This is a genomic window from Serratia sp. CY74737 (assembly GCF_052166775.1).
Classification (GTDB): Bacteria; Pseudomonadota; Gammaproteobacteria; order Enterobacterales; family Enterobacteriaceae; genus Serratia; species Serratia ureilytica.
Genome location: NZ_JBJNOF010000002.1, coordinates 55,421 through 283,758 on the forward strand (window position 1 = coordinate 55,421; position 228,338 = coordinate 283,758).

Genomic DNA, 228,338 nt, shown 5'->3' on the forward strand with positions numbered 1-228,338 from the left:
GAAACCCGATTTTCTGCATCGTTTGGTGACGGATGCGCGTAAAACGGTCGCGGATGCGGAACAGGATGTGCAGGATTCCGGCAATAAAGGAGATGAGGAATGAGAGCGAGGCAACGACGCTATTCGGCTAAGCAGCAGGCTACGGCAGTCGCTGAAGTTGAAACGCAGGAAACGGAAAATGAGCTTGACGGTTTGCTCAAGCGTTCATTCCGGCCCAGAACGAACGAGGCTTCGGAAGCGGTTCGTCGGGCTATCGGCACGCTGTCCGAATATGCCAATAAAGGCAAGGTCAAGGTCAGCCAGGATGTCGTATTGACCATTGAATCGTTGATTGCCCAGATCGACGAACAGCTTTCGCAACAGATGAACAATATCTTGCACCACAAGGAGTTCCAGAAGCTGGAGTCCGCCTGGCAAGGTCTGAGTTATCTGGTCGATAACACCAACGTCAGCGAAACGCTCAAGATCCGGGTGTTGAACATCAGTCAGGATGAGCTGACGCGCAATTTGCGCCGCTATCGGGGCTCCGCCTGGGATCAAAGCCCGGTGTTCAAACAGATTTACGAACAGGAATATGGTCAGTTCGGCGGCGAGCCGTTCGGTTGCATCATCGGCGATTTTGAATTCGATCACAGCCCGATGAGCGTCACGTTGCTGACCGAGTTGGCGAAAATTTCCGCGGCGTCGCACTGCCCGTTCATTTCCGCCGCGTCGCCGTCGCTGCTGCAGATGAGCAAGTGGAACGAACTGGGCAACCCGCGGGATATCGGCAAGATTTTCACCACGCCGGAATATGCGTCCTGGCGCCGCCTGCGCGAAAGCAACGACTCGCGTTACCTGGTGTTGACGATGCCGCGTTTCCTGTCGCGTTTGCCTTACGGGGCGAAAACCAACCCGATCGAAGAGTTCGCTTTCGAGGAGTCCGTCAGGCCGGATGTGGATGATGATTTTTCCTGGGCCAACTCGGCGTATGCGATGGGCGTCAACATCAACCGCGCGTTCCATGAGTACGGCTGGTGTTCAAAGATTCGCGGCATCGAATCCGGCGGCTCGGTGGAAGAACTGCCCGCCTACGCGTTTCCTTCCGATGAGGGCGGATATGAACTGACGTGCCCGACGGAAGTGGCCATTTCCGATCGGCGCGAGCAAGAGCTTTCCGATGCCGGGTTCTTGCCCCTGGTCTATCGCAAGCATTCCGATTTCGCCGCTTTTATCGGTTCTTGCACCATGCACGCGCCGGCGAAATACGAGGATCCCGACGCGACGGCCAACGCCAAGCTGTCTTCGCGCTTGCCTTATATTTTCGCCACGTGCCGATTCGCGCACTATTTGAAATGCATCGTGCGCGACAAAATCGGTTCTTTTCGGTCCAGGGACGATATGCAGCTGTGGCTGAATGACTGGCTGATGAACTATGTCGATGGCGATCCTTCCGTATCGACCGAGGCGACCAAGGCGCGTCGTCCATTAGCCGCCGCCGAGGTGCGCGTTGAAGATGTGGAAGACGATCCGGGTTATTACCGCGCGCATTTCTATTTGCGCCCGCATTACCAGTTGGAAGGCATGACCGTGTCCTTGCGACTTGTATCAAAACTTCCGTCAGCCAAAAAAGATGGGAGCAGATAAGTTACGGCTGGTCATTGGTTTGGATATTGCCGACGTTAATTATTAAATGGCGTTGGTGGGAATTGATATTTCATTGAAATTTAGTGGCGCTGTTTTTTACGCTATTGCTATTTATTAATGGCTAATGGGTTCTCATTGTCGCTATTTCAATGATCGCGTAGGCAATATAACGACTTATCTGAATAGACTTTTCAATTAACGAAGTAGACCTATCAGTCAAGGAGACAAAAAATGAGCACGAAAGCTTTAGTAGACTATTTTTTGAAAATTGAGGGTGTTGATGGTGAATCACCCGACCAAACCTACCCTGGCTGGATTCAGCTGCAAGCCTGGCAATGGGCGGAAGAAAACGCCGGCCGTTGGGGGTTCGGGAGCGGCGGCGGTTCAGGCAAAGTCGAGATGAAAGACTTTGAGTTTCGCATGGTGAGCAATAAGGCTTCGCCGAAACTGTTCCTGATGTGCGCCACCGGCGAGCATATTCCTCAGGCAAAACTTGTTTGCCGTAAATCAGGCCAGGGTCAGCAAGACTTCATTGCCGTGACCTTCAGCAACTGCCTGGTTTCTTCATTCAAGACCGTGGGTAATATGCCGCTGAATTCCACCATCGGTACTGAAATCGATACCGTGCTGCCAACCGACGTTATCAAGCTGAATTTCGCACGTATCGAAGTTGAGTACAAAGAGCAAAACAATGATGGCTCCATGGGTGCGGTAATTAAGACGGGGTATGACCTCAAGCTTAATGCCCGTATCTGATCATTGATGTCACAACACTAATTGCAGGCTGTCTGCCCGCAGCGATTGCGGGCAGACATAAGCCTTATCGCGAGGTGTTAAATGAAAGCGTCATTGCCCATGCTATTCGATAAGCTCAGCGTGAGACATCAAAGCGCCAGCGCCGATAATTGGCGGCGTGTTTTGGTGCGTGATATCGAATTTTTACTGAATGACGCATCGCGCAGCGCTGATTTGAAACTTCATGATTATGCGCACAGCGAAAGTTCGGTATTGAATTATGGCCTGCCGTCGCTGAGCCAACGCATACCGATTAATACCGATCCGTTAACGCTGGCGAGACATATACAAAGAATCATTACTTCGTTTGAGCCGCGTCTGGATCCGAAAACGATTCGTGTGGTGCCTGTAGTGAATGAACGCCAATCGTATGTGCTGGCGATTTTATTCGATATTTATGGCACCTGCTCATTACCGGGTGACGAAATGCTGGTTAATTTGCGCATCGCTCTTGATTATTCCTGTGGCGCCGTACACGTATTTGATTAATAGGGGTGACTATGTTCAGTGAGCGCTTTCTCCAATTATATAATGATGAGCTGCGTTATTTTCGCGAGGCCGGTCGTCAGTTCGCCTCTTCTCATCCCCAGGTCGCCCAGCATTTAGGCATGCATATCGACGGCGTGCTGGATCCTTTCGTTGAGCGTCTGTTGGAGGGCTCCGCGTTCCTTTGCACCCGCATCCAGGAAAAGCTGAACAATGAACAGCCGGAATTTGCCCTGCAAATGCTCTCACGCCTGGCGCCGCTGTGGTATACGCCGGTTCCCGCGATCGCCACCGTCGCGATTAAGCCCGATCTCTCTTTTCCCCAGTGGCACAGCCAGGTTGACCTGCCGCGCGGGAGCCGCATGACCCTCAACGATATCTCGCTGAACAACAAACCCGCCACGTTTACCACGGCGCGGCATATTAAAGTGCAGCCCGTTGAGATTTCACTGGCGGAATGCGAGATTTTGCCGCCGCACCATTTGCCTGACGGCGCCGCCAGACACATGCAGGATTGTTCGGCCTACGTCAGGATATGCCTGACGACGCACGGCGTGCTGCCCGTCTCGGAGCTGGATCTCGAGCCGTTGCACCTGACGCTGGCGGAAGATACGGTGCGGGCCAATCAGCTGCTGGCCGCGTTGCTTAATCGCACCTTGCGCATTGTGCTATGGGCGAAAAGCGACGACCGGCCAATCGTCAAAGTCTTGCAGCCGGACAGCTTGCGCCTGGGCGGCGTCAGCGATGAAGAAGCCTTGTTGCCCACCGTGGTGGGGGAATTGCCCGGCAACCGGCTGATGCGCGAATACTTCGCCGCGCCAAGCCGCTTCTTCAGCCTGGAGCTGCATGGCGTGCAGGATTTTCTGCGCCAATGTGAACGCGTTCACGAGTTCGAGATCTTGTTCGCGCTGGAGCAACGCCCACTCACTCTGATCGGTCGCGTCAACGCCAGGGATTTTCATCTTTTCGCGACCCCGGTCATCAACCTGTATCGCCGCCATTGCTCGCCGGTGCTGCTGACGGATGAGCGCACGGAGCACCAGCTGGTGGTCGATCGTTTGAACACCTCGCTGTATGAGATACACAGCGTAAAACAAGTGAAAGGCATGCTGCCCGACGGCAACCCGGTGATTTTCTCTTCGCTGCAGGCCGACGTGCAGTACGACTGCGAGCGGGAGCCGGCCGGTTATACGCTGCACCGTCGCCGGGAGCCGTCGCCCTCCAAGTACAACAATCCGCACCTGCCCAACGAAGATACCTTCATCGCGATATCGCCGGGCAAAAGCGGCATCGACATCGACGACATCACGTCGCTCAGCGTCGAGGCGCTGGTATGCGAACGGCATCTGGTGCCGGCGCACCTTCAGCAGCCGCATTTCCAGCTGGAAACGGCGATGCCGATCCACCAGGTGGAGATCGTCCGCTACCCGAGCAACCCGGTCGCGGTGCCAAACATCAGCCAGGCGTGGCAGGCGATCCAGATGCTGGCCTCCAATCCTTTGCGCCATGCGCGCCCCGACGTTCAGGATTGTTCGGCGCTGTTGCGCGACTGGCTGTCATTGTTCTGCCATCAGGATGACTCCAGCCAGCGCAAGCGCATCGCCAGCATCAAAAACGCCTGGGTGGAGCACCACTTCGAACGCAATCAGGGGCCGGGGCCGCTGGCCTGGATCCGCGGAGCCGAGATCGCCGTCAACTTAAGCGCCAACCATCATGCCGACCACGGCGCCTATCTGTTCGGCAAAATATTGCACCACGCGTTGAGCCAATACGGCGACCTGAACCAAACGTTAAGCATGAAGCTGTTGCTAGATGGGGAAATCCACGCCGACTGGGGGGCGCTCTACTATGGCTGATATGTCGTTGATGCGTGAAACGGCGCTCTCGTTGGAGCCGGCGCCGACGCCGGGGGCGCAAAGCGAAAGCGCGGGCCAGGCCGAAATCCGCGGGCTGTCCAATCGACAGGATTTTTTCGAGCTGCTGCGGCGTATCGAACGCGCGCAGCCGGATGCGCCGCGGCTCGGCGTCTCCAACGATCGCAGCCGCGAAAGGCTTTGCATTACCCAGCCGGCGGATATGGCGTTCGCTTCGCGTGAAATCGCCTCTATCGTGCAGCGCCCTAAGCAAGTGCTGATTCAGGCGCGGCATTTCGGCATGTTCGCCCCCTACGGCCCGCTGCCGATCCATGTGACAGAGCACGCGCGCACCGAAGTCATCGCCAGACGCAACCAGGCGTTCCAGCAGTTCGTCGGCATCGTCAGCCAGCGCTTCGCCGTATTGCACTACCGGGCCTGGGCGCAGCTGAAGGCGATGATCGGCCATGAGCATGACGATGACAAAAACCCGTTCTTGCGCCATTTGCGCCAGACGGTGGGCGTCGATACGGCGCTGACGGTGAACCCGCATATCCAGCGCCTGCGCGAGGCGTACCCCGGCACTTATCTGCCCGGTCGCCGCTCGCTGCGGCAGCTCAACAAGATGTTGGCGGCCTATTTCGCCGTTCCCATCACGATTACGCCGCGCTACGCCAAGTGGATCGATGACGGCAAGCAAAGCGGCAGCCAAAAGCTGGGCAAGTTGGGCAGCACGCGCATCGGCAGCCGCTTTTTCGATGCCCAGTACGGCGCGCATATTCAGATCGGCCCGCTGGGGGCCCCGCAGTATCAGCAGTATCAGCGCGGCAGCCGGCGGCTGCAGGCGCTGGTGAGCATCTGTCATGACTTTACGAGCCATCAGCTGATGCTGGATGTCAGCCTGCTGATTGCCACGGAGCCGGGCATGGCGGCGCAGCTGGGCGGCAAGTCGCTGGGTAAAGACAGCTGGCTGAAACCTAAGACAGGGACGTTTAGGCAGCTGGTTTATCAATCAACAACTTAATATAAGGAAATTTAAGGTGTATCAACGAGAACGTCTTTTTTCGCGATTGGGCCACTTTGCCTATCAGTCGTTCGTCGAAGCGACCAAGCTGTGCCGAACCTTCAGGCACGAATACGTGGAGCTGGAACACTGGCTGAAAGTCTTGGTGGACAAGGAGCGCGGCGACTTGCCGATGATCCTGGCGCACTACGCCATCAACAGTCAGCGCATCAGCGATGCGTTGGATCGCATTCTTCATACCTTGCCTAACCGGACGAATGCGGTGGTGGACCTGTCGACGCAACTGGAAACGGTGGTGGAAAGAGGGCTGCTGATGAGCCAGCTCGCCGAAACGCCGTCCGGCGGGGTGCGCACCATTCATATCCTGGTCGGTATTCTGCAGGATCCCACGTTGCAGCGCAGCCTGTACCGGCTGAGCGACGAGTTCAAAAAACTGCCGATCCCGCAGCTGTTCGACGATTATCCGGCGATTCTGGCGGAGTCCGTCGAGCATGAGGAAGAGGAAGAAGAGGTCTACAGCGCCCACGGCGATGCGCCGGAGGCGTCCGAGACGGTCGATATTCTCGATAAATGGTGCGCCGATCTGACCCGCCAGGCGCGCGACGGTGAAATCGACCCGGTGATTGGCCGCGAAGCGGAGCTGCGCCAGGTGATCGACATCTTGCTGCGTCGCCGGCAGAACAACCCGATTTTGGTGGGTGAAGCCGGGGTCGGCAAAACGGCGGTGGCGGAAGCGCTGGCCTGCAAGATAGCCCAGGGGCAGGTGCCGCCGCTGCTGCAGGGCGCTCGCCTGCTGTCTTTGGATCTGGGGCGCATGCAGGCCGGGGCGAGCATGAGGGGCGAATTCGAATCGCGCCTGAAAGCGCTGATCGACGCCATCGCGCATTCGGCGGTGCCGGTGATCCTGTTTTGCGACGAGGCGCATACGCTGGTGGGCGCCGGCGGGCAGGCCGGCACCGGCGACGCCGTCAACCTGTTGAAACCGATGTTGGCCAGGGGGGCGCTGCGCATGGTGGCGGCAACGACCTGGTCGGAATACAAACAGTTCATCGAGCCGGATGCCGCGCTGACGCGCCGTTTCCAGTACGTGTTGGTTTCTGAACCCGACGAAGAGAATGCGGTGAACATGATGCGCGCCATCGCCCCGCATTTTGCGCAGCACCACAGCGTCAAGATCCGCGAGTCGGCGCTGCAGGCGGCGGTGCATTTGTCGCTGCGCCATCTGCCGTCGCGGCAACTGCCGGACAAAGCCATCAGCTTGCTGGACACCGCCTGCGCGCGGGTGGCGCTGAGCCAGCATGCGCTGCCTGAAAAAATCGAGTCGCTCGAGGCCGGGTTGGCGGTGAAGCGCACCGAAATGAACGGCCTGCAGGAGGAAAGCAAATTCGACGATCTGGCGCTTACCCGCATCACTGAATTGCAGCAGACCCTCAGCGACATGGAAGGCGAACTGGATGCGCTGCGTCAGCGGCAGGCGCAGGAGCAACAGGCGGTCACCACCTTGCTCGACGCGGAGCGGCAGTCGCCGGAGCGTTTGCCGCAGCTGGCCAGCGAGCTGGGAGCCTTGCAAGACGGCGGCCTGCCGTTGGTGTATCCGTGGGTGGATGACCGCGTCGTGGCGGAGGTGTTGTCGGATTGGACCGGCATCCCCACCGGCCGCATGCTGCAAAGCGATCTGGACAATGCGCTCAATCTCAACCAACTGCTGAGCCGCCAGATATTCGGCCAGCAGACGGCGATCGATGAAATCGCGCAGGCGGTGCGCATCTCCCGCGCCGGCATTCAGGCGCACGATCGGCCATTGGGCGTTTTCATGCTGTCCGGCCCGAGCGGCGTCGGCAAAACGGAGACCGCGTTTGCGCTGGCGGAGGCGATGTACGGCGGCGCGCATAACCTGATCGTCTTCAATATGAGCGAGTTTCAGGAGTCGCATACCGTTTCCACCCTGAAGGGGGCGCCGCCGGGCTATGTCGGCTACGGCAAGGGCGGCAAGTTGACGGAGGCGGTGCGCCGCAAACCTTATTCCATCGTCTTGCTCGACGAATTCGACAAGGCGCATCCCGATATCCACGAGGCGTTTTATCAAGTCTTCGACAAGGGCGTGATGGAAGACGGTGAGGGCCGCATGATCAGCTTCCGCCAGTGTTTCATTTTAATGACGAGCAATATCGGCGCCGGCGAAATAGAAGCGACGCTGGCGGAAACGCCGGACCTGAAAACCGAAGCGCTGCGGCCGATGCTGCACGACGTGCTGGCGCGCTTCTTCCCGGCGGCGCTGTTGGCGCGCATGAACGTCATTCCCTACGTGCCGCTCTCCACCGAAGCGATAACCCATATCGCCACCAAACAGATTTCGCGTTTACAACAGCGCTTGCACAAAGAAGTAGGCGTGTCGCTGGTGCTGGAAGGCGACATTCCAGGCTGGATAGCCAAACGCATCAGCGCCCATCCTTCGCGCGGCAGAGCGGTCGAGTCGCTGCTGCAGCAGGCGATTTTGCCGCCTATCAGCAATGAAGTGTTGCAGCGCAAACGGACGGGACAGGAACTGCAGAATATCCAACTCATGGTCGAGAACGATAGTTTAAGTGTTTATTTCGACTGATTTTTAATTTGCCGCCGGCCCGCAAACGCGGGGCGGGGTTCGATATCGGATCAGAGAGGTTGTTATGCCTTTAATCGAAATTGATAACCCGGTGTTAGCCGAATTAAATGCGTTTCCACTCAGCTTCACCACCAAAGAAGGGTTGTCGAGCAACTCGCAATATACGCTCGAATTCGAATGTGAACAGGCGGACGTTGATTATGAATCTCTGCTGGGTCAAGGGATCAGCATTCAAATAGAAAGGCCGGATTTCGGCGCGCGGCCGTTTTACGCTTACGTGATCGGTGCCTCCGATTCGGGGCAGCATCAGGATAAGTTCGTTTATAAGCTGGAGCTGAGCACCTGGCTGTGGTTTTTGATGCAGAACCGCAACAGCCGCATTTTTCAGGATTTGAACGTGCTCGACATCATCGAGCAAATCTTCTCGCGCTACGGTTTTGCCGACTACCGTCTGGATATTCAAGGCACTTATCCGACGCGTGAATATTGCGTGCAGTTTTCTGAAACGGATTTCGCGTTTATCAGCCGCCTGCTTGAAGACGAAGGCATCTGGTATTACTTCGATCACGCCGAGGATAAACACACGCTGGTGATCACCGACCGGCAGAATTTCGACGATCTGGATTTCGGTTACGCCGTGTTGCCGTTCATGCCGGACAGCGAAGAAAACCGCGCCATCCGCGAAGGGATCCAGCGCATCCAGCGCTCCCGCAAAGTGCGCCCGAATGAAATCGTGCTGCGCGACTTTGACTTCCAGAACCCGCGCAAGAACCTGCAAACCAAGGTGGAAGAGAGCCGCCTCGGCCTGCAGAACACCCCGCTGGAATGGTACGACTACGCGGCGGGTTATGTGGATACCGAACGCGGTGAAAACCTGGCGCGGCTGCGCCTTGAGGAAATGCAAAGCGACGGCCATCTGTTGTTTGGCGAGAGTAACGCCGTCGGGCTGATGGCCGGCAAGGATTTCTCCTTGATTTTGCACCCGGACGCCAACCGCAACCGCCGCTTTAAACTGACCCGCTGCGACTATGTGTTCGTGCAAGACGGCCCGGACAGCAGCAGCGACGGCCGCAACGTCACCTGCCGTTTCAATGCGTTGAACGACGACGTGCCGTTCCGCCCGCTGCGCGAAACGCCAAAGCCGCAGATGCCGGGCATCCAGAGCGCCACCGTGGTCGGCGCGCCCAACTCCGAAGTGCATACCGACAAATTTGCGCGCATCCGCGTGCATTTCCACTGGGATCGCTACAAAACCACCGAGGAGGACAGCTCTTGCTGGATCCGCGTGGTGCAGGCCTGGGCCGGGAAAGGCTGGGGCGTGATCGCCATGCCGCGCGTCGGCCAGGAAGTGTTGGTGACCTATGTCGACGGCGATCTCGATCGCCCGATGGTGACGGGTATCGTTTATAACGGCGATAACCCGCCGCCTTATCAGTTGCCTGAATACATCAACTACTCGGGCATGGTGTCGCGTTCGCTGCGCTTCGGCAAGCCGCAGCATGCCAGCCAGCTGACCTTCGATGACAACCGCAACAACGAACGCGTCATGTTGCACGCCGAGCGCGATCTGCAAACCACGGTGGAACGCAACCAGGCCACCGAGGTGGGGATGGACAAGTTCGATATCATCCGCCGCACCTTCACCGACTGGTTCACCAACCACGTTTCTTACAAGGATTACATCTTCAGCATCACCGGGTTCAGCGCATCGATCACTGGCGTCAGCGCGTCGTTGACCGGCGTCAGTCTCTCCGCCACCGGCGTGAGCACCTCGTTCACCGGCGTCAGCACCTCATTCACCGGTGTGAGCACGTCATTTACCGGCGTCAGCACCTCGTTCACCGGGCTGAGCACCTCGTTTACCGGGCAGAGCACCAGCTGCACCGGCGTGTCGAACTCGATGACCGGTGAAAGCAACTCCTTCACCAGCATCAGCAACAGCATGACCGGTGAAAGCAACAGCTACACCACGGTCAGTACCAGCCAGACCGGCAGCAGCACCAGCTTTACCGGCGTCAGCGTCAGCACCACAGGTTCGTCGACCAGCACCACCGGCTGCAGCATCAGCACCACCGGATCGTCGACCAGCACCACCGGCTGCAGCATCAGCACCACCGGCAGCAGCGTGAGCACCACCGGCAGCAGCGTCGGCACCACCGGCAGCAGCGTCAGCAGCACCGGCAGCAGCGTGAGCAATACCGGCAGCAGCGTCAGCAATACCGGCAGCAGCACCAGCACGACAGGGGTGTCCATCAGTTATACCGGCGCGTCACTGTCCGAGACTGGCGTCGACTTGAAAAAAGTCGGGATGCAAAGCAAAAACTAACGAGGCGCGGCAATGAGAATCATACGGCCACAGCAATTGGTGGCGATTAAAGGAAGTTACCAGATCGGGACAGACAGCCGGCTCGGCATCAGCGTCGTGGCCGGGTGCTACCTGTCCCGGCCTGAACACTTCGTGAACGAAGCCGAAATCTGGGAGGCGTGGAAGCGCGTGCCGCTCAGCCTGCCGATATTGGATGTTGCCGAGCCGAAGCCGTTCGCCGAATACCTGATCGCCGGCCATGCCGGCATCGGTCAGCCGGTAAAAACGCTGAATGTCAGCGCCGACATCGGCGGGCTGAAACGCCGTTGGCGGGTCGAGGGCGAGGGGCGGCGCGGCGCGATGGAGGTGGAACCCTTCCTCAGCGTGCCGCTGGATCACACCTCCGCCTGGGGCGGCAAAGACAACAAGGAGAACCCGTTTGGCCGTGGCTGCAATGACGGGCTGCGGCCGCTGCTGATGACGCTGTCCCCCGAGGGGACCGCGCAGGAGCGCTCTCCGCTGGCGGCGCCGGCGCCGGTGCCGCACGAGTTTGCGCTGCGCAAGGCGCACATCGATAAGGTGGCGGGCCAGATCGCCGGCAAAGCCTATCTCGAGACGGCCTTCCCCGGGCTGCCGGCTACTATCGATCGGCGTTATTTCCAGATGGCGCCGCCGGCGCAGTGGTTGCCGGAAGCGGCGTGGCCGGATCGGGTGCCCTTCGAGCTGCAGGGCGTCGGCGCGCAAAGCGAGGCGATTCGCGGCGAGCTGCCGGCGGTGCACGGGCGGGCATTCATCCGCCGTCACGATAGCGACAGCCTCGAGGAAATCGAGCTGCAGCGCAAAACGCTGTGGTTCCTGCCCGACAGCGACATCGCTTTGCTTATCTTCACCGGCAATGCGCCGTTGACGCATCTGCTGGACGAGTCCATCGAGTCCGTCATGCTGGCGTTGGATCGCTGCGATGCGCCGCGCTCGTTCGACTATTTCCAACAGGTATTCCGCAAGCGCAGCGACGATGACGCCTCGCCCTTTGAGTTTCTGTTCGATCCGGATCTGATGCCGGCGGAGATGGGGTTGAACGTCATCCAGGCGGTGTCGGATCACCCCAGCGACTTGCGTTATGAGCCGTCGCCCACCTCTCTGGGCGATTCCGCCGTGTTCTATCAACGCATCCGCGAGGCGATCGCCTTGCACCAGCAACAAGCGGCGGCGGAGCCGGCTTCCGTGACGCTGCCCGATTTGCCGGATCTTCCCGCCGAAGACGGCAATGACGCGTTTTTCCCCGATAGCGCGACCGTGGAAGGAAAGACCTTCAGCGGTTTGCGCTGCGAGGCGCTGTCGGGCCGGCATTTTCTGCAGTGCCGCTTTGAGCGCTGCGATTTCTCGCAGGCTTCCCTCGACAGCTGCACCTTCGAAAACTGCGTTTTTGATGCGGTCAATTTGACGCAGGCGGCGCTGCGCCAGATCCGCATGATCTCGTGCACGCTGCAAAAGCCGTTGCTGGCGGAAAGCGTGTGGCAAGAGGCGGTCTTCGAACGGGTGACGCTGGCGGAGCCTCAGGGGCAAGGTCTGCGCGCCGACCACGTGAAGCTGGATAACTGCGTTTTCGAGCGGGGTGATTTTACCGCGAGCCGCTTTGAACACGCGGCGATCGGCAACGGCATGTTTAATGGCGCGACGCTGATCCGCGCGCAGTTTCTGCAAGGCGAGCTGGACGCGTGCGTGTTTAACCGCTGCCTCGCCGAAGAGGCGGTTGCGCTGGAGATGACGCTCACCAAAAACTCGTTCCTTGGCGGCAACTGGCGCGGCGTGCGGTTCGAACGCTGCCGCGTCGAGAGCCTGACGGCGGGCATGCAGGCGAACTTTTCCCACGCCGTGTTCAGCGATAGCTGTTTCACCAAAGTGGGGTTGAAAGCGGCGCGTATGGAGAGGTGCCAACTGCTGTACAGCGTTTTCACTGAATGCAACTTTGACGAGGCCGATCTGACGGCCTGCGCGATCGCCGGCTGCGACCTGGCCGGCGCGCGGTTCAAAGACAGCCTGTTGACGCACTCACGTTGGCAAAACAGCAGCGCTCAGCAAGGTCTGTTTTATAACGCCGATCTGCGCGATGCGGAATTTGACCAGTGCAACCTGGCGGCGGCAAATCTGGCGATGACCTGGCAGGACGCCGGCACGCGATACAGCGGTTGCCTGCTGGAGCGCGCGTGTTGGGTGCCGCGCAGAATTATTCAGGGGGACTATGCGCATGAAAACTGAACGCCGCGTGATTCAACAGGCGCTGCCTGATCGAGAGGCGATCGAACTGGAAGTCGCCCAGGCGGTGGCGCAGACGCCGCCCATGCCGCGGCTCTTCAAGAAACGCCGGTTCCACGATCGCGAGCTGAAAGGGTTGACGCTGAGCGACTGCTTTTTCATCGACTGTCATTTCGAACGCGTCACGTTTGAAGGTTGTGATTTGCGGGCGGTGCGCTTTGAGGGCTGCACCCTGCAGCAGGTCAACGTGGTCGGAGGCAACTTGACAAGCCTGTCGTTCAACGAATGCCGGTTTGAGAACCTGACGCTGCAACAGGGGCTGCTGTGCAATTTGGCGTGCAACGACACCACGCTGCAGGGGTGTTACGTCGGCGATTGTCTGCTGGATGACTGCGGTTTGATCCGGTGCGAGGTCAACGGCGCGGAAATTGAACGCAGCAGCCTTGGGCATCTGGCCGTGCAGTCCAGCACCCTGACCAACCTGATGTTTCATCAGGACGTGATACAGGACGCCAACTGGTACGCCTGCCAGCTCACGCAGTGCCTGTGGCAGGCGTCGACCCTCGAGCGCCACATCATGGGGAGCTGCCGGCTGGAGACGTGCAGCTGGCAGACGATCGCGGGGCAGGCGCGCATCTGGTTCACCTGCCGCCTGTCGGGCTGCACTTTGGCTCAGCTACAGCTGCAGGGCGCCAGTTTTCACCGCAGCGAGCTGGAGGGGTGTTCGTTCGCCGACAGCGATCTGACCTCGGCGATCTTCGCCGAAGCGCAGGCGCTGCGCTGCGATTTCGAACGCGCGACGCTGACCCTGGCGCAGGGGCAGAAGGCCCGGTTCAGCGAATGCGCGATGGGCGGCGCCAACTGGGGGCGCGCCATGCTGATGCAAGCGGAATTCAGGGCGTGCGATCTGGCGTTAGCCAATCTTGAGCAGGCCGAACTGCGGGAAGCGAACCTGATCGAACAGCCGTTGACCGCCGCTCAGCAACAGAGCGCTCGCCTGCATGGCGCGCAGCGTCATCGCGCCGAAAACGTGCCGCTTACCGCCGATCCGTTCTTGAGTGCGATCGACGCCTGGTATGCGCATCAACAACCGGGGCCGCGGCAACCGTCGTATCAACGGCCAACAGGAGTAAGCAGATATGTATAAATCCAGAAGAGAGCATCAGAAGGTCTATGCCAACGCCAGGGTGACGCCTTTGCAGTTGGTGCGCAGCGCTCCGCTTCCCGAACAAGGGGGGCGCAAGGTGGTGACGTTGGCGGCCGACGCCAACGGCGGTCTGTATGTCGACGGCATGCGCGCCCATTGTCTGGCGGTCGCCACCAGCTGCCTGGTTCAGCCGCTGGCGGGCGATCGCGTTTGCGTCATCGCCGACGGCGACAAGTTGGTCATCACCGAGATCTTGTCGCGGCAACAGGCGAACGCCGTTATGACGCTGGACAGCCGCTGCGCCAACTTGCGCATCGTGGCGCCGGAGATCGAACTGCAGGGCGGCAAGCGGCTGACGTTGCGCAGCCCGCACTTCACGCTGCTGACGCGCAGCAGCCGTTGGGTCGCCGAAACGCTGCACCAAATCTCTCAACGCCTGTTTGTGCGCAGCAAGCACGCGAGCCGGCGGGTGGAGGAAACCGACGAGGTGCTGGCGAAGCACATCATTCAGGATGCGCGGCAATCCCTCGTCATCAACAGTGAAATTGGTTCCCTGAAGTCTTCGGCGGTGCTGAAGATCGATGGCGGCCAGATACATATGGGGTAAGTCATCATGACCGCAGCCAACAACAACACGGCCGGGATCAGCTTTGCCGGCTGTGACCCGATGATCCCGGCGCCGGGCCCGAATACCGCGCCCAACAATACCGGCATACCGAATGTGCCTAACTATTTCCTTTGCGGCGGCAATGAACAGAACCTCGGCAGCATTCGCGCGGCCACCGTCGATTCGGGCGGGGTGATCGGCGCCGCCTCGGGGACGCATTCGGCGCAGATGCAGCCGGTGCAGGGATCGGGAAAGTATTTCACCGGCGGCATGCCGGTCACGCGGTTAGGTGATTCCAGCACGACGAACAACAACAACATGGTCTGCACTCAGGTCGCGCCGAGCCAGACCAAATGTTTCGTTAATGCATAGGAGTTCAGCATGGTGAAAACGCTCCGGGGGATGGCGACAGGGGGACTGTTGGCGGTGGGGATGCTCGGCGGATGCAGCTGGTTTTCTCACGATGAGGCTGCGGATGCGGGGCGTCGATTGCGGTTTATCGACGTCGAGGTGACCGCCAACGACAACGTGAACCCGAATGCCGCCGGGGAGGCGCAGCCGGTCAAGGTGTGCGTGATAGAAACCAATCGCTCGGGGTGGATGCCTGAGGGGATTGGCGACGGCGCCCCTTGCCGCGAGACGGCGCCGTCGGAAGGGGCGCTGAGCCGGCACCAGAGCATTTTGCAACCGAGGGAGACGTTGCGTTATCGCTTCGAGGTGCCGGCGGGGCAAGAGCGATGGGTCGTCGTCGGGGCGGAGTTTCAGCAAATCAGCGGCGTGTTGCCGCTCGCCGAGCAAAAGTCCCCTGCGCAGGCTGATTCGCAAATGAAGGTGATGGTGGGGATGACGTCACTCAGCATAGTGACTAACGACAAAATGGATGAATGACATGTTACCTAAACAACGCGTCGCCTGGGTAGAAGGCATGTTGATGGAACCGCAGCATTTCCAGCAGCAGGAACGTTTTTTCGAGCACTTGATTGAAGCGCGCTTGCGCAGCGTCGAAACCTTCACCTGGGGGTTCCTGACGCTGGAGATCGACAACGGGCTATTGGAACAGGGCAAGTTTGCGCTGAAGAAAGCCAAGGGCGTTTTCCCCGACGGCACGGCGTTCAGCATGCCTGAGGATATTCCGCTGCCGCCGCCGCTGGTGCTGGGAGAAGGCTGCCAGGGGAAAGTGGTGTGCCTGTCCGTGCTGATGGATATCGCCGGCAATGCCCAGATCGATCTTATCCAGGATGCGCGAAAAAGCAGCCGTTTTCGCACCATGGACGCCGAGGTGCCGGATCGCAACCACGGCGTCAGCCTGGAAGGGACCCCGCGCGTGTGCACGATGCAACTGGGCAGCCTGGTGACGCGGCTAAGCCTGGAGGACGCGGTCAGCAGCGCGGAAAGCGTGCTGCCGGTCGGTTTCGTGCGCGAGCTGACCAGCGATCGTCGGGTGCTGCTGGATGAGCGCGCCTTGCCGCCGATGCTGGATTTCCGCGCCATCGGCTGGCTGCCCGCTTTCACCACCGAATTGCTTGGGCTGATCAGCCAGCGTCTGGAGTCGGTTTTCCGCCCGGACGTGCATATGACGATCGGCGGGCTTTCCGAGCTGCTGGAACTGCTGTTGCTGCAAACCTTGAGCGAGTTCAATTTGCGCATCAGCCAACTGCTGGCCAGCCCGCAGGTGCATCCTGAAACCCTGTTCGACACGTTGCTGAGCCTGTTGGGGCGGCTCAGCATCATTCCCGGCGGCGAACGCCTCTGGGATCGGGCCGATTTGGTGTATCTGCACGATGAACCGCACAACTGCTACTTCCAACTGTTCGCCTCGATTCGCCGCGCGCTGTCGCTGGTGATCGAAGCGCCGGCGGTGGCGTTGCCGTTTATCGATCGCGGCGACAGCATTTATCTGTGCCCGAACGACTCGCAGCTGCGGCTGGAAAAACTGGTGTTTGCCGTCAGCTGCGGTTTGTCCATCGAGCATCTGCGCTCGTACTTCCCCGCGCAGGTCAAACTGGGGCCGGTCGAGAAAATCATTCAGCTGATCGATCTGCAATTACCGGGCGCTCGCTTGCTGCCGATGGCTTCGCCGCCGCGGCACATACCGTATTACCCGAACAGCATCTATTTCGAGGTTGATCATGCCGACCCGATTTATAAGGAAATGATGGCCGGCTCGGCGATGGCGCTCAGCATCGTGGGTGATTTCCCCGACCTGCGTTTTGACGTCTGGGGATTAAGGCAAGGGAGGGTGGGATGAACGAATTCGAGAGAAAAATACGCGAGGCGATGGCGGTAACGCGCAACAACGCGACGCCGCGCCTTCCCGCGTCCGGCTCGGTGGGCAAAACGACGGCGGAGATCGCCGCGCTGTCCTTCGGCGCGCGGGCGCTGGCCGCCAAGCTGCGGCCGGGAAGCGCCGGGGTGGCGACGCCCCCCGAACCCAAGCCTTATGAAGCGGAAAGCGTTGCGCCGGAAAACGGCGAGCCCGCGCCGGGCGAGCGCCCGGCCGAGGCGGCGCCGACCTCGAGCGGGCTGTTTGGCCGCGCCGCGCTGAGCAAGCCCGGCGTGATGATGGGCCATTGGGACAACCCGCTGATCGCCGCCGCTATCCCGGTCCTGCTGCAGGTGGAGCGGGTGCGCGATCAGAAACAGCTGAATCCGGGCGCGGTGCGCGCGCAGATCGTGCGCGAGATCCAACAATTCCAGCAGACGCTGCTGGCGGATCACGTTGCGCCGAGCGATGTGGACAAGCTGGCCTATCTGCTGTGCTCCTACGTGGATGAGTGCTGCATGAGCACGCTCGAATCCGGCGAACTGAATCTCAGCCTGCTGGTGGAGTTTTATCGCGACGCCTGGGGCGGGGAAAAGTGCTTCGAGCACCTGCAGGCCTATCTGGCCGCCTCGCCGCGCAACAAGGAGATCCTGGCGTTTTACGATCTGATCCTGTCGCTGGGCTTCGAAGGGCAATACCACGTAATGGAGCGCGGCGCGGTGCTGTTGGCCGACGTGCGCAACCGTCTTGACGGCTATCTGTATAGCCAGAACCCGACGCAGACGCTGGCCGATGCCGAGCCGAGCAACGTGGTGCGCAAGGCGACCCGCATCACGCCGCTGAAGCTGCTGTGCTACGGCCTGGCCATCGCGCTGCTGGCGTATGCCTCGGCCGCCTGGTATCTGCACGATCAGTCCCGCGCGCTGCGCAACGCCATTTTGGCCTGGACACCGCCGCAGCCGCGCAAAATCAACATCATGGAGACGCTGCCGCAGCCGCTGCCGCAAATCCTCAGCGAAGGGTGGCTGGAGGTGCGCGCCGATCCGCGCGGCTGGCTGTTGATCTTCACCTCCGACGGCGCGTTCGCCACCGGGCAGTCGAAGCTGTCGGAAGAGTTTAAAAAGAAACGCAACATTGAGCGTTTGGGGGAAGCGCTGGCGCCGTGGCCGGGCGATCTGGAGGTCATCGGGCATACCGACAACAAACCGTATCGCAACACCTCCAACAACTCCAACCTGAAACTGTCCGAGGCTCGCGCGCAGACGGTCGCCGACAAGCTGCGCGAATCCTTGGCCAACAGTAAATACAACCGCACCGTGACATCGGTCGGCAAGGGCGATCAGGAACCGCTGGACGACAACGCGACGGAAGAAGGGCGCCGCCGCAACCGCCGCGTGGACATCCTTTGGAAAATCGGCGAGAGGGAGATGGCTTCACCGTCTGCAACGTTAAATCAGGCAGGGGTAGCCGCCGAGGTCCCCGAGGATAACTAAGACATCCGCCGGCGTAGAGATAATAAGGAAATTATATGATACGTAGATCATTCATATTGGTGATTGCCTTGCTGCTGTGTGCGGTGGTGTGGTGGATTGGGCCGTTGATCGCCATCGGCACCTATCGGCCGCTGCTGTCGGTCTGGGTCAGGGGCATCATCATCGCGCTGATCCTGTGCTGGGCGCTGTGGCCGTTCGTGGCGACGTTCTTATCCTGGGTGTTCCGCCACGCGCGAGCGCCGGCCCCGGCCAAACGCAAGACCGCCCAGCGAGATCGCGTGACCTCGCGCTTTTACGACGCCTTGCGCACCTTGCAGTACGTCGGCACGGCGAAGCAGCGCACCCCTTGGCAGCGCTTCAAATACCGCCTGACGCGCCGTTACGTCAGCGAAAAACCGTGGTTTCTGGTCATCGGGCCGCCGGGCAGCGGCAAAACCTCGCTGATCGGCGAAAGCGGCGAACGCTTCTTGCTGGCCGAGCACTATGGCCTGCAGCAGACGGTGGACGTCGGGCCGACCCAGGATTGCAACTGGTGGCTGGCGGAGAATTCGGTGTATGTCGACACCTCCGGCGAATGGCTGCAGTTGAACGGCTTGGGGGAAGAGGGCGCCAGGGCGCGCGACACCCTGTTCAAACTGATCCGCCGCCATCGCCGCCATCCGGGCATCGACGGCATCATGCTGTGTCTGGATGCGCGTTGGTTGCTGCACGCCTCGCTGACGGAGAGAAAGTCGGTCGCCGACGCACTGCGCGTTCGCCTGCTGGAGATGGCCTCGTGGTTCCGCAGTGAGCTGCCGGTCTATCTCACCATCAGCCACCTCGATCAACTGGTCGGCGGCGAGACCTTCCTGTCCATGCTGGGCGACGATCTGTTGCAAAAAGGCATGGGCTTCAGCCTGAACCGCGCCGAACAGGGAGAAACCCCCTTCGAGCAGTATGAAACCCTCTACCGGGAGATGGTGGCGCGCGTCAGCCATCACGTGCTCGAACTGTTGCACGATGCGCCGGACGGCCAAAACCGCCAACAGCTGCTGTTCTTCACCGAATCGCTGGGGTCGCTGGGCAACCCGCTGTATTCCCTGTTAGAGCAGATCTTCCCGCAAACGCCGGTGGGCTACGCCTGCCATCTGCAGCAGGTGTGGCTGGGCAGCACCATCGCCTTGCCGCCGCAGGGGGCGATCTACAACGCGGAAGCGGCGGATATCTATGAAGCTCGCCCGACCGGGCGCATTTATCACCCGGAGCTGGATTACGCCCGGCAAGAACGCGGGGTGATGCAGCAGTCTTCGCACGCCAGGCCGCTCGGCAGCCGCATGAGCTCCCTGGGCCGCTATGTGCTGGTGCTCATTCTGTTGGCGGTCTCGTTTAACCTGCTGGCGATGCGTTACCTGTGGGAGAGCGATTACATCTCCTACATTGCGGCGCGCTTCGATGAGACAAAGCGCATCGTGCGCGAAATTCCGGTGACTAACCGCGTCAGCGACGATGTCATTTCCGCCTATGAGCAGCTGGGGTACATGAACGCGCAATTGGGCGGCGAAGTGTCGCCGGTGCCGAATCCCTATTTCGAGCACAAGCTGATCAACAGCGCGGCGCAAAAAACCTACCAACGCCATTTGCTGCAGATCTTCTGGCCGGCGGTGGAAAACTATATCGCGGACGAACTCAAGAATGACGTCTCGGCGTCCAACAAGGACGTCTACGGCACCCTGAAAGTGTACCTGATGATGGGCGAACCTTCGCACCGCTCCGCCGAAGCCTTGGTCGACTGGTTCATGGCGCGCTGGGAAACCTTTATGCCGCAGGGTTACACCGACATGAACAAAGGCATCTTCGCTTACCATCTGCGGGAGATGTTCTCTTTGCCGGACGCGCCGGTCATGAAGATGAACGGCGATCTGCTGCGCCTGGCGCGGGTGAAAGCGATGAACATTCCGATGCAGGTGCGGGTGGTGCGCCGCATCGAAGAGAAACCGTTGCCGGCGGCGATCAACGATATTTCGTTAGCCGACGCCGCCGGGCCGAACGTCTCCTTGATGCTGCGCCGCAAGAGCCAGGCGACGGTCACCGATACCGCCGTGCCGGGGTTCTATACCCGCGCCAGCTATCGCGACGTTTTCCTGGCGCAGCTCGATGACGCCGCCAAGGACATGATCGAAGAAGAGTCCTGGGTGCTGCGCGACAGCGCGGAAGGGAAAAACGCGGTGAACTCGCTGGCATCGGCGCAGAAGCTGGCCGACGAGGCGAGGAAGCTATACCTCATCGAGTATGCCGACAAATGGGATGCTTTCATGCGCGACGTGCGCGCCCGGCCGGTCAACGGGCTTGAGGATGCGGCGATCCTGGCGCGTCAACTGTCCGACCCTTCTTCCCCGCTGGCCAATCTGGTGCGCTTCGCCGCGCGCGAAACCAGCATGACCGGCACCAACCAGGGCGATGCGGCAAGCTGGTTCGATCGCCAGCGCAACCGCATCGAGCAGCAGCGGCGCGACATCCTCGGCGAGATTTCCGGCGAGCGAGCGCGTTTTCGTCTCACGCCGGAACGCGCGGTGGAAGATCGCTTCGAGCTGCTGCGCCGTCTGGGCTATCAGCTGTTGCAGACTACCAACGCCAGCAACGATCCGCTGAGCCGCAGTTTCGAAGCGCTGTACAGCCAGTTGACCACCTTGTCCACCTCGCTGCGCGGCGGCCAGGTGGTGCCCGCCGGAGGCACGCTGAAGCGTCTGCAGTTGGATGCGGCGCGCCAGCCGGAACCGGTGCGCAGCGTGATGATGGATCTGTTGCAGGTCGGGGACAGCCAGACTATTCAGCAGAGCCAAAAGAACCTGAGCAAAGGCGCTTCGTCGCTGGCCTCCGGCTTGTGCAAGAGCAGCATCAGCGGGCGTTATCCGTTCTCGCGCAACGCCAGAGCGGAGGTCGGCATCGAGGACTTCTCGCGCATGTTTGGCCAAAGCGGCGCGATGCAGCAGTTCTTCGATGAGAACCTGGCCCCTTATGTGGACGTCAACGCGCAGAAATGGAATGCCAAACCGGGTTCAGAGGGGATCGTCAATGCCAGCACGCTGGGCGCGTTTGAAAATGCCCGCCTGATCCGCGATACCTTCTTCACCGCCGGCGACAAGCTGTCCTTCTCCATGTTCATCAGGCCGTTGTCCCTGACGCCGACCATTACGGAAGCGACCCTGGATATCGATGGGCAGGTGATTAACTACAGCCATGGCTTCAGCCAGCCTACCCGTATCGATTGGCCGGGCCCGAAAGGCGGCAGCTATGTTCGACTCACCTTCCGCACCGGCACCGGCCAGATCCAGGTCGCCAGTTTCGACGGGCCTTGGGCCTTGTTCCGAATGTTCGACGCCAGCAATCCCGTGCCGCTCGCCAGCGACAGGCGAGAGCTGACGATGTCGATGTCGTCGGTGGTGGGCGTGCTCAAACTGGAATTGCGCTCGACGATGAAAGATTTCCCACTTTGGTCACGGGCGTTGCGAGGATTCTCGTGCCCGAAAGCGATGTAAACACAACCGTAAAGAGGTGATAAACATGTTAGATCCAGCCAAAATTTTAGAAACCATGAAGGCCGGCGGCAATTTGGGCACCAATTCCCAATCGTCGCTGAGTCAACCGTTTATGCAAGGCGTCAGCAATATTCAAATGTCTGGGCCGGATGCGGCCAAGTCGGTCATGAGTAATGTGACAAAATCTTGCGATGATATGTTCGGCAATATGAAGGGCATTTTTAATGGTCTGCAATCGAATGTGAACGCACACCAAAAAATGCAAACGAGCGAGCAGCCGAAAGATTTTAATGTTTCCATGGACGATCTTCGTCCGGCGATTGCGAAAGGGTTCCCGCACGAAATGGCGGACTTCTTTTCCAAAGTGCCGAAACTGTAATCAAAAACTCGATGGATAAAATACCGGGAGGCGGAAATGCCTCCTGGTATTCACAAGGAGTGTTGCGATGATCTATGACTGGATGCTCAAAAACGCCAATAAACGCATGGGTTTTTTTATCATGGTGATACCCAGCCTGTTTTTTTGGATATTGGTTTTTCTGACCTTATCTATTTTTTGATTCTTTGATGTAAAAAAAAGCACCTGCGAAGGTGCTTAAAATGAAGCGAATTAAAAAATAGGAAGGGATGATTATGAGTTGTTATTACAGTTTAGAGATGATCTGCAATCCGCTGGAAATCAGCGCATCGACGGCCAGACCAATACCTTTACCGATGGTGCCGACAACGGTTTTGGCATCCGGGTTAACACCGGCAATCGCGGAAATGGTATCAATACCTGTACCTACCGCACTGCCAATCAGTGTGCCTACGTCACCAAAAAAACCAGCACCGTTAACTTGTTCAATTTCTACTGCGGATAGTTCTTTCATGATTGAAACTCCTTTTTCAGTTAGCCCTTTACTTCAGGCAATTTCATTATTGCAAATCAGGTCATTTTTTCAATAAAACTCGCGCTGTTTTTTTATACTATTGTGTTTTTTGTTAGATTGATTTTGCATCGTTAGATTATATATTGCCGAAGCCTGGGTTTTTATATCTCACTTGCCTTGAACGGCGGCGGTTTTATGAGGTTATTATTTTAAATCGGAATGATATATACCAGAAGGGAGACCTTATGAAGGTATTGACGACGCCGGAAAGACCTTTCCGGTATGATGAGCTTGCGGATAAAATCATCCGGGAGGCCAGGAGCCGCTTGGGCTGCGCCGTTCTGCGGTTTTTAGACTGCATGATCCTGGGTTATGGCCCGCCGGTGATAGTCTTTGATATCTATAATAATCACGGTAAGTTGCAAACGTTCAAAGTCATTCTTCCTCTTGGGAGCGACAAGCAGCTAAAAAAAGATCACCTCGGGTTGGTTTCCTGCCTGGAGGCTAAAAAATTGATGAGGATCAAAAAAATATAATTCATCCCGCTCGTCAACGATGCCGCGTTATCTTTCTACGCTGCGCATCACTCCTGAAAAGTCGTTACTCCTACCAGGCATTTCTTGCGCGGGCGGCCGATGGGTTCGCCTTCTTCTTTTTTGTTGCCGTCTACATGAAAGGGCGGGAATCACTTACTGCCATAAAGTGTAGCTTTTTTTTATGCAATTTTTTTACAATAAAATGAATATGGTTATACTCTGTTTAATAGGGTCTGCGATGACCCCGCCGCCTCGTGCGAAAAAAGCATTATCCTGCCTTTATCATAAGTAAATTCCTAATGCATAAACGGATTCTCTTAACAATCAATGTCGCGCAATGTTATGTTCTATATTATGTGTTTTTTCGATATTTATCTGGATATATTGCGCTCTTGGAGTAAAATTAACGTATCAGAGAAAAATCTTAGCACCGTGATGCTGATGGCAATGATGCCTTATAAATATATCTTACGATAGCAATTTCCCTTGCGAAGCGCGGCAGCTTACCGCGTCTTGCTTTTGTATGCTCTCCAGGGCAGATGATTTATATAACCCTATATATAAAATGCACTTTTGCGAGGCAAGGTCTTTTTTGCTTCGCCTATAACGCTTTTTTATTAAAAAGCACGTTAAAACAAAAAATAATCACAGCAATGATATTGCAGTAAGGAGAGTGAGCAAGCGTAGTCAAAAGGGAGGTTTGTTAATGGAGCGCGTCAATATCGCTATTGTGGATAAAAATCAATTCTTCAAGCTGGGGTTGAGTCTTGCCTTGCAAGAAGGTTTTCTCACGAATGGCATTAAGGCCAAGATCACGGGAGAAGAACGTGCCAACATCATATTCAGGGCGCCGGACAAGCGGGTGTCCATAAATTTTTGTCATACCCAGCTTTTGCAGGGCAACTTTTCTTCTATTCCGCTCTATTTTTCAATATTGGAGCATAAAAAGACATTCCCTAAAATTCATTGCAATTTGGAAGCCGGAAGTATTACGCGCAAAGACAGCGTGGCGGCGATCGTGGACAAGGTCATGTTCTGCTATCGCAAGAAAAATAGTTTGGTTTCAAGCTATTGCCCGCGTTGTCGTACCCAGTTGACCTTTAGCGAGGGGAAAGTGTGCCGTTTAATCCATCTGGGCTATTCACAAAACCAAACGGCGATGTTGCTCGGCATCAGCCCGAAAACGGTGAGCATTCATAAACGTTCGGCCATGAGAAAACTGAACATCGATAATAATATTGAATTCTTGCGCTGGTTAAAAATGCACAGCGACTCTTGTTAATCAGGGAAAGGAAGCGAACGGTCCGGCGCCGTATTATCAGCGGCGCTGAGCGGTCATCTTTTATTGATTTCCGCCCGGCATGGAATCGGTTTTATAGGGAGATAAAACATGGCTGTCTTTGTGAGAGAAGCGGTTTCTCATAATCATTTCAAATTATTGCAAGAGCTTTATGGCAGAGATTTGGGCGGGGAGCGTTTCCTGCACTGGAAGCATTTGCTCGATCCGCATTGTGGGGCGCCGATGGAAAAAACGGGCATATTTTACAAGGATCAAGAACGTTATCTTGGGATGTTTGTGTCCAGTTTTTATCCTTTTAAAATCAATGAATTATCCTTTAATGTCAATATGCTTGGCGATCTTGGGATCCACCGTCAGGTCAAATCCTCCACCGTCTTGAAAGATTTTTTCCTGCAGGCCAGGCGTTCGGATGTGGCGGCGGATATCTGCTTTTCCGATGACAGGAAGATCAGGGTTTATGAAAAGATTTTTAGAAAGTATTTAACGACCAATACGCAAATCTATCCCTTCGTCGAATTAACCTTAAAGCCTGATAAGTTTATGGCCTTTCGTTTTACCGAGGGCGACCAAGCGCGGCAGGCCAGCTTTATCAATAATCTGGGGCGAGAAAAAGATCATCGCGCATTTGAATATATTGAAAAACATCCTCTGTATCATAAAATTCATTATATTAATAAAGGCAATCTCTACGCTGTGATTGGCTGTTCCAGTGAGTGTGCCGAACTTTTGGATATTTCCAATCCCTCCAGGGAGTGTTTTTCCTGGGCCATCGGCGTTTGTCGGCACCTGCATAGCCGTTGCAAAGTGATGATCCCTATTGGTTTTTACAAGTCGATTTGCGCTCAGGCGGCGGAGGTCATTGCAGAAAAGCGCATCAACATGCTGATCGGTTATTACTCAGAAAAGATAAGCGAGCTGATGCCGAAAGAGGTTTGGGTATGCCGCATGGATCGCCGTTAAGCAGGGCACGTGTATTCTAAATGGAGTGTTTGTCATGGAAGAGATTCCTGTATCACCCTATTCAAAAGTTTTTATCGATGAATATGACCGCCATCCAGAGGGCTGTAATTACAACGTATTGGTGCTGCAGCGTATTGAGGGCGCGCTGGATCCCATCAGATTACAAGCTGCGCTGAATGCGCTGGTGCAAGATCATGTCCTGCTGAACAGCCATATTCATGAACGGAATGGCGAACTGTATTGGCGTCGCAATGACGCAATCCATCCTTTGCAGCATTACACGGACCGCACGCTGCTGACCCAAGTGATTCGCCAGCCCTTCGACATTTACCGCGGGCCGCTTTATCGTTGGGCGCTTTTCGCCGAGGGGCCGGGGCGCTATACCCTGGCGCTGGTGGGCCATCATCTGGTGATCGACGGCGCGTCTTCCGACGAGTTTTTCTCATTGGTGAGCCAGTACTATGGTCAACAGCGGCTATCGACCCGCCTCGAGGCGACCGAGATTGCCGCCATCAACCGGCAGCTGCAGCGCGAGGTGGAACAACTGGCCGCCGATGGAGCGCTGGCGCACTGGCGGGCCGAAGCGGCAAATTTGGGCGCGATAGACGTGCCCTTTGAGAAAAGCGGCGCCGTGCGAAACGATGAGGCGGCCGAGCTGCGTTTCCAGGTGCCCAAAGCGCAATGGAAAGCGCTGAAACAGGGCGCGGGAATACGGCGAATGAATGACTTTCTGGCGTTGCTGGTGCTGTGGGGCATCTTGATGGCGCGCAGCGGCAATCAGGAAACGGTCTATATCAGCTATCCGGTGTCGATAAAAAAGGGGCAAAGATTTGCGCTTGGCGGGCATGTCAACACCAGCGTGATGCCCCTCTCGCTGCGTGACGGCGAAGGCTTCGCCGCCGTTTATCAACGCGCGATGGCGTTTATTACCGCCGCGGCGCCGCACTCGCGCCAACGGTTTAACCAACTGCCCACGCAACAGGTGGTGCAGGCGCTGGGGATCCGCGCGATGCCGATTTCCTTTGCCCAAACCAACCTGCGCGATGCGGCATTGGCGCTGGCCGATTGCGCCACTTCGCCGTTGTTTGAAGCCAACCACGATATGGCCAGCGCGTCGCTTTCCCTGGAATATGAGGATCGGGCCGACAGCGATGCCTTGCAGTTCCGGCTGCGTTTTCGTCAGGACATGTTTGACGAAGATGACATGCGCGACTGCGCGAAACATTTCATGCGCTTGATGCAAGCGGCGATGCGCGCGCCTGACGCGCCTTTACGCCACCTCGCCTTTTATCCCGCCGCCGATATGCCGCCAGATGACGACGCGGCCCCCGCGTTGCCGAGAGAAACCCTCAGCGCCCGGTTTGAGGCGATCGCGCTGCGTTATCCGGATAAGATTGCGCTGGAGTTTGAGGGGCTGCATGTCAGCTACCGTGAGCTGAACGGCATGGCGAATAGCCTGGCGCGCGAAATTACGCTCCGCTACCAAGCGCTGACCGGGGTCGCCCCTCAGGCGGACACGCTGATTGCGCTGTACAGCGAGAAAAGCCTGGAAATGGTGGTGGCGCTGCTGGCGGTGCTGAAAACCGGTGCGGCCTATGTGCCGCTCTCCTGCAATTATCCTCAGGCGCGCATTCGGCATATTCTCGAAGAAACGCGCGCGCCGGTGCTCATCGCCGGGGAAAGCCTGCAGTCGGCCGCCGAGGCGCTGGCGGCGATGATGCCGCACGCCGTGTCCGTCCTCACGCTGGGCGATCTGAACCGCCTGCCGCACGAGCGGCAGAATTTGCCGGCCGTCACCGGCGCCGACCGGCTCGGCGCGGTGATCTATACCTCGGGATCGACGGGGATCCCGAAAGGCGTGATGCTCGAGCAACACGCGATGTGCGGGTTGGCGACCGCATCCGGCATCGCTGTCACGCCCGATGATGTGCTGCTCTTCCTCTCGAGTCCGGCGTTCGATGCGGCGACGTTCGAGGTGTGGGGCGCATTGCTCAACGGCGCCAAATTGGTCGTCGTGCGCGACACGGAGGATATCGCCGGCGATGTGCCGCAGCTGGAGGCCTTGCTGCGTCGGCAGCAGGTATCGATTCTGTGGGCGACGCGCAGCCTGTTCGATCATCTTTACCTCAGTCACCCCGACCTGTTCGCCGGGCTGCGCTGTCTGCTGGTGGGCGGGGAGGCGCTGACCGCCACGCTGATGCAGCGCCTGGTGCGGCAAGCCAACCGCCCGCAGCAGGTCATCAATGGCTATGGCCCGACGGAATGCACCACGTTCACCACGATGTACGCCATCGCGGCGGATGAAACCCGCAGCAGCATCCCGATTGGGCGAGCCATACCGGGGCGCGAACTTCATGTGCTGGATCGCTGGCTGCAGCCGTTGCCGCCAGGGCTGGCCGGCGAGCTGTATATCGGCGGAGACGCGCTGGCGCGCGGCTATCTCAACCAGCCGCAGCAGACGCAAGAGCGTTTCATTACGTTGAACGGGCGACGCTTGTATAAAAGCGGCGATCGGGTGCGAGAGTTGCGCGACGGCAATCTGGAGTATCTCGGCAGAAACGATTGCCAGGTAAAAATCCGCGGTTTCAGAATTGAACTCAGCGAAATAGAAAATACGATCAATGCGCTGGAGGGCGTCGAGAAATGCGTCGTGGTGGATGTCGTCCATCGCGATAGCAAGCGCCTTGCCGCTTATGTGCTGATGGCGCGGGGCGAGCCGCTGGATCCTGCCGATTTGCGCGCCCGGCTGGAGCGGATCCTGCCGGATTACATGGTGCCGTCCAGCTATGTCGCGCTCGACGAGATACCGCTGACGGTGAACGGCAAGCTGGATCGCACGGCGCTGCCCGCTCCGCAATTCGCGCAAAGCGAGCGATATGCCGCGCCGCAGAATGCGCTGGAGGCGTTGATTTGCGCCCTGTGGGCGGAGATCCTCGGCGTTGAACGGGTTGGGGTGGATGACGACTTCTTTCGTCTGGGCGGCGATTCGATCCAAAGCATCGTGTTCACCAGCGAATTAAGCAAGTCGGGCTATCACAGCAACTCGCGTGCGGTGTTCGAAACCCGGAATGCGCGGGCGCTGGCCAAGCGCATCTTGCAGCAACGGGACGCGATTGCGCCGCTCAATGAACAGGGCGAGCTGCAGGGCGAATTCGAATTGCTGCCGATTCAGCGCTGGTACAACGAGCAGCCGCCGCAACATCGTGCCTTCTTCAACCAGACTTTTTTGGTGCGGGTGCCGCCGATGTCCGCCGAGCGCGTGGCCGATCTGGTGAACGGGCTGGCGTCGCGCCATGACATGCTGCGCGCGCGGTTTAGCGCCGACGATGCCGGCGCGCTGGTCGCGCAGCGCTATCTGTCGGTGGCCGACGGCGGCCCTTCATGGGGATACTATGACCTGGCGCTTTGTCGCCAAAGCCGCGCCGAACTTCTGCATCAATGGCAATCGGGGTTTGATCCGGTAGAAGGGCCGCTGTGCCGCTTCGTCTACATTTTCGACAGCAGCGCGCCCGGCTACGCGTTGATGTTCTGCGCATTCCATCATCTGATCATCGACGTGGTGTCCTGGCGCATCATTGTCAGAGACATGCGACGATTGCATCAGGGGGAATCGCTGTCGGCGAAAGGCACCAGCTACCGGCAGTGGGGCGAGACGTTAAGGCACTACGCGGCGAGCCGGCATGACCAATGCGCTTACTGGTTGGCGATGATCGCCGGGCAACCCGATTACGCCACGCTCAGCGAGGGGGCGCAGAGTCCGGCGTTTTGCCGCTTAGAGTGCGACGCGGCGTTGACGACGCTGTTGATGGACACCTGTCATCAGGCCTACCGCACCTCGACCCGCGAGGTGTTGCTGGCGGCGCTGGCGCCGGTGCTGCAGGCCTGGCATGGCCGTGCGGACAGTTACCTGACGCTCGAACACCATGGCCGCGATATCAATGACGATAAGATCCAGCTCGACGACACCGTCGGCTGGTTCACCGCCTTACTGCCTTTGCGCATCACCGCGCATCAGAGCCCAAAACACACGCTGCGCGCCATCAAGGACACATTAAGAAAGATGCCGGATCACGGCATCGGCTATTCGGCGCTGAAATACGGTTCAGCGTCGGACGACGAAGCGATAGCCTGTCTGCGGCGCCACCGCTTGCCGGCCATTTCATTCAACTATCTCGGCGTCTTTAACGAACAGACTGACGACGCCCTGTGGGCCTTGATCGACCAAACGGCGGATCTGGAAAACGGCGCGCTGCCGGCGAGCGACAATGTGCTGGATCTGGTGCTCTACGTGCACGGCGACCGGCTGAGCATCGTGATGTCGGGCTTATTGCCGCAGGCGACGCTGGCCCGGATCGGTTCGCACTATAGGGAGAGCGTGTCGGCGCTGGTCGAACACTGTTGCCACGAGGTGAGCCAGGGCGTTCGCCTCGCCAGCCCGGGGGACTTCCCCCATGCCGACGTCAGCCTCGCCGAGTTGGACCGCTGGCAGCAACGTCATCGCATCGCCGCCGTTTTCGAGGCTACGGTCACGCAGCGGGAACTGATGTATTTCAACCGGCTTAACCGCGAGTATCAGATCGATCAGGCCGTTTATGAGGTGGCCGGCCCGCTGCAGCCGGAGGTGTTGAACCAGGCCTGGTCGCTGGCGCTGCAGCGATTTGAAATGCTGCGCGCCGGGTTTGGCGATCAAACCCGCCGTGGGCGGCCCAACGTCTTCATCTGCGAGACGCTGCAGGCGCCGATCGCGATCGAGGATTGGACCGATGCGCCGCCGTCCTCGCTGGAAGAAAGGATGGAAGCGCTGTTGGCCCGGGAACGAGAAACCTCGTTTGAGCTGGATGCGCCGCCGTTGATCCGCTGGCGCCTGATCAAGTTGAACGCCGATGAGCACTATCTGGTGCAGACCTTTAACCATATCTTGTTCGACGGTTGGTCCCTCGGCGTTCTGTTCGAACACTGGTTCAACGACTACCTCACCTTGCTGGAAGGGGGCGCGCCGGCGCTGGAAATTAACCGATTTGAGCCGTTCGCCGCTTATGTGCGCGCGCACGGCGACGATCCCGAAGCGCAGGCGTTCTGGGCGGACTATTTGCGCGGAGCGCCGGTCAACCAACGTTTGCCGTTGAGCGCTGCGCCGGATGCCGCGCCGCAGGGGCGACGTATGCGGCAATATGGCGCGGAATTCACCGCGGAACAGGTGGCAAGCCTCACCGCGTTTTGCCGGCGCCAGGGGATCACGGTCAATCAACTGACGCAGCTGGCCTGGATGCTGGCGCTGGCCGAAGCGCTGGCCTGTGACGATATCGCGATCGGCACGACCATGAGCGAGCGCCCGGCGGACATTGAGCAGGTGCAGACGCTGTTTGGCCTGTGTGTCGCCAGCCCGGTGCTGCGCCTGCAGGCGATTCGCCGCCGGCCCATTTATGCGTTGCTGGCCGATATCGCGGATTCCCAGACGCTGAGGCAGAAGTACGCCTTTTCCGAACTGAACCGCTACGACGAACAATGGGTGCCCACTTCGCCGTTCGGCAGCCTGTTTGTGTTTGAAAACATGCCGCAACCGCAGAAGGATCCGTGCTTGCCGTTTACGTTCCGGGTGACGGATATCGTCAGCGGCAGCAACCACCAAACGGTGCTGTGCTTGTTCCCCGAAGCGGAACGGCTCGCCATTTCACTGTTTTATGATTCTCACGAGATAGCTCAGGAGACCATCGTTGCGGTAGGACGCCGTTTTCAGGCCATTGCGCTCGCGATCGCCCACCTTCCGCCCGACAGCGAAATCCGCGCCGAAGACGGGATTATCCAGGCGGAGGAGGCGTGATATGTGGCTTGCTATCGACGGCAAAATAAAATACCGGGCGATCGTGAGCGATCTTGACGGAACCTTGCTGGATCCTGCCGGGAATCTGTCTGATCTGACGGTGGAAACGCTCAATATCCTGCATGCCCGCGGGCTGGAAATCGTCATCGCGACAGGCCGTTGCGATGCGGATGCGCGCGGGATTGTGGATGGCTTGGGGTTCTCGCCGGCGATCGTCTCCTGCAATGGCGCGATGGTCAATATCGAGGGGCGGCCGGTGGCGGATAAACGCTATTTCCTGCCTCGCGACAGCCAAATGATGTTGATGGATTACCTCTTCGCCTGTCCGCTCCACGTGACGTTGTTCACCCAGGAAGGATGGATGATGGCCGAAGAGAATCCGCATTTTGCCGACTATATCAAAACCTCGGGCGTCGCTTGCCGCTATGTCGAACCGGAGGCGATGAAACGGCAACCGATCCTGAAAGTGCTGCTGCAGGGTGAAGCGGCGCTGATCGAGCGGTTTTACGACGAGGTCAGTCAGGCTTTCGGAAAAACGCTGTCCATCTGTAAGTCCTCTGCGGAAACGATAGACATCATGGATAAGCATATTTCCAAGGCCAGAAGCGTGGCCGACTATCTGAGCGCCAAACAGATAGCGATGCGCGATTGCCTCTCTTTCGGCGATGCGATGAACGATTTGGACATGCTGCGCTGGGCCGGAACGGGGGTGGTGATGGGCAATGCCATGGGCGAATTGAAGCGCGCGCTGCCGTTTAACCCGATTGCGCTGCCCAACAGCCGCAATGGCGTCGCCGATTATCTCTGCCGTGAGTTCGGCCTGTTCTGACATTGTCACCGCCGCGCGGGTGAACGCATTGGCAACAGGGTCTTTCGTGGGCAGATAACAAGGAGGTGAACAAACAGTGAGAGTTTCATTTTTTCATTACTAAACATGTCGATAAATACAAAGGAGACAGTATGAAAGAACTGACTGAAGCAGAAGTCATGGCGGTTTCCGGCGCAGGCATCGCTTCCGATGCCGGCAAAATCCTGGGCAATGGCATTGGCGCCATCGTAGATGCCGGTACCGGTCTATTCGGGATCCACGCGGATGCGGCGGGCGCCGGCGCCAAACTCGGTGAGGGCATTGGCGCCGTCATCGATGCCGGGATTAGCGCCTTCTCGCAGCTGTTTGGCCGTAAATCGTCATAAGCCCGGCCCTTAATGAAAAGTGCCCGCAAGGGCACTTTTACCTCGCTCATGTCGGGAGCCGGAAGAACGGCAAAGGGAGAGTTCATGGCGAATAAAATCATCTTGATCATGGTCATCAATCTGTTCGTGGCGGTGGCGTTGGCGGTGTTTAACTTTATCTATATCCAAAAGAAGGTGGATATACGCGCCCCCAATGACGCCACGCCCTTTCAGGTGACCGAGAAAGCGCAGGGCAGGATCGTCTCCATGCAGCAGACTTCGGTATTTCTGAACAACAATCCTGTGGTGGCGTTTACCTTGGAAATCAACGCCAGGCGCAAACAGTTTACGATCGCTGACCATCGGGAGGTGGTGCTGTATATCGCCATGAGCCGTTATGAGGAAAACGGCGTTTACAGCCTATTGCTGGGCGAGAACGACAGAGACGTGGCGTTCGAAAAGGACAGCTTTGGCTATCCGATACGCTTTCATCAGGTGCTCTAGGCGCGCGGAAGGTTTCCTGGCGCCAGGCGGCGTAAAAGGGATTTGCCACGGACAAAGGGGGAGGAAAAAATGCTGAAACGCATCGGATACATCGCGCTGATTTGCCTGGCCTTAATCGGCGGGCGGCAGGCCATGGCGGCAGAGGAAGACCGCTGCTTTGCGGACGAACATCCCGCCTTGCACACCGTTATTCCTTGTTATAACAATCAGTTGGCCATATTGCCTCTGTCATATTCGTTAAAGGGCGTGGATAACGGCCATGACGTGTCGATACGCCATTATCGGTTGATGTCGCAATCCTGGTCGCCGCAAGACGCCATCCGGCCGACGCAATGGTGGCACGATGTGGATATTTATATCCCCAACGGGGCGCTTGCCCGTAAAGCGTTGGTGCTGATGAGCGATGACTGCGCTTGCGCCGCCGCAGGGGCGAGCGGGCCAGGCAAGCAAAATGCGGCGTTTTCCGTCGCTACGCCGGCGGCCTTGGCGGCGGAAAGTCACACCATCGTGATTGTCGTCAACCGGCTGCCTTATCCGTACCTGGAATATCAAAATGAGGGGCGGCGTCGTGCGGGGGAGGACAGCCAGGCCCGAGGCTGGCGATTGTTCCTGGACGATGCGGATGAATACTTGATGATGCCGCTGGCGATCCCCATGACGGCGGCCTTGTCGCAAACCATGACGCTGGCGCAGCGCGAATTGAGCCGATGGGGGATAGATAAATTCATCGTGGCGGGCGCGGCGAGCGGCGCAACCGCGGCGTGGCTGGCGTCATTGTCGGATGAGCGCATCGATGCCGTCGTCGCCATGTTCCCGGATGGGGTCGCGGCGCGGCAGGTCTTGAAGCATACCTATCGTACGTATGGCGGCCGTTGGCCGTTGGCGTTTCATCCTTATTACCAACTCGGCATCGATCGGCGCATAGAGACGCCGGCGTTCGACAAACTGATGCAAATAGCGGATCCCACCGCTTATCCGCCGCCGACGGCGGGAGAGCGGCCAGCGGCGGCGAAATATGTCATCATCGCCAGCGGCGACGAACGTTATCCGCCGGACAGCACGCGATTCTATCTCAGCGCCTCACCGGGAGAGGCTTCGCTGCGCGCGATTGCCGACGGGGATCGCGCGGCAAGCCGGCCGGCCGCCGAACGCGCCATACTGGCGATGATCAAGCGCCGCCAGCGCGATATCGCGTTGCCGACGATCGAGGTGCAAGGCAGCGCCGCGGATGCTGCGGTGCGCACGCTGCGTTTTTCCGAACCGCCGGCCACCGTGCGGCGTTGGAGCGCGCACAACCGCACGGCCCGAGATTTTCGTTATTCGTGCGGCGTACGCTTTACCCCGGAGCCGTTGGCTACAGCGGAGGCCGACCGCGGCGAGTTTCGTCTGGCCGCCCCGGCGCAAGGCTGGGAGGCCACCTTTATCGAGGCGGTGTTCAACGATGGGTTTATCGCGACCACGCCGGTCTTTATCACGCCTGACGATAACTATCCGTCCGCCGTTCCCGCGGGCGATGGTCTGGCGTGTGAAACCCTACCCGGCAGAGGGCTGGGGGAAGATTATCGCCATGACGATTAATTAGCGGCGCCGAATAACAATAAGGCGGCAATGCGTTATTCTGCGCGACAGAGCGCATTGCCGCCTTGTTTTCGAAATAGTGAACGGCGTCAGACAGAATATTTCTGCGTAACGCCATTTTCTCGTTGTCACATGACCGCGCCGGTTTCACGAACGGCGAATGCCTTATTCTCCTTCCTGTTCGATAAACCGTTATCGCCATGCTTTTCCTATTCTTCTGCTCCTCTCGCTGCCGCCGCGTCGTGATGCCTTTCGTAATATAACTGTCATTTATTTCAGGGCGATTTTTATCGCCCGGCTTTCATTTTACGGCGATGTCGCCCGATTTTCCGGCTGAGGGGGAAATGAGGAGGATCTGGCGAAAGCGCCTTCGAATAGCGCGAGAATAAATTCCCTGGCGGCCAGATGATTGAATCAAGAAACGCCGATTTGGCGGTTTTTTCAAAATAAAATTAAGAATGATGCTAATTCTATTTGGGGTAATTATCTTTTCTCATCTTTACATTGATTTTATGTATTGCTAAAGGGGGAAAGCTAAGCATAATTAACTGTGAAAGGAGCGGAGCTCCTATTCTCCCTGTCCGGGTTCTCCGTGGCGGGGATATTTTGAAGTCTGTCTAATCAAAAGGAGAAGTACCCATGATGGAAAAAAAAGTGATTATGTTGGCATTTGTCGCGGCAGCGTGTTCAAGCGCTTTACCTGCTCTGGCAGCAGATGGTCAGGTTAATTTTACCGGGAATATTGTCGATGCTGCGTGCAAGGTCACGAATGACTTGAGTAATCCATTAAATGTTGTTTTGGGTGATGTGGCCCGAACGGCATTTGCGGGTGGCAAGGGATCAACGTCCAGCGCGACAAAATTCACGCTGGAAGTCACCGATTGTCCGGATACGGTAAAAAGCGCCACCGTTAAGTTCGACGGCGCGGCCGATAACGGCGACAGCAACGTATTACAGCTGACCCAGGAAACGGATGTCGCTACCGGCGTCGGTATCCAACTGTCTGATATTTCTAACAGTGTTCTGCCGCTTTACACGGCGTCGACGGCTTATCCGTTGGCTTCCGGCAGCGGCGTGAAAAATAACCTCGATTTTACCGCCCGCTATATTTCCACGCAGGCAGATGTTACCGCCGGTAAAGCTAATAGCGTCGCCACCTTTACGCTGAATTATAACTGATAATATTTTCTTGCCCGCTGGTTCACAGCGGGCTGTATTGCCTCGGAGATAATATTATGCGTTTTAATCGCTACGGCGCCTTAGCGGCTTTCATTATTTTATTGTTTGCGTCTACGGTTCACGCCGGCGTGGTGATTGGCGGGACGCGGGTGATATTCAACGGCGAAAAAAAAGAAGCGTCAATCAGCGTGGAGAATCCGGATAAAGAACCGTATTTGATTCAGTCCTGGCTGGAGAATCAACAAAGCGGGGTGGATAAAATCGCGTTTATCGTTACGCCGCCTTTATTTCGGCTGGACGGCAACCAGGAAAATATGCTGCGCATCGTGAAAGTGGGCGATGACTTACCGAAAGATAAAGAAAGCTTGTATTGGATGAATATTAAATCCATTCCTTCAACAACCCAGGCGGGTAAATCGAATACGCTGCAAATAGCGGTCAAGACCCGCATTAAATTGATTTATCGGCCGGCGCCGTTGCTCCGCCAGGTGCCCGAAGAAGTGACGCAGCAGCTGAAATGGCAGCGTGTCGGTTCAGAATTAAAACTCACCAACCCAACGCCTTATTATATGAACTTTCATTATGTCCGCATCGGGGGGCGGGAAATGAAAGAGGTGGCGTATATCGCGCCGATGAGCAGCGAAATGTTTGCATTGCCCGTGGCGGGCGCAACGTCGGTAAGCTGGAAATTAATTAATGATTATGGCGGCACAGGGAAAGAACATCAGTCAGGTATTTAATCTGTAAGGGAAGGCAGACAGAGGGATAAAACATTTCAATAATGGAGCTAATGAATGATAACTCAAAAGCGTATATTAGCGAAGCGGGATGCTTGGCTGAAACGCATAGCCTTATTCACGGCAACAACGGCGGTATGCGGCAACATGGTTAATCCCGCCTTCTCTCGTGACTATTTTAATCCGGCGTTGCTGGAAACCGGGCGCTCAGGTCAGCAGCACGTCGATCTGTCGATCTTTGAAAATGGCCAGCAGGTTCCCGGCACGTATCGGGTCGATATTTGGGTGAACGACATGCTGCTGGAAACGCGCGAGGTGTCGTTCGCTCTGCGGGCCGGCAGCGACGAGAAGGCCGATCTGCAGCCTTGTCTGACGCGGGAAGATCTGAAACGGCTTGGGGTGAAAGTTGAGCTGTTTCCCGGTTTGGCCGGTGCCGATCGCTGCGCGAATTTGGCCGCGATCCCGCAGGCCTCGGCGCAATTTCAATTTAACCGCCAACGCCTGATGCTGAGTATCCCCCAGGCGGCGTTGGAAAATAAGGTGCGCGGATACGTTCCGCCGGAACAATGGGATGAAGGCCTGCCGGCGATGCTGCTGAACTATGGCTTCACCGGCAGCAACAGTAAGGGGCGCGATCGATTCACCCAGAGCGCAAGCAGTTATTACCTCAACCTGCGGCCGGGCTTCAACCTGGGCGCCTGGCGAGTGCGGAACTACACCACCTGGAGCTACAACAGCGCTGGCGGCGGGCGAGCGTCGGAGGATCGTTGGGACTCCGTCTATACCTACGCCCAGCGCAATATCATCCGCCTGAAAAGCTTGCTGACGCTCGGCGAAAGCAGCAGCCCGTCCGATGTGTTTGACAGCGTGTCGTTTCGCGGCGCGCAGCTGGCTTCCGATGACGACATGTTGCCGGAAAGCCTGCGTGGTTATGCGCCGGTGGTGCGCGGCATCGCGCGCAGCAATGCGCAAGTGGTTATTCGTCAAAACGGCTATGTCATCTACCAGAGTTACGTTGCGCCGGGCGCGTTTGAAATTTCGGACATGTACCCGACCGGCGGCAGCGGCGATTTGGAGGTGACTATCAAGGAGGCGGACGGCAGCGAACAGCACCTGACCGTTCCCTTCGCCAGCCTGCCGGTGCTGCAACGCGAAGGGCGGCTGAAATATGCGCTGACCTCGGGGCAATACCGCACTTACGATCACAGCGTGGATAAAAAGATCTTCTCGCAGGCCAGCCTGATTTATGGCTTGCCCGCCGGTTTCACCTTGTATGGCGGCGGCCAATTCGCCGGGCCGTATCAATCGCTGGCATTGGGTCTGGGCAAGAACCTGGGCGAGTTCGGCGCTCTGTCGGCCGACGTCACCCAGGCGTGGGCAAAGCAGGAGCATCAACCGAAAAGCGATGGTCAGTCATGGCGCGTGCGGTACAGCAAAAATATCGTCGAGACGGGGACGAACTTCGCCATCGCCGGCTACCGCTATTCGACCAGCGGCTACTATGGGCTGCAGGAAGTGCTGGACACCTATCGCAGCGGCAACCGTTACGCCCCGATAGACCGCCGCAAGAATCGCGGCGAAATCACGCTGAACCAGAATTTATGGGAAGGGGCGGGGTCGCTTTCACTCAGCGCGGTCTCCGAAGACTATTGGGGCTCCGAGCGCAATATGCAGTCGCTGAGCGCGGGTTACAACAATAGCTGGAATGGCATCAGCTACGGTTTTAACTACAGCTACAGCCGGAATTCACAGGCTACTTACGGCGATTCGAACCGCGGGCGCATTTACGATCGCGATCAGATCTTCGCTTTCAACATCAGCGTGCCATTAGAGAAATGGCTGAGCAACACCTACGCCACCTACAACCTCAACACCAGCAAAAAAGGCAATACCAGCCATACGGCGGGCCTCAACGGCACGGCGCTGGCCGGCGGCAACCTCAGCTGGAGCGTACAGGAAGGGTATGGCAGCCAGGGCCAGGGCAACAGCGGCAACGCTAACGCCGACTGGCGCGCGACGTACGGCGAACTCACGGCGGGCTATGCCTACGATCGCAGTCAACAGCGCGTCAACTACGGGGTGAAGGGCGGGGTGATCGCCCATGAAGACGGTGTGACCTTCGGTCAACCGTTCGGCGAAACCGTCGCCCTGGTACAGGCGGCCGGCGCGAGCGATGTGGCGGTCGGCAATCAGGTCGGGGTGAAAACCGACTGGCGCGGCTACGCGATCGTTCCTTACGCCACGCCTTATCGCAACAATTCGATTCGCCTCGATGTCGACAGCTTGCCGGATGATGTCGATCTCGAGTTGACGAACCAGTCGGTCACGCCGACTCGCGGCGCGGTGAGCCGGGCGAATTTCAAAGCCAACGTCGGCAGACGAATTTTGATGAAGGTGACGGACTCGCAGGGGGCACCTCTGCCGCTGGGCGCCAGCCTGCGTCTTGCCGAGGGGGCGACTCAGCCGTTCCTGGTCGGCGGCGACGGCGTGGTCTATCTGAGCGGCATGGCGGAAAAGGGCCTGCTCATCGCGCAGTGGGGCAGGAATGGCGAGAACCAATGCCGCATCCGTTACCAGTTGCCGGCGGAGCCGCCGTCAGCGGGTCTCCAAACCCTAAACGGCGTTTGCCAATAGATCTCGCTCTATTTCCATCATGACTTTTAAGTGAGAGTGAAAATGAACGTTTTTCTCAGGATATTCGGTTACGGCGCCCTGGTGTGGCTGGCGATGCTCACGACGGCGGTTTATGCCGGCACCTGTACCACCAACGCGAAAACCGCCCGTATGGGGTTGCTGACGTTGGCCGTGGATCCGCGCATTGAAGTCGGCGAGCAGTTGGCTGTTCGAACCGAGAACAGCATTAACGGCACGACGTTTTCTTTTCTTTGTTCCGGTTCGGTCGCCTATCGCTCCATGTCGCCGCTGACGCCGAGCGCGCTGCCCGGCGTATTTGAAACGGGCATCGAGGGCGTGGGGGTGACGATTTCAGACTTATGGCAGAGCAATAAGAACGTGCCCGTCAACACGGCGATTTCGCCCAACTTGCTGACGCCGTGGATCAATCGAAACGATGTTCGGCTGACGTTTATTAAAACCGGCCCGATCAAAACCGGCGGCGATATGGGCGGGAAAATTATCGCCAGATATTATCTGGATTCGACCTCCATTTTGGATATCAGTATTTCCGGCATGAAGGTCATTCAGAAAAGTTGCCTGGTTGATTTGAACTATAAAAATCAAACGGTAAATCTGGGCAGCCCTAAACGCAGCGAGTTTAACGGCGTCGGCAGCACGGCGGCGTCTTCCGAACGCAATTTTTCCGTGGTTCTGCAATGTCAGGAGGACAATATTCCGGTTCAGGTCACGTTCGAGGCGGCCGGAAATTCTCCAGGCGTGGGAATGATTGATATCGCCGACGGCGCCGATGCGGCGAAGGGCGTCGCCGTGGAAGTGTTGGATGAGAACCGTAATCCATTAACGTTTTCCAGACCGATCAATTACCACACCGCGGCTGAAAAAGAGATCAGGATCCCCTTGATGGCGCGCTATAAGCAAACGGGAGCCATTAGCCCCGGACAGGCCGACGCGGTGATGACATTCACCATTACGCAGAATTAAAGAGACCCCCATTAAAAATATAATGTCGTCTGTTCGCGCGACATTATTGGTGGCATCAGGCGCTGCAGGCCGATGCCAATGCAATGACAACACGCATGTATGGCAGTGTTTGTCCGTTTAAATATGGAGATTAACCAATGAAAGAACTGTCTGTTATCGAAATGAATGAAGTGTCAGGCGCTTATTCCTGGGATATGAGCAATGGACTGTCGGGGCTGATTGGCAGCGCCGTCTCCAATGCCGCGGAAGCCGTTTCATCCATCGCTCTGGGCGCCTCCGTGGGCAGCATGGCGGGCGCCGTCATCGGCGGTAAGCACGGCGGCGACGGCGGCGGCCTGCTGGGCGTCGGCTCGATTGGCCAGGGCGTCGGCATGGTCGCCGGCGGCATCCTGGGCGGCGTAGCCAGCGGCGTGGCCGCAGCCGTTATTGGCTGGGACACCACGCTGGAATACTCCAAAAAAGGCCTCGATGGGCTGATTAACGGCACTATCAGCTAAATCCATACGCGGTCCAAAGCCGCAGCGTTCTCGCTGCGGCTGTCTCCCGGTCAGGCAAGCGCAGGTTCTTCCTATGAGTGATAATAAGAGCAGGAATATTTTCCGCCAGGAGGCGGTCAATTATCAACGTCAAAGATGGACCGGCAGGGCGCTGTTAATTTCCGGCGCGTCGAGCCATGTGATTGCCGCCACCTGTTTCACTTTTATTCTGATCCTGGCGGGCGCACTCTATTTTTGCGAGTACACGCGCCGGGTCGATGTTGAAGGCGAGGTGATCAGCATCCCGCATTCCACCAATGTGTTTTCCTCCCAATACGGTTACGTGAGTCAGGCATTCCATAAAGCCGGTGACGTCGTGGAAAAGGACGAGCCGCTGTATGTGATTGATGTCTCGAGAAGCACCACGTCCGGCAATGTCAGCCATATCGCGGCCAGCGAAATAAGCAAACAGATTAGCAATCTGGATTCGATAATCAGCAAGCTGAATAAAAATAAAACCGCCATGCTGGATAATTTGCGCAAACAGATCAATAGCTATGAAAACGCCTATAAAGAAACCGAGAAACTGAACCTCAGTGCCAAAGAGGGGATGGATAAAATGCGCGATAGCCTGAAAAATTACGAGCACTATTTGACGAAAGGCCTGATCACCAAAGATCAGTTAAATTATCAGCGCTCGCTCTTTCAACAACAGCAAAGCTCGTATCAGGCGCTCTACAGCCAAAAGATCCAGCAAAATATTCAACTGTCGCAGTTGCGCAGCGATTTGCTGATTCGCGCCGCCGATTACGACAATCAGATATCGCAAAGCGAATCGCAACGCAGTGATTTACAACGCCAGCTGGCGGAGTCCAATGCCGGCGGCCAGGTCATTATCAAAGCGCCGCTCAAGGGGAAAATCGAGTCGCTGAGCGTGACCGCCGGGCAGGTGGTCGAGAGCGGCAGCAGTCTGGCGCAAATCAAACCGATTGATAACATCAAATATTATCTGGTTTTATGGCTACCGAATAACAGTTTGCCCTACGTGAAAATCGGCGATGGCATCAACATTCGCTATGAAGCCTTCCCGTCGGATAAATTCGGTCAGTTTCCGGGAAAAATAGAATCCATCTCGTCGGTCCCCGCCTCCCCGCAGGAAATGTCGGAATACAGCAGCGGAAATAAAAGGGAAAGGAACGCCTACTACAAAGTGCTGGCGTCTATCAGCGACACGCAATTCAGCGATAAAGGCAAATATCTCGAAATCAGCAGCGGGCTGCAGGCCAGGGTCATCGTCTTCCTGGATAAGAAACCGCTTTATCAGTGGGCGATCGCGCCTTTGTATGACATAAAAAACAGCGTCGTGGGGCGAGTCGATGAAGGACAATAATCTTTTTGAACGGATCAACGAGAAGTTAACATTCTCACTGCGCAAGCGGGTGCCGAGCATCTTGCAGTCGGAGTCATCGGAATGCGGCCTGGCGTGCCTCGCCATGATCGCTTCCTATTACGGGTTTAATGTGGATATGCTGAGCCTGCGGCAGCGATTCGGCATTTCCACCCAGGGCGCGACCCTGGGGACGATCTCTCAAATCGCGTCGCAAATCCAGCTGAAGACGCGCGCCTTGTCCTTGGACATCGACGAAATCAATCAGCTGAAAACGCCCTGCATACTGCACTGGAATATGAATCACTTCGTGGTGTTGGTTAAGGTGCAGCGCGCCGGTTTTGTCATTCACGATCCGGCCTTCGGGCGCAGAGTGATCGGGCTGCAGGAGATGTCGAATCATTTTACCGGCATCGCGTTGGAGCTGTGGCCCGACAGGGCCTTTCAAAAAGAGACCCTCAAGACCCGTTTGCGCCTGCTGGATTTGATGAAAAACATCGAGGGCCTGCCGGGGACGCTGCTCAAGATCTTTGCGTTATCGATAGTCATCGAATCGGTCAACCTGCTGCTGCCGGTGGGAACGCAACTGGTGACCGACCATGTCATTCAGGCGCATGACTACAGCCTGCTGACGGTCATCTGTTTGGGGCTGATCTTCTTCACCTTGTTCCGCGCGGTGGTCAGCATCGCCAGGGCCTGGATCTCCATCGTGCTCGGGACGCTGACCGATATTCAGTGGAAGACGACGCTGTTTGAACACCTGATGAAACTGCCGCTGGATTTTTTCGAGAAACGGCACCTGGGGGACATTCAATCGCGCTTTTCCTCGCTGGATGCGATCAGAACCACCTTTACCAATAATATCGTCAGCGGGATCATCGACGGCATCATGACGGTCGGGCTGTTCGCGATGATGATGGTCTACGGCGGCTGGCTGGTCTGGGTCGTGGCGGGCTTCACTCTGATCTACATCCTCATCAGGATGATGACTTACAGAACCTACCGTCAATTCTCGGAGGAGCAGATCGTCAAGGCGGCCAAGGCCAACTCGCATTTCATGGAGACGCTGTACGGCATCTCGACCGTCAAGGCGCTGGGCATCAAGGAAACGCGCTCCAGCTATTGGCTCAATCTGAACGTCGACGCCGCCAATACCAATATCAAAATCACCCGATTCAATATGATGTTCGGCGGGATCAATACCTTTATCACAACGCTCGATCAGGTGGCGATCCTGTGGCTTGGCGCCATGATGGTCATCGACAATTCCATGACGCTCGGCATGTTCATGGCGTTCAATGCCTATCGCGGCCAGTTTTCTCAGCGGGCCTCGAGCCTGATCGACCTGGCGATCGGCTTGCGCATGCTGTCGCTGCACAATGAGAGGATATCCGACATCGTCTTTACCGATGCGGAGACGGAGTCCGCGCCGCGACAGGTTTTCCCCTCGGGCACGGGGATTGCCATTGAGGTAAAAAATCTTACGTATCAATATGACGCGCTGTCGCGGCCGATCTTCAAAGACCTGAACATGCGCATTGCGGCCGGCGAAAGCGTGGCCGTCGTGGGCGCCTCCGGCGCGGGCAAGACCACCTTGCTGAAGGTGATGTGCGGTTTGCTCAGCCCCACTTCCGGCCAGGTTTTGGCCGACGCGATGGATATCCATAAAGTCGGGGTGAATAACTACCGTAACGCGATCGCCTGCGTGCTGCAGGACGACCGGCTGTTCTCCGGGTCCATTGCGGAAAACATCAGCGGGTTTGAGGTCAATGCCAATAAAGAGCTGATCATGGCCTGCGCGATACACAGCAATATCCACGATGAAATCATGCAGATGCCGATGGGCTACGAAACCCTGATCGGCGAGTTGGGCAACGGCATCTCCGGCGGGCAAAAGCAACGTCTGTTTATCGCGCGCGCCCTCTATCGCCGCCCGAGCGTGCTGTTTATGGATGAAGCGACCAGCCATCTGGACGTTGAGAATGAGTCGGCGATCAACCGGGCGATATCTTCGCTGAATATTACGCGCGTGATCGTCGCCCACAGAAAGTCGACCATCGACTCGGCCGACAGGGTAGTGGTGCTGGGGGCCGAGAGCGGCGCGCCGGCAGGCGGCGGTGAATAAAGGGCGCTTGCCGGCGCCGGGGTGAAGCCGGCAATGCAGGCTGTCCCCACGGCGAAAATCGCGGTAAAATGCAGCAGTTGACCCTATCGCATTCCATCAGGCCGTCGAACCCGCTATGAAAACGCGCAAACCGCGCCGCCCGCCCGGGCGGTGGATCTATTACATCCTGCATGAAGACATGCTGTGGCCTTGCCCGGTCAAATGGGAGTGGGAGAGCGGCTATAACGCTTGGCTGCCGTTTTACTATTCCCCCACGCTGGAATTCGTCGCCGGCAACCCCGCCCGCGCTACCAAGGTCAGCAGCGGCCGACGTTAAGCGGGCCGCACGTGCTGCTCGCCTTGCCGCCCGACGTCCGCTCACCTAAGATCATCTCATCACCCACAGGTTTTCCCGGAGCCCCCATGTTGACTCTGTTTCGCACGTCTCTTTGCGGCGCGGTGGCATTGCTGCTGCTCGCCGGTTGTCAGCAGACGGCGCATAAACCGGCGCCGCCGCTGCAGGCGCAGCTGGATCACATCGCTTCGATGCTGGCCGGCGGACACTTCCTGCGCGTGGACTGCGGGCGCAGCGAGATACCGGACGACGTGAAGCTGCAGCGCACCGCAATGCGCGCGGCGCAGCGCCGCGGCTGGGACACGCAGGCGGCAGGGTATCGGCAGTTGCCGGCGCTTACCCAGGCGCGTTACCTGACCCTGCAACAGGACAATCAGCTGCTGACGGAAAAATGCGCTGCGCTCAGCCGCAGCACCGCCCGCTTTATCGCGGCGGCGCAGGCCGATCAGGAAGATTACATGGAGTAGCGCGCCGGCATGCCTTTCGGGCGCGCTTTATGGGCGCCCCAAAATTCTTTGCAGGATAACGATTTATCGATCATCATTTGAAATGATGTTTCACTTTTACCCATCGAGCCCATCTTGAACCTGTATGCCGCACTGCGTCAGCGCGTGGAAAATACGCGCTGGTACGCCAAACGGAAAAGCTACCGCGTGTTGTTCTGGCGCGAGATCACGCCACTGGCGGTGCCCATCTTTCTGGAGAACGCCTGTGTCCTGCTGATGGGGGTGCTGAGCACCTTTCTGGTGAGCTGGCTCGGTAAAGAGGCGATGGCCGGGGTGTTCGCCGCGTTTTATACCTCGCAGGATGATGTGAAAACGGTGGTGAAAACCCTGATCTGGCTCAACGCCGCCTTTATGCCGATCTGGGCCGCTTCCTGGGTCTTGCCCGCCGGGTTGAAAGGCGCGCGCGACGCCCGCTTCGCCATGTGGGTGACGATGCTCGGCATGTGGGGGTGCCGCGTGGTGGCCGGCTACGCGTTGGGCATCGAACTGGGCATGGGCGTGGTGGGCGTCTGGTTGGGGATGTTCCTCGATTGGGCGGTGCGCGGCGCCTTATTCTACTGGCGCATGGTCAGCGGGCGCTGGCTGTGGAAATATCCGCGGGCCAGGCGCTCGGACGCCGGGTGACGATCCGCCGCCGACAGCCGCGGCAAGGTCAATACAGCAGCGTCATCGCGCTGAAGAACAACAGCGTCAAGGCGATGATGATGAGGTTTTGCGTGGCTTTGCGCACCAGTTTGCTGGCGCTCAGGCGGCTGTCGATGACGTAGAGCAGCGGCACCATCAGCAGCACATAGGCGAACATCAGCATGGCGGTAAAGGGCTGCAGGTTCATTCATGTTCCTCCTGGGCGTCATCATGGCCGATCAGGTGTATCAGTACGGCTTGCGTCTGGCGGTGCTGGCCGATAAAGGGCGACGTGGCTGGCGACGCCGGCGCGAACGTCAGGCCGGCGCGTCGCGTTTTCACCGCCGCTTGCAAAATCTTCTTTCGATGCTTCCGAGTATGGTCGACCATGCGCCTCCGAATAGGGCCGCCCGAAGGCGGCCGATCGTTATATTGCCCATTAAGCGGGAGAGGATCGCAGCCGCTGCCGGGGCCGCAGAGGTATAATATTGCGAATGATAACCATTATCAATAATGAGAGTGAAAAAATTAAGGGTATTGCGAGGGGGCAGCCGGCGGGGCGGGAAAAGAAAAAGCACGCCTTGCGGCGTGCTTTGCGGGGTACTAACGGCGGTGGTTACTTCTGATCGGGCAGGGCGTAAGCGACCACGTAGTCGCCCAGCTTGGTGCCGAAGGAACCGTGGCCGCCGGCGTAGATCAGCACGTACTGCTTGCCGTTGACCTCATAGGTCATCGGCGTCGCCTGGCCGCCGGCCGGCAAGCGCGCTTCCCACAGTTTTTCACCGTTGGTCACGCTGAAGGCGCGCAGGTAGTTGTCCGCGGTGGCGCCGATGAAGAACACGTTACCGGCGGTGGTCACCGGGCCGCCCAGCATCGGCATGCCCATTTTGAACGGCAGCGGCAACGGTGAGCTGTCGCGCACGGTGCCGATGCGTTTTTTCCACACGATGTCGTTGGTTTTCAGATCCACGGCGGAAATGTAACCCCAGGCCGGCTGTTTGCACGGCAGGCCGAACGGCGACAGGAACGGGTTCAGGGTGACGCCGAACGGCACGCCATACTGCGGCTGTACGCCGGACTCGGTGCCGCTGCCGCCTTTGTCGCCTTCCGGCGGCTCAATCGGGTTGCCTGGGCCGCGCGGGATCAGTTTGGAGACGAACGGCAGCGCGATCGGGTTGGCGATGGCGATTTCGCGATCGGTATCGACGGCCAGGCCGCCCCATTCGAACATGCCCAGGTTACCCGGGAACACCAGCGTGCCCTGCTCGGAAGGCGGGGTGAAGGTGCCTTCATAACGCAGGCTGTGGAACATCACGCGGCAGACCAGCTGATCATAGATGGTCGCGCCCCACATGTCGGCGCCGGTCAGTTTCTTCTCAGGACGGAAGGTCAACTCGGAGAACGGCTGGGTCGGTGACAGGCGATCGCCCTTGGCCGGGCCTTGCGGTACCGGTTTCTCCGGCGCCGGCACCACCAGTTCGCCATTGGTGCGGTTCAGCACAAAGATGTTGCCGGTTTTGGTCGGCACATAGATGACCGGCACTTTTTTACCGCTCTTGTCGGTAATGTCCGCCAGGGTCGGCTGCGCCGGCACGTCCATATCCCACAGGTCATGGTGGACCGTCTGATAGAACCAGGCCAGTTTGCCGGTGGAGGCGTTCAGCGCCAACAGGCCGCTGGCGTAGCGTTCCATTTCCGGGGTGCGATCGCCGCCCCAGATGTCCGGAGTGGAAACGCCCATCGGCAGGTAAACGATATCCAGCTTGGCGTCATAGGCGGCAGGCGCCCAGGAGTTCGGCGAGTTCGGCACGAAGTGGTGCTCGTCCGCCGGGATGGCGTTCGGATCTTTCGCGCCCGGATCGAAGGCCCACAGCAGCTTGCCGCTGTTGACGTCGAAGCCGCGGATCACGCCGGAAGGCTCGCGGTTGGAGTAGTTGTCGGTCACGGCGCCGGCGACGACGATCACTTTGTCGGTGATCACCGGCGGTGAGGTCGGCTCGTAGTGGCCCGGCGTCGCATACGGCATATTGCTCTGCAGGTTCAGCTCACCGTTGTTGGCGAAGTCCGGGCAGGGTTTGCCGGTTTCGGCGTCCAGTGCGAACAGACGGCCGTCGTTGACCGGCAGAATGATGCGGCGTGCGCACATCGCCGGAGCGGCGTCGCCGGCGGCGCCTGCGGCTGCGGCGGTTTCGTGGTAAGACACGCCGCGACAGGTGATGTGCTGGAAGGTTGGGTTGTATTTCAGCTGCGGATCAAACTTCCATTTTTCTTTACCGGTGGCGGCATCCAGCGCGAACAGCTTCTGGTGCGGCGTACACATGTAAAGGGTATCGCGGATCTTGATCGGCGTGACTTCGTTGGTGATCTCACCCGGGTCGTTGGCGGTCTTCAGATCGCCGGTCTGGAAACGCCAAACCTCTTGCAGCTGGCCAACGTTTTTGTCGTTGATCTGGCTCAGCGGCGAGTAACGAGTGCCTTCCTGGGTGCGGCCATAGGCCGGCCAGTCGGCGCCGGTGGCGTCTTTCGGTTGTACCTGGGCGGCGTCGAGGGTGCCGTTAATCTCTTGCGGATCGTTGAACACGGCATAGGCCAGCGCGATGACGGTGATCGCCAGCGCCGCGCTCAGCGCGCCGTAGGCGAATTTGCCGTTGGCCACCAGCTTGCGGTAGATAAACGGCAACACCAGCCACAGGCCGAAGAAGAAGGTGACGTCCAGGCGCGGCGTCAGCGCCCAGAAGTCCGGGCCCACTTCCCACAGGGCCCAAATCGTGGTGCCCAGCAGGAATACCGCGTACAGCAGCAGCGCGGTGGCGCGGCGGCGGAACAGCAGCCAGGAAGTCGCCAGCAGCACCAGCCCGGCGATGATGTAATACAGCGAACCGCCCAACTTGGCCAGCCAGATGCCGCCGCCGAGCAGATAAAGCCCGCTTAGCGCGGCAAACAGCGCCGTTATGACGATAAGCGGCGATAGTGACGCTTTATTTTGCATAGCAATACCCTTACCAAAAATGAAAGTCCCCGATTTAGAGATTAAGCCAAATCGGAAAAAACACGCGGTTTCTCCCTATTATTTCAGCGAGAAGCCGCTAGGGTGACGTAAAACCCATCCCGTTTTTTAACCTTAAGGTGCTTTGCCTTATTCAAAGCGATAAGACAAGGTGGCGCCGCCACCCCAGTTGCGCCCCGGCGCCGGCTCGAAGTAGCGGCCGTTGCCTTCGTTGACGATCACCGAACCGACGTATCGGCGATCGAAAACATTGTCCACCCGGCTGAACACGTCCAGCGCCCAGCGGTTCCAGGTAAAGCGATAACCGGCGTTTACGCCGGCCACGGTGTAAGCGGGAGCCTGCGCGCTGTTGGCGTCATTGGCCTGAATGTCGCTCATGTAGCGCAGCTCCGCGCCGGCGTGCCAGCCTTCCGGCGGGGCATAGGCCAGCGAGGCGTAGCCCATGTTGCGGGCGATGCCCGGCAGGCGATTGCCGGCGGGAATGGTTTGGGCCGGGGTACAAACGGCTTTGCCGCACATCTCGCTGCGGTAGGTGGCGTCCAGCAGCGTCCAGGCCATATGCAGGCGCCAGTCCAGCGCGAACTCTTGATCCAGCGCCAGTTCCAGGCCGCGCCGCCGTGTTTTGCCGGCGTTGGCGTAGCTGGTGCGCCCACCGCTGCTTTCCGCCACCACCAGCTCGTTGTCGGTATCGGTCTGGAACAGGGCGGCGCTCACCAGGCCGTTGCCGAGGCGCAGTTTGCTGCCCAGTTCGACGGTGTCGCTGGTGGACGGCTGCAGGCCGATGTTCAGGCCGGCCTGGCCGTCGGGGCGATAGGAGAGTTCGTTGATGGTCGGGGTTTCAAAGCCGCGGCCGGCTGAGAGATAAACGTTCCACGCCGGATTGATTTTATAGTTGAGCGAGCCCATCGGCAGCCACTGGTGGTAGCGTTTGCTGCCGCTGTCGTCGCCGTTGCGCGGCGTGATGTAGTAGTCGGTCGAGTCGAAGCTGACCGTGCTGTAGCGCAGGCCGGCGTCCAGCGTCCAGTGCGGCGTCAGTTGCCAGGAGGTTTGCAGGTAAGGATCCAGGTTCCAGATGCGGTTTTTCTCGTTGCGCCGCTGGTCGCCCTTCTCGCCGTAGTCCACTGTGCCGTCTCGCAGAATAAAGTTTTCAAACCCCTGCCGGCGTTCGGTCATGGTTTCATAATCCAGACCGCCGATCAGTGTTACCGGTAACGAGGCGAGAGTATCCTCATGCTTCCAGCGAGTGTCAATGCCCTGATATTTTCTTTCCAGCACGATCACCCCGCCGGCGTGGGTAGGGTTGAGCTGCGGCCCGCGTGGAATGGATTGGTACTGCGTGGTGTGGCGCTCGCCGTGGTAGGCGGTCAGCGTCAGTTCGTCGCGCTCGCTCATCTGGCGCTGATAGCGCAGGCCGGCCTGGGTCTGATCGAGCGACTTGCGGGTGTTGTATTGATCCGCGCGCGGCGCTTGGCGCGGGTTTTCCTTCCATTCCGCTTCGGTCAGGCCGCCCGGATCGCCGGCGTCAATGGAGACGCTGTTGAACATCAGCGTCAGGGTACTGACGTCGTCCAACCGCACGCCGAGCTTGCCGTTGCCGAGGTTTTTCCGCGCGGCGCTGTGATCGCGATAGCCCTGAGTGGTGAAGCGGGTGCCGGAGATAGTGTAGTTGATGTCGCCGGCCTGGGTGCCGTCGCCGGTGGCGCCGGTCGCTTTCACCCCGTAGCGCCAGGTGTTGTCGCTGCCGAAATAGCCGCCGGCCTCCAGCGTTGGCGGCTGGGCGCCGGTCTGGGTGTCAACGTTGATCACTCCGCCTGAAGCGTTGCCGTACAGCGCGGAATAGGGGCCGCGCAGCACCTCGATGCGCTCGACGGAGTTGATGTCGATATTGGAGGTTTGCCCCTGGCCGTCGGGCATGGTGGCGGGAATGCCGTCGACGTACATGCGCACCCCGCGCACGCCGAACATCGATCGGCTGCCGAATCCGCGTATCGACAGCTGCAGATCCTGCGCATAGTTTTGCCGGTTTTGAAGCTGCAGGCCCGGCACGCTGCCAAGGTTTTCCGACAGGTTAATCTGCGGTGCGGCGTTGCGCAGGTCCTGGCCGTCGATCACGCTGACGGACACTGGCGATCCCAGCTCGGTCAATCCGATGGGTTGCGCCATTACCACCAGCGTATCGCTGTCTTTCTGATCCGCCGCCAGGGCCGAACCGATGCAGACCGGCTGCAGCAATAACAGGGTTGCCGGGGTCAAGACGGGACGTTTTTTATTCATCAGATAATTCTGCCAATAATGCTGAAAAAATTGCCCGCAAGTGGGCGAAAATAGCCATTTGTGACTCCCTGTACTGGCATTCAATGGGAGGGAAACTGCATCCTGCAACGAGTATAGGATATTCCGACACCGTACGCTTTGGAATAGCGCAACTGAAAGATGCGTGTTTTCATTTAAGAAGATTCTCTTTTTTATCGATTTTCCTGCGATGCCTTTAAATTAGATTTATTTATATTAAATATATTCCCATCCTTGATTTTAATTTATTTACAATAGTTATTTTATTTATGAATGTAAAGCAAGGAGTCATTTTTAAATGATAAATTATTTTTTATGTCATTGTTTTTAATGATTTTAGTTTATTTATTTTTTTGTGGCTTTATTTTTTATAAAAATAAAATAATATTCGCTATTATGTTTTTTAAGTTTTCGCCTAACAGCTCAATCGCATAACCATCACGGTATTTATGCCATGCATAAATATCTATTCATATATTATCGGAATATATTAAAAGGGAATTGATTCATGGGCGCGATCATCGCTTCACCCTATACCCACACGTTTTGGAATGAATACGTCCTCAATCCACACTCCTGCGAGTACAACCTGGTGCTGGATCAGACCATTGAGGGGGCGCTGGACGTCGATCGACTGCGCGCGGCGATCGACGGGGTGTGCCGGGACTATATTCTGTTTCACCATGTCCTCGACGACAGCTCGCCGCAATTACGCTGGGTAAAGACGGAGAAGAAAATTGCGTTGGAAACGCTTGATGCCGATTGCGATGTCGGCAAATTAATCAATACGCCGTTCGATCTCCGGGAGGGGCCGCTGTGCCGCTTCTACCTGATTGAGTTGGCACCGCAGCGCTATAATTTGATCATTGTCGTTCATCACATCCTGATCGACGGCCTGTCCGGCCAGGAGTTCTACAACGCCGTTTCCGCCTATTACAATCGCGGGGCGGCCGTGGCGCCGCCGCAGGCGGATGAAACGGACATTTGTCGATTGTACCGGCGCTATGAGGCGGATATCGCGGCGTTGAAGCAGGACTTCGCTTCCGCGTCATTCTGGGGCGACCGGTTGGCCGAATGCGCCCCGCGCGTAGCGTTGCCTTATCTCCCCGGTGAAGCCCCCGAAGCCCCCGGCGCCGGCGAAGTGCGCTTTACGTTGCCGTTCGCCGAGTGGCAGGCGCTGAAGTCTGGCGTCAGATATGCCAACCCATTCCTGATATTCAAAACGCTGTGGGCGTTGCTGATCGCCCGGCAATCCGCGCAGGACACGGTGCATATCGGTTATCCCGTCGCGCCGGACGGCGGCGAGCCGCTGTTCTTCGGCGCCCAGGTCAACACCGCGGTGTTTCCCTTAACGCTCGCCCCGCAAGCCACGTTCAACCAGCTGTACCGCGCGACGCTGGCCTACAGCAAAGCGCTCAAGGCGACGGGCAAGCTGCGGCACAGCCAATTGCCGGTTTATGACATGCTGAACCTCAGCCCGGTGCGCGAGCTGAACGTCAATTTCACTCAGGCTTACCTGAAAGATGCGCCGCTGGCGCTTGACGGTTGCCGCATCGGCGTTAATCACCGTTACAACGTCGATCTGGCCGGTTCGGAACTGCTGCTGGAGTATCAGCCGACCGAGCAGGCCTTTGAGTTTCGCCTGCGTTATCGGCCCGATCTGTTCGACGCCACGCAAATGGCGGAGATGGCGGATCAGTATCTCGGGCTATTGCAGCGTGCGCTAGCCGAACCGGACGCGCCGATAGCCGCGTGGCCGCAGCTCACGGCGCAGCAGGTTTTACGCTGCCGCGACGCCTGGGAGAGCGAGCCGGACACGGCCGATCCAGAAGCGACACTGCTCGACGGCGTGGCCCGCCAGGCGCGCCGTCATCCGGAACGCATCGCCGTAACCGATGCCAACGGTTCGCTCAGCTACCGCCAACTGGCACAGCGCAGCGATCGCCTGGCGATACGGCTGCGGGAAGAATATCGCCGGTTGCGCGGCGCAGCCATGCCGTCAGAGACGCTGATCCCGCTGTATCTGCAGCGCAGCGCGGAAGCGGTGGTGGCGATGCTGGCCATCATGAAGGCGGGCGGCGCCTATGTGCCGCTGGATCCCGCGGCGCCGGCGCAGCGCCTGGAATATATTCTGCAAGAGGTGAACAGCCCCATCGTCCTGACGGAAAGCGCATTGCAAGGGGCGGCGCAGCGACTGGCGCCGGACGGCGCTTGCCTGGCGGCAGATGAACCGCTTGCCGATGCGGATGCCGCGAGTCTGCCGAATGTCGAAGCCCGGCAATTGGCCTACGTGATTTACACCTCCGGCACCAGCGGTCGGCCGAAAGGCACGCTGTGCGAACACCGGGGCGCGGCCAACATGGTGTGGGGTCATACGCAGCGTTTGCTGCGCAATGAATCGGGCGCGCTCAACTGCCTGCAGTTCGCGTCGCTGGCCTTTGACGCGCACGTGTTTGAAGTGTTCATGGCTCTGAGCAACGGCCACCGGCTGTTCATCGCGGGCGAGGCGCAGCGGCGCGATCCGGCGCTGTTGTGCGGCCAAATGGCGGCCTGGGGCATCGAAGCCTGTTTCCTGCCGCCGGCGCTGCTTGGCACTTTGCCTGACCTGCCGGCTTCGGTGCGCTATCTCGCGACCGGCGGCGAGGCGACCGCGCAGGAGGCGCTCGACCATTACCTGGCCTGCGGCATGCAGGTTGCCAATCTGTACGGCCCGACCGAGGCTTCGGTCAGCGCCAGTCTGAATATTTATCGCCGCAACGGCGCGCGCAATATCGGCCACGCCATCGCCAATATGCGTTGTTATGTGGTTGACGAGCATGACAATCTGCTGCCGCTGGGGGCGGAGGGCGAGCTGTGTCTGGCCGGCGTCGGCCTGGCGCGCGGATACCTGAACCTGCCGGCGCTGACGGAAGCCGCATTCGTCGCCAATCCTTTTGAACTGCGTGAGCCTTACCGGCGCCTGTATCGCACCGGCGACCGGGTACGGCGCTTGGCCGACGGTAGCCTGGACTATCTCGGACGACACGACCAGCAGATCAAGATCAACGGCTATCGCATCGAGTTGGGCGAGATCGAAATGCAGCTGCGCGCGCTGCCCGAGGTGGCCGAGGCGGTGGTGACCCTGCGCCCCGGCACGACGGACCAACTGGCGGCCTGGTATGTGCCGAAGCCCGGCGCGACGCCGCAGGCCGGCGACCTCTTGCAACGCCTGGCGGCGCAGCTGCCGCATTATATGTTGCCGTCGGCGCTGTCGGCGCTGTCGGCGCTGTCGGCGCTGCCGCTGACGGTGAGCCGCAAGGTCGATCACCGGGCATTGCCGGAACCGCTGCCGGTCGAGCGGCAAACGGCGTTTCGCCAACCGGGCACGCCGCTGGAGACTCAGCTTTCTACACTGTTCAATCGGCTGCTGGGCGGCCATGTCGGCATGGACGACAACTTCTTCCGCCTCGGCGGCAACTCCATTATGGCCATCAGGCTGTGTCACGAAGTGAATAAATTGCCGGGGGCGAAGATCTCGGTGCTGACGTTGAATCAGCATCCGACGGTGGCCGCGCTGAGCGAGCATATCGCCGCTCAACGGCAGGCGCCGTCGGATGAGCCGCCCATCCTCGCCGGCGGGCTGCGGGAGGGGCCGTTGTCGCTTCAGCAATCGCGATTGTGGTTTGTTCAGCAACTGTCGGCGGACGCCACGCACTATCTGTCGCCGGTGCTGCTGCGGCTGGCGCCGGACATCGATGACCAACGTTTTGCGGACTGTCTGCAGGCGATCGTCGAGCGCCACCAGATCCTGCGCAGCCTGATTCGCCAGAATGAGCGGGGCGAAGCCAGCCAGTGGGTCAGCGACGCCGTGCTGCCGGTGCCTTTGCTGACGGTGAGCAGCGCTGAGTTTGACATGGCGCTGGCGCAGGCCTGCAGCCGGCCGATGGATTTGACGTGCGAGCTGCCGCTGCGCGCCACGCGCTATCGTTACCGCGATGCGGCAGGCGGGGAAACGGCCGTTTGTCTGTTGGTGTTCCATCACATCGTCTTTGACGGTTGGTCGCTTGAGGTGCTGCTGCAGGAACTGGACGCGCGCTATCGGGGAACGTGGCGTAAGGCGACAGAGCCGGCGCTGCAATACCTCGACTATGCCTGCTGGCAACACGCGCCGGAAAATGTGCAGCGCCGGGCCGATGAATTGGCCTTTTGGCAGCGAGAGCTGGCGGGCTGGCAGCCGCTCTCGCTGCCGGTGGATTTTTTGCGGCCGGCGGTCTTCGACGTACGCGGCGACAATAGCGAAGTGCCGCTGCCGGCGGCGCTGGTGAAGGCGCTGGAGGCCTTGGCACGCCGAGAGGGCGTGACGCTGCATGCCGTGATGCTGGCGGGGTTCATGCTGTTGCTTGCCCGCTACAGCGGCCAGAACGATGTCATGGTGGGTACGCCGCTGGCGAACCGCAATCGCCCTGAGCTGGGGAATCTGATCGGATTCTTTGTCAATACGCTGCCTTTACGCCGGCAGATCGACCCCCGTCAGGGCGTTGCCGAGTTTGTGCGAGAGGTTGCGGCCACGACGCTGCGGGCGCAGCAGCATCAGACGCTGTCGCTGGAGGCGCTGGTGGACGCTCTGGCGCTGCCGCGCGACTTTTCGCGGCATCCGCTGTTCCAGGTCATGTTCGCGCTGGAGGGCGAGAGCGGCGCACCGGCGCGTCCGGACTGGCTGTCGGTGGTCGATTTGAGCGCGGATGAGCGCACCGCCAAGTTCGATTTGACGCTCACGCTGACGCCGCAGGGGGAGCAGATGCGCGCGCGCTTCAACTTCGCGTCGGCGCTGTTCAGCAAAGCGTCGATGGATCGGTTGGCCGGCTACTATCTCGCCCTATTGCAACAGATGGCGCGCCACGATGACTGGCCGCTGGAAAATATTCGTCTGCAGCCGCAGAGCCCGGCGCTGCCTGCGGCGCCGGCCTTTAGCTATGCGTTTGAACGCTGCCTGCAACAGGATTTCGTGCGGCATGCGCAGCGCAATCCGCAGGCCGTCGCGGTGATCGACGCGCAGGGGGAAATGACGTACGGCGAACTGCACGAGGCGGCGTTAACGCTGGCCACTCAACTGCGTGTGCAGGGCAAGATGACCGGCGACGCCATCGCCGTCGTCGCCGACAAGGGGCGCCGGCAGCCGATCGCCCTGTTGGCGGCGCTGATGTGCGGCAAGGCGTTTTTGCCGATGGAGGCGACATGGCCGCCGCAGCGGCGGCTGAAGGTGATGGCGCAGGCCGGCATCAATACGTTGCTCAGCGATGCGCCCTGGGCCTGCGACGAGATCAACCTGGTCGAACTGAATGCCAGCGGGCTGGCGGCGCAGTTGCCGCTGCCGGAGAGGCGCCTGCCGGCGGTGGAGGCCGGTCCTGACAGCCTGGCCTATATCATTTTCACTTCGGGCTCGACCGGCACGCCCAAGGGCGTGGCGATCGAACATCGCAGCGCGGTGAACATGCTGGAAGGCGTTCGGCGGTATTTCGGGTTCAACGAGCGGGATCGTAGTCTGGCGCTCAGCGCGTTGAGCTTCGATCTGGCGATCTTCGATATTTTCAGCCCGTTGAGTGCGGGCGGTGCGGTTGTGATGCCGGCCGAGCGAGATCGGGTCAATCCGCAAGCCTGGTATCAGCTGATGATGACACATCGAGTGACGCAATGGTTGAGCGCACCGGCCCTGATGGAGCTGTTGCTGGACTATGTAAACGGCGCGGGGCTGGCGGCCTGGCCTGCGCCGGCGCTGCGGGCGGTGATGGTGGGGGGCGACTGGATCGCCACCTCGCTGCCGGAACGCTGCCTGGCCTGGGCGCCGCACGTCCGCTTCTGCAGCGCCGGCGGCGCTACGGAGGCGGCGATCTTCACCATGCTGTATGAGGTGCCGCGAGGCGAGAAAATTCGCTCGGTCAGCATCCCTTACGGTAAACCGTTGCCGCACCAGCGTTGCTACATTCTGGATGCCGGACGACGGCCCGCGGCGCCGGGCGTGCGCGGGGAGATCTATCTGGCCGGTGAAGGGTTGGCGCGCGGGTATTACGGCGATCCGCAACGCACCGCCGAGAGTTTCTTCTGGCATGAGGAGCTGCAGGAGCGGGTGTATCGCACCGGCGACGCGGGCCGGTGGCTCGAGGACGGCAATGTGGAGTTCCTGGGGCGTCTCGATCAGCAGGTCAAGCTGAACGGCTACCGCATCGAGCTGGGTGAAATAGAGCATGCCGCGCTTGCCTATCCGGGAGTGACCGCCTGTTGTTGCGTGCTCGTCACCGACCCTCAGCCCTGTCTGGCCGCTTACTTCGTTGCCGATGAGGCGATCGCCCCGCAGGATTTGGCGCAGCATTTGAGCAGCCAACTGCCTCCTTACATGGTGCCGCAGGCGCTGATGCAGCTGGCACAGCTGCCGCTGACCGAAAACGGCAAGATAGCCCGACAGGCGTTGCCGCCGCCGAAAAGGACGGCGCGCGAGTTCGTCGCGGCGCAGAACGAGCGAGAGAACGCTTGCCTGGCGGTGTGGCGCGATCTGTTGCAGCGGCAGGATATCGGCGTGGAGGACAATTTCTTCTCGCTGGGCGGCAATTCCCTTCTGGCGATCCAGGCCTGTTACCAGCTCGGTCAACGGTTGGGGATCGAGGTGACGTTGAGCGAGCTGGGCCGGTTCCCGACGATCCGTTCATTGTGCCGTGCGTTGCTGCGGCAGGGGGAGGGCGCCGCGCCGATGTCGATCCCGCCGCTGCGGCAACGCGAGTATCCGCTCTCCGCTTCACAGCTGCAGCTGTGGTTTATCGAGAACCTGAACGGCGGCGGCAATCTTTATCATGTGCCGATGCTGTTCCGTCTCGGCGACGATGTCTGTCTGACGGCTTACGAGCGCAGTCTGCAGGCGGTCGTCGCCCGGCATCAGGTGTTGCACAGCCTGATTGCCCAGAAGCCGTCCCAAATTGCCGTCGCCCGGGCCTGTGAACAAACGCTTTCGCTGGAGCGCGTGGCGCTGGAGGCGGCGCGCTGGCCGGACAGACTGCGGCAGGATATCGATCGGCCGTTTGCCCTGGAGGCGGAGTTGCCGATCAGAGCGAGCGTTTACCAGGTGGTGCAGCCTGATGGCGGGCGGGTGACTTACAGCCTGATCCTGGTGCACCACCTGGCGTTTGACGGCTGGTCGCAGCCGGTGCTGCTGCAGGAGTTGGATGCGCTGTATCAGGCGCAGCGGCAAGGGCGGGAGGCTGAGCTGGCGGCGTTGCCGTTGCAATATGGCGACTATGCCGTCTGGCAGCGGCGCTGGCTGGACTCCGCGCTGGCGGATGAGGCGAAAGCGTATTGGCGACAAGCGCTGGATGGGTGGCAGGCGCTGGAGATGCCGCTCGATTTCGTGCGGCCGGCGCGCTTCGATCATCGCGGCGCCAATCACGTCATCGCGCTGCCGGAGGCCCTGACGATGCAGGCGGCGCAGTTCGCCCGGCGGCAAGGCGTCACGCCGTTTGCGCTGTATCTTGCGGCCTTTAATCTGCTGCTCGGTTACTTCAGCGGCCAGCAAGACATTCTGGTCGGCACGCCGGTCGCTAACCGGCCGGTGGCGGAGACCCGCTCGGCGATCGGATTCTTCGTCAATACGCTGCCGTTGCGCTCGCAAATAGACGATGCGGCGTCGCTGAACGATTATGTGCATCGGGTCTTTGATGGCGTGCTGCAGGCGCAGCGGCATCAGAATTTACCGTTGGATCAGTTGATTGAGTTGCTGCAGGTGCCGCGCGATCTGTCGCGCCATCCGCTGTTTCAGACGCTGTTCGCGCTGGAAGAGGCGGGTGAAGCGCCGGCCTGGCTGGCGCCGCAGGATCTGTTGACACACTATCAGGCGGCCAAATTCGATTTGACGCTGAGCATACAGTCGGCGCCGCAAGGCGGCAGGGCGATCTTTAACTATGCCACCGCCCTGTTTGCACCGGCCACGCTGGCGCTGTTGGGTGAGTATTATCTGACGATCCTCACGCAGATCGTCAATCACGGGGAGCAGCGCGTCAGTCAGTTGGCGCTGGTATCGGCGAGTGAAACGGCGCGGCAGCGCGCCTTGCGTCAATCCTGTCCGCCGGCCTACGATTTCGAACGCGCCATCCATCATGATTTTATCCGTCAGGCCGAGCGCGATCCGCAGCGGGTGGCGATCGTCGATGAATGGGGTGAGCTGAACTACGGTGAGCTGTATCGGCGTGCGTTGGCGCTGTCGTTGCAGCTGCGCGAGCATGCGGATATGCGCGCCGACACCATCGCGGTGATGGTGGACAAAGGACGGGCGCAAATCATTGCGGTGCTGGCGATCCTGATGGCCGGCAAGGCCTATTTGCCGCTGGACGGCGCCTGGCCGGAACGCCGCCGCCTGGATATCGTCGCGCAGTCGCAGACCCGGATTATCCTCAGCAGCCGGGCGTGGGCGGCCCACGGTAACGCCAGACTGTTGACGATCGATCCGCAAGGTGCGGTCAACGCGTTACCGCCGGCGGCGCCGGGTGAGCCGGTCTTGCCGGCGCCTTCCGCGCTGGCCTATGTGATCTTCACCTCCGGTTCTACCGGCACGCCGAAAGGGGTGGCGATAGAACATCGCGGCGCGGTGAACAGCATCATCGATACCTTGCACCAGCTGGAACTCGGCGCGGACGATCGCGGGTTGGCGCTCAGCGCGCTGAGCTTCGACATTTCGGTGTTCGATATTTTCGGCCTGCTGTCGGTGGGCGGCGCCATCGTGATGCCGTCCGAAACCGAACGCTATCAGCCGGAGGCGTGGCATCGGTTGTTGATGACTCAGGGGGTGACCTTTTGGAATTCCGCGCCTTCGGTGATGACGCTGCTGGTGGAGCAGCTGGAGTCTGCCGCGTCGCAGGCGCAGTGGCCGCATCTGCGCAACGTGGTGCTGGTGGGTGAGGTGATCTCGCGTTCACTGCCGGCGCGCATTCGCCAATGGCGGCCAGGGTGCCGGGTAGTCAGCGCCGGGGGCGCGACCGAAAGCTCCATTTGGTCGATTTTGTACGACATTCCGGAAACGCCGATCCTGGCGCCCAGCGTGCCTTATGGCCGGGCGATGGCCCATCAGCGTTTCTATGTGCTGGATCGCCATCTGCGCGTGTTGCCGCCCTGCTTACCGGGGGAGCAGTACATCGGTGGGGCCGGCGTGGCGCGCGGCTATTACCGCAATCCGTCGCTGACCGAGGAAAAATTCATCTACCATCCGGAACTGGGGGAGCGGCTTTATCGCACCGGCGATGCCGGGCGCTATTTGCCGGACGGCAATCTGGAGTTCCTCGGCCGTATGGATTTTCAGGTGAAAATCAATGGCTACCGCGTCGAGCTGGGGGAGGTCGAGCAATGTGCGCTGGCGTTCGGCGCGATCAAATCCTGCTGCGCCGTGGTGCTGTCAGAGGCGCATCGGCAGCGTCTGGCGCTGTATTACGTCAGTGAGGCGCCGCTGGAGGAGTCGGCGCTGCTGGCCTTTATGAGCGGGCAATTGCCGCTATACATGCTGCCTGAGGCCCTGGTGCGGCTGGAAGCGTTGCCGTACAACTCCAGCGGTAAGCTGGATCGCAAGGCGTTGCCGGCGCCGACGGCGAATGAGCCGCAGGCCTATGTCGCTCCCGCGAACGCGCTGGAGCAGCAGTTGTGCGCATTGTGGCAGGAGGCGCTGCAGTGCGAGCAGGTCGGCATGACGGACGATTTCTTCCTGCTGGGCGGCACCTCGATCAAGGCGATCTCCCTGTGCGTCGGCATGGGGGCGCTGATGGCCGCGCCGGTGCCGGTGGTGCAGTTGTTGCAAAGCCGCACCCTAAAAAATCTGCTGGCCGCCAACGAGCGCCGTTTGGTCATGCCGCTTAACCGCCGGACAGACGGCGTGCCCACTGTGTGGATGATCCACCCGGCGCTGGTGGGCGCGGAGGCGTTTCATGCTTTCGCTCAGCCGTTGCAAGGGCGACTCAATTGCTATGGCGTCGATAACCACAATCTTTACCATCAACCGACCATCGACTCGCTCGGTGAGCTGGCCGAACGGTATTTAAACGACATGATTGCCGCCGGCCTGCTGCAAGACGCCGGGCCGGTGCGCATTCTCGGGTGGTCGCTGGGGGGCATCATCGCGCTGGAGATCGCCGCTCGCTTGGAGGCGCGCGGCTGCCGTAACGTGCGGCTGTATCTGCTGGACAGCTTCTACCGGCAGACCACGGCGGAGCTGCCGCTGGAGCAACTGCTGCCTGCGCTGGGCATCGAGGGCGAGGCGGCGACACGCGCCATGGCCGCCGGGCAGGCGGAGCGGCGGCTGTCTGAGGGGAGTCTGAGCCGCAGGCTGCAAACCACGAAGGTGACGTTGTTCAAGGCGATGGAGGGTAATCCGCAGTTGCCGGAGGCGATAACGGCGCCGCTGCTGGCGCTGGAAGATAATGGGCTGGGCGCGGTTTGCGCGCAGCTCAAGATTATCCCGCTGGCTTGTCACCACCATAATATCTTGCAGTGTGAGGAGGCGATCGGCAACGTACTCAATCAGGACGCCTGATTGGCTCACCGGCTCCGTACAGGCAGGCGGAGCCGGCAAGCCAGGCATTGCGGCGCAGGGGCCGAGGATGGCGAGGACTAACGCGGTCGCTTTCCTCTGCGCGCGTCAGCGGCAGCTGATATGGATAGCGACCGCATCAGGCGCCCAGGCCGCCGAGGCACAGGTATTTGATCTCGAGATAGTCTTCGATGCCGTATTTTGAGCCTTCACGGCCTAAACCGGAGTGTTTCATGCCGCCGAACGGCGCCACTTCGGTGGAGATCAGCCCTTCGTTGATGCCGACAATGCCGTACTCCAGCGCTTCGGCCACGCGCATCACCCGGCCGATGTCGCGGCTGTAGAAGTAAGCGGCCAGGCCGAACGGCGTGTCGTTAGCCAGTTCGACGGCGTCGGCTTCCTGGCTGAAGCGGATCAGGGGCGCCACCGGGCCGAACGTCTCCTCGCGGAAGATTTTCGCCGTGTGCGGCACGTCGGTCAGGATGGTCGGGCTGAAGAAATTGCCGCCCAGCGCGTCAGGCTTGCCGCCCAGCAGCACCGAGGCGCCGTGCTCGACGGCGTCGGCGATATGCTCGCGCACTTTCTCCACCGCGTCCGGGTTAATCAACGGGCCGATGGTGACGCCGTCATCCAGGCCGTTGCCGACTTTCAGCTTGGCGACGGCGGCTTTCAGTTTGGCGGCGAAGGCATCGTATACGCCGTCTTGCACCAGAAAACGGTTGGTGCAGACGCAGGTCTGGCCGGCGTTGCGGTATTTCGAAGCGACCGCGCCGGCCACGGCGGCGTCCAGATCGGCGTCGTCAAACACGATAAACGGCGCGTTGCCGCCCAGCTCCATGCTGGTTTTCTTGATGGTGGGCGCACACTGGGCCAGCAGCTGTGCCCCCACTTCGGTGCTGCCGGTGAAGGAGAGTTTACGCACATCCGGGTTGGCGGTGAGTTCGCCGCCGATGCCTTTGCTGGGGCCTGTTATCACGTTGCACACCCCGGCGGGCAACCCGGCGCGCTCCGCCAGCACGGCGATCGCCAGCGCCGAGAACGGCGTTTGGCTGGCGGGGCGGATCACCCCGGTGCAGCCGGCGGCCCAGCCGGGGCCGGCTTTACGGGTGATCATCGCCGCCGGGAAGTTCCACGGGGTGATGGCGGCGAACACGCCGATCGGCTCTTTTTGCACGATGATGCGGCGACCGGCCTGCGGCTGTGGAATGGTGTCGCCATACACCCGCTTGCCTTCCTCGGCGAACCATTCGATAAAGGAGGCGGCATAGGTGATTTCACCGCGGCTTTCGGCCAACGGTTTGCCCTGTTCCGCCGTCATGATGTGCGCCAGATCTTCCTGATTTTCCATCATCAGCTCAAACAGCCGCCGCAGCTTGCCGGCGCGCTCTTTGGCGGTCAGCGCGCGCCAGGCGGGCAGCGCTTTTTTGGCGGCGGCGATGGCGCGAGCGGTTTCTTCGGCGCCGAAGGCCGGCACGTGGCCGATCCGCTCGCCGTTGGCGGGGTTATGAATGGCGATCGTGCGGCCTTCCTGGGCCGGCAACCATTGCCCGTCGATGTAATTGGCCTCGCGGAACAGCGTGGGATCCTTGAGGGTGGCGCGGATACTGATGCTCATGAGTCTCTTCCTTTGCTGAGTTCAACGGAGTGGTCTATTCCATACGGCTACCCTTTACCCTAGCAAACTTTGCCGCCGCCGTTTGCCAACGCGACGACAAGATGGCCGTTTTCTCACTGCGCATCTTCTGTACAAAAAATATCCGCCGTCGGGTCGATACTGAAAGAGCAGGCATATGACCCTTTTCGATGTGATTAAAAGGAGTGTGCGAATGATGAAATCAGTGGACAGACATCTCGCGGCCTACGGCAGCGAAATGGATTTTTTGGCGTCGAGCATCGCCCTGATGGAATGGCAAGGGCGGCAGATTGACGCCGGGCAGGTGGCCGGCAATATGTCGGAGCAGCAAAGCCGCCTGTTCTTTGCGCGGTTGAATTATTTTCGTCAGCTTTATCAGGCCGCATCGGCGGCCGAACACAGCCTGTAATTTCCGATCCAGCCCCGCCGCCGCGGGGCTTTTCATTTCAGCGGCGCCACACCCCGGTCGCCAGCGTCGCCGGCGAATACTCCAGATTGCGCCCTCGCCACGGCAGCGCCGCCGCAAAACGCCAGGCGCGGCGCACGTCAAATCGCCAATAGCGTTCCGCCCCTTCGACGCCGGGATCCCCTTCCGCCTGCCAGAGGATTTGCGTTTCCCCCTGCAGATGCAGCACGTCGCCGCGATCGAAATCGATGAACAGCAGCGCCGCCCGCGGTTCGGCCAGCAGATTGCCCAGCGTGTTCATGTAGCGGTTGCCACGAAAGTCCGGCATCCACAGCGTGTCGCCTTCCAGATGGATAAAGCCGGGGCGGCCGCCGCGATGGGAAATGTCCACGCCGCCCTGCGGCAGTGCCAGGTGCGCGCAGCTGGCGACGAAGCAGGTGTCGGCGGCGCGGATCAGCGCCTGCGCCGCCGCATCCAGCACGGCCAAATGCTCAACCGGCTGCGGCCGGCTGTCCACCGGGTAGAGTTCGCGGCGCTGAATGTACTGCGGGCAGTTGCCGAAGCTTTGCTGAACGAGGATTTCCACTCGGTTTTTGTCGGTGCGGCCGACGGCGCCGTTGGCGCGGTTGCGCCGCCGGTTGCTGAAATCCAGCCCCAGCGCGCCGACCGGCTTGCCGGGCAGCAGCAGCGCCTGGGCGGGATCGTCGCTGCGGCGCGGCGCGCTGATGCGTAAATGCGTGTCGTCCGGCGTGCGTAAAAATCCGGGCGGGCCGGTGAACAGGGTGGCGATGGGCCAGCCTTGTTCATCCAGCGTGGCGACGAACAGGTAGGGCAGCGCGGCGAAAAACGCGCGATGCTGATCCGGCATCGCGGGGTAGATGCCGCCGCCTACGCCGCCAAACCCGGCCAGCGTCTGCGCGCGCAGCTCATCGGGATGGAACAGTTGCGGGATCATGGCGTCAGCTCCCCGTCGGTTCCGGCAGGGCCGGCATGGCAAAGAAGCCGGGCAGTGCAGCGATGCGCGCCGCCCAGCGACGTATCGCAGGGTAAGGCGACAGCGAAATGCCGCCTTCGGCCGCGACCGCCACGTAGCTGTGGCAGGCCAGATCGGCGATGGTGGGGTGTTCGGTGGCCAGGTAGTTCCGCTCGCTCAGGTGCTGTTCCATCTGCGGCAGGAAACGATCGCTGACCGCCCGCGCCGCCTGATAGTCCTCCGGCACGGCGAATTGGGCGATCAGTCGGCAGGCCGCCGGGCCGTAGCGGACTTCACCGGCGGCTTTGGAAAGCCAGGCCTGCACTCGCGCCGCCGCGGCCGGCTGTTCCGGCAGCCAGTGGCTGTCCGGCGCATAGCGCTTCACCAGATAGACCAGAATGGCGTTGCTGTCGGCCAGCGTCAGATCGCCATCCTGCAAGACCGGGATCTGGCCGAACGGGTTGAGCCGGCGGAAGGCTGCGCTCTGCCGTACGTCCGCCGAGGCTTCGACCCATGCATAGGGCAGCGCCAGCATGCGCAGCAGCAACGCCACGCGATGAACGTGGCCGGAAAGCGGGGTGCCGTAGAGTGTGATGGTGGACATGGCGTTTCTCCTCAGTGCTTTTTGTCAGCATACTCTTGCGTTGAACGAGCGAAATCCGGCAATGTGGAAATTGATAATTTCACTTTTCGGAAGAATCTATGGATCGGTTAGACGAGTTGGCGATTTTCGTGGCGGTGGTGCAGCAAGGCAGCCTGGCGGCGGCCGGGCGCAAACTGCGGCGTTCGGCGCCGGCGATCACCCGGGCCATCGCCGCGCTGGAACAGCGTTTCGGCACCCGATTGGTGGAGCGCACGACCCGGCGGCTGGCGCCCACCGAAGCGGGTGCGCGGCTGTTGGAGCGCGCGCAACGGCTGCTGCAGGATTATCAGGCGGTGGTGCAGGATACCGCCGAAGCGCAGCTGAGCGGCTTGCTGCGTGTTACCTCGCCGGTGCAGTTCGGCCGCCGGTACGTGGCGCCGGTGGTGATGGCATTTCTCGATGATTACCCGCAGATGCAGATCGAAATGGTATTGAACGATCGCAATCTCGATCTGATTGACGAAGGGTTGGATATCGCGGTGCGCATCGGTCATCTGCAGGACTCTTCACGCGTGGCGCGGCGGCTGGGGCAGGTCAGCCGGGTGACGGTCGCCAGCCCGGATTACCTGGCGCGCTGCGGTGAACCGCGATCGCCGGCGCAGCTGGCGGAGCACGCCACCATCGTCGGCACCCAGCGGCCGTCGCTGCGCGAATGGCGCTTCGGCCCGCAAGAAAACGGTGAGCGCGTGCGATTGACACCCCGGCTGTTGCTCAACGACGTGGAAGCGCAATTGCTGGCGGTGCGCGCCGGCAAGGGCGTCGCCCGGTTGCTCTCGTATCAGGTGGCGGACGATTTGGCCGCCGGCACGCTGGTGCGGCTGTTGACGGATCATGAGCCGTTGCCGATGCCGGTACAGCTGGTGGCGCAGCAGGCGCAGCACATGCCGCTGAAGGTGCGCGCCTTTTGGGATTATGCATTTGAACGGCTCAGCGCCTTGCCGCAAATTCAGCTGGACGGGCGGGGGAAATAAACGCAACAAGTTTCATGGGTTAAACTTTTTCATTATTCATCAGGTTTTATTTTACCGGGCGCGCATTGCTGATGCGCCCGTCTTGACAATAATTTTGTCGGTGCTAATAGTTAATTCACATCTTAAATAATAAACGAAGTTTAATATATGAAACCACTTGCGGGGAGTTATGACAACGGCGCCACGGTGGATAATGAAGCGGCTATTTTGACTTCATTTCAAACCCGCAGCGCGGCTGTTTATAAACAGACGCGCCATGAAAATAATATTGCTTATGGCAACGGCGAACGCGAAACATTTGATTGGCTCTATTCTGCAAAGCAGCATCAGGGGACGTTAATTTTTATTCACGGCGGCTATTGGCAATTTTGCGATAAGGCGGATTTCGCCTTTATCGCCGCCGGGCCGCTGGCGTTGGGTTTTGACGTGGTGTTGGTGGAATATGCGCTCGCGCCGGCGGTGGATCTCGACGAAATATGCCGACAGATCGGAATGGCGCTGGATGCCATTCAGCGCCGCCGGCCGCCGCACTACGCCCATCCGGTTTATCTGTGCGGCCATTCCGCCGGCGGGCAGCTGGCGGCGCTCTGGCAGCAGCATGCGTTGGTGGATGCCGTCTTTCCCATCAGCGGCCTGTTCGAGCTGGCGCCGCTGCAACAAAGCTATGTCAATCGGGCGCTGCAGTTGACCACGCGGCAAATTGAAACGCTCAGCCCGGCGCGCCGCCTGCCGACGCGCGGCAAGCCGCTTACGCTGTATTACGGCGCATTGGAGCTGCCGGAACTGAGAGGTCAGTCGCAACACTATCATGCGGCGCTGCGCCAACGCGGGCTGCCGGCTGAACTGGTCGCGGTGCCAGGCGCCAACCATTTCACCATCCTGGATGCGTTGTTCGCCGCCGACGGCGCGCTGCTTCGCCAACTTGACCACCACGGGAACCACTGACATGCGCGAGATTGTAGAGACCGGGCTGCCGGATATCGGCCAGCCTTTTTCCTGGGCCACCCGGGGCGGCGGCATGCTGTTTACCGCCCACGGCCCGGTGCGGGCGGACGGCAGCATCGACACCGGCGCGCCGGAGCGACAGATTGCGCTGACCTTCGATAACCTGGCGCAGACGCTGAAGGCGGCGGGCAGCCACAGCGATAAGGTGCTGCAGGTGATCGTGTATCTTACCGACGTTAACGACGTTAAATGGCTCGATGATATTTACCGGAAATACTTTAATTATCCTTATCCCAATCGCTCCACGGTTATCGTCGAGAAATTGGTGGTACCCGGAATGAAAATAGAAATTACCGTCAGCGCTATCGCCTGATTTAATTTCTCCTTAAGCCTGTCTTCATATTAATTCAATAACGAGTTAAGGATGCGTCATGTTTAAACAGATTGCACCTTCCGCCGCCGATCCTATTATGTCGCTGATGGAAGCCTATTTGCAGGATCCCAATCCGAAAAAAGTGAATTTAGGCATTGGGCTGTATTACGATCGGCAGGGGAATATTCCGCTGATGCAGGCGGTTGAGGCGGCCGAGCAGCGGTTGCTGGCGCTGCGCCGCCCGCACGGTTATCCGCCGATCGAAGGTTCGCCGCAGTTCGCCCGCCAGGTGCAGGCGCTGCTGTTCGGTGAGCAACAGGCGGCCGAGATCGCCACGGTGCAGACCGTCGGCGGCTCCGGTGCGTTGAAGCTGGCGGCGGATTTTTTGCGCCACTTTCTGGCGCGCGGTGAAATCTGGGTGTCCGATCCTACCTGGGCCAATCACTGGGCGATTTTCGAAGGCGCCGGGCTGCGGGTGAATACCTATCCCTACTTTGATGAAGCGGCGGGCGGCCTGCGTTTCGCCGCCATGCTCGACGCGTTGGACAGCCTGCCGCCCGGCAGCGTGGTCTTGCTGCACCCTTGTTGCCATAACCCGACCGGCACCGATCTGACGGCGGAGCAGTGGCGCGCCACGCTCGCCGTGCTGCAGCGACGCAGCCTGCTGCCGTTGTTCGATATCGCCTATCAGGGCTTCGGCGACGGGCTGGAGGAGGACTGCTTTGCATTGCGCGAAGCGCTGAAAACCGATCTGCCGTTTTTGGTCTGCAATTCGTTTTCCAAAAACGTCGCGCTGTACGGCCAGCGTCTGGGCGCGCTATCGGTGCGCTGCGCCGATGCGGAAAATGCCGCCAACGTCAAAGGGGCGTTAAAAACGCTGATCCGCCGCAGCTACTCCTGCCCGCCGACGCACGGCAGCCAGATCGTGGAAACCCTGCTCGGCGACGCCGAACTTGGCGAGCTTTGGCGCAATGAGCTGGCGGAAATGCGCTCGCGCATCAAGCAAATGCGTGAACAGCTGGCCGCCGGGCTGGCGCAGGGTGGCTCTTCGCTGGATCACCGGCGCATACGCGATCAGCGCGGCATGTTCAGCTATACCGGCCTGAATGAAGCGCAGCTGCAGACCCTGCGGCAGCGCTACGCCATCTATCTGGTCTCGCCCGGCCGCATGTGTCTGCCGGGGCTTAACCCCGGCAACATTGACTATGTGACCGCCGCCATTCTCGACATCACCCGCACCGCCTAACTCCGCTCGGGAGCCCAGCCATGCCACAGATGAATGATTTTGAGCATATCGCCCGCCGCCAGGGCGGGTTGAACAAGCATCTTACCGCCGGGCAGATGTCGATGCTGGCGATCGGCGGCGCCATCGGCACCGGGCTATTTCTCGGCAGCGCCTACGCCATTCAGATGGCGGGGCCGTCGGTATTGCTGAGCTACCTGATCGGTGGCGTCATTGCGCTGCTGCTGATGGGCAGCCTGGCGGAAATGACCTCCGAACACCCGACGCCCGGCTCGTTCGGCGACTACGCCGAATTCTACCTCGGCCCGCTGTTCGGTTTTCTGGTGCGTTACTCTTACTGGTCTTGCGTGGTGCTGGCGGTGGGCACCGAAGTCACCGCCATCGGCATGTACATGCAGTTCTGGTTCCCGGCGATGCCGACCTGGCCGTGGGTGCTGCTGTTCTCGGCGGCGGTGATCGTCGTTAACGTGATCGGCGTGAAATCGTTCGGCCAGGTGGAATATGCGCTGTCCACCGTCAAAGTAACGGCGATCGTGGCGTTTATTCTGATCGGCATCGGCATTCTGGCGTTCTCGGGCAACCCGGCCTACGGCCTGCGCAACCTGACCGCCGGCGGCTTTATGCCGTTTGGCGTCAAGGGCATGTGGTTCGCGGTGATCGTGTCCATCTTCAGCTACCTGAGCATTGAAATGATCGCGGTGGCCGCCGGCGAGGCGAAGAATCCGGTGATTGCGGTGAAGGCGGCGTTCAAGGGCACCATCGTGCGGCTGTTCATCTTCTACATGCTGTCGATCGCCCTGATGCTGGCCATCGTGCCCTGGCGCCAGTCCGGCACCGGCGAAAGCCCGTTCCTGATGGCGATGAACGTGATCCATCTGCCCGCCGCCGCCGGTATTTTCAACTTTATCGTGCTGGTGGCGGCGCTGTCGGCAATGAACAGCCAGCTGTATATCACCACTCGCATGATGTTCTCGCTGTCGCGCGCCGGGCAGGCGCCGGCGGCGTTGGGGCGCGTCAGCCGGCGCGGCATTCCGGTCAATGCGCTGGCGATGTCGTGCATCGGTATCGTGGTGTCTATCGTGCTGAGCCTGGTGGCGCCGGACACCTCGTTCGCCGCCATGATGTCTATCTCGGTGTATGGCGCCTGCTTTACCTGGCTGATGATTTTCGTCACCCACCTGTTCTTCCGCCGCCGGCATCGGCAGACCCACCTGAAATTTCGCATGTGGGGCTTTCCCTATACCACCTTGCTCGGCGCCGGGCTGATGGCGGCGTTGATGATATCGACGGCGTTTACCGAATTCTTCCGCATGACGCTGTGGTTCGGTATTCCGTTCACTTTGCTGCTGGTGGTGGCTTATCACGTCCAGAGCCGCCGCGCGGTTGCGCCGTCGCCACTCAAGGCGCCGGAAGTGGAGTAATGAGAAGGGACTGAGGCGCGCCTTCAGCCCCTGAGACTAAAGCTGGCTTTTCGGGATCAGGTGGTCGCCGAAGCTCAGGCGCCGGCGGCCCGGTTCGATTTCGGTCAGCGGCGCCACTTCGTGCAGCGAGGATTTGCAGCGCTGCACCAAATCCTGATACTCGCGGGTGCCGGCGATCTTCCAGGCCAGCTCCTGTTCGGTCAGATCGCGCAGCACGCGCGCCGGGCTGCCGACCACCAGCTTATTGGCTTCGATCACTGCCGCGGCTTTGACGAACGCCATCGCGCCGACGATGGTGTTCTCGCCGACCTCCGCACCGTCCATCACCACCGCGTTCATGCCCACCATCGCGTTGCGGCGAATGCGGCAGCCGTGCAGGATGGCGCCGTGGCCGATATGGCCGTCTTCTTCCACCACCGTGTCCTGCTGCGGGAAGCCGTGCATCACGCAGTTGTCCTGAATGTTGGCGCCGTCGCAGATCACCAGGCGGCCAAAATCGCCGCGCAGGCTGGCGTTCGGGCCGATATACACGTGTTTGCCGACGATCACGTCGCCGATCAGCACCGCCGTCGGGTGCACGTAACTGCTGGGGTCAACGACCGGCGTCAGGCCGTCAATCTGATACACAGGCATAGCGTGAGTTCCTTAACATGTAGGGTCGCGTGGCAGGCCGCCGAAGCGCCGATAGTAGCCGGCGGCCGGCGCGGGCAGGGCGCCGATGGTGGTCTCCGCCAGCGCGCTGACGTACTCCGTCGCGGCGCGATCGACCTGCTGATAGAGATTGATGCACAGATTGCGGGCGATCTGGCCCTCCCACTGGGCGGGCAACAGCGCGTCCGGCAGCAGCGGATCTTTCAACACCACGCGACGGAAGAAGTGAATCAATAATAGCTTAATCTGGAAACAGCGCAGCGGCGTCAGCGCCGCCGGGTCGACTTCGCGCAGCAGCGCCATCAGCGGCCTGAAAGAGACGATAAACTCATGATAACCGGCCGCCACCTCGCTCAATGACCAGCAGTCGGCCACCAGTTTCTGCAGCGTTTGCTCGGAGCGGTTGTAGGGGTAATTGGCGCGGAAGTAGATCACCTGCTCGCTGGCGTTCAATTCGCCGAGCAGCGCCGTCACGTCGGTTTGCGCATGGGTGGGGGCGGCCATCAGGTTGTTGGCGATCTGCCCGAACCCGAGCCAGCCCAGCTCTTTTTTCAGCCGCGCGCGCGCGTTTTTTTCGGCGCATTCCAGCAGCAACAGCTCCCATTTGCCGTCCCAGGCGGGCTGCTCGCGCAGATAGATCTTCGATTCGGCGTGGCGGAACTGGCGCATTCCCTGCTCGGTCACGCGGTAGAAGCTGCGGCGGCCGATTTTCTCCACCGCCAGCCACCCCTCTTTCTGCAGGCGGAACACCGAGGTGCGCACGAAGCGATCGCCGAAACCGAAGGCCTCCAGCAGCGCGCTCAGGCTGCCGAGCCACACTTCGCCGCCGCGGTGGCTGAGCGCGTCGCCGTACAGCGAAATGATCAGCGACGTGCCGCTGATCGGCTGCGCGTCGACGGCATGGCGAATGAACTCATCCAGTTTATGTTCCATATTTTTCCATGGGTTAGCCTTCGATGAGCCACAACATTACGCCTAATTTGGGGCGGCGTCATCCGTGACGCCGTACGCCTCAGCGCGGCCGCAGATCGACCACGCGCTGCGCCTTGCCTTCCGAGCGCGGAATATCGCCGCAGTTGGCGATGCTGACGTCGGTGCTGACGCCCACGATCGATTTGATGTGGTGGCGCAGCTGGTGGCAGATATCGCAACGTTGCTGATGGCTGAGGCTGAGCGCCGATTCTTTCAGCTCGACGCGCACCGCCAGCGTGTCCAGATGCCCGCTGCGGCTGACCTGCAGTTGATAGTGCGGCGACAGCTGCTCGAACTGCATGATCTGTTCTTCCACCTGCGACGGGAAGACGTTGACGCCGCGGATGATCAGCATGTCGTCGGAGCGGCCGGTGATCTTGCCCATGCGGCGCATCTGGCGCGCGTCGCCCGGCAGCAGCCGGGTAAGATCGCGGGTGCGGTAGCGGATCACCGGCAGCGCCTCTTTGGTCAGGGTGGTGAACACCAGTTCGCCGTGCTCGCCGTCCGGCAGGGCGATGCCGGTCTCCGGGCAGATGATCTCCGGCAGGAAGTGGTCTTCCCAAATGGTGGGGCCGCCGCCGCTTTCCAGACATTCCATCGCCACGCCCGGCCCCATCACCTCCGACAGGCCGTAAATATCCAGCGCTTTGATGCCCATGCGGGTTTCGATTTCGTGGCGCAGGGCCTCGGTCCAGGGTTCGGCGCCGAACACGCCGAGCCGCAGCGAGCAGCCGCGCGCGTCGCCGCCCATTTTGCGCTCCAGTTCATCGATCAGCGTCAGACAATAGGACGGCGTCACCATGATGATGTCGGGTTTGAAATCGAGGATCAGCTGCGCCTGGCGTTCCGTCTGCCCGCCGGACATCGGGATCACCGTGGCGCCGAGCCGCTCCGCGCCGTAGTGCGCCCCCAGGCCGCCGGTAAACAGGCCGTAACCGTAGGCGACGTGCACCTTGTCTTTGGCGGTGGCGCCGCCGGCGCGCAGGCAGCGGGCGACGATATCGGCCCAGTTATCGATGTCGCGCTGGGTGTAGCCCACCACCGTCGGGCGGCCGGTGGTGCCCGAGGAGGCGTGGATGCGCACCACCTGTTCCATCGGCACCGCGAAGGTGTCGAACGGGTAGTTGTCGCGCAGATCCTGCTTGGTGGTGTAGGGGAAGCGCGCCAGATCGCTCAGCTGCTTAAGATCGTCGGGGTGTACGCCCGCCTGATCGAACTTGCGCTTGTACATCGGCACATTGTCGTAGGCGTGGTGCAGCGTCCACTTCAAACGCGCCAACTGCAACGCTTCAATCTCATCGCGCGAGGCGAATTCGATCGTTTCGAGGGGCTGTGGATTTATTGTCATGGTTAGCCTCAGGGGTCAGACACGCTCAATGATCATGGCGATGCCTTGGCCCACGCCGATGCACATGGTGCACAGAGCGTAGCGGCCGGCTCGCCGTTCCAGTTCAAACAGGGCGGCCAGCGCCAGGCGCGCGCCGCTCATGCCCAGCGGGTGCCCCAGAGCGATCGCGCCGCCGTTGGGGTTGACCTGCGGGGCATCGTCCGGCAGGCCAAGCTGGCGCATCACCGCCAACGCCTGGGCGGCGAACGCTTCGTTCAGTTCGATGACGTCCATCTGCGCCAGGCTCAGCCCGGCGATCTCCAGCACCTTGCGGGTGGCCGGCAGCGGGCCGATGCCCATCAGCCGCGGCTCCACGCCGCAGGTGGCGGTGGCAAGGATGCGCGCGCGCGGCGTCAGGCCCTGGCGCGCCGCCATCGCTTCGGAGGCGACGATCAGCGCCGCCGCGCCGTCGTTCAGCCCCGAGGCGTTGCCGGCGGTGACGCTGCCGGGTTGACGGAACGGGGTTTTCAGCGCCTGCAGCTGATCGAAGGTGGTGTCGGCGCGCGGGTGTTCATCCTGGCTGAACAGGGTGACTGCGCCTTTTTTACCGGTGAGGCTGACCGGCGCTATCTCCTGCGCCAGGTATCCCAGCGCCTGCGCCCGGGCGGCGCGCTGCTGGCTGCGCAGCGCAAAGGCGTCCTGATCGGCGCGGCTGATGTTGAACTGCGCCGCGACGTTTTCGGCGGTCTCCGGCATCGAATCGGTGCCGAACTCGGCCTGCATGCGCGGGTTGACGAAGCGCCAGCCGAGGGTGGTGTCGTACAGCTGCGCCTGGCGGCTGAAGGCGCTGTCGGCCTTGCCCATCACCAGCGGCGCTCGGGTCATCGATTCCGCGCCGCCGGCCAGCATCAGCCCGGCGTCGCCGGCTTTGATGCTGCGCGCCGCCATCGCCAGCGCGTCCAGACCCGAACCGCACAGGCGGTTCACCGTGGTGCCGGAAACGCCGACCGGCAGCCCGGCCAGCAGCAGCGCCATGCGCGCCAGGTTGCGGTTGTCTTCCCCGGCCTGGTTGGCGCAGCCGAGGACCACGTCGTCCAGCTGTGCCCAATCCACCTGGGGATGGCGCTCCAGCAGCATGCGCAGCGGCAGGGCGGCGAGATCGTCGGCCCTCACCTGGGCCAGCGCGCCGCCATAGCGGCCGATCGGGGTGCGCACGCCGTCGCAGATAAATGCCTGATTCATGCCCGATCTCCTAAAATGCTGTGGCCGAGGCGGTGCGCGCGGCCGCGAAACCAGGCGACGGTTTTGCCCTGTTGATTGACGATTTCGACGTCATACAGCCCGGTGGCTTTGCCCTGATGGCGCATCTGCGCGCTGGCGGTGAGGCGATCGCCGGCCAGCGCCGGGCGGACGAAGTCGATGCTGCAGCCGGAAGCCACCGCCGCCAGCCCCTGGCTGTTGCAGGCGTAGGCGAAGGCGGTATCCGCCAGGCTGAACAGCTGGCCGCCATGGCAAGTCTGGTGGCCATTGAGCATCTGCGGGCCGACGGTCATGCTGACCTGTGCGTACCCGACGTCGACGGCATCGATGTGCATCCCCATCGCCTGAGCGCAGGTATCTTGCTGGAACATCTGTTCGGCGCAGCGCTGAGCCAGCGCGCGCGGCGTATTGGCGTTCATTGTTCGGCTCCTGGGAAAGCGGCGGGGGAAGCGTAGCGGCGCAGCAGCGGCATCGGGCGATAGCGGGCCTCGCCGTAATAGCGTTGCAGGTTTTCCAGCGTCGTCAGGATGTGGCGCCAGCCGAGTGCGGCGCCCCAGGCGAGCGGGCCGCGCGGATAGTTGACGCCGCGCAGCATCGCCAGATCGGTATCCTCGGCGCCGGCGACGCCTTTGTTCACCACGTCGAGCGCTTCGTTGGCCAGCATGGCCAGGGTGCGCATCGTCAGCAGGCCGGGGTAATCCGGCAACGGGATGACGCGTTTGCCGAGGGACTGCAGCAGACGGATCGCTTTGGCATTGTGTTGCGCGCCGTTTTGCGCCGCGCAGCTGATGGCGATGGCAGAGGCATGCGCATAGTCGGCACAGAGATCGAACAGCACCACGGGCGTTCCACGTTCGTCGGCCAGTTGGACGGCGGTTTTACCATTGGTTAACATCAGTGTAACGTCGTCGATCGTGACGTGCGGGCTGGTCTGGCCAGGTTGTTTGATCGCCCCCGCATTTTCGCTTAACAGCTGCGCCAAATCGGCCAGCGAAGACCAGTCGCCGTGCAGCGTAACGCGCTGCGGCAGCGCGGCCTGCACCGGTGGCGCAAAGGCGATCATCTCTGCGGTGGGGCGTTGCGCGTCGTAGCGGTAGAAGCCGCGGCCGGATTTGCGGCCAAGGCGCCCGGCGGCCACCAGCTCCTGCTGCACCAGCGAGGGGGTGAAGCGCGGATCCTGGTAGAAGGCCTGATACACCGAGTCGGTCACGGCGTAATTGACGTCCTGGCCGATCAGATCGGTCAACTGCAGCGGGCCCATGGCGAAACCGCCGGCGTCGCGCATTACCGCATCCAGGGTGGCGGCGTCGGCCACCCGTTCCTCCAGTGCGCGCAAGGTTTCGGCGTAGAACGGCCGTGCCACGCGGTTGACGATGAATCCCGGCGTCGAACGACACACGACGCTCTGCTTACCCCAGCGCTGCGCCAGGGCTTGCAGCGCGGCGAGGGTCTCGGCCCCGGTCTCCAGACCGCTGACGATCTCCACCAGCTTCATCAGCGGCGCCGGGTTGAAGAAGTGCAGCCCGGCCATGCGCTGCGGGTGTTGCAAGGCGCCGGCGATGGCGGTGATCGACAGCGAGGAAGTATTGCTGGCGAACAGCGCCGTGGGCGAGCAGATCGCTTCCAGATCGCGGAACAGGCTCTGCTTGATCGCCAGATTTTCCGCCACCGCTTCAATCACCAGCGCGCTGTCGGCCAGTTGCTCGAGCGAATCGGCGCGTTCGAGACGCGCCAGCAGCGCCTCGGTGGCGTTTGCGTCGGCCTTGCCGCCGTCGACCCGCTGCCGCAGGCGGCGAGCGAGTTCGTCGATCGCGCGCTGGGCGGCGGCGGGGGCGATATCGAACAGCCGCACCGGGTGACCGGCGGCGGCGGCCACCTGCGCAATGCCGATGCCCATGGTGCCGGCGCCGATCACCGCCACCTGGCCGTTAAGAAGGGGCGCGTTCATGGCTATTTCCCGCTGAAGTTTGGCGTGCGTTTGGCGAAGAACGCGCTGACGCCTTCGCGGTAGTCGTCGCTGCGGCCGCCCAATCGCTGCAGATCGCGCTCCAGATCGAGTTGTTGATCGAGGCTGTTGGTGGCCGAGCTGTAGATGGCTTTCTTGATTAGCCCCAGACCGTAAGTCGGCTGGGTGGCCAGATGGCGCGCCAGCGTTTGCGTGCGGTCGGCCAATTCATCCGCCGGCACCACCTGCCAGATCATGCCCCACTCCAGCGCCTGTTGGGCGCTGATTTTGTCGCCCAGCATGGCCATGCCCATCGCGCGGGCGTGGCCGGCCAGCCGCGGCAGGAACCAGCTGCCGCCGGAATCCGGCACCAGCCCCAGGCGGCAGAACGACTGAATAAAGCCGGCGTTGTCGGCGGCGATGACGATGTCGCACGCCAGAGCCAGCGCGGCGCCGGCGCCGGCCGCCACGCCGTTGACCGCGCACACCACCGGTTTGGGCAGGGCGGTCAGGCGACGGATCAGGGGGTTGTAGAAACGTTCGACCGACAGGCCGAGGTCCGGCGCCTGTTGATCGGCGCTGACGTTGCGATCGTTGAGATCCTGCCCGGCGCAGAAACCGCGGCCGGCGCCGGCGATCAGCAGGCAGCGCACGTTGTCGTCGCGTTCGGCTTGCGTCAGCGCTTCGCTCAGTTGGCGATGCATCTCGTCGTTAAAGCTGTTGAGCCGATCCGGCCGGTTGAGGGTCAGCGTCAACACGCCGGCGTTGAGATGACTGAGAATCAATGCGTTATCCATAAATCAGCGCCCCTGATAGTTTGGCGTACGTTTTTCGAAAAAGGCGGCGATGCCTTCGCGGCGATCGTCGGTGGCGGCCAGGGTGACGAACTGCTGACGCTCCATCGCCAGCCCCTGGCTAAGGCCGGTTTCCTCGGCCTGTTTCAGCGCTTGCTTGGCGGCGCGCAGCGCCAGCGGCGCCTGACGGCTGATGCGATCGGCAATCTGCTGCGTGCGCTCCAGCGTCAGGGCATCGACGCACACTTCGCTGATAAGGCCAGCCTGCAGCGCGGTGCGGGCGTCGATGGCTTCGCCGGTCAGCACCATCTGGCTGGCGCGCGACTTGCCGACGCAGCGGATCAGGCGCTGGGTGCCTCCGGCCCCCGGCATCAGGCCGAGGGTGATCTCCGGCAGGCCGAAGCGGGCGCTTTCGCCGCCGATAACGATGTCGCAGGCCAGCGCCAACTCGCAGCCGGCGCCCAGGGCATAGCCGTTCACCGCCGCCAGCAGCGGCTTGCTGAACTGCGCCAGCCGCTGCCACAGCTGCGGACGGCGATCCGCCAGCGCGGCCGGCAGATCCTGCCGTTGCAGCTCGTGCAGATCGGCCCCGGCGGCGAAGAAACGCGCCGCGCCGGCGATCACCACGGCGCCCACGCCGCTGTCGGCATCGGCCTGCTCCAGCAGAAACACCAGCTGTTCCAGGCAAGGGGTGCTCAGGGCGTTGCGCGCCTCCGGGCGGTGCAGCGTCAGCGTGACCACGCGGTGCTGCTGCTGGCGCAAAATAAAGGGGGTATCCATCGCGGCTCCTAGACGTCGAAGTCCAATACCACGCCGTCGCCTTTCGGCCACGACTGGCAGCTCAATACATAGCCCGCCGCCAACTGATCCGGCTCCAGGCTGTAGTTGACACCCATCTCGACCTGGCCAGCCTTCAGACGGCATTTGCAGGTGGCGCATACGCCGCCTTTGCAGGCGTAGGGCAGGTCGGCACCCTGGCGCAGCGCGGCGTCGAGAATGCTATCGTCCTGTTCGCCGAGCTCGATATCCAACCGGCGGCCGTCGAGCAGGATTGTCACCCTGGCGGCGTTGCGATCGCCGCTGTGGCGCGGTCGGGCGACCAGGCCGCTGGTGTTGAAACGTTCGCTGTGGATGTGGTTGGCCGGGACGCCGGCCTGTTCCAGCACGGTCTGCGCGTCGTCCATCATCGATTCCGGCCCGCAGATGAAGGCGTGGTCATAGTCGCGGAAATCCAGCAGCGCGCCGCCGATCGCCGTCAGGCGTTCACGATCGATGCGGCCGCTGAGCAGCGGGCTGTCGAGGCTCTCCTGGCTGAACAGGTACAGCGGCTGAAAACGCTGCGGGTAGCGGTTTTTCAGATCCGACAGCGCTTCTTTGAACATCATCGAACGGCTGTTGCGGTTGCCGTAGATCAGGGTAAAACTGCTGCCCGGTTCGAGCTGCAGCGTCGCTTTGATGATCGACAGCATCGGCGTGATGCCGGAGCCGGCGGCGATCGCCAGGTAATTGCCGCGGCGTTCCGCCTGCGGCTGATAGCCGAAGCGCCCCTGCGGCACCATCACTTCCAGCGCATCGCCGACTTTCAGCATACGGTTGACGAAGCCGGAGAAACGGCCCTGATCAATCGCTTTTACGCCGATCTGCAGCAGGCCTTCCTGCGGTGAACTGCAGATGGAATAGCAACGCCGCAGCTCTTCGCCGTTGACCCGCGCTTTGAGCGTCAGGTGCTGGCCGGGGGTGTAGCGGTATTGGTTTTGCAGCTCTTCGGGCACCCGCAGTGTGATGGCTACGGCGTCCGGCGTTTCGCGCTCGATGGCGGCGACGTTCAGGCGATGAAAGACCGTCATGGTGTCAGCGCTCCTATATGCATTTGAAGTAGTCGAACGGTTCCCGGCAGTCGCAGCAGCGGTACAGCGCTTTACAGGCGGTGGAGCCGAACTCGCTGATCTTCTCGCTGTGGGTGCTGCCGCAGCGCGGGCAGGCGACCGGGCCGTGGGCGTGCGGCCGATCGCAGGTGTGGCCCTGCGGGGGTGCTACGCCGTATTGCCGCAGCCGCTCGCGGGCGTCGGCGTTCATCCAGTCGGTGGTCCAGGCCGGGCTGAGGCGAATGTCCACCCGCACCGGGCTGAAGCCGGCGGCCGTCAGCCGCTGCTCGATGGCGTTGAGCAAAAATTCGGTGGCCGGGCAGCCGGAATAGGTTGGGGTGAAGGTCACGCGCCAGCCGCTGCCGTCGCGCACCACGTCGCGCACCATGCCCAAATCGGTGATCGACAGCACCGGCAGTTCGGGATCGCTGATCTGCTGCAGGCAGTGCCAAATCTGCGGGATTTCGGCGGGTTGCAAACGAGTGACGTTCATCGCGGCCTCCTACCACTGACTGTTTGGATAGGCGCGCTGCAGGAACTGCATCTCCGCCAGCAGCGGGCCGAGGTGTTCGCTGTGCTGACCTTGCTTGCCGCCGTGACGGAACGCCTGCTCGGCAGGCAGCGCCAACGTCGCCTGGCGCAGCGTCTCCGCCACCAGCGCCTGCCAGGGGGCCTGCAGCTCGCGCGGATCGACGGCGATGCCTTGTTCCGCCAACGTCAGCTCCAGCGCGTCGGCATGGAACAGTTCGGCGGTGAAACGCCACAGGTTATCCAGCGACTGTTGGATCTTGCGGTGGCTGATATCGTTGCCGTCACCGAGGCGGATCATCCAGCCGCGGCTGAAACGCAGGTGGTAATCGGCTTCCTTCAACGATTTGGCGGCGATGGCGGCGATCTGCGCATCGCGGCTGCGGCTTAGCGCCTGGTGCAGCTGCACGTGGTAGGCGTCGAGCAGGAACTGGCGCACCAACGTGTCGTTGAAACCGCCGTTCGGCTGTTCCGCCAGCAGCAGGTTATGGAACTGGCGCTCGTCACGGCCGAAGGCCAGGCTGTCTTCGCTGCAGGGCGGGCCGGCCAGTTCGGCGGCGTAGCCCAGGAAGTGGCGCGCCTGGCCGAGCAGATCGAGACCGATGTTGGCCAACGCCAGATCGATTTCCAGCTCGGGCGCGTGGCCGCACCAGGCGCACAGGCGCTGGGCGAGGATCAAAGGCGTGTCGCCCTGGCGGAGCAAATAGCTGATGCGCGGATCGTTAACCGTCATGGTCGCCTCTACATGTTCTTGATGCCGTCGGGAATGGTGTAAAACGTCGGATGACGGTAGATCTTGTCTTCGGACGGATCGAAGAACGCGCCGCGATCTTCCGGCTGCGAGGCGATCAGATGGCGCGATTGCACCACCCAGATCGAGCAGCCTTCGTTGCGGCGCGTGTAGGCGTCGCGGGCGTTTTCCAGCGCCATTTGGTCGTCTGCGGCGTGCAGGCTGCCGACGTGGCGATGCGCCAACCCTTGTTTGCTGCGGATAAACACTTCATACAGCGGCCATTCAACGTGGCTCATGATCTCGGTTCCTTATGTTGGCTATGCGGCGGAAGCGGCGTTTTTCGCGGCGTGGGCCATGGCGCCGTCGCGTACCCAGGCGCCGTCTTCCCAGGCGCGGCGTTTGGCCTGCAGGCGTTCGTGGTTGCATTGGCCGCGTCCTTTGATCACTTCATGCAGTTCGCTCCAGTCGATCTCGCCGAAGCGATAGTGGCCGGCGGCCTCGTCCCAGGTAAGACTCGGGTCCGGCGCCGTCATGCCCAGCGCCTCAAGTTGCGGCACGGTGTTGTCGACGAACTTTTGCCGCAGTTCATCGTTGCTGTGGCGTTTGATTTTCCAGGCCATGCTCTGGGCGCTGTGAGGGGAGTCGGCGTCGCTCGGGCCGAACATCATCAGCACCGGCCACCAGAAGCGATCGATGGCGTCCTGCAACATCGCGCGCTGCGCATCGCTGCCGTGGGCCATCGCCATCACCGCTTCGTAGCCCTGGCGCTGGTGGAAGCTTTCCTCTTTGCAGATTTTCACCATCGCCCGCGCGTAGGGGCCGAAGGACGCGCGGCACAGCGCCACCTGGTTGACGATGGCGGCGCCGTCGACCAGCCAGCCAATCACGCCGATATCCGCCCAGTTGAGCGTGGGGTAATTGAAGATCGAGGAGTACTTCATTTTGCCGTCGAGCATCTTTTGGTAGATGTCCTGGCGCGAACAGCCGAGGGTTTCGGCAGCGCTGTAGAGGTACAGGCCGTGGCCGGCCTCATCCTGCACTTTGGCCAGCAGCACCGCTTTGCGGCGCAGCGTGGGGGCGCGCGTCAACCAGTTGGCTTCCGGCAGCATGCCGATGACTTCCGAATGGGCGTGTTGGCCAATCTGCCGAATCAGGTTCTGACGGTAGGCGTCCGGCATCCAGTCTTTGGCTTCGATAGCGATATCCGCCGCGATCTTGGCGTCGAAATGCTGCTGATACTGTGCTTCAGTTGTCATGCTCGCCTCTTGGTGATTCGTATTTTTCACATTGAATATAAAAATGTGAATCACTTTAACTAACCATAAGGCTACAAACTGATAACAAAAAGATCAAACGAGATTCATGTGGTTTTGCGAGGTTACTCACAAGGTGTTTTGTTATTTTGTTGATTTTATTTGATAAATAAAGTGATTGATTCCTTGTTTATAGCAGGTCAAATGCCCTGAAAGCGCCTTTTGTTTTCTTTATGTTAAAATTTGGTTTGGCGTAAACTGGCATTTATGTGATACGTAATTAAGCTGTAGGGTGAAAATTTATGAATTTTGGAGGGCACATGCAGCAGTTACACAGTTATCTTTCTGGCGCCTGGGTGTATGGGCAGGGAGAGAGCCGCGAGATCCGCCACGCCGTGACCGGCGAGGCGCTGTACCAGGTCTGCTCCGACGGCCTGCCGTTAGCGGCGAGCCTGAGCTATGCCCGCCGCCACGGGGGGCCGGCGCTGGCGCAAATGACGTTCCAGCAGCGCGCCCAGATGCTGAAAGCGGTGGCGAAACACCTGCTGGCGCACAAAGAGGCGCTGTATCAGATTTCCTATCAAACCGGGGCGACGCGCAGCGACGGCTGGGTCGATATCGAAGGCGGCATCGCCACGCTGTTCGCCTATGCCGGCATGGCCGGCCGCGATCTGCCGGATGATACCCTGTGGCCGGAGGATGAGCTGATCCCGTTGTCGAAACAGGCGCAGTTCGCCGCTCGCCACGTATTGACCTCGCGCCCGGGCGTGGCGCTGCATATCAACGCCTTCAACTTCCCTTGCTGGGGCATGCTGGAAAAACTGGCGCCGACCTGGCTGGCGGGCATGCCGGCCATCATCAAGCCGGCCACCGCCACCGCGCAGCTGACGCAGGCGATGGTCAGGCTGATCGTCGACAGCGGGCTGGTGCCGGAAGGGGCGCTGCAGTTGGTATGCGGTGGCGTCGGCGACATGTTTGCGCACCTGGATTATCAGGATGCGGTGACGTTCACCGGTTCGGCGCAGACCGGGCAGCGGCTGCGCGCGCACCCGCGGCTGTTGGAGAAATCGATCGCCTTCACCATGGAGGCGGATTCGCTCAACTGCTGCGTGCTGGCGGAAGACGTAACGCCGGAGATGCCGGAGTTTGCGCTGTTTATCAAAGAGGTGTGCCGTGAAATGACCGCCAAGGCGGGGCAGAAATGCACGGCGATCCGCCGCATCATCGTGCCGGCGGCGCAGGTGGTTGCGGTGCGTCAGGCCTTGTTGCAGCGCCTGGCTGGGGTGACGGTGGGCGACCCGCAGCTGGAGCAGGTGCGCATGGGGGCGTTGGTCAGCCACGAGCAGCGTGATGATGTGCAAAGCAAGGTGGAGTTCCTGCTGCGCAACGGCTGCGAACCGCTGTGCGGCGCGTCGCTGGATAAGCTGGAAATCCTGGGCGACGGCGCGCGCGGCGGGGCGTTTTATCCGCCGACCTTGCTGTATTGCGCCGATCCGTTCACCCATCAGGCGGTGCACGGCACCGAGGCCTTTGGCCCGGTGGCGACGCTGATGCCGTATGCGGATACCGAGCAGGCGATCGCGCTGGCGTTGCTGGGGCAAGGCAGCCTGGCGGGCTCGCTGGTGACCGCCGACCCGGCGCTGGCAAAGCGCTTCATTCGCGCGGCGGCCTGCGCCCACGGCCGCATGTTGATTCTGAATGAACAGGCGGCGGCGGAGTCCACCGGCCACGGGTCGCCGCTGCCGATGCTGGTGCACGGTGGCCCGGGGCGTGCCGGCGGCGGGGAAGAGCTGGGTGGACTGCGCGCGGTGAAGCACTATATGCAGCGCACGGCGATCCAGGGCAGCCCGGCAATGCTGGCGGCCATCGGCGGTGAATGGGTGCGCGGCGCGCCGGTCGCCGAGCACCCGGTACATCCGTTCCGGAAATACTTCGAGCAGCTGCAGCTGGGCGACAGCCTGTTGACCGCGCGCCGCACCGTGACCGAAGCGGATATCGTCAACTTCGCCTGCCTGAGCGGCGATCATTTCTACGCGCATATGGACAAGATCGGCGCCGCCGATTCGCTGTTCGGCGAGCGGGTGGCGCACGGTTACTTTGTGGTGTCCGCCGCGGCCGGGCTGTTTGTCGATGCCGCCGTCGGGCCGGTGATCGCCAACTACGGCATGGAGAATCTGCGCTTTATCGAACCGGTGAAGATCGGCGACACCATTCAGGTGCGGTTGACCTGCAAGAAGAAGATCCGCAAGCCGCAGAAAACCGCCGAAGATCGGCCGCACGGCGTGGTGGTGTGGGATGTGCAAGTATTGAATCAGGAACAGCAGCCGGTGGCGCTGTACAGCATCCTGACGTTGGTGGCGCGCCAACAGGGGGACTTCGAGGCGTGATGCGCGCTTGCCGCCGCCGGAGCTGCCGGCGGCGGCAATCTATTCAGATCAGCGGCTGACCGCGCAGCTGTTCCAGCACTTTCAGCGGCGAGCGCTGCGGATCCTGCATCTTGTTCACCGGCAGCAAGAAGGTCTGTTCCAGCATAAACTGGCCGCCCATCGCGGCGTGCGGCGTTTGATCCGAGAAGCAAATCCAGCTGCTGCCCGGCGGAAACGCCAGCGCCAGCTGCGGCCCCTGTTGTTGATAATCGCCATCGGCCTTCATGGCGTCATGCAACTGCAGCATCAGGTGGTCATAATGGCTGCGGCGGGTTTTGGTGATGCGTACCCGGTGCTGCAGCCAGCTGCTGAAGGCGGAGTAGCGCGCCAGACGCGGCATAAAGCGTTGCGCCAGCTCAGGGAACGGTTCGCCGACGCGCCATTGGCGATGTTCACCGTGCGGATTGATGTTGGTGAAAATGCGCAGAATGCGTTCGCCGTAGTTCGGGCGCGACGGGAAAGCGTCGACGTGCAGCCGGCTGTCGTCTTTGCGCCAGGAGCTGCTTGCGCGCCAGGCCGAAACCGGATGCAAACGCAGGCTGCCGGTCGGATGGTGCAGCGCCTCCTGATACTCGGGCAACAGCCCGGCGATCAGCTGGCGGCAAGATTGGTAATAACGTTCCAGCAGTTGCTGAACCTGCTGCCGGCGCTCCGCGACGGCGACGCCGGTCAGCTTGCCGGACAGCGGTTGATAGCTGATGTTTTTGCGCTTCGGATCGACCAGCGCCGGATCCAGCAGCGGCATTTCCTGCTCAGACAGGGTGAAGGCCAGTTCGGGCAGAAACAGCACCTTGCCCTGTTCCAGTTCGCTGACCGCGCTGGATGCTTCCGCTGCCGCCCATTGTCGCAACGGCAGCGTCAGGACGGCCTCTTCACGCATAATATCGCCAGTAGGCATGAGATCTCCTCGCAAATCTATATCGCTTTATTCCCGCCTTTCAGGTTGCCGCGTGGTTGGCTGCACTGGCTTGCGCCGTAGCTGGCTGGAGCGACGCCAAAAGTCTTTGCGTCGGTCGCCCAAATGCAACGTGAAATTTATGGGTTCTATTATGGATGTATCAGCAGGGCGCAGTGCGCCGAAGCGTGCGATGGCTTCCTGATATATAGAATAGTCCTGATAAGGGTATCACCGGCAATGCCAATGAAAAGTAAACGGAGGCTAAACGAGGCTCAGCGTAGGCACGAATAATCAAAAATGGCACGAATTGTCCGCTGAATAGCGCATTTTTTATCTTATTGAATTGTAATGGAAATAAATATGCTGCTTATTTATTGGCGTTATTTCATTCCGAGAGCGGGGCAAATTGGGGAAATAATGTTTCGGCGGGAAATTATTTCATTTTTGTCGTGGGAATAAATCGGGCCGCCCAATTTTGGTGGCCCGATGAGTGATTAAGCGCCGTAAATGCAGTTTTTGCCTTTTTTCTTGGCCTGATACAGCGCGCTGTCCGCCTCATTGATAAAGCTGATCGGCGTATCGTTATACATATGCGGCACTTTGGCGCAGATGCCGATGCTGATGGTGACGATGCCGTGCGGGTTGCCCTGATGCGGGATCTTCAGATCGCGCACCGCCTGGATGACGCGTTCGGCGAAAATCAGCGCGCCCTGCACGTCGGTATCCGGCAGGATAATCCCCATCTCTTCGCCGCCGTAGCGCGCCAGAATATCGTTGCTGCGGCACGCCAACCCTTTCAGCGTCTGGCCGATCTGCTGCAGGCACTGGTCGCCGGCGACGTGGCCGTAGCTGTCGTTGTACTGCTTGAAGTAGTCGATATCCAGCATCAGCAGCGCCACGCTGCGGTAGTTGCGCGAGGCGCGCGCCAGCTCGTTCTTCAGCGCGATATCAAACTGGCGGCGGTTGGCCAGGCCGGTCAGGCTGTCCAGCAGCGCCAGTTCTTCCAGCATCTGGTTGATGCTGGTCAGCTGATCGCGGGTGCGCATCAGCTCGGCTTCGGTTTGCATGCTGTGCTTGATTTGCCGCAGCAGCACCGCGCCCATCGCCAGCAGGATCATCAGCAGAGAGAGGCCGCCGGCGGCGAACAGGCCGGCGTCGGTGCGCCAGTCCGCCAGCGCGTCGCGTTTCGACAGCCCGGCGGCGATCACCAGCGGAAAGCGGTTGACCCGCGAATAGCCGTAGATGCGCTCCACTTTGTCGTACAGCGAGGTGATGGTGGCGTTGCCGAATTCCGAATGCGGCAATATTTCGCTGAACAACACGCCCTTGGCGATATTTTTACCGATCGAGGCCGCCGAGTAAGGGCGGCGGTAGAGGATGGTGCCGTCCGCCAGCAGCAGATTTAGCGAGGCGTCGGTGTTGAGGGCGAAACTGTCGTAAAACTGGCGAAAATAATCGACGTACAACGTCGCCAGCACCACGCCGCCAAAGCTGCCGTCCGGGTTGTTGAAGCGCCGCGAAACGGGGATGATCAGATCGCCGGTGGTGCGGCTGCGGATCACCTCGCCGATGTACAGACCGCCGCCATCGCGGTTTTGGTGATATTTGAAGTAATCGCGATCGGCGTTGTTGGCGTTCTTGATGAATTTGCCCGAGGAGGTCGCCAGCCAGCGGCCGCTCGCATCGTAGATAAACATCCCGTGCAGCTGCGGCAGGTTGCCGACCTGGGTTTGCATCACCCGTTGCAGCCGGGTCAATTGCGAGGGCCCCAGCCCGTCGTTCTGGAGACGTTCGGTCAGATCGAGCAGATTGCCGTCAACCTGCATGAAGGTATCGTCGGCATGCTGCGCCAGCGAACGGGCGAGGTTGGCGGATTCATGCTCGGCGCTGCGCAGATCCCGCTGGTGCGCGTTCCAGATTTGCCAGCTGTTAAAGAGGATCAGCGTGGCGGCAACGATGATGACAAACACGCCGGCCTGAAATAATAATGGGGAGCTTTTAACGCTGCGCGGCGCCGCGGCATCCTGTATGGGTTGCTGCTGAGTCATGTCACCCTTGTTGTTTGATTACTATTCAATTTGAGTTAAGAGCAATCTTATATTTTATGCATAAATGCGCCAGACCTCTAGCCCTTAACGTGGCGATAGGGAGAAAGGCGCCTCGCAACCCGCATTTGCGGCGGTGTGAACGCGAAGGAGTAAAAGAGCCATGTCGGATTACATCATTATCGCTTTACTGACGCTGGCGGTGTATTACCCCCTCACGCTGGGGGCGCTGGCGGTGATGATGTTCTTCGCCTGGCGGCGGCGACGGTCGCCTTACTGGCGGTTGGGGCTGGCGCTGTTGACGGTGTTGTTCGCGCTGTTCGCCAAAGCGGCGTATGACTGGCACCGCTACAGCTAGCGGCGCCATGCGGGGTTATTCGACGTTGATCATCCAGTTGACGCCGAATTTGTCGGTCAGCATGCCGAAGCCTTTGGCCCAGAAGGTGGCTTGATAAGGCATCGTCACCTGGCCGCCCTGCGCCAGATTATCGAACAGTTTGCGTCCTTGTTCCGCGTCGCTGGGGTTCAGCGACAGTGAGAAGCCTTTATGGGAAGCGCCGCCGCTGTCATCCTGCGGACAGCCGTCGGAGGCCATCAGCACGCCGTCGCCAATCAGCAGACGCGCATGCATGATCGCTTCAGGATTGACGTCCTGCGGCCCGCCTTGGCGGGCTTCTTCGGGCATGTCTTTAAAGCGCATGACCATTTCAATTTTGGCATTCAACTGCTGTACATAGAAGTTAATCGCTTGCTCACAGTTACCGCTGAAGAACAAATAGGGTTGTACCAGCATGACATTGACCTCGGTTGTGGCCCGACAGGCAACGACCGGCCCTCGGGCGGGAAGAAATGATTGCTGGCGGCAATAATTGCCGTCGGTGACTTATTAGTGTAGTCCCCCTGACGTAGAATGCTCGTGCGAGGTGAGCGCCTTCGCCGCCGGCAGGGCGGGCGAAGGCACGAAGGCGGTTAATACAGCGAAGGTTCGCCGGGTGGGCGGGTTTTAAAGCGGCGGTGCAACCACATGTATTGATCGGGCGCCAGCAGCACCTGTTCTTCCACCACGCGGTTCATCATGGCCGCCGCGCGCGTTTCATCGTCCAGCGGGAAGTCCGTCAGCGGCGGCTGCACGATCAGCTCGTAGCCGCGGGCATTCGGCAGACGGCGCGGCACGAATGGCACGATCGACGGCCGCCCCATACGCGCCAGGATATAGGTGCCGGTCGTCGTGGCGGCGTTTTCCACGGCGAAGAACGGCGCGAACACGCTGCTTTGCGGGCCGTAATCGTGGTCCGGCGCGTACCACAGGATTTCACCCTGCTTCAGGTTGCGGATCATGCCTTTGATATCTTTACGATCGATCATGAATTTATTCGAGCGCAGCCGGCCCCAGGTCTGCACCCATTCCATCAGCTTGTTATTGTGCGGGCGGTGTACGCCGATGCCGGGGTTTTGCATGCCGAAGATGCGCGCGCCCAGCTCCAGAGTGAGGAAATGCAGGCCGATCAGCAGCACGCCTTTCCCGTCCTGACGCGCCAACTGCATGTTTTCCATGCCGCTCACCTTAAACCAACGGGCGATGCGCCAGTCAGGCCAGAACCAGGCCATGCCGACTTCGAACAGGCCCATGCCGACGGACTCAAAATTTTTGACAATCAGCGCCTCTCGTTCGGCGGCGGGCATCTCAGGGAAACAGAGTTCTAAATTACGGCGCGCTATTTTTACCCGGCGTTTCATCAGGGGCATGGCGATTCTGCCAAGGCCGTGTCCAAGCCGATAAATGAGCGGGTAGGGCAATAACACCAATAGATAGAGTATTCCCAGCCCTATCCACAGCAACCAATAACGAGGGCGCAAGAATTCGCGCTCAAAGCGTTGGTTTGAAATCATTTTTTCTGTTCTTCCTTTAATTTCGCAATGGGACCTTAACCCAAATTGTTATGTGCGAAATGATAGAGCATTTTTTGTGAGACCGGGTTTTCCATTCATGCTTTTTTTTACGCTTTATTTAAGCGCAGACGGAAAACGGAACGAAATGAGATTTTTACCGAGGGAAGGGCGGATATTCACCGCTATTTCAACCGGCTGGCGACATTGAAAAATAAGGACACAATTCAGCGCATCGTAAAAGTGACAACCGCTATGTAACCTTAGAGAAACAGCAACGCGGCGGAACCGTCCCAAACGGCAGCCAGCGCATACAGCAGCGCGAGAATCAGGACAAAAGGGGCATTGAACATCGGCGTTTCCTCCAGGAGGCTGTGTTTAAAGTTTAGCCTGCCCAGATGACAATGGGATGAAATGCGATCGCTTTTGAAGCGGTGAAATTCAGACGGACGGAAATGGGTAAACCGCTGATTTTTTACTATAGTCATAGTGTGATGTTGTGCGTTTGTCGCTGCACGCCCCGTCTTGAACGGCTGTGGGCAGAGTGTCCAGAGCAAGATCGCGGAACGGGCGGCGCCGGACGTGAAACAGGTGACGAAATTCTCAGAGGGCGGGTCTGTAAGGATTTGACATGTCATATGAAAATGACGATCTAAGCGGTGTTGAGCAACCGAGCGACTACGTGAAAACCACCGCCTGCGAAGTGCGCAGCGGCGTAAAGGCAGCGCTCGAGCAATCATGTGCCTGCATCAAGGATAACCCTTGGGCAGGGGTAGGCGCCGGCGCCGTCGTGGGCCTGGTAATAGGATTTCTGTTAGGCAAAAGGCAATAGGGAGAGTAAAAATGGGCATCATTTCCTGGATCATTTTTGGTTTAATCGCCGGTATCCTGGCTAAATGGATTATGCCGGGCAAAGACGGCGGCGGCTTTATTGTTACCGTTATACTGGGGATCGTGGGCGCCGTCGTCGGCGGCTATATCAGCACCTTCTTCGGTATGGGGCGCGTTGACGGTTTTAACCTGGGCAGCTTCGTGGTGGCGGTCATCGGTGCCCTGGTGGTGCTTTTTGTCTACAGGAAGATCAAAGGCTAAGCAGCCGTTGCTCAACAGGGTCGCCGCGGCGGCCCTTTTTCGTGAAATCAATCCGGCTGTGCGGCGCGGGCCGCAGCGGCTGAAAGGGGAATATCATGGGTCTGTTCGATAGCGTATTGGGTAACATTCTGGGCGGCGGCGCCAACGGCAAAGGCATCGACTACATCGCTATTATGCAGTGGGTCGAGCAACAAGGCGGCCTGCAGGCCATTTTGGACAAGTTCCGCCAGGGGCAGTTCGGCGATATCGTCGGTTCCTGGCTCGGTAACGGCGAAAACCAGCCGATTACCGGCGATCATGTGCAGCAGGCGTTGGGCAGCGATGCGATCAATCAACTGGCTGAAAAGCTGGGCGTCGATCCGGCCCAGGCGTCCAGCACCATTGCACAGTTCTTGCCGACGGTAGCGGATGCCGCTTCGCCAAACGGTGAAGTGCAGCAAGACAGCAATGAACTGGGCGACATGGTCGGCAAACTGTTCAAATAATGATTATGCTCCCGGCGTCTGGCCGGGGGCATTCACTCCGCTAATTCCCTCGATCGCCGTCAACGCCTGTTGCAAATGCGCCACCCAGGCGCGCACTTTCTGCGGAATAAAACGTAAAGCGGGATAGACCGCATGCAGCGCCATGGGCGGGTAGCGGTATTCCGGCAAGACGGGAACCAGCGCGCCCGTCGCCAGCTGTTCGCCGATCAGCGGCCGCTGAGCGCCACCGATGCCGGCCCCGGCCTCGATGGCCGCCAGCAGCGATAAGGTATTGTTGGCGCGAAACGTGGGCCGCAGCGCGACCATCTCGGCGCCGTGGGGGCCGAGCAGGGTGAGCGTATCGCCATCGTTTAGGCCGCTGTAGCGAATGTGCGCATGTTTCACCAGATCCGCTGGCGAACGAGGGGCGCCATACCTGGCCAGATAGGCTGGCGACGCGACCAGCAGGCGTTGCAGCTCACCCAACCGTTTCGCCACCATGCCGGGCGCGTGCAATTCACCGAAGCGCAGTGCCACGTCGATGCCTTCGCCGATGACGTCGGCGCGGCGATCGTCCAGCAGCAGCTCGATGGTGAGATCCGGATGACGCTTTTGGAACGCGATGGCCAAAGGGGTGATATGCCGTTGTCCGAATCCGGTCGGCGCATGCAGGCGCAAATTGCCCTGCAGCTGGTGGTGCTGGCCGTGCAACGCCTCTTCCGCTTCGTCGACCGCCGCCATAATCGGTTTGAGGCGCTGATAGTAATCATTGCCGGCCTCCGTCAGGGTGACCGCCCGCGTGCTGCGAAACAGTAGCTGCGCCCCCAACTGCTGTTCCAGACCGGCGATTTGCTGACTGACCGCCGGCTGCGTCAAACGCAGATCGCGCGCGGCGGCCGACAGGCTGCCCAACTCCGCCACCCGCATAAAGGTTTTCATTGCGTTCAGCTTATCCATGTCGATTTTACCTATAGATATTTCTTATTAGTGTTAGTGGAAACCCTCATCTACCGCAAGTATCGCTAATCAATAACACTCAGGGTATCGATAATCCGAGGGGGTGACAAAATGAACGCAAAGCGACAGGCGCTGGTGATCGGCGCCAATGGTGTGATTGGGCGCCGATTGATTGAGGAGCTGATTGACCAAGATTGGCAAGTGGTGGGCGTTTCGCGCCGGGGCGGCGAACCGGCGCCTGGGGTGCGCCACCTGCAGGTTGACCTGCTGGATGCGGTGGCGACGCGGGACGCGCTGCGGCCGCTGAGCGCGATTAGCCACGTTTTCTATGCCGCCTATCAGGATGCTCCGGATTGGGCGGGGCTGGTGGCGCCGAACCTGCAAATGTTGCAACACGTTGTCGAAGGGCTGGAGCCGATTGCGCCGGCGTTGGAACATATCAGCCTGATGCAGGGCTATAAAGTTTATGGCGCGCATTTGGGGCCGTTTAAAACGCCGGCGCGTGAAAGCGATGCCGGGCATATGCCGCCGGAGTTTAACGTGGCGCAGCAGCAGTATCTGGAGCAGTGCCAAACAGGCAAGCGCTGGCGTTGGAGCGCCATTCGCCCGAGCGTCGTGGGGGGCTTCTCGCTCGGCAACCCGATGAATCTGGCGTTAAGCATCGCGGTTTACGCCTCGATCAGTAAAGCGCTCGGGCTGCCGCTGCGCTTTCCCGGGAAGCCGGGCGCTTACCACAGCCTGTTGGAAATGACCGACGCCGGACTGCTGGCGCGCGCCACGCTCTGGGCGGCGACCGAACCTGCGGCAGCCAATCAGGCGTTTAATATCAACAACGGCGATCTGTTTCGCTGGAGCGAAATGTGGCCGAAAATCGCCGCGTACTTCGGGCTGGAATGTGCGCCGCCGTTGCCGATGACGCTGGAAAACATGATGGCGGACAAAGCGCCGCTGTGGCGCGAGCTGGTGCAACGGCACTCCTTGACCGAGCCCGATTACCGAGCGGTGGCCGGCTGGCGTTTCGCCGATTTCGTCTTTTCCTGGGACTACGACATGTTCGCGGACGGCAGCAAGGCGCGGCGTTTCGGTTTCCATCAGTTTGTCGAAACCGAAGCCATGTTTTTCTCGCTGTTCGATGCATTCCGCCGTCGCCGCATCATTCCCTGAATGCGGCATAAATTTCCCCGCAGCCTCGCTGCGGGGAAAGGCCTCAGAACGTCAGCATGATTTTGCCGATGTGCTCGCTGGATTCCATCAGCGCATGCGCGGCGGCCGCCTGCTCAAGCGGGAAGGTTTTAAAGATTTGCGGTTTCAGCACGCCGCGCTCCAGCAGCGGCCAAACTTTCTCGTGCAGCTCGGCGGCAATCTGCGCTTTGTCCGCGACGCTGCGCGAACGCAGCGTCGAACCTGTATGGGTCAAGCGTTTCAAGAGCAGCGGCATCAGGTTGAGCTCTTTTACCACGCCGTTTTGCGTGCCGATTTGCACGATACGGCCTTCCATCGCTGCGGCCTGATAGTTCTTGGCCACATAGTCGCCGGCGATCAGATCGACGATCACGTCGGCGCCTTTGCCGTTAGTGGCGTCTTTGGTGCGGGCGACAAAGTCTTCGTTGCGGTAATTAATCGCCACGTCGGCGCCCAGCGCCAGGCTTGCCTGACGCTTCTCTTCTGAACCGACGGTGGTGATCACCTGGGCGCAGAAGGCTTTCGCCAGCATGGTGGCGACCGTGCCGATACCCGAGGTGCCGCCGTGGATCAACACGGTCTCGCCGGCTTTGAGGTGACCGCGCTGGAACACGTTGACCCAGACGGTAAAGAAGGTTTCCGGCAGCGCGGCGGCCTCGGTCAGGCTCAGGCCCGCCGGAACCGGCAGCGCATTGCTTTCATGCACGGCGCAGTATTGCGCGTAGCCACCGCCGGCGATGAGGGCGCAAACCCGATCGCCGATCGCGAAGCGGGTCACGCCTTCACCGATGGCCACCACTTCGCCGGCAATTTCGAGGCCGGGAATATCCGAGGCGCCGGGCGGTGGCGCATAGTTCCCCTGACGTTGCAGCACGTCGGGGCGGTTAACGCCGGCGGCGGCGATTTTCACCAGAAGTTGGCCCGCTTGCGGAACCGGCACCGGACGTTCGGCGACGACCAGAACCTCAGGGGCGCCGGGTTGGCTGATCTCAATCGCTTTCATCGTGTCGGGCAGCGGTGCATTCGTTGACATGGTTACACTCCTCATCGTGGCGGACGCGGTTATCAGGTGGCGCGTCCACAATAAAGTCTGCTGTTAGCTTAGCGAAATCGAATGAGGTGCGCGTGGTCGAATAGAGCGGTTTTGCGAGGAAGAGGAGGAGACGCCGCCGCGATGGGCGGCTGGGCATCAATCGTTAGGGGGGATGCGGAACCCTTTCAATGAAACGATAAAGTGTTCTTTTCCTTTGGAGATCTTGGCGCCTTTATCGCACCACAGGCTGGCAAGCTGGAAGAAATCGTCGCTGCCGATGTCGTAAGCCAGTTCGATTTTCTTGGCTGTGCCGGCGCGGATGAGCTTTTCTGCTTCCTGGTGGTTTGCAGCTTTAATTATGGTCATGGGCGAAATCCTTGGTGTTAAGCCAGAACGGATAATCGCTAATCATCATATGGCCATATTGTGACAGTTTTGTGATGAAAGGATGACGGTAACCGCAGGCGCGGCGTGCGGCGTGCCGCGCCTTTGCGGTGAAAATGCGTTGTCGGTTACCGATCGTGCGGGCGAACGAATGCGCTTTTCTTCTGAGATTTGAAGTGTTTATAGAGCGCATAGCCCGCAATGCCGGCCAAGACGGCCAGGAGGGCAAGAGATCCTGTGGCCATGAACATCACCTCCGAATAAGAATGGCAAGGAGGCGTATTTGTGACATTCATCACTTTGCAGGGCAATGAGACCAATCTGTAATCGGAAAGGCGAGATGCGAGAAGGGCAAAAAAAAAAGCGCCTATAGGGAGGCGCATAAAGATTTGCAACACAGCTTGTCATGTTCAACACCAGGAGGAGTGGTGAACTGACGCCATTCTAAGCGGCCGTGATTGCGTGAGGTATAGGTATTCTCCGAAAGCGTCATTACCACTCATAGCCTAACTGAATGTTGTAATCGGGATCCTGGTTGGTGGAATAAGGATCGGATTGGCGGCGGCGATCGGTTTTCTTCACCGGGCCGTCATACGCGGGATAAGGTTTGGTGCGCGGCTTGCTGCAGCCCGGATGATCGCACTCGATGTCGACGCGAAAACCGTTTTTATCTCGCGCCTCTGCCCAGGTGATCGGCGGTTTCTCGGCCTTGGGCGCGGGCCCAGGCGACGCCGGCGGCTTGGGCGCGGGGGCGACGCTGGGATCGGGGGCTTGATAATTCAGCTCCAGCGCGCCAAGCGGGGCGCTGTAAGCGGCAAAGGCCAGCAGGGCGGCGGCGCTGGCGGCCGGTAATGTGAGCCATCTCGGCATGGTGGGTCTCCCTGGATGATTACGCCGAGCAACTATAAAACAGTAAAACGAGAATTACTATCATTTGCCTGCGGCGTAATGGGGATTCAGCTGGCGATCCCGTAGGCAGACGGGGTCAAATCCTGTGCGTTTAGCCGAGATTAACGCCCCTGCACGGCGAAAAAGGTTGCTATTGCCGCTCGCTCGTGAGTTAATGATGTCGGCCTGTGGTACAGACCTATTTATGCACGACATTTTGAGTAAAGTAGTTCAAATTTAAAGCGTTATCCCGGATAGCCCTTCTCTGACGAATTTCCTTTCCAGTGCCTCCATAAGTAACTGATGACCGGCTATCTCGCCCATGGCGGCTAACATTATTATTGAAGGAAATTAGACATGTCCAACATGATCAAAGGTCAAGTGAAGTGGTTCAACGAAGCTAAAGGTTTTGGTTTCATCACCCCAGCAGACGGCAGCAAAGACGTATTCGTACACTTCTCTGCTATCCAGGATCAAGGCTTCAAGACCCTGGCTGAAGGCCAGAACGTACAGTTCTCTATCGAGAACGGTGCTAAAGGTCCATCTGCGGCTAACGTTACCGCTATCTAATTGGCGTCTACCGCTGATTGAATAAAACCCGCCGAGGCGGGTTTTTTTATGCCTGCAATTTGACGGCGCATAAAAAAAAGCCCGCAAGTCTGCGGGCAAAAGTTCCTTGTTACTTCTTCATTTGCAAGCGCTTCTCTGGGGGGGAAACGCCTGAAGACAGGTTACGCGAGGCCGGCTTAAGATTCTGCGGTCAAACCGTTAAGAAAGTGAAAATCCAGGCGGCTGCTACGCTGATAGCATAGACCGGCAGGGCTGGGGCGGTGTCCTTCACCCGGGGTTTTGTAATACACTGATGCCAATCGCAAAGAATGGGGAAGGGTATGCAGGTTAACGATCGAGTGACGGTAAAAACAGATGGCGGCCCACGGCGCGAAGGCGTCATTCTGGCCGTAGAGGTCTTCAACGAAGGTACCATGTATCTGGTGTCTCTTGAGGACTACCCGGCGGGCGTGTGGTTTTTTAATGAAATCGACAGCCGTGACGGCACTTTTGTGGAGCCTTGCGGCGCGCCCGGGCAGTAACTTCGAATAATCTCATTAATTTGCTAACGAAACTGTCTATTTTGAGATTATTTCAATGCGGTAAGAATTTTTTTATCGACGACATAAAAATACCCGTTGCGCCAGCGGGGGATAACGCAGCAGGTATTCTTTTGGTTATCCCAGCGTTTGAGAACCGGATTACGTTATCACCGGATATTTAACGATGGGTAAACAAAGTGGGGGCGTTCTCTACGGTTCAGCGGCTATTGACGAATATTCCACTAGTCAATGTGTCGGTCAAACGGACAACGTGGTAAATGATCTGCTTGTTGTGCGTTTTTATTTTCCGCTTGATGTTTCCCTTGTGGGAAGAGACCGTTTTGGCCTTTATTTGCATCTGGTCTGATATCTGGATGGTGCCTTGCCCTGACATCCACATGCGTAACATGTTCGATTCAGTTTGGCTCAGCGTCACCGGCGTTTGATCCAGAGAGGATTTCTCCACCCGTAGGGATTTTTTCTCGAGATAATGACTAAGTAGCTGATTCATAGTCTCTGGTTTGATGGATTTTGACGATATGATGACGTTCTTGCGAACATATAAATAATCGTCGAAATGTACATTGGTAATAGCCATGAAGATGAAGAATAACGTATCCGGGTGCAGTGAAATCACCCGTTTTATTCGCTCCGTGGCGTTTGCTTCATGGATGAAGCAGTCCTCGTTAATAAACACCAGGCTAGGATTCAACTTACTGCATTTTTCATGCAGGCTGTCAATGTCCTCGATGGCATTAATATGGCGTTTCTTCACGCCATGCGAAGTCAGATAGTCGGTTAACCCCAATCTGGTATAGCTACATGAATCCATGATAATCGTTGGCATATCGCACCCCCACTTAAATCCGTTTTACTGCGGTAATATGAGAAAAAGCCTAAAAAGCCGAAAGGCAAAATGGAACAATAATTCAGTGTAGCGAGTGTTCTATCAATAAACACGACGGCACTCAATGATATTTTCATACTAAACTTATTAATCGCATGAATCTATAAGTTTGGCTTAAGTCAGAGCGATCCGCTACTCGCCCGGCGTCGGCATGATGGGCCTGATTCGCGCTTGGCGCCCGCGCCTGCCGGCATTGTCTGCTGATAATCTGTTCATCATGTCACGAAACAAAATTTTAGTTTGCTAGGAAAAGTCTTAAAAAAAATTCATGTGTCGTTTTTTTGAAGTCTTTTAGCGTGCTTTTTAAGTGCTCAAAAAGCACTCACTCCTGGGTTATTCTATTTTTAATCATAAAAATCATTGACTTATGATTGTCTTGGCACCTTTCGCTAATGATAAGCGCTTCTGTTTTTATCATAACAACAAACAAAAGTTAACATTATTGCTGGAATGTGTAGCTTAATTGTTGCCATAAATCACCATTTTACAATAGGTTATGTGGATATTTATTTCACATGAAATCATTTGTGTGAATGTTTATCGGTGATTGAGTGATTTTTCTAAACTATCGTCTTGCCAGCCGGTCGGCAGGGGCGGCGGCAGGTCGGAGTTGTTTCTGACACGCGCCGGTTTTAATTTGCTTTTGCACCTTTCAAAAACAGGATGTCGCGGTGAGACAAAATCAATATGGGCAGCCGATAGGCGATGCCCTCCCTCATTGGCAGCCGGCAGGCATGCCCGGGCAAGCGTTACTGTCAGGGCGGTTTTGCCGCCTGGAACCGCTGAACCTCGAACGCTGGGGCGACGAGCTTTATCAGGCTTATCAAACCGCCGAGGACGACCGCGACTGGACCTATCTGTTTTGGGCGCGGCCGCAGACGCGCGAGGATTTTCAGCATTACCTGCAGGCCCTGGCCTCCAGCGCCGACAGGCGCACGATGGTGGTGATCGATCAGGCGAACGGGCGCGCGGTAGGAACCTGCGCTTTTTTGCGCATCGATCCCGCCAACGGTGCGGCTGAACTGGGCACCATCAACTGGTCCCCGCTGATGAAGCGCAGTGCGCTCGGCAGCGAGGCCATTTTCCTGATGCTGCGCCATTTGTTTGACGATCTGGGTTACCGGCGCTGCGAATGGAAATGCGATAGCCTCAATCTGCCTTCGCGTCAGGCCGCCGAGCGTTTTGGCTTTCGCTATGAGGGCACGTTCCGTCAGGCGGTCGTCGTCAAAGGACGCACGCGCGACACCGACTGGCTGTCGATCATCGATGGAGAATGGCCGGCGCTGCGCTCGGCGTTTGCCGCCTGGCTGTCGCCGGATAACATCGGCGACGACGGGCGGCAAGAACGGCGTTTGCAGGCCTTCCAGCCCGGGTGACGCGCCAGGCGTTTAGGCCGTCTCCGCCAGGCAATGGCGCAGCGAGTCCAGCGTCAGGCGAATGTCCTGTTCCTCCGTCATCCAGTTGACCAGCGCGGCGCGGATCCCCGGCTGGCCGTTATAACGCGTAGGGGTGCAACGCGCCACCCCATGCCGGCTAAGGCGTTCGAGAAAGCGATCTCGCGCCGCTTCGCTGTCGCCCTGTGGATGACTGAGGGCAAAGCACACCACGTTCATATTCACGGGCGCCAACAGATGGAAACCGTCCTCGGCCGCTAACGCCGCTCCCAGCGCCTGCGCCAGTTCGACATTGCGCTCGACGATATCTCGTATGCCGCTGCGGCCATAGGCTTTCAGCGTCAGCCAAAGCGGCAGGGCGCGGAAGCGGCGCGAATTTTCCGGCGTCAGATGCAGATAGTTGTCTGGCCGCAGCGTAGGTGCTTCCAGGTAGGCCGAATGGTTCTGAAATACCTGCATCTGCAGATCCAGATGGCGGGTAAATTGGATCGCGCTGTCATAAGGCACGTTCAGCCATTTGTGCGCATCGACGGTGATGGAATCGGCATGCTGCCAGCCCTCGAGCCTTGGGGCGTAGAGCGGCGAGCAGGCCGCCACGCCGCCGAATGCCGCATCGACATGCAGCCAAAATGGATAACGCTCTCGCAGCGCCAGCAGTTGCGGCAGATCGTCGAAAGCGACGGTATTGACCGTGCCGGCACTGGCCAGTACCAACGTTGGCTGGCCAGCGCCGGCGGCGAGCTGCCGCTCCAGCGCCGCCATATCCATGGCTTCAGACTCCGGCAGGCTGGCGACGATCGTCAACGCCTCGCGGCCGATACCGAGCATGCTGAGCGCCTTCACGCTGCTGGAATGCGGATTGGCTCCCAGAACCCGGATCGGGCCCAGCGCCGCCAGGCCTTGTTGGGCGATATCCACGCCGCGCTGTTGCCCCAGCCACTGCCGACCAATGGCCAGCCCGGTGAAATTGGCCATGGTCGCGCCGCTGACCAGGCTGCCGCTGAACGTTTCCGGCAGGCCCAGCAGAGATTTCAATTGCGTCACGGCCGCCAGCTCGATCGTGGCTGCGATGGTATCATGGCTGAGCAGGCTATTTTGGTCTGTCACGCTAACCAGCCAGTCCGCTGCGACCGCCGCCGGGGTGCCGCCGCCGGTGACGAAGCCGAAATAACGCGGGCCGGCGCTGGCGGAAATGCCGGCCTGATAACGTTGCCAAAAGCGCTCCAGCGCCGCCAGGGCGCCTTCGCCGTTTTCGTCGAGCCGATCGTCGCCCGGTTGCAGCTGCTGATGCTCGAGCGGTGGGCAGACCGAGCGTTGCTGCAGCCCAGCCAGGAAATCTTCCGCCAGTTGGCGGGTGCGATCGAGGATCTGCGGAAACTGTGCGAGGTCCTGTTGTAAACGTGGGTGCATGGCGGCTCCGAAAGCGTCAGGGATGATGGGGTAAACATAGAACATTTGCCTGCCGGTCAAAATCGATGAAAAATAACCTTTTTGGATAGCCTGGTTAACCAATGATGAGTGAACGCATTCCCTTGCATGTCTTGCCGACCTTTGCGATCGCCGCCAGGTTGGAAAATTTGCGCGCTGCGGCGCAACAGGTGCATTTGACGCACGGCGCGGTCAGCCAGCAAATTCAGCTGCTGGAGCAGGCGGTCGGCTCTCCGCTGTTTGAACGGCGCGGGCGCGGTGTGCGCCTGAATGCCGCCGGGCGAGAGTTGCTGGCGGCGGTAGAGCCGGCGCTGCAGGCGCTGCAGCAGGGCGTCGCCCGCGCCCGGCGTGCGGCGGCAAGCCAGACGCTGCGCATCAGCGTGTTGCCGTCTTTTGCCCATTACTGGCTGCTGCCGCGTCTGTCGGCTTTTCATGAGGCCTGTGCCGATATTGCGCTGGATATCGATGCGTCGCTGGCGCTGCAGGATCTGTCGCAGCGGGGGTTCGATGCGGCGATCCGCATCGGCAGCGGTCAATGGGCGGGGCTGCAGGCGCAGCGCATCGCCTCGGGGGACGTGTTGCCTGTCGCTTCGCCGGATATGGCGCGAGAATGGGGGGCGGCTTTCGAGAACGGTGGCGATATTCCGTTGCTCGAGCACGACGTCAGTCCCTGGCGCGACTGGTTCAACGCGCAGGGGCGCCCGTTATGCGGGCGGCAACAGGCGTTGTTCAACGATGCCGGATTATTGATTCGCGCGGCGGAGCAAGGGTTTGGCATCGCGTTGGCGAAAAAGCTGCTGGTGCAGGATGCCCTCGACGCGGGGAGGCTGGTGGCCTTGGCCGCGCCCTGTCGCCTGAGCGATGACGACGTTTATCTGGCATGGCCGCAGACCGCCGGGTTGACGCCGGCGGTCACCCGCTTGCTGCAGTGGCTTCAGCAGCAGTTGGCGGCGATTTAGCGGCGTAGCCATTCCGGTTGCGAGGTGCCGAGCGTGGTCGCCGGCAGCGCCCATTGCAGCGCCGTGCCCTGCAGACTCAACGGCGCGCGCAGGCGTTGCGCGGCCCCCCAGTGAGTCAGTTCCGTTTCAGGGTTCTCGTCGGCGCTTCCGGCCGGTGTCAGCGGTTCCGGCCGATAATGCGTCGGGTAGGGATGCGCCAGCAGCAGCTGCGCCGTCCGCGCCAGCGACAAGCGCGCGCGATAGCCGGTGCCGCGGTACAGGCGCTGCGTCATACCGGTCAGCACCGCCGCCGCCATCAAATAGCCGGTGGCGTGATCCAGCGCCTGTACCGGCAGCGGCACAGGCAAACTGGCGCTGCGCCAAACCATGCCCGCCTCCGCCAGCCCGCAGCTCATCTGCACCAGACTGTCGAAACCGCGCCGGGTGCGCCACGGCCCGCTCCAGCCGTAGGCATTCAGGCAGACGTCGATCAGGCCCGGCGCCAGCGCGTGCCTTTCCTCCGCGCCATAGCCCAGTTTCTCCAGCGCGCCGGCGCGGTAGCCGTGCACGATCACGTCGGCGTTTCTCAGCAGGTGCTCAAACGTATGGCGATCGCGCGCATTGGTCAGATTGAGGCGCGCGCTGCGCTTGCCCAACATCACTTCGTGTTCGACCCCGGGCTCATCCCACCCGTAAGGGTCGATACGCAGCACGTCGGCGCCCAAGCCGGCGAGAAAACGCGTGGCGATCGGCCCGGCAAGAATGCGCGTCAGGTCCAGTACCCGCACGCCGTGCAGCGGCCGGGCGACGGGTAGCGTCCAGCCGGGCGATGGCGCTTCCGGCTGCAATGCGGTGTGGATCAGCGGTTCGAGCGCCACGCTTTTACCCTGAATATGTTGTCGCCACGCGGCCGCAGAACGCATTTGGGCTGCGCAGCCGCCGGCCGCGATCACCGCTTCCTCCAGCTCGCTTTTTTTCCAGGCCAGCACACGTTCCGCCAGCGCGCCTTTCTTCGATGCCGGGCCCAGCACCTGTTCCACCGCTCGCCGATGGTGTGGCGCATTGGTATGCAGGCGTATCCAGCCGTCCGCCGTGGCGTAGTCGCCGGCCAGCGCGTCCCAGGCGGCGGGCAGCGTCCAACCCAGCGGGCGTAGCGTCCAGCCGAACCAAAGCGAGGCCAGGCGTTGATCGACCCAAACCTGCTGCGCGGCGGCACCCTCGCGCCGCAGCAGCTCGGCGCAGGCTAAACCTGCGGCGCTCCAGGCGGCGGTGGCCAATTCGGTCACGGGAAAAGCCGAAGGCAATGCGCCGGTGCCGCTTACGGTGAGGCGGTCTGCGGGGGCGGGGCATTGCCCGAGGCTTTGCCAAATCTCGTCGAGCAGAGTGTGGATCAGGGGAGTCATCGGCCGCTCCTTGTGGGTAAACGGAAATATAGCCTAGCGTAGCCCACTGTCGGCGGCCTTGCTAAGGTGCGACGTCGAGAGTGCGGCCGTCGGCCAGTTTGGCGCGTACGCTGTGGGGCGCCACGCCGCCGAAAGGCTGCGCGCTGAAATTGGCGGTCAGGGTCGATCCGTCGCTGAACGTCGTCTGTTGCACCCAGCCGTCCCGATCGAGCCAGCGGAAGTCGGTTAACGCTTTGTCCCACAAGGCCTGATGCAGCGGCCGGAAGGCGGCATCGGCGCGTTTTATCGCCGGTAAGCGCGCCGCCAGAGTGGTGCGGCTCAGGTGGAACATCGGCGCGGTGTTGTACAGCTGGCTGAGCAGGCTGCGGGTGGTCTGAACGTCGCTGAACTTCAGATTGTCGTAATTCCAGTGGTGGCTGCTGACGATAGCATCGTGGAAAACGGCCTGGTACAGCGGCAGGCGGTAACGCGGATCGAATTCGACGGTACGGTAGGGCTGTTTCACTTTGGCGGGGCGGAAGAAAAACGCCGGTTGGGCGTTGGGCCACCAAGCGCCGAGATAATAGGGCGAGGATTTATCCTGATTCATCTGTTTATCTCCCCAGCCGAATCCCCAGGTTTCCATGCCGTGGGCGAACATCAGGCTGCGCGCGGTCACTGCGTTGCCATCCTCTGAGCCCAGCGGCAACTTAAGGGTGGCGCTGAACCAGGCGAGCCGGGCGTTGCGGGCTTCGGCCATCTGCGCCGCGCCGGTTGGGTGGTCGGGCTGATAGTCGTCGGACACCATGCCGGTGCCGTCCACATCGAGAAACAGGCTGTTCAACCCGGCCAATTGCACCAGTTCGCGCATGCGCTGTTGAGAATAGGGCAGGACACAGCCTGGATTGAGGTAATAACCCTGTTTACCGAAGCCGGGTTTCCTGCTGCCGTCTGCGCGCACGATGGCGCAGGATTCCCGCAGCGTCGTCGGCAACTGCGCGGTGAGCCAGCTGTCGTTGACGCCGCGCGCGATGGCGGTATCGTAGGAATCGTAGCTGGCGATCAGATAACCGGCCGCTTTGGCGGCGGCTACCGCTTGCGGGTGCAGGAAGGCGGCGGTCCAGTTATCGGTGCCCAACCACAGGCGCGGCAAACCGGCCTGGCGCAGCGCGTCGATCACCGGTTTGGCCAACCCTTGCCCCCAACCGTCCGCTGGGGTTAACCAGCGTCCCAGCTCCCGTTGCGCCAGCGCCCGCACTGCGGCGGCCTGGCGCTGCTGCGCCTGCAGAAAGTCGGCGTCATCCGGCGTCGCGCCAAGCGCGAACTGCGCCGTCAACGCCCGGTTGATGCCGTCGATCAGGGGCTGTTGTTGCCAGCCCTCCGGCGTTTTTCCCGCCAGCCGCAGCAGCAAGCTTCTGCTCTCGGCGTCCATCTTCTGCCGCAGCGCTTCGGCGGCGGGAGAGGCGAAGTAGTGCAGTAATCCCGGCCAATCTTTGACATCTTCCGCCGCCAGCAATTGGTCGCCCCACAGATAGATATGGGTAGCGCCGATCAGCTTTTCGCCTTCGGGCGCCTGCTTGATCTTCTCGCGCAGGCTGCTGAACCGGCCGTTTTGTTGCAGATAGTCGCGGTAACGGCGGGCGCCGGACAGCGGGGCGTCGCCGACGTGCAGCAGCACCTCGAATGCCTGTTGTTGATTGAAGCGATTGAATTGGTGGCTGGCACGCATCGCCAGCTTTTCCTGCGCGGTGGCGAAGGCTATCTGGTTACTGAACGGCGTCAACATCAGCCAGCTGTAGACCTTACCCTGGTGTTGCAGGCTCCACAGCGGCAGTTTCAGATCCCAGTTGGTATCCAGCGGCGTCATTTCCGTCGTCAGGTAATGACGCCAGACCGCGTTGTCCAGCGGGATGCGGCTGCCTTCGCCGATCGGCAGCAGCAGTGTTTCCCCCTGCGGCATACGATACCAGTTCAGGGTTTGCGGCCGATCGCTGCTGAAGCTCAGGCGCAGATCGCCGCCTTCCAGACGGGCGCTGACGTTGATTGCGCGTTGCGGCCATCGCCAGCTGGCGCGTCGTGGCGTTGCGGTAAGATCCGTTACTTGCTGCGCAGGCTGCGCCAGATTGATCGGCACCGGGCCTGCGGCGATATGCAGCGTGGCAGGGTCGAGTTCAAATTGCACGTCGCCTTGCTGCAGCAGTAAGGCTTCGGCGGGAAAACTGATGAGCAGCGCCAGCGCGAGCGGGGAAAACCGTTGTTTCATCAGGGGCGTCCTTGGAAGATGAAAGAGGGCAGTTTACCGATAAGCGCAGTGTCACCCAATGTCGCCATCTTCTATTTGTGACATCGAAATATAAACGCCGTATTCCAGTTTATTTTTCGTTTAATAAATTAGCCTTTACTTCATTACCCGACGTCACTATACTCAGCCAAAATTTCAGTGGAGAAACCCAATTGGACAGTTGTAGTTGTAATAAAACAAATAAGGCAAGCTGACCAATTCTCTTCTGATTTGTTGCTTGCCGTTATCGGCGGGCAGCACCCCTCTCCAGTTATTTCTGAGCTGTGCATACCCGAATAAGAAACGTTTCCTGATGCCTGACGGTTTCAGGTGAATTGAGTTGGACGTTATTATGGTATTCTGCAGCCACAGCCTTTTCCCTCCAGGCACAGCACGCTGATTCGCTGATTTATTTTCAGCGCGATTTCGCGTGTGCTAAACAGCACATGATTTTATCTCCTGCGGTTAATTAAGGGGACAGTCATGGCTATGACTCCTTTCGTTTTGAATTTATTGCTGGCGATGTGCCTGGGCGCGGTCATTGGCGCCGAACGCCAGTGGCGCCAACGCATGGCCGGCCTGCGCACCAATGCGCTGGTGGCGACCGGCGCGGCGGTCTTTATTCTCAGCTCCATGTCCACCGATCCGGCCAGCGCCGGCCGCGTGGCGGCGCAGATCGTCTCCGGTATTGGCTTCCTCGGCGCCGGCGTGATCATGCGTGAAGGGCTTAATATTCGCGGCCTCAACACCGCCGCCACGCTGTGGTGTTCGGCGGGGATCGGCGTACTGTGCGGCCTGGGCCAGCATTGGGATGCGGTGGTCGCTACGCTGGTGATCCTGTGCGCCAATATCCTGCTGCGCGAAGCCGCGCAGCGCATCAATCTGCAGCCGCATCAGCAGGCGACCGATCTGGAACTGTGCTATCGCATTCAGGTGACCTGCGGCGAGCAGGACGAAATTCTGGTGCGCACCCTGATCCTGCAGGCGCTGAACGGCGTCGCCTTGCGGCTGCAATCCTTGCGCAGCGCCGATATTTCGAGCCCGGGGCAATTGGAAGTGTGCGCGGAAATTACCGCTACGCCGGCCGCGCAAAAAGAAATCGAAGGTATTGTCTGCCGCGTCAGTCTGGAAAAAAGCGTGAGCGCCGTTCGCTGGCGCGTCGCGTCCGAATTACCGGTCTGATTAATGATATAAATATTGATTAACTTGATTATATGTTCAGGTTCATTCATGCACGCCTTGAATAACGCTGAACATTAAGGAGGCGTTATGGACGATGACCCCGGAAGGAAAATGATTCCAGCGTGGCTGACAGGGTAATTCCGCCATTTAGTCACGCTAATAAAAAATTCCAAGCTGCGCATAGTCACCTGTTTATCGGGCGGGGCTTCGCTGTGCGCAGAACTAAAATAAGAGAATAGCGTTATGACTCAGATTAATGAAAGAACGCGTCGCCGTGATAAAGACGCGGTGACCTACGCCATTGCGCAAGAGGCCACCAACAGCATCGCTCAAACGCTGGCGAACCTGAAGTGCAACCGCAACGGCTTGACCCAGGACGACGCCGATGAGCGGCTGGAGCAATTCGGCGCCAACCAGGTCGCCCATGACAAGGCGCCGCATGCCCTGATCCAGCTGATCAAGGCCTTCAACAACCCGTTTATCTTCGTGCTGATGGTGCTGGCTGCGATCAGTTTCTTTACCGATTATTGGCTGCCGCTCCAGAGCGGTGAAGAAACTGAACTCACCGGCGTCATTATCATCCTGACCATGGTCACGCTGAGCGGGCTGCTGCGTTTCTGGCAGGAATACCGCACCAACAAAGCGGCGGAAGCGCTGAAATCGATGGTGCGCACTACCGCCACGGTGCTGCGCCGCAGCAGCTACAGCGCGCATCCGCTGACGCTGGAAGTGCCGATCCGCGAACTGGTGCCGGGGGATATCATCCAGCTCTCCGCCGGTGACATGGTGCCGGCCGACGTGCGTCTTATCGCCTCGCGCGATCTGTTCATCAGCCAGGCGATTTTGACCGGCGAGGCGATCCCTATCGAGAAATACGATGCGATGGGCAACGTGGCGCAGAAGTCGAGCGAAGGGGAAGTGTCCAGCGAGAACGCGCTGCTTGAGCTCTCCAACATCTGTCTGATGGGCACCAACGTCGCCAGCGGTACCGCTACGGCGGTGGTGGTGGCGACCGGCGGGCGCACCTACTTCGGCTCGTTGGCCAAGTCGATCGTCGGGACACGGGCGCAGACTGCGTTCGATCGCGGGGTGAACAGCGTCAGCTGGCTGTTGATTCGCTTCATGCTGGTGATGGTGCCGGTGGTGTTGCTGATCAACGGCTTCACCAAAGGCGACTGGAGCGAAGCGGCGCTGTTCGCGCTGGCGGTGGCGGTCGGCCTGACGCCGGAAATGCTGCCGATGATCGTCAGCTCCAACCTGGCGAAAGGGGCGATCGCCATGTCGCGTCGCAAGGTGGTGGTGAAGCGTCTGAACGCCATTCAGAACTTTGGCGCCATGGACGTGCTTTGCACCGACAAGACCGGCACGCTGACCCAAGACCGCATCATTCTCGAGCACCACATCGACGTCAACGGCGCCAGAGATAACGAGGTGCTGCACCTGGCCTGGTTGAACAGCTTCCATCAGAGCGGCATGAAGAACCTGATGGATCAGGCGGTGATCCGCTTTGGCCGCGGCAAACCGGGGATTGAAGCCCTGGGGCGTTTCAGCAAGGTGGATGAGCTGCCGTTCGATTTCGTACGCCGCCGTTTGTCGATCGTGGTGGCGGATGAGAATGGCCGCCAGCAGCTGATCTGTAAGGGCGCGGTGGAGGAGATGCTGGAGATCGCCACCCACGTGCGCGAAGGCGATCAGACGCTGGTGCTGGACGACGCGCGCCGTGCGGCGTTGCAGGCGCTGGCCCGAGAATATAACGAAGACGGTTTCCGCGTGCTGGTGCTGGCGACGCGCGAGCTGGATGCGCAGCGCCCGGCCGAACCGCTGAGCGTGGCCGACGAACGCGATATGGTGGTGCAAGGGCTGCTGACCTTCCTCGATCCGCCGAAGGAGAGCGCTCAGCAGGCGATCGCCGTGCTGCAGGAAAATGGCGTGACGGTGAAGGTGCTGACCGGCGACAACCCGGTGATCACCTGCAAGATTTGCCGCGACGTCGGGCTGGAGCCGGGCGAGCCGCTCTCCGGGCTGCGGATTGAACAGATGGATGACGAAGAACTGGCGCGCGAAGTGGAGCAGCGCACGGTCTTCACCAAGCTGACGCCGTTGCAAAAATCGCGGGTGCTGAAAATGCTGCAGGCCAACGGCCATACCGTCGGCTTCCTCGGCGACGGCATCAACGATGCGCCGGCGCTGCGCGACGCCGACGTCGGCATCTCGGTCGACACCGGTACCGATATCGCCAAGGAGTCGGCGGACATCATCCTGTTGGAAAAGAACCTGATGGTGCTGGAAGAGGGGGTAATCAAAGGGCGCGAGACCTTCGGCAATATCATCAAGTACTTGAACATGACCGCCAGCTCCAACTTCGGCAACGTGTTCTCGGTGCTGGTGGCCAGCGCCTTCATCCCGTTCCTGCCGATGCTGGCGATCCACCTGTTGATTCAGAACCTGATGTACGACATTTCTCAGCTGTCGCTGCCGTGGGACAAGATGGACAAAGAGTTTCTGCGCAAACCGCGCAAGTGGGACTCCAAAAACATCGGGCGCTTTATGCTGTGGATTGGGCCGACCTCGTCAATCTTCGATATCACGACGTATGCGCTGATGTGGTACGTGTTCGCCGCCAACAGCGTGGAACACCAGGCGCTGTTCCAGTCCGGCTGGTTCATTGAGGGGCTGTTGTCGCAAACGCTGGTGGTGCATATGCTGCGCACCCAGAAGATCCCGTTCATTCAGAGCACGGCGGCGCTGCCGGTCTTGCTGACCACCGGGTTGGTGATGGCGCTCGGCATCTACATTCCGTTCTCGCCGCTCGGCGCCCTGGTTGGCTTGCAGCCGCTGCCGTGGGAATACTTCCCGTGGTTGGCCGCTACGCTGGTCAGCTACTGCGTGGTCGCACAGTTGATGAAGCGTTTCTATATCCGCCGCTTCGGCGAGTGGCTCTAAGCCGCCTCGGCGTTCACTTCGGGGGCGAAATTCTTCGCCCCCGCACCGCTACAGCAGTTTGTTGACCAGCAGGCCGAGCATGATGGTCAGCGTGAAGGAAAACAGCGTGCCGAGCAGCACATACTCGGTACGCATCTTATCGTCACTTTGGCGCAGATCGCCGAAACGGAAGATAGATTTGGCCGCCAGCAAAAAACCGATCGCCGGAATTTGCCCCAGCAGCACAAAGGTCAGGATCAGCGTTCTTTCCAGATAGCCAATCTGTTTGCCCGCGCGCAGCAGCGAATCGTTGTCGGCCTTGGCCGAAGGCGGCATTTGCGGCGTCCAGCGCGCCAGCAGTTGCCCAATCAGCAGGCTCATCGGCAGATAAATCAGGCTGTAGGCCACCAGCACCAGGCCGGTTTGCCAACTCCCCAGTTGCCGTCCCAACGCCGCGAGCAGTTCACCGGCATTCGGCGTCAGCCCCAGCCACAGCAAGGCGATCACCGCCAGATGCAATCCCTGATCGAGCAGAAAGCTGCGGGCCGGGCTCAGGCGGATCATGGCGGTGACTTTCAGCAAATCGATCAGGTAGTGGCTGACGGCGATAACCAGCAGGCTGACCAGCACCTGCAGTGAAGACAGCCCGCCGTGCAGCAGGCCGAAACCGGCCACCACCCAGGCGGCCAGCACCCCATGCAGCAACGCGTGCAACAGCAGAAAACGCGAACGCGCGCGATGTTGGATTTTATCTTCCACCCAACTCAGCGGCTGCAGCGGAAAATCCGCCAGCAGATGGATGATCAACAGCCAGGCCAGTAAAGGCGCATAGGTCAGATCCATAGTCAGACGATCCTGTTAATGGCGTGAATAAACCGCATGATCTCCTCATAGGCCGCGCGTTTGAGCGTGGCGGAGACCGTGGAAGCGGCTTTTTGCAGCTGCTCGGCTACGGCCGCGCCGCTGTCGGCGAACATTCTCGCCTGGACGATGCGCGCTTCGGTCTGCGACAAGCGGCCAATGACATGATCTAACATCGGCAGCAGATCGCTGACAATGGCGTTTGTCCGATCGTTGTCGGTTTTCAGAGCCAGGCGGCAATTTTTCGTCATGGCGTCCAGCGCGCTGCCGGAGTTGATAAAGGCACTGCCGTAACCGGCGGCGTCGGGCCGTTGGCTACCCAGCCCGACGGCGATGCGTGCATCCCAGTGCGCGGCGCCCATCGCCCGCAGCGCAGTGCGAACATACACCGCCAGCAACAGCCCGTCCTCCGGCGCGGCCTGCGCCTGGAAGGCATCGCCGCGAAAGATTTCCACCTGGCGCAGACGTCCGTCGCGCTGCAGCCGATCGAGCAGGCTGTGCAGCCCGTTGAGGTAGTTGACGGTGTCTGACCGGCGAGAATCGACCAGATCGCCGCTGATTACGCTGATTGGCGTCGGCATGGCGTGATCCGTTGTGGATGGGGGATGACTATAAATTCGCACCTGAATACGAATATGTCAATAATTCGTCTCTAAAGGCGAATTTTCCAAGTGTTGGTCGGTGGAGGCGAAACGTCGGGGGCGAAGAGAAAGGGAGAGAGGCGGCCGGGAATGCGCGGACCTGTCAGGCCCGCCACCGGCGGCGTAGACGGAAAGAGGCCGGCGACCGGCCGTTCAGAAGCTTTTGACCAGCACGTCACGCGGCATTTCACTGCCGTGTTTCAGCAGGTGCTCAAACGATCTTTCGCTGCTTTTCAGCTGCTGCAAAAACTCCTGCGGCGACAGATCGTGCTTTTTGCCGCTCATGTAAGCCAGCGCCAGTTCTTTTGCCTGATAGCGGGAGAAATTGTACATAGTGTCCTCGATACGGTGAATGTCAGTGCTCACGATTGTAGCGAAAGAGCACATAATGAACAGCCGCTTTGGCGTATGGAATCGATAGCCGAAACTTAACTTGCCGGTTGCAACAGCTCATCGCACAGGCGTTTGATGACCTGGGTTTGCGGCAGGCCGTTGTGCAACATCTGGCGGATATGCTCCGCATCGCTGATGCCCCGGCGCACATGGCGCTCGACCGCCTGCAGCACGGCCCGATCCTCCTGCCGCTCGGCGAAGCCGCTCAGCGAGTCGAGGGTGTGCAGGATATGTGCGGTCAGGCTGCAGCGGCGCAGAGTGGCGGGATCGACGTATTCGGCGGCGAAACCGCTGCGATAGGCGTTGATCTTGTTGTAGTTGGTGAAGGCATCGTACTCCGGCGCGATCGGCGTGCGGTGTTGCAACAGAAAATCGGCCAGCAGACGGCAGTAGCCGACCAGCAGCGTGGCGTGCGCGAGGCGCAGCGGCGTATCGCAGATGCGGATCTCTACCGTGCCCAGCTCCGGTTTCGGCCGCGCATCCCAGTAAATATCCTTGACGCTGTCGATGACGCCGGCGGCATGCAGCCGGTCATAGTAGGCGTTGAATTCGCGCCAGCTGTAGATGTGTTCCAGGCAGCCGTAATTGGGGAAAGAATTCTGTGCGCTGAAACGGGAACTGGCAAAGCGCGTATCGACGCCCTGGTACAGCGGTGACGAAGCGCTGAGCGCGATCAGCTGCGGAAAATAGGGCGTCAGCGCATGGCACAGGTACATCGCCTCGTCTCCGTCGTTGACGCCGAGGTGGATGTGTTGGCCGAATACGCAGGCCAGCTTGGAGAGATAGCCAAAGCGGCTGGCCAGCTGCCTGTAGCGCGCGTTGTCGCTGATGACCTGCTTGCGCCAGTCGTTGCTCAGGTGGCGGCCGCCGCCGCAGACGTCACAGCCCAGGCGCCGTGCGCTGCGCCGGACGGTATCGGTCAGGGCGCGCAGCTCGGCGTGCAGCGCATCGAGATCGCGGTGCACCGAGCTGTTCAGTTCCACCATCGACTTGGTGAGCTCATGTTTGACGCGTCGGCGGTCACCGACCGCGCTGACCACCCGGTCAGCCCGATCCGTAAGATCGTAGTGCTCGTCATCGACCAGCTGCAGCTCTATTTCGGTGCCGATGGAGAGTCTTCCCGACGGTTTGAATGTGAGCGGCATGGCGCCTCCTTCCCATAAAAACAGCGTAAGATAAGTATAAGTTGTTGGGCTGGGGATAACGCCTTGCGTTTTATATTTGATTTTTCGAATATGAAGGTGATATTTTCACGAGCGATTTGTGGAGCAGATAAAGGTTAACGGGAGTGCGACATGACGTCATTGACGCCGCTGAAGCTGTTTAAAAACTTGTCGGATGAGACGCGTCTGACGCTGGTGCTGGTGCTGCGCCACGCCGGCGAGCTGTGCGTGTGCGAGCTGTCGGGCGCACTGGCGCTGCCGCAGCCAAAAATATCAAGACATCTGGCGATGCTGCGTGAAAGCGGGCTGTTGCTCGATCGGCGCGATGGCAAGTGGATACATTATCGCCTGTCGCCGCATATGCCGGCCTGGGCGGCGGCTATTATTGAGCAGGCTTATCAGTGCCGATCAGAACAGATGATGGAATTGGTGCAACGCGCGGCGAAAGGTTGCCCGTAACGATAAAAAATTTGCCCTAACATATCCGAAAAAACATATATGTAAACTTGAAGAAGCAGCGAGGCGACGATGATAGTGGCAGGGACAATCTTTATTCTGACGTTGATTTTGGTGATTTGGCAACCGAAAGGGCTGGGCATCGGTTGGAGTGCGTCGATCGGGGCGGGATTGGCATTAGTGAGCGGCGTGGTGCACGTCGGTGATATTCCCGTGGTGTGGCAGATAGTCTGGAATGCGACCGCGACCTTCATCGCCGTCATCATCATTAGCCTGCTGCTGGATGAAAGCGGCTTCTTCACCTGGACCGCCTTGCATGTCGCACGTTGGGGCAACGGCAAAGGTCGATGGCTGTTTACCTACATGTTGCTGCTAGGGGCTGTAGTGGCAGCGTTGTTCGCGAACGACGGCGCCGCGTTGATTCTGACGCCGATCGTGATCGCCATGCTGTCGGCGCTCGGTTTTCGTCCTGCTGCCGTGCTGGCTTTCGTCATGGCGGCGGGCTTTATCGCCGATACTGCCAGCCTGCCGCTGGTGGTGTCCAACCTGGTAAATATCGTTTCAGCGGATTTCTTCCGGCTGGGCTTTACGGAGTATGCGGCGGTGATGGTGCCGGTCAACCTTGCCGCCGTCGCGGCGACGCTGGTGATGTTGCATCTGTTCTTCCGCAAGGATATTCCGCAGCGCTACGCATTGACGCGTTTACCGGTGCCACGGGAAGCGATTCGCGATCGCACGACGTTTCGGACCGGCTGGGCCGTATTGGCGCTGTTGTTGATGGGTTTTTTCGCCCTGGAGCCGCTCGGCGTGCCCGTCAGTTTGGTCGCCGCTTGCGGCGCCCTGGTTTTGCTGGCGGTGGCGAAACGCGGGCGAGCGATCGATACCGGTAAAGTGTTGCGCGGGGCGCCCTGGCAGATCGTCATTTTCTCACTGGGCATGTATCTGGTGATCTACGGGTTGCGCAACGCCGGTTTGACCGATTGGCTTTCCGGTGTGCTGGACGCGTTGGCACGGCAGGGGCTGTGGGCGGCGACGTTTGGCACCGGTTTCCTGAGCGCATTTCTCTCTTCCATCATGAATAACATGCCGACGGTATTGGTGGGGGCGTTGTCTATCGACGGCAGCAGCGCGGAAGGCGTCATCAGGCAGGCGATGATTTACGCTAACGTCATCGGCAGCGATCTCGGCCCCAAAATCACCCCGATTGGCAGCCTGGCGACGTTACTGTGGCTGCATGTGTTGGCACAAAAGAACATCGTCATTACCTGGGGCTATTATTTTCGCGTGGGGCTGGTGATGACGTTACCGATTTTGTTTGTCACCCTGGCCGCGCTGGCATTGCGGTTGTCCGTTTTGCCCTGACCGGAGAAACCGTCATGAGCGACATCAAGATTTACCATAACCCGGCCTGCGGCACGTCGCGCAATACGTTGGCGTTGATCCGCAACAGCGGCGTTGAGCCAGAGGTGGTTTTGTATCTGGAAACGCCGCCAAGCCGCGAACGATTGATTGCGTTGCTGGACGAAATGGGCATGACGCCGCGCGCGTTGCTGCGCAAAAACATCGAGCCTTACGCCGAGCTGAAGCTGGACGACGGTGCCTGGAGCGACGATCAACTGATCGATTTCATGCTGCAACAGCCGATCCTGATCAACCGCCCCATTGTGGTGACCCCGCTCGGCACGCGTTTGTGCCGTCCGTCGGAGGTGGTGTTGGAGATTCTGCCGGATCCGCAGCGCGGCGCCTTCAGCAAAGAGGACGGGGAGCCGGTGATTGATGCGCAGGGCCACAGGATAACCAACGGCTAATCGCTGCGGCCCCGCATTTCATCCAATCAGTGCAGTTCGGCGCCGCTGCGATCGGCCAGCGCTTCCAGCAGCGGGGCGGAAGGCACGAAGAACAGGGTGCCGGTCACCGCGTGGCTAAAATCGAGCAGCCGATCGTAGTTGCCGGCCGGGCGGCCGATAAACATGTTTTCCAGCATCTGCTCGATCGGCTGCGGGGAGCGCGCATAGCCGATAAAGTAGGTGCCGAACTCGCGCAGGCCGGGGCGGCCGAACGGCATGTTGTCGCGCAGAATTTTCACCTCGTTGCCTTGCTCGTCGGTGATGGTGGTCAACGAACTGTGCGACGACGACGGTTTGACCGCTTCATCCAGCTCGATGTTGGACTGTTTATGGCGGCCGATGATCTTCTCCTGCGTTTCCACGCTGAGCGAATTCCAGCCCTGCATGTCGTGCAGGTATTTCTGCACCAGCACATAGCTGCCGCCGCTGAACGCCGCGTCTTCGTCGCCGATCACCGTGTAGTCGAAGGCTTCGTGCCCCTCCGGGTTCTCCGTACCGTCGACGAAGCCGATCATGGCGCGCTGATCGAAATAACGGAAGCCGTGCACCTCCTCGATCACCGTCACGGCGTCGCCGAGCTTGGCGGTCAACTGAGAGGCCAGTTCAAAACACAGATCCATTTCATCGGCGCGGATGTGCAGCAGGATGTCGCCAGGCGTGGCGACCGCAACGCGCTCCCCGCTGCCGATCGGGCTGAACGGATGCAGCTGGCGAGGGCGCGGCGCGCCGAACAGCGTATCCCAGGCCTCGGAGCCGAAGCCGCAGACGCAGGTGAGATTGCCCGCCGGCGCGCGTTTGCCGACCGAACGCACCACGGCGGCGATATCGCCGCACCAGGCGCGCACCGCCGCCAGATGGGCGGGAACGGGCGACAGGGTGGCGACGATGAAAATGGCATGGCGCGTGACCGGCGTGAATACGGCTTGCGGCGGGGTGTTATTTGCATTCATTGCATTCGGCTCCAGTGTGTTCGGGTGAAATAGATCAGATCAAATTAAAGTGCTCGTCGGGTTTCATCGGCGGTGGCAGCGGGCTTTGGTCGTTCATTTCCAGCAGGTTGCGCTCAATGGTGTTGCAAATGGCATTTAACGGCAGATGGTTGGCCGACACGCCGAACGGATCCTCCAGCTCTTCGGCCAGTGAGTCCCAGGATAAGAAGGTATAGGAAATGAACACCGAAACAAACGGTGTCATGTAATGCAGATCGGTCACCAGGGCAAAAGGCAACAGGCTGCAGAACAGGTAAACGGTGCGCTGCAGAATCAGGGTATAGGCGAACGGCACCGGGGTGCTGGCGAGCCGTTCGCAGCCGCCGAGGGTATGAGACAGTTCGCTCAGCTTATCGTCGATCAGCCCGAAGGTGATGTCGCTCAGCAAGCCCTGACGGCGCAATTTGCCGATTTCCTGGCCCAGCATCAGCAGGATGCGGTTGGTCGGCATCGGGCTGGCGATCACTTCGGCCAGCTCGTTGCCGGTGAGATTGTGGTACAGATCGGCGGTGGGGTCGGTGCCGCGCAGCTGATGCTTCAGGCTCCAGCTAAAGGCGATCAGCAGCTTGGCGACCTTTTGCTGCACCGCCGGTTCGTCCGGCAGCAGGCTTTTGATCTGGCGCAGCAGGGTGCGTTCGGTAATCAGCAGCGAGCCCCACAGGTTGCGCGCTTCGACAAAGCGGCTGTAGCCGGCGTTATTGCGAAAGCCAAGAAAAATGGCGATGGCGATGCCCAACAGGCTGAACGGCGCGATGGTCAAATGCACGCCGAGCTGTTCGTACCATTGGTAGCTGATCACCGCCACTATCGACATCAGCACGTTCAGCGACAGGCGAAAGGTAATTTTTGACAGCACGGAACCGTGCCAGGCGAACAGGCGAAAAAACCAGTTCTGGTGCGGGCGAATTATCATAACGTGGGTGCTTCCTGGTGTCCTGCTATTGAGAATAGTCGATTCTTATCCGGCGGCGCTATGCCGCCGTTGTCGATTGCCAGAGCCGTTGCGGGTGCGTATAGACGGTGGCGCGCCCCGGTTTGCTGAAGCCCACCAGCGTCAGGTTGCTGCGCTCGGCCACTTCCACCGCCAGACGGGTGGCGGCGGAGACGGCGAACAGGATCTCGACGCCGCACATGGCGGACTTTTGCACCATTTCATAGCTGGCGCGGCTCGAGACCAGCGCCGCCCCTTGCGACCAGGCCTGTTGGCTGCGGTAACCCAGCAGTTTGTCGAGCGCCACATGGCGGCCGACGTCTTCACATCCGCCGCTGAGCGCGCCGTCCGGCTGGATCCAGGCCGCTGCATGGGTGCAGCCGGTCAGTTTTCCCACCGTTTGCACTTCCTGCAGTTGAGCCAACGCCCGGTCGAGCTGGGCCAAATCGAAACGTTGGGTGAAGGGCAGCGGTGCGATGGGCTGAGCAACCTCCTGCAGCTGCTCGACCCCGCAGACGCCGCAGCCGGTGCGGCCGGCCAGGCTGCGGCGCTTCTCTTTCAGCTGCATAAAGCGGCGGCTCGAGAGCTCTACATGCACTTCAATGCCGTTGCAGGCCGGTTGTTGACGGATGTCGTAGATATCGTCGGGGGAGGTGATGATGCCTTCGGACAGTGAAAAACCGATGGCGAAGGCCGCCAGATCTTTTGGCGTCGCCATCATCACCACGTGGGAAATGCCGTTGTACACCAGGGCGACCGGCACTTCTTCCGCCAGCCAATCCTGCTGCGCCTGAGCCAGATCGGTGCGCTGCCAGACCGCATGGCGAGACAGGCAGGCCTGTTCGATGTCGTCGGTTTCTGCGAGGAGTAGGTGCTTGTTCATAACGTTCTCGTGACCGTCGGTGACGAGGCGCCGACGGGGATGAATGCTTATTGAGCAGGTGTGGACATTATACAGGATTCTGATCCCGCTCGCGTAGGGAATCACGCCCTGCAGGTTATCCACAGTTTTAGTGGATAACGTGTGTGCAAGGCAGCGTGAAACCGTTAGCAGGCGTAAAAAAAAATCGCTCAGAAAATTATTATATTACGCGGCAAAGCGCGATCCGTCGGGGGGGAGGGGGTTGCACGCGTTCGCGTTTTGTTTATGCATTACTGTGTAAATATACAGTTTGGTTATGATTATGCTGAGTACTTTAAGGTTGTATGCTTTTTCACCAGGTGAGCCCCTAACGTTACCGCTGTTTGCCGATCGCGTGGCCTGCGGTTTTCTCTCCCCGGCGCAGGACTATGTCGAGAGTCGGCTGGATATCGGCAAACTGCTGGTGCGGCACCCCAACGCCACCTACTTCGTGCGTGCCAGCGGTGAGATGGAGCGAGCAGGATGGATCAGGCACTGAATTTTTCACTCAGCTATGCGCAGCTGATCCGGGAAGCAGAAGATGCGATTAAAAAATGCAATCTGAACCAGGGCGGGATGGGTTACACCCTAGAGTTGGGTAAGGCTTCTGTCATTCTGAGTTTCTGGTACGGTCTGGCGCTGCAGGGCTATCCGGACACAATAATGGATGAACGTGTTGATGCCGACCGGCTGCGCCTGCATGTCCTCATCTATAAGAGAGAGGAGTGACATCGTGGCAACGGTTAACGTCCGCCGGCCGTCGCCGCTGTAGCGACGGATGCTGATTGTGCTGGCCGAACCTGCGCGCCCCCTGCCTGCTGCTGTGGCGCGCGGACGGAACGATCAAGTCGCCGCCAACGGCAAAAGCCGGGAATTGAACGGGCGCATACGTTGGGTAGATACCGGGGAAAGCAGGCAGATCAGGAACGACATCAGAAAGTCCTGTACTACCGACAGATTAAGAAACTGAGCATCCGAGAAACAGCAGACGCGACAGGCTACAGTACTTCCCAAGTTTGTCGCATTCAGGCCTTCTATAAAGAAGTTGAGACTGATTAAAAAGCAGCCTTAATGTACAATAATTTTCGATATCCCAACTGACCCCATGAACAATCAATGAGTTAGAGGTGAAAGGTGATTTCATACAAAAAAATCATACCTGCTCTTGTCATATTCGCTTTATCTAATGCTGTGGCATATGCGAATGATTTCGACAAATCAAATGAAGCGATGGCAATTTCAGCAATAGGTTTTTCTGGCTCAAATGCTCGTGTTGCACATGATGTTTGTGGGGCAACCAATGAGAAAATTGATAAATATAAAAAACAAATAAAAGACTCATTAACTAGAACATTAAAGTATGAACAGTCAGGATTCGATACGCATTGGGATAATGGTTGGAAAAATGCTGATTTTTTGGTTAAGTCATTAAGTAATGATGAAGCCTATAAAAAAGAATATTGCCGAGAGGTTTTAGATGGAATTAATAATCCTGAAATGAATTAAGGATTATTCCTTATTCGGGGTTCTACGCCGGAACCCCAGATTTTTCCGTCCGCTAAAATTATCCCCGGTTGAGCAGCTTTATACCGTCAGCTCGCAGTGGACCATCAGGGGAAATGTGGCGGTACAGCGTTTGTCGGGTTATCCCAAGCTCCTGGCATAACGTACTGACTTTCGTCTCTGGCCGTCCCATTGATGCCATTGCCAGTCGCAATTTTATTGGCGTCATTTTGTAAGGCCGTCCGCCGTTCCTCCCGTGGGCTCTTGCTGAGGCAAGGCCTGCCGCTGTTCTTTGCGGCGCTGTACGCAGCAGAGACCGACGGCCGCGCGCGACTGGCTCGACACCCGCTTAGTCCCGCCCTCTGGTCAAATGCAGGCTGATGTGTACAGCCTGCAGGCAGAGGATTTCGTCTGGCAACCGGTATCGCCCGCCGTCGGCGCCGTTCGCAATGACAATCCCTCACTCATCCTGCCCATCGATACGCCAACGGTCTGAGTGCCGCATTATCCACAGTTTTGGTGGATATCATGTGTGCAAACACACGTGAAGAACGCCAAAAGCTGCAGGAAAAATCGCTCAGAAAATTATTATATTACGCGGGAAAGCGCGATCCGCAGGGGGATTGGGGGTTGCACGCGTTCGCGTTTTGTTTATGCTTAACTGTATAAATATACAGTTTGGTTATGATTATGCTGAGCAATTCAAGGTTGTATGCTTTTTCACCAGGTGAACCCCTAACGTTACCGCTGTTTGCCGATCGCGTGGCCTGCGGCTTTCCTTCCCCGGCGCAGGACTATGTCGAAGGCCGGCTGGACATCGGCAAGCTGCTGGTGCGGCACCCCAACGCCACCTACTTCGTGCGCGCCAGCGGCGAGTCGATGATCGACGGCAATATTCAGGATGGCGATCTGTTGATTGTCGACAGCGCCCTGACGCCGGAGCACGGCAATATCGTGATCGCTGCGGTGGACGGTGAATTCACCGTCAAAAAGCTGCAGCGTCACCCCGACGTGCGGCTGTTGCCGATGAATCCCGCCTACGCGCCCATCGTGTTCGACGACGAAGCGCAACTGGAGATTTTCGGCGTGGTGACCTTTATCGTCTACGCGGCGCTGTAACCATGTTCGCCCTGGTAGACGTCAACAGCTTCTACGCTTCCTGCGAGACTATCTTTCGGCCCGACCTGCGGGGGCGGCCGGTGATTGTGTTGTCCAACAACGACGGCTGCGTGATCGCCCGCAGCGCCGAGGCGAAGGCGCTGGGCGTGCCGATGGGCGCGCCTTATTTCAAGATCAAAGAGGAGATGCGCCGTCGCAACGTCGCGGTGTTCTCCTCCAACTACGCGCTGTACGCCGATATGTCCCGCCGGGTGATGGACACGCTGGAGGAGATGGCGCCGGCGGTGGAGATCTATTCACTGGACGAAGCCTTTCTGCGGCTGGACGGCGTGGCGCGCTGCGAGGCGCTGGAACCGTTCGGCCAGCGGGTGCGCGATCGCATCCGGCGCGAGCTGCATTTGACGGTCGGGGTTGGCATTGCGCCGAGCAAAACGCTGGCCAAGCTGGCCAACTTCGCGGCCAAGAAATGGCGCGGCACCGGCGGCGTGGTGGATTTATCCGATCCGGCGCGCCAGCGCAAACTGCTGGCGTTGCTTCCGGTGGAAGAAGTGTGGGGCGTGGGCCGCCGCCTGACGCGCCAGCTGCAGGCGATGGGCATTCACACCGCGCTGCAGCTGGCGGACTGCGATACCCGACTGGCGCGTAAAACCTTCAGCGTGGTGCTGGAGCGCACGATACGTGAGCTGCGCGGCGAGTCATGCCTGCAATGGGAAGATGAGGCGGCGGCGAAAGAGCAGATCATCTGTTCCCGCTCGTTCGGCCAGCGGTTGACGCACTACCCGCACATGCGCGAGGCGATCTGCAGCTATGCCGAACGCGCCGCCGAAAAGCTGCGACAGGAAAAGCGCTATTGCCGCAACGTGTCGGTGTTTATCAAAACCAGCCCGCATTCGGCGGGCGAAGGCTATTACAGCAATATGGGCACCGCCCGGCTGCAAACGCCGAGCAACGACAGCCGCGACATCATCGCCATGGCGGTGCGCGCGCTGGAGAGCATTTGGCAGGAGGGGCGGCGTTATCTGAAGGGCGGCGTGATGCTGGGGGATTTCAGCGCCGCCGCCATGGCGCAGATCGACCTGTTCGACGACTGCCCGCCGCGCCGCAACAGCGAGCGCCTGATGGCGACCCTCGATCGCTTGAATCAGGAAGGGCGCGGGCGCGTGTGGTTCGCCGGGCAGGGGATCGTCAAGCCGTGGCAAATGAAGCGCGACATGCTGTCGCCGGCCTACACCACCCGGCTGGCGGATATCCCGCTGGTGCGGTTGGGGGAGCGGGCGCCGCGCGCTGCCGAATCGAAGGAAGAAAAACGCCGCGGGTGACAACCGGCGGCGTGGGTAGGCTGAGTGTTACTTCACCGCCGCCGGATCCGGCTTATCGGGGGCGATGCCGTACAGCGCCATGGCGCGGTTGACCTCGCTGCGGGCGATACGGCCTTCGTCTGCCAGCAGTTTCAACGCGGCGAGCGCGATGAAATGGCGGTTGACCTCGAAGAACTCACGCAGCGCCTCGCGGGTGTCCGAGCGGCCAAAGCCGTCGGTGCCCAAGGCGATAAAGGTGCGGTCGGGCAAGAACGGTTTGATCTGATCGCCGACGATCTTCATATAGTCCGTCGCTACCACCACCGGGCCGGGATGCGCCGCCAGCAGGCTTTGGATATAAGGGACTTTCGGCGGATCTTCCGGATGCAGCAGGTTCCAGCGTTCGGCCGCCATGCCGTTGCGGCGCAGCTCGCTCAGGCTGGTGGCGCTCCAGATATCGCTGGCGACGCCAAAGTCCACGGCCAACAGCTCCGCCGCCGCCAGCGCCTCGCGCATGATGGCGCCGCTGGCGACCAACTGAGCGCGCGGGCTCTCTTGGGTTGTCGCTGCGCTCTGTTTGAGCAAATACGCCCCCTGGATAATCCCGTCCTCTACGCCCGCCGGCATCGGCGGCTGCGGGTATCCCTCATTGAGCAAGGTGATGTAGTAGTAAATATCCTCTTGCTCAACGAACATCCTGCGCATGCCGCTCTGAACGATCACTGCGAGTTCATAGGCATAGGTCGGATCGTAGGAGACGCAGCTGGGGATCACGGAAGACAGCACGTGGCTGTGGCCGTCGTCATGCTGCAAGCCTTCGCCCATCAGGGTGGTTCTGCCGGAGGTGGCGCCGAGCAGGAAACCCTTGGTGCGCGCGTCGGCCGCCGCCCAGGCGAGATCGCCCACCCGTTGCAGCCCGAACATGGAGTAGAAGATATAGAACGGGATCGTCGCGACATCGTGGTTGCTGTAGGCGGTGCCGGCGGCGATCCAGGTCGATATCGCGCCGGATTCGTTGATGCCTTCCTGCAAAATCTGGCCGTCTTTGGCCTCTTTATAGTAGCTGAGCTGCCCGGCATCCTGCGGGGTATACAGCTGGCCGAGCCAGGAATGGATGCCAATCTGGCGGAACAGGCCTTCCATGCCGAACGTGCGCGACTCGTCTGGCACGATGGGCACGATCAGTTTGCCGATGTTGGGGTCTTTGAGCAGCGCGCCGAGGATATTGACGAAGGCCATGGTGGTTGACATGTTGCGCTCGCCGCTGCCCTTAAGGAGACTGTCGAAGCGCGATAACGCCGGTATCGCCAGCGGGGCGGATTGGCCGAAGCGGGCGGGGATGTAGCCGCCCAGCGCGGTGCGCGTCGCGGTGATGTACTTCGCCGCCGCGCTGTCGGGCTCGGGCTTCAGATAAGGGATCGCTTCCAGCTGCGCATCGGGGAGCGTCAACCCCAAACGATCGCGGAAGGCTTTCACCGCATCCTGGCTCATTTTTTTCAGCTGATGGTTGATGTTCTGCCCTTCACCGGCTTCTCCCATGCCGAACCCTTTGACCGTTTTGGCCAATACCACCGTCGGCCTGCCCGGGGTATGCATCGCCTGATGGTAGGCGGCGTACACCTTTTGCGGATCGTGGCCGCCGCGGTGCAGCGCCCAGATCTCATCGTCGCTCAGATCGGCGACCAGCGCGAGCAACTCCGGGTACTTGCCGAAGAAATGCTCCCGCACATAGGCGCCGCTTTGCGACTTGAAGGTCTGGTAATCGCCGTCGACGCACTCCATCATGCGCTGCATCAGCAGCCCGGAGCGATCTTTTTGCAGGAGTTTGTCCCAGCCGCTGCCCCAGATCACTTTGATCACCTGCCAGCCGGCGGCTTTGAAGGTGCCTTCCAGTTCCTGAATGATCTTGCCGTTGCCGCGCACGGGACCATCCAGCCGCTGCAGATTGCAGTTCACGACGAAGATCAGGTTATCGAGCTTTTCTCGCCCGCCCAGCGCAATTGCCGCCAGCGATTCCGGTTGATCCATCTCGCCGTCGCCGAGAAACGCCCACACCTTTCTCCCCTGATGCGGTTTCAACCCGCGGTATTCCAGATAGCGCATATAGCGTGCCTGATAGGCGGCGGTCAGCGGCCCCAGCCCCATCGAAACGGTGGGATATTGCCAGAAATCCGGCATCAGCCTGGGGTGCGGATAGGAAGAAAGGCCGCGGCGCGCGGATTCGCGGCGAAAGTTGTCGAGCTGCTCCTCGTCGATGCGGCCTTCGAGATAGGCGCGGCCGTAAATGCCGGGGGCGGAGTGACCCTGGATATACACCATGTCACCGGCAAACTCATCGGTGCGTCCGCGGAAAAAGTGCGTGAATCCCACGTCGTAAAGCACCGCGGCCGACTGGTAGGTGGCGATGTGTCCACCGACGTTGGAATGTTTGCCGGCGCGCAGCACCATCGCCATGGCGTTCCAGCGAATAAACGCATTGATGCGCGCTTCCGCGGCCAGATCGCCGGGATACGTCGGCTGCTTATAGACCGGGATCGTATTCACGTACGGCGTGGTGACCATGCTGAAGAAATCGCCGTGTTTTCGCTGATCGGCTTCGGCCATTCTTTCCAACAAAAAATGCGCGCGTTCACGGCCGTCGATGTCGGCGACACCTTCAAATGCCTCAAGCCATTCAGCCGTCTCTTGTGGGTCAAGATCTGCTTTTACCGCGGGTTGGTTCATAAAAGCTCCAAATGTACTTACCTGATAAGGCGCTGAGCGATACAGGAATTTATTGAATTGCATATGCAAGAGTTGCAAATGCAATAATGGCGAAGGCCACTCTATCCCTTTACAATTGCAATTGCAACTCACCGCTTTTGACGAGAAAACTGACATGACAGATAAACAACCCGACCTGTGGTTCTCCTTCGTGCGCGCGCACCGGGCAATCATCAAAAAGATAGAAACGCAATTGTCGGAGGCGGGGCTGCCGGCGTACGCCTGGTATGACGTGTTATGGGGATTGGAAAGCGGGGAAAACGGCACGCGTCGCATGCATGAACTGGCGGACGTGTTGGTGATTGAGCGTTATAACCTGACCCGCCTGATGGATCGCCTGGAAAAAGAGCGGCTGGTCACGCGTTTCCGTTCGGATGACGACCGTCGGGCCTCCTTCGCCACCATCACCGAGGAAGGCAAGGCCCTGCGGAAAAAAATGTGGGAGATCTACCGCGCGGTGGTCAAAACCCACTTTCTCAATCAGTTCAGCGAAGAAGAGATCGCACGCTTCTCCGACGCGTTGGACAATGCGATGCAGCTGGCCAGAGCGTGATCAGGCATCGGGCGTGATGTGCAGAACGCGCAGCGCATCGGCGATCAGCGTCGAGGGAATTTTCTGCTCGTCGGCCAGCAGTTTGAGGGCACATAGCGCAATCCATTCCGCCTGCGGATAGTGAATTTCGCCCCGGGTGCGAGAATCCGAACCCACCGCGGCAAAGCGTGCGGGAATGAACCGCTTGAGCTGGTTGGCGAGCAGATGCGAATAGTCGGTGACAGCGACGACGGGGGCATTCCCGGCGCCCAGACACGTTTTCAGATGGCATTCGCCGCCGCTGTCCTGGCGCTGCATGTCGGCGAGTTCGGCATCCTGCGCCAACCGCGTGTAGCTGGGGCAGCTCCAGATTTCGGCCGCGATGCCCCAATTTTTCAACACCTCAGCCGCCTGCTGAACGCGGGCGAGCGCTCTGCCTGCGCCGCACAGGCGAACCTGCAACGGCGAGTCCGCCGCCGCCGCGACACGATACATCCCCTTGAACGCCTGCTCTGCGACAAACGGCTCACCGGAAGCGGGGGCATCATTGTCTGCGTTGGTCGCGAGATACACCATCTTTCTCGTTCCCTCCAGATAGAGCGCGTGCAGGGCGTGATGGAGTATCGCGCCGGTTTCCCGGGCATTGGCCGGATCGAAAGGCAGCCAGTCCGGCATGGCGGTGAGCTGGAGCGGGAACCAGGCCTGCACGCCTTTCGGCAAGTCGGTACTGCCGGTATCCGCATCGCTGATGAAAATCCCCTTGCGATTGGTTTCCGGCTCAAGCCCTCGGAGCATGTCCACCGAAGGGGTGTTGACGACGTAAAACAACGGTTTCTCATAACGTTCTGATTGATGGCCAAACCAGAGCGGCCAGGCGGTGGCGTAGCGGGAGCTCGGCGGTTCGGCGCGCCTTCGGCCGTCGATGAGCCAGATGTTGCCACTGGCGTTTAGTTCGCTCAAGGCTTCCGCCGTCCAGGCGGTGGAAGAGGGAAGCGCCGCGCCGGCGTTCTGGCTGACGGAGGCCATCTTGCGGATACAGGCTTCGGCCAGGGTTCTGGTCCTGGCGGAGGCGGCAGGCATTGTTATACGTTGAGGCGACATGCGGAGCATTCCCTTTAAGTTGCAAGTGCGATGATTGTAATTGCAATTCATGGCGTGTGCCAATGACTTCTGAACAGGTCGCAGCCATCCAGGCGTGACCCGCGGCGATATATTCAGGTTCTGCAGACGCGATCCTATTTGTTTCACCGACCAGACAGCCGCAATCCGTTGTCCTTATTTCTGCGGTTTTTTATAAATGACGGGCAGCTAAAAACGGTTTGCCGATAGGGATAATGCGCGTGTCAATCCGCGTTAAACGAGAATATCGGCATCTTAAAAATAAAACGAAATAAGGATGAAAGCATATGCCTGGATTTAATTATGGTGGTAAAGGAGATGGGACTAACTGGAGTTCTGAACGCGGTACGGGCCCTGAGCCGGGGGGCGGAGATAAAGGCCATTCCGGCGATCGCGATCGCGGCGGCGCCGGCGTTGGCAACAGCCCGGAACAGCAACAGATAGCGGCGATCCAAAACGATCCGGCGCTGCGCATGAAGCTGGAGGCGGTGATTAAGGCGGCGCGCAGAATTAACCCGGATGCGAAATTGCATATTGAAAGCGTCAGCCCATCCGGCACGCTGAGCCTTTCCGCCACCGGTTTGACGGCCGAGCAGGCGAAGCACATTGGCCTGGGGGGGCTGGTGATGGGGGTCAACGCCAAGGGGGTGACAGTGGCGATCGGGGATATCGAAACCGGCCATGCGCGCAAGCCCTCACCCCCTGGCAAAGGCGGCAACAATGGCCTGAATGCCGGGCAGATCGGCGCCTCTTCGTTAGGCAGTTTCATGACAGACTCGCATCGCGATCGGCCCGTCAGCGGCTGGCATGGCAACGGCAAAACCGGCGAATTCTCGACGACCCGCACGACCGGGAGTTACTACGGTTTTCATCATTTGAAGGTGGAAAAGCAAGACGGAGTGGCGACCTACAACCTCTACTACAAGGCCAATAAGAACCGGCCCGCGTTTATCGCCGTGGTGAGAGGGGATAACCTGAATGCCATGGAGGTGAAATATGCCAACGGCAAGCCGGTAAAATCGCCCGGCTCGGTAAAAACGATCGTTAAGGAATTCGTCGAATATCAAAATGCGGAATTAAAAGCCATCAAGGATGGCGTCAGCCTGGCCGCAGGTATCAATAAAGATATTGCGGAAAAGATCGGCGCGAAATACGCCAAACTCGCCAAGGATTTGGAGGCGGGAATTCAAGGAAAATATATCCGCAACGTGCAAGATGCGGAGAAAACCTACGAGCAATTGACGAAGGGCCTGAACAAAAAGCTCAAGGCGCAGGACAAAGCGGCGATTGTCGCCTGGCTGAAAATGATCGATGCGGAACAGTATGCCCGCAATGCGCGGGTATTGGGCAAGGTCTTCACCGGGGTGGACTGGGCGATCAAGGGCGCGGATCTGGTAAACGCCGCGATTGAAGGTTTCTCAACCGGCAACTGGAAAGCGTTCCGCAACCAGCTCGAAGCGCTCGGGTTGTCGATCGGCGCAGGGTATACGCTTTCCGCTATCGCCGCGTTTTTCGCGCCGACGCTGGTGTCGTCGACGGTGGGCATTTTCGCCTTCGCTTACCTGTTTGGCTGGGCCACCAGCTATATCGATGCGGAACGTGCGGGGGAGCTGGAGAAGTGGGTCGCTGACCTGTAACGGCATGAGGGGGCTGGCCCCCTCATTTTATCCCTCACACTCTCTACCTCTTTCACACCACCGGCGCCACCGTCAGCAGCAGATTGGCGAAGCGGCGCCGTTCGCCGGAGGCGATCACCAGCAGCGTCCGATCCGATTTGACCGCGGCGTAAAACGCCTCGCGCGGCAGGTGCTCGATCGGGCAATGTTCTGGCAGCAGTTGCCGGTATTCGGCTTCGATAGTGTTGGTGAAGTCGGGCGGGCAGGCCATCAGCGCCGCGCTTTCCACGTTGATGCAGGCCAGCAGTTTTTCCAGGATTGGCGGTGCGGCGAGCGTGCCGGGCGCCAGGTTCAGATAGACCACGGTGGCGTCTTTCGGCGCGTGCGTCACGCAGGCGTAATTGCCGTCGGCGATCAGCACCTGGGTTTTATGCCCGCATTGCGCCAGCGCGGCGAGCAGCGGCGGGTGAGTGATGGCGGATTTGATCATAAAGCGATTCCTGAATAGGGGAGCGGCCGTGCCGCCCGCAGCTGAACTACATGCGGAAGATGCCGCCGTTGATGTCGAGAGTGGCGCCGGAGATGAAGCCGTCGTATTCCGCCGCCAGGAAGGCGATGGCCCGGGCCACGTCGTCCGGCGTGCCTGCGCGGCCCAGTGGGATGGCGCGAACGGTTTCCTCCGCCGATGCCTGGGTGGTGTGGCGATTATGAAAGCGGGTGCCGAGGATCAGGCCGGGCGCCACCGCGTTCACCCGGATGCCGTGCTCGCCCAGCTCCGCCGCCAGCGAGCGCGTCCAGGTGAGCACCGCGCCCTTGGTGGCGGAATAGACCAGCGAGCCGGCGTGCCCGCCGGCGCGGCCGGCCAGCGAGGCCAGATTGATGATGCTGGCGCCGTTCGGCGCCGCCTTCAGGTGCGGCAGCGCGCTCTGGGTCACGTTCAGCATGGTGGTCATGTTTACGTCGATCACGGTTTGCCAGAAGGCGCGATCGATCTCGCCCAGCCATTTGCGCCCGACGATGCCGCCGACGTTATTGATCAGAATATCGATGCCGCCGAGAAACTCGGCGCCGGCCGAGACGCAGCGCAGCGTTTCGTCGGTGTCGATGAGATCGGCGTAGCCGTAGGCGGCCTTTTGTCCGAGTGAATGGGCCAGCGCCACCAGCGCCTTGGGGCCGCTTTCGTCGCTGTGGTAGTGAAAATAGATGTCGCACCCGGCCTTGATCAGCCGCTCTGCGGTGGCGCGGCCGATGCCCTGTTCCGCCCCGGTGATAAAGACCTTTTTGCCCGCAAGATCGCCCATGATTGACTCCTTATTGGTTCGTTAAGAATTGATGACGCCTTCACGCTGTTTGGCGCAGTAGAAAATGCAGATCAAACCGGTGGCCAGCAGGCACGAAGCCAGGAAAAACAGCCCCGGCGCGCTGCTGCCGGTCAGATCGTTCAGCACGCCCACCGCATAGGGGGCGACAAAACCGCCGATATTGCCGATGCAGCTCACTACCGCCAGCCCGGCGGCCGCGGCCGCGCCGGTGGAGATATTGGCGGGCATGGATAAGAACGGCGGCACGGCGGTGTAGATGCCGATGGCGGCAATGCACAGGAATGACAGCGCGACGAGCGGGTCGTATTTAAAAAACGTCACCGCCCCCATCAGGCCGATGGCGGCAAGCACCATGCTGAGGCCGGCGAACATGCCGAGCTTTTTGGTTTTGCTGGCCCACAGGCTCCACGGATACACCAGCAGCGCGGCCAGGCCGTAGGGAATGAGCGCCAGCAGGCTGACGCGAAAGATATCGCTGCCGGAAATGGCGCTGATGATCGACGGCAGCCAGGTGCCGAAGCCGTAAATGCCGCATACCATGCCGAAGTTGAGCAGCGCGTAGAGCAGGTACTTTCTGTTTTTAATGCCCTTGAGGAAGTCGCCCAGCGTGATTTTTGAGCCGGATTTGGAGCGGCCGGCGTTGCTCATCAGCCAGGCTTTTTCCTCCACGTTCAGATAACCGACGTCCTTGGGCGAGTTCTTGATCAGGAAGGGGATCAGCAGGCCGATGACGATCGGCGGCAGCCCTTCGAGGATGAACAGCAGCTGCCAGGGGGCGAAGCCGAACCAGTCATGCTGAATATTGAGAATAAAGCCGGAAATCGGCGAGCCGACCGCGTTGGACAGCGGCTGGACGATGATGAACATGCCGAGAATTTTGGTGCGGTATTTTTCCGGGAAGAAGACCGTGAAATAATACACCACCGAGGGAAAGAAACCGGCTTCGCACACGCCCAGCATAAAACGGCAAATATACAGCTCCAGCGGCGTGCGCACAAAACCGAGCAGGGTTGCGAAGATGCCCCAGGAAATTAATATTCTGGCGAACCAGATGCGCGGGCCGAATTTAATGGTGCCGGCGTTGCTGGGTATTTCAAACAGGAAATAGCCGATAAAGAAAATTCCGGAAGCGAAGCCGAAAGCCGAGGCGGTCAATCCCAGATTATCTTCCAACGCTTTGGCGGCGTAGGCCATATTGTTGCGGTCGAGAAAGGCCAGGAAATACAACAAGATCATGAGGGGGACAATATGCAGCGTCAATTTCCTGATGGCACTGCGTTCAATATCCTTTGGCATTGTTTTTTTCATCATGGTTTTTCCCATGTGGTTAATCGGAATAATAGCGGCCCGGCCCAAAGTCATGAGCGGCGTGCTGAATAACGACGTTGCGTGCATAAAGCGTCGCACCGTTTATTTATTGCGACGACGCTGTTTTTTCTGATTTTGGCTGCGCCGATCCGGACGATGCCGGCTGCGCATCGCCTGGGTAAGCCGTTTTTACCGTATTAACCGGCGGTTTTGACGGAACGCCGGCTGATGACCGTCGGCGGGAAGAGAAACTCGCCGGGCGGTTGCGAATCATTGTTGATGTGGCCGATCAGGCGTTCGACCATCAGCTGCGCCATCTCGGCCAGCGGTGGGCCGATCGACGTCAACCCCGGTTCGGCCAGGCCGGCAAGCGCGATATTGTCGATGCCGACCACCGAAATCTCTGCTGGCACCTGGACGCCGGCGGCGCGCAGCCCCACCATCAGCCCGATGCCCAGCGCATCGTTAATCGCCACGATGCCGTCCGGGCGCGGCGTCAGCGCGAGGATGCGGGATGCCAGCGTCAGCCCCAATTCGAACATCTCCGTGTCGCCGTAGGCGCTGGTGGCTTTACCTTCGATCACCCGTTGGCGTTCGCTCAAGTTGTGCCCCAGCGCACTCAGAAAACCGTCGATCTTGTGGCTGCGCCCCACGGTCAGCGCCGCTTCGGTGGCGAACACGATATGTCGGCAGCCGCGTTCGAGCAGGTGCTGCGCGGCCAGACGCCCGGCGGCGAGATTGTCCATCGACACGCTGTCGAACAACCGGCTGTCGGCGACCATCGGCTCGGCGAACGGGCTGTCATAGCTGACGATCTTCATGCCCCGCTCGGCCGCCCGGACAAAATGGGTCTGGCGGATGTCGCTCGCCGCCACGATGATGCCGCGCACGCCATGCAGAAACATATCGTCGATAAACGCGGCTTCCTCCTGTTCCTGCCGGTAGGCGTTGCCGAGCAAGACGCGGTAGCGGTGAGCGCGCGCCGCGCTGTCGACGGCGTGCGCCAGCGCCGAAAAACTCGGGTTAACGATCGACGGCAGCAGCAGGCCGATGATCTTCGCCTGTGGCGTGAGGTTCACTGCGGTGCGCGCCGGACGATAGCCCAGGGTGTCCATCGCCTGTTCGATGCGCTGACGGGTCTGTGCGCTCATCTGGTGGTTGCGATTATTCAGCAGGTTCGACACGCTGCTGATGGACACGCCGGCCAACCGCGCGACATCACGAATATTTGCCATTTGCCGATCCCTTGCTGCCTGCCGTTAGCCTGCAATCTATAAGGGAAGGCGGGCGCAGGCAAGCCGCAACCGGGGCGAAACCCGCACGGGATCGCGCATTTGTGAGAGTCGTCAGGCGCAGGGCTGGTTGTTTACTAAACAGCAAAGGGCGGCGGCCATGGGGTGACGCGGATGAGTGAGATCTGCGAAGCATCTCTCGTTTATCGCCCTTCGGGGCGGCGGGTTCTGTACTATTGTTTTCTCTTTGCGGCACGTTCCAGGCCGATGGGGCGCTGGGCGCAACGGAGATCACAGATGAACAAACGGGAATTAGAAAGCGCGATTGTCACCGATTTTTCCAAACGCATGAGCTATGGCGACTACCTGTGCCTGGACCAACTGCTGGACTGCCAGCACCCGCTCTCCAATCCGCCGCATCATGACGAAATGCTGTTCGTGATACAGCACCAAACCTCCGAACTGTGGATGAAACTGATGCTGCACGAGCTGCAGGCGGCGCTGCGGCTGGTGCAGCAGGACAAACTCAGCCACTGTTTCAAAATCCTCGCGCGCGTCAAACAGATCCAGCGGCTGCTGTTCGAACAGTGGGCGGTGCTGGAAACGCTGACGCCGTCGGAATACGTTGAGTTTCGCGATGTGTTGGGCAGCTCGTCGGGCTTCCAGTCGCATCAGTACCGGTCGATCGAGTTTCTGCTCGGCAACAAGAATGCCGCCATGCTGGCGGTGTTCAGCAGCGATGCGGAAAAACACGCGGCGCTGAAGGCGATCCTCGAAGCGCCGAGCCTGTACGACGAATACTTGCTGTACCTGGCGCGCCACGGTTTGCCGATCCCGCAGGAGTGCCTCAAGCGCGACTGGACGCAGCCCTATCAGCGCAACCCGGATCTGCTGCCGGCGTTCAAAGTGATCTACGACAACCCGCAGACCTATTGGGAAGCGTATGAAATGGCGGAGAAGCTGGTGGATATCGAAGAGAGTTTCCATCTGTGGCGCTTCCGCCATATGAAAACGGTGGAGCGGATCATCGGCTTTAAGTCGGGCACCGGCGGTTCCAGCGGCGTCAGCTTCCTGAAAAAGGCGTTGGACCTGACCTTTTTCCCCGAACTGCTGGACGTGCGTACCGAAATCGGTGCCTGAGACACTGTGAGGGGGAAGGGCGATGAGCGTGAGGATTATCGATAAGGCGGCGGAGAAGGTGGTGGGGGTAAGAGTGGTGGGGCCGTATCCGCAGACCATCCCGCAGGGCTCGCAGCAACTGCTGGCATGGCGGCAGCGTCACGACGTGCCGTTCGGCAAATGGCTGGTGTTGTACTGGGACGATCCGGCAGAAGTGGCGCCGGAAAAGCTGCGCGCCGACGTGGTGATGAGCGTGGCGGACGATTTCGCGCTGCCGACGGGCAGCGCGGGTATGAGCGTGCAGACGCTGCCCGCTGGGCAGTACGCGGTTTACCGCGTACGCATCAGCGATGGCGATTTCGAACGGGTATGGGGCGAGTTTTACCAGAAGCTGCTGCCGGCCAGCGGCTATCAGCCGGTTGAGGGGGTGAGCTATGAACACTATCTCAACGACTGCGAGGCCGACGGCTATTTCGACCTCGAGATTTACCAGACGGTGAAGAAGTGGTGAGAGCAGGGTGATGCGAAGAGAGGCTGAATCGATGGGATGTGCCGATTCAGCCTGTGATTGTCATTCCGCTCAATTTAGAGGGACGTGAACAGGCGAGCGAGAGTGTAAGTTTATTTTTCTACCGGACCTATACCCGTATTGTTTTCCTTTAGTCGGTTGCTATCTACCCATCCCTCAACTTGTTCTCCTTTACGATTGAAGTACATGACGTAATAGTAACCGTGGTAGTCGAGGTAAGCATTGACCTTATCGTTAGGTATAATAAATACCTCACTTTCTTTACATCTTAAGTCGGGAGCAGAGTGAAAATACAAACGTCCTTTGCCGATAACAGAGAACCCATTATTTGAGTTTTCAATATGCGTTGAGTGAGTCTGAGCTGCTTGGTCTAGTGTGCTGCAGTTGACGGCCGCCATGGTGTTGAATGTGATAAACAGTAAAAAGAGAAGTGTTTTGTTCATATAAGCCGTCTTTACGGGGAACTCATTCCAGGTTAAATGTGACTTTACTCAGGCAGTCTGGGTTTCTTTCCGCAAAACTAAATGTAATCGTTTTACCGTGCTCATCAGGTGGGGTCGTAAGGCTGGTTACTTCATCCACGGAGTGGCCCCGAGGAAAGTCACTGAATGTCAGGTTTGGGTAGTGCTTTTTGACCGTTTTTAGCTCGATACAATAACCGGAAAGATCCATGGAAAGTAAAACTATCTTGTTGCCTGATGACTTGTGGGTTCTAAATGTCAGTTGGGTGACTTTTACATCTGCGCTGATAGAGAATCCGGAAGATCTATAGAATTTAACATATTCATTCTCATCATAATTGTCTAACGGCTGCGGAATGAGTGTGTCTAACTTTGGATGGGGAAGAGAAAGTTGATGATTAATTTTTTCAATAAACTCCCATAGATTTGTGTTTTCCATATTACCACCTTGTGCAAAACATAAGCTTGATGTGAGTAGAGTGGATAAAATAAATTTATTTTTTAGAGACGTATTTATCATACCATCCGCCATAATAGTCTTCATACAGCTCACCCGTGTTTGAGGTGCGTTCCCCTCGGCCAAAAATCCTACCTATACTCTCTTCAGCTTGTTGCCGTGTCTTTGTACCACTCTTTAGATTCTCATAAATTTCATTGTAGGCCGCTTGATTTTCAGGGTTGCCAGCAATACCGATGTCAGTACCCGTATTAGCGAAAATTTCGCGTTGAACCTCAATGTTTTTAAGCGTTGCGGCCCCTTCATCACGTAACATACTGTTGAGGTAGGTCTCACGAGATGTCAGATCCGTTTTTGGCGTGTAGAGAGCATGTCCGCTCTCATGAGCGAGGGATTGCACGGTCTCAAGGGGATTATGCAAATGGTTGCTATCAATAACAATCACTTGATCTTGGCGTTCGACAAAGGTTCCTTTTCCCATTGTACCGGGTTTAATCCCCCAGCCTTGAGCTTTGAGTTTATCTAGATCGCGGCTCAACGTCGGTGACTTTGCCGCCAGCTCATTCACCTCGTTGCCAAAAGGGGTTACAGCGGCAGCCGGTTTAGCCGGTGCCGCTGTCGCCGCCCGAGGGGCGGCGTTATCCGGCTTTCCCGGCGTACCACTCGCCTCCGCGTTCGGGAACAGCTGATCGACGGCGCTCTGGATCGCCGCCTGATGGCCGCCGCCCGGTGCGGCGGTGCGTGCGGCGCCGCCGGGCTGGTTGAGATCCAGCTGGCCGCCAGTGTTGATCGCGCCATCCTCTTTCACCGTGATATTGAAACTGGTGCCGGTGATGTTGATTTGGCCGTCCGCCAGCAGTTCGATCACGCTTTCGCCGCACTCGAGCCGCAGCGATTCGCCGGAGCCGAGGGTAAAGGCATTGACCACGGCGTCGCTGCGCGTTTTGCCGGTCAGCGCGGAGGATTCGCCTTTGACGCCGGTCGCCTGATTGAGCACCACCCGTTTGATCTGGTTACCGCCCACCAGATGCGTGTGGTCGTTAGCGATGGTGTGGCTTTCATCGTTTTTCACCTGGGTGTCCATGTTGCGCTCCGCCTGGATCCACACTTGTTCGGCGCCGGCCTTGTCTTCGAAACGCAGGGCGTTGGCGTTGTCGGCGGTGCCGTCCTTGGTGCGGCTCATAAAGCCCATCTGGGTGGCGGCGGCCGGCAGCGCCCACGGCGGCATGCTGGCTTCGTTATAGACGCGCCCGGTGACGATCGGCCGATCCGGATCGCCGTTGATAAAGTCCACCACCACTTCGTCGTTCACGCGCGGGATCTGCACCCCGCCGTAGCCTTGGCCGGCCCAGGCGCTGGAGACGCGCACCCAGCAGGAGCTGCCGTCGTCTTTCGGCCCGAAGCGATCCCAGTGGAACTTCACCTTGATGCGGCCGTATTTGTCGGTCCAAATCGATTCGCCGGCCGGGCCGACCACCCGGGCGGTCTGCGGTCCGTGGGTTTTCGGCCAGGTGGCCTGCTGCGGCGGGTGCCAGGGCACGTCCGCCGGCAGGACGATGAAGTCGATGCGGTGTTCGCTGCTCTGATCGTCGCCGCTGGCGTAGCGATTCTCTTTCAGATGGTAGCTGGCCTGCAGCGTCAGATATTCGCGATTGTCGTCGGCATGCGGGGCGTTATACAGCGTGAAGGTACTGCCGGGGGCGATGCCCATGGCGGTGGCGGTGCCTCGGATCTGCTGATGTTCGGCCTGCCAGGCTTCCTGGCGCACGCGGGCGTAGAACTCCCCCTGCTGATGCTCGGTATAGCGGCCCGGCCAGTCGTAAACGTCGATTTGCCCCGGCGTCGGCGAGACCGGGTTTTGCCGCGCCTGGAACAGCCAGGCGTTCGGTTTGCGGAAATCGTAGTCGTCCAGGCTGTAGATGCCCGGCGTGACGCGATCGGACAACGTCCACTGGCTGATGCCTTCCTCGCTGGTGCTGCCGCCCGACGGCGTCAGGTGGTAGGGGATCATCTCATAGCCGGGATAGGGCTGGTGATGGTGGGGGGCGTCCCCGAGCACCAGCGTGTGTTTGCCCATTTCGTGTTTGAAATAGTAATAGATGCCCTCCTGCTCCATTAGGCGGCTGATGAAGTTGAAGCTGCTTTCGTTGTACTGCACGCAGTAGCCCCACAGACGATAGTCGCCGGTCAGCTGATCTTCCAACTGCACGTTGTGCTCCGCCAGCAGGGTCTTGACGATCTGCGGCACCGTCTGTTCCTGGAAGATGCGGAAATTGCGGTCTTTGGTCATCGGCCACAGATCCGGCTGCACGTGCAGGTTGTACACCGCGTAGCGCGTGCCGCCGATCTCTTCGCTGCTGACGGCGATGGCGGTGATCTTACCGTTCAGGTAACGCGGGGCGCTGAGAAAGCCCTGGGTCGGAATTTCCAGCGTCAGCGGTTGGCCGAGCAGCGCTTTGCGATCGAGGCGCGCGTCGGTGCTCAGCAATTCAATAGAGAAGTCGAAAGGAGTGGAAAGCGCTTCGATACCGTCCAGCGAGCGAAACAGCAGTTGCTCCTGGCCCAGCGGCGTGTGCGCAATAATGCGATCCAACATGAGAACGTCCTCTGTGATTGACGTCATGCCCTGCATACTCCGGCGTTGCAGCGGCCTTGCCGCGCGGCCAATGAGGGGGCAGTTGCTCGTCAGTCTCATGAAATAGGGGAAACCCCGCCGAGGCGGAGTTTCAGAACGGGATTAGCCGGCAGTGGCCGGGTTGACCAGCCAGGTGCCGGCGGTGTCGATACTGAGCTGCTGGCGGCGGAGCCGATCGTTGTGACGGATCTCCAGCTGATAGCGGCCCGGCGCCAGGTTCAGGCTGGCGAAGCCGTTTTCGCCCGGCGTCACCTGCTGCGGCTTGCCGTCGAGGCTGACCTGCTCACCCGGTTGCAGTTTGAAGTACACCAACGCCACCGGTTGCGCCGGCGGCGCCGCTTTTTCAGGTTCCGCCGCCGCAGGCTGCGCGGTTTGCGGCGCGCTCGGCTGCTGCGTCAGGGTTTTCTGCGCCGGTGACGTCTCGCTGTTTTGAGCGACGGCCTGGGCATCGTCCTTGCCGCCGCTCAGCCAGGCGATCGCGCCGATCACCAGCAGCGCGGCGACGCCGGCGCCGGCCATCATCGGCCGCGAGAATTGGGTGCCGCGCGCGGTAACGGTGCCGGCTGCGGCCGCAGCGGCGGCCGGGTTGGCGGCGACCAGCAAGTTCTCCGGCGCGGCGGCCGGGGTGCTGATGATTTCGTTTTCATCGGCGATCGGCAGATGCAACAGCTCGGCCATTTCGTCGATGGTCTGCGGGCGGTCTTCCGGCTTCAGCGCCAGCGCGCGATCGACGGTGCGCAGCAGCTCCGGCGAGTAGCCGGCGGGGCGCCGCTCGGTCAGCGGCTGGTAGCTGTCTTCGATGCTGCGCACCACGCTGACCGGCGGCGGCGAACCGACGATCAGCGTGTGCAGCACGGCGCCGAGCGCGTAGATATCGGTCCACGGCCCTTGTTCGCCGTCGCTGTTCTCGGTGTACTGCTCGATCGGCGCGAAGCCCGGTTTGAGCATGATCTCCGTTTCGTCCGACAGGTTGCCGATCTCTTTGCGCGCCGACCCGAAGTCCAGCAGCACCGGTAGTTGGCTCTCCTGGATCTGGATGTTATCCAGCGAAATGTCGCGGTGCAGATAGCCTTCCTGATGGATGGTGTTGATGGCGCTGAACAGCGGCGGCAGCAGCCGACGGATCCACGCCTCGTCGATTTTCTCCGGCTGCTGCGCCTGCAGGTTTTTCAGCGTGGTGCCGCTGTAAAACTGAGTGCCCATATAGGCGGTGCCGTTCTCTTCCCAGAAGCGCAACACGTGCAGCAGACCGGGATGCGAGAAGCGCGCCAGCAGACGCGCCTCCTGAATAAAGCTGTTCAGCCCGGCCTGGAAAGTTTTGCCGAAGCGTTCGCCGCGCAGCCCGATGCTGAGATCGTCGTTGCGTTTCGCCAGCGAGGTTGGCATGTACTCCTTGATGGCGATGGTGCGTTCCAGTTGGTGATCGTAGGCGCGGTAGACGATGCCGAAGCCGCCTTCGCCGATCGCTTCCTGGATCTCGAATTCATTGAATCGATAGCCGCTCGGCAGGCTGTTCGAATTCGGTTTAGTTATCCCGGTTCCCGACATAGTGATGACTCTCTGTGTTCAAAGGGCCGCCGTTTCGGCGGCCGCGGCGTTATGCCTGAAATTGACAAATGAATTCGTTATTCTGCAGCGCGATATGCAGCTGGCGATAGCGCTGGTCGTTGGCGCTGCTGGCCAGCAGGGTGTGGCTGATCTGCGGCAGCAGGGTGTTGGTCAGGATGGCGTCGACCATGCGGCCGCCGGACTCCACCTCGGTGCAGCGGCTGACGATCTGCTCGATGACCGCGTCGTCGAAGGTGCAGGCGATGTCGTGATTCTCCGCCAGGCGACGCTGAATGCGGCCCAATTGCAGGCGCACGATGTTGCCCAGCGTGGCGTCGGTCAGCGGGTAATACGGCACCACCAGCAGGCGGCCGAGCAAGGCGGCCGGGAACACCGACAGCAGCGGTTGGCGCAGCGCGCCGCTCAGCGCCTCCGGCTCCGGCAGCAGCTCCGGATCGCTGCACAACCCGGCGATCAGATCGGTGCCGACGTTGGAGGTCAGGATGATGATGGTGTTGCGGAAATCGATATGACGGCCTTCGCCGTCCTCCATCCAGCCCTTGTCGAACACCTGGAAGAAGATTTCATGTACGTCCGGATGCGCCTTTTCGATCTCGTCCAACAGCACCACGCTGTAAGGACGGCGGCGAACCGCCTCGGTCAACACGCCGCCCTCGCCGTAGCCGACATAGCCGGGCGGCGCGCCTTTCAGCGTCGAAACGGTGTGCGACTCCTGGAATTCGCTCATGTTGATGGTGATGACGTTCTGCTCGCCGCCGTACAGGGTTTCCGCCAGCGCCAGCGCGGTTTCGGTTTTGCCGACGCCGGAGGGCCCGGCCAGCAGGAATACCCCGACCGGTTTGTTCGGATCGTCCAGCCGCGCCCGTGAGGTGCGCACCCGGCGGGCGATCAGATCCAGCGCATGGCGTTGGCCGATGACGCGCTGATTCAGGGTGTCGGAGAGCTGCAGCACCGCTTCAATCTCGTTTTTCACCATGCGGCCCAGCGGGATGCCGGTCCAGTCGGCCACCACCGCCGCCACGATGTTGGCGTCGACGGCGGCGAAGATCAGCGGCGCTTCGCCCTGCAGCGCGCTCAGCTGCTGCTGCAGTTCGCCCAATTGGGCGCGCAGCGCGTCGGCATCAGGGCGCGTATGCGTCTCTTCGTCGGTGCTCGCCTCTTCTTGGGCGTGCAGTTGGGCGCGCAGCGTGATGATCTGCTGGATCAGCGCCAGCTCCTGCTGCCAACGCTCGGTCAACTGTTCGAGTTCCTGGCGCAGCGCGGTCAATTGGGCTTCAATCTCCTGCGGACGCAGGGGATCGCCGATGCCGACCTTGGCCTCGCGGCGGGCGATATCCAACTCTATCTGCAGCGCATCGATGCGGTGGCGGCAGTCTTCGACCTGGGCGGGCTCGGCATGTTGGCTGACCGCCACGCGCGCGCAGGCGGTATCCAGCAGCGCCACCGCCTTGTCCGGCAACTGGCGGGCCGGAATATAGCGATGGGACAGCCGCACCGCGGCGTCCACCGCTTCATCCAGCAGCAGCACGCGGTGGTGTTGCTCCAGCGGGCTGACGGTGCTGCGCAGCATCAACAGCGCTTTGTCTTCGCTCGGTTCGTGCACCTGCACCACCTGGAAACGTCGGGTGAGCGCCGGGTCTTTCTCGATGTATTTCTTGTATTCCGACCAGGTGGTGGCGCCGATGGTGCGCAGTTGGCCGCGCGCCAATGCCGGTTTCAGCAGGTTGGCGGCGTCGCCGGTGCCCTGGGCGCCGCCGGCGCCGATCAGGGTGTGAATTTCGTCGATAAACAGGATGATCGGCGTCGGGCTGGATTGCACTTCGTCGATCACCGCCTGCAGCCGTTTTTCAAACTCGCCCTTGACGCCGGCGCCGGCCTGCAGCATGCCGATGTCCAGCAGGCACAGCTTCACGTCGCGCAGCTGCGGCGGCACGTCGCCGGCCACGATGCGCAGCGCCAGGCCTTCCACCACGGCGGTTTTGCCGACGCCGGCCTCGCCGGTCAGCAGCGGGTTGTTCTGGCGGCGGCGCATCAGAATATCGACGATTTGCCGGATCTCTTCATCTCGGCCGGCCACCGGGTCGATCTCGCCGTTGCGCGCTCTGGCAGTCAGATCCTGGGCATACTGCGCCAGCACGCTTTCACCGCTGTGCGCCGCGCCGGGCAGGGGCTCGGCGCCGCTTTGCGCCGCCGCGTCCTGGGCGTTTTCTGCCGAGTGAGCGGTAATGGCGGCGAACTGTTCCATCAGCAGATCGGCGTTGATGCGCTCGAACTGCGGGGAAATGGCCTTCAGCAGGTGGCGCAGGCTGTAGGTTTTCAGAATGCCGAGCAGCAGGTGGCCGCCGCGGATGCGCGCCGCGCCGAACTTCAATGAGCCATAGACCCAGGCGCGTTCTACCGCGCTGTCGATGTGCTCGGACAGATCGGAGATGGCGCTGGCGCCGCGCGGCAGGCGATCGAGCGCCTCGACGATGTCGCGCGCCAGCTGCGCCTCGTCCAGCGCGAAGTGGCGAACGATCTGCTGCAGATCGCCGTCCGGCGATTGCATCAGCTGATGCAGCCAGTGCGCCAGTTCGACGTAGGGGTTACCGCGCAGCTTGCAAAACGCCGTCGCACTTTCCAGAGAGGTGAATAACAGGCTATCCAGTTTGCCGAATAATACCGAGCGGCTGATTTCAGACATGGTTTTCCTCAGGTCTCAGAGTGGCCTGACGCCGCCGGGCGCCGGCCGAAATAGGGTCAGAACGGGTTTTCCAGCGGTTCAGGGCTGAAGATCAGATCGTCGAGATCGCGCTGTCGCCGATGGTCGGCCAGCCAACTGCTCAGGCCCAATCGCTGCGCGCCGCCGAGCTGGATGCCGTGCGCCTGTTCCTTCGCCAGGATCAGGCGCACTTCCCAGACGAACTCGATGCCCAGGTATTGGCGCACCCAGTCGCGCAGTTGCCGGCACAGATCGGCGCCGGGCAGAAAGCGGTCATAGTCCTGCTGCGGCATCGGCCCCAGCTCGATGCGGAACTTGTGCTGGATATCCCGCACCGCGATGCCGAGAAAGGCCGACTCGCCGAGCCGCGGCGCGCCGCGTCCGGCCTTGAGCCGCGCCTGCTCGCGCGGCTCCACCCGCAGCCAGTGCGGCACGTTTTCGACGATGCGCACCGGCACCTTGAAATACTGCTGCAAAATTTTGCTCAGGCCTTCCGGATCGCGGCTGTGGCGAATCAGATGACCGGCCATAAAATGTTTAGCGTGGGCGTTGATGCTGTCGCGCTCTTGCTGCGCCGGCTGGCCGATGCCGATCAGGCTCGACAGGTACTCGTCGAAGCGCCGGTTGTCGGGGCGATCCAGCGACACCGTCGGTTGCGCGTCGGCCCAGGCGCGGTAAAACAGCAGCGTCAGCCGGTGATGGAACAGATTGGTGAACGCCAGCAGGGTGGTGTCCTGATGGTGATACACCCGTTCGCGCACGTATTCGGTCAGGTGCAGCGGCAGCGGCCCGTTGGGGCCGAACAGGCCGAAGCTGAAGATCGAAACGTCGTGCAGCGGGCTGTTGGCGCGCGGCGTCACCTGCGCCAGCGTGGACGGCGCGAACGACAGCGAAGGTTCCTGGCCCAGGCGCAGCATCTCGTGGCGCGGCAGCGGCGCGCGCCCCAGCAGGTAGGGTTGGCCGCCCTGGGCGTCGATGCGCCGCAGCAGTTGAAACAGATCGTGCTTGTAAGGCGCGCTGCGCAGCCGCGGCCAGAAGTCGTCCGGCAGGCGATACAGCGCGTTGATCTGCGGCGGCGCCAGTTCGGTGGCGATCATCTCCGCGTTCATATCAGCGTCCTTTTGCCCATGCGTGCCTGCCAGTGGGCGATCTCGCCGCGCTGCTGGCTGGAGAGCGTCATCTCGGTGAAGGTGTTCATCGCCACCAGGCGCGAGAACAGGCGTTCCAGCACGCTGCCGAGCAGGTAAGGACTGTTGCCGGAGAACGCCTGCTCATCGACCGTCAGATCGATGGCGATGCCGCGCGCGAACACGATGGGGCCGGGTTCAGGCACTCGCCGATAGACCGGCCGCAGGTTGCAGTGGCGCACGCCCTGGATCTGTTTAGCGATCGCCGGCTCGCTCAGGTTGCCGTACAGCCCCAGCAGCTGGCGCAGGCTGGCGGCGCCCTGTTCCGGATCGCCGTCCATCATGCTGAGGTAATTCAGCTGCAGCTGACTGATCAACCGCCAGGTGATCATCCCTTCGGCCAGCGCCGGACGCGGCGGCGTAGGGCCTTTGCGCAGCGAGACCTGCTTGATCGGGATTGAATCGGGCATCACGAAATTGCCCTGATCCTGCTGCAACAGCATCAACGGCAGGTCGCGGCTGGTGCACAGCACGTCGGCGGTGAGGTATTTCAGATCGCTGTGCCACGGCGACTGCCGTTCGTCCACCAGCGATACGAACACTTCCGAACCGGCATAGCCGGTGCGGGTGCCGTAGCGGCGGGCGTGTTCCGACAGCGTGCGCTGTTCGCGCCGCAGCGAAAAGTAGGCGCCATAGTTGCCATCGTCCGCGCTCAGGGTGCTGTAAAACGGCCGAAACTCTTGCTCGTAGCGTTTTTCGCTGGCGCTGCCGCCGAGCCGCTGCACCGAAAACACTTCGTAATCCAGCGGCCGGATATTGTCGACCACCAGATGGTATTCGTGGTTCTTTTCGTTGATCGCGATGCGTTCGGCCACTTTCGGAAACAGGTTGATCACCGGCGTGCAGTGCAGCGCCAGGTGAGCAACGTCAACCACCCGTTCCAGCGCGGCGTCGTGCCTATCGAGCAGCACCACGATTTCGAACTGGCGCAGGGCCTTTTTCCCTTCGCGCACGCTTTGCAGCAGCGGGCGCAGGCCGTTGACGCTGAAGAACTGGAAGCGCGCCGGGAAGGCGAAATATTCTTGCAGCAGCCGGTAGCCTTCGAAGTTGCGCAGATCGTTGGGCAGCAGCGCCTGATCGGCGGCAAAGCCTTCCTGTCGCAGCCCGTCCAACGCCAGCGCCCGCCGCTGCGGCTGAGCCTCCACCGTTTGGCAGACAAGCCCGACGCTGTGCTGCATCAGCAACTCCAGGAGCTGCTGCGCTTGCATGTCCGGCCCGGCCAGGTAAAACATCAATTGGTCCAGCTGCAGGTTGTTGAGCGTCACGCTTTCGTAGCACTCGAGCCGAATGCGCAGCGCGCTGACGCAGCCACTGTGCTGCAGCCCCAGCGAGGCCAGCGGAATATCGGCCGGAATGCCGCCCAGCTCGACGCCGGCGATGCGCACCGGCTGCAGCGTGACGTCATGCGCCGTGGTGTAACTGCAGGTAATGCCGCTTTTCTTCAGCGTCTGGCTGTCCATCATGGTGCCGCGCGGCACCACGAAGCCGTTGCTGATATCGCCTTTACTGCTGTCCGGCTGCAGCTCGGCGATCGCCATCGACGGCGTCGGCGACAGGTAGTTGGGGTAGATGATCTCCAGCAAGCGCTGAGAAAAGCGCGGGAACTCGGCGTCCATTTTCAGCTGCACGCGCGAGGTGAGGAAGGCGAAGCCCTCCATCAGACGCTCGATATAAGGGTCCGCCACGTCGATGCCGCGCATGCCGAGACGGCCCGCGACCTTCGGGTACTGTTCGGCGAACTCGGCGCCCATCTCACGCAGATAGGCCAGCTCGCGGTTGTAATAATCTAACAGTTTACTGTCCATCGCCTTACCCTATGTCTTTCAGATCGAAGTGGCCGTTTTCCAGATCCACGTCGGTACGGAACAGAAACTCCAGCGGATAGGGCACGCACCACAGGCGGCCCTTGATTTCGATCGACAGCACGTTGTGCAGCTCCAGCGAGCCGGTGTCCGAGATGCAGCGCACCTGCAACCCGTCGGGCAGAATGCGCGGCTCGAAATGGAGGATGGAATCGGTCAGCGCGCGCTGAATGTCCAGCCATTCGATGTCCGACATGCGCTTGCCCGCCAGCGAGGCGATGCCGTAATTCAGGGTGGAACGCCGCACCTGCGGAAAATCGCCGAGATCCAGATTGGATTCGCTGTTGACGCAGTTGAACAGCCACTGCAAATCGCGCAATACCCGGCGGCGCAGCTCGCTGTGCGACACCAGGTTGCGCACCTGCGCCTCCTGCTTTTTCTGCGGTTCGTCGTCGGTCAGCATGTCGAGCAGCACCGGCTGCATTTTGTCGCGTGAAGTCAGGCGTTCGCTGTCCTGACGAGAGCGATAGCCCTGGCGGCGCAGATCGCCGCCGTCATAGTGGGGTGGGCGCTTGTCGTTCATGGTCAGGCGCTCGCGTCGAAGCTCAACTGCCGCAGGCTGTGCAGCGGGAATTCGTCGCTTTCGCTGAGCCAGGTCTTCAGGCCCAGCCCCGTATAGTGGGCGCCGTCGCCCAGCGGTTGCCATTCGGTGCGTTTGCCGAGCAGCAGCGCGTCGTCGCTGCCTTCGGGCAGCGGGTAACGGGCGGGCAGTTGGCATACCTGTTCGCGGCCGTCGGTCAGGCGCACCAGCGCATGGCTCCACACCAGATCGATGGCGCTCTGTGGCGCCTGGAACTGGATCGCGGCGATGTCGGCAAACGGCACCCAGTAGTAAACGCCGTTGAGCGCCAGCTCGCACACCGGCCCGAGGCGGCCGTCACCGTCGGTCAGCCAGTCGAAACTCAGTTGCCGCTCTTGGTCGCCTTCGGCCAGCATTAACCGCCCGGCGCCGGCCGGGGCGGCCTCCAGCGCCTCATCGCGCAGCGTCTGGGCCTGCTCGGCCGCCCCTTGCGCATCCTGATGCAGCGCCTGCACCATCAGTTTCAGCCAGGGATGCGCCTGCCGCAGCAGCGTCGGCGCGGCCGTGCCGGCGAATACCGCCTGGCGTTGCAGCTCGGCGTTGACCGACTGCATCAGCAGCAAGGTGGTTGGTTGGGCGATCGGTTTCAGCGCCTGCCAGGATTTCAACTGCGCGTTGGCGCGCGTCCAGTTGCCGCTCAGACACAGCAGTTGCACCAGCGCGGCGCGCAGGTCGGCATCCGCCGGTTTTGCCTTGATATCGTTCTCGACGGCGGTGATGGCCGCGGCGATCGACTGGCCTTGCAGCATGCTTGCTAATGATTTCACAGGCTTTCCTTATAATCAGTGAGTGGCGCCGTTAACCGACAGGTAGCTGCCGCTGGCGGGATCGACCCGGTCTGCGGCCAACTGTTCCACCAGCTTGAAGGTCAGCGGGGCGGCGGCGCTCAGCAGCGGCTGCCAGGCGGTTTGCGCCTGCTGCACGCGCTGTGTGATCTTGGTCTCGTCGGCGGCGTCGACACGCGGCATTTCAACGATCGCTTCACCGTTGAACGCCCAGGCGTGCAACTGCGGTTCGAAGGTCAGCAGCAGGAAGCTGCCCGGCGCCTGCGGGTTGCCGCCCAAAATGAGCCGTTGGGCGTTGGCGCTGACGACGGTCAGCGCGCGATCGCCGCCGTTGATCTTCGCCAGCGGGTAACCTTGCAGGAACCACAGCGTCGGCGAGAGGGTTTGCCCGCCGTGTTGCAGCGTGACCGCGCCGCTGCCTTGCAGCCAGCCGTCCTCGCCGCAGCGCAGCGCGTCGCCGGCGGGAATGAACAGCGCGCCGCCGGTGGCTTCGTCACCCCAGAAGGTGCGGAAGTGGCAGCCCTGCGGCAGGCTGAAACGCTGTGGCGGCGCGGTGTCCGCCTGCGCAGAGGTGACGGCCACCGCCGCAGGAATGGTCGGCGGCGGCGGGGTTTGCGGCTGCTCGGCGGTCTCTTGCTTGACCACCGGTTTCCAGCCGCGCGCTTTGGCGGCTTCGCCGGTCGCCAGCTTCTCACCGCGCTTGTCGGTCAGCGTCCAGGGCAGATGACCGGCTTTTGGGCACTGCTTTTCCAGCAGATTGCCGACGCGGGGCAGAAAGTCGTTCAACACGGCCGGATCTTTGCCTTGCGCCGAGACGATGCGCAGCGGGATGCTTTTGCCGCACCAGCTTTCCGGATTGCTGTTCTTGACGTCATCGATAAACACTTCCAGCTTCTGGCTGGGGGAGTAAACCAGGCGATAGTTCATCGCCTGCGCGGTCGGTACCGCCATCAGGGCGACGAGCCCCGGCATCCAGTATTTCATAGTGAACCTTGCTGTGAATGTGCGCCGACTCAGTCGCGGATGAGAAACCGTTCCGCATCCGCCAGCGAATGCAGCAGGGTGGTTTCCTGCGGTGAGCCAATCCAGACGGCGATAGCGCTGTAGTTATCGCTGTTATTGTTTTTCTTCCATGCCTGCTGCATCAGGGCGATCCACTCGCTGGGGGAGTTGACCATGTGCAGCGACTGTTCCAGTTCGGCCTGGCTGAAGCTGTGCCAGAAGCCGTCGGTGCACAGCAGGAAAACGTCGCCGTCTTCCAGCTGCAGCACATCGCTGTAGGTGGCGTCGCGCTCTTCGTTGAGCCCCAGCGCGAAATACAGCAGGTTACTGTTGATGCCGTTGGTCTGATAGCCGGCGTCCTGCATCTGTTGGATCAGGCTGTGGTCGGTGGTGACGGCATGCAGGTAGCCGCGGCGGAACAGGTACAGGCGGCTGTCGCCGGCGTGCGCCCAGTAGGCCAGCTGGTAATCGCGATCGATAAACAGACTGACCAGCGTGGTGCCCATCTTGCTGTATTCGTCCGACTGCCGCTGCTGCTGGTGGATGGCGGCATTGGCGCGCGTAATGTGCTGACGAATGCTCTGGGCGTTAAGGTGCTTTTCGCCGTCGAAGTTTTGCAAAATGGTGTCGCGCGCCAGTTTGGCGGCGATATCGCCGCCCGGAAAACCGGCGATGCCGTCGCACACCACGAAGCAGGCGGCGCGGTTGCCGAGTACCTCGCCGGTCTGATCCTGGTTGGAGGCGCGGCCGCCCTGATTGGAGGTAGAGGCTATGGTGATATTCATTACGCGTCCGGTTTGGTCTGTGAGTCTTTGTATTGATTCACTTCAACGTCATAGGCGTGCAGGAAGGCTTCGCCGAACAGGGTGTGGAAATCGTCCTCGATCTCGCCGGAGGTTTGCTGATAGTTCTTCACAAAGTAGTCCCACAGCGCGGCCTTGCGGTTGGCGGGCAGCGAAAGACGCGGCGCCACGCCTTCCTTGCGCGCTTCCTCTTCGAGGCGCTCCGGGTTGAACGACTGCAGCATGGCGGCGATGATGGCGCGAATGCCGGCGATCATCCCCAGCTGGTGCGCCTGCAGGTCGATCAGCGCATCGCGCACCGCCTGTTCCGGCGGCATAAAGCCCGGCATCTGGCTGCCGAACATCTGCATCAGCACCGTTTTCCCCGAAGGCAGCAGTTTGAACGGGTTGTTGGCCTCGTCGAGGATCATGGTCATCTCAGCCTTCACGCCGCGCTTGAGGATCGAGCGGGATGAGAGCAGGGCGACGGTGCCTTGCGAGAACAGGCTCAGCAGGCGGCCGGCCTGGCGGATCTGTTGTTCGTCGAAATGCGGCTGCGGCTGCAGATCGTCGAGACCGAGGCCTTGCAACAGCGCCGTCAGCAGCGGCCCCTCCAAGGTGTCGCCATTCGGCGCGGCGGCGTGCTGCCGCTGGGCGGACTGGTAGGCGACCGGATCGATGCCCAAGCGGTTGCCCTGGCGCGGGCGCGGAGGTTGCGCAGGCGGTTCCTGCTGGCTGAACTGCGGCGCGGGTTGGGGTTGCGGCTCGGGTCTCTGCACGGGCGGCGGCGTCGGCTGTGGGCGCGGCGCTTGCGGTTGTGCGGCGATCGGCGCCGGTGGTGGGGACGGCGGTTGTGCCGGTTCCTCCGGCTGAGCCAGCGGCACGGCGCCGCCCATCAACAGCCCCAGCGGGTCGTTGCTGTTTAACGTCTCTGGCGAAGCGGGCGCGGATGAACCGCCGAACAGCGCCAGCGGATCCAGCTCTTGTTCCGGTTGCTGCGCATTCTGGACGGGGGGAGCCGGGCGCGGTGGCGCAGCCTGCTCCGCCAGCAGCGCGCTGGGGGTGGTGTCGGCCAGGATATGCTCACGCTCAAAAGTGGAGTCGGTGTTGAACAAGGCGGCCGGATCGGTTTGCTGTTGCTGCAATTGGCGCAGATCGACATCGCCTGCCAGCTGCGCCAGCGGATCGGCCGGATTCAGCTCGCGAGTGGGGGTGTCCAGCAGCGGATGATTGTCCGGATTGGCGATCGGCGGCGGTGTGACGGCGGCCGACGCATTCGGCGTAAATTCTTCCACCAGGCTGTCCCAGATTTCGTTGGGGATAGGCGCGGCGGATTTTTCTTTGGCGGCAGCAGCAGGGGCCGCAGCAGCAGGGGCCGCAGCAGCGGCAGCGGCCTTGGCCACCGGTTGAGCCTGCGGCGCGGCGTGCTGTTGCAGCGCGCTGACTTCAATCTGGTAATCGTCGATGCCGAGCACGTCGCCATCCTGCAGTTCAACCTGGCGGCCACGCTCCAGCGGAATATCGTTCAGCAGCACGCGGGTGACGTTGCCGCGATTGGTGATGCGGCATTCGCCGTCAGAGGAAATGTGCACGATTGCCTGCAGACGGGAAATGGCGCGCTCTTCGTCCGGCAGCACCAGGTTATTGTCCACGCTGCGGCCGATGGTGCCGCCCGGCGGCAGAAAATCGCAACTGCTTTGCGGCGGAACCTGGCCGCTTTTATTTTTTACAATGGAAAATCGCATAAGGCATTCCTGCTGATGGGGATTTTAGACTGCTTTGGGCGTATGTTGATTTAGTCATCTAATCAGATGGCTAACTTCGATTCTTTTCTTCTTTGTAATAGGTGTTTTTTGGTAGTTGAGTTAAGTAGATAAAGGTGAACATCAAACTGCCGTAGTGAATAGAGTCATAGTTATCGTTGCCTATTGGGTAGAAGAGATTAAGAAAATCATTTCCGTATGCAAAAATTGAGAGCTGTAGGACTCCCATAACAACAACAATGAGACAGTTGAAAACAAACAATGGATAATTGTGTTTGCGTGCCGATATTTTTTTTAAGTAATATAATGCCACTAAAATTATGAGTGACAATGAAAAGTAGGAAAATAAGAATCCATATGAGTAAGTTGATAGCGTGACGTCTGGAGTCATGTTAATAATCAATAAATTTACTTGAGTTGAAAGCTTTATGAAATTGAGTTCGATAATCCTGACTATTACTTAGAGTAACGTTCAAAGATGGCTTTAGCATCACTGGAGCTTTGCAGTGAAAGGCAATCTAAAATATGATAACTTCCTTTAACTGAGCCTTGGCTATTTTTATTGGCGTACTGTTCAGCCAGCTTTTCGCCTTGTTCGAATGCATCCATCGGCAGTTTACTCAATTCTAAATAGGCGGAAGCGGAACGGAAGGCGTCTTGCTTGGTTTTTTCTGAGTCAGTGGACTTCCCAATGCAGCGGCTGACTAACCAATTTTTATATAGTGCCTCTTGCGATAAAATATTGAGTGAGTTTTCAGCAAGGGCTACATGGCTTCCGAGCAGCAGAGACATTAAAAAGTACGTGTATCTTCTCATCCGAGATAACCTTTGATATGAGCCGTCGTTTGAGCAACTCTGATATCAGCTGTCGTCTTTCCCTTGGTACTTCTTGATGATGGCTTGCAACGCTTGGCTATGTACAAGATCGATGCACTTTGCCATCGTCATCGGCTCCCCTGACATACTGTCATAGGGCTTTGCCAGAAATTCTTTTGCCAGCGCCCTGACGGCGGTATGCGCCTCCAGAGAATAATTGCCGAACTCCATATAACCCCGAGCAGCGGCGGCGGCATCGTTTTTGACTTCTTTTGCTGAGTACCCCTCGGCGATGCAAACGCTAAGCGCGTAGTTTTTGAGGTACTCGGCAGGGGAATAGTCAATTTCTGTCGCTGCATTGACGTTCAACGTTGCGGCGATGGCCACAGTCAGTGAGATTTTTTTTCACTGATTATTTCCGAGGAGGATTTTCATTTACTCTGTCCGGATTGTCTTTCACCCAATTATCATTAGGGCGCTGTACATAATCTTTCGCAAGTTTATCAAGCTCTTCACTATGGTACATATCCATGCACTTCATTAAGTCTAAGCGGCTTTTCCCATCCTTAGCATTGTAATTCTTTTGCAAATACTGCTTTGTCAGCTTGATGATAGGGGATTCTTCATCACGAATTGCATAGTATGACCAAGCATCGATACCATTCGATGAGGCAATTGCATCTTTGCTAGCCTCTGGTGATGTCTTATAAGCGACGGAAATGCAGTAGGTCAGAGCAATATCCTTGTAGTTTTGCAAATAGTTTCGGTACGCCGCTTGCGGTGGCCACTTTTCAATGGGTTCTTCTTGGTTTTTCTGTGCTATAGCACAAGTAGCATATATACAAAGAAAAGAGATAAGGATTTTTTTCATCTCAATACCCAAAAGTTAGCGTAATTTGTTGTATAGCGAGCTTCTGGTTCATTGAAATAACAATGATCATAACAATCGCCGTTCCCATTCCAAAGCGTAGCATGTCCTCCAGCATCGCTCCAACCTGCAATTTCAAACAGTATGATCCCTTTCTTTCCGGCTAATTCACCACCACCTGGAGGAGGGAATTTGACTCGAAGGTCGGGTTTGCCCCAGATCTTTGTCAGATAAGCGATAAGATCTTTAACTCTAAAAAAATACCATTGACGATCGGCGCCTGATACGGTCTGATCTTTTACATAAGGAATGGGGAAGCCAGATTTATTCAAGATGTAGCTCATACGCACAGCGCAGGTGTTTTCCCACTTTCCATTGGGCGCAATATTCATGGCGACACGCCCGCCGATAATCTTGGCAACATTTTGAGCTGAATATTGCGCGTTATATATTTTAGTGCTTGCAGCCCATGCGGCTGAAAAAATGGGGCGATTATTATTCATTGTTATTTCCCTATATTAATCCCCCCGGCCGTAACCGGGGGGGCATGCAGATTAAGCTTCGCGGTTTTCCTTGATGTTCCAACCTGCGCTGCTTTCGGCGCCTTTGCCGCCTTTGTCGCTCTGCTCCCAGTACTGCTGTTTCACTTTCGCCGCCTGGAAGGAGTAGGTGACGCCCACGGTGTCTTCGCCGCCTGCACCGGTGTACTGCACGGCGGTGACCAGCACGTCTTCCAGGGTGATTTTTGCGTATTCAACCTGGGTGCCGCCCGCCTTGCAAACCGACAGCTCAATCTTGGTCAGGTGTTTGCCGCTTGAGCAGTGTTTCAGCAAGGCCGGGGTTGACTTGTCGATCAGCGCGTTGACGTGCAGATCGTTGAAGCACACTTTACCGGCGCCACCGCCGCCGCCAACGCCCATATTGCCCGGTTGAGAAGCGCCCCAGGAGAAAGAAGTAATGTCGGTCCAGCCTTTGTGATTCGAATCTTTGGATTCGCCGCTGGCACCTTCAACTTTCAGGAACATATCAATAGCCATAGTTTCTTCACTCTTTATTAAGGGTTAACAGTAGTATTAACGTTACGTTGAAAAACTCAGGTAATAGCAGCAGGAATTGCAAGTGTGGTAATGCATTACCAATTTATATCCTTGTGCCATGCACCTTCTTAAATACCGAAAACTATCGGTACGGGTTACCGAGCCACTATTAAGTGCTAATGGCTCAATGCTTGATTATTTCGCGTTATCTTGATTCCACGTGCGATCTGGATTGCCTGCAATGAGCTGTCGGGAAAGCTTGTCCAATTCCGGACTATGGTACAACCGCAGGCAGTTTAAGGTGACACCTTGACTCTTGCCTTTGGTTTCACTGTGAAAATCATTGACTCTGGATTTATATTTGCCGATGAGAGCATTGATTTTCTCATCACCTGATTCGATATCGAATGGCATCCATTCTCTCATCGCATTCGCCGTTCTGGCTGCATCAAGAGAGAATGCCTTATATGCAGTTAAACCAAACCTCATGCTTTTACTGGCCAGCCGATGGAACACTAGCTTAATTCCCAAAACCAGACTTCTTTGCAGTTAAAATAGCAATGGGAATGGCAGGTTAATAGCGAGTTTTCTGGTTCGATAAGATCAATGTGTCCGCCATCATAGTTGGTGATCTTATTGAAGAACACGACGCCTTTTTTATTGCCAATACCTTTCTCTGCATCTGGAGCATTAAAGAAAATTTTGGCTTTGCCAAAACTACTGGAGCGATGCAACTGATCGGCCAGCAGTTTGGCTCCAGGTTCAATCGTTTTACCCTTATAGGTGCCTTTTTTGATTGGCAGGCGGCCTTTGAAGCTGATACCGGTTTTCAACAGCGCCAGGCTCATGCGGACGGCACAGGTATTGGCATAACCAGGGTTTTGCTTTAGAAGCGTATCAAGCTCATAACCAATCTCGGCGTAAACGGCTTCTGCTGCCAAATATCCCGGGCTAGAGTAATCAGAGGAGTAATGGCTGCTTTTTAGCTGACGATATAAAGGTTTCATGCTTTGCCTCCTTTGCAGGGGAAGCGAGTCGCCAGAGCCTCTTCAATCAGGGGGGCAGCCCTTTCGTGCAGGCGCGCAGCGGGAAGTTTATTAAAGAATTCGAACACAAACTCCTGCAGAGTGACGGTTTGTAGCTGGCTGTATTGGCACCAGCTTTTTCCTTCCGTCGCGTCCAGCACGCCCAGCAAATAAATTCGCGCTTTCTCTTTTTCCTGTTTATCTGTACTGCGATAGAAACGGAAAAAGTCGCTGCCTGGCAGATTGACATCATCGGACGTCAAATGCGCTATCGATGTCTGCTCTGCGAAAGCTGGCGGCGCGGCGGAGAGCGAGCAGACGACTGCCAACAGCGATGCCAGATAAAACCGCTTTGTCTTCATCTTTCTTTCCCTGTGATGAGGTTAATGTATCAGCCAGGCCGCACTATCGCGGCCTGACTTCAGTCCATCAGGACGCGTCGTTTTGTTTCAGCGAAGGCAGCTTCGACACCAGGCGCAGGGAGACGGTCAGGCCTTCCAGCTGGTAGTGCGGGCGCAGGAAGAACTTGGCGCTGTAGTAGCCCGGGTTGTCTTCGATCTCTTCCACCTGCACTTCCGCCGCGGCCAGCGGTTTGCGCGACTTGGTTTCCTGCGATGAGTTGGCCGGATCGCCGTCCACGTAGTTCATGATCCAGTCGTTCAGCCAGCGTTCCATGTCGTCGCGCTCGCGGAAGGAGCCAATTTTGTCGCGCACGATGCACTTCAGGTAGTGCGCGAAGCGGCAGCAGGCGAACAGGTATGGCAGGCGCGCGGAAAGCTGGGCGTTGGCGGAGGCGTCGGCGTCGTAATATTCCGCCGGCTTCTGCAGCGACTGCGCGCCGATAAAGGCGGCGAAGTCAGAGTTTTTGCGGTGCACCAGCGGCATAAAGCCGTTTTTGGCCAGCTCGGCTTCGCGACGATCGCTGATGGCGATCTCGGTCGGGCACTTCATGTCCACGCCGCCGTCGTCGCTCGGGAAGGTATGGCACGGCAGGTTCTCCACCGCGCCGCCGGATTCCACCCCGCGAATGGCGGTGCACCAACCGAACTCTTTGAACGAACGGTTGATGTTGGCGGCCATGGCGTAGGCGGCGTTGGTCCAGGTGTAGTTGCCGTGGGTCGCGCCGTCGGTATCTTCTTCGAAGTCAAACTCGTCCACCGGATTGGTGCGGATGCCATACGGCAGGCGCGCCAGGAAGCGCGGCATCACCAGGCCCAGGTAGCGCGCGTCTTCCGATTCGCGCAGGCTGCGCCAGGCGGCGTATTCGGTGTTCTGGAAAATCTTGGTCAGATCGCGCGGGTTGGAGAGCTCCTGCCAGGACTCCATCTGCATCACGCTTGGCGCGGTGCCGGCGATGAACGGGCAGTGCGAGGCGGCGCCGATCTTGGCCATTTCACCCAGCAGCTCCACGTCCTGCGGGCTGTGATCGAAGTAGTAGTCGCCCACCAGGCAGCCGAAGGGCTCGCCGCCGAACTGGCCATACTCTTCTTCGTAGATTTTCTTGAAGATCGGGCTCTGATCCCAGCCCACGCCTTTGTAACGCTTCAGCGTGCGGCCCAGCTCCTGCTTGGAAATGCTCATGAAACGGATCTTCAGCATCTCGTCGGTTTCAGAGTTGTTGACCAGGTAGTGCAGGCCGTGCCACGCGCCTTCCAGCTTCTGGAAATCGTCGTGGTGTATGATCTGGTTGATCTGCTGCGACAGCTTTTCGTCGATTTCCGCGATCAGCGCCTGGATGGTGCGGTAGGCGTCGGAAGAAACGGTGACGGTATTTTCCAGCGCCTGCTGCGCCAGAGTTTTCACCGCGTTCTCAACCGCTTCTTTGGCCTGATCGGTCTTCGGCCGGAACTCTTTGTTCAACAGCGCGCTGAACTCATCGCTGGAAAAAGTCTCGGTGGTTTGCAACGCATTCTGTTGCTGAGGCGAGTTGCTCATCGATTAATCCTCACGCTCGTTGTTGTCATCGTTAACCGCCGGCTTCGGCGCGTCGGTCAGGGATTTCAGCAGCGCCGGGTTTTGCAGGATCTTGGAGATCAGCTCCTCGGCGCCGTTTTTACCGTCCATGTAGGACAGCAGGTTGGAAAGCTGGGTGCGGGCGTCCAGCAGATTGTCCAGCGCGTCGACCTTGCGGGCGATAGCGGCGGGGGAGAAGTCTTCCATGCTTTCGAAGGTCAGATCGATGTTCAGCTTGCCTTCGCCGGTCAGGGTATTGTCAACCTGATAAGCGACGCGCGGCTTCAGCGATTTCATGCGCTCGTCGAAGTTGTCGACGTCGATTTCCATGAACTTGCGCTCCTCCACGCTGGCTTGCGGATCGACCGCTTTCCCCACCAGATCCGCCATCACGCCCATCACGAACGGCAGCTGGATTTTGCGCTCTGCGCCATAAATTTCGACATCGTATTCAATCTGTACGCGCGGCGCGCGGTTGCGGGCGATGAATTTCTGCCCGCTGCGGGATTTCGAGTTTGACATGATTTACTCCATCTAATGGCGATTGGGAACGCGCCTCGTCCGGCTGGGAGAGTCAGGTTCTGATTCGGGTCTGCGCAGGGGCAGACGGTATCGGGTGTCGTCAAGAGAACAAAAGTCGGCGGCTAGCTGTTCTCCTCGTTGTCGGGGCGACCGAGAATGGTCTCCAGTTGGTTAAGCCCATCGGGCGCCAAATCGCGGACGATTTGCATAAAGTCCAGCGTAATCAGTCGCTGTACCCGATCGATCATCAGCGGCGCCGGGTGGCTTGGCTCATGAAGACGAAAATAGTTTTTCACCTTGTCCAGCATCAGTTGGGCGTCGTCGCGCGACTGGATCTGCGCGCTGCGCCAGTTGAGTGGGGCAGAGGCGCTCTGCACGGCGACCGGTGGCTGCTCAGCGGCGGTTTCCTGTGTGGCGTCCGCTTCGGTGGCGGCCGGGGCCTCGCTCTGGCTGGCAAGCGCCACCAGCGAAAAGACCTTGGTCAGCGCGCTCATTTCCGGCAGCGCGCTTTCACCCAGATGGCGGGTGACTTCGCTGCGAATGGCGGCCAGGGTGTTGGCGATATGCATCACCAGCGCGCCTTCGGGGCGATCCTGTTGCGCCAGCTCATCCTGCAGCCGTGCGCGGCCGCCGGGAAAGTTGGGGCACTCTTGCTTGCTGCCGTCGAGCAGGGCGCCGGCATCGCGCAGCGAGATTTCACCGGCGGCGCTTTTCAGCAGCGGCGCGGCGCGCACGCTGGCGGCCAGCGCGGCCTTGTCGCCAAGGTCGGCCAGCGCGTTGATGCGGAACAGCGGGTCGGCCTCGCCGTCGAACTCCAGCGGCGGCTGCAGGGCATCCCAGTAGCGGAGTATCGCCTGGTGGATCAGCGTCAGCCCGTCGGCATAGCCCGGCAATCCGCGCAGCTGGGTCCAGGCGCGGGTGAGATACAGCATGACGCGCAGGTCTTTGGTGCGCGCCAGCAGCGAGCTTGCGAGACGCTCGACCTGCACCCAATCCGGCGCTTCTTCCGGAATGATGGTGCTGCCGAATTGCTGTTCGGCTTTGCCGGTGGCGGCGCGCGCCATGGCCAGAAAGTCGGCGTCGTATTCCAGGTTGTCGCCGCAGGGCGTGTCCGCGTCAACCGGGGCCAGCAGGGTATCGGTGTCGATAGCCATAAGATTTCCTTCAACGAGCGATGTTAATCAAACATTTGCGGGTACTGGCCGCCGCGGCCGGGGCGCGCCCAGCCGTTGGGTTCGAACAGCAATGAAAACAGCTGCACGGTGAGGTTGCCGCTGTGCACGTGGGTGTAGAGCGGGTGCCCGTCGGCCTGATTGGTCCACCAAAAGCTGGTGTACTGCGCCGGATCGAAACAGTCGGCGGCCTGCTGCCAGCCGAGGCCCGGTACGTCCGGATGCTGGAAACCGATAATCGACAAGATCTCGGAGTCCGCTTCCGCCGGCGGGCTGGGCAGCGCCGGGATCGCCTGCAGCGTGCGGTCGATCTGTTCGGCGGAGAAGCCGTTGCGCACGCCGTTCAGCAGGGTATGGCCGAGCTGTTGGTACCAGCTCGCCGCCATGTTCAGCTGTTGCGGGCGCCAATCCTGTTGGCTGAACAGGCGCAGCGCGCAGATGGGGTAACGCCGCCCGACGCGGTCGCGCGCCGGCAACAGGCAGCCCATCTGCACGTACTGGCTGCCGAGCGTGGCGGGGATCACGAAGTTCCACACCGGCGCGTTGCTGAACGGGTGATCGTTTGGCCCCTGCGCATCGCGCTGCAAATTCACCAGCCCGTTATGGAACCAGTGGGCCCAGTTGTTGACCACCGGGTCAGGCAAACGGCGTTGCAGGAAGTCACCGGCGGAAGGAAGTTTGCCGTACCAGCCGATGCTCGTCGGGGCGCTTGAATCAGTGCTCATGGTCATGTCCTTTCGGGGCTACGGGCACGAGAAGGCCGGCAGTTGGAACGGATTGCGAATGCTGTTGGGCGTGAACTCCAGCGTGACGCGGTGGCCGTCGAGATTGAACGTCGCCTGACGACCGAGGCCGCCGGTGCCCGAAGACTGCGCCATATCCACCAGGCGGTTCAGCGCCCATGGCCCGCTGGTCACCAGACTGGCGGTGGTGCCGTTGGCCAGCGCCAGCTGCAGATGCACCTGGTTGGTATTGCGGGTGCCCGGCCAGCTGACCACCAGCGGCACCTGCGGGCCGTGGCTGTATTTGAACAGCTGCCCGTCGATATCCAGCGTCAGGTTGAGGATGTCGTTATCCATCCGCACCGGCCGCACGGTCACGCGGTAAGAGGGCGTCGCCGTGCCGTTGGCGAAAAAGGCGTCGCGGATGCGCTGCGCCTGCTGGAACGACCGCAGGATGCCTTCGCCGCCGGGCAGCGTCTTGCCGTCCACGCCGGGCGTGAAACGCCAGTTGGCGCGGGTGGTATCGACCTTGCCCTGCAGGTTGTCGCGGAAGAAGCTGTCCATCAGCCCGCTGTTCGGCGCGAACATGCGCGCCAAATCGTCCGGCGTCACTTCCTGGCGCGCCCGGGCCACCAACGGATAACGCCCGGCGATCGCCTGGCGGCAGAAGCTGCCGACCTCGAAGCTGATGCGCTTTTTCACGTTCTCCATCTCTTTGCGCTGGGTGTCGCTGCTGGCGCCGATCGCCAGCGACAGCAGCATCTGTTTGAACGGCACCGGCAAGCGGCCGGATTCGGCCTGCAGGCGCGGGATGATGTCGCTCGGCGGCGCCGACATGCCGCTGTTGGCCGCGCCTTGCACCGCCGTCAGGTAGCTGTACAGCTCATCGACCTGTTTCAGCACGCTGTCGAAAGGGATCGCCTTATTATTGCCTTCGCCCTGGCTTTGCGCCAGCTCAAGCAGCGGCGCGAAGTGCGCCATCACCAGCTGTTCCGGCTGGGCCGACACGTCGCCGTCGGCGTTGGCCGGCCGGTTGGTGAACAGCGCCTCCAGCGTGCGGTTGGCGTTTTGATTCAGCTTGTCTTCGGTTTTGGCCAGCAGCGAGCGGGAATCGGCGTCGCTTTTCTCGTCGCGCAGGGTGACGTTTTTGCTGACGTTAACCAGCAGATTGCGCATCGGCGACGGATTGCCGGACAGCAGGCGCGCGCTGCTGATGCGCTGGGTCAGGTTGCCGATGTTGGCCAGTTGGATATCGCCCAGCAGCTCATCCCAGGCGCTGATAAAGTCCTGCATGTACAGCTGGCGGATGGTCTTGGTCAGATCGGCGCTTTTCTGCTCCGGCGTCTGGCTGTTCAACACCCAGACGTCTTCCTTGCGCAGGGTATCGGTCACCGGATCGATGTTGTCGTTGAACGTTTTCCAATATCCCTGCGAGGTGAACAGGCCCGGCACGCCGTCGGTCACCGGTTTGCCGCTTTTGCGGCTGAACGCCAGTTCGGTCTGCGGACCGGCCAAATCGACCAGGCTGACCGGCTTGATGTCGGTCTGTTTCAGCAGCAGACGCTTAAGGCGGCCGTAGACGCGTTGCGACAGCGGCGCCCGATTGAGCGCGGCCTGCGCCTGCGCCACCAACGGCTCGTCTTTGGCGTAAGGCGAGGCCTGGATCTGCGTATCCAGCAGTTGGCTCAGGTGCCATTCGATCTGCTGCAGCTGTTTTTGGGTGCTGCCCTGCGGCAGGTTGCGCTGCAGGTTGAGCATCACCCAGGCGCGCAGGAATTTGCCGTCGTACTGCTTCGGCAGATACAGCATCTGGTAGGCCTTCAAAGCTTCATAGCTGAAGTCCGCGTCGCCGTGGTTATCGTTGCGCAGCGTGGTGGCGATCTGTTGCGCCACCTGCGGCAGCAGCAGCTCTTTCAGCGCTTTTTGATACAGGGCATTGCCGGCGTCACCGACCTGATCGCCGCGGAACAGCCCCATGCGGTAAGTGAACGGCGGATCGTCCAGCGAAAAGTTCTGGCTGTCCGGCAGGTGCAGCAGGCTGTTGAGGAACGGCAGCAGCGAGAACATGTCGCCGTTGCCCACCTGCGTCAGGTTTTGCCCCTGGCGCTCGACGCCGGGCACCTTGGCGGCCACTTCCGCCAGGTAGGCCTTGTTGTTGCCGTAGCTGGTGAACCAGAGCATCGCCAGCACCGCCAGGACCACCGCCAGCGCGATGTAACCCGCCCAGTGCAGGGCGCGGTTGCGGTACTCCCACCAGCGGTTGCTGCCCGCCAGCCCGGACTCCTGGAAGATCACCGATTCCAGCGTCTCTTTCAGGAAGAAGCTCTGGCCCTTGGCCGCCGGGATCGGCGTTTCCTGGCCCACGCTGTCCCAGGCCGCGTTGGCCTGCGCCCCTGAGTTGGCCGGCGGCAGCTGCAGGTAGCGGTTCAGTTCGCCCATCACCCGGTCAAACGGCAGACCTTCCTGAGTGCCGCTGGTGAAGTAGATGCCGCGCGGGGTAAAGCGGGTTTCAAAACTGGAGGTGGCGAACACCTGTTCCAGATAGTGGCCGAGCAGCGGGCGCAGCGCGGCGAACTCCTGCGGGAACAGGTAGCTTTCGGCGCGTTGGCGCGCATCGTGCTCCATCAGTAGCGTATCCGGCAGCGCCGCATCCAGCCGTTGTTGCAGCAGGGCGTATTGTTGTTCGAAGGCGGCGTTCAGGTTGAAGTCCGGCTGCCGCGAGCGCTCGTAAGGGAAGGTGAATCCCCAGATCTGGTCGCGCTGCGCTTTGTCGAAGCTACCGAAATAGGCCATAAAGCCGTTGAGCAGGTCGGTTTTGGTCACCAGCACATAGACCGGGAAGTGAATGCCCAGCTGTTCGTGCAGTTCTATCAGGCGTTTGCGCAGCGCGCTGGCCTGCGCGGCGCGCGCTTCCGCGCTGTCGCTCAGCAGATCGGCGACGCTGATGGTGACCATCACGCCGTTGATCGGCTGGCGGGTGCGATATTTTTTCAGCAGCGCGACGAAGCTTTGCCATTCGCCGGCGTCTTCTTCGCGCTGGCTTTCCTGGGTGGTGTAGCGGCCGGCGGTGTCGAGCAGCACTGCGTCGTTGGTAAACCACCAGTCGCAGTTGCGGGTGCCGCCCACGCCGCGCAGCGCGGACTTGCCGAAGCGATCCGCCAGCGGAAAATGCAGGCCGGAGTTGACCAGCGCGGTAGTTTTACCGGCGCCGGGCGCGCCGATGATCACATACCACGGCAGCTGATACAGATATTGGCGGCTGAAGCGGGTCATCCAGCGATGTTTGCCGTCGCCCTGGCCCGGGGCGAAGCGCGCCTTTTTCAACAGCTGCGCCGCTTCGTCGAAACGCTGGGCCAGCGGATCGTCTGGTTTGATCTCGGGCTTGCCGTCTTCCGCCGGCACCGCTTCGGCGGCGCGCAGATTGCTCAGCAGACGGCTGTTGAACCAGGCGCTGTAGAGGCGCGGGATCAGGCGGCACAGGAACCAAATCAGGTAGATAGCGCCGATGGCGATCTGGCGGTTGAGTTCCGGCTCCAGCGGGCGATAGTCACCGATGGCGACCAGCGGGCCGATCGTCCAGATGATGAACGCCAGCGCGGTGATGCCGACAAAGCCCCACAGCAGGCGGCTGGTGATGATGGAGAATAACGTACTGAGCATTACTTTCCGGTTCCTTGCGGCAAGCCGTTGATTTCCGCCTGGGTATTTTCCGGGGCGACCAACAGCGTAATTTCTACCCGGCGGTTCAACGCGCGGTTCACTTTGTTATCGTTCGGCGCGACGGGGTTGCTCTCGCCGCGGCCCTCGGCCTTGACCCGCTGCGGGTTGGCGAGGTGTTTTTGCAAGCGGGCGCTGACCGCTTCGGCGCGCGCCAGCGACAGCTCCCAGTTGGAGGCGAAGCGGGCGCTGCGGATCGGCACGTTGTCGCTGTAGCCGGTGACCAGGATTTTGCCGCTGACGCCGTTCATGGCGGCGGCGATGCGGTCGATGACCGGAATATAGTTGGCACGCACCGTGGTGGCGGCGGAGTCGAACAGCCCGTCGCCTTTGAGGATCACCACGCTTTGCTGCGCTTCGTCGCGCACCACCACCAATCCTTCGGCGATCTCTTTGCGCAGGAAACTTTTCAGGCTCAGCGTCGGCGGCGCGGCCGGCGCCGGATTACCGATCGCCACCTGCGGCAGGTTGGTTTGGTAAATCGCCGCCAGCACCGGGCTGGTGTTGTCGCCAAGCCGCCAGTTGAGGGCGATAAACAGCAGCGAAGCCAGGAAGCCGGTCAGCGCCACGCAGGCCCACAGCGGCACCAGCGGACGCCACAGTTTCTGTTGTACCGGCAGATCCAACGCATGAGGCGACAGGGGCGGGGCGTAGCCGCCGCGCACCGACCGAATCAGCTGCAGCAGGCGCTGCTTCATGGTCTCCAACTGCGAGCGGCCGTTTTCCATCACCCGGTAGCGGCCTTCAAAGCCCAGCAGCAGGCAATAATTGATCAGCTCCAGCAGATTGATGTGCTCGCGCGGGCTCTGCGACAGCTTGGCCAGCAGCTGGAAGAACTTCTCGCCGCCCCAGGTTTCGTTATGGAAGGTCACCAGCAGCCCGCTGCCGGACCACACGCTGTTGCTGCCCCAGGGGGTCAGCGCCGCCGCTTCATCCAGCGCGGTGCACAGACAATAACGCGCGCCGATGATCACTTCGTACGGCAGGTTGGCGCGTTGGCCGCGGATCTCGAAGCGGCGCATTTCGTCGATCAGCTGTTGGCGCAGCTGCGCCGGGTTGGCGTGCGTGGCCGATTGGCGGATCTGCGAAATGGCGTTCAGCAGTGGGTTGGCGGCGTCCACCAGCGGGTTGGCCGCCGGCGCCATGCTATTTTCCTGAGTCATAGGTTACCGGTCCGTATGGCTGCGAATCGCCCAAAATTCCATGTCCAGCCCCGGAAATTCGCCGGCCAGGTGCAGGGCGAAGGCGCTGGATTTTTCCATCTGTTTCCACAGGTCGCCGCCTTTTTCCAGCTCGAAATAGGTGTAGCCGGCGTGATAAGGGATCTGACGCGGCGCGACGGGCATGGTGCGCAGACCGATGCCCGGCAGCTGCAGCTGCACCAGATCGCGGATGCGCGTGACCGGGGCGATCTTCATCTGCGCCGGGAAGTGGGTCAGCAACACCTCGGCGGCCACGTCGGCGCGCACCGCCAGCACGAAGCCGAAGTCGCGCATCATTTTGGCGTCTTGCACGGTGGCGACGTTCAGCCCGTGGGAGCGCTCGACCAGCGTCAGCTGAATGGCGTTGTCCTCCAGCACCACCGACAGGCCCTGACGCAGCAACAGCATCACCTTGCCGAAGCACAGCGCCAGATTGTCGTGGTCATACACCGGCAGGCGGCCTTCCGGGGTGCGCTGCGCCGAGAAGCTGGCGAGTTCGGTGGCGAACTGCAGCCAATCGGCGAACAGGCGCTCCGGGTGCAGATGGTCGAGGTGGTAGGCATGGCTCACCTGACCGAGATGGCGGTTGATCAGCTGCAGCAGCATGAAATCGACCATTTCGGAACTGCCGCCGCGGCCCGGTTGCAGCAGGCGTTGACTCATCTGCTGGCTGCGCTGTTGCAGCAGCCCCTGCAGATCGTTGATGAAGGTCTTCAGTACCGGGTTGCCCTGACAGTTCAGCATCGGCGGGATTTGCGCCGTATCGAGACGCAGGCTGTTGTCGCCGCGCTTTTCCAGCACGCGGGTGACGCCGAGCGCCGTCCATTCGGCGTTCAGCTCGCTCTCCAGCATCAGCCGCAGGCGCAGGCGACCGAATTGCAAGGCCGCGCTGCCCACCGAGACGGCGTTGAGATCGTCGACTTCGGTCTCGTAAGCCAGATAGCGCGCCAGCGCTTCCGGGCTTTCCTGAAAGATCACGTCTTCACGCCCCACGCGATAGGTCGGCAGAGCCAGCACCACGTTTTCACCGGTCTTGTTGTCGGCGATGGCCAGCGGCGCGGGCGCCTGCTGGGCGCCGGAGAAGCGAAACGGCGTGCCGTCGGGCATGATGCCGCTGGCGGCGTTGAGCGCGATCTTGCCCTGGCGCAGCAGCGTTTGGTCCAGATCCAGGGTGAGAAATCCCCAGAAACAGCCGCTGTGGGCCTGGCCCCAGTTGCGCATATAGCCTTCGAGATAGTTTTCCGCCTGCTGGAAATGGTGAGGGCGCAAAAACATCCCCTCAGTCCAGACAACCTTATGAGCATCTTTCATCATCACACCTATAGTTACTTCGCTTCAGCGCAGCGGTAGGTCAGTCGACCTTTTTTACGGGGCGCAGGCCACTCACGCCCGCGACGATATGCGCTTCCAGCTCATCCGGCGAGAATTGCCATACCTTGTAGAAATTGGTTTCGGTGGGTTCCGGCAGCGGCAGTGAAATGCGCCAGGTCTTGCCGTCCAGATTTTGATATTCGGCGATCACGCCGATGTAACGTGCGTCCAATGTGCTTTGCCCACCGAGCTTTTTGCCGGTCTGGCCCGGCGTCAGGAAGAACTGATCGCTGTCCAGCAGGCTGTTGCCGAGCACGCTTTTGGCGTCGTTCTGCAGACTGAAAAAGTCGGCTTCCATGAATTCCGCATCCGAGCGCAGCAGCAGCACGCGAATTTTGATCGGCGCCGGTTGCGCGCCGGCGGCGGCGTTGACCTGGCGGTCAGCGTCGAAGACCAGGCTGTAACGCGCCGGCACGCTTTTCGCGGAAGACATGCAGCCGCCGAGCGCCAGCGCGCCCAGCAGCAGAAACAGCATCCCGCACCAGCGGGAAGCGATAGGGGTCGTCGTCATGGGAATCTCGTCGCCCGCAGGCGTGCTGACTACTGGAGGATCCAGGTGGCTGAGCCGGCGTTTTTGCACGCCTTGCTGTCGCCGCCGACTTTAACGCAGTCCTGCTTGGCGGCGCGCGCGCGGCGCGGCAGATCTTTGCGCAGCGTCGCTTTGTAGCGCGCTTCCGGCACGCCGGCGTTGGCCTGGATATACCCCACCAGATCGCCGCCGCGGATGGCGGAGATCGCCAGCCAGTTGTTTTCCACTTCGCCCAGCGCGTAGAACGCGGCGGCGTTGTCCAGGCTGCCGACGGCGGTGCCGGTATAATTCGGGCTGCTCATGATGCTGGCGGCGTACAGGCTGCGGTACTCCTCACCGATCGGTTTGAACTGTTTCGGCGCGCTCACCGCGGCGCGGTGCTTTAGCGTGACGCCGTTGACTTCACTGCTGACGATGGCGTCGTTATTGAGCGCCGGCGGCGGTGGCGGTGGGGTGGAGCAACCGGCAAGCGTCAGGGCGGTCAACAGCGTCAGGGTAATCCGTGTTTTCACAATGTCCTCTTTTTCTTGATTGAATGGCTGTGTAATAAAGCGCCGTCATCAGGGCGCAAGCAGCAACACTTTTAATTGGCTCGGCACGATGCGCATGCCGAGCGCGTTGGTGGAGTTCTGCAGGCTGAGGCTGGTCAGCCGGGTGGCCGGGGTGCCTTTGAGCAGCACGGTAAAGGCGCCGGTCAGGTGGCGGGACGGCCCCATCACCGTGCCGGAAGCGACGCCGGTGGCCACGCCGGGGTTGTCGCCGTTGGTCAGGGGCGTCACCGTCGCCATGTTGTGCGCCGGGGTGCCGACGAACAGAATGTTGAACGCGTTCGGGATGGCGGTCGGCGCCAGGGCGATATCCGGGTAGGGAATGGGCACCGGCGCCGGGCTTGGCGTCAGACAGACGTCGGGAAACGCCAGGTCCACGCCGATCATTTGGCTGTTGGCAAACATAAAAGGCCTCCGCAAGGTTATCCGACGTGGATCTGTTCCGAATCGAGCTTGGTGATGTCTTTCGAGGTAATCAGCGTGTTGCGAGCATGAATGCGGGCGTAATCTTCCGCCTGATAATCCAGCTGCCCGGCGCGCACGTGCTCGGTCTGGCGCACTTTGCGAAACAGCGAGTGGCTGATCTGGCTGACCGAATGCCACAGTGACTCGCAGCGTTTGCCGACCAGGCGGCTGATGCTGACGAAAGCCGAGAACTCTTCGCCGCTGTATTTCATCTTGTCGACGTGGCAGTCGCCGCTGTTCGCTTGCAGGGTCATGGCGTCGCCGCTCAGGTTCAGCGCCTGCGCGCCGTGCAGCGACAGCGAGCCGTGCAGCGTTTCAATGTGCAGATCGCCTTCGACGCTCAGCCGCGCCGCGTTTTGCGGTTCCGCGCGCTCGAGGACGGCGATCGCCCACAGTTGGTGGCCGCAACCGGCGACCAGCACGCTATCGCCGAGGGCCGGCGTCAGCAGGCAGCTGGCCGCACGGCGGCAATGCCAGCCGCGGCCTTCACATTCCACCACCAGGCTGCCGTCCGGCAACAAGTTGACGACCTGGCCGGCGGCCTGCTGGGGCGGCGCGATGTTGACGGCGCGAGTAGTGTTGACAACGCTCATGGTGATCCCCTCGTGAAGTGGTCAATACGTTCAAATGCGGCTCTGGCGCTGTGCGCTCCAGATTTCGGCGGTGTACAGCTCTTCGTCGCGCTCGAGAATGCCGCTGCGGTCGCCCCAGCGCGTTTGCTGCTGGTGGGCGCGGTGCATGCGGGTGCGCATGAAGCGCGCACGCCGAAAATCGGCGGCGCCGATGTCGGCATAACAAAAATCGGCGTAGGTCAGGTCGCTGTCGCTGAAATCACAGCGCGCCGCGCGGCTGTGCTGGAACACGCCCTGATACAGACGCGCCTGGTTGAAGTTGGCAGCGTCCAGCGTCGCTTCGCTGAAAATCGCCTGATCGAACTGCCCGCTGCGGCACTGCGCCTGAGTCAGGTTGGCCTCCAGCCACAGCGACTGCTGCGCCTGCACGCCCGTCAGGTTGGCGCGCCGCAGCGAAGCGCCCTTGAAGTTGCTTTGGCGCAGCGTCGCCTGGCTGAAATCGACGTCGTCCAATTGGTTATCGGTAAACTGGCAGGCGATCAGGCGCTGCCCGGCGTAACTTTTGCCGCGGTGGTCGCATTCGAAAAACGTGACGCGGTCGAAATCTGCCCCTGCAAATTCTGTGTTACAGAGGGTTAAGCGAAAAAACGTGACAAGTGAAAGCCGCGCATGCTCCAACGTAGCGCCGTCGAGCGGGCTTTCGTAAAACGTGGTGCGATCGTGCTGAGTGGCGGAAAAGTTCGCGCCGGCCAATTGGCATGACATCCAGTGGCTTTGGGTGAGCGGCAGACGGCTGAAATCACCCTGTTCAAGCCGGCAATCGTTGAACATCGTCAGCTCGATATGACTCTCACTGAAGCGGCTGGCGGACATGGCGCACTGATTGAAGGCCGTTTGCTTGAGATTCGCCCGAGTAAACAGAGCGTGCTCGAGCCGGCAATCGCTGAATACGCTGTCGCGCAGATCGCAATCGGAGAAGTCCACGCCGTTCAGGTTCAGGGCGTTGAACATTGCGCCGGCCAAATCCATACCCGCGAATGACAGGCCGTGCAAATCCTCACCGGAAATCGGTTCGCCGCGTTTCACACGCTGGCGTATCTGCTCTGGCGTTGAGGTCATACTTCTTTCCCGTTGTGGCGAGGCAATGTTTTCACTCTGGCGGTATAGGCATCGTCGAGCCGGGTCGCCTTGTCCACTTTCGACTGCGACAGATCGGCCCGGAACAGATTGGCGCCCTGCAGGTCGGCGCCTGACAGCACGCACTTTTGCAGGATCGCCGCAATAAAGTTGGCGTCACGCAGGTTGGCGCGCGTCAGATCGCTGCGAATGAACAGGCTGCCGCTGCCGTTGGCCTGATTGAAGTCGGCCTCGTTCAGCCGCGTTTCCGACAGATCGCAATTATTGAGACGCGCACGGCTGAAACTCGCCCGCTGCAACGGCATCTGACGTAAATTGCACTGGTTCAGCGTCGCGTCGCTGAAATCCGCCTGGGGCAACAGCGTCTTTGCCGCAAAAGCGCAGGCCGTCAGGCGCGCGGCGCGGAAGCTGAGGTTTTGCGTTTCGGTATCAACCCAGGCGCAGCTTTCCAGCCGTGCCTGCTCGAATTTCACCGCCAGCAGCCGGCATTTGATGAAGCTGACTTTGTCGAGCCGGGCGTGACTGAATGTCAGTTGCTCCAGCTGCAGCTCCATCAGCGTAATGTTGGCCAACGTGGCGCGGCTGAAATCACACTGTCCGAGCAAGGTTTCGTACCCCAGCAAATCGCGTAAAGACGCCATCGTGAAGTCGCAGCGTTGAAACAACGTTTGTTGAATGTTGGTTTCATGCAGCTGCGCGCCGCCGAAATCCGTCGCTTCGCATTTCGCCAGGGCCAAAGAGGCGTGGCTCAGATCCGCCTGCTGCAAGACGGCACCGCAGAGATCGGCGCGCGCCAGCATTGCCTCGCGAAGGTCACAGCCCACCAACCGGGCTTGGCGCAGATTGGCGTTTTCCAGCAACGTGCCGCGCAAGGTGGCATGGCTGAGGTCCATGCCGGACAGATCGGCGCCGGTGAGGTCCAGGCCGCTGAGATCTTTATCGCGCTGCATGGCCGCGGTGACGCGTTGGCGAATGATCTGTGCCAGATCGCCGCTTAAACGCAGCGCCGGGCTTTGCGCCTGTGCCGACATTAAATACATTTGGTGCAGCGCGCGCTCGCTTTCCCCCAACTGCTTGTCGCTAAACGCGTCGGGGCGTTGACGCGCCTGTTGAAACAGCTGGTCGCGCTGCTGTTGGTAGCTTTCCGCGCCGGAAAGGTCGGCGGGGCCAGGGCCGTCAATATCAATGCCGTTTGCCTGCGCGTCATCGCGGATTTCACGGTAATGCGCTTCAGCGCGCTGTTCCATGCCCTCGACAAACTCGGCCAGCTGATCCAAAGCGGGCATCGGTTCAGCTGGCGGCGCGGCAAACATGTCGTCGATGTCTCGGCCTTCGCGCTGCAGACGTTGGCGGTGTTGTTCGCGTTGGTGATGCTCGTAGGCGGCGATGTTTTCCACCATCGGGCTTTGCTGCGTCGGCGTTTCCGTATCGAGCCACGGGCCGATACAGCACTCCGGCAGCAAATCTTTTTCACGAAAAGCGTGCAGAGCGCCATGCTCTTTATCAAGCCGCCGATCGAGCACCTGCCGATAATGCGCGACGGTGCGGCTTTTACCCTCAATTTCCAGCGCCGGCATGAGCTGCATGACGTCTGCGGCATCGTCTTCATTGATGGGAAGGCTACCCTGGTAGATCAACAGCATTTGTTCTCGATGGGGAAAGAACCACACGGTGGTGTGGCGCATCGCGACTTCCCCGAAATGCGCTTCGCCGCCGCGCAGCCGGTTAATGAAGCAGCGTGCGCGCCACGGCGGTAAACGGCCTTGCTGAACCGGCTCTGAAGGGTGCATGTTCCATATCCGGTAGGCGGCCTGAAGCGGCAAGCTGTCGCGTTGGGGAAACTGCTGATCGCTTTCCGCCATGTTGAACAGGCGCCAGTCGATATCGTTGGCGAAGCCGGGAAAACCGTGTTTCAACCAGTCGGCGTCGTAGTTTTTACCGATGCGTGAGAAGCGGCGCGGCCAGGTGATATCCAACGCGTCAAAGCTTGCCGGCTGCGCGCTTTGCCGAGGAGACGCGAGGCGCTCCTGCAGCGGTTCAACATTGGGTAGGCGATGAATGCGGCCCTGCGGAAATGTTTCTGGAGTGGCGCCGATGCCGTGCGGATTATCGGCGAACTGAGCCCCGCCGTAAGCCCGGCGCCAGTCCAGACGCATTTCTGCAAAAGGGAGAGGAGAGGAGGGGCGATCGTTGATCCAATGACGATCGCCGAAAACCACCAGCGTTTTCTCCAGCGAATCAAGCTGGATCTTCACGGCGCAGGCGGTTTTGTCTTGTTGATGGTGGGTGTAGGCGTTGCCGGTGGCGAGAAACTCCGCACAGGCTTTCGGAATAGCCAAATCGAGCACGCCGCCGCTCAGCGTAAGTTCGTCGGCGGCCAACTGCCACAGCTCCGGTTCGGGGCGCAGGCGCGGGGAAGCCCCCATGTCGGCCAAGGCCAAAATGGAAACGCCCAGATGATTTTGCCCTTGCCAAGAGAAGGGGCGATGAAGCGCGCTCAGGCGCAGAGGTTTTACGACTTTCATTGTGTGTGTAAAGCTTCCTGTGGATATCAGCCGGCAGCCAGGCTGCTTGCTCAAAAACAATCCGTTTTTCGGTTTAATAGATATCAGGCTATGTCACAACAGATGAAGAAAACGATGCGGCGTCCAGAGCCGATCGCGAATGCGGGGAGCATTTCCTCGCGTCAAAGGGATTATCAAGAGGACAGTGCGTTGTCCTTCCCGCTTATTTTACGAGCCAGCAGTACGACGGCGACGGACAATGCCGCGGCGATCGCCTTGGCGGTAAATTGGCCTGCGCTCTCCAGATGATAGGGGGCAAAAAAGCCGACGCCGGCGGTACCCAGAATCAGCAGCGCGGCGAGCGGGGCAAAACAGCTCAGTTCTATCGCCAGCGCCAGTCTGCCGGGGGCCGCCGCACCCAGATAACCCATCAAAAAACCGGGCAAAATCAGGAACCCGATCAGCTCCGCGGGCGCGTTCACCGCAGACATCACCTGCTGGTTGTACTTCAGGATCGCCAGCATCAGTGCGACAAAGATCAGCAACCGGACGGACAATGCCGCCGTTCTGCCCGCGGGTAAGACGGTCTTGCAAATGGCGGCGATCAATACGCCGCCAACCAGGATGCCTAAGAAGGTAAACAGGATTTGTCCCCAGAGGCTGTCCTGCGTCGAAAAGGCAATAAACGCGCCCATCGTGACACTTCCTTATGCAAGGTGATTTAGCGAACTGATGGACGACAAGTCGTTTTCACAACGTTGAAATCGGATCGCGTTGATTGAAAAAGTTCTTTTCGCTCAAAGTCGGGATAACTCTTCGATCACCGCTTTTTTGGGGTTCTTGGGATCGTACTTTATCGCGGTGAAATGACCCGGCTGATAACGCGGCAGATCAACGACGCTGATCGGGCCTTTCGCGACGGCCGTATGGTTTTTTCCGTCTTGGGCGATGTATTTGACTTCCACTTCGCAGACCGGCCGATTCCCGTCCCACAGGTTGGTCTGGCGGATGCTGACGATTTGCCCGGAGGCGGAAACTCCGTTCTCCATCACGCTGAGAGAGGAACCGATGTGTTTGAAATAGCCCCAGATATCGACCGTGATGAATTTGAAAAAACCCACCAGGCTGAGAATAGGGGCCAATAAAATCAAACCGATTACGGTGAAGATATTTTTGGCTTTGGACATGGGCATCCCTACTTATAAAAAGATCGCCAGCGCCTTGCTGCTCAATCGCAAAGAACCGTTGGTTATTAAGGCCCCAAGCTGCGTGAACGTCATGGGATCGTTGCTTAGCTTGAAATTGGTTTTGCTGATCGAAAGCGGGTTATGGGAAACATCGAACATCGTGTGCTTGACGCTCAGCCCCGTTAAGGCAAGGTTGGCGCCTATCGCGGTCCACTTATAGCCGTGGCAGTTATCTTTCCAGGTGGGCGCCGAAATAGACACGCCGTCCTCACTGGTAATGCTGATGGTTTTTGCCGTGATGGTCAGCGAACCGCTAATGGTCGTTTGCTGATCGTTTTTGTAGGTTTCTTTGACATTCCCCGTGATGTCGGTGGTCTGGCCGCCGGCCTCCACCGTCAGCGTCTGACCGCCTGCGGTGACGGTAGTGGTTTGCCCGCCGGCGGTGATGGTGGTGTGCTGCCCGCCGGAGGTGATGTTGACCGTCTGCCCCTTGTTGATGGTGTTGGTCTGTTGCCCCTCGGTAATGTCGAGGGTCTGGTCGCCTTTCACCGTGACATGCTGGGTTTGCGTAATGTTTTGCGTCTGCGCGCCGTCAAGTTTGAAGGACTGATTGCCGGTGATGTCGATCTTATCGCCGCCGTCGATAATCGTCAGGGCGCGGCCGCCTTTGATGTTCACCGTCTGGTGAGCGTTCAGGTTGGCGGTTTCCAGCCCATCGACGGTGGTGGTGCGTTTCGCTTTGTACAGGAACGTGGCGTCGCCGGTGACGGTATCGTTCTGCTGGCGACCGATGGTGGTGGTGCGACTGCCGTCAATATTGACGTTCTTGTCGTTTTCCACCGTCATGTTCATGTTGCGTTCGGCGTGCATGTCGAAAGATTCGTTGCCGGGCGAGTCTTCCAGGAACAGGAAGCTGGCATTGTCGACGCCGCCGCCTTTGCTGCGGCTCATAAAGCCCATTTTGGTGGCGTCGCCGGGCAGATCCCAAGGCGGCATGCTGTCTTCGTTGTAAACGCGGCCGGTGATGATGGGGCGATCCGGATCGCCGTTGATAAAGTCGACCACCACTTCCTCACCCACGCGCGGGATTTGGATCCCGCCGTATTTCCAGCCGGCCCAGGCGCTGGAGACGCGCACCCAGCAGGAGCTGGTTTCATTGCCGCTGCCGTGGCGATCCCAACGGAACTTGAGTTTCACCCGGCCATATTTATCGGTCCAGATGCTTTCGCCTTCCGGGCCAACCACTTCGGCGGTCTGCGGGCCATGGGTTTTCGGCCAGGGTGTGGTGCGCGCCGGGCGCCAGTTGATGTCCGCCGGCACCACCTGAAATTCGGTATGTTGCTCGCCAACGTCGTTATCGTTGCTGGCGTAGCTGTTTTCCTGCATGAAGTAACGCGCGCTGACCACCAGATAGGCGCGGTTGTCTTCCATGCGCGGCGCCTGGATCAGCTGAAAACGGTAGCCGGGCGCAATGCCCTGCGAACTGCCTTCCCCGCTCATCTGCTCATGCTGCGCTTCGAACTCCTGTTGGCGCACCTTGACGTAAAACTGGCCGTGGGCGTGATCGGTATAACGCCCGGGCCAGTCGAACACCTCGGCTTTATCCTGTGCGAACGAGGCGGGATTCTGCCGGGCCTCGAGCAACCGTGCGCGCGGTTTACGAAAATCGTAGTCATCCAGGCTATACAGGCTGGGCGTGATGGCGTCCGAGACGCTCCAGCTGTTGATGCTGTCCTTGTTTTCCACCAGACCGCCTTCCGCGAGCTGATAGGGGATGCTGGCATAGCCGGCGAGTTCCTGATGCGCCGCCGGCGCGTCGGCCAGCACCAGCGTATGGCCGTCCTGCTGGTGCGTGAAATAGTAATAGATGCCTTCATGTTCCATCAGACGACTGATGAAATCGAAATCGCTCTCCTGGTACTGCACGCAGTACCCCCAGATGCGGTAGTCGTAACTCAGACGGTTATCGATCTTCACCTGATACTGCCCCAGCACCTGGGTCAGGATGTCGGGAACGGTCTTTTCCTGATAGATGCGAAAATCGCGGTTTTGCGTCAGGTACCACAGCGTGGGGCGCAGCACGGCGCGGTAGATATAGTAGCGGTTGCCGCCGGCTTCTCGTCCGGAGAGGGTCATACGCGTGATATTGCCGTTGAGATAACGCGGGGCCATCGGGTTGCCCCGCAGCTCCAGCGTGATTTTTTGTCCCAGCAGCGATTTCAGATCGAGGCGATTGTCAGGGCTGAGCAGCTCGACGTCGAACTCGAACAGCCCGGCCAGTCTTTCCTCACCGGAAAGGCTTCTGAACAACAGCTGATGGGCGGGCAAAGGCGTGTGCGCAATGATAAGGCGATCCATACTATATCCCCGGTTTAGGCATAGCTACCGCACGAGATTTGACGCGCGATCCCGATGGCGTATCTGTCACGAATTGAGACAGGGGCTGACGAAAGATTTAACAAAGTTTACACAAAGGCACGATTTGTGCAGTCTACAATAGAGCTCTGCATTTGCAAAATAGCCTTGTGGATCAATGCTCAATTCGTTAACTTGCTCACGATCTGGTTTTTTATTATCTAAAACATATAGATACGATCAGATCTTTTTTTATCCAAAATTATTGGGAAAATGGTAATACCAAATAATAAATCTGTAACACTTAAGTCAACGTGTTTATAAAACAACTCTTTTTTTCCGTGAAAAAAGTCACTGAGTATTTTTTATCCTTACCATTCGTTAGTTAAAGATGATCAAATATATAAATTTACCGAATGTTAATTCGGATGATTCCTATTTGGCCGGCGTGAAAAGCCCGCGGTGCGGGCCTCCGACGGTGAGTCTGAATGGTTGATAAAGCAGCAATTGATGCGGTTAGCGCGGAAGGGGATCGAGGGAAAGTCGGCTTATCAGGTCACAGAGCCAGATTAAGGCCGGGTCGCGTTGCGCCTGTCGGCCGGCGATCAGCTCAATGGGGAAAGGCGCGATGGCCAACTCCTCAGGCAGCGGGAGAATGCGTACGCGTTGCGGATCGGAAAAACGCCGGGCCACGCTGGCGGCCAGGGTGGCGATCAGATCGCTGTCGGCGACCACCGCCGGCAGGGCGACAATGTGTGAAAAGGTCACGGCGACGCGCCGCTGGCCGCCGATTTCCGCCAGACGGCGGTCGACCAAGCCTCTGGCAGAGCCGTCGTCAGCCGGCGCGTACAGCCCGTGCGGCAGGCTGAGGTAGCGGGCCAGATCCCAGCGGCCATCCGCCAATTGCGGGTGTGAACGGCTGGCGATACAGACCAGATGCTCTTCAAACAACGTGCGCACATAGTGACTTTCCGCCCCGGAAAGATGCCCTCCCAGCGCGACATCCACCTCCCCGCTATCCAACTGACGGTAAATATTGCGGCGATCCAGACGCGAAACGCGAATATCGATGCCGGGGGCCACCTGACGCAAACGGCTGATGATGGCGGGCAGCAGCAAGATATCGGCATAGTCGCCGGCGGCCAGCGTAAAACGCCGCTGCCCGGCGGTGGCCGGATCGAAACGGGCCGGTGGGGCCAACGCCAGATGGATTTGCTCAAGTACCCGCTGTATCTGCGGCATAAGCTGGTGGGCGCGCGGCGTGGGCGCCATGCCGCCGCCGCTGCGGACAAACAGCGGATCGTTGAGCAGAATGCGCAGTCGCGCCAATGCATTGCTGACGGAAGGTTGCGCGCGGTTAAGACGCCGGCCTGCGGCGGTGACGTTACGAGTCTGATACAGCGCTTCAAACACCACCAGTAAATTGAGATCGACGTTGGCTAAATTCATTTTATGAATACTCTATATACAGATAATCCATTTCCAGAATCTTACAGCGTTCCCTAGGCTGGTAGCACACGAATTTAGCCTTCAATCAGGGGAAATGATGAACAAAGTGTTAATCACCGGCATTGAGCCGTTCGACGGTGACGCGGTGAACCCTTCCTGGCAGGTCGCGCAGGCATTGGCCGGAGAGCGTATCGCCGGCGCGGAGATCGCGGTGCTCGAGTTGCCGTGCGTATTGGGCGTGGCCAACCAGCAGCTGATCGCGGCGATTGAGGCATTGCAGCCGCTGGCGGTGATCTGTCTGGGGCTGGCCGGCGGTCGGGCCGAAATATCCCTGGAACGGGTAGCCATCAATTTGATCGATGCCCGCATTCCCGACAATGCCGGTAAACAGCCGATTGACGTGCCGGTGGTTGCCGGCGGGCCGGTGGGTTATTTCAGTACGCTGCCCGTCAAGGCCGCGGTGCAGCAACTGCGCCGGCAGGGGATCCCGGCGGGCGTTTCTTACACGGCGGGCACCTATAACTGCAACCATATTTTTTATGGTCTGCGTCACTATCTGGAGACTCAGCATTCGCGGGCCAGGGGCGGATTCGTGCACATTCCGTACAGCCATGAACTGGCGGCGGTGCATCCGGGCAAGCCGAGTATGGCGCTGGCGACGATGGTGGAAGCGGTGCGCACTCTCGTGCAGGTGACGCTCACGGTAGAGGAAGATGTGCAATTCGGCGACGGTGCCGTGCATTGACAAGCAGGGCGTGGCGCGCCACGCCCTGATGCGCGTTATTCGTCAGCGACGCGGATCACCAGTTTGCCGAAGTTTTTGCCCTGCAGCAGGCCGATAAAGGCCTGCGGCGCCTGCTCCAGCCCATCGACGATGTCCTCGCGGAACTTGATCTTTCCTTGCTCGACCCAACTGCTCATCTGTTGCAGGAATTCATCAAAGCGTGAACCGTAATCGTCGAAGATGATAAAGCCCTGCATGCGGATACGTTTACGCAAGATCAGCCCTTCCAGCAGCGGTAAGCGGTCCGGCCCGGCGGGTAACCCGGTGGCATTGTAATGGGCGATGATGCCGCAGACCGGAATGCGCGCTTTGGCGTTCAACAGCGGCAACACGGCGTCGAATACGGCGCCGCCGACGTTCTCATAATAGATGTCGATGCCCTGCGGACAGGCGGCGGCCAGCTGTTCGGCAAAGTCGGGGGCGCGGTGATCGATACAGGCGTCGAAACCCAACTCTTCCACCACATAGCGGCATTTGTCCGCACCGCCGGCAACGCCGACGACGCGGCAGCCTTTCAGTTTGCCGATTTGGCCGACCACTGAACCGACCGCGCCGCTGGCGGCGGCGACCACCAGCGTTTCACCCGCCTGCGGTTGGCCGATATCGAGCAACCCCATGTAAGCGGTAAAACCGGGCATGCCCAGCACGCCGAGCAGGCGGGAAGGGTGCGGCAAGTGTGGGCCGAGATTGCGCAGGCCGCTGCCGTCGGACAGCGCGTAATCCTGCCAACCGTCATAGCCCAATACCCAATCGCCGACGTTGAAATCGGGATGCTGTGAGGCCGCCACGCGAGAGACCGTTCCGCCCACCATGACCTGACCGATTTCCACCGGCGGCGCGTAGGAGGGGGCATCGCTCATGCGTCCGCGCATATAAGGATCCAACGACAGATATACGGTACGCAGCAGCAGCTGGCCGGCCTCGGGTTGTGGCACGGCGACCGTGTCGAGGCGGAAATTCGCCGCCGTCGGTTCGCCGTGCGGACGCGAGGCCAGCAGAAAGCGGCGGTTCTGTTGAGAAGGGGACATCGAAAGCTCCTTTGTGTTGCGACAAACAAGGTTCGTTAAGCCTAGTCCAGGGGCGCCAAGGCAACGTTACCGAATGTGCTTAGCCTCAGAGCGGAACGATCAGCACGTCGATATGGCTGATGTTGATGAAGCGGGCTGCGGAACAGGAGACTTTGTTCATCATGCTGTCGCGGTGATTGCCGCAGAGCAGCAGGTCGAACGGCTGACGGCGGCTGGCAAATTCCAGGCTGTCGCCAAGCTCGCCATGCACGATAAGGGTATCGGCGATCGGGTAGCCGGCGCGTTGGCGCAGTTCCTCCATAAACAGCCGGGTTTCCTCTTCCATCAGCGTGCGCAAATCGGCCAGCATCGGCCCGGCGAAATTATTGTACATTTCCGGATTGGCGAGGGTGCTTAACAGGGTGATGTTGCCGCCGTAGGGGCGGACGATAGAGACGGCCTTTTCCACCAGGCGATGGCTGTCAGGCGCGACGGCGACGGTAACCAGAACGTTTTGATACCCCATATTCCACTCCTTGTTGCATCCGTCGTGTTTCAGGCTGCCGCGTCGGGGCCTTGGATGAAATGCTGCGCTCGGATAAAGGGTAGAACCTGGCGGGGGGAATAAATGTGTTTCGCATCACGCGCGGCAATAAAAGCTGAGTTTGCTCCGGTTATATAGCAATAAAAGATAAAACCGTTGCCGCACGTAATTTCACTGAATTAAAGCACCTGCGCCCACAGCGTTTTCGGCACCTTGCCCAGATCGAACAATTTACCGGCAACCAGCTCGGCGCGACGGTGGTCGGCAGCACGGTACATATTGCTCATTTCTGTATCGTTTTCAATGGAATAGTTCAGTTTGTCGTACACCTTCTCCAGGCTGTCCAAAGAGGAGCATTTACGGAATGTCAGCAGATATTCGAGCGTATCGGTCATGATTAAAATATAGCCTGTTAATAGTTAAAGCCGGGTGAATAACACATAGCGGCTCACGGCGACGCCGTCGAGGCAGCGATGTACGACCTGACAAAAATCATTTCAAGTGAATAAATTGCACTGGGTAATAATGTGACGCCGCCCGTGGCGGCGCTGGGATAAATCATAATATGCAAGTGCGGCATCAGCAATCTCATCCTGCTGATAAATGAAGAAATAGGGAAAGTCTCAGGGCGATGCGTCACGAACGAGAAGCTTAAGCGTCGACGTTTCCGCTGCGTGCAAGCGCGCGAAGCCGCGCTCGCTCTCCTTTGGCGGTGTTTTTTTCACCTGTCCGGGGGGCGGTCGCAGCACGAGGCGATGTATGTTGCCGCTGTCGGCATTGAAACTACGCCTGTTTGGCCTGCGCGATTATGGCAAGTAAAACAAAACTGCGTTTTATTTTATTGCAATGAACCGATGGGGCGCGGGAATTTTAATAACGTCTGGAACGGCGTGGTAATTAATGCGCCGGCAAAAAAGAAATAAAAAAACGCTAAAGCTTTAGGATGTGCTGCCGATATGTCGTTTTGGGGTAGTTTAACGTTAAAAAACCATTCTTGCGCCGCGCTAATACGGAAACATATCGTTACGTCTATTGGCTTGTTCACTACGCCAGCGAATCATTGATAAGCCATAATCACCTGATGTTGAAAATTAGAACAACCCTCTGCGGAGGGTTTAAGTCAAATCCGATAGCTAATAACCTTATAGTTTACATTGGTTATTTTTCACCTCGGATATTTTTTAGCGGCTCAAATGGTTATTTATACTAAGATTGTTGCCTATATGCAGATTTTTGTTCTGTTATTTTGGTTTGGTGATGGTTTTGTTCGAATTGATCTAAAAAAGATAATTTTTTGGCTGATAAACATTGTTTTTAAGACGTTTTTTTACCTAAGGCGATTTTATGAGCAAAATGCGGGTCATAAAATGTGCGAATTTAGGGGTATTTGGCTTAATTATTTTTTATTTTTGTGATCTATGTCACATTGTATTTAAAATTGCCTCTCACTTACATTGTGTGTGCTAATGGTTCGGGGGTAGAGTTGCGCTGCTTTAGGAATAATCTTATTAAATTTGTAAAAATAGTTTCATGGTGACTAAACACTATCGAAGCAGAATGCTGTACATCCATACACGTTGGTTTACGCTCGTAGCAAATACTGAACAGTGGTCGAATTTAGCGATTGGCGAAAATTATAGCAGTCGTTTTTGAGAGATTAATTTGCCAACTTTGGGAAACAACCCAGGTCACGGGCGATAAAATTTATCACCCAGCGTATGTTTTTAAACATAGTCTGTCGGGATGGGGAATATGGGTACGTCTGAATTACTTAAGCATATTTATGACATCAATTTGTCATATTTACTTTTAGCACAGCGTTTGATCAACGATGAAAAAGCGTCCGCGATGTTCCGCCTTGGTATTGATGAGACCATGGCCGATGCGTTGGCGCAGCTGACTTTGCCGCAAATGGTCAAACTGGCCGAGACCAACCAGCTGGTTTGCCACTTCCGCTTTAACGATCACCAGACCATCGAACGCCTGACCAAAGAGTCGCGCGTCGACGATCTGCAACAAATCCATACCGGCATTTTGCTATCAAGCCATTTACTGCAAGAGCTATCGAGTAAAGACGCTAGCCCGACGAAGAAAAGAGCCTGATGATGGTTGAGAAAAGCATTGTTCAAGAAGCCAAGGACATTCAGCTCGCCATGGAGCTGATTTCGCTGGGGGCCCGTTTGCAGATGCTGGAGAGTGAAACCCAGCTCAGCCGCGGGCGCTTGATTAAACTTTACAAGGAGTTGCGCGGCAGCCCGCCGCCAAAAGGAATGTTGCCGTTCTCAACCGACTGGTTTATGACCTGGGAACAGAATATTCATTCCTCGATGTTTTATAACGCCTACCTGTTTCTGATGAAAAGCGGACAGTGCAGCGGGGTGGAAGCGGTGATCAAAGCCTATCGCCTCTACCTGGAGCAGTGCCCGCAGCAGGCCGGCGAGGCGCCGTTGCTGGCGTTGACCCGCGCCTGGACGCTGGTGCGCTTCGTCGACAGCGGCATGTTGCAGCTCTCCGCCTGCAGCTGCTGCGGCGGCGCATTTATCACCCACGCGCACCAGCCGCTGAACGGTTTCATCTGCAGTTTATGCCAACCCCCATCCCGCGCCGTAAAAAGACGTAAACTTTCGCCGCAACTGGCCGATATTATTCCTCAACTGCTGGACGAGCAGGTCAAACGCGCCATTTGAGCCGCCACGTTGCCGGCTCTCGGCAATGAATACCGACGTGTGATACGCAGGGGCGGCATGCCGCCCCCAGACATGCAGCCTGGTCTGTCGCGCCAGGGCGCGTTTGCCCCACCTTCCATCCACATTGTTAATTTAAGGAATGCGTGTGCTAGTTATTTTGGGTTATCTCGTGGTATTGGGTGCGGTGTTTGGCGGCTACCTGATCGTGGGCGGTCATCTCGGTGCGTTATATCAGCCGGCGGAGTTTCTGATTATCGGCGGGGCGGGGGTCGGCGCTTTCATTGTCGGCAACAACGGCAAGGCGATCAAAGCGACGCTGCGCGCCCTGCCGCGCCTGATGCGCCGTTCCAAATACAACAAAGATCTGTATATGGATCTGATGGCGTTGCTGTTCCGTCTGCTGGCCAAATCGCGTCAGCAGGGCATGCTGTCGCTCGAGTTCGATATCGATAATCCGCAAGAAAGTGAAATTTTCTCTAATTATCCGCGCATCCTTGCCGATAACACCCTGGTGGAGTTCATTACCGACTATTTACGGCTGATGGTGAGCGGCAATATGAATGCGTTCGAGATCGAAGCGCTGATGGACGAAGAGATCGAAACCTACGAGCAGGAAAGCGAAGTGCCCGCCGGCAGTCTGGCGATGGTGGGCGACTCCTTGCCGGCGTTCGGCATCGTCGCGGCGGTGATGGGGGTGGTGCACGCCCTGGCTTCGGCTGACCGTCCGGCCGCTGAACTGGGCGCGCTGATCGCTAACGCCATGGTCGGTACTTTCCTCGGCATTTTGCTGGCCTACGGCTTCATCTCGCCGCTGGCGACGTTGCTGCGTCAGAAGAGCGCCGAAAACGTCAAGATGATGCAGTGCATCAAAGTCACGCTGTTGTCGAGCCTGAACGGTTACGCGCCGCAGATCGCGGTCGAGTTCGGCCGTAAAACGCTGTATACCACCGAACGTCCTTCTTTCGTTGAGCTGGAAGAACACGTGCGCCGCGTGAAAGCGCCGGCGCAGCAGGCGACGGAAGAAGAAGAAGCATGAAACAGAATCATCCGGTCGTTTTGGTCAGAAAGCGCAAGTCGCATCATGCCGCCCATCACGGCGGCTCCTGGAAGATCGCTTATGCCGACTTTATGACGGCGATGATGGCGTTCTTCCTGGTGATGTGGCTGCTGGCGATCGCCAGCCCGCAGGAGCTGACGCAAATCGCCGAATACTTCCGCACGCCGCTCAAGGTGGCCCTGACCAGCGGCGACAAGAGCAGTTCCGAAAGCAGCCCCATTCCTGGCGGCGGCGACGATCCAACGCAACAGCATGGCCTGGTGAAAAAACAGGTCGATTCGCCGGACTCGCGCGCCGAAGAGCTGCGCCTGAACAAGCTGCGCGAAAAGCTGGATGAGTTGATTGAGTCCGATCCGCGCCTGAAGGCGCTGCGTCCACATCTGTTGATCAACATGATGGACGAAGGGCTGCGCATCCAGATTATCGATAGCCAGAACCGGCCGATGTTCAAAACCGGCAGCGCGCAGGTCGAGAGCTACATGCGCGATATTCTGCGCGCGATAGCGCCGATCCTTAACGACTTGCCGAACAAAATCAGCCTGTCCGGCCACACCGATGACATCCCTTACGCCACCGGCGAACGCGGCTACAGCAACTGGGAACTGTCGGCCGATCGCGCCAACGCGTCGCGACGCGAGCTGATCGCCGGCGGCCTGGCGGAAGGCAAAGTGCTGCGGGTGGTAGGCATGGCGGCCACCATGAGCCTGAAACAGCATGGCGCCGATGATGCGATTAACCGCCGCATCACCGTACTGGTGTTGAACAAGCAAACGCAAGAGGGCATCGAGCACGAAAATGCCGAAAGCAACGCGCTGGATATTGCCCAGCCGGACAGCCTGAAGCAGCTGGCGCCGTCGGCGACCGCGCCGGCCAGCCAAACGCCGGAATCCTCGACGACAGCCCCGGAACCCGCGGCGCCAACGCCGAACGCTCCACCGCAGGCGTCCCCGGCGATAGCCCCGGCCGACCAGGCGTCGGAACCACCGGCGGCCGCACCCGCACCGACTAACCGCGACTCACAGCCAGAGGTGACCCCGTGAGCATGGACATTAGCGATTTTTATCAGACCTTCTTTGATGAGGCGGACGAGTTGCTGGCCGACATGGAGCAACACCTGCTGGAGCTGGATCCGCTGGCCCCCGATATCGAGCCGTTGAACGCCATCTTCCGCGCGGCGCATTCGATCAAGGGCGGCGCGGCGACCTTTGGTTTTTCGGTGCTGCAGGAAACCACCCACCTGCTGGAGAACCTGCTGGACGGTGCAAGACGCCAGGAAATGAGCCTGAGCACCGAGATTATCAACCTGTTTCTGGAAACCAAAGACATTATGCAGGAGCAACTGGACGCCTATAAAACCTCGCAACAGCCTGACGCTGAAAGCTTTGAATACATTTGCCAGGCGCTGCGTCAGCTGGCGTTGGAAGCGCAACAGCAGCAGGAGGCGCCTGCGGCTCAACCCGCCGTTCAGCAGCCGGTCGCTCAGCCATCGGCCGCGCCGGCGGCGAACGAAGGCGGCATGCGCATCAGCCTGAACGGGCTGAAAGCCAGTGAAATCCCCTTGATGTTGGAAGAGCTGGGCAACCTCGGCGAAGTTAAAGACCCGCATCAGACGGAACACAGCCTGGACGTGACGTTGCTCACCTCCGCCAGCGAAGACGACATCAGCGCCGTGCTGTGCTTCGTGCTGGAACCGGAACAAATCAGCTTCTCTACGCCGACGCAAAGCGCGCCGGCCGTCGCGGAGGCGAACTTGCCGGAGACGGTCGCTGCGCCGGAACCGGCGCCAGCGCCGATCGCCAGCGCCGCGCCGCCTGCCGCCAAACCGGCCGCCGCTCCGGCGGAAGCGCCGAAAGCGCGCGCCAAGGCGAGCGAATCCACCAGCATTCGCGTAGCGGTGGAAAAGGTGGACCAACTGATCAACCTGGTGGGCGAGCTGGTGATCACCCAGTCGATGCTGGCGCAACGTTCCGGCACGCTGGATCCGGTGAACCACGGCGATCTGCTGAACAGCATGAGCCAGCTGGAGCGTAACGCACGCGATCTCCAGGAGTCGGTGATGTCGATCCGCATGATGCCGATGGAATACGTCTTCAGCCGCTACCCGCGTCTGGTGCGCGATCTGGCCGGCAAGCTGAACAAACAGGTGGAGCTGACGCTGCAGGGCAGCTCGACCGAACTGGACAAGAGCCTGATCGAACGGATTATCGACCCGTTGACGCACCTGGTGCGCAACAGCCTCGATCACGGTATCGAAGAGCCGGCCGCCCGCATCGCCGCCGGTAAATCGGCGGTGGGCAATCTGGTGCTGTCGGCCGAACACCAGGGCGGCAACATCTGTATTGAGGTCATCGACGACGGCGCCGGTCTGAACCGCGAAAAAATTCTCGCCAAGGCCGCTTCGCAAGGGCTGGCGGTGAGCGACAGCATGAGCGACGAAGAGGTCGGCATGCTGATCTTCGCGCCGGGCTTCTCCACCGCCGAGCAGGTGACCGACGTTTCCGGCCGCGGCGTCGGCATGGACGTGGTGAAAAGAAATATTCAGGAGATGGGCGGCCACGTCGAGATCCGTTCGCAGGCCGGTAAAGGCACCACCATCCGCATTCTGCTGCCGTTGACGCTGGCGATCCTCGACGGCATGTCTGTCAAAGTGAACGACGAAGTCTTTATTCTGCCGCTGAACGCGGTGATGGAATCGCTGCAGCCGCAGGCGGAAGACTTGCACCCGCTGGCCGGCGGCGAACGCGTGCTGCAGGTGCGCGGCGAATACCTGCCGCTGGTGGAACTGTATCGGGTATTCGAAGTGGAAGGCGCCAAAACCGACGCCACCCAGGGCATTGTGGTGATCCTGCAAAGCGCCGGCCGCCGCTATGCGTTGCTGGTGGATCAGCTGATTGGCCAGCATCAGGTGGTGGTGAAGAATCTGGAAAGCAACTACCGCAAAGTGCCGGGCATTTCCGCCGCGACCATTTTGGGCGACGGCAGCGTGGCCTTGATCGTCGATGTCTCGGCGTTGCAAACCTTGAACCGTGAAAAGCGTCTGACGGACGCCGCCGCATAATAATGAGTTTATTGATTTAAAAGGTGAATGATATGGCAGGATTGGCAGCCGTCAGCAAATTGGCTGGCGAAACGGTAGGGCAAGAGTTTCTGATTTTTACCCTGGGCAACGAGGAGTACGGCATCGACATCCTCAAGGTGCAGGAAATTCGCGGCTACGATCAGGTGACCCGCATCGCCAACACCCCGGCGTTCATCAAGGGCGTCACTAACCTGCGCGGCGTGATCGTCCCGATCATCGATCTGCGGGTGAAATTCTCGCAGCAAAGCGTGTCTTACGATGAGAACACCGTGGTGATCGTGCTGAACTTTGGCCAGCGCGTGGTGGGCATCGTGGTCGATGGCGTTTCCGACGTGCTGTCGCTGACCGCCGAGCAGATCCGCCCGGCGCCGGAGTTCGCGGTGACGCTGGCGACCGAATACCTCACCGGTCTCGGTTCGCTGGGCGAGCGCATGCTGATCCTGGTGGATATCGAAAAGCTGCTGAGCAGCGAAGAGATGTCGCTGGTCGACAGCGTGGCGAAAAGCGTCTGATTCATGACCCTAGGGGGCAGGGCGCTGCCCCCTTCAACCTTCATGTTCCCTGACCTGTCGCGATGCCGTCCGCCGCGCCCGGAACCCCCACTAAAAATAGTTACTTTCCCGCATAAAGTTTTGCCGCGCTGCGCCGATAACTCTCACATTCAACGTCATCAGAGCCTGTCTGCGCGGGCTTCAACAAGGGAAATCATGTTAAATCGTATGAAGGTGGTCACCAGCCTGTTGCTGGTGTTGGTGCTGTTTGGCGCCTTGCAGTTGATTTCGGGCGGACTCTTTTTCTCCTCGCTGAAAAGCGATAAGGAAAACTTTACCGTCCTGCAAACTATCCGCCAGCAGCAGCTGCAGCTGAGCGAAAGCCGCGTTGACCTGCTGCAGGCGCGCAACTCCCTGAACCGTGCCGGTATTCGCTACATGATGGATACCAACAAGATCGGCAGCGGCGCCACCATTGATGAACTGCTGGGCAAAGCGAAAGAAGAGCTGGCCGAGGCGGAAAGACACTATGCCGCTTACGAAAAAATCCCTCAGGATCCGCGTCAGGATCCCCAGTCGGCAGAGCGCGTTAAGCAACAGTACGACATTCTGTACGGCGCGCTCTCCGAACTGATCCAACTGCTGGGCGAAGGCAAGATTAACGCCTTCTTCGATCAGCCTACGCAGAGCTACCAGGACAACTTTGAGCAGAGCTACAACGTTTATTTGGAGCAAAACGGCAAGCTGTATCAAATCGCGGTCGACGGCAGCAACAGTTCCTACAACTCGGCCATTTGGACGCTTATCGTGGTTCTGGTGGTGGTGCTGGCGGTGATCGTACTGGTCTGGACCGGTATCCATCATATCCTGGTGCGCCCGCTGAACCGCATGATCGAGCACATCAAACAGATCGCCGCCGGCGACCTGACTCAGCAGATCGTCGTCACCAGCCGCAACGAAATGGGCGTGCTGGCGGCCAGCCTGAAACACATGCAAAGCGAGCTGATCGAAACCGTCAGCGGCGTACGTCAGGGCGCGGACGCCATCTACAGCGGCGCGTCCGAAATTGCCGCGGGCAACAACGATCTCTCCTCCCGCACCGAGCAGCAGGCCGCGTCGCTGGAAGAGACCGCCGCCAGCATGGAACAGCTGACCGCGACGGTGAAACAGAACGCCGAAAACGCGCGTCAGGCTTCACAGCTGGCGCTGAGCGCCTCCGAAACCGCGCAGAAAGGCGGCAAGGTCGTGGCCAACGTGGTGCAGACCATGCACGACATCGCTGGCAGCTCGCAGAAAATCGCCGATATCACCGGCGTGATCGACGGCATCGCCTTCCAGACCAACATCCTGGCGTTGAACGCCGCGGTGGAAGCGGCGCGCGCCGGCGAACAGGGCCGTGGCTTCGCGGTGGTGGCCGGTGAAGTGCGTAACCTGGCGCAGCGCAGCGCACAGGCGGCGAAAGAGATCAAAGGTCTGATCGAAGATTCGGTCAGCCGCGTCGATATGGGTTCCGTGCTGGTCGAGAGCGCCGGCGAAACCATGGGCGACATCGTCAACGCCGTCACCCGCGTGACCGACATCATGGGCGAAATCGCCTCGGCGTCGGACGAGCAGAGCCGCGGCATCGATCAGGTTGGCCAGGCGGTGGCGGAAATGGACCGCGTCACCCAGCAGAACGCCTCGTTGGTGGAAGAATCCGCCTCGGCGGCGGCGGCGCTGGAAGAACAGGCCAGCATGCTGACCCAGTCGGTAGCGGTATTCCGTCTGAGGCAGGAAGGCCAGGAAGAATTTAAAGCGCCTGTCACCAGCAAGGCGACGGTAACACCGGTAATCAATCATAAGAAAATGAACGCCAGCGATCTGCAGGATAACTGGGAAACGTTCTGACCGGTATCGGGCCTCTCTCGCAGAGGCCCTTTTCCCTACGTAGGCCGGTCGCCGGCCGGCTGCAAGGAGGTTCAAGTGTTTAACCGAATCCGTATCTCTACCAGCTTATTCCTGTTGTTGATGACCTTCTGCGTTCTGCAGTTGGCCAGCAGCGGCCTGTCGTATTCCGCGTTTCGCTCCGATAACCACAACCTCGACATCATCACCCTCGGCAGCCAGCAGCGCGATTCGCTTAGCCTGAGCTGGGTGTCGCTGTTGCAGGCGCGCAATACGCTGAACCGCGCCGGCACCCGCGCGGCGCTGAAACTGCCGCAGGAGCAGGTGAACGAGCTGATGAGCAACGCCCGCAGTTCGCTGCAGAAGGCCGATCTCTATTTCAATCAGTTTATGGCGGTTGAACGCAGCAGTGAACAGCAGAACCAGCAGACGGCCACCACCAAGGCCAGCTACGAGCGGCTGCGCGGCGCGCTGCGCGAGCTGATCGGTTTCCTGGAAAAGGGCGAGCTGCAGGCGTTTATGGATCAGCCGACGCAGAAAACCCAGGACCTGTTCGAGGCCGACTTCGTGCAGTACCTGCAGTTGGTGAACGGTGACATCAGCGAGGCCAGAGACGCTAATCAGTTCTCCTTCACGCTGGCGGGCCTGATGCTGGCGGGGGCGGTATTGATGCTGATCGTGGTGACCGGCAGCGCCATGTGGTGGTTGCGCACCATGCTGATACAGCCGCTGAACCAAATCCGCAGCCACTTTGAACGCATCGCCGCCGGCGATCTGGCGACGCCGATTCAGGTGTACGGCCGCAATGAAATCAGCCTGCTGTTCGCCAGCCTGCAACGCACGCAGCAGTCGCTGATCGGCACCGTCGGCGCGGTGCGCGACGGGGCAGAGTCGATTCTGATCGGTCTGCAGGAGATCGCCGAAGGCAACAACGATCTCTCTTCCCGCACCGAGCAGCAGGCCGCGTCGCTGGAAGAAACCGCCGCCAGCATGGAACAGCTGACCGCGACGGTGAAACAGAACGCCGACAATGCGCGGCAGGCGTCTCAGCTGGCGCGTGACGCCTCGGCCACCGCGGCCAAGGGCGGCGAACTGGCCGGTGACGTGGTCACCACCATGCACGATATCGCCAACAGTTCGCAGAAAATCGGCGCCATCACCAGCGTGATCGACGGCATCGCCTTCCAGACCAACATCCTGGCGCTGAACGCCGCGGTGGAAGCGGCGCGCGCCGGCGAACAGGGGCGGGGTTTCGCGGTGGTCGCCGGTGAAGTGCGCAACCTGGCGAGCCGCAGCGCGCAGGCGGCGAAAGAGATCAAGGTGCTGATCGACGAATCGGTCAGCCGCGTCAAACACGGCTCGGTGCTGGTGGAAAACTCCGGCGCCACCATGCAGGACATTGTGCGCTCGGTAACTCGCGTGACCGACATCATGGGCGAGATCGCGTCGGCTTCGGATGAACAAAGCCGCGGCATCGAACAGGTGACGCAGGCGGTGACCCAGATGGACCAGGTTACCCAGCAGAACGCCGCGCTGGTGGAAGAGTCCGCTTCTGCCGCCACCGCGCTGGAAGAGCAGGCTATTACCCTGGCCGACGCGGTCGCGGTATTCCGTCTGGCGGACGATAACGTCGTCGCGCCAGGTAACAGCAACAACGCAGTTTCACCCGTGGTAAAGGAAGCCCAAGATTGTTAAACCGCATAAACAGCACGTTTTTCTCCGGTGAGGCGGCATGAAACAGGCGCCATCTACTTCTAACCGGGATACTGCGTCGATGTTGACGCAAATGGTGCAGCGCCTGCCGCTGTCGGACGTGCATTTTCGCCGTATCAGCCAGTTGATTTATCAACGCGCCGGCATCGTGCTGGCGGAGCATAAGCGCGAGATGGTTTACAACCGCCTGGTGCGCCGGTTGCGGCTGCTGGGATTGCACGATTTCGGCGACTATCTGGCGCTGCTGGAAAGCGATCCGAACAGCGCGGAGTGGCAGGCGTTCATCAACGCATTGACCACCAACCTGACGGCATTTTTCCGCGAGGCGCATCACTTCCCGATCCTGGCGGAGCATGCGCGCTCGCGGCCGAACGGCTACAGCGTCTGGAGCACTGCGGCCTCGACCGGCGAAGAGCCGTATTCGATCGCCATCACGCTGAGCGATGCCCTGGGGCAGCGGGCCGGCAGTTGCCAGGTCTGGGCCAGCGACATCGACACGCAGGTGTTGGAAAAAGCGGAAGCGGGCGTTTACCGCCAGGAAGATCTGCGCACCCTGACGCCGACCCAAATGCAGCGCTATTTTCTGCGCGGCACCGGGCCGCATCAGGGGCTGGTGCGCGTGCGGCCGGAACTGGCGGCGCGGGTGAACTTCCAGCCGTTGAACCTGCTGGCGCCGGAATGGGCGCTGCCGGGGCAATTTGACGCCATTTTTTGCCGCAACGTCATGATCTATTTCGATAAGGCGACGCAGGAGCGCATCCTGCGCCGCTTCGTTCCCTTGCTTAAGCCGGGGGGGCTGATGTTCGCCGGCCACTCCGAGAACTTCAGCCAGATCAGCCGGGATTTCTACTTGCGTGGGCAGACCGTGTATGGGCTGACCAAGGAGAGGTAATGAGTAAAATCAGAGTGTTATGCGTAGACGATTCGGCACTGATGCGTCAGCTGATGACGGAAATCGTGAACGGCCATCCCGACATGGAAATGGTGGCGACCGCGCCGGATCCGCTGGTGGCGCGCGATCTGATCAAAAAATTTAATCCTCAGGTGCTGACGCTGGACGTCGAGATGCCACGCATGGACGGGCTGGATTTCCTCGAGAAGCTGATGCGCCTGCGGCCGATGCCGGTAGTGATGGTTTCTTCGCTGACCGGTAAAGGCTCGGAGATCACGCTGCGTGCGCTGGAGCTGGGCGCGGTGGATTTCGTCACCAAACCGCAGCTCGGCATTCGCGAGGGCATGTTGGCCTACAGCGAACTGATCGCCGAGAAGATCCGCACCGCCGCCAGAGCGCGCCTGCCGCAGCGATCCAGCAGCCCGGCGCCGGCGATCCTCAGCCATGCGCCGCTGCTGAGCAGTGAAAAACTGATCGCCATCGGCGCTTCCACCGGCGGCACCGAAGCGATCCGCCAGGTGCTGCAGCCGCTGCCGGCCACCAGTCCGGCGCTGCTGATCACCCAGCACATGCCGCCGGGGTTCACCCGTTCGTTCGCCGAACGGCTGAACAAGCTGTGCCAGATCACGGTGAAAGAAGCGGAGGACGGCGAGCGCGTGCTGCCGGGTCACGCCTATATCGCCCCGGGGGATCGCCACCTGGAGCTGGCGCGCAGCGGCGCCAACTATCAGGTGAAGCTGCATGACGGCCCGGCGGTCAACCGCCATCGTCCGTCGGTCGATGTGCTGTTCCGCTCGGTAGCGCAATATGCCGGCCGCAATGCGGTGGGGGGGATCCTCACCGGCATGGGGAACGACGGGGCGGCGGGGATGCTGGAGATGCACCGCGCCGGGGCCTATACCCTGGCGCAGAACGAGGCGAGCTGTGTGGTGTTCGGCATGCCGCGCGAGGCGATCGCCAGCGGCGGCGTCAGCGAAGTGGTCGAGTTGGACAGGATGAGCCAGCGCATGCTGGCGCAGATTTCCGGCGGCCAGGCATTGCGCATTTGATTTCAGTCCGCAGGGTTTGCCCGGCGGCGATATGACCTACGGTCGCCGCGCGGCGGCCTGCGGTTTTGCATCATTAAACGGTTAACTATTTCAGGAGTAACAATGGCAGATAAGAACCTCAGATTTCTGGTTGTGGACGACTTCTCCACCATGCGCCGCATCGTCAGAAATTTGCTGAAAGAGCTGGGCTTCAACAACGTCGAAGAAGCTGAAGACGGCGCGGATGCGCTGAACAAGCTGCGCGCCGGCGGTTTCGACTTCGTGGTGTCCGACTGGAACATGCCGAACATGGACGGGCTCGAACTGTTGCAGACCATCCGCGCCGATAGCGCGCTGGCCGCGATGCCGGTACTGATGGTGACGGCGGAAGCCAAGAAAGAAAATATCATCGCGGCGGCGCAGGCCGGCGCCAGCGGTTATGTAGTGAAACCTTTTACGGCGGCGACGCTGGAAGAAAAGCTCAACAAGATTTTTGAAAAATTGGGCATGTAAGGAGAGGGCGATGAGAGACATTCCAATGCCTGCCAGCGATGCAGCGACCGCGGGAGAGATCATCTCCCGCATCGGCCAACTGACCCGAATGCTGCGCGACAGCATGCGTGAACTGGGGCTCGATCAGGCGATTGCCCAGGCGGCAGAGGCGATCCCGGATGCGCGCGACCGTCTTGACTATGTCGTAACCATGACGGCGCAGGCGGCGGAACGGGCGTTGAACTGCGTGGAGGCGGCGCAACCGCGCCAGGCGGAGCTGGAGTCCGGCGCCAACGCGTTGAAAGGGCGCTGGGACGAGTGGTTCGCCAATCCCATCGAACTGGACGACGCGCGTTCTCTGGTCAACGACACGCGTCAGTATCTGGATCAGGTGCCGGGCCATACGGCCTTCACCAACGCTCAGCTGCTGGAAATCATGATGGCGCAGGACTTCCAGGATCTGACCGGTCAGGTGATCAAGCGCATGATGGACGTGGTGCAGGAGATCGAAAAGCAACTGCTGATGGTGCTGATGGAAAACATGCCGGAGCAGCCGGTGAAGGAAAAACGGCCGAACGACAGCCTGCTGAACGGCCCGCAGCTCGACCAGAACGGCGTCGGCGTGATCGCCAACCAGGCGCAGGTCGACGATCTGCTCGACAGCCTCGGTTTCTGAAGCCTTTCGGGGGGCGCGACGGCGCGCCCCGACAACAAGCCACGCAGTTTTCGTCTCATCCCCTAAATAACCCGCCTTTTTCCCCGTTGTTCCGCCAATGACATCGCCAATTTTTTGGCATGCTGACCGCCATTCTTGACCCTCCCGACACAGGAACGGCGTTTCGTGGCTGAAGACAGCGATCTGGAAAAAAGCGAGGCCCCCACGCCCCACAGGCTGGAGAAGGCGCGTGAAGACGGCCAGATCCCGCGCTCCCGCGAGCTGACCTCGGTGCTGATGTTGCTCTCGGGCCTTGCGATTATCCTGATGTCCGGCAGCAACATGGCGCAACAGCTGGCGGCGATGCTCACGCAAGGGCTGAACTTTGACCACGGCATGGTCAGTAACGACAAACAGATGCTTCGCCAACTGGGCATGTTGCTGCGTCAGGCGGTGCTGGCGCTGCTGCCGATCATGGCGGGGCTGGTGCTGGTAGCGCTCGCCGCGCCAATGCTGTTGGGGGGCATCTTGTTCAGCGGCAAGTCGATCAAGTTCGATATGAAGCGGCTAAACCCCCTGTCCGGGTTGAAACGCATCTTTTCCAGCCAGGTGTTGGCCGAGCTGCTGAAAGGGATCCTGAAAGCGACGTTGGTCGGTTGGGTCACCGGTCTTTATCTGTGGCACAACTGGGCGGCGATGCTGCATCTGATGACCCAGCAGCCGCTCGATGCGCTGGGCAATGCGCTGCAGATGATTCTGTTCTGCGGTTTTCTGGTGGTGCTGGGATTGACGCCGATGGTGGCGTTCGACGTGTTCTACCAGCTGTGGAGCCACTTCAAAAAGCTGAAGATGACCAAGCAGGATATTCGCGACGAATTCAAAGACCAGGAAGGGGACCCGCACGTTAAGGGACGTATTCGCCAGCAGCAGCGGGCGATCGCCCGGCGCCGCATGATGGCCGATGTGCCCAAGGCGGACGTGATCGTCACCAACCCGACGCACTACGCCGTCGCGTTGCAGTACAACGACAAAAAAATGAGTGCGCCGAAAGTGCTGGCCAAGGGGGCGGGCGAAATCGCCTTGCGCATTCGCGAACTCGGTGCGGAGCACCGCATCCCGATGCTGGAAGCGCCGCCGCTGGCGCGTGCGCTGTATCGACACAGCGAGATTGGACAACATATTCCGGCCACCCTGTATGCCGCGGTCGCCGAAGTGCTGGCCTGGGTGTACCAACTGCGCCGCTGGCGGCGCGAGGGCGGCCTGATCCCGAAAAAACCTGAACGTTTACCGGTGCCGGAAGCACTGGATTTTGCGAGAGAGAGTGACTCTGATGGCTAATTTGGCCTCCCTGCTTCGTTTGCCGGGCAATTTTAAAGATACGCAGTGGCAGGTGCTGGCCGGCCCGGTGCTGATCCTGCTGATTTTGTCGATGATGGTGTTGCCGCTGCCGGCGTTTATCCTCGACCTGCTGTTTACCTTCAACATCGCGCTGTCGATCATGGTGCTGCTGGTGGCGATGTTCACCCAGCGTACGCTCGAGTTCGCCGCTTTCCCGACCATCCTGCTGTTCTCCACGTTGCTGCGTTTGTCGCTCAACGTCGCCTCGACGCGCATCATCTTGCTGGAAGGCCACACCGGTTCCGCCGCCGCCGGGCGCGTGGTGGAAGCCTTCGGCCACTTCCTGGTGGGCGGCAACTTCGCCATCGGTATCGTGGTGTTCATCATCCTGGTACTGATCAACTTTATGGTAATTACCAAAGGTGCAGGGCGTATCGCCGAAGTGGGCGCGCGCTTCGTGCTGGATGGCATGCCGGGTAAACAGATGGCGATCGACGCCGATTTGAACGCCGGATTGATTGGCGAAGACGAAGCGAAGAAACGCCGCGCCGAAGTGACCCAGGAGGCCGATTTTTACGGCTCGATGGACGGCGCCAGTAAATTCGTGCGCGGCGACGCCATCGCCGGCCTGATGATCATGGTGCTGAACGTGGTCGGCGGCCTGTTGGTCGGCGTGGTGCAACACGGCATGGAACTGGGGGCGGCGGCGGAAAGCTATACGCTGCTGACCATCGGTGACGGCCTGGTGGCCCAGATCCCGGCATTGGTGATCTCCACCGCCGCCGGTGTCATCGTCACCCGCGTCGCGACCGATCAGGATGTCGGCGAGCAGATGGTGGGCCAGCTGTTCAACAATCCGCGCGTGATGCTGCTGAGCGCCGGGGTGCTGGGCCTGCTGGGCCTGGTGCCGGGCATGCCGAACCTGGTGTTCCTGCTGTTTACCGCGGCTCTGCTGGGCCTCGCCTGGTGGCTGCGCGGCCGTGAACAACAGGCGCCGAAAACGGTGGAAGATCCGGTGATGCCGGAGAATCCGCAGGCCGCCGAGGCCAGCTGGGCCGACGTGCAGTTGGAAGATCCGCTGGGGATGGAAGTGGGCTACCGGTTGATTCCGATGGTCGACTTTCAACAGAACGGCGAGCTGCTTGGGCGTATCCGCGGGATCCGCAAGAAATTCGCGCAGGACATGGGGTATCTGCCGCCGGTGGTGCACATTCGCGACAACCTGGAACTGCCGCCAGCCAGCTATCGCATCCTGATGAAAGGCGTCGAGATCGGCAGCGGTGAAGCGCAGCCGGGCCGCTGGCTGGCGATCAACCCCGGCAATGCCGTGGGCGAGCTGGCGGGAGACAAAACCGTCGATCCCGCCTTCGGGCTGGAAGCGGTGTGGATAGACAGCGCCTTGCGCGAACAGGCGCAAATCCAGGGCTTTACCGTGGTGGAAGCCAGCACCGTGGTGGCGACGCACCTCAATCATCTGATTGGCCAGTTCGCCAGCGAGCTGTTCGGCCGCCAGGAGACCCAACAGCTGTTGGATCGCGTGTCGCAGGAGATGCCGAAGCTGACCGAAGACTTCGTGCCGGGCGTGGTGTCACTGACCACGCTGCACAAGGTGCTGCAAAATCTGCTGGCCGAGCGCGTGTCCATCCGCGATATGCGCACCATCGTCGAAACGCTGGCGGAACATGCCCCGGCGCAGAGCGATCCTTACGAATTGACCACCGTGGTGCGGGTGGCGCTGGGCCGGGCGATCACGCAGCAGTGGTTCCCGGGCAACGGCGAGATTCAGGTTATCGGCTTGGATACCCAGCTGGAGCGCCTGTTGCTGCAGGCGTTGCAGGGTGGCGGCGGTCTGGAGCCGGGGCTGGCTGACCGTCTGCTGGAGCAGGCGCGTCAGGCGCTGCAACGGCAAGAGATGCTCAGCGCGCCGCCGGTACTGTTGGTTAACCATGCGCTGCGTCCTTTACTGGCGCGCTTCCTGCGTCGCAGCCTGCCGCAGCTCGTGGTGCTGTCCAACCTGGAGATCAACGACGATCGCCAGATTCGCATGACCTCGACCATTGGAGCCGCCTGATGAAACGCTGTCTGTCCTTGTTGTGTTTGCTGGCGCCGCTAGCCGCCGGCGCGGTGTCCGGCTCCTGGGTGGCTGAAGGGGCGGGGGTCACGCTGGAACAGGGCGGGATGCGCGATGAATCCGCCGGTTTGCGGCCGCCGAACGCGCTGCCGGATGCCAATGCGCGCATCACCAGCGTCAGCTGGCGCTACCGTTTGCTGGGGCCAGAGCCCGTGGGGCTGCAGGCCCAGCTTTGCACGGTAAACCGCTGCATTCCGCTCGGCGGCGGCAGCGGCAGCAGCATCGGTCTGCAGGGCGAGCCGGCCAATGCGGAATTGCGCTTTGTCTATTACGTGCAGTCGCAAGGCGGGCTGAATCCGCCGCTGCGAGTGATTGGCAATCAGGTGATCGTCAATTATCAGTAAGATCAGGCCAGAATTTGCAGGCCGTTGCGTTCCACCAGCGTCAGCAGTTTCATCGCGGCGGAGTTCGGTTGCGCTTCGCCGCGCTCCCATTTCTGCACCGCCTTTTTGCTGACGTTGAGATACAGCGCAAACACCGGCTGACTGACGTTTTCCCGTTCGCGCAGCGCGCGGATCTCGGCCGGCCCGAACTGTTTCACCGGCCGCAGACACAGCATGTCGAAGGTGCGCATGGTCACGTCGTCGACGAAACCGGCGCGGTGCAGGCCCTGAACTTCCTGGTGGATCGATTTCAGCATCTTGCTCATAGTTGTAACCTTATTAATTCCCCGCAGTTGACCAGCTGATACAGTCTGAATGGTGAATAATCCAGATACAGCGCCGCCAAATGCCGCCAGGAAATTAACTCATCCTGATTGATGTTGTCTCTTTCGTTTTTGGCAAAGCCATACATGAAAAAGATCCTGCCTTCATCTGCCGTTGCGATTAATACCCGATACCCGCGCCGTTTTCCACTCCCCATCCGAGCGATGCGCTTTTTGTATACGCAACCGCCAAGATTGGCGTCGTACAGCTGATGTTGCATCTCTCGCGCCGCTTTCACTATCGTGGCATCACTGATGCGCTCGCGTGCGGCAAAACCCTGAAAGGTTTTGGTGAGATAAATGTCGGCCATTCGCTCTCCCTGCGAATCTATACCCGTAAAGGGTATATTTCAAGTGGTTTAAAAATAACCACAGGGTGACAAGCGGCCAAAGGGAAAGAAACAGCCAAATTCACGCCATGCGCAGCCAGGCGCAAAGTCTTAAGTGAATTCAAAGGGTGTAGGCAGAAAATGCGACGGGATGCGCAAAAGTCGGTTAACGCATGCCCGGTGATAGGCTCACCGGGCGAAATGAGTCAGGTCAGACGCCGATTTTTCTGCCGAGCAGGCTGCCGGCGTGCGACTGGCCGTCCGGGCCATACAGCGATTTGTTGTTTTTGCTGAGGATCGCCAGCGCCTGAGCGTTATGGTCGATCTGCTGATTGAGCAGCAGGCCGTTGTGCTGGTTCTTTTCGCGCAGCGTTTGGCTCAGCAATTGAACGCGCTGCCAACGGTCGGCCAGGGGGGCGTGGCTGGCATAGGGCGCGCGTTGCCCGCAGGTTTTTTCCTGCCCCAGGCGCTGTTGCTCGAGGTAGGCGACCGTTGCCAGCAGTTGGCTTTTGGCATCGGTTACGCGCTGCAAGGCCACGCCCGGCAGCTGGCCGGAGCATAACAGATCGTGCTCTTCTTCCAGCACGCCATTGAGCGCCTGCAGCGTTTCCAACAGTTTGTCCAGCAGTTGTGCCAGCTTTTCCATAGTGATGACTTATCCTTTACCGCTACCCGCCGCCGCGTTGTCAGTCGCGTCTGGCGATCCATTGAACATCGCTCTGCGCGTCTTGCAGCAGTGCGTCGGCGATTTTGCCGGCGTCCATCTTCAGTTCACCGTTGCGGATCGCCTGCTTGATGGCCTCGACCCGGCCCATATCGATATCCTGGGTGCCCGGCTGCATCAGGCGCGCCTGCGCCTCGCTCAGTTTGACCTGCGTGCCGCTGACGGCGGTTTCAGCCACGGCGGCCTTACGCGGCTGGAGCGGGTTGTCGGCCGGGGTTTCACGCGGTTGCACAGTGGAAACCGGCTGTAACCGCTGGGTGCGATCGATACTCATGGTCCATCTCCGTTTACGCCGTGACCGCTCTCGGGCGACGACGCTGCAATGAAAGTGTTGCGGCCCTGATGGCCAATAAAATGCTGCTTGATTTGTCTTATCGGCAAGGTTTGCGGAACCTTTACTTTTTTATAACGTAATGCGAATCGCGCCGTCGTCCCCGACCACGCCGCTGACGATTTGCCCGGACGCCATGCGCACGCGCACGCTGTCTTCGGCGGCGGCGTTGTTCATCGCCTTGCCCGCGCCGCTAATGCTGAAACCTTCGCCCTGTGCATTGACCTGCACCGGTTGCCCGGCCTTGATAATCCAGGCCCGGCGCAGCATGGCGAGGGTCAGCGGCTGGCCGGGGCTGATGTTGCGCAGGCTGACGGCGCCTAATGCTTTGCCCGCTTCGGTCAGCGCGCGCGGCGGCAGGGTATCGAGCCGACCTTCTTTCAACGTCAGGTCCGCCGCCGTCAACCGGCTGCCGGCGGTGATGCCGCGCGCCGAAACGAGATAGCGGCCGAACACCTGCACCTGCGTCTGGATAAAACGCCGCTCTTGGCCACAGCGCGCCGAAATGCTGACGTTGCCGCCGATCCGCGCGTTGGGCGGCAGCGACAGCTGCGGCAGTTCGCAAGCGGGCCATTGGTTCGGCGGCGTGCGCACCCGCACTTTTACCTGCACCGGTTCGCCGCTGAACTTGCCTTGGATGAAGCTTTCGATTTGCGTCGCCAGATCGTCGGCGCGCGCGTTCAGACTGCACAGCAGGCCGATAAGCAGCAGCATTTTACCTTTCATCGTCATCTTCTCAAGCTTCATCGGGATACGCGTAAGTGTACCCGCAGCGCGCGCAGGCTAAGCAGATAAATAGCGCCCCATTTTGCGTTTATTCCCGCGATAGGGTAGCGCGGGGGGCGTTTATGCTGTCGACTCCAAATTCTAACCTCGCGGAGGGAGCATGCTCGACAAACTGGACGCGGCTCTGCGCTTTGGCCAAGAGGCGCTGAACTTGCGCGCCCAGCGGCAGGAAATTCTGGCCGCCAACATCGCCAACGCAGACACACCGGGTTATCAGGCGCGGGATATCGATTTCGCCAGCCAATTGAACAAAGTGATGGAGCAGGGGCGCGTCAGCGGCAACGGCATGGCGCTCAACCTGACGGCGGCGCGCCATATCCCGGCGCAGACCCTGCAGCCGCCGCAGCTCGATCTGCTGTTCCGGGTGCCGGATCAGCCGTCGATGGACGGCAACACGGTGGACATGGATCGCGAACGCACCAACTTTGCCGATAACAGCCTGAAATATCAGACCGACCTGACGCTGCTCAACGGTCAGATCAAAGGGATGATGTCCGTACTGCAACAAGGATAAGGCGCATGTCTTTACTGAATATTTTTGATATTTCCGGCTCGGCGTTATCGGCGCAATCCCAGCGCATGAACGTCAGCGCCAGCAACATGGCCAACGCCGACAGCGTGACCGGCCCGGACGGCGAACCTTACCGCGCCAAGCAGGTGGTGTTCCAGGTCGCAGCGGCGCCGGGACAGCCGACCGGCGGCGTGCGCGTTGCCCAGGTGGTGGACGATCCGGCGCCCGAGCGTTTGGTGTATCAGCCGGGCAACCCGCTGGCGGACGCCAAGGGGTATGTGCGCATGCCGAACGTCGACGTAGTGGGGGAAATGGTCAACACCATCTCCGCTTCCCGCAGCTATCAGGCCAACGTCGAGGTGCTCAACACCACCAAGTCGATGATGATGAAAACCCTGACGCTGGGTCAGTAACCGGAGGTTTCCATGGCTATCGCCCCAACCACGAACGAGTCGTTGGACAATACCGTCATCGGTAACAACAGCAAAAATACCAACAGCCAGGATCTGCACAACAGCTTCCTGACGCTGCTGGTGGCGCAGTTGAAAAACCAGGACCCGACCAATCCGATGCAGAACAACGAACTGACCTCGCAGCTGGCGCAGATCAACACCGTTCAGGGCATCGAAAAACTCAACACCACGCTGGGGTCGATCTCCGGTCAGATCAACAGCAATCAGTCGCTGCAGGCCACCGCGCTGATCGGCCACGGCGTGATGGTGCCGGGCAGCAACATTCTGGTCGGCAGCAAGGACGGCAAAGTCAGCACCACGCCGTTCGGCGTGGAACTGGAGCGCGCCGCCGACCAGGTAACCGCCACCATCACCAACGCCAGCGGGCAGGTGGTGCGCACCATCGAAATCGGCGGTCTGACCGCCGGCGTGCATGCCTTCACCTGGGACGGTTCGCTGGATGACGGCTCCACCGCGCCCGACGGCGCCTACAAAGTGGCGATTAACGCCAAAGGCAACGGCGAGCCGTTGGTGGCGCGCAGCCTGCACTTCGGCCTGGTGAACGGCGTGATCCGCGACGGCAACGGCGCCAAGCTGGATCTCGGCCTGGCGGGCAACGCCACCCTGGAAGACGTGCGACAGATCTTATAACCCTAAGCATCAGGCTCAATCGGACGATAGCCTGACCACTATTCGGAGAATAACATGGCTTTTTCTCAGGCAGTCAGCGGCTTGAACGCGGCAGCAACCAACCTGGACGTGATCGGTAACAACATCGCCAACTCCGCGACGGCGGGCTTCAAATCCGGCAGCGTCTCCTTTGCCGACATGTTCGCCGGTTCGCAGGTCGGTCTGGGCGTCAAAGTGTCCGGCATCACCCAGAACTTCAAGGGCGGCACCACCACCGGCACCAGCCGTTCATTGGATGTGGCCATCAACGGCAACGGCTTTTTCCGCATGCAGGATAAAGACGGCGGCATCTTCTACACCCGCAACGGCCAGTTCAAGCTGGACGAGAACCGCAATCTGACCAACATGCAGGGTCTGCAGCTGACCGGCTATCCGGCGGCCGGCTCCCCGCCGACCATTCAGCAGGGCGCCAACCCGGTGCCGTTGAGCATTCCTGAAGGCATGATGAACGCGAAAGCGTCCACTTCCGGCCAGATGGTCGCCAACCTGATGTCGACCCATAAGGTGCCGGAAAACAAGACCTTCGATCCGACCAAACAGGACAGCTACAACTATACCAATACCATCACCGCCTACGACTCGCTGGGTAACGCGCACAACATCAACGCTTACTTCGTGAAGACCGAAGACAATAAATGGCAGGTCTACACCCAGGACGGCAGCGCAGCGCCAGTGAACGCCGGCACCATGGAGTTCAGCACCAGCGGTACCCTGGTGAAAACCACCAGCACCAACGGCGCGCCGGGCGAGTTCAGCATGGTGATCCCGATGACCGCCAAAGACGGCGCGCCGGCGCAAAACTTCACCCTGAGCTTCGCCGGCAGCATGCAGCAGAACGTGAGCAGCGACTCGGTGAGCAAGGTATCGCAGGACGGTTATGCCGCCGGTGAATACACGGGCTATCAGATCAACAACGACGGCACCATCGTGGGCGTCTATTCCAACCAGCAGACCCAGCTGTTGGGCCAGATCGTCATGGCTAACTTCTCCAACCCGGAAGGGCTGGCGTCGCAGGGCGATAACGTTTGGCAGGAAACCGGCGCGTCCGGTCAGCCGCGCGTCGGTCTTGCGGGTGGCGGCGGCTTAGGCAAGCTGACCAGCGGCGCGCTGGAGTCTTCCAACGTCGATCTGAGCCAGGAGCTGGTGAACATGATCGTCGCACAGCGTAACTATCAGTCCAACGCCCAGACCATCAAGACGCAGGACTCCATTCTGCAGACGTTGGTTAGCCTGCGCTAATAGGGTCGAGTTATGGATCACGCGATTTATACCGCGATGGGCGCGGCTCGCCAAACGCTGGAGCAGCAGTCCATTACCGCCAACAACCTGGCCAACGCGTCGACGCCGGGCTTTCGCGCCCAGCTCGCCGCGCTGCGCGCGGTGCCGGTTGACGGGCCGAGCCTGGCGACGCGCACATTGGTGGCCGCGTCGACGCCGGGCGCCGACATGAGCCAGGGGGCGCTGAACTATACGGCGCGCCCGCTGGATGTGGCGCTGCAGCAGGACGGTTTCCTGGCGGTGAGCCTGCCGGGCGGCGGTGAAGCCTATACCCGCAACGGCAACATCCAGATCTCCTCCACCGGGCAGTTGACGGTGCAGGGGCTGCCGGTGATGGGCGACGGGGGGCCGATCGAGGTGCCGCCGTCGGCGGAGATCACCATCGCCGCCGACGGCACCATTTCGGCGCTGAACGCCGGCGATCCGCCGAACACCATCGCGCAGATCGGCCGCCTGAAGCTGGTGAAAGCCGACGCGCGCGAAGTGATGCGCGGTGACGACGGGCTGTTCCGCCTGACGCCGGAAACCCAACAGCTGCGCGGCAATCAGTTGCAAAACGATCCGCAGGTGCGGGTGATGCCCGGGGTGCTGGAAGGCAGCAACGTCAAGCCGATGGAGACCATGGTCGACATGATCGCCAACGCCCGCCGTTTTGAAATGCAAATGAAGGTCATCCACAGCGTGGATGAAAACGAACAGCGTGCCAACTCACTGCTCTCAGTGAGCTAAGCAGCAAGGAAATAACCGATGATTCCATCCTTATGGATTGCCAAAACCGGTCTGGACGCGCAGCAGACCAACATGGACGTGATCGCCAACAACCTGGCGAACGTCAGCACCAACGGCTTCAAACGCCAGCGTGCGGTATTTGAAGATCTGCTGTACCAGACCATGCGTCAGCCGGGGGCGCAGTCCTCCGAGCAGACCACGCTGCCTTCCGGTCTGCAGATCGGCACCGGCGTGCGTCCGGTGGCGACCGAGCGGCTGCACAGCCAGGGCAACCTGTCGCAGACCAACAACAGCAAAGACGTTGCCATCAAGGGGCAGGGGTTCTTCCAGGTGATGTTGCCGGACGGCACCCAGGCCTACACGCGCGACGGCTCGTTCCAGATCGATCAGAACGGCCAGCTGGTCACCTCCAGCGGTTTCCAGGTGCAGCCGGCGATCACCATTCCGGCTAACGCGCTGTCCATCACCGTCGGCCGCGACGGCATCGTCAGCGTCACCCAGCAGGGGCAAACCGCCGCCCAGCAGGTGGGCCAATTGACGCTGACGACCTTTGTCAACGACAGCGGTCTGGAGAGCGTGGGCGAGAACCTGTATCAGGAAACCGAAAGCTCGGGCGCGCCGAACGAGAGCACGCCGGGGCTCAACGGCGCCGGTCTGCTGTATCAGGGCTACGTGGAGACCTCCAACGTTAACGTGGCGGAAGAGCTGGTCAACATGATCCAGACTCAGCGCGCTTACGAGATCAACAGCAAAGCGGTATCGACTTCCGATCAGATGCTGCAAAAGCTGACGCAACTGTAATCTGTCATTGACGGGCCCGGCTTGCCGCGCCCGTCATTCTCTTTCGTGAAACAAAGGCGATACCCGTGGTAACCACATATTCGATGGCAATCCTGCCGCGGCAGGGACAACGCTGGCTGGCGGGAATGGTGATGCTGACGCTGAGCGGCTGCGCTTATATTCCGCATAAACCGCTGGTGGACGGTGCGACCACGGCGCAGCCCGCGCCGGCCAGCGCGCCGATGCCGAACGGCTCGATCTTCCAGACGGTGCAGCCGATGAACTACGGCTATCAGCCGCTGTTCGAAGACCGCCGTCCGCGCAACGTCGGCGACACCCTGACCATCGTGCTGCAGGAAAACGTCAGCGCCAGCAAGAGCTCCTCCGCCAATGCCAGCCGCAACGGCGCCAGCAAGTTCGGCGTCGCCACCTCGCCGCGTTACCTTGACGGCCTGTTGGGCAATGCGCGCGCCGATATGGACATTTCCGGCGACAGCACCTTCGGCGGCAAGGGCGGCGCCAACGCCAACAACACCTTCAACGGCACCATTACGGTGACGGTCAACCAGGTGCTGGCCAACGGCAACCTGCACGTGGTGGGGGAAAAGCAGATCGCCATCAACCAGGGCACCGAATTCATTCGTTTCTCCGGCGTCGTCAACCCGCGCACCATCAGCGGCAACAACTCGGTCACCTCGACGCAGGTGGCGGACGCGCGGATCGAATACGTCGGCAATGGCTATATCAACGAAGCGCAGACCATGGGCTGGCTGCAGCGCTTCTTCTTAAATGTTTCACCGTTCTAAGGATTGACTGATGCTGAAAAAATGGTTTATCGCGCTGTGCGTCGGGCTGGTGTGCTTGCCGGCGGCGGCGGAGCGCATCCGCGATCTGGTGACGGTGCAGGGCGTGCGAGACAACGCCCTGATCGGCTACGGCCTGGTGGTGGGGCTGGACGGCTCCGGCGACCAGACCATGCAGACGCCGTTCACCACTCAAAGCCTGAGCAACATGCTGTCGCAGCTGGGCATCACCGTGCCGCCGGGCACCAACATGCAGCTGAAAAACGTGGCGGCGGTGATGGTGACCGCCAAACTGCCGCCGTTCTCGCGCGCCGGGCAGAATATCGACGTGGTGGTCTCATCAATGGGCAACGCCAAGAGCCTGCGCGGCGGCACCTTGCTGATGACGCCGCTGAAAGGCGTGGATAACCAGGTCTATGCGCTGGCGCAGGGCAACGTGCTGGTCGGCGGCGCGGGCGCGGCGGCCGGCGGCAGCAGCGTGCAGGTCAACCAACTGGCGGGCGGGCGCATCAGCAACGGCGCCACCATCGAGCGCGAACTGCCGACTACCTTCGGCAGCGGCGGCGTACTCAACCTGCAGCTGAACGACGAAGACTTCACGCTGGCGCAGCAGATCAGCGACGCCATCAACCGCCAACGCGGCGGCGGCACCGCGACGCCGCTCGACGCCCGCACGATCCAGGTGCTGGTGCCGCAGGGCAACAGCTCTCAGGTGCGCTTCCTGGCGGAGATTCAAAACATCTCCGTCAACGTCGGCGCGATGGACGCCAAAGTGATCATCAACTCGCGCACCGGGTCGGTGGTGATGAACCGCGATGTGATCCTTGATTCCTGCGCCGTCGCTCAGGGCAACCTGTCGGTGGTGGTCGATCGGCAGAACACTGTCAGCCAACCGACGACGCCGTTCGGCGGCGGCCAGACGGTGGTGACGCCAAACACCCAGATCTCGGTGCAACAGCAGGGCGGGTCGCTGCAGAAGGTGAACGCCAGCGCCAACCTGAACAACGTCATTCGCGCGCTGAACGCGCTGGGCGCCACGCCGATCGATCTGATGTCGATCCTGCAGGCGATGCAGAGCGCCGGCTGCCTGCGCGCCAAGCTGGAAATCATCTGATGGCGGGCGATCTGATGGCGATGTCGGGCGCGGCCTATGACGCCCAGGCGCTGAATGGCCTGAAGCGCGACGCGGCGGCCGACCCGCAGGGCAACCTCAAGCAGGTGGCCCAGCAGGTGGAAGGCATGTTCGTGCAGATGATGCTGAAAAGCATGCGTTCCGCCTTGCCGCAGGACGGGGTGTTGAGCAGCGATCAAACGCGGCTCTATACCTCGATGTACGATCAGCAAATCGCCCAGCAGATGTCGCAAAAAGGGCTGGGGCTGGCCGACATGATGGTCAAGCAGATGAGCAACGCCAACGCGGTGCCGAGCGAAACCGCGGGCATGTCGCCGATGGCGCTGGACAACGAGGTGCTGCAAACGCTGCCGAACCAGGCGCTGGAGCAGATGGTGCGCCGGGCGATGCCGAAAGCCCCGCCGGCCGCCGCGCCGCTGTCGCTCAACAACGGCAACTTCGTCGCTCGTCTGTCGATACCGGCGAAGGTCGCCAGCCAGCAGAGCGGCATTCCGCATCAGCTGATCGTCGCGCAGGCGGCGCTGGAATCCGGCTGGGGGCAGCGCGAGATCCCAACCTCAGACGGCACGCCGAGCTACAACCTGTTCGGCATCAAGGCCGGCGGCAGCTGGAGCGGGCCGGTGACGGAGATCACCACCACCGAGTTCGAACAGGGCGCGGCGAAGAAGGTGAAGGCGAAGTTCCGCGTTTACGGGTCGTACGTCGAAGCGATCGCCGATTACGTCAAACTGCTGACCAACAACCCGCGCTACGCCGACGTGGCCGCCGCGCGCAGCCCGGAGCAGGCGGCGCATGCGCTGCAGCGCGCCGGGTACGCCACCGATCCGCAGTACGCCAGCAAGTTGGTCAGCGTGATTCAGCAGATGAAGAGCGCGGGGGAACAGGCGGTGAAAGCTTACACCCACGATCTGAAAGATTTGTTCTAAATCCCCGTCATTCTTGACGCCGCTGCGGCGCCAATTATTTAGGGGGTAGGCGGCAATGGAGGCTCGCTGGATGCTGACCGCATTGCCGCTTTTTTTCCTCAAGTTCTTCTCATTTTTGCCGATAACCGAAACAGGCTGAGCGAACAGGCTCAGCAGCTCAATTAAGAACCCTGTGGGCCACCGGCGCCGCAGCATAAGGAATTCCGATGTCCAATAGCTTAATCAATACCGCGATGAGCGGGCTGAATGCGGCTCAGGTGGCGCTCAGTACCGTCAGCAACAACATCTCCAACTACAACGTGGCGGGCTACAACCGTCAGACCGCGATCCTGGCGCAGAACGGCGGCATGGCCACCATGAGCGGCTTTATCGGCAACGGCGTGACCGTCACCAGCGTTAACCGCGAGTACAACCAGTTCATCACCAACCAGCTGCGCGGCGCGCAAAGCGCGTTCGGGGCGCAAAACGCCTATTACGAGAAGATTTCGCAGATCGACAACCTGTTGGCGAGCAAGACCAACCCGCTGTCGACCAACATGCAGGATTTCTTTACCAACCTGCAGAACCTGGTGAGCAACGCCGGTGACGACGCCGCGCGCCAGACGGTGCTGGGCAAGGCCAACGGCCTGGTGAACCAGTTCAACAACACCGACAAATTCCTGCGCGACATGGACAACGGCGTCAATCAGCAGATCAGCGATACGGCGCAGCAGATCAACAGCTACGGCCAACAGATCGCCAAGCTGAACGACGAGATCACCCGTTTGCGCGGCAGCGCCGGCGGCGAACCGAATGCGTTGCTGGATCAGCGCGATCAGCTGGTCACCGAATTGAACCAGCTGGTGGGCGTACAGGTCACGCAACAGGACGGCGACGCCTATACCGTTTCCTTCGCCAACGGTTTGACCCTGGTGCAGGGCAGCAATACGTATCAAGTGGAAGCCGTGCCTTCCAGCAGCGATCCTTCCCGTCTGACCATCGGCTATAACCGCGGCAACGGCGCCAGCGAAGTGCCGGAAGGCCAGATCACCAGCGGCACGCTGAGCGGCGTGCTGAAATTCCGCAGCGAAACGCTGGACGGCGTGCGCAATCAGCTGGGCCAGTTGGCGCTGGCGATGGCGGACAGCTTTAACCAACAGCATCGCGCCGGCTTCGATCTGAACGGTGACGCGGGCGGCGACTTCTTCAGCTTCAGCGGCGGCCGGGTGGTGGATAACACCCGCAACACCGGCGACGCGTCGCTGTCGGTCTCTTACACCGATACCGGCAAGGTGAAGGCCAACGATTATCGCGTCGAGTTCGACGGCAGCAACTGGCAGGTCAGCCGCCTGCCGGACAACGTGAAAGTCAACGCGACGCCGGGCACCAGCGCCGACGGTAAACCGACGCTGAACTTCGACGGGTTGGAAGTGAGCATCGACGGCAATGCGCAGGCCAAAGACAGCTTCACCGTGAAACCGGTCAGCGACGTGGCGGGCAACCTGAAAGTGGCCATCACCGATTCGTCCAAGATTGCCGCCGCCGGTAAAGACGACAGCGGCCGCGGCGATAACGAGAACGCCAAGAAACTGCTGGATCTGCAAACCAAAAACCTGGTGGACGGCAAAGCGACCCTGAGCGGCGCTTACGCCGGCATCGTCAGCGGCGTCGGCAATCAGACCGCCGCCGCCAAGGCCATCGCCACGTCGCAGGCCAAAATCGTCACCCAGCTGGGCGCGCAACAGCAGTCGATGTCCGGCGTCAACCTTGACGAAGAGTACGGTGAACTGCTGCGTTTCCAGCAGTACTACATGGCCAACGCGCAGGTGATTCAGACCGCCAGCTCGCTGTTCGACGCGCTGCTGAACATTCGTTGATTTCATTGTTAATCGGCGCCGATAACGGCGCCGGTCGCTCAGAGTAAGGAACCCACAGCATGCGCATGAGTACCGGCATGATGTACCAACAAAACATGAACGGCATCACGGGCAACCAGTCGCTGTTCATGAAGGCCGCCGAGCAGCTTTCCTCCGGCAAGCGAGTGATCAACCCGTCCGACGATCCGTTGGCGGCGTCGCGCGCGGTGATGCTGTCGCAGTCGCAGGCGGAAAACAGTCAATACACGCTGGCGCGCACCTTCGCCCGTCAGAACGTGTCGATGGAAGAAACGGTATTGGCCGGCGCGACCTCCACCATCGCGGACATGAAGGCGTTGATCGTCAACGCCGGCGGCACCGAAAGCGATAACGATCGCCAGTCGCTGGCCACCCAGCTGCAGGGGTTGAAAGATCAGCTGCTGAACCAGGCCAACAGCACCGACGGCAACGGCCGCTATATGTTCGGCGGGTATGTGAACGACAAGGCGCCGTTCGTCGACAACGGCGGCACCGTCAGTTACCAGGGCGGCGACAAGACGGTTGAGCAGAAAGTGGACGCCAACCGCACCATGACCATCGGCCATACCGGCAACGCGGTGTTCATGTCGTTGACCAGCAATCCGAAGCCCGAGCCGGACGGCAGCGCGCCGGTCAGCAACGTATTCGAGAGCATCGATATTGCGCTGAACGCGCTGAAAACCCCGCTGCAGGGCGCCGACGAGGCCACCAAGCAGCAGGTGAACGATGCGCTGGCGAAAGCCAACCGCGGTCTGGACAACTCCTACAACAACGTGCTGAGCGTGCGCGCCGAGCTGGGCAGCCAGCTGCAGGAGATGGATCAGTTGGACAGCATCGGTAAAGAGCGTGACATGACCAATCAGATCCAGATGAGCGCGCTGACGGATGCCGACCTGGCCGAGTCTATCTCGTCCTACTTCATGCAGCAGGCGGCGCTGCAGGCGTCGTACAAAACCTTCAGCGATATGCAGGGCATGTCGTTGTTCCAGATGAATCGTTAAGAGCAATACCCCGTTGCCTGACCGCGACGGGTTTCCCTTTAGTGCGCTTAGAAAACGCCTTCTCCGCCCCGCGGGGAGGGAGGCTTCTTGAAACCGGGCGCACTCGTTTGGCGCGTCGCTCGTTCTCCCACTACTGACTGAGTGACGCGCCTTTTTTTCATCAGGGAAGAAATAATACGATTGTCACCCCTGTTTAATGCGCAATGGCATTATTGAAATCAGCGGTGGAAAAATCACGATGGATATTATTTTCCTGACGATAAATATCGGTGCTATTTCTTTTTCTTCACCACTTTCCATTTTTCACCGGCGGCCGTTTCGCTGATGGCAACTTTAAATTTGTTGCTTTTCCAGTGGGCCATGCCGAATAATCGGCGTGCTTTGCGGTTGCTTTTCGCTTTAATCATGATCTCGCTCCTGTAGTTAGTAAAGGTCGATGCTGCGCCCTGCAGCCGGCAGGCTGCCGGACGCATTTATTCAGGGTGTAAGTTATCTGCCGCGCATTTAACTCTGCGTGGCTGCGTTATTTTATTTTTCTCTAACCAATAAATTTATATTATCGCTGCGGGTGACTGATGGGGTGCGGGCGATATTTTTTCTACCGGGTCTATTTTAGGTTGGGGTTTTATTTATTCAAGCCGCCGGAGACATTTGAACCTTAATCCGGATAAAAGACGTTTCTCAGGCTTTTGTCCCAAGAAAGCGTTTTTATTGCCATTTTGTCTCAGGCGGAAGAGGGGGAAAGGAAGGGGCCGCAGGGGCTCAGAAGGTCATGCCGCCCATCACCGCCGCCAGTCGATCGAAGATTTCACCGAACAGGTGCTCACAGAACGGCGCCAACATCGGCATCATCATGCCCAGCGTCATGATGCCGAAGGTCATGGTGACCGGGAAACCGATCACGAAGACCGACAGCTGTGGCGTCATGCGGTTGAGCAGGCCGAGCGCCATGTTGAGCGTCAACAGCAGGCAGATCAGCGGCAATGCCAGCATCATGCCGTTGATGAAGATCAGCGAGCCGACCTGAGTCAACACCAGGAAGCCGTTGCCGTTCAGCGGCTGCGTTTGGATCGGCAGGGTATGGAAGCTGTCCGCCAGCAGCGAAATCAGCCACAGATGGCCGTCAAAGCTGAGGAACAGCAACATCGCCAGCAGGTTGAGCAGGCGCGCCAGCACCGGCATGTTCGGGCCGCCGCTGGGATCGAAGAAAGTGGCGAACGACAGTCCCATCTGCATGCCGATCACTTCCCCCGCCAGGCGCACCGCCGCGAAGGCGAACTGCATGGTCAATCCGAGCGCCACGCCGATCAGAATCTGCTGAATCGCCAGCCACAGGCCGGCGGCGGAGAAGATGGGGATATTGCTGGCGGGCAGCGTCGGCGCAATCAGGATGACGATCAGCCCGCCAAGGCCGATTTTGACCTTTTTGCTGATTTGCTTTTCGCTGAATATCGGCGCGGTGCTTATCAGCGCCAGAATGCGCAGCAGAGGCCAAAAGTAGTGGCTGAGCCAGACGGTGAGCTGGGCGCTGTCGAAGGTGAGCACGGTCAGCCGATCAGGGTAGGCAGGTTGCTGAACAGGGTGCGCATGTAGTCCAGCAACAGATTCAACATCCAGGGACCGGCGATGATGATGGTGGCCACCACCGCCAGAATTTTAGGGATGAACGACAGCGTCATTTCGTTGATCTGGGTGGCGGCCTGCAGCAGGCTGACGACCAGGCCGCTGATCAGCGCCGCCAGCAGCAGCGGGGCGGCCAGCGCCAGCGCGACTTTCATCGCCTCGGTGCCGAGCGCCATAACCGATTCAGGTGTCATCTCGCTTTCTCCGGTCAGGGGTTACGAATAGAAGCTCTGCGCCAGCGAGCCGAGCAGCAGCTGCCAGCCATCGACCAGCACGAACAGCATCAGCTTGAACGGCAGCGAGATGGTGGCGGGCGGCACCATCATCATCCCCAGCGCCATCAGCACGCTGGCGACCACCAGGTCGATAATCAGGAACGGAATGAACACCGTAAAGCCGATCTGGAAGGCGGTTTTCAGTTCGCTGGTGACGTAGGCGGGCAGCAGGATGCGCATCGGCACCGCTTCCGGGCCGGCCAGCGGCGGCTGATTGGCCAGTCTGGCGTACAGCGCGAGATCGGTTTCGCGCGTTTGCCGCAGCATGAATTCGCGCAGCGGCTGCGCGCCTTTATCCAGCGCGACTTCCAGCCCGATTTTGTCCTGGCTGAACGGCAGATAGGCATCCTGATAAACCTTGTCGAACACCGGCGACATGATGAAGAAGGTCAGGAACAGCGCCAGCCCCAGCATCACCTGGTTCGGCGGCGCCGACGGCGTACCCAGCGCGTTGCGCAGCAGGCCGAGCACGATGATGATGCGGGTGAAGCTGGTCATCATCAGCAGCATGGCCGGCAGGAAGGTCAGCGAGGTCAACAGCACCAGCGTCTGCACCGGCAGCGACCAGCTCTGGCCGCCGTTGGCCAGCGGCTGGCTGATCAGCCCCGGCAGTTGCGCGAAAGCCGCCGGGCTGATGAACAGCAGGGCGGCAGGGAGCCAAACCGCCGGGCGGCGGACGAGGGTATGAAGAGTCGAGGTCATGCCGATTTTTCCGGGCGTTTCAGAACTTTTTGCATCAGTTGGCGGAAGTCCGCCGGTGTCGCCGCGTCGGCCTCGCCTGCGTCTTTCGGCGGAGCGGGCAGGGTGTGCAGCGGGGTGATCTGCTGGGCGGTGACGCCCAATACCAACAAGGTGTCGTCGACTTCCACCACCACCACGCGCTCGCGCTGCCCGACCTGGCAACTGGCGCGCAGGTTAAGCAGTTTGTTGTTGCGCGCCTGCGGGGCGAAACCCAGCCGACGGAACAGCCAACCGGCCAGCAGGATCAGCAGCAGAATGCCGCCGAGCGCGCTGCTGACCTGCATCAACACCGAACCGGCCGGCAGGGCCGGCGCGGCGGGCGGTTGGGTGCTTTGGACGGTAACGGGCGCCGCGGCGGTCATCAGCGGCTCAGTCGACGCATGCGTTCGGATGGGGTGATGATGTCGGTGATGCGCACGCCGAACTTGTCGGCCACCACCACCACTTCACCTTGCGCGATCAGGTAACCGTTGATCAGGATATCCAGCGGTTCGCCGGCCAGGCCGTCCAGCGCCACCACCGAGCCTTGCGACAGGCGCAGCAGCTCTTTAATGGTCATCTTGGTGCGCCCCAGTTCCACGGTCAGCTTGACCGGAATATCCAGGATCAGGTCGATATCCTGCAGGCTGCCGAGCGCATCCTGAGCTTCCAGCGACTTGAACACCCCTTCGGTGCTCGCGCCGGATTTCTCTGAAGACTGCTGCTCGTTAAACGCATCAGCCCACAGATCGTCTACGGATTCCTTTCCTTCGCCAGACGGTTGCTTAGGATCACTCATTGGGCTGTTCCTCACTCAGAGCATTCAAAATAGGGTTAATCAAATGTTCAACACGCAGGGCGTATTGCCCGTTTAACGTGCCGTATTGGCTGGTCAGAACCGGTACGCCGTCCACATGGGCGATCAGGCGTTCCGGCTTGTCTATCGGTAATACATCGCCCGGTTGCAGCTTCAGGACTTTCGACAGCCGCATCGGGATATCGACGAAGTTGGCGATCAGCTCCAGTTCGGAGTGCTGCACCTGCTTCACCAGCGTTTCGCGCCAGTGGCTGTCTTCCTGCCGCGAATTTTCCAGCGGCGGGTTGGTCAACAGTTCGCGCAGCGGTTCGATCATCGCGAATGGAATGCAGATGTTGAACTCGCCGGTCAGTGCGCCGATCTCCACCTGGAACGGCGTGGTGACCACGATGTCGTTCGGCGAGGTGGTGATGTTGGTGAACTTCACCTGCATTTCGGCGCGCACGTACTCCACGTCGATCTTGTAGATGGCGCTCCAGGCGTCGCCGTAGGCGTCCAGCGCCAGGCGCAGCATGCGCTTGATCACCCGCTGTTCGGTCGGGGTGAACTCGCGGCCTTCGACCTTGGTCGGGAAGCGGCCGTCGCCGCCGAACAGGTTATCGACGGCGATGAACACCAGGCTCGGCGCGAACACGAACAGGGCAGTGCCGCGCAGCGGATTCAGGTGCACCAGGTTCAGGTTGGTCGGCACCGGCAGGTTGCGGGCGAACTCGTGATACGGCTGGATTTTGATCGGGCCGACGGTAATGTCCGGGCTGCGGCGCAGCAGGTTGAACAACCCCATGCGGAACTGCCGGGCAAAACGTTCGTTGATGATTTCCAGCGCGTGCAGACGCTCGCGCACCACGCGGCGCTGGGTGTTCGGATCGTAAGGCTTGACCTCGCTCTCTTTGCCGACCACCGCTTCGGGTTCATCACCCGCGCTGTCGCCGTTGAGCAAGGCGTCGATCTCTGCCTGTGAAAGAATGCTATCGCCCATAGTGATTACCGCAGTATGAAGGCGGTGAACAGCACGTCGCTGACCACCTGCTTCGGTTGTCCCTTAACCAGCGGCGGGCTGAGCACGTCCTTAATCTGCGCCACCAGCTGTTGCTTCCCTTGTTCATTGGCCAACTGACTCGCTTCCTGACGGGAAAGCAGCATCAGCAAGCGGCTGCGCACCTCCGGCAGAAAATCGTTCAGCTGACGGCGGGTACTTTCGTCCGGCAGGCGCAGCGTGAGGCCGATATACAGCACGCGATCCGGGTTGTTGTCCGGCGTCACCAGGTTGACGGTAAAGGTGTCGAGCGGCATGAACACCGGCGCGGCCGGCGGTTGCTGTTTGACGGCGGCCGGTTCGGCGCCGTTTTTATGCTGTTGCAGCAGCCACCAGCTGTAGCCCGCGGCGCCACAGGCGACGACGCTGATCAATACCAGCAGGATGACCAGAAGGGGGCGTTTCGGTGCTGCCGGAAGGGAGTTCTGAGACATAGCCAAATCTAATTCCTGTTGTTCCACCCGCGGCCTGCGTGGCGGCGGGCATAGCGCGCGGCAAAGCCGCACGCATGACATGTAAAGGTATTATCGCGTCTATCGCGGCGTGCAATAGCCTGAATAGACGCGCAAATGGGTGCCAGCTTGGGCGTTTGCGGCGGCTCAGGCGAAAATATCGACGCCGTTGACCGCGCTGGCCATGCGCTGCAACGCCACCGGCGCGCTGACGCCGTCAGCGGCCGCAGCCTCGCCGCCAGCGTGTTCAGCATAGCTGGAACGCCCCTGGCCATTGGAAGCCTGCTGCTGCGCCTGTTGCCATTGCGGGGTGGACTCGCCGCCCACGCTGCTCTGCCCCAGGTTGATGCCGCTCTCGGCCAGCGCGTGACGCAGCTGCGGCATCGCCGCTTCCACCGCCGCGCGCACCTGACCGTGGGCGGAGGCAATGTGCAATTGCGCCTGCTGATCGTCCAGTTTCAACGTGATCTGCAAGGCGCCCAGCTCCTGCGGGTGCAGGCGCAGCTCGGCGCTTTGCTGGCCGTTGCGGTGGAACATCAGCACCTGTTGGTTCAACGCCTGTTGCCATTCCGGGCTGCCCAGCTGCGCGTTTAACTGCGGCGCGGGCGGCGCCGTCACCAGCGCGCCGGCCGGGGCGGCCGTTTGCGTTGGGCTGGCGGCGGCCAGGGCGACGGCGTGGTTGAGCGTCGGTGGCTGCTGTGCATCGCTCGCCGGCAGCGGCTGTGCGGTACTTGCGCGTTCGCCGTTGGCTGGTTGCGGGAGCGCCGCCTTGGCATTATCGCCGTCGGTGGCCGGCATTTTCGCCCCCGTCAACGAGGGAGCGGGGGATGCCGATGAACGCGCGGCGGTTTTATCACCGGTCGCCGCGATGTTCAGCAGGCCATTGCCGGGCTGCAGCGCAGTCGCTTCGTCAGCGCTATCCACCGACAGCGAGCGTTGGCCTTCGGCCGGTTGCGCCTGGGCGACGATAGCGGCCGGCAGCATGGCGTACAGCGCCTGCAGCGTTGCGGCATCCAGCTCTTTGGCGGCGGCGATCGGCGGCTGCGCCGGTTTGTCGCCGGCGGCGGGCGCTTCGTCCTCGGCGCCCTCAGGTGAAAGCGCGTCGGCTGAGGCCGTCTGGCCCGGCAGCAGACCGCCGCGCTCGCCGAAGGCGGCCAGCAGTTGATTGAGCTGGTTGCGGCTCAGGGCCGGGGCGCGTTCATCGTCCGCGCTCAGCGTGACCGGCGGCTGTTTGCCATCGGCGGCGGGCGCGAAACGCGCGCCGAGCAACTGGGCGAATGCCGTCGACAGTTGACTCTCATCCAGCGCCGACGTCAGTTCAGCCAGGCCGCCGGCATCGCCGGGTAAGGCCAGGCCGGGCAGGGCGTTCAGATTCATGGGTTGATATTCCTTTGTGCACTGCGTTGAGCGAACTCATCCATCAGTTTTTGATCCCGTTTATTCTCCTGCTGCTGCTCCGCATTTAAGGCGCGGGTATGCAGGGTCTCGAAAGCGTTCAACCGCTGTTGTTTGTCTTGCCATTGCTTCACCGCATGATCCACTTTCTGCCCCCACTGCAGCAGCTGCTGGCGGTGCTGGTCGATAGCCTGTTCCAGCGTGCCGATAAACTGCTGGTAGTTTTGCCAGCGTGAGCTGTCCATGCCGTCGCAGAGCGTATGATTCAGCTTCTGGCGGTATTCGTCCTGATAGTTGAGCAGCATCGACAGCTGTTGCTCCGCCGCCTGCTGCGCCTGCCGAACCTGGCCCAGCTGTTGCGCGGCTTGTTCTACCGCGTCCTGCGCCAGATCGCGCAGGGTAATCAGGGGTGACTGTGATTTCATCGCTCTGCGCCTCTGTGACGTTAAACAATCAACTGCTGCAGCTGTTGACAGGCTTCATCATAGCCGCTGCGTTCAAAGATGCCCTGTTGCAGGTACGCCTCCATCTGCGGGTACAGCGTCATCGCTTTGTCCAGCAACGGATCGCTGCCGGCCGCGTAGGCGCCGACGCTGATCAGATCGCGGTTGCGCTGATAGCTGGCCAGCATCTGTTTGAAGGTGCGAACCCGGCGATAATGCTCCTCGTCGATCAGCGACGTCATGGCGCGGCTGATTGACGCTTCGATGTCGATAGCCGGGTAGTGGCCGGCTTCCGCCAGGCGCCGGGACAGCACCACGTGGCCATCGAGGATCGCGCGCGCCGAGTCGGCGATCGGGTCTTGCTGATCGTCCCCCTCGGTCAACACGGTGTAGAAGGCGGTGATGGAACCGCCGCCGCTGATGCCGTTGCCTGCGCGTTCCACCAGCGCAGGCAGCTTGGCGAAGACCGAAGGCGGATAACCTTTGGTCGCCGGCGGTTCGCCGATGGCCAGGGCTATCTCACGCTGCGCCATGGCGTAGCGGGTGAGGGAATCCATGATCAGCAACACGTGTTGCCCGCGATCGCGGAAATCCTCGGCGATGCGGGTGGCGTAGGCCGCCCCCTGCATGCGCAGCAGCGGCGACACGTCCGCCGGCGCGGCGATCACCACCGAGCGCGCCCGGCCTTCGGCGCCGAGAATGTTCTCGATAAAGTCTTTGACTTCGCGGCCACGCTCGCCGATCAGGCCAACGACGATCACATCCGCCTGGGTGTAACGGGCCATCATGCCGAGCAGCACGCTCTTGCCGACGCCGGAACCGGCGAACAGGCCCATGCGCTGGCCGCGACCGACGGTCAGCAGACCGTTGATGGTGCGCACTCCCACGTCCAGCACCTGCTCGATCGGCGTGCGCTGCAACGGGTTGAACGGCGCGGTGATCAACGGCGCGCGGTAACCGGTTTCCGGCGACGGCAGGCCGTCGAGCGGTTTGGCGCTGCCGTCCAGCACGCGCCCCAGCAGCGCCGGGCCGAGCGGCAGCTGTTTGCCGGCGCTTTGGCCTTCCGGCGCGATGCGGGCGTAAACCCGCGCGCCCGGCACGATGCCTTCCACTTCTTCCAGCGGCATCAGGAACAGCCGCTGGCCGTTGAAGCCGACCACTTCGCTTTCCACTTCCTGCACTTCACCGGCGTCGTGCCGTTCGATGAGGCAGGTCGCCCCGAGCGGCAGCTGCAGCCCGGTGGCCTCCAGCACCAGCCCGGTGGCGCGGGTCAGGCGGCCGTAGCGGCGCACCGTCGGCGCGCGGGCGATGCGTTTTTCCAACGTATCCAGAGAGCTCAGCCAGCGGCCGAGACGCGCGGTCATCAGACTTCTCCCGGTGCCGCCAGGCGACACAGTTCATGCCAGCGCGTCGCCAGGCTGGCGTCGAGATCGCCTTCTTCGGCGCTGACCTTGCAGCCGCCCGGGTGCAGTTCGCCGTCCGCCAGCAGGCGCCAGCCGTGCAGGCTGAGGGTAACCCCCAGTTGCTGCTCGACGCGGGGGTAGTCGTCCGGGTGGACCCGCAGCTGCGGTTTGCCGTTGAACATCGGCTCCTGCTGGATCAGCTGTTGGATTTGCGCGAGCAGGGCGGTGCCGTCGCACACCGGCGGCTGGCCCAGCACCTGTTTGGCGGCGGTCAACGCCAGCTGCATCAGCCGGGAAGCGATCACGCTGTCGAGCGCGTCCAGCGTGTGCTGGAATTCGGTGACCAACTGTTGCCAGTGGGCGGTCAGCGGCTGTTGCTGCTGCTGCGCTTCCAGCAACCCTTGCTGACGGCCTTCTTCCAGACCGGACTGAAAGCCGGCCTCATAGCCTTTTTGCTGGCCGTCGGCATAGCCCAACTGCTGGCCCTGTTGCTCGGCCTGCAGCCGCAGCGTCGCCAACTGCTGTTGCAATTCGGCCTGCGCGTCCGGCGACGGATCGCTGTGTTCGAGATCCGGCAGCGGCGGCAGTTCGAACGCCGGTTTCTGTTCGCCCAAATCGTTGAGCGACCAGGGCTGCCAGGGCAGGGTGTTAATGCGATCAGACATAGGTGTCCTCGCCGCCGCCGATGATCATTTCGCCGGTTTCCGCCAGGCGTCTCACCACCAACAGGATGGCTTTCTGCTCGTTCTCCACCTGCGACATGCGCACCGGCCCACGGTTGGCCAGATCGTCGCGCAGGATGTCGGCGGCGCGTTGCGACATGTTCTTGAGGAACTTCTCGCGCAGCGGTTGTTCGGCGCCTTTCAGCGCGATCAGCAGCGACTCGCCTTCCACTTCCTGCAGCAGGCGCTGGATGCTGCGATCGTCGACTTCCACCAGGTTTTCGAACAGGAACATCTCGTCGATGATCTTCTGCGCCAGCTCGCCGTCGTATTCGCGCATCGCGTCGATGACCGCTTCTTCCTGCTGGGTTTTCATCAGGTTGATGATCTCGGCGGCGGTGCGCACCCCGCCCATTTTGCTGCGTTTGAGGTTCTGGCCGTCGAGCAGGTTGTTCAGCACCTCGGTCAGCTCCGCCAACGCCGCCGGCTGCACGCCGCCGAAGGTGGCGATACGCAGCATCACGTCGTTGCGCAGGCGTTCGTCGAACAGGGCCAGAATATCCGCCGCCTGGCCGCGTTTGAGGTGCACCAGAATGGTGGCGATGATCTGCGGGTGTTCGTCGCGGATCAGGTCGGCGGCGCTCTGCGGCTCCATAAAGTTGAGCGTTTCCATGCCGGTGGTGGTCTCGCGCGATTCGAGAATGTCTTCCAACAGGCTGGCGGCGCGCTCTTCGCCCAGCGCCTTGACCAGCACCGAACGCAGATAGTCGCTGGCGTTGACGCTCAGCGCCGCGTATTGCTCGGCGTCGTCTTCAAACTCGGTCAGTATTTCGCCGAGCTGTTTGTGCGACACCTGGCTCATGCCGGCCATGGTGCCGCTCAGCAGCTGTACTTCGCGCGAGGAGAGGTGCTTGAACACCTCCGCCGCGCGATCTTCACCCAGCGTCATCAGCAAGATGGCGCTTTTGTCGGTTCCGGTCAGGCTCATATCTCGTTACTCATCCATTGGCGGATTACCAGAGCGACCACGCGCGGGTCTTTGTCAGCCAGATCGCGGATCCGCTGGCTCTGGACTTCTGCGCTGACGCGCTGCTGCGATTTACGACGCTGCGCCAGCTCCTCGTTGCTCGGTTTGCTGCTGTCGACCGCTTTGGCGGCAGGCGCGTTGGCGGCGGCGATAGCGGCCTGTTGCGCCGCCTGGCGCTGTTGCAGCTGCGGCCGCACCAGTTTGCGCCACATCAGCCAGGCAACCAGCAGCACCAGCAGATAGCGGCCCGCGTCGATCAGGCGATCGATAAACGACTGGCTTTGCCAGAACGGCAGTTCGCCACCGGTCACCTGAGCGTCGGTAAACGGCGTGTTGACCACGTTCAGGGTATCGCCACGGCTGCTGGAGTAGCCCATCGCTTCACGCACCAGCGCTTCGATCTGCGCCAGCTGTTCTTTGCTCATCGGCTGCGGTTTGCCGTCTTTATCCGCGCCGAGGTAGTTGACCACCACGGCGACCGACAGACGCTGCACGGTGCCGGCTTTTTGCTGGGTATGGCGGATAGTGCGATCGAGCTCGTAGTTGGTGGTCGCGTCGCGACGGGTATTTTGCGGCACGCCGCTGGCCGCCGCGCTGCGGGTGGTCGCGGCGTTTTGCGCGGTGGCGTTGGCGTTATTGCCCGCCGCCGGCTTGGCGGTTTCAATCGGCGCCGTAGGCGGAGCGCTCGGTTGGTTGGACAGCGCGCCCGGCACACCGCCGACCTGCGGCCCGCCGATCTGCTCGCTCAGGCTGGTTTGCTGTGAGCGGATGGCGGCTTTATCCGGCTGTTGGTTAGGTTGGTACTGTTCATCGGTTTGTTCGCGCGTGGCGAAGTCGATCTGCGCTGTGACCTGCGCACGCACGTTGGCGCTGCCGACCACCGGGGCGAGGATCGCTTCGATGCGGCGCTGGAAGCCGTTTTCGACTTCGTTGGCGTATTTCAGCTGCGAAGCGTTGAGATCGCGCCCGGTGCCGTCGGACTGGGTCAGCAGGCGGCCGGCCTGATCGACCACGGTCACGTTGCCCGGCGGCAGACCGGCGACGCTGCTCGACACCATATAAACGATGGCGTTGATCTGGCCGTCGTCCAGCGCACGGCCGGGTTGCAGGGTCAGCGTTACCGAGGCGGAAGGGGATTTTTGTTCGCGCACGAACAGCGAAGGTTTAGGCAGCGCCAGGTGAACACGGGCGTTTTGCACCGGCCCCAGCGACTCGATAGTGCGCGACAGCTCGCCCTCGAGGGCGCGCTGATAGTTAATCTGCTCGCTGAACTGGCTGATGCCGAATTTTTCCTGATCCAACAGTTCGAAGCCGACGGCGCCGCCTTTCGGCAGCCCTTGCTGCGCGAGGCGCAAACGGGTTTCATGCACCTTTTCCGCCGGGATCAGCAGCGCTGCGCCATTCTCGGCGAAGCGATAAGGGATATTCATCTGCGTCAGCTGGGTGACGATGGCGCCACCGTCGCGGTCGTTCAGATTGCTGTACAGCACGCGGTAGTCGGGGCTTTTCACCCACAACAGCAGTGCGACGACGATCGCGATCGCGGCGGAAGCGGCGACCAGCAACGGAATTTTCGGGTTGGCGCGCAGACGGTTCCAGATGGCCTGCAGGCCGTTGTCGCGGCTTTCGCCGGCGGTTATCGAAGCACTCATTTTAGGTCTCGTCCTTCAATGGCGCTCACGATCCCGTACGGGCCGCTGAGCAGCTCCCTGCCAGGCTGATGAACGGTATGGTTAGCGTTGTGTGACAAAACAGACTCCCTGATACACATATCTTCTAAATAGCGGCGCTCCCATTTCTGGGCAGGCCATTATTCGCCTTATCAGACAATTCCGATTGCCCGATAAGCCGGGTTTTTTGCAGTTAATTAACCGCTTTAGGTCCGAAAACGCTGTGCTAGGGTGTGCATCATTGGAGAAGTACAGGGTGAAAACGTCACCCGGCGAAACGAGAGGATTGAGGACCAGATGGCGATTCAGGGCATTGAAGGGGTACTGCAGCAGATGCAGACCATGGCGGTTCAGGCCGGCAAGATGGGGCAAAATGCGGCGCCGCAGGGCGTCAGCTTCGCCAGCGAACTGACCGCGGCGCTCGGCAAGATCAGCGATACCCAGCAGACGGCGCGCAAACAGGCGCAGGACTTTGAGCTGGGCGTGCCGGGCATCAGCCTGAACGATGTGATGGTCGATCTGCAGAAATCGTCGGTGTCTTTGCAACTGGGCGTCCAGGTGCGCAACAAGCTGGTGGCGGCCTACCAGGACATCATGAATATGCCGGTGTGATGAACGTACCGTCCATTTTTCAGTGAAATTTGGCTCGGCGCTGTTAGCCTATGGCGATGGTTATAGGAGAATAGGATAATGTGTAAATCGCTGTGCCTTGCTCTGGCCATGATGGCGTTGTCTGGATGCGCCGGCCAGAATGATGACTATCCATCGGCGCAAAAAACGGCGCCTCATCAGGATGCCAGCAAAGAGTGGAAGGCGTTTGTCGCGCCGCTGTCGGTGAAGACACAGTCGCCCGGCGAGCGTGAAATAAAACGCGCCGCCCGGCAATACTGAAGCCGTGACGCCAGTCGATGGACAAAAAAAGCCAGCTATCGAAATAGCTGGCTGAAGGTGCGATAAAACATTTATGTGATGTAGGAGCGCCGACGCACGTTCGAGGTGCGTCAACGCGAACATCATATTTGTTATATTATAACAAATCAATGCTGCCGTGCGTTTGCCTCAGCCTGCTAACGCCACGATGCGCTGGTGGGCGCTTGCCAGCCCCTGGTCGCGGCCGTGCGGCTTCATGTCCAGCCCTTCGGCATAGATGAATTGCACGTCGCCGATCCCCATCAGCCCCAGCACCGAGCGCAGGTAGGGCGTTACGGCGTCGGTCGGATGCCCGGCGTGCATACCGCCGCGTGAACTGAAGACCACCGCATTGACGCCTTCCACCAGCCCCACTGGGTAGGTGGCGGTATAGTTGAAGGTCATCCGGGCGCGGGCCACCAGATCGAACCAGTTTTTCAGCTGAGTCGGCACGTTGAGGTTGTACATCGGCGCCCCGATCAGCAACAGGTCGCTCTCTTTCAGTTCGGCAATCAGTTGATCGGAGAGCGCCACCGTGGCTTTGGCGCGCGGGCTGACATTTTCCGCGCCGCGCAGCGCGCTGAACAGCTCGCCGTCCAACACCGGCAGATCCAGCGCCGTCAGATCGTGTTCGACGATCCGATCGTCGTATCCTTTCGCTTTGCGCGCCGCCAGATAGCGGTCAATCAGGTTATTGGTCTGCGAGTCATTTCCCATAATGCTGGATTTGAGAGCCAGTATTTTTTTCATGCTGTTGTCCTCTGACGGTAATCTGTGGTTTTCACCGGGGACTCCGGAATGACTGCAGGTTATCATTGCTTAAGGTTCACCAGTGGTGATAGGTTTTCACCTAATTGATTCCATATTGGCAACATTAAGATGAAAAGCGATCTGAGTGCGCTGCCGGCCTTTGTTGCCGTAGCGGAAGGCGGCAGTTTCGCCGCCGCCGCAGAGAAACTGCATCTGACGCGTTCTGCGGTCAGCAAAATCGTGTCGCGTCTGGAGGCACGGCTGGGCGTGATGCTGTTTATGCGCACGACGCGCAGCCTGAGCCTGACGGACGAAGGCGCGCTGTACTATGAACACTGTCGACAGGCGTTGGCGAACGTTCAGGCGGCGGAAAACCAGCTCGACAGCGGCAAGATGCAAGTCAGCGGCCGGCTCAGAGTCTCGGTGCCGGTGCTGTTCGGCCACCTGTGCATTGCGCCCTTGTTGACGGCGCTGGCGAATGAGCATCCGTTACTGACGCTGGAAATCTCATTCAGCGACCGCAGGATCGATCTCGTCGACGAGGGATTCGATCTGGCGGTGCGCATCGGCGAACTGGCGGACAGCGGCAGTTTGGTTGCCCGACGTTTGGGCAAACATGGCATGCTGCTGTGCGCGTCGCCCGACTACGTGCGGCGCTGCGGCGAGCCGAGCACGGTGGAAGCGTTAAGCCGGCATCAGGCGGTGGGGTATCTGCACGCCGGCGCCGTGCTGCCGTGGCAGCTGCGTGGCGAAAACGGTGAGCTGCAATCATTCAGCCCCCCGGCCAAGATGATGATGGATGATATGCAGGGGATCGTCGATGCGATATCCGCCGGTGCTGGTATTGCCTGGCTGCCGGAGTGGCTGGTGCGCGAGCGGCTGATGGCGGGGACGTTGGTGGAGATCATGCGCGGTGAGTCCAACCTCAGTTTCCCGGTCAACGTGGTGTGGCCTTATATGCCTTACCAGCCGCTCAAGGTGCGGCTGGCGGTGGACAAACTGGTGGCTGAGCTGCCCGCAAAATTGGCGCTTGTGCCGCCGCCGTTATCGCAGCGGTAATCGCCGCGTCGCAACCGACAGGAAATGGGGGCAATGTCCCGAATAGAGGGGCGAACATTGTGCTGTCAGGCTTATTGAATGTGCCGGTGAGCGTTTATTATGGCCTTATTAGTAGGGTTATTATTCGAGGCAGGTCAATGAGCAGTAAAAGCGAATCCAGATGGCGCCTGATCAGTATTTTAATGCTGGCGGTGTTAGTCGCGTTAATTGGCGTGTTGGTCAAACTGGATTGAAGTCTGACCAGGCGATAAAAAACCTGGCCGTTTTATTGTGCGGCCAGTAAACGCATCATGTCTTCTTCATACAGTAAGGCTAACAGCCAGACCCCCAACAACATTATTGCCAGAGAAAATAATCGCTTTTCATTGCGCATCGTTTAATTCGCTTTCGGCGGATAGACGTGGCTTAGCGTATCTCAGCGTTGTTACAACCGTTAGGGACTTGTGTTAAATAAAGCCATTTTGTTGCGCGTCTATTTATGTTTCTCCGGCGACCATCGCCTCAACGCCCTGAGAGCCGGGTTCCATAATCCTTTGGTGGCCGCGAATGGCGGTAGGCGCGAAACCGAAGCGTTTGCGAAAACGTTCGGCGAAACGCGACGCGCTTTCATAACCCACATGCTGCGCGATGGCGGAAATCGGCCAGTCGGTCGATTGCAGCAGGGCCAGCGCGCTGCTCATCCGGACGTCGATCATCAGGTTGCGCAACGCGGTGTTTTCCATCGATAGTTTGCGGCGCAACATCACTTCACTCATCGACAGGCTCTCCGCGACTTTGGCCGCCGTCCAAATGCTGTGCGGATCGGTCGCCAGGCAGCGACGCACGCGCTGCGTCAGATCCTTGGCTTCGTTGTGAATAAAGCGAATGCCGAATTGGGCCAGCCACAGCAGAATTTCCAGCATTTTGTGCCGCACGATGATGGTGGGAAAGCGTTGCCGCAGCGTCAGCGCCAGGCCGGTGGTTTCAAAACTGTGCTTTAGGGCGCAGGGCAGATTGCGCAGCGCCAGGACGGCATCGAACGGCATCGCCGCCGGCGTTTCCTCGGCCGGAGGTTGGACGGTGAGCAACAGGGGATCGCAGGTCAGCAGTTGGCAACTGAATACGCCGTCTTCGGACGGGCCGTTAATAATGTCCACCGTTTGCCCGCCGTCGATAATCAACAGCTCGCCGGGATGAGCGACCACTTCGTGTTGTTGCCAGCGTACGCGCTTATGGCCTTGTTGTATCAGATACAGATGTGGTTGCTCAAAATAGACTGAAGGGAATAATAATTCAGTATACTGAATGATGTGCGCTGAGGCGCCAATTCCAGGACAGAGATTAATTGTACGTTCCATCGATATTCATTTCGCAGCCATTATCTGGGAATATCTTTACGCTTTGATCCGCGCTGGAGCAACATTTTTCCATGGGCCGTGAAACACAGCGGCGAGTTTTATCTATCAAAAATCAATTTCCTGATGAACAGAAAACGTCCGTGTCGGGATGATGTTTATCCATTAAAGTGAGAGCCAGGCTCGAAGCGCGCATTTTACCAATTACCCATAAACTGAATAATTCAAATGCCATAGATTAATATCCTAACGTAACCCGAGGGTAATAGCGCATAGTGCTATTTAATCCATTTTCGTCAGTATTGTCGATCTTATCGGACCTGTGGCTCTCCCAGCAGCAGCGCGCGGTCATGAAACTGGCCGTAGGTGTTGTTGACCACGTTTTGGCGCGTTGACTGTTCAATAAGCGTTTTCAGCTCATCCATCCGTTGCTGCAACAGACGTTTGAGCTCGGTTTCGTTGTCGAGGATCTGTTGCAGCTTATTGCGCAACATCTCCTGCAACGCCATGGACGGGCCGGCTTGCCCGGTAAAGGCGGCGGTTTTTTCCACCGCCGTCACGTAGGCGAATTCAAGCTCGACGAGCTCTTCCCAGCGCCCGGTTTGCGCCAGTGCGATCATCTGGCTGCTCAGGGTGTAAATTTGTTGATAAGCGGCTAACAGCTGCTGTTGACGTTCCATTACACGGCGTCCTGCGAAGGTTGGTAGTTGGGGCCGATCTGGCGCCAGGCGTCGGCGATGTTTTCCAGCAGTTTGACCACCTCGGCAATCGCCGCTTCGTCGTTGTGCAGATTGGCCTGCATCAGGCGACGCTTCATATAGTCGTATAACGCCGCCAGGTTTTCGGCGATCTCGCCGCCCTGCTGAGGATCAAGGCCACTTTTCAGGCCGTTGTCGATGATGTTGATGGCTTTGGAGAGCGCCATGCCTTTGCCGGCGATATCGCCCTGGTTCATCAGGATGCGTGCGCGAAGCAGGGCGCTGAGCGCCCCGTCGAACAACATCACGATTAACTGGTGCGGGCTGGCGCTCATGGCGCCGCTTTCCAGACTGACCTGTGCATAGGCCTGAGTGCCGCTACGGTTATACATGCTGTTTTCTTTGCCTTGTTAAAGGGTTACTTGAACTGTTGAGCCAAATAGTTACTGGTGCCGTTCATTTTCGACATCATGGTATCCAGCTGAACGAACTGTTGTTTATAACGATCGATGGTGTTTTGAATGCTGGCCGTGACCGTGGTGATCTGGCTGTTCAGGCGATCGAGGTTAGTGTTGATGCTTTTGGTCGAGTTCTCGATGATGCCGCCGGATTTGATATAGCTCTGGATCTCGTTGTGGATCTCGGTGGCCATGCCGGTGTCTTTGCCGTTACCGACGAAGAAGTTGCTGACCTGATCCGGCTTCTCATCCATCGCTTTCTTCAGCTTGGCGCTGTCGATTTCCAGCTTGCCGGTTTTGGTGTTGGTGGAAATGCCGAGGTTGCCCAGGCCTTTCAACTCCGGGTTGTCTTGGGCGGCGCTCAGGGCACTTTTGATCGACGACTGAATGCCGCGCAGGGTGTTGTCGCCCAGCAGCGGGCCGTTGGTTGGGTTTGGCGCTTCGCCGGTTTTCACCGGGGTGAACTTGGACAGCGAGTTGAAGGTGTCCAGCAGCGAGTTATAGCTGTCGACCCACTCTTTGATCTTGTCGGTGGTGCCGGCGGTGTTGGTGCTGATCACCAGGTGTTGCGGTTCATCGGTTTTGGTTTTGGTTTTCAGATCGATGGTGACGCCCTGCAGGGCATCGCTAATCGAGTTGGTGCTGCGTTTGATGGCCGTGCCGTTCACCATCAGCTCCGCGTCCTGCGGTGCGACCGTCTGCTTCATGGCGGTGGTGGTGCCGCGGGTGGCGTTGTAGTTCAGGATATCGCCCAGTTTGTCGTCATTGTCGACCTGGAGGGAGATCTTGTTGTTTTCGCCGGTGGTGGAAGAGCTGATCGCCAGCTGGTAGTCGTTGTCGCCGACGCGCATGATGCTGGCGGTGACGCCGGCCTTGGCGCCGTTGATGGCGTCGCGCATTTCAACCAGCGAGGTTTGATCGTCGCTCAGCGGGATTTTGGTGGCTTTCGGCGGGTTGCCGGCGGTGATGGTCAGGGAACGGTCGGTGGCGCCTTCGGTGCCTAACTTGGCGCCCTGGTCGCTGACTTTTGCCTGAGTGGTCAGGGTTTGCGCCTGCGCCAGGTTCTTCACTTCCACCACATAGTTGCCCGGCACCGCCTTGGCGTTGGTGGTGATCTTGAAGGCGTCATGTTCGGTAGCGGTGGTGGCCTTGAAGAAGTCCTCTTTCGCCATCTCTTTGCTGAGGTTGTCGAACTTTTCCAACGCGCCCTTCAGCGTGCCGTAACCGGTCAACTGGGCTTTATAGCTGGATTGTTTGGTGGTGTAAGGGGTCAGGCGCTGTTGTTCCGCTTTGGTCAGCTTGTCCAGCAGGCCATTGAGGTCGAGTCCTGAGCCGAGACCTAATGAACTGATCGTTGCCATGGGTAATTCTCCTTGATTATGACTTTATTCGCTTTACGCGTTATCGGCCCAGTGATGAAAAAGTTTACCGAAAAAAACAAAAAACCGATGGCGCAATAGAAGAGGGAAAAACCGCGTTATTTCCGCCATTGCGGAGGACGCAAAAAAAATTAAAAAAATTCTAAAGGTTGTTAGGGGAGGGCCGATACCTGAGGGGACGGTGGTTGACGCCGTGGGCAAACAAGCCCGAACCTTTTAACTGTGTTGCGAAGAACGCAACTGACTCGTAAGGAAAGCAAACAATGGCACAAGTAATCAACACTAACAGCCTGTCTCTGATGGCGCAGAACAACCTGAACAAATCTCAGTCTTCTCTGGGCACTGCGATTGAGCGTCTGTCTTCCGGTCTGCGTATCAACAGCGCGAAAGACGATGCTGCGGGTCAGGCTATCTCCAACCGTTTCACCGCTAACATCAAAGGCCTGACTCAGGCTTCCCGTAACGCCAACGACGGTATCTCTCTGGCGCAGACCACTGAAGGCGCACTGAACGAAGTTAACGACAACCTGCAGAACATCCGTCGTCTGACCGTACAGGCGCAGAACGGTTCTAACTCCACCAGCGACCTGAAATCCATCCAGGACGAAATCACTCAGCGTATGTCGGAAATCAACCGTATCTCCGAGCAGACCGATTTCAACGGCGTGAAAGTGCTGAGCAGCGATCAGAAACTGACTATCCAGGTTGGCGCTAACGACGGTGAAACCATCGATATCGACCTGCAGAAGATCGATTCTGGCAAACTGGGTCTGACTGGTTTCGATGTAACCGAAAAAGGCACCAAAATTGGCTCTGCAGTTGCCGATAAAGCCATGGTTAAAGATGACACCGGTAAAGATGTTGCTTTCGACCTGGCTGAATCTTCCAAAACTGGTGGCGCTTTAGAGAAAGCGACTCTGGTTTCCGGTAAAGACAAAGACGGTAAAGAAGGTTACTACATTCAGACTACTGATGCAGCGACTGGCGCAAAAACCTACACCACTGCGAAAATCGACGACAAAGGCGTTGTAACCAAGGGTACTGACGTTACTGACGTTAAAGATCCACTGGCAACCCTGGACAAAGCGTTGGCACAGGTTGACGGCCTGCGTTCTTCTCTGGGTGCGGTACAGAACCGTTTCGATTCTGTTATCAACAACCTGAACAGCACAGTGAACAACCTGTCCGCTTCTCAGTCCCGTATTCAGGATGCTGACTACGCGACCGAAGTGTCCAACATGAGCCGTGCCAACATCCTGCAACAGGCTGGCACCTCTGTTCTGGCACAGGCTAACCAGTCTACTCAGAACGTTCTGTCCCTGCTGCGTTAATCGTCTCTCCCGATTAACTGTCGCAAAGAAACCCCGCTTCGGCGGGGTTTTTTTATGCTCGCGCACCGCGCGGTTATTACATGGCGCAAATAAAGCCCGTTTTGTGCGACTGTTCAGCCGATTGGCATTTCGCCCCCTACGCATAATAGCGCTGACTCTCTTATCCGCAGGTTTAAGACATAGTGAGCGATCTGTATACCGCCGAAGGCGTGATGGACAAAAATTCTCTCTGGCTGCGCTACGTTCCGTTAGTGCGCCACGAGGCGCTACGCCTGCAGGTCAGGTTGCCCGCCAGCGTGGAGCTTGACGACTTGCTGCAGGCCGGAGGAATCGGGTTATTGAACGCCGTTGAGCGTTATGACGCCCTACAGGGAACCGCCTTTACCACCTATGCGGTGCAGCGCATTCGCGGCGCAATGCTCGACGAGCTACGCAGCCGCGACTGGGTGCCGCGCAGCGTGCGGCGCCACGCGCGCGAGGTCGCGCAGGTGATGCGGCAACTGGAGCAGCGGTATGGCCGGCCGGCGAGCGAGACGGAAGTGGCGCAGACGCTGAATATCTCGCTGGATGAGTACCGTCAAATTCTGTTGGACACCAATAACAGCCAGCTTTTCTCTTACGACGAATGGCGCGAGGAGCATGGCGAAAACGCGGAACCGATGCTGGAAGGGCATGAAGAGGCCAACCCGCTGCATCACCTGTTGGAAGGCAGCCTGCGCCAGCGAGTGATCGACGCCATCGAGGCGTTGCCGGAGCGCGAAAAAATGGTGCTGACGCTGTATTACCAGGAAGAGTTGAATCTCAAAGAGATCGGCGCCGTGCTGGACGTCGGGGAATCCCGCGTCAGTCAACTGCACAGTCAGGCGATCAAACGGCTGCGTGCGCGGCTGGCGAACGATACCTGACGGCGGGCTGCCGCCCCCTCAACTCGATGACTCATGCGATAACCGGACTGCCCCTTATGCCAGGAATACTGTTGAAGAAACGGCCGCTTAGCCGTTACCTGAAAGATTACAAGCACAGCCAGACCCATTGCTCCCAGTGCGGTAAATTGTTGGACCGCATGGCGCTGGTGTTTCGCGGCAAGATAATCAATAAAGAAGCCATCGCGCGCATGGATCAGCCGATCGACGATGCGGTCTGGCAAAACGTGCAGCATGAGCTGACCGCACTGTGCCGCTTTTGCAGCGAGATTTCCTGCAACAGCCACCCGAGCTATTTCGACATCATGGCGTTCAAGCAGTATCTGTTCGAACAGACCGAGATGAGCCACAGCACCATTCGCGAGTACGTGGTGCGGCTGCGCCGGCTGGACGAAATGCTGGTGGCGCGTAATTACCCGGCGGACAAGTTCGCCAACTGCGCCAGCCATCAGCGCATTATCGACGATCTGCCTACCGCGGCGCACAACAACTACCGCATTGCGCTGCGCAAATACGATCAGTATCTCGCCTGGCAGCGCAGCTACTGAGATTTTCCCCGGCCGCTGGGCCGGGGTCTGCGGATCCCCCCGTGATAAAGGATGATTATTCAGTTCACATCTGCTAAATCTATCGGTTATCAGATGTTGATACTCGATTCCCTGGGGGGAAGTAGTGAACCTGCAACAACAACTGGCGCAATTTCCGCGTCTGGATCTGGTTGGCGTTGCCACGCCGCTGGAAAAACTGTCCCGTCTCTCCGATTATCTCGGTCGTGAAATCTACCTTAAACGTGACGATGTCACCCCTATAGCCATGGGCGGCAACAAGCTGAGAAAGCTTGAGTTTCTGGCTGCCGATGCGCTGAGGCAAGGCGCCGATACGCTGGTTACCGCCGGCGCCATTCAATCCAATCACGTGCGCCAGACGGCGGCGGTGGCGGCGAAACTGGGCCTGCACTGTGTCGCGCTGCTGGAAAACCCTATCGATACCCGCGCGGAAAACTACCTGACCAACGGCAACCGCCTGTTGCTCGGCTTGTTCAACGCCGAAGTGGTGATGTGCGAAGCGCTGCACGATCCGCAGCAGCAACTGGCGGAGCTGGCGACGCGCCTCGAGGCGCAGGGCTTCCGGCCTTACGTGGTGCCGGTGGGCGGCTCCAATGCGCTGGGCGCGCTGGGATACGTGCAGTGCGCATTGGAAATCGCCGAACAGAGCCAACGCAGCAACGTGGCGTTCAGTTCGGTGGTGGTGGCGTCCGGCAGCGCAGGCACCCACGCCGGGCTGGCGGTGGGGCTGCAACAGCTGTTGCCCGAAACCGAGTTGATCGGCGTGACGGTCTCGCGCACCGTGATCGATCAGTTGCCGAAGGTGGAACAAATCCAGAAAGCCCTGGCCTGTTCGCTGAATATCGACGAACTGGCGCCGATCGCGCTGTGGGACGATTACTTCGCGCCGCAGTACGGCATGCCGAATGAAGAAGGCATGGCGGCGGTGCAGCTGCTGGCGCAGCAAGAGGGGGTATTGCTGGATCCGGTATATACCGGCAAAGCGATGGCCGGTTTGATCGACGGCATCGCCCAGCGGCGTTTCCGCGACGAAGGGCCCATCCTGTTCGTTCACACCGGCGGTGCGCCGGCGCTGTTCGCCTACCATCCGCAGGTGTAAATGCCGCTTGTTATTCCATTTTGAACTATATTTATAAAGTTATATTCCTTTATGCGGGCGGTCGCACTGTTAAAGTGCTGATATCAAAAAAGATAAATAACACACAGGGGTGTTTATGATGTTTGCGAAAGTTCGTCGTCAATGGTTGTTGGGCGTGGTGGGTATTGCGTTGGCCGCCGGTGTGACGACGCAAACCTACGCCGCCGATAACCTGCTGCAGCAGGTGAAACAGCGCGGCACGCTGATCGTTGGGCTGGAAGGCACCTATCCGCCGTTCAGCTTCCAGGGTGAAGACGGCAAATTGACCGGTTTCGAAGTGGATTTCGCCAACGCGCTGGCGCAACATCTGGGCGTGAAAGCCAAGTTGAACCCGACCAAGTGGGACGGCATGCTGGCGTCGCTGGAGTCAAAACGCATCGACGTGGTGATCAACCAGGTGACAATCTCCGATGAGCGCAAGAAGAAATATGACTTCTCCACCCCTTACACCGTTTCCGGCATTCAGGCGCTGGTGAAAAAGGGCAACGAAGGCACGATCACCAAGCCGGAAGACCTGAAGGGCAAGAAGGTCGGCGTCGGCCTGGGCACCAACTATGAGCAATGGCTGCGTGCGAACGTGCAGGGTGTAGACGTGCGCACTTACGACGAT

At 59.9% G+C, this 228,338-nt stretch carries 208 protein-coding genes and 5 pseudogenes (2 of these 213 running past the window's edge); 103 read left to right on the top strand and 110 right to left on the bottom strand.

From position 1 onward, the window contains the following. The 17 genes from tssB (ACJ8PE_RS02270) to ACJ8PE_RS02350 form a co-directional block, all read left to right on the top strand. A protein-coding gene (tssB, locus tag ACJ8PE_RS02270; protein WP_033643663.1) for a type VI secretion system contractile sheath small subunit crosses the window boundary here: on the top strand, positions 1-103 show its 3' end. 455 nt of this gene lie to the left of the window's left edge; the window shows 103 of its 558 coding nt (coding positions 456-558); the start codon falls outside the window, past its left edge; its stop codon occupies positions 101-103. Next, positions 100-1,626: a type VI secretion system contractile sheath large subunit gene (tssC, locus tag ACJ8PE_RS02275; protein WP_033643662.1), complete on the top strand. Its 1,527-nt coding sequence runs from the start codon at positions 100-102 to the stop codon at positions 1,624-1,626. Before tssB (ACJ8PE_RS02270) ends, tssC (ACJ8PE_RS02275) begins: the two co-directional genes overlap by 4 nt. Positions 1,627-1,857: 231 nt before the next feature. Further along, complete coding sequence (locus ACJ8PE_RS02280; RefSeq protein ID WP_004935369.1) at positions 1,858-2,382, top strand: Hcp family type VI secretion system effector; 525 nt, start codon at positions 1,858-1,860, stop codon at positions 2,380-2,382. A gap of 81 nt (positions 2,383-2,463) precedes the next feature. After that, the gene (locus ACJ8PE_RS02285; RefSeq protein WP_015378391.1) at positions 2,464-2,910 is read left to right on the top strand and encodes a type VI secretion system baseplate subunit TssE; all 447 of its coding nucleotides are present in this window, start codon (positions 2,464-2,466) and stop codon (positions 2,908-2,910) included. 11 nt (positions 2,911-2,921) lie between these two features. Then, entirely contained in the window at positions 2,922-4,763 is a 1,842-nt protein-coding gene (tssF, locus tag ACJ8PE_RS02290) for a type VI secretion system baseplate subunit TssF (protein ID WP_197761188.1), read from the top strand. After that, positions 4,756-5,784 (top strand): type VI secretion system baseplate subunit TssG, encoded by a 1,029-nt coding sequence (gene tssG, locus ACJ8PE_RS02295; protein ID WP_197793350.1) that lies wholly within the window; start codon positions 4,756-4,758, stop codon positions 5,782-5,784. The genes tssF (ACJ8PE_RS02290) and tssG (ACJ8PE_RS02295) overlap by 8 nt, the downstream gene beginning before the upstream one ends. A 16-nt stretch (positions 5,785-5,800) precedes the next feature. Then, the gene (gene tssH / locus ACJ8PE_RS02300; protein WP_033643660.1) at positions 5,801-8,386 is read left to right on the top strand and encodes a type VI secretion system ATPase TssH; all 2,586 of its coding nucleotides are present in this window, start codon (positions 5,801-5,803) and stop codon (positions 8,384-8,386) included. Positions 8,387-8,450: 64 nt separating this feature from the next. Beyond that, positions 8,451-10,712, top strand: a complete 2,262-nt coding sequence (gene vgrG, locus ACJ8PE_RS02305) for a type VI secretion system tip protein VgrG (RefSeq protein ID WP_197761190.1) — start codon at positions 8,451-8,453, stop codon at positions 10,710-10,712. A gap of 12 nt (positions 10,713-10,724) precedes the next feature. Beyond that, positions 10,725-12,950, top strand: a complete 2,226-nt coding sequence (locus ACJ8PE_RS02310; protein WP_404768843.1) for a DUF2169 family type VI secretion system accessory protein — start codon at positions 10,725-10,727, stop codon at positions 12,948-12,950. Then, positions 12,940-14,094, top strand: coding sequence for a pentapeptide repeat-containing protein (locus ACJ8PE_RS02315; protein ID WP_232098705.1), 1,155 nt, complete (start codon positions 12,940-12,942; stop codon positions 14,092-14,094). Before ACJ8PE_RS02310 ends, ACJ8PE_RS02315 begins: the two co-directional genes overlap by 11 nt. After that, positions 14,087-14,701, top strand: coding sequence for a DUF3540 domain-containing protein (locus tag ACJ8PE_RS02320; RefSeq protein WP_033643657.1), 615 nt, complete (start codon positions 14,087-14,089; stop codon positions 14,699-14,701). Before ACJ8PE_RS02315 ends, ACJ8PE_RS02320 begins: the two co-directional genes overlap by 8 nt. Positions 14,702-14,707: 6 nt before the next feature. After that, positions 14,708-15,073, top strand: coding sequence for a PAAR-like domain-containing protein (locus ACJ8PE_RS02325; protein ID WP_197761196.1), 366 nt, complete (start codon positions 14,708-14,710; stop codon positions 15,071-15,073). A 30-nt stretch (positions 15,074-15,103) separates the two neighbouring features. Further along, a complete protein-coding gene (locus tag ACJ8PE_RS02330) occupies positions 15,104-15,589 on the top strand; it encodes a type VI secretion lipoprotein TssJ (protein WP_232095014.1) in 486 nt (161 codons plus the stop codon). A 1-nt stretch (position 15,590) separates the two neighbouring features. Next, positions 15,591-16,949 (top strand): type VI secretion system baseplate subunit TssK, encoded by a 1,359-nt coding sequence (gene tssK, locus ACJ8PE_RS02335; RefSeq protein WP_021505816.1) that lies wholly within the window; start codon positions 15,591-15,593, stop codon positions 16,947-16,949. Next, positions 16,946-18,457: a type IVB secretion system protein IcmH/DotU gene (gene icmH / locus ACJ8PE_RS02340; RefSeq protein WP_197761198.1), complete on the top strand. Its 1,512-nt coding sequence runs from the start codon at positions 16,946-16,948 to the stop codon at positions 18,455-18,457. Before tssK (ACJ8PE_RS02335) ends, icmH begins: the two co-directional genes overlap by 4 nt. Positions 18,458-18,492: 35 nt before the next feature. Beyond that, the gene (tssM, locus tag ACJ8PE_RS02345; protein ID WP_033643653.1) at positions 18,493-21,972 is read left to right on the top strand and encodes a type VI secretion system membrane subunit TssM; all 3,480 of its coding nucleotides are present in this window, start codon (positions 18,493-18,495) and stop codon (positions 21,970-21,972) included. 25 nt (positions 21,973-21,997) lie between these two features. Further along, positions 21,998-22,351, top strand: coding sequence for a DUF6277 family protein (locus ACJ8PE_RS02350; protein ID WP_033632662.1), 354 nt, complete (start codon positions 21,998-22,000; stop codon positions 22,349-22,351). Between the two features lie 265 nt (positions 22,352-22,616). Here ACJ8PE_RS02350 and ACJ8PE_RS02355 read toward each other — a convergent pair whose 3' ends face one another. Then, positions 22,617-22,844, bottom strand: coding sequence for a hypothetical protein (locus tag ACJ8PE_RS02355; RefSeq protein ID WP_004935320.1), 228 nt, complete (start codon positions 22,842-22,844; stop codon positions 22,617-22,619). A gap of 245 nt (positions 22,845-23,089) precedes the next feature. On the opposite strand from ACJ8PE_RS02355, the gene ACJ8PE_RS02360 reads away from it, so the two are divergent. The 18 genes and pseudogenes from ACJ8PE_RS02360 to ACJ8PE_RS02445 form a co-directional block, all read left to right on the top strand. Further along, entirely contained in the window at positions 23,090-23,380 is a 291-nt protein-coding gene (locus ACJ8PE_RS02360) for a hypothetical protein (RefSeq protein ID WP_004935318.1), read from the top strand. Between the two features lie 706 nt (positions 23,381-24,086). Beyond that, entirely contained in the window at positions 24,087-24,662 is a 576-nt protein-coding gene (locus ACJ8PE_RS02365; protein WP_004935315.1) for a helix-turn-helix transcriptional regulator, read from the top strand. Between the two features lie 108 nt (positions 24,663-24,770). After that, complete coding sequence (locus tag ACJ8PE_RS02370; RefSeq protein ID WP_033650782.1) at positions 24,771-25,640, top strand: hypothetical protein; 870 nt, start codon at positions 24,771-24,773, stop codon at positions 25,638-25,640. 34 nt (positions 25,641-25,674) lie between these two features. Continuing rightward, positions 25,675-31,461: an amino acid adenylation domain-containing protein gene (locus ACJ8PE_RS02375; RefSeq protein ID WP_404768844.1), complete on the top strand. Its 5,787-nt coding sequence runs from the start codon at positions 25,675-25,677 to the stop codon at positions 31,459-31,461. Between the two features lies 1 nt (position 31,462). Next, positions 31,463-32,290 (top strand): Cof-type HAD-IIB family hydrolase, encoded by an 828-nt coding sequence (locus tag ACJ8PE_RS02380; protein ID WP_033643650.1) that lies wholly within the window; start codon positions 31,463-31,465, stop codon positions 32,288-32,290. 131 nt (positions 32,291-32,421) lie between these two features. Continuing rightward, complete coding sequence (locus ACJ8PE_RS02385; protein ID WP_004935304.1) at positions 32,422-32,655, top strand: hypothetical protein; 234 nt, start codon at positions 32,422-32,424, stop codon at positions 32,653-32,655. Between the two features lie 84 nt (positions 32,656-32,739). Next, a complete protein-coding gene (locus ACJ8PE_RS02390) occupies positions 32,740-33,138 on the top strand; it encodes a hypothetical protein (protein ID WP_042784953.1) in 399 nt (132 codons plus the stop codon). A 69-nt stretch (positions 33,139-33,207) separates the two neighbouring features. Further along, positions 33,208-34,716 carry a PhoPQ-activated protein PqaA family protein gene (locus ACJ8PE_RS02395; RefSeq protein ID WP_197793344.1) on the top strand — a complete coding sequence of 503 codons (1,509 nt, stop codon included), beginning with the start codon at positions 33,208-33,210 and terminating at the stop codon, positions 34,714-34,716. 639 nt (positions 34,717-35,355) lie between these two features. Beyond that, positions 35,356-35,895 (top strand): fimbrial protein, encoded by a 540-nt coding sequence (locus tag ACJ8PE_RS02400; protein ID WP_004935293.1) that lies wholly within the window; start codon positions 35,356-35,358, stop codon positions 35,893-35,895. Between the two features lie 56 nt (positions 35,896-35,951). Then, complete coding sequence (locus tag ACJ8PE_RS02405) at positions 35,952-36,635, top strand: fimbrial biogenesis chaperone (protein ID WP_033632666.1); 684 nt, start codon at positions 35,952-35,954, stop codon at positions 36,633-36,635. A 54-nt stretch (positions 36,636-36,689) separates the two neighbouring features. Continuing rightward, positions 36,690-39,266: a fimbria/pilus outer membrane usher protein gene (locus ACJ8PE_RS02410; RefSeq protein WP_197793343.1), complete on the top strand. Its 2,577-nt coding sequence runs from the start codon at positions 36,690-36,692 to the stop codon at positions 39,264-39,266. A 42-nt stretch (positions 39,267-39,308) separates the two neighbouring features. Then, positions 39,309-40,250, top strand: coding sequence for a fimbrial protein (locus ACJ8PE_RS02415; RefSeq protein WP_197793342.1), 942 nt, complete (start codon positions 39,309-39,311; stop codon positions 40,248-40,250). Positions 40,251-40,387: 137 nt separating this feature from the next. After that, positions 40,388-40,747 (top strand): hypothetical protein, encoded by a 360-nt coding sequence (locus ACJ8PE_RS02420; protein ID WP_004935280.1) that lies wholly within the window; start codon positions 40,388-40,390, stop codon positions 40,745-40,747. 73 nt (positions 40,748-40,820) lie between these two features. Continuing rightward, positions 40,821-42,116, top strand: a complete 1,296-nt coding sequence (locus tag ACJ8PE_RS02425; RefSeq protein ID WP_004935276.1) for an HlyD family secretion protein — start codon at positions 40,821-40,823, stop codon at positions 42,114-42,116. Next, positions 42,103-44,238, top strand: a complete 2,136-nt coding sequence (locus ACJ8PE_RS02430) for a peptidase domain-containing ABC transporter (RefSeq protein WP_004935271.1) — start codon at positions 42,103-42,105, stop codon at positions 44,236-44,238. The genes ACJ8PE_RS02425 and ACJ8PE_RS02430 overlap by 14 nt, the downstream gene beginning before the upstream one ends. A gap of 115 nt (positions 44,239-44,353) precedes the next feature. Further along, positions 44,354-44,554 carry a hypothetical protein gene (locus tag ACJ8PE_RS02435; protein WP_015378375.1) on the top strand — a complete coding sequence of 67 codons (201 nt, stop codon included), beginning with the start codon at positions 44,354-44,356 and terminating at the stop codon, positions 44,552-44,554. A gap of 86 nt (positions 44,555-44,640) precedes the next feature. Then, a complete protein-coding gene (gspS, locus tag ACJ8PE_RS02440) occupies positions 44,641-45,039 on the top strand; it encodes a type II secretion system pilot lipoprotein GspS (RefSeq protein ID WP_033650789.1) in 399 nt (132 codons plus the stop codon). A 306-nt stretch (positions 45,040-45,345) separates the two neighbouring features. Further along, positions 45,346-45,702, top strand: a pseudogene (locus tag ACJ8PE_RS02445) (FMN/FAD transporter); the annotation flags it as partial. A 28-nt stretch (positions 45,703-45,730) separates the two neighbouring features. On the opposite strand, the gene ACJ8PE_RS02450 reads toward ACJ8PE_RS02445, so the two are convergent. The 4 genes from ACJ8PE_RS02450 to pqqU all read right to left on the bottom strand — a co-directional run bounded on the left by ACJ8PE_RS02450 (position 45,731) and on the right by pqqU (position 50,983). After that, the gene (locus ACJ8PE_RS02450; protein WP_015378373.1) at positions 45,731-45,910 is read right to left on the bottom strand and encodes a hypothetical protein; all 180 of its coding nucleotides are present in this window, start codon (positions 45,908-45,910) and stop codon (positions 45,731-45,733) included. After that, positions 45,907-46,092, bottom strand: coding sequence for a hypothetical protein (locus ACJ8PE_RS02455; protein ID WP_033643635.1), 186 nt, complete (start codon positions 46,090-46,092; stop codon positions 45,907-45,909). Before ACJ8PE_RS02455 ends, ACJ8PE_RS02450 begins: the two co-directional genes overlap by 4 nt. Before the next feature lie 226 nt (positions 46,093-46,318). Further along, positions 46,319-48,691 (bottom strand): glucose/quinate/shikimate family membrane-bound PQQ-dependent dehydrogenase, encoded by a 2,373-nt coding sequence (locus ACJ8PE_RS02460; protein ID WP_033650791.1) that lies wholly within the window; start codon positions 48,689-48,691, stop codon positions 46,319-46,321. 147 nt (positions 48,692-48,838) lie between these two features. Then, positions 48,839-50,983, bottom strand: coding sequence for a TonB-dependent receptor PqqU (gene pqqU, locus ACJ8PE_RS02465; protein ID WP_404768845.1), 2,145 nt, complete (start codon positions 50,981-50,983; stop codon positions 48,839-48,841). A gap of 526 nt (positions 50,984-51,509) precedes the next feature. Between pqqU and ACJ8PE_RS02470 the strand changes: the two genes are divergently transcribed. Next, on the top strand, positions 51,510-61,535 hold the full coding sequence (locus tag ACJ8PE_RS02470) for an amino acid adenylation domain-containing protein (protein ID WP_442536710.1): 10,026 nt from the start codon (positions 51,510-51,512) through the stop codon (positions 61,533-61,535). A 136-nt stretch (positions 61,536-61,671) separates the two neighbouring features. Here ACJ8PE_RS02470 and gabD read toward each other — a convergent pair whose 3' ends face one another. Further along, positions 61,672-63,147 carry an NADP-dependent succinate-semialdehyde dehydrogenase gene (gene gabD, locus ACJ8PE_RS02475; RefSeq protein ID WP_197761214.1) on the bottom strand — a complete coding sequence of 492 codons (1,476 nt, stop codon included), beginning with the start codon at positions 63,145-63,147 and terminating at the stop codon, positions 61,672-61,674. Between the two features lie 211 nt (positions 63,148-63,358). Here gabD and ACJ8PE_RS02480 point away from each other — a divergent pair, with 211 nt between their 5' ends. Next, entirely contained in the window at positions 63,359-63,574 is a 216-nt protein-coding gene (locus ACJ8PE_RS02480; protein WP_004935234.1) for a glycogen synthase, read from the top strand. A gap of 37 nt (positions 63,575-63,611) precedes the next feature. On the opposite strand, the gene ACJ8PE_RS02485 is transcribed toward ACJ8PE_RS02480, so the two are convergent. Beyond that, positions 63,612-64,526, bottom strand: a complete 915-nt coding sequence (locus tag ACJ8PE_RS02485; RefSeq protein WP_197761216.1) for a pyridoxamine 5'-phosphate oxidase family protein — start codon at positions 64,524-64,526, stop codon at positions 63,612-63,614. Positions 64,527-64,530: 4 nt separating this feature from the next. Next, complete coding sequence (locus tag ACJ8PE_RS02490; RefSeq protein ID WP_197761218.1) at positions 64,531-65,148, bottom strand: glutathione S-transferase family protein; 618 nt, start codon at positions 65,146-65,148, stop codon at positions 64,531-64,533. Positions 65,149-65,246: 98 nt separating this feature from the next. Between ACJ8PE_RS02490 and ACJ8PE_RS02495 the strand changes: the two genes are divergently transcribed. From ACJ8PE_RS02495 to ACJ8PE_RS02515, 5 genes are all read left to right on the top strand, one after another. Next, positions 65,247-66,158 carry a LysR family transcriptional regulator gene (locus tag ACJ8PE_RS02495; RefSeq protein WP_033643624.1) on the top strand — a complete coding sequence of 304 codons (912 nt, stop codon included), beginning with the start codon at positions 65,247-65,249 and terminating at the stop codon, positions 66,156-66,158. A 147-nt stretch (positions 66,159-66,305) separates the two neighbouring features. Beyond that, complete coding sequence (locus tag ACJ8PE_RS02500) at positions 66,306-67,103, top strand: alpha/beta hydrolase (RefSeq protein ID WP_197793336.1); 798 nt, start codon at positions 66,306-66,308, stop codon at positions 67,101-67,103. Position 67,104: 1 nt separating this feature from the next. Further along, the gene (locus tag ACJ8PE_RS02505) at positions 67,105-67,476 is read left to right on the top strand and encodes a RidA family protein (RefSeq protein ID WP_033643621.1); all 372 of its coding nucleotides are present in this window, start codon (positions 67,105-67,107) and stop codon (positions 67,474-67,476) included. 58 nt (positions 67,477-67,534) lie between these two features. Continuing rightward, positions 67,535-68,722 carry an amino acid aminotransferase gene (locus tag ACJ8PE_RS02510; protein ID WP_197793335.1) on the top strand — a complete coding sequence of 396 codons (1,188 nt, stop codon included), beginning with the start codon at positions 67,535-67,537 and terminating at the stop codon, positions 68,720-68,722. Positions 68,723-68,742: 20 nt separating this feature from the next. Next, positions 68,743-70,140: an amino acid permease gene (locus tag ACJ8PE_RS02515; RefSeq protein WP_197761227.1), complete on the top strand. Its 1,398-nt coding sequence runs from the start codon at positions 68,743-68,745 to the stop codon at positions 70,138-70,140. Positions 70,141-70,176: 36 nt separating this feature from the next. Here ACJ8PE_RS02515 and paaY read toward each other — a convergent pair whose 3' ends face one another. The 13 genes from paaY to paaA form a co-directional block, all read right to left on the bottom strand. Continuing rightward, the gene (gene paaY, locus ACJ8PE_RS02520; RefSeq protein WP_197761229.1) at positions 70,177-70,773 is read right to left on the bottom strand and encodes a phenylacetic acid degradation protein PaaY; all 597 of its coding nucleotides are present in this window, start codon (positions 70,771-70,773) and stop codon (positions 70,177-70,179) included. A 12-nt stretch (positions 70,774-70,785) separates the two neighbouring features. Beyond that, the gene (gene paaX, locus ACJ8PE_RS02525; RefSeq protein ID WP_197793334.1) at positions 70,786-71,724 is read right to left on the bottom strand and encodes a phenylacetic acid degradation operon negative regulatory protein PaaX; all 939 of its coding nucleotides are present in this window, start codon (positions 71,722-71,724) and stop codon (positions 70,786-70,788) included. Between the two features lie 79 nt (positions 71,725-71,803). Further along, positions 71,804-73,111 (bottom strand): phenylacetate--CoA ligase PaaK, encoded by a 1,308-nt coding sequence (paaK, locus tag ACJ8PE_RS02530; RefSeq protein ID WP_016927188.1) that lies wholly within the window; start codon positions 73,109-73,111, stop codon positions 71,804-71,806. A 15-nt stretch (positions 73,112-73,126) separates the two neighbouring features. Further along, the gene (gene pcaF / locus ACJ8PE_RS02535) at positions 73,127-74,332 is read right to left on the bottom strand and encodes a 3-oxoadipyl-CoA thiolase (protein WP_099786175.1); all 1,206 of its coding nucleotides are present in this window, start codon (positions 74,330-74,332) and stop codon (positions 73,127-73,129) included. Continuing rightward, on the bottom strand, positions 74,329-74,769 hold the full coding sequence (gene paaI / locus ACJ8PE_RS02540; protein ID WP_033650803.1) for a hydroxyphenylacetyl-CoA thioesterase PaaI: 441 nt from the start codon (positions 74,767-74,769) through the stop codon (positions 74,329-74,331). Before paaI ends, pcaF begins: the two co-directional genes overlap by 4 nt. After that, positions 74,766-76,298, bottom strand: coding sequence for a 3-hydroxyacyl-CoA dehydrogenase (locus tag ACJ8PE_RS02545; protein WP_197761234.1), 1,533 nt, complete (start codon positions 76,296-76,298; stop codon positions 74,766-74,768). Before ACJ8PE_RS02545 ends, paaI begins: the two co-directional genes overlap by 4 nt. A gap of 2 nt (positions 76,299-76,300) precedes the next feature. Continuing rightward, positions 76,301-77,092, bottom strand: a complete 792-nt coding sequence (gene paaG / locus ACJ8PE_RS02550) for a 2-(1,2-epoxy-1,2-dihydrophenyl)acetyl-CoA isomerase PaaG (RefSeq protein WP_197761236.1) — start codon at positions 77,090-77,092, stop codon at positions 76,301-76,303. Between the two features lie 3 nt (positions 77,093-77,095). Further along, the gene (gene paaF, locus ACJ8PE_RS02555; protein WP_164057881.1) at positions 77,096-77,869 is read right to left on the bottom strand and encodes a 2,3-dehydroadipyl-CoA hydratase PaaF; all 774 of its coding nucleotides are present in this window, start codon (positions 77,867-77,869) and stop codon (positions 77,096-77,098) included. Between the two features lie 8 nt (positions 77,870-77,877). Next, on the bottom strand, positions 77,878-78,936 hold the full coding sequence (gene paaE, locus ACJ8PE_RS02560; protein ID WP_033643610.1) for a 1,2-phenylacetyl-CoA epoxidase subunit PaaE: 1,059 nt from the start codon (positions 78,934-78,936) through the stop codon (positions 77,878-77,880). A gap of 13 nt (positions 78,937-78,949) precedes the next feature. Further along, positions 78,950-79,447 carry a 1,2-phenylacetyl-CoA epoxidase subunit PaaD gene (paaD, locus tag ACJ8PE_RS02565; protein WP_033643609.1) on the bottom strand — a complete coding sequence of 166 codons (498 nt, stop codon included), beginning with the start codon at positions 79,445-79,447 and terminating at the stop codon, positions 78,950-78,952. 9 nt (positions 79,448-79,456) lie between these two features. Further along, positions 79,457-80,215 (bottom strand): 1,2-phenylacetyl-CoA epoxidase subunit PaaC, encoded by a 759-nt coding sequence (gene paaC / locus ACJ8PE_RS02570; protein ID WP_089191964.1) that lies wholly within the window; start codon positions 80,213-80,215, stop codon positions 79,457-79,459. Positions 80,216-80,223: 8 nt separating this feature from the next. Next, positions 80,224-80,511, bottom strand: coding sequence for a 1,2-phenylacetyl-CoA epoxidase subunit PaaB (gene paaB, locus ACJ8PE_RS02575; protein ID WP_004935173.1), 288 nt, complete (start codon positions 80,509-80,511; stop codon positions 80,224-80,226). A gap of 21 nt (positions 80,512-80,532) precedes the next feature. Beyond that, the gene (gene paaA / locus ACJ8PE_RS02580) at positions 80,533-81,471 is read right to left on the bottom strand and encodes a 1,2-phenylacetyl-CoA epoxidase subunit PaaA (RefSeq protein WP_042784922.1); all 939 of its coding nucleotides are present in this window, start codon (positions 81,469-81,471) and stop codon (positions 80,533-80,535) included. A gap of 317 nt (positions 81,472-81,788) precedes the next feature. On the opposite strand from paaA, the gene paaZ reads away from it, so the two are divergent. Then, positions 81,789-83,855, top strand: coding sequence for a phenylacetic acid degradation bifunctional protein PaaZ (paaZ, locus tag ACJ8PE_RS02585; RefSeq protein WP_197795422.1), 2,067 nt, complete (start codon positions 81,789-81,791; stop codon positions 83,853-83,855). A 43-nt stretch (positions 83,856-83,898) separates the two neighbouring features. Here paaZ and ACJ8PE_RS02590 read toward each other — a convergent pair whose 3' ends face one another. Next, a complete protein-coding gene (locus tag ACJ8PE_RS02590) occupies positions 83,899-84,792 on the bottom strand; it encodes a Kdo hydroxylase family protein (protein ID WP_197793328.1) in 894 nt (297 codons plus the stop codon). A 494-nt stretch (positions 84,793-85,286) separates the two neighbouring features. Beyond that, positions 85,287-86,840 (bottom strand): sensor domain-containing diguanylate cyclase, encoded by a 1,554-nt coding sequence (locus ACJ8PE_RS02595; protein ID WP_060660554.1) that lies wholly within the window; start codon positions 86,838-86,840, stop codon positions 85,287-85,289. A gap of 160 nt (positions 86,841-87,000) precedes the next feature. Here ACJ8PE_RS02595 and ACJ8PE_RS02600 point away from each other — a divergent pair, with 160 nt between their 5' ends. After that, complete coding sequence (locus ACJ8PE_RS02600) at positions 87,001-87,195, top strand: hypothetical protein (RefSeq protein ID WP_033643602.1); 195 nt, start codon at positions 87,001-87,003, stop codon at positions 87,193-87,195. Between the two features lie 15 nt (positions 87,196-87,210). Here ACJ8PE_RS02600 and yjdN read toward each other — a convergent pair whose 3' ends face one another. Continuing rightward, positions 87,211-87,630: a VOC family metalloprotein YjdN gene (yjdN, locus tag ACJ8PE_RS02605; protein ID WP_046687369.1), complete on the bottom strand. Its 420-nt coding sequence runs from the start codon at positions 87,628-87,630 to the stop codon at positions 87,211-87,213. A 176-nt stretch (positions 87,631-87,806) separates the two neighbouring features. Next, entirely contained in the window at positions 87,807-88,727 is a 921-nt protein-coding gene (locus tag ACJ8PE_RS02610) for a Kdo(2)-lipid IV(A) acyltransferase (RefSeq protein WP_033650814.1), read from the bottom strand. Between the two features lie 628 nt (positions 88,728-89,355). Here ACJ8PE_RS02610 and ACJ8PE_RS02615 point away from each other — a divergent pair. From ACJ8PE_RS02615 to ACJ8PE_RS02625, 3 genes are all read left to right on the top strand, one after another. Further along, on the top strand, positions 89,356-89,556 hold the full coding sequence (locus ACJ8PE_RS02615) for a glycine zipper domain-containing protein (RefSeq protein WP_033643599.1): 201 nt from the start codon (positions 89,356-89,358) through the stop codon (positions 89,554-89,556). A gap of 11 nt (positions 89,557-89,567) precedes the next feature. Continuing rightward, the gene (locus ACJ8PE_RS02620; protein ID WP_004935146.1) at positions 89,568-89,816 is read left to right on the top strand and encodes a GlsB/YeaQ/YmgE family stress response membrane protein; all 249 of its coding nucleotides are present in this window, start codon (positions 89,568-89,570) and stop codon (positions 89,814-89,816) included. A 95-nt stretch (positions 89,817-89,911) separates the two neighbouring features. Further along, the gene (locus ACJ8PE_RS02625; protein ID WP_019453502.1) at positions 89,912-90,301 is read left to right on the top strand and encodes a YidB family protein; all 390 of its coding nucleotides are present in this window, start codon (positions 89,912-89,914) and stop codon (positions 90,299-90,301) included. Positions 90,302-90,304: 3 nt separating this feature from the next. On the opposite strand, the gene ACJ8PE_RS02630 is transcribed toward ACJ8PE_RS02625, so the two are convergent. Next, a complete protein-coding gene (locus ACJ8PE_RS02630) occupies positions 90,305-91,237 on the bottom strand; it encodes a LysR family transcriptional regulator (protein ID WP_197761240.1) in 933 nt (310 codons plus the stop codon). 111 nt (positions 91,238-91,348) lie between these two features. Here ACJ8PE_RS02630 and ACJ8PE_RS02635 point away from each other — a divergent pair, with 111 nt between their 5' ends. Beyond that, positions 91,349-92,401 (top strand): SDR family oxidoreductase, encoded by a 1,053-nt coding sequence (locus ACJ8PE_RS02635; protein WP_197793327.1) that lies wholly within the window; start codon positions 91,349-91,351, stop codon positions 92,399-92,401. A gap of 43 nt (positions 92,402-92,444) precedes the next feature. Here ACJ8PE_RS02635 and ACJ8PE_RS02640 read toward each other — a convergent pair whose 3' ends face one another. From ACJ8PE_RS02640 to ACJ8PE_RS02650, 3 genes are all read right to left on the bottom strand, one after another. Beyond that, positions 92,445-93,452 carry an NAD(P)H-quinone oxidoreductase gene (locus ACJ8PE_RS02640; RefSeq protein ID WP_046687366.1) on the bottom strand — a complete coding sequence of 336 codons (1,008 nt, stop codon included), beginning with the start codon at positions 93,450-93,452 and terminating at the stop codon, positions 92,445-92,447. A gap of 156 nt (positions 93,453-93,608) precedes the next feature. After that, positions 93,609-93,818 carry a hypothetical protein gene (locus ACJ8PE_RS02645; protein ID WP_004935132.1) on the bottom strand — a complete coding sequence of 70 codons (210 nt, stop codon included), beginning with the start codon at positions 93,816-93,818 and terminating at the stop codon, positions 93,609-93,611. Between the two features lie 510 nt (positions 93,819-94,328). Beyond that, positions 94,329-94,706, bottom strand: coding sequence for a hypothetical protein (locus ACJ8PE_RS02650; protein ID WP_116286298.1), 378 nt, complete (start codon positions 94,704-94,706; stop codon positions 94,329-94,331). 375 nt (positions 94,707-95,081) lie between these two features. Here ACJ8PE_RS02650 and cspE point away from each other — a divergent pair, with 375 nt between their 5' ends. Both cspE and dsrB read left to right on the top strand, forming a co-directional pair. Beyond that, on the top strand, positions 95,082-95,294 hold the full coding sequence (cspE, locus tag ACJ8PE_RS02655; protein ID WP_004935122.1) for a transcription antiterminator/RNA stability regulator CspE: 213 nt from the start codon (positions 95,082-95,084) through the stop codon (positions 95,292-95,294). A 320-nt stretch (positions 95,295-95,614) separates the two neighbouring features. After that, the gene (gene dsrB, locus ACJ8PE_RS02660) at positions 95,615-95,815 is read left to right on the top strand and encodes a protein DsrB (RefSeq protein WP_033643594.1); all 201 of its coding nucleotides are present in this window, start codon (positions 95,615-95,617) and stop codon (positions 95,813-95,815) included. 217 nt (positions 95,816-96,032) lie between these two features. Here dsrB and rcsA read toward each other — a convergent pair whose 3' ends face one another. After that, a complete protein-coding gene (gene rcsA / locus ACJ8PE_RS02665) occupies positions 96,033-96,662 on the bottom strand; it encodes a transcriptional regulator RcsA (RefSeq protein WP_019453510.1) in 630 nt (209 codons plus the stop codon). 794 nt (positions 96,663-97,456) lie between these two features. Here rcsA and ACJ8PE_RS02670 point away from each other — a divergent pair. Beyond that, the gene (locus ACJ8PE_RS02670) at positions 97,457-98,098 is read left to right on the top strand and encodes a GNAT family N-acetyltransferase (protein WP_033643593.1); all 642 of its coding nucleotides are present in this window, start codon (positions 97,457-97,459) and stop codon (positions 98,096-98,098) included. A 12-nt stretch (positions 98,099-98,110) separates the two neighbouring features. Here ACJ8PE_RS02670 and ACJ8PE_RS02675 read toward each other — a convergent pair whose 3' ends face one another. Then, entirely contained in the window at positions 98,111-99,526 is a 1,416-nt protein-coding gene (locus ACJ8PE_RS02675) for a pyridoxal phosphate-dependent decarboxylase family protein (protein WP_182073761.1), read from the bottom strand. 101 nt (positions 99,527-99,627) lie between these two features. Here ACJ8PE_RS02675 and ACJ8PE_RS02680 point away from each other — a divergent pair, with 101 nt between their 5' ends. Then, on the top strand, positions 99,628-100,503 hold the full coding sequence (locus ACJ8PE_RS02680; RefSeq protein WP_033643592.1) for a LysR substrate-binding domain-containing protein: 876 nt from the start codon (positions 99,628-99,630) through the stop codon (positions 100,501-100,503). On the opposite strand, the gene ACJ8PE_RS02685 is transcribed toward ACJ8PE_RS02680, so the two are convergent. Together ACJ8PE_RS02685 and ACJ8PE_RS02690 are read right to left on the bottom strand one after the other, a co-directional pair. After that, positions 100,500-101,885, bottom strand: a complete 1,386-nt coding sequence (locus ACJ8PE_RS02685) for a CoA transferase (RefSeq protein WP_033643591.1) — start codon at positions 101,883-101,885, stop codon at positions 100,500-100,502. The two genes, ACJ8PE_RS02680 and ACJ8PE_RS02685, sit on opposite strands and share 4 nt — an antisense overlap. Before the next feature lie 61 nt (positions 101,886-101,946). Beyond that, the gene (locus tag ACJ8PE_RS02690; protein WP_197793604.1) at positions 101,947-104,127 is read right to left on the bottom strand and encodes a glycoside hydrolase; all 2,181 of its coding nucleotides are present in this window, start codon (positions 104,125-104,127) and stop codon (positions 101,947-101,949) included. 501 nt (positions 104,128-104,628) lie between these two features. On the opposite strand from ACJ8PE_RS02690, the gene ACJ8PE_RS02695 reads away from it, so the two are divergent. Together ACJ8PE_RS02695 and mgtA are read left to right on the top strand one after the other, a co-directional pair. After that, positions 104,629-105,327 carry an MgtC family protein gene (locus ACJ8PE_RS02695; protein ID WP_025303346.1) on the top strand — a complete coding sequence of 233 codons (699 nt, stop codon included), beginning with the start codon at positions 104,629-104,631 and terminating at the stop codon, positions 105,325-105,327. A gap of 243 nt (positions 105,328-105,570) precedes the next feature. After that, positions 105,571-108,270, top strand: a complete 2,700-nt coding sequence (mgtA, locus tag ACJ8PE_RS02700; protein WP_197793605.1) for a magnesium-translocating P-type ATPase — start codon at positions 105,571-105,573, stop codon at positions 108,268-108,270. A gap of 48 nt (positions 108,271-108,318) precedes the next feature. Here the strand turns inward: mgtA and ACJ8PE_RS02705 are convergent, their stop codons facing one another. From ACJ8PE_RS02705 to ACJ8PE_RS02720, 4 genes are all read right to left on the bottom strand, one after another. Further along, positions 108,319-109,092, bottom strand: a complete 774-nt coding sequence (locus ACJ8PE_RS02705) for a DUF3307 domain-containing protein (protein ID WP_197761251.1) — start codon at positions 109,090-109,092, stop codon at positions 108,319-108,321. A 2-nt stretch (positions 109,093-109,094) separates the two neighbouring features. Continuing rightward, positions 109,095-109,691: a hypothetical protein gene (locus tag ACJ8PE_RS02710; protein ID WP_047025424.1), complete on the bottom strand. Its 597-nt coding sequence runs from the start codon at positions 109,689-109,691 to the stop codon at positions 109,095-109,097. A gap of 213 nt (positions 109,692-109,904) precedes the next feature. Next, on the bottom strand, positions 109,905-110,084 hold the full coding sequence (locus ACJ8PE_RS02715) for a hypothetical protein (protein WP_004935085.1): 180 nt from the start codon (positions 110,082-110,084) through the stop codon (positions 109,905-109,907). A 95-nt stretch (positions 110,085-110,179) separates the two neighbouring features. Next, complete coding sequence (locus ACJ8PE_RS02720; protein WP_197793606.1) at positions 110,180-111,289, bottom strand: YbdK family carboxylate-amine ligase; 1,110 nt, start codon at positions 111,287-111,289, stop codon at positions 110,180-110,182. 150 nt (positions 111,290-111,439) lie between these two features. Between ACJ8PE_RS02720 and ACJ8PE_RS02725 the strand changes: the two genes are divergently transcribed. The 3 genes from ACJ8PE_RS02725 to arsC all read left to right on the top strand — a co-directional run bounded on the left by ACJ8PE_RS02725 (position 111,440) and on the right by arsC (position 113,571). Then, positions 111,440-111,766, top strand: coding sequence for a metalloregulator ArsR/SmtB family transcription factor (locus ACJ8PE_RS02725; protein ID WP_197761255.1), 327 nt, complete (start codon positions 111,440-111,442; stop codon positions 111,764-111,766). 69 nt (positions 111,767-111,835) lie between these two features. Next, positions 111,836-113,125 (top strand): arsenic transporter, encoded by a 1,290-nt coding sequence (locus ACJ8PE_RS02730; RefSeq protein WP_197793607.1) that lies wholly within the window; start codon positions 111,836-111,838, stop codon positions 113,123-113,125. A gap of 14 nt (positions 113,126-113,139) precedes the next feature. Next, on the top strand, positions 113,140-113,571 hold the full coding sequence (gene arsC, locus ACJ8PE_RS02735) for a glutaredoxin-dependent arsenate reductase (RefSeq protein ID WP_197793608.1): 432 nt from the start codon (positions 113,140-113,142) through the stop codon (positions 113,569-113,571). A gap of 26 nt (positions 113,572-113,597) precedes the next feature. Here the strand turns inward: arsC and ACJ8PE_RS02740 are convergent, their stop codons facing one another. The 3 genes from ACJ8PE_RS02740 to fdhD are packed head-to-tail and all read right to left on the bottom strand — an operon-like array spanning position 113,598 to position 116,413. Continuing rightward, on the bottom strand, positions 113,598-114,560 hold the full coding sequence (locus ACJ8PE_RS02740; RefSeq protein ID WP_033643584.1) for a Dyp-type peroxidase: 963 nt from the start codon (positions 114,558-114,560) through the stop codon (positions 113,598-113,600). Between the two features lie 34 nt (positions 114,561-114,594). Continuing rightward, positions 114,595-115,512, bottom strand: coding sequence for a bestrophin family protein (locus ACJ8PE_RS02745; RefSeq protein WP_033643582.1), 918 nt, complete (start codon positions 115,510-115,512; stop codon positions 114,595-114,597). Between the two features lie 58 nt (positions 115,513-115,570). After that, positions 115,571-116,413, bottom strand: a complete 843-nt coding sequence (gene fdhD / locus ACJ8PE_RS02750; RefSeq protein ID WP_033650829.1) for a formate dehydrogenase accessory sulfurtransferase FdhD — start codon at positions 116,411-116,413, stop codon at positions 115,571-115,573. A gap of 295 nt (positions 116,414-116,708) precedes the next feature. Between fdhD and ACJ8PE_RS02755 the strand changes: the two are divergent. The 7 genes and pseudogenes from ACJ8PE_RS02755 to umuC form a co-directional block, all read left to right on the top strand. After that, positions 116,709-116,900, top strand: a pseudogene (locus tag ACJ8PE_RS02755) (DNA polymerase V); the annotation flags it as partial. Positions 116,901-116,914: 14 nt separating this feature from the next. Beyond that, a complete protein-coding gene (locus ACJ8PE_RS02760) occupies positions 116,915-117,160 on the top strand; it encodes a hypothetical protein (protein WP_197793609.1) in 246 nt (81 codons plus the stop codon). Between the two features lie 117 nt (positions 117,161-117,277). Then, positions 117,278-117,490: pseudogene (locus ACJ8PE_RS02765) on the top strand (resolvase); the annotation flags it as partial. Between the two features lie 75 nt (positions 117,491-117,565). Continuing rightward, entirely contained in the window at positions 117,566-117,937 is a 372-nt protein-coding gene (locus tag ACJ8PE_RS02770; protein WP_126502249.1) for a hypothetical protein, read from the top strand. A gap of 313 nt (positions 117,938-118,250) precedes the next feature. Continuing rightward, positions 118,251-118,430, top strand: a pseudogene (locus ACJ8PE_RS02775) (SOS response-associated peptidase family protein); the annotation flags it as partial. A 188-nt stretch (positions 118,431-118,618) separates the two neighbouring features. Continuing rightward, positions 118,619-119,053 (top strand): translesion error-prone DNA polymerase V autoproteolytic subunit, encoded by a 435-nt coding sequence (umuD, locus tag ACJ8PE_RS02780; RefSeq protein WP_047574693.1) that lies wholly within the window; start codon positions 118,619-118,621, stop codon positions 119,051-119,053. A 2-nt stretch (positions 119,054-119,055) separates the two neighbouring features. After that, complete coding sequence (umuC, locus tag ACJ8PE_RS02785) at positions 119,056-120,372, top strand: translesion error-prone DNA polymerase V subunit UmuC (protein WP_047025430.1); 1,317 nt, start codon at positions 119,056-119,058, stop codon at positions 120,370-120,372. Between the two features lie 27 nt (positions 120,373-120,399). Here umuC and aceE read toward each other — a convergent pair whose 3' ends face one another. Beyond that, positions 120,400-123,075, bottom strand: a complete 2,676-nt coding sequence (gene aceE, locus ACJ8PE_RS02790; RefSeq protein ID WP_197793611.1) for a pyruvate dehydrogenase (acetyl-transferring), homodimeric type — start codon at positions 123,073-123,075, stop codon at positions 120,400-120,402. Between the two features lie 154 nt (positions 123,076-123,229). On the opposite strand from aceE, the gene ACJ8PE_RS02795 reads away from it, so the two are divergent. Next, positions 123,230-123,667 (top strand): MarR family winged helix-turn-helix transcriptional regulator, encoded by a 438-nt coding sequence (locus ACJ8PE_RS02795; RefSeq protein ID WP_033643576.1) that lies wholly within the window; start codon positions 123,230-123,232, stop codon positions 123,665-123,667. On the opposite strand, the gene ACJ8PE_RS02800 is transcribed toward ACJ8PE_RS02795, so the two are convergent. After that, positions 123,668-124,747: a transketolase-like TK C-terminal-containing protein gene (locus ACJ8PE_RS02800; RefSeq protein WP_142002630.1), complete on the bottom strand. Its 1,080-nt coding sequence runs from the start codon at positions 124,745-124,747 to the stop codon at positions 123,668-123,670. A gap of 305 nt (positions 124,748-125,052) precedes the next feature. On the opposite strand from ACJ8PE_RS02800, the gene ACJ8PE_RS02805 reads away from it, so the two are divergent. Next, positions 125,053-126,402, top strand: a complete 1,350-nt coding sequence (locus ACJ8PE_RS02805) for a colicin-like pore-forming protein (RefSeq protein WP_197793612.1) — start codon at positions 125,053-125,055, stop codon at positions 126,400-126,402. Between the two features lie 52 nt (positions 126,403-126,454). Here ACJ8PE_RS02805 and ACJ8PE_RS02810 read toward each other — a convergent pair whose 3' ends face one another. The 4 genes from ACJ8PE_RS02810 to ACJ8PE_RS02825 all read right to left on the bottom strand — a co-directional run bounded on the left by ACJ8PE_RS02810 (position 126,455) and on the right by ACJ8PE_RS02825 (position 130,246). Continuing rightward, positions 126,455-126,871, bottom strand: a complete 417-nt coding sequence (locus ACJ8PE_RS02810) for an RbsD/FucU domain-containing protein (protein ID WP_033643572.1) — start codon at positions 126,869-126,871, stop codon at positions 126,455-126,457. Positions 126,872-126,917: 46 nt separating this feature from the next. Beyond that, positions 126,918-127,682: an SDR family NAD(P)-dependent oxidoreductase gene (locus ACJ8PE_RS02815; protein WP_042784898.1), complete on the bottom strand. Its 765-nt coding sequence runs from the start codon at positions 127,680-127,682 to the stop codon at positions 126,918-126,920. A gap of 21 nt (positions 127,683-127,703) precedes the next feature. Next, positions 127,704-128,939 (bottom strand): MFS transporter, encoded by a 1,236-nt coding sequence (locus ACJ8PE_RS02820; protein ID WP_232092928.1) that lies wholly within the window; start codon positions 128,937-128,939, stop codon positions 127,704-127,706. A 269-nt stretch (positions 128,940-129,208) separates the two neighbouring features. Further along, positions 129,209-130,246: a LacI family DNA-binding transcriptional regulator gene (locus tag ACJ8PE_RS02825; RefSeq protein WP_197793613.1), complete on the bottom strand. Its 1,038-nt coding sequence runs from the start codon at positions 130,244-130,246 to the stop codon at positions 129,209-129,211. A 294-nt stretch (positions 130,247-130,540) separates the two neighbouring features. Here ACJ8PE_RS02825 and kynA point away from each other — a divergent pair, with 294 nt between their 5' ends. Next, the gene (gene kynA / locus ACJ8PE_RS02830; RefSeq protein ID WP_033643569.1) at positions 130,541-131,383 is read left to right on the top strand and encodes a tryptophan 2,3-dioxygenase; all 843 of its coding nucleotides are present in this window, start codon (positions 130,541-130,543) and stop codon (positions 131,381-131,383) included. Positions 131,384-131,405: 22 nt separating this feature from the next. Next, complete coding sequence (gene sbmC, locus ACJ8PE_RS02835; protein ID WP_197793614.1) at positions 131,406-131,873, top strand: DNA gyrase inhibitor SbmC; 468 nt, start codon at positions 131,406-131,408, stop codon at positions 131,871-131,873. A gap of 110 nt (positions 131,874-131,983) precedes the next feature. Here sbmC and ACJ8PE_RS02840 read toward each other — a convergent pair whose 3' ends face one another. From ACJ8PE_RS02840 to ACJ8PE_RS03020, 37 genes and pseudogenes are all read right to left on the bottom strand, one after another. Continuing rightward, positions 131,984-132,334, bottom strand: coding sequence for a hypothetical protein (locus ACJ8PE_RS02840; RefSeq protein WP_232095015.1), 351 nt, complete (start codon positions 132,332-132,334; stop codon positions 131,984-131,986). Between the two features lie 22 nt (positions 132,335-132,356). After that, entirely contained in the window at positions 132,357-132,896 is a 540-nt protein-coding gene (locus ACJ8PE_RS02845) for a hypothetical protein (protein WP_127554720.1), read from the bottom strand. Further along, complete coding sequence (locus tag ACJ8PE_RS02850; protein WP_197761269.1) at positions 132,847-135,405, bottom strand: type VI secretion system Vgr family protein; 2,559 nt, start codon at positions 135,403-135,405, stop codon at positions 132,847-132,849. Before ACJ8PE_RS02850 ends, ACJ8PE_RS02845 begins: the two co-directional genes overlap by 50 nt. 141 nt (positions 135,406-135,546) lie before the next feature. Continuing rightward, positions 135,547-136,992: a serine/threonine protein kinase gene (locus ACJ8PE_RS02855; RefSeq protein ID WP_042784894.1), complete on the bottom strand. Its 1,446-nt coding sequence runs from the start codon at positions 136,990-136,992 to the stop codon at positions 135,547-135,549. A gap of 49 nt (positions 136,993-137,041) precedes the next feature. Then, positions 137,042-139,696, bottom strand: a complete 2,655-nt coding sequence (tssH, locus tag ACJ8PE_RS02860) for a type VI secretion system ATPase TssH (protein ID WP_404768848.1) — start codon at positions 139,694-139,696, stop codon at positions 137,042-137,044. Between the two features lie 56 nt (positions 139,697-139,752). Continuing rightward, positions 139,753-140,823, bottom strand: a complete 1,071-nt coding sequence (gene tssG / locus ACJ8PE_RS02865) for a type VI secretion system baseplate subunit TssG (protein ID WP_060660567.1) — start codon at positions 140,821-140,823, stop codon at positions 139,753-139,755. Next, positions 140,820-142,706 carry a type VI secretion system baseplate subunit TssF gene (gene tssF / locus ACJ8PE_RS02870; protein WP_033643563.1) on the bottom strand — a complete coding sequence of 629 codons (1,887 nt, stop codon included), beginning with the start codon at positions 142,704-142,706 and terminating at the stop codon, positions 140,820-140,822. The genes tssG (ACJ8PE_RS02865) and tssF (ACJ8PE_RS02870) overlap by 4 nt, the downstream gene beginning before the upstream one ends. A gap of 4 nt (positions 142,707-142,710) precedes the next feature. Then, complete coding sequence (locus tag ACJ8PE_RS02875; RefSeq protein ID WP_033643562.1) at positions 142,711-143,286, bottom strand: type VI secretion system baseplate subunit TssE; 576 nt, start codon at positions 143,284-143,286, stop codon at positions 142,711-142,713. Between the two features lie 2 nt (positions 143,287-143,288). Further along, positions 143,289-144,110: a type VI secretion system accessory protein TagJ gene (locus tag ACJ8PE_RS02880; protein ID WP_332108397.1), complete on the bottom strand. Its 822-nt coding sequence runs from the start codon at positions 144,108-144,110 to the stop codon at positions 143,289-143,291. A 15-nt stretch (positions 144,111-144,125) separates the two neighbouring features. Further along, positions 144,126-145,112 carry a hypothetical protein gene (locus tag ACJ8PE_RS02885; RefSeq protein WP_033650844.1) on the bottom strand — a complete coding sequence of 329 codons (987 nt, stop codon included), beginning with the start codon at positions 145,110-145,112 and terminating at the stop codon, positions 144,126-144,128. Positions 145,113-145,141: 29 nt separating this feature from the next. Beyond that, positions 145,142-145,915, bottom strand: coding sequence for a PP2C family protein-serine/threonine phosphatase (locus ACJ8PE_RS02890; protein WP_033643559.1), 774 nt, complete (start codon positions 145,913-145,915; stop codon positions 145,142-145,144). Next, positions 145,915-147,657: a type VI secretion system-associated FHA domain protein TagH gene (tagH, locus tag ACJ8PE_RS02895; RefSeq protein WP_404768849.1), complete on the bottom strand. Its 1,743-nt coding sequence runs from the start codon at positions 147,655-147,657 to the stop codon at positions 145,915-145,917. The genes ACJ8PE_RS02890 and tagH overlap by 1 nt, the downstream gene beginning before the upstream one ends. A 474-nt stretch (positions 147,658-148,131) precedes the next feature. Further along, a complete protein-coding gene (locus ACJ8PE_RS02900; RefSeq protein ID WP_232094294.1) occupies positions 148,132-148,467 on the bottom strand; it encodes a T6SS amidase immunity protein Tai4 family protein in 336 nt (111 codons plus the stop codon). Positions 148,468-148,536: 69 nt separating this feature from the next. After that, positions 148,537-148,884, bottom strand: a complete 348-nt coding sequence (locus ACJ8PE_RS02905; RefSeq protein WP_232095065.1) for a T6SS amidase immunity protein Tai4 family protein — start codon at positions 148,882-148,884, stop codon at positions 148,537-148,539. Between the two features lie 19 nt (positions 148,885-148,903). After that, positions 148,904-149,362 carry a T6SS amidase immunity protein Tai4 family protein gene (locus ACJ8PE_RS02910; protein ID WP_016927257.1) on the bottom strand — a complete coding sequence of 153 codons (459 nt, stop codon included), beginning with the start codon at positions 149,360-149,362 and terminating at the stop codon, positions 148,904-148,906. Further along, positions 149,359-149,862, bottom strand: coding sequence for a type VI secretion system amidase effector protein Tae4 (locus ACJ8PE_RS02915; protein WP_071525932.1), 504 nt, complete (start codon positions 149,860-149,862; stop codon positions 149,359-149,361). The genes ACJ8PE_RS02910 and ACJ8PE_RS02915 overlap by 4 nt, the downstream gene beginning before the upstream one ends. 51 nt (positions 149,863-149,913) lie before the next feature. Further along, the gene (locus tag ACJ8PE_RS02920; protein ID WP_004934962.1) at positions 149,914-150,396 is read right to left on the bottom strand and encodes an Hcp family type VI secretion system effector; all 483 of its coding nucleotides are present in this window, start codon (positions 150,394-150,396) and stop codon (positions 149,914-149,916) included. Positions 150,397-150,591: 195 nt separating this feature from the next. Beyond that, positions 150,592-150,855, bottom strand: a pseudogene (locus tag ACJ8PE_RS02925) (T6SS amidase immunity protein Tai4 family protein); the annotation flags it as partial. A gap of 56 nt (positions 150,856-150,911) precedes the next feature. Continuing rightward, positions 150,912-151,403, bottom strand: a complete 492-nt coding sequence (locus ACJ8PE_RS02930) for a T6SS effector amidase Tae4 family protein (protein WP_047574721.1) — start codon at positions 151,401-151,403, stop codon at positions 150,912-150,914. Then, positions 151,400-151,783 carry a Rap1a/Tai family immunity protein gene (locus tag ACJ8PE_RS02935; RefSeq protein ID WP_047574724.1) on the bottom strand — a complete coding sequence of 128 codons (384 nt, stop codon included), beginning with the start codon at positions 151,781-151,783 and terminating at the stop codon, positions 151,400-151,402. Before ACJ8PE_RS02935 ends, ACJ8PE_RS02930 begins: the two co-directional genes overlap by 4 nt. A 67-nt stretch (positions 151,784-151,850) precedes the next feature. After that, the gene (gene tssC, locus ACJ8PE_RS02940) at positions 151,851-153,356 is read right to left on the bottom strand and encodes a type VI secretion system contractile sheath large subunit (RefSeq protein WP_004934958.1); all 1,506 of its coding nucleotides are present in this window, start codon (positions 153,354-153,356) and stop codon (positions 151,851-151,853) included. A gap of 3 nt (positions 153,357-153,359) precedes the next feature. Next, complete coding sequence (gene tssB / locus ACJ8PE_RS02945; RefSeq protein ID WP_015378282.1) at positions 153,360-153,896, bottom strand: type VI secretion system contractile sheath small subunit; 537 nt, start codon at positions 153,894-153,896, stop codon at positions 153,360-153,362. Between the two features lie 122 nt (positions 153,897-154,018). Beyond that, positions 154,019-155,050: a type VI secretion system protein TssA gene (tssA, locus tag ACJ8PE_RS02950; RefSeq protein WP_197793620.1), complete on the bottom strand. Its 1,032-nt coding sequence runs from the start codon at positions 155,048-155,050 to the stop codon at positions 154,019-154,021. Positions 155,051-155,073: 23 nt separating this feature from the next. Then, positions 155,074-155,793 (bottom strand): type VI secretion system-associated protein TagF, encoded by a 720-nt coding sequence (tagF, locus tag ACJ8PE_RS02955; protein WP_033643553.1) that lies wholly within the window; start codon positions 155,791-155,793, stop codon positions 155,074-155,076. Between the two features lie 18 nt (positions 155,794-155,811). Continuing rightward, complete coding sequence (gene tssM / locus ACJ8PE_RS02960) at positions 155,812-159,450, bottom strand: type VI secretion system membrane subunit TssM (protein ID WP_404768850.1); 3,639 nt, start codon at positions 159,448-159,450, stop codon at positions 155,812-155,814. Further along, positions 159,450-160,652, bottom strand: a complete 1,203-nt coding sequence (locus ACJ8PE_RS02965) for a DotU family type VI secretion system protein (RefSeq protein ID WP_049272050.1) — start codon at positions 160,650-160,652, stop codon at positions 159,450-159,452. Before ACJ8PE_RS02965 ends, tssM (ACJ8PE_RS02960) begins: the two co-directional genes overlap by 1 nt. Before the next feature lie 21 nt (positions 160,653-160,673). Further along, positions 160,674-162,020 (bottom strand): type VI secretion system baseplate subunit TssK, encoded by a 1,347-nt coding sequence (tssK, locus tag ACJ8PE_RS02970; RefSeq protein ID WP_197793622.1) that lies wholly within the window; start codon positions 162,018-162,020, stop codon positions 160,674-160,676. A 40-nt stretch (positions 162,021-162,060) separates the two neighbouring features. Continuing rightward, positions 162,061-162,591, bottom strand: coding sequence for a type VI secretion system lipoprotein TssJ (gene tssJ, locus ACJ8PE_RS02975; protein WP_033643551.1), 531 nt, complete (start codon positions 162,589-162,591; stop codon positions 162,061-162,063). 29 nt (positions 162,592-162,620) lie between these two features. After that, positions 162,621-163,121 carry a type VI secretion system accessory protein TagV gene (gene tagV, locus ACJ8PE_RS02980; protein ID WP_033643550.1) on the bottom strand — a complete coding sequence of 167 codons (501 nt, stop codon included), beginning with the start codon at positions 163,119-163,121 and terminating at the stop codon, positions 162,621-162,623. 48 nt (positions 163,122-163,169) lie between these two features. Then, positions 163,170-163,562 carry a DUF4150 domain-containing protein gene (locus ACJ8PE_RS02985; protein WP_033643549.1) on the bottom strand — a complete coding sequence of 131 codons (393 nt, stop codon included), beginning with the start codon at positions 163,560-163,562 and terminating at the stop codon, positions 163,170-163,172. A gap of 17 nt (positions 163,563-163,579) precedes the next feature. Then, on the bottom strand, positions 163,580-164,215 hold the full coding sequence (locus tag ACJ8PE_RS02990; RefSeq protein ID WP_197761962.1) for a DUF3540 domain-containing protein: 636 nt from the start codon (positions 164,213-164,215) through the stop codon (positions 163,580-163,582). 30 nt (positions 164,216-164,245) lie between these two features. After that, complete coding sequence (locus ACJ8PE_RS02995; protein WP_197793624.1) at positions 164,246-165,313, bottom strand: pentapeptide repeat-containing protein; 1,068 nt, start codon at positions 165,311-165,313, stop codon at positions 164,246-164,248. Then, positions 165,310-167,856, bottom strand: a complete 2,547-nt coding sequence (locus tag ACJ8PE_RS03000) for a DUF2169 family type VI secretion system accessory protein (protein ID WP_089191942.1) — start codon at positions 167,854-167,856, stop codon at positions 165,310-165,312. Before ACJ8PE_RS03000 ends, ACJ8PE_RS02995 begins: the two co-directional genes overlap by 4 nt. Positions 167,857-168,029: 173 nt before the next feature. After that, entirely contained in the window at positions 168,030-168,530 is a 501-nt protein-coding gene (locus ACJ8PE_RS03005) for a hypothetical protein (RefSeq protein WP_089191941.1), read from the bottom strand. A gap of 102 nt (positions 168,531-168,632) precedes the next feature. Continuing rightward, a complete protein-coding gene (locus tag ACJ8PE_RS03010; protein WP_033643543.1) occupies positions 168,633-169,022 on the bottom strand; it encodes a DUF3592 domain-containing protein in 390 nt (129 codons plus the stop codon). 12 nt (positions 169,023-169,034) lie between these two features. Further along, positions 169,035-171,380: a type VI secretion system Vgr family protein gene (locus tag ACJ8PE_RS03015; RefSeq protein ID WP_046687340.1), complete on the bottom strand. Its 2,346-nt coding sequence runs from the start codon at positions 171,378-171,380 to the stop codon at positions 169,035-169,037. 513 nt (positions 171,381-171,893) lie between these two features. Beyond that, on the bottom strand, positions 171,894-172,826 hold the full coding sequence (locus tag ACJ8PE_RS03020; RefSeq protein ID WP_197793626.1) for a LysR family transcriptional regulator: 933 nt from the start codon (positions 172,824-172,826) through the stop codon (positions 171,894-171,896). A 97-nt stretch (positions 172,827-172,923) separates the two neighbouring features. On the opposite strand from ACJ8PE_RS03020, the gene pcp reads away from it, so the two are divergent. Continuing rightward, entirely contained in the window at positions 172,924-173,571 is a 648-nt protein-coding gene (gene pcp / locus ACJ8PE_RS03025; RefSeq protein ID WP_069100035.1) for a pyroglutamyl-peptidase I, read from the top strand. A 35-nt stretch (positions 173,572-173,606) separates the two neighbouring features. Here pcp and ACJ8PE_RS03030 read toward each other — a convergent pair whose 3' ends face one another. From ACJ8PE_RS03030 to ydgT, 3 genes are all read right to left on the bottom strand, one after another. After that, positions 173,607-174,638, bottom strand: a complete 1,032-nt coding sequence (locus ACJ8PE_RS03030; RefSeq protein WP_033650857.1) for an NADP-dependent oxidoreductase — start codon at positions 174,636-174,638, stop codon at positions 173,607-173,609. Between the two features lie 85 nt (positions 174,639-174,723). Then, the gene (gene uspC, locus ACJ8PE_RS03035; protein ID WP_033650858.1) at positions 174,724-175,143 is read right to left on the bottom strand and encodes a universal stress protein UspC; all 420 of its coding nucleotides are present in this window, start codon (positions 175,141-175,143) and stop codon (positions 174,724-174,726) included. Between the two features lie 197 nt (positions 175,144-175,340). After that, positions 175,341-175,556, bottom strand: a complete 216-nt coding sequence (ydgT, locus tag ACJ8PE_RS03040) for a transcription modulator YdgT (RefSeq protein ID WP_004934895.1) — start codon at positions 175,554-175,556, stop codon at positions 175,341-175,343. Between the two features lie 1,357 nt (positions 175,557-176,913). Here ydgT and flhD point away from each other — a divergent pair. The 15 genes from flhD to ACJ8PE_RS03115 all read left to right on the top strand — a co-directional run bounded on the left by flhD (position 176,914) and on the right by ACJ8PE_RS03115 (position 192,952). Next, positions 176,914-177,264 carry a flagellar transcriptional regulator FlhD gene (gene flhD, locus ACJ8PE_RS03045; protein ID WP_033643537.1) on the top strand — a complete coding sequence of 117 codons (351 nt, stop codon included), beginning with the start codon at positions 176,914-176,916 and terminating at the stop codon, positions 177,262-177,264. Beyond that, positions 177,264-177,848, top strand: coding sequence for a flagellar transcriptional regulator FlhC (gene flhC, locus ACJ8PE_RS03050; RefSeq protein ID WP_016927281.1), 585 nt, complete (start codon positions 177,264-177,266; stop codon positions 177,846-177,848). Before flhD ends, flhC begins: the two co-directional genes overlap by 1 nt. Positions 177,849-177,993: 145 nt before the next feature. Beyond that, positions 177,994-178,884: a flagellar motor stator protein MotA gene (gene motA / locus ACJ8PE_RS03055; protein ID WP_015378266.1), complete on the top strand. Its 891-nt coding sequence runs from the start codon at positions 177,994-177,996 to the stop codon at positions 178,882-178,884. After that, positions 178,881-179,945 carry a flagellar motor protein MotB gene (motB, locus tag ACJ8PE_RS03060; RefSeq protein ID WP_164106754.1) on the top strand — a complete coding sequence of 355 codons (1,065 nt, stop codon included), beginning with the start codon at positions 178,881-178,883 and terminating at the stop codon, positions 179,943-179,945. Before motA ends, motB begins: the two co-directional genes overlap by 4 nt. Further along, the gene (gene cheA, locus ACJ8PE_RS03065) at positions 179,942-181,963 is read left to right on the top strand and encodes a chemotaxis protein CheA (RefSeq protein WP_197793627.1); all 2,022 of its coding nucleotides are present in this window, start codon (positions 179,942-179,944) and stop codon (positions 181,961-181,963) included. The genes motB and cheA overlap by 4 nt, the downstream gene beginning before the upstream one ends. Before the next feature lie 32 nt (positions 181,964-181,995). After that, a complete protein-coding gene (gene cheW / locus ACJ8PE_RS03070; RefSeq protein ID WP_025303271.1) occupies positions 181,996-182,496 on the top strand; it encodes a chemotaxis protein CheW in 501 nt (166 codons plus the stop codon). 195 nt (positions 182,497-182,691) lie between these two features. Next, a complete protein-coding gene (gene tsr, locus ACJ8PE_RS03075) occupies positions 182,692-184,362 on the top strand; it encodes a methyl-accepting chemotaxis protein (protein ID WP_197793628.1) in 1,671 nt (556 codons plus the stop codon). Between the two features lie 75 nt (positions 184,363-184,437). After that, a complete protein-coding gene (locus tag ACJ8PE_RS03080) occupies positions 184,438-186,054 on the top strand; it encodes a methyl-accepting chemotaxis protein (protein ID WP_197761945.1) in 1,617 nt (538 codons plus the stop codon). Between the two features lie 37 nt (positions 186,055-186,091). Further along, the gene (gene cheR / locus ACJ8PE_RS03085) at positions 186,092-186,964 is read left to right on the top strand and encodes a protein-glutamate O-methyltransferase CheR (protein ID WP_025159837.1); all 873 of its coding nucleotides are present in this window, start codon (positions 186,092-186,094) and stop codon (positions 186,962-186,964) included. Then, positions 186,964-188,013 carry a protein-glutamate methylesterase/protein-glutamine glutaminase gene (locus ACJ8PE_RS03090; protein WP_442536711.1) on the top strand — a complete coding sequence of 350 codons (1,050 nt, stop codon included), beginning with the start codon at positions 186,964-186,966 and terminating at the stop codon, positions 188,011-188,013. Before cheR ends, ACJ8PE_RS03090 begins: the two co-directional genes overlap by 1 nt. Before the next feature lie 102 nt (positions 188,014-188,115). Then, positions 188,116-188,505: a chemotaxis response regulator CheY gene (cheY, locus tag ACJ8PE_RS03095; protein WP_004934862.1), complete on the top strand. Its 390-nt coding sequence runs from the start codon at positions 188,116-188,118 to the stop codon at positions 188,503-188,505. 10 nt (positions 188,506-188,515) lie between these two features. After that, a complete protein-coding gene (gene cheZ, locus ACJ8PE_RS03100) occupies positions 188,516-189,160 on the top strand; it encodes a protein phosphatase CheZ (RefSeq protein WP_004934858.1) in 645 nt (214 codons plus the stop codon). 165 nt (positions 189,161-189,325) lie between these two features. Next, positions 189,326-190,477, top strand: coding sequence for a flagellar biosynthesis protein FlhB (flhB, locus tag ACJ8PE_RS03105; protein WP_033640021.1), 1,152 nt, complete (start codon positions 189,326-189,328; stop codon positions 190,475-190,477). Then, complete coding sequence (gene flhA, locus ACJ8PE_RS03110; protein WP_033643531.1) at positions 190,470-192,548, top strand: flagellar biosynthesis protein FlhA; 2,079 nt, start codon at positions 190,470-190,472, stop codon at positions 192,546-192,548. The genes flhB and flhA overlap by 8 nt, the downstream gene beginning before the upstream one ends. Further along, the gene (locus ACJ8PE_RS03115; RefSeq protein WP_033643530.1) at positions 192,548-192,952 is read left to right on the top strand and encodes a flagellar protein FlhE; all 405 of its coding nucleotides are present in this window, start codon (positions 192,548-192,550) and stop codon (positions 192,950-192,952) included. Before flhA ends, ACJ8PE_RS03115 begins: the two co-directional genes overlap by 1 nt. 2 nt (positions 192,953-192,954) lie before the next feature. Here the strand turns inward: ACJ8PE_RS03115 and ACJ8PE_RS03120 are convergent, their stop codons facing one another. The 5 genes from ACJ8PE_RS03120 to flgA form a co-directional block, all read right to left on the bottom strand. Beyond that, positions 192,955-193,257: a helix-turn-helix domain-containing protein gene (locus tag ACJ8PE_RS03120; protein ID WP_033632742.1), complete on the bottom strand. Its 303-nt coding sequence runs from the start codon at positions 193,255-193,257 to the stop codon at positions 192,955-192,957. Further along, positions 193,254-193,625, bottom strand: a complete 372-nt coding sequence (locus ACJ8PE_RS03125; protein WP_197793479.1) for a type II toxin-antitoxin system RelE/ParE family toxin — start codon at positions 193,623-193,625, stop codon at positions 193,254-193,256. Before ACJ8PE_RS03125 ends, ACJ8PE_RS03120 begins: the two co-directional genes overlap by 4 nt. A gap of 229 nt (positions 193,626-193,854) precedes the next feature. Then, positions 193,855-194,289, bottom strand: a complete 435-nt coding sequence (locus tag ACJ8PE_RS03130; protein ID WP_033650863.1) for a flagella synthesis protein FlgN — start codon at positions 194,287-194,289, stop codon at positions 193,855-193,857. 40 nt (positions 194,290-194,329) lie between these two features. Next, complete coding sequence (gene flgM / locus ACJ8PE_RS03135) at positions 194,330-194,641, bottom strand: flagellar biosynthesis anti-sigma factor FlgM (protein ID WP_197793480.1); 312 nt, start codon at positions 194,639-194,641, stop codon at positions 194,330-194,332. 129 nt (positions 194,642-194,770) lie between these two features. Further along, positions 194,771-195,424, bottom strand: a complete 654-nt coding sequence (gene flgA / locus ACJ8PE_RS03140; protein WP_033650864.1) for a flagellar basal body P-ring formation chaperone FlgA — start codon at positions 195,422-195,424, stop codon at positions 194,771-194,773. Positions 195,425-195,584: 160 nt separating this feature from the next. Between flgA and flgB the strand changes: the two genes are divergently transcribed. From flgB to flgL, 11 genes are all read left to right on the top strand, one after another. Further along, on the top strand, positions 195,585-195,998 hold the full coding sequence (gene flgB, locus ACJ8PE_RS03145) for a flagellar basal body rod protein FlgB (RefSeq protein ID WP_033643526.1): 414 nt from the start codon (positions 195,585-195,587) through the stop codon (positions 195,996-195,998). 5 nt (positions 195,999-196,003) lie between these two features. Further along, complete coding sequence (gene flgC / locus ACJ8PE_RS03150) at positions 196,004-196,408, top strand: flagellar basal body rod protein FlgC (protein ID WP_004934826.1); 405 nt, start codon at positions 196,004-196,006, stop codon at positions 196,406-196,408. 12 nt (positions 196,409-196,420) lie between these two features. Next, on the top strand, positions 196,421-197,098 hold the full coding sequence (gene flgD, locus ACJ8PE_RS03155; RefSeq protein WP_197761935.1) for a flagellar hook assembly protein FlgD: 678 nt from the start codon (positions 196,421-196,423) through the stop codon (positions 197,096-197,098). Between the two features lie 54 nt (positions 197,099-197,152). After that, positions 197,153-198,376 carry a flagellar hook protein FlgE gene (gene flgE, locus ACJ8PE_RS03160; protein WP_033643522.1) on the top strand — a complete coding sequence of 408 codons (1,224 nt, stop codon included), beginning with the start codon at positions 197,153-197,155 and terminating at the stop codon, positions 198,374-198,376. A gap of 12 nt (positions 198,377-198,388) precedes the next feature. After that, a complete protein-coding gene (locus tag ACJ8PE_RS03165; RefSeq protein WP_033643521.1) occupies positions 198,389-199,144 on the top strand; it encodes a flagellar basal body rod protein FlgF in 756 nt (251 codons plus the stop codon). Between the two features lie 18 nt (positions 199,145-199,162). Then, positions 199,163-199,945, top strand: a complete 783-nt coding sequence (flgG, locus tag ACJ8PE_RS03170) for a flagellar basal-body rod protein FlgG (protein ID WP_004934819.1) — start codon at positions 199,163-199,165, stop codon at positions 199,943-199,945. An 83-nt stretch (positions 199,946-200,028) separates the two neighbouring features. Continuing rightward, positions 200,029-200,730 carry a flagellar basal body L-ring protein FlgH gene (flgH, locus tag ACJ8PE_RS03175; protein WP_004934817.1) on the top strand — a complete coding sequence of 234 codons (702 nt, stop codon included), beginning with the start codon at positions 200,029-200,031 and terminating at the stop codon, positions 200,728-200,730. Between the two features lie 10 nt (positions 200,731-200,740). Further along, a complete protein-coding gene (locus ACJ8PE_RS03180) occupies positions 200,741-201,841 on the top strand; it encodes a flagellar basal body P-ring protein FlgI (RefSeq protein WP_197793482.1) in 1,101 nt (366 codons plus the stop codon). Further along, positions 201,841-202,785, top strand: coding sequence for a flagellar assembly peptidoglycan hydrolase FlgJ (gene flgJ, locus ACJ8PE_RS03185; protein ID WP_033643520.1), 945 nt, complete (start codon positions 201,841-201,843; stop codon positions 202,783-202,785). Before ACJ8PE_RS03180 ends, flgJ begins: the two co-directional genes overlap by 1 nt. A gap of 206 nt (positions 202,786-202,991) precedes the next feature. Continuing rightward, a complete protein-coding gene (gene flgK, locus ACJ8PE_RS03190; RefSeq protein WP_033643519.1) occupies positions 202,992-204,641 on the top strand; it encodes a flagellar hook-associated protein FlgK in 1,650 nt (549 codons plus the stop codon). A 59-nt stretch (positions 204,642-204,700) separates the two neighbouring features. Next, complete coding sequence (gene flgL, locus ACJ8PE_RS03195; protein WP_033643518.1) at positions 204,701-205,660, top strand: flagellar hook-associated protein FlgL; 960 nt, start codon at positions 204,701-204,703, stop codon at positions 205,658-205,660. Between the two features lie 272 nt (positions 205,661-205,932). Here the strand turns inward: flgL and sra are convergent, their stop codons facing one another. From sra to fliF, 14 genes are all read right to left on the bottom strand, one after another. Then, the gene (sra, locus tag ACJ8PE_RS03200) at positions 205,933-206,067 is read right to left on the bottom strand and encodes a stationary-phase-induced ribosome-associated protein (RefSeq protein ID WP_004934807.1); all 135 of its coding nucleotides are present in this window, start codon (positions 206,065-206,067) and stop codon (positions 205,933-205,935) included. A 355-nt stretch (positions 206,068-206,422) separates the two neighbouring features. Beyond that, positions 206,423-207,205 (bottom strand): flagellar biosynthetic protein FliR, encoded by a 783-nt coding sequence (fliR, locus tag ACJ8PE_RS03205; protein ID WP_060660583.1) that lies wholly within the window; start codon positions 207,203-207,205, stop codon positions 206,423-206,425. Between the two features lie 2 nt (positions 207,206-207,207). After that, positions 207,208-207,477, bottom strand: a complete 270-nt coding sequence (gene fliQ, locus ACJ8PE_RS03210; RefSeq protein WP_004934803.1) for a flagellar biosynthesis protein FliQ — start codon at positions 207,475-207,477, stop codon at positions 207,208-207,210. Between the two features lie 21 nt (positions 207,478-207,498). Then, positions 207,499-208,260, bottom strand: a complete 762-nt coding sequence (gene fliP, locus ACJ8PE_RS03215; RefSeq protein ID WP_033632755.1) for a flagellar type III secretion system pore protein FliP — start codon at positions 208,258-208,260, stop codon at positions 207,499-207,501. After that, a complete protein-coding gene (fliO, locus tag ACJ8PE_RS03220; protein WP_033650868.1) occupies positions 208,257-208,661 on the bottom strand; it encodes a flagellar biosynthetic protein FliO in 405 nt (134 codons plus the stop codon). The genes fliP and fliO overlap by 4 nt, the downstream gene beginning before the upstream one ends. Further along, the gene (gene fliN, locus ACJ8PE_RS03225; RefSeq protein ID WP_004934799.1) at positions 208,661-209,077 is read right to left on the bottom strand and encodes a flagellar motor switch protein FliN; all 417 of its coding nucleotides are present in this window, start codon (positions 209,075-209,077) and stop codon (positions 208,661-208,663) included. Before fliN ends, fliO begins: the two co-directional genes overlap by 1 nt. Then, positions 209,070-210,074 carry a flagellar motor switch protein FliM gene (fliM, locus tag ACJ8PE_RS03230; RefSeq protein WP_004934798.1) on the bottom strand — a complete coding sequence of 335 codons (1,005 nt, stop codon included), beginning with the start codon at positions 210,072-210,074 and terminating at the stop codon, positions 209,070-209,072. Before fliM ends, fliN begins: the two co-directional genes overlap by 8 nt. A 5-nt stretch (positions 210,075-210,079) precedes the next feature. Next, positions 210,080-210,565, bottom strand: coding sequence for a flagellar basal body-associated protein FliL (gene fliL / locus ACJ8PE_RS03235; RefSeq protein WP_033643515.1), 486 nt, complete (start codon positions 210,563-210,565; stop codon positions 210,080-210,082). Positions 210,566-210,730: 165 nt separating this feature from the next. Then, on the bottom strand, positions 210,731-211,960 hold the full coding sequence (locus ACJ8PE_RS03240) for a flagellar hook-length control protein FliK (RefSeq protein WP_404768851.1): 1,230 nt from the start codon (positions 211,958-211,960) through the stop codon (positions 210,731-210,733). Further along, positions 211,957-212,403, bottom strand: a complete 447-nt coding sequence (gene fliJ / locus ACJ8PE_RS03245) for a flagellar export protein FliJ (RefSeq protein ID WP_033643513.1) — start codon at positions 212,401-212,403, stop codon at positions 211,957-211,959. Before fliJ ends, ACJ8PE_RS03240 begins: the two co-directional genes overlap by 4 nt. 20 nt (positions 212,404-212,423) lie before the next feature. Beyond that, positions 212,424-213,785 carry a flagellar protein export ATPase FliI gene (fliI, locus tag ACJ8PE_RS03250; RefSeq protein WP_004934781.1) on the bottom strand — a complete coding sequence of 454 codons (1,362 nt, stop codon included), beginning with the start codon at positions 213,783-213,785 and terminating at the stop codon, positions 212,424-212,426. Further along, positions 213,785-214,489, bottom strand: a complete 705-nt coding sequence (gene fliH, locus ACJ8PE_RS03255) for a flagellar assembly protein FliH (protein WP_033643511.1) — start codon at positions 214,487-214,489, stop codon at positions 213,785-213,787. Before fliH ends, fliI begins: the two co-directional genes overlap by 1 nt. Further along, entirely contained in the window at positions 214,482-215,474 is a 993-nt protein-coding gene (gene fliG, locus ACJ8PE_RS03260) for a flagellar motor switch protein FliG (protein WP_004934775.1), read from the bottom strand. The genes fliH and fliG overlap by 8 nt, the downstream gene beginning before the upstream one ends. Beyond that, on the bottom strand, positions 215,471-217,165 hold the full coding sequence (fliF, locus tag ACJ8PE_RS03265; protein ID WP_197793487.1) for a flagellar basal-body MS-ring/collar protein FliF: 1,695 nt from the start codon (positions 217,163-217,165) through the stop codon (positions 215,471-215,473). The genes fliG and fliF overlap by 4 nt, the downstream gene beginning before the upstream one ends. A 315-nt stretch (positions 217,166-217,480) precedes the next feature. Here fliF and fliE point away from each other — a divergent pair, with 315 nt between their 5' ends. Both fliE and ACJ8PE_RS03275 read left to right on the top strand, forming a co-directional pair. Next, complete coding sequence (fliE, locus tag ACJ8PE_RS03270; RefSeq protein ID WP_033643509.1) at positions 217,481-217,795, top strand: flagellar hook-basal body complex protein FliE; 315 nt, start codon at positions 217,481-217,483, stop codon at positions 217,793-217,795. A gap of 78 nt (positions 217,796-217,873) precedes the next feature. Continuing rightward, a complete protein-coding gene (locus tag ACJ8PE_RS03275; RefSeq protein ID WP_197793488.1) occupies positions 217,874-218,074 on the top strand; it encodes a hypothetical protein in 201 nt (66 codons plus the stop codon). Between the two features lie 168 nt (positions 218,075-218,242). On the opposite strand, the gene ACJ8PE_RS03280 is transcribed toward ACJ8PE_RS03275, so the two are convergent. After that, complete coding sequence (locus tag ACJ8PE_RS03280) at positions 218,243-218,842, bottom strand: FMN-dependent NADH-azoreductase (protein ID WP_069100020.1); 600 nt, start codon at positions 218,840-218,842, stop codon at positions 218,243-218,245. Positions 218,843-218,971: 129 nt separating this feature from the next. Here ACJ8PE_RS03280 and ACJ8PE_RS03285 point away from each other — a divergent pair, with 129 nt between their 5' ends. Further along, the gene (locus ACJ8PE_RS03285) at positions 218,972-219,901 is read left to right on the top strand and encodes a LysR family transcriptional regulator (protein WP_197793489.1); all 930 of its coding nucleotides are present in this window, start codon (positions 218,972-218,974) and stop codon (positions 219,899-219,901) included. Between the two features lie 476 nt (positions 219,902-220,377). Here ACJ8PE_RS03285 and ACJ8PE_RS03290 read toward each other — a convergent pair whose 3' ends face one another. The 4 genes from ACJ8PE_RS03290 to fliD form a co-directional block, all read right to left on the bottom strand. Then, the gene (locus tag ACJ8PE_RS03290) at positions 220,378-221,238 is read right to left on the bottom strand and encodes a helix-turn-helix transcriptional regulator (protein WP_033643505.1); all 861 of its coding nucleotides are present in this window, start codon (positions 221,236-221,238) and stop codon (positions 220,378-220,380) included. A gap of 308 nt (positions 221,239-221,546) precedes the next feature. Further along, positions 221,547-221,915: a flagella biosynthesis regulatory protein FliT gene (gene fliT / locus ACJ8PE_RS03295; RefSeq protein WP_033643504.1), complete on the bottom strand. Its 369-nt coding sequence runs from the start codon at positions 221,913-221,915 to the stop codon at positions 221,547-221,549. Further along, a complete protein-coding gene (gene fliS, locus ACJ8PE_RS03300) occupies positions 221,915-222,325 on the bottom strand; it encodes a flagellar export chaperone FliS (RefSeq protein ID WP_004934758.1) in 411 nt (136 codons plus the stop codon). Before fliS ends, fliT begins: the two co-directional genes overlap by 1 nt. Positions 222,326-222,351: 26 nt before the next feature. Continuing rightward, complete coding sequence (gene fliD / locus ACJ8PE_RS03305; protein ID WP_197762235.1) at positions 222,352-223,752, bottom strand: flagellar filament capping protein FliD; 1,401 nt, start codon at positions 223,750-223,752, stop codon at positions 222,352-222,354. Positions 223,753-224,033: 281 nt separating this feature from the next. Here fliD and ACJ8PE_RS03310 point away from each other — a divergent pair, with 281 nt between their 5' ends. The 5 genes from ACJ8PE_RS03310 to tcyJ form a co-directional block, all read left to right on the top strand. Further along, positions 224,034-225,101, top strand: a complete 1,068-nt coding sequence (locus ACJ8PE_RS03310; protein WP_197762237.1) for a FliC/FljB family flagellin — start codon at positions 224,034-224,036, stop codon at positions 225,099-225,101. Positions 225,102-225,283: 182 nt separating this feature from the next. Continuing rightward, complete coding sequence (locus ACJ8PE_RS03315; RefSeq protein WP_004934752.1) at positions 225,284-226,006, top strand: RNA polymerase sigma factor FliA; 723 nt, start codon at positions 225,284-225,286, stop codon at positions 226,004-226,006. A 56-nt stretch (positions 226,007-226,062) separates the two neighbouring features. After that, a complete protein-coding gene (gene fliZ, locus ACJ8PE_RS03320) occupies positions 226,063-226,572 on the top strand; it encodes a flagella biosynthesis regulatory protein FliZ (protein WP_033643501.1) in 510 nt (169 codons plus the stop codon). 124 nt (positions 226,573-226,696) lie between these two features. Further along, entirely contained in the window at positions 226,697-227,689 is a 993-nt protein-coding gene (locus ACJ8PE_RS03325) for a D-cysteine desulfhydrase (protein WP_197793490.1), read from the top strand. Between the two features lie 115 nt (positions 227,690-227,804). Continuing rightward, positions 227,805-228,338: the 5' portion of a cystine ABC transporter substrate-binding protein gene (tcyJ, locus tag ACJ8PE_RS03330; RefSeq protein WP_033650878.1), read on the top strand. 267 nt of this gene lie beyond the right edge of the window; only the first 534 of its 801 coding nucleotides appear in the window; its start codon is at positions 227,805-227,807; its stop codon lies off the right edge, out of view.

Bases quoted from the DNA above. Each gene is read 5' to 3' on its own strand.
- ACJ8PE_RS02930 (WP_047574721.1), bottom strand. From the start codon at position 151,403: ATGAAACCTTTATATCGTCAGCTAAAAAGCAGCCATTACTCCTCTGAT.
- ACJ8PE_RS02820 (WP_232092928.1), bottom strand. From the start codon at position 128,939: ATGATCTTGTTGTATTTCCTGGCCTTTCTCGACCGCAACAATATGGCC.
- paaX (WP_197793334.1), bottom strand. From the start codon at position 71,724: ATGGAACATAAACTGGATGAGTTCATTCGCCATGCCGTCGACGCGCAG.
- ACJ8PE_RS02645 (WP_004935132.1), bottom strand. From the start codon at position 93,818: ATGACCATAATTAAAGCTGCAAACCACCAGGAAGCAGAAAAGCTCATC.
- tssC (WP_033643662.1), top strand. From the start codon at position 100: ATGAGAGCGAGGCAACGACGCTATTCGGCTAAGCAGCAGGCTACGGCA.
- fliO (WP_033650868.1), bottom strand. From the start codon at position 208,661: ATGACCGCCGCGGCGCCCGTTACCGTCCAAAGCACCCAACCGCCCGCC.
- ACJ8PE_RS02470 (WP_442536710.1), top strand. From the start codon at position 51,510: ATGGGCGCGATCATCGCTTCACCCTATACCCACACGTTTTGGAATGAA.
- ACJ8PE_RS02620 (WP_004935146.1), top strand. From the start codon at position 89,568: ATGGGCATCATTTCCTGGATCATTTTTGGTTTAATCGCCGGTATCCTG.
- ACJ8PE_RS02710 (WP_047025424.1), bottom strand. From the start codon at position 109,691: ATGCCGACGCCAATCAGCGTAATCAGCGGCGATCTGGTCGATTCTCGC.
- ACJ8PE_RS03310 (WP_197762237.1), top strand. From the start codon at position 224,034: ATGGCACAAGTAATCAACACTAACAGCCTGTCTCTGATGGCGCAGAAC.
- ACJ8PE_RS02610 (WP_033650814.1), bottom strand. From the start codon at position 88,727: ATGATTTCAAACCAACGCTTTGAGCGCGAATTCTTGCGCCCTCGTTAT.
- fliP (WP_033632755.1), bottom strand. From the start codon at position 208,260: ATGACCTCGACTCTTCATACCCTCGTCCGCCGCCCGGCGGTTTGGCTC.
- paaY (WP_197761229.1), bottom strand. From the start codon at position 70,773: ATGCCTGTGTATCAGATTGACGGCCTGACGCCGGTCGTTGACCCCAGC.
- ACJ8PE_RS02395 (WP_197793344.1), top strand. From the start codon at position 33,208: ATGCTGAAACGCATCGGATACATCGCGCTGATTTGCCTGGCCTTAATC.
- fliT (WP_033643504.1), bottom strand. From the start codon at position 221,915: ATGGAACGTCAACAGCAGCTGTTAGCCGCTTATCAACAAATTTACACC.
- ACJ8PE_RS02590 (WP_197793328.1), bottom strand. From the start codon at position 84,792: ATGCCTACTGGCGATATTATGCGTGAAGAGGCCGTCCTGACGCTGCCG.
- ACJ8PE_RS03090 (WP_442536711.1), top strand. From the start codon at position 186,964: ATGAGTAAAATCAGAGTGTTATGCGTAGACGATTCGGCACTGATGCGT.
- ACJ8PE_RS02800 (WP_142002630.1), bottom strand. From the start codon at position 124,747: ATGTCGCCTCAACGTATAACAATGCCTGCCGCCTCCGCCAGGACCAGA.
- ACJ8PE_RS02740 (WP_033643584.1), bottom strand. From the start codon at position 114,560: ATGAATGCAAATAACACCCCGCCGCAAGCCGTATTCACGCCGGTCACG.
- ACJ8PE_RS02415 (WP_197793342.1), top strand. From the start codon at position 39,309: ATGAACGTTTTTCTCAGGATATTCGGTTACGGCGCCCTGGTGTGGCTG.
- flgM (WP_197793480.1), bottom strand. From the start codon at position 194,641: ATGAGTATCGATCGCACCCAGCGGTTACAGCCGGTTTCCACTGTGCAA.
- ACJ8PE_RS02420 (WP_004935280.1), top strand. From the start codon at position 40,388: ATGAAAGAACTGTCTGTTATCGAAATGAATGAAGTGTCAGGCGCTTAT.
- arsC (WP_197793608.1), top strand. From the start codon at position 113,140: ATGAGCGACATCAAGATTTACCATAACCCGGCCTGCGGCACGTCGCGC.
- tssB (WP_015378282.1), bottom strand. From the start codon at position 153,896: ATGTCAAACTCGAAATCCCGCAGCGGGCAGAAATTCATCGCCCGCAAC.
- ACJ8PE_RS02375 (WP_404768844.1), top strand. From the start codon at position 25,675: ATGGAAGAGATTCCTGTATCACCCTATTCAAAAGTTTTTATCGATGAA.
- ACJ8PE_RS02990 (WP_197761962.1), bottom strand. From the start codon at position 164,215: ATGAGCGTTGTCAACACTACTCGCGCCGTCAACATCGCGCCGCCCCAG.
- tssJ (WP_033643551.1), bottom strand. From the start codon at position 162,591: ATGACGACGACCCCTATCGCTTCCCGCTGGTGCGGGATGCTGTTTCTG.
- umuC (WP_047025430.1), top strand. From the start codon at position 119,056: ATGTTCGCCCTGGTAGACGTCAACAGCTTCTACGCTTCCTGCGAGACT.
- ACJ8PE_RS02510 (WP_197793335.1), top strand. From the start codon at position 67,535: ATGTTTAAACAGATTGCACCTTCCGCCGCCGATCCTATTATGTCGCTG.
- flgJ (WP_033643520.1), top strand. From the start codon at position 201,841: ATGGCGGGCGATCTGATGGCGATGTCGGGCGCGGCCTATGACGCCCAG.
- paaA (WP_042784922.1), bottom strand. From the start codon at position 81,471: ATGACAACTGAAGCACAGTATCAGCAGCATTTCGACGCCAAGATCGCG.
- paaI (WP_033650803.1), bottom strand. From the start codon at position 74,769: ATGAACGCCAATACGCCGCGCGCGCTGGCTCAGCGCTGCGCCGAACAG.
- ACJ8PE_RS02460 (WP_033650791.1), bottom strand. From the start codon at position 48,691: ATGCAAAATAAAGCGTCACTATCGCCGCTTATCGTCATAACGGCGCTG.
- fliE (WP_033643509.1), top strand. From the start codon at position 217,481: ATGGCGATTCAGGGCATTGAAGGGGTACTGCAGCAGATGCAGACCATG.
- ACJ8PE_RS02285 (WP_015378391.1), top strand. From the start codon at position 2,464: ATGAAAGCGTCATTGCCCATGCTATTCGATAAGCTCAGCGTGAGACAT.
- ACJ8PE_RS02810 (WP_033643572.1), bottom strand. From the start codon at position 126,871: ATGATCAAATCCGCCATCACTCACCCGCCGCTGCTCGCCGCGCTGGCG.
- ACJ8PE_RS02425 (WP_004935276.1), top strand. From the start codon at position 40,821: ATGAGTGATAATAAGAGCAGGAATATTTTCCGCCAGGAGGCGGTCAAT.
- kynA (WP_033643569.1), top strand. From the start codon at position 130,541: ATGAACAAACGGGAATTAGAAAGCGCGATTGTCACCGATTTTTCCAAA.
- ACJ8PE_RS03015 (WP_046687340.1), bottom strand. From the start codon at position 171,380: ATGGATCGCCTTATCATTGCGCACACGCCTTTGCCCGCCCATCAGCTG.
- cheY (WP_004934862.1), top strand. From the start codon at position 188,116: ATGGCAGATAAGAACCTCAGATTTCTGGTTGTGGACGACTTCTCCACC.
- ACJ8PE_RS03280 (WP_069100020.1), bottom strand. From the start codon at position 218,842: ATGAAAAAAATACTGGCTCTCAAATCCAGCATTATGGGAAATGACTCG.
- tsr (WP_197793628.1), top strand. From the start codon at position 182,692: ATGTTAAATCGTATGAAGGTGGTCACCAGCCTGTTGCTGGTGTTGGTG.
- ACJ8PE_RS02965 (WP_049272050.1), bottom strand. From the start codon at position 160,652: ATGGCGCCGGCGGCCAACCCGCTGGTGGACGCCGCCAACCCACTGCTG.
- paaG (WP_197761236.1), bottom strand. From the start codon at position 77,092: ATGGATAACGCATTGATTCTCAGTCATCTCAACGCCGGCGTGTTGACG.
- umuD (WP_047574693.1), top strand. From the start codon at position 118,619: ATGATTATGCTGAGCAATTCAAGGTTGTATGCTTTTTCACCAGGTGAA.
- tssH (WP_404768848.1), bottom strand. From the start codon at position 139,696: ATGTCTGAAATCAGCCGCTCGGTATTATTCGGCAAACTGGATAGCCTG.
- ACJ8PE_RS02350 (WP_033632662.1), top strand. From the start codon at position 21,998: ATGTTAGATCCAGCCAAAATTTTAGAAACCATGAAGGCCGGCGGCAAT.
- ACJ8PE_RS03005 (WP_089191941.1), bottom strand. From the start codon at position 168,530: ATGGGCGCGTTTATTGCCTTTTCGACGCAGGACAGCCTCTGGGGACAA.
- ACJ8PE_RS02885 (WP_033650844.1), bottom strand. From the start codon at position 145,112: ATGAAATACTGGATGCCGGGGCTCGTCGCCCTGATGGCGGTACCGACC.
- ACJ8PE_RS02380 (WP_033643650.1), top strand. From the start codon at position 31,463: ATGTGGCTTGCTATCGACGGCAAAATAAAATACCGGGCGATCGTGAGC.
- ACJ8PE_RS02450 (WP_015378373.1), bottom strand. From the start codon at position 45,910: ATGAACCTGCAGCCCTTTACCGCCATGCTGATGTTCGCCTATGTGCTG.
- ACJ8PE_RS02355 (WP_004935320.1), bottom strand. From the start codon at position 22,844: ATGAAAGAACTATCCGCAGTAGAAATTGAACAAGTTAACGGTGCTGGT.
- flgA (WP_033650864.1), bottom strand. From the start codon at position 195,424: ATGAAAGGTAAAATGCTGCTGCTTATCGGCCTGCTGTGCAGTCTGAAC.
- tssC (WP_004934958.1), bottom strand. From the start codon at position 153,356: ATGAGCAACTCGCCTCAGCAACAGAATGCGTTGCAAACCACCGAGACT.
- ACJ8PE_RS02430 (WP_004935271.1), top strand. From the start codon at position 42,103: ATGAAGGACAATAATCTTTTTGAACGGATCAACGAGAAGTTAACATTC.
- sbmC (WP_197793614.1), top strand. From the start codon at position 131,406: ATGAGCGTGAGGATTATCGATAAGGCGGCGGAGAAGGTGGTGGGGGTA.
- ACJ8PE_RS02760 (WP_197793609.1), top strand. From the start codon at position 116,915: ATGGATCAGGCACTGAATTTTTCACTCAGCTATGCGCAGCTGATCCGG.
- flgL (WP_033643518.1), top strand. From the start codon at position 204,701: ATGCGCATGAGTACCGGCATGATGTACCAACAAAACATGAACGGCATC.
- ACJ8PE_RS02680 (WP_033643592.1), top strand. From the start codon at position 99,628: ATGATGAGTGAACGCATTCCCTTGCATGTCTTGCCGACCTTTGCGATC.
- fliN (WP_004934799.1), bottom strand. From the start codon at position 209,077: ATGAGTGATCCTAAGCAACCGTCTGGCGAAGGAAAGGAATCCGTAGAC.
- paaD (WP_033643609.1), bottom strand. From the start codon at position 79,447: ATGAACGTCACTCGTTTGCAACCCGCCGAAATCCCGCAGATTTGGCAC.
- sra (WP_004934807.1), bottom strand. From the start codon at position 206,067: ATGATTAAAGCGAAAAGCAACCGCAAAGCACGCCGATTATTCGGCATG.
- ACJ8PE_RS02595 (WP_060660554.1), bottom strand. From the start codon at position 86,840: ATGACTCAGCAGCAACCCATACAGGATGCCGCGGCGCCGCGCAGCGTT.
- tssF (WP_033643563.1), bottom strand. From the start codon at position 142,706: ATGGACAGTAAACTGTTAGATTATTACAACCGCGAGCTGGCCTATCTG.
- flgD (WP_197761935.1), top strand. From the start codon at position 196,421: ATGGCTATCGCCCCAACCACGAACGAGTCGTTGGACAATACCGTCATC.
- cheZ (WP_004934858.1), top strand. From the start codon at position 188,516: ATGAGAGACATTCCAATGCCTGCCAGCGATGCAGCGACCGCGGGAGAG.
- ACJ8PE_RS02490 (WP_197761218.1), bottom strand. From the start codon at position 65,148: ATGTCCACCATCACACTCTACGGCACCCCGCTTTCCGGCCACGTTCAT.
- fliJ (WP_033643513.1), bottom strand. From the start codon at position 212,403: ATGAAATCACAGTCACCCCTGATTACCCTGCGCGATCTGGCGCAGGAC.
- fdhD (WP_033650829.1), bottom strand. From the start codon at position 116,413: ATGAACAAGCACCTACTCCTCGCAGAAACCGACGACATCGAACAGGCC.
- aceE (WP_197793611.1), bottom strand. From the start codon at position 123,075: ATGAACCAACCCGCGGTAAAAGCAGATCTTGACCCACAAGAGACGGCT.
- ACJ8PE_RS02320 (WP_033643657.1), top strand. From the start codon at position 14,087: ATGTATAAATCCAGAAGAGAGCATCAGAAGGTCTATGCCAACGCCAGG.
- ACJ8PE_RS02675 (WP_182073761.1), bottom strand. From the start codon at position 99,526: ATGCACCCACGTTTACAACAGGACCTCGCACAGTTTCCGCAGATCCTC.
- ACJ8PE_RS02515 (WP_197761227.1), top strand. From the start codon at position 68,743: ATGCCACAGATGAATGATTTTGAGCATATCGCCCGCCGCCAGGGCGGG.
- flhA (WP_033643531.1), top strand. From the start codon at position 190,470: ATGGCTAATTTGGCCTCCCTGCTTCGTTTGCCGGGCAATTTTAAAGAT.
- vgrG (WP_197761190.1), top strand. From the start codon at position 8,451: ATGCCTTTAATCGAAATTGATAACCCGGTGTTAGCCGAATTAAATGCG.
- ACJ8PE_RS02730 (WP_197793607.1), top strand. From the start codon at position 111,836: ATGATAGTGGCAGGGACAATCTTTATTCTGACGTTGATTTTGGTGATT.
- paaK (WP_016927188.1), bottom strand. From the start codon at position 73,111: ATGACAATAAATCCACAGCCCCTCGAAACGATCGAATTCGCCTCGCGC.
- ACJ8PE_RS03165 (WP_033643521.1), top strand. From the start codon at position 198,389: ATGGATCACGCGATTTATACCGCGATGGGCGCGGCTCGCCAAACGCTG.
- flgC (WP_004934826.1), top strand. From the start codon at position 196,004: ATGTCTTTACTGAATATTTTTGATATTTCCGGCTCGGCGTTATCGGCG.
- pcaF (WP_099786175.1), bottom strand. From the start codon at position 74,332: ATGAATCAGGCATTTATCTGCGACGGCGTGCGCACCCCGATCGGCCGC.
- ACJ8PE_RS02695 (WP_025303346.1), top strand. From the start codon at position 104,629: ATGGCTATGACTCCTTTCGTTTTGAATTTATTGCTGGCGATGTGCCTG.
- ACJ8PE_RS02325 (WP_197761196.1), top strand. From the start codon at position 14,708: ATGACCGCAGCCAACAACAACACGGCCGGGATCAGCTTTGCCGGCTGT.
- tssM (WP_033643653.1), top strand. From the start codon at position 18,493: ATGATACGTAGATCATTCATATTGGTGATTGCCTTGCTGCTGTGTGCG.
- ACJ8PE_RS02385 (WP_004935304.1), top strand. From the start codon at position 32,422: ATGAAAGAACTGACTGAAGCAGAAGTCATGGCGGTTTCCGGCGCAGGC.
- ACJ8PE_RS02495 (WP_033643624.1), top strand. From the start codon at position 65,247: ATGGATCGGTTAGACGAGTTGGCGATTTTCGTGGCGGTGGTGCAGCAA.
- ACJ8PE_RS02690 (WP_197793604.1), bottom strand. From the start codon at position 104,127: ATGAAACAACGGTTTTCCCCGCTCGCGCTGGCGCTGCTCATCAGTTTT.
- ACJ8PE_RS02875 (WP_033643562.1), bottom strand. From the start codon at position 143,286: ATGAACGACAAGCGCCCACCCCACTATGACGGCGGCGATCTGCGCCGC.
- flgB (WP_033643526.1), top strand. From the start codon at position 195,585: ATGCTCGACAAACTGGACGCGGCTCTGCGCTTTGGCCAAGAGGCGCTG.
- ACJ8PE_RS03125 (WP_197793479.1), bottom strand. From the start codon at position 193,625: ATGGCCGACATTTATCTCACCAAAACCTTTCAGGGTTTTGCCGCACGC.
- ACJ8PE_RS02360 (WP_004935318.1), top strand. From the start codon at position 23,090: ATGAAGGTATTGACGACGCCGGAAAGACCTTTCCGGTATGATGAGCTT.
- ACJ8PE_RS02600 (WP_033643602.1), top strand. From the start codon at position 87,001: ATGTCGGATTACATCATTATCGCTTTACTGACGCTGGCGGTGTATTAC.
- ACJ8PE_RS02985 (WP_033643549.1), bottom strand. From the start codon at position 163,562: ATGTTTGCCAACAGCCAAATGATCGGCGTGGACCTGGCGTTTCCCGAC.
- fliS (WP_004934758.1), bottom strand. From the start codon at position 222,325: ATGTATAACCGTAGCGGCACTCAGGCCTATGCACAGGTCAGTCTGGAA.
- ACJ8PE_RS03180 (WP_197793482.1), top strand. From the start codon at position 200,741: ATGCTGAAAAAATGGTTTATCGCGCTGTGCGTCGGGCTGGTGTGCTTG.
- cheR (WP_025159837.1), top strand. From the start codon at position 186,092: ATGAAACAGGCGCCATCTACTTCTAACCGGGATACTGCGTCGATGTTG.
- dsrB (WP_033643594.1), top strand. From the start codon at position 95,615: ATGCAGGTTAACGATCGAGTGACGGTAAAAACAGATGGCGGCCCACGG.
- tagF (WP_033643553.1), bottom strand. From the start codon at position 155,793: ATGAGCACTGATTCAAGCGCCCCGACGAGCATCGGCTGGTACGGCAAA.
- paaC (WP_089191964.1), bottom strand. From the start codon at position 80,215: ATGACGGTTAACGATCCGCGCATCAGCTATTTGCTCCGCCAGGGCGAC.
- ACJ8PE_RS02435 (WP_015378375.1), top strand. From the start codon at position 44,354: ATGAAAACGCGCAAACCGCGCCGCCCGCCCGGGCGGTGGATCTATTAC.
- ACJ8PE_RS02685 (WP_033643591.1), bottom strand. From the start codon at position 101,885: ATGACTCCCCTGATCCACACTCTGCTCGACGAGATTTGGCAAAGCCTC.
- fliQ (WP_004934803.1), bottom strand. From the start codon at position 207,477: ATGACACCTGAATCGGTTATGGCGCTCGGCACCGAGGCGATGAAAGTC.
- ACJ8PE_RS02505 (WP_033643621.1), top strand. From the start codon at position 67,105: ATGCGCGAGATTGTAGAGACCGGGCTGCCGGATATCGGCCAGCCTTTT.
- fliM (WP_004934798.1), bottom strand. From the start codon at position 210,074: ATGGGCGATAGCATTCTTTCACAGGCAGAGATCGACGCCTTGCTCAAC.
- ACJ8PE_RS03240 (WP_404768851.1), bottom strand. From the start codon at position 211,960: ATGAATCTGAACGCCCTGCCCGGCCTGGCCTTACCCGGCGATGCCGGC.
- tssG (WP_197793350.1), top strand. From the start codon at position 4,756: ATGGCTGATATGTCGTTGATGCGTGAAACGGCGCTCTCGTTGGAGCCG.
- ACJ8PE_RS03010 (WP_033643543.1), bottom strand. From the start codon at position 169,022: ATGTCCAAAGCCAAAAATATCTTCACCGTAATCGGTTTGATTTTATTG.
- ACJ8PE_RS02825 (WP_197793613.1), bottom strand. From the start codon at position 130,246: ATGGCAAATATTCGTGATGTCGCGCGGTTGGCCGGCGTGTCCATCAGC.
- ACJ8PE_RS02640 (WP_046687366.1), bottom strand. From the start codon at position 93,452: ATGTCAACGAATGCACCGCTGCCCGACACGATGAAAGCGATTGAGATC.
- ACJ8PE_RS03130 (WP_033650863.1), bottom strand. From the start codon at position 194,289: ATGGAAAAGCTGGCACAACTGCTGGACAAACTGTTGGAAACGCTGCAG.
- ACJ8PE_RS02315 (WP_232098705.1), top strand. From the start codon at position 12,940: ATGAAAACTGAACGCCGCGTGATTCAACAGGCGCTGCCTGATCGAGAG.
- ACJ8PE_RS02855 (WP_042784894.1), bottom strand. From the start codon at position 136,992: ATGTCGGGAACCGGGATAACTAAACCGAATTCGAACAGCCTGCCGAGC.
- uspC (WP_033650858.1), bottom strand. From the start codon at position 175,143: ATGGGGTATCAAAACGTTCTGGTTACCGTCGCCGTCGCGCCTGACAGC.
- ACJ8PE_RS02900 (WP_232094294.1), bottom strand. From the start codon at position 148,467: ATGTCTCTGCTGCTCGGAAGCCATGTAGCCCTTGCTGAAAACTCACTC.
- ACJ8PE_RS02480 (WP_004935234.1), top strand. From the start codon at position 63,359: ATGATGAAATCAGTGGACAGACATCTCGCGGCCTACGGCAGCGAAATG.
- ACJ8PE_RS02840 (WP_232095015.1), bottom strand. From the start codon at position 132,334: ATGAACAAAACACTTCTCTTTTTACTGTTTATCACATTCAACACCATG.
- ACJ8PE_RS02890 (WP_033643559.1), bottom strand. From the start codon at position 145,915: ATGAATATCACCATAGCCTCTACCTCCAATCAGGGCGGCCGCGCCTCC.
- tagH (WP_404768849.1), bottom strand. From the start codon at position 147,657: ATGCGATTTTCCATTGTAAAAAATAAAAGCGGCCAGGTTCCGCCGCAA.
- ACJ8PE_RS03115 (WP_033643530.1), top strand. From the start codon at position 192,548: ATGAAACGCTGTCTGTCCTTGTTGTGTTTGCTGGCGCCGCTAGCCGCC.
- ACJ8PE_RS02330 (WP_232095014.1), top strand. From the start codon at position 15,104: ATGGCGACAGGGGGACTGTTGGCGGTGGGGATGCTCGGCGGATGCAGC.
- gabD (WP_197761214.1), bottom strand. From the start codon at position 63,147: ATGAGCATCAGTATCCGCGCCACCCTCAAGGATCCCACGCTGTTCCGC.
- ACJ8PE_RS02405 (WP_033632666.1), top strand. From the start codon at position 35,952: ATGCGTTTTAATCGCTACGGCGCCTTAGCGGCTTTCATTATTTTATTG.
- ACJ8PE_RS03030 (WP_033650857.1), bottom strand. From the start codon at position 174,638: ATGTCCCCTTCTCAACAGAACCGCCGCTTTCTGCTGGCCTCGCGTCCG.
- ACJ8PE_RS02705 (WP_197761251.1), bottom strand. From the start codon at position 109,092: ATGGATCTGACCTATGCGCCTTTACTGGCCTGGCTGTTGATCATCCAT.
- ydgT (WP_004934895.1), bottom strand. From the start codon at position 175,556: ATGACCGATACGCTCGAATATCTGCTGACATTCCGTAAATGCTCCTCT.
- flhC (WP_016927281.1), top strand. From the start codon at position 177,264: ATGATGGTTGAGAAAAGCATTGTTCAAGAAGCCAAGGACATTCAGCTC.
- ACJ8PE_RS02365 (WP_004935315.1), top strand. From the start codon at position 24,087: ATGGAGCGCGTCAATATCGCTATTGTGGATAAAAATCAATTCTTCAAG.
- ACJ8PE_RS02915 (WP_071525932.1), bottom strand. From the start codon at position 149,862: ATGAATAATAATCGCCCCATTTTTTCAGCCGCATGGGCTGCAAGCACT.
- ACJ8PE_RS02500 (WP_197793336.1), top strand. From the start codon at position 66,306: ATGAAACCACTTGCGGGGAGTTATGACAACGGCGCCACGGTGGATAAT.
- paaE (WP_033643610.1), bottom strand. From the start codon at position 78,936: ATGACGGTCTTTCATCGCCTGAACGTCGCCGCCATCGAGCGCGAAACG.
- cspE (WP_004935122.1), top strand. From the start codon at position 95,082: ATGTCCAACATGATCAAAGGTCAAGTGAAGTGGTTCAACGAAGCTAAA.
- ACJ8PE_RS02815 (WP_042784898.1), bottom strand. From the start codon at position 127,682: ATGGGCGATCTTGCGGGCAAAAAGGTCTTTATCACCGGGGCGGAACAG.
- tssM (WP_404768850.1), bottom strand. From the start codon at position 159,450: ATGCTCAGTACGTTATTCTCCATCATCACCAGCCGCCTGCTGTGGGGC.
- mgtA (WP_197793605.1), top strand. From the start codon at position 105,571: ATGACTCAGATTAATGAAAGAACGCGTCGCCGTGATAAAGACGCGGTG.
- ACJ8PE_RS03275 (WP_197793488.1), top strand. From the start codon at position 217,874: ATGTGTAAATCGCTGTGCCTTGCTCTGGCCATGATGGCGTTGTCTGGA.
- ACJ8PE_RS02935 (WP_047574724.1), bottom strand. From the start codon at position 151,783: ATGAAGACAAAGCGGTTTTATCTGGCATCGCTGTTGGCAGTCGTCTGC.
- flgH (WP_004934817.1), top strand. From the start codon at position 200,029: ATGGCAATCCTGCCGCGGCAGGGACAACGCTGGCTGGCGGGAATGGTG.
- flgE (WP_033643522.1), top strand. From the start codon at position 197,153: ATGGCTTTTTCTCAGGCAGTCAGCGGCTTGAACGCGGCAGCAACCAAC.
- ACJ8PE_RS02995 (WP_197793624.1), bottom strand. From the start codon at position 165,313: ATGACCTCAACGCCAGAGCAGATACGCCAGCGTGTGAAACGCGGCGAA.
- ACJ8PE_RS02625 (WP_019453502.1), top strand. From the start codon at position 89,912: ATGGGTCTGTTCGATAGCGTATTGGGTAACATTCTGGGCGGCGGCGCC.
- icmH (WP_197761198.1), top strand. From the start codon at position 16,946: ATGAACGAATTCGAGAGAAAAATACGCGAGGCGATGGCGGTAACGCGC.
- ACJ8PE_RS03020 (WP_197793626.1), bottom strand. From the start codon at position 172,826: ATGAATTTAGCCAACGTCGATCTCAATTTACTGGTGGTGTTTGAAGCG.
- ACJ8PE_RS02280 (WP_004935369.1), top strand. From the start codon at position 1,858: ATGAGCACGAAAGCTTTAGTAGACTATTTTTTGAAAATTGAGGGTGTT.
- tssK (WP_197793622.1), bottom strand. From the start codon at position 162,020: ATGAAAGATGCTCATAAGGTTGTCTGGACTGAGGGGATGTTTTTGCGC.
- pcp (WP_069100035.1), top strand. From the start codon at position 172,924: ATGAACAAAGTGTTAATCACCGGCATTGAGCCGTTCGACGGTGACGCG.
- ACJ8PE_RS02850 (WP_197761269.1), bottom strand. From the start codon at position 135,405: ATGTTGGATCGCATTATTGCGCACACGCCGCTGGGCCAGGAGCAACTG.
- ACJ8PE_RS02485 (WP_197761216.1), bottom strand. From the start codon at position 64,526: ATGATCCCGCAACTGTTCCATCCCGATGAGCTGCGCGCGCAGACGCTG.
- ACJ8PE_RS03290 (WP_033643505.1), bottom strand. From the start codon at position 221,238: ATGGAACGTACAATTAATCTCTGTCCTGGAATTGGCGCCTCAGCGCAC.
- tssK (WP_021505816.1), top strand. From the start codon at position 15,591: ATGTTACCTAAACAACGCGTCGCCTGGGTAGAAGGCATGTTGATGGAA.
- ACJ8PE_RS02745 (WP_033643582.1), bottom strand. From the start codon at position 115,512: ATGATAATTCGCCCGCACCAGAACTGGTTTTTTCGCCTGTTCGCCTGG.
- motB (WP_164106754.1), top strand. From the start codon at position 178,881: ATGAAACAGAATCATCCGGTCGTTTTGGTCAGAAAGCGCAAGTCGCAT.
- ACJ8PE_RS02670 (WP_033643593.1), top strand. From the start codon at position 97,457: ATGCCCGGGCAAGCGTTACTGTCAGGGCGGTTTTGCCGCCTGGAACCG.
- ACJ8PE_RS02310 (WP_404768843.1), top strand. From the start codon at position 10,725: ATGAGAATCATACGGCCACAGCAATTGGTGGCGATTAAAGGAAGTTAC.
- ACJ8PE_RS02370 (WP_033650782.1), top strand. From the start codon at position 24,771: ATGGCTGTCTTTGTGAGAGAAGCGGTTTCTCATAATCATTTCAAATTA.
- ACJ8PE_RS02400 (WP_004935293.1), top strand. From the start codon at position 35,356: ATGATGGAAAAAAAAGTGATTATGTTGGCATTTGTCGCGGCAGCGTGT.
- flgK (WP_033643519.1), top strand. From the start codon at position 202,992: ATGTCCAATAGCTTAATCAATACCGCGATGAGCGGGCTGAATGCGGCT.
- yjdN (WP_046687369.1), bottom strand. From the start codon at position 87,630: ATGCTGGTACAACCCTATTTGTTCTTCAGCGGTAACTGTGAGCAAGCG.
- paaF (WP_164057881.1), bottom strand. From the start codon at position 77,869: ATGGATACCCCCTTTATTTTGCGCCAGCAGCAGCACCGCGTGGTCACG.
- tssG (WP_060660567.1), bottom strand. From the start codon at position 140,823: ATGAACGCGGAGATGATCGCCACCGAACTGGCGCCGCCGCAGATCAAC.
- paaZ (WP_197795422.1), top strand. From the start codon at position 81,789: ATGCAGCAGTTACACAGTTATCTTTCTGGCGCCTGGGTGTATGGGCAG.
- ACJ8PE_RS02630 (WP_197761240.1), bottom strand. From the start codon at position 91,237: ATGGATAAGCTGAACGCAATGAAAACCTTTATGCGGGTGGCGGAGTTG.
- ACJ8PE_RS02725 (WP_197761255.1), top strand. From the start codon at position 111,440: ATGACGTCATTGACGCCGCTGAAGCTGTTTAAAAACTTGTCGGATGAG.
- ACJ8PE_RS03285 (WP_197793489.1), top strand. From the start codon at position 218,972: ATGAAAAGCGATCTGAGTGCGCTGCCGGCCTTTGTTGCCGTAGCGGAA.
- fliL (WP_033643515.1), bottom strand. From the start codon at position 210,565: ATGTCTCAGAACTCCCTTCCGGCAGCACCGAAACGCCCCCTTCTGGTC.
- rcsA (WP_019453510.1), bottom strand. From the start codon at position 96,662: ATGCCAACGATTATCATGGATTCATGTAGCTATACCAGATTGGGGTTA.
- tssF (WP_197761188.1), top strand. From the start codon at position 2,922: ATGTTCAGTGAGCGCTTTCTCCAATTATATAATGATGAGCTGCGTTAT.
- fliF (WP_197793487.1), bottom strand. From the start codon at position 217,165: ATGAGTGCTTCGATAACCGCCGGCGAAAGCCGCGACAACGGCCTGCAG.
- ACJ8PE_RS02545 (WP_197761234.1), bottom strand. From the start codon at position 76,298: ATGAACGCGCCCCTTCTTAACGGCCAGGTGGCGGTGATCGGCGCCGGC.
- ACJ8PE_RS02920 (WP_004934962.1), bottom strand. From the start codon at position 150,396: ATGGCTATTGATATGTTCCTGAAAGTTGAAGGTGCCAGCGGCGAATCC.
- ACJ8PE_RS03000 (WP_089191942.1), bottom strand. From the start codon at position 167,856: ATGAAAGTCGTAAAACCTCTGCGCCTGAGCGCGCTTCATCGCCCCTTC.
- ACJ8PE_RS02805 (WP_197793612.1), top strand. From the start codon at position 125,053: ATGCCTGGATTTAATTATGGTGGTAAAGGAGATGGGACTAACTGGAGT.
- ACJ8PE_RS02390 (WP_042784953.1), top strand. From the start codon at position 32,740: ATGGCGAATAAAATCATCTTGATCATGGTCATCAATCTGTTCGTGGCG.
- ACJ8PE_RS02455 (WP_033643635.1), bottom strand. From the start codon at position 46,092: ATGGTCGACCATACTCGGAAGCATCGAAAGAAGATTTTGCAAGCGGCG.
- ACJ8PE_RS02635 (WP_197793327.1), top strand. From the start codon at position 91,349: ATGAACGCAAAGCGACAGGCGCTGGTGATCGGCGCCAATGGTGTGATT.
- gspS (WP_033650789.1), top strand. From the start codon at position 44,641: ATGTTGACTCTGTTTCGCACGTCTCTTTGCGGCGCGGTGGCATTGCTG.
- tssA (WP_197793620.1), bottom strand. From the start codon at position 155,050: ATGGCTATCGACACCGATACCCTGCTGGCCCCGGTTGACGCGGACACG.
- fliD (WP_197762235.1), bottom strand. From the start codon at position 223,752: ATGGCAACGATCAGTTCATTAGGTCTCGGCTCAGGACTCGACCTCAAT.
- ACJ8PE_RS02720 (WP_197793606.1), bottom strand. From the start codon at position 111,289: ATGCCGCTCACATTCAAACCGTCGGGAAGACTCTCCATCGGCACCGAA.
- fliZ (WP_033643501.1), top strand. From the start codon at position 226,063: ATGCCAGGAATACTGTTGAAGAAACGGCCGCTTAGCCGTTACCTGAAA.
- fliI (WP_004934781.1), bottom strand. From the start codon at position 213,785: ATGACCGCGCGTCTCGGCCGCTGGCTGAGCTCTCTGGATACGTTGGAA.
- flgG (WP_004934819.1), top strand. From the start codon at position 199,163: ATGATTCCATCCTTATGGATTGCCAAAACCGGTCTGGACGCGCAGCAG.
- pqqU (WP_404768845.1), bottom strand. From the start codon at position 50,983: ATGAATAAAAAACGTCCCGTCTTGACCCCGGCAACCCTGTTATTGCTG.
- cheW (WP_025303271.1), top strand. From the start codon at position 181,996: ATGGCAGGATTGGCAGCCGTCAGCAAATTGGCTGGCGAAACGGTAGGG.
- ACJ8PE_RS03120 (WP_033632742.1), bottom strand. From the start codon at position 193,257: ATGAGCAAGATGCTGAAATCGATCCACCAGGAAGTTCAGGGCCTGCAC.
- ACJ8PE_RS02845 (WP_127554720.1), bottom strand. From the start codon at position 132,896: ATGAAGACTATTATGGCGGATGGTATGATAAATACGTCTCTAAAAAAT.
- ACJ8PE_RS02795 (WP_033643576.1), top strand. From the start codon at position 123,230: ATGACAGATAAACAACCCGACCTGTGGTTCTCCTTCGTGCGCGCGCAC.
- flhD (WP_033643537.1), top strand. From the start codon at position 176,914: ATGGGTACGTCTGAATTACTTAAGCATATTTATGACATCAATTTGTCA.
- fliG (WP_004934775.1), bottom strand. From the start codon at position 215,474: ATGAGCCTGACCGGAACCGACAAAAGCGCCATCTTGCTGATGACGCTG.
- fliH (WP_033643511.1), bottom strand. From the start codon at position 214,489: ATGTCTGATCGCATTAACACCCTGCCCTGGCAGCCCTGGTCGCTCAAC.
- ACJ8PE_RS02650 (WP_116286298.1), bottom strand. From the start codon at position 94,706: ATGCCGAGATGGCTCACATTACCGGCCGCCAGCGCCGCCGCCCTGCTG.
- ACJ8PE_RS02715 (WP_004935085.1), bottom strand. From the start codon at position 110,084: ATGTACAATTTCTCCCGCTATCAGGCAAAAGAACTGGCGCTGGCTTAC.
- ACJ8PE_RS02410 (WP_197793343.1), top strand. From the start codon at position 36,690: ATGATAACTCAAAAGCGTATATTAGCGAAGCGGGATGCTTGGCTGAAA.
- paaB (WP_004935173.1), bottom strand. From the start codon at position 80,511: ATGAGCCACGTTGAATGGCCGCTGTATGAAGTGTTTATCCGCAGCAAA.
- ACJ8PE_RS02910 (WP_016927257.1), bottom strand. From the start codon at position 149,362: ATGAAAAAAATCCTTATCTCTTTTCTTTGTATATATGCTACTTGTGCT.
- ACJ8PE_RS02615 (WP_033643599.1), top strand. From the start codon at position 89,356: ATGTCATATGAAAATGACGATCTAAGCGGTGTTGAGCAACCGAGCGAC.